Origin of the sequence: Nocardioides sp. URHA0020, from assembly GCF_000620705.1 — a bacterium.
Lineage (GTDB): Bacteria > Actinomycetota > Actinomycetes > Propionibacteriales > Nocardioidaceae > Nocardioides.
Window position 1 is genome coordinate 298,135 of the sequence record NZ_KK211167.1, and the last position, 165,822, is coordinate 463,956.

Genomic DNA, 165,822 nt, shown 5'->3' on the forward strand with positions numbered 1-165,822 from the left:
GCTCGTTGGTTTCCAGGCCTTCGCGCCCCCAACCACCGGCAGCGGCGATGAATTCGGTGGGGAGTGTCGGTCCCACCAGGGAGACTGGCACCTGGAGGGGCGATGACCGACACCGACGTCGAGACGCGAGGCACGCGGCTGCCGCGCGCGCTGACGCCGTTCCGGCACCCCGCCTACCGGCGCCTCGCCGTCGCCCTCGTGCTCGCCACCTTCGCCGGTGGCGTCTGGGTGGTCGGACTGGTCTGGGAGGTGATCCGTCTCGGCGGTGGTCCGGCCCAGCTCTCCCTGGTCTCCACCGCGGGCGCCGTCGGCGTGCTGCTGCCCGCGCTGCTCGGCGGCGTGGTCGCCGACCGGGTGCCGCAGAAGGTGATCCTGCTCGGCGTCGCGATGACCGAGCTCGCCTGCATGGGCCTGGTCGCGGCCTTCTCCGTCACCGACCTCACCCGGCTGTGGCAGCTCGCGGTCGTGGCGTTCGTGATCGGCGCGGCGATGGCGTTCTACTACCCGGCGTACTCCGCCTGGCTGCCCGCGCTCGTGCCCGAGGAGGACCTGCTCGCCGTCAACGGCTTCGAGGGCATGATCCGGCCCACGATCGGCCAGGCGCTCGGCCCCGCCGTCGCCGGTGTGGTCGTCGGCATCGCTTCGCCGGGAGCGGCGCTGACGGTCGCCGCGCTGTCGTCGCTGGGCGGGCTGGTCGCGCTGTCGACGGTGCCGTTGACGCCCGTACGCCGCGATGCCGACCGCGGCCCGACCTCCGTGCTGCACGACCTGCGCGAGGGCTTCGCCTACATGGTGCGGACGCCGTGGCTGCTGGCCACGCTGATCTTCGCCTCGCTGATGGTCTTCCTGATCATGGGACCGCTCGAGGTGCTGCTGCCGTTCCTGATCAAGGACAGGCTCGGCGGTGGCCCGGGCGACCACGCCGTCGTGCTCGCGGCATTCGGCATCGGGGGCGCGGTCGGATCGATGACCGTGGCCTCGCTCCGGCTGCCGCGCCGCTACCTCACCTGGATGAACCTGATGTGGGGCTTCGGCTGCGTGCCCTTCGCCGTGATGGGCATCGCGACCGCGGTCTGGCAGCTCGTCGTCGCCGCCTTCGTCCTCGGGGTCTTCTTCTCGGCGCCGATGGTGATCTGGGGGACGCTGCTGCAGCGCCGGGTGCCGCCGCACCTGCTGGGTCGGGTGTCGTCGCTCGACTTCTTCGTCTCGGTCAGCCTGATGCCGATCTCGATGGCCGTCGCCGGCCCGGTCTCCGAGGCGATCGGTCTGCGGACGACCTTCCTGATCGCCGGCACCGTCCCGGCGCTGGTCGCGGTCGTCGCGATCGTGGCCGCGAGGTTGCCCCAGGACGAGATCGCCCACCCGCTCGACTAGAGCGAGCTCAGCACGCCCTCGTTGAAGCGGTGCCCGACGGTCTCGTAGCCGACGACGGTCACCCACGGCGTGAGCGCGACGACGAGCAGCGACCACGTCAGCGAGACACCGGCGACGACCATCGCCACACCCGCCCCGAGCACCAGCGCCGACCCCAGGACCAGCACCACGTGGAAGGGGTCGACGGCGTGGGTCAGCTGGGCGTAGAGCAGGTACATCAGCGCGACGTACGCCGCCAGCGGCACCACCACCGTCAGCACCGTCGCGGTGTCACCGAGCTCGGACTGGCGGTCGAGGCGGTACGCCGCCGCGTGCAGCCCGGCCCCGACCGCGACCAGCGCGCCGTAGAAGGGGATGTGCCCGTAGCCCCAGCCGAAGGAGCGCTCCCGGTGGGCGTGGAGGAGGTCCCCGCTCGGGATCACGAAGTAGGTCCACCACATCCCGAACGTCACGCCGACCCCGGCCAGCCCCAGCACGGCGACGTCGACGGTCCAGCCCTCGCCGGTGATGATCGCGGAGAGCGACGCGACGGTGCCGATCAGCCCTTCGCCGAGGGCGATGATCACCAGTAGGCCGTAGCGCTCGGCCACGTGGTGCGGGTGCCACGGGATGCCCCCGAAGCGCCGCTCGGCGACCACCGGTCCGGAGGTCTCGGCCAGCACCAGCACGACGATCCAGACGAACGTGAGCCGGATCGAGGTGTGCGACAGCGCGAGGAGCACCCACCCGACCTGCGCGACCAGGATGCTGACGACGTTGGACCGGCACGCGCGCGCCCGGGCCGGGTCCTGCCGCGAGGCACGCCACCACTGGAAGACCATCGGCACCCGCATCACGACGTAGCCGAGCACCATCACGCCGTTGTCGACGTACTCACCCTCGTGCAACGACTCGAACATCGGCGGCAGCCCGAGCGCCAGGATCAGCACGCCGACCATCTGCACCATCGTGGAGAGCCGGTAGATCCAGTCGTCGGTGTCGTACGCCGACGCGAACCAGCAGAAGTTGATCCAGGCCCAGGTCACCGCGAAGGTCGAGAACAGGAAGCCGACGACCCCCTCCCAGACGTAGCCCGCGGCCAGGAAGTGCGCCAGCTCGCTCGCGGCCGTGCTGAAGGCGATGACGAAGGTGAGGTCGAAGAGCAGCTCGAGCGGGGTGGCCGCCCGGCCGACCTCGTGGGGGTCGCGCCCACCCATGGGTACGACGCTGTGGATGGTGCGCTCCGGCATGCGGAAACTCTAGGGGTGTCAGGCTCCGAGTCCGAGCGATGCGGCGAGCGCACCGCGCGAGTGGATGCCGAGCTTGCGGTAGACGTGCGAGAGGTGCCACTCGACGGCCTTGACCGTCACCACGAGCTGCTCGGCGATCTCGCGGTTGGTGAGCCCGGTCGCCGCCAGGCGGGCGACCCGCTGCTCGGCGGCGGTCAGCGAGGCCAGCGTCTCGCCGAGCACCGGCTGGGGCTCCTCGCCCATCCGGCTCAGCAGGCGTCGGACCCGGCCCAGGAGCGGCCAGAGGTTCTCGGTGCCGGCGTAGGACTCCGCCGACCGGAGCAGGGTGAGCGCCTCGGCGGCGCCAGCCGGTCCGCTGGCGAGCAGCAGCAGCCCGGCGAGGTCGGTCTCGATCTGCGCCTCGAGGCGCGCCGCGGGGACCCCGTCGAGCTCGTGCAGGGCCTGGCGCAGCAGCGAGGCCCGGTCGGTGTGGGCGTCGACGGTCGCGAGCGTGCGCAGCCCGAGCGCGATCGGGTACGCCACGCCTCTCGCCCCCGCGAGCGTCAGGTGCTCGCGCGCGAGCGCGGTGCCCTCCACCCGGTGTCCGAGGCGTACGGCGGCCAGCGCGGCGGCGGTCCGCCACGGGAGGAGGTCGGTGTCGTCATCGGTAGCGCCCAGCAGGCGGGGGATCCGGGCGAAGTGGCCGGCGGCGAGCTCGACCTCGTTGACCGCGGCGCACAGCTCGCCGCGTCCGTAGTGCGCGGTCGCACCGGTGAGGCCGGGACGCTCCAGGAAGGGCCCGAGCTGCTCACCGACGATCCGGGCCTCGGCCAGCTCTCCGCGGGCGAGGCGGCAGTCGACGAGGGTCGTGAGCAGCGCAGCGCGCTGCACCCGGCCGAGCTCACCGCTGCCCGCGGCCTGCGCCTGCGTGAGGTAGTCGAGCGCGGCGCCGATGGCGCCGGCCCGGGCGTTGAGGAGGCCCCGGTCGAGCAGGTCCCCGGCGTCGAGGATCGCGCCATGCTTGGCGACCTCGGAGGAGGAGCGGACCTGGGAGGGCATGGCCTGAGCGTAGGAACCGACGGTGCCGCGCGAGGGGAAACGCAGGAAACTTTGCGGTGGACCAGTCAGGTGCGCCCGAGGAAGGCCAGCAGCCGGACGTCCGCGGCGTCACCAGCGGCCGGGCGCTCGGGTGCGAAGCGAACGCCGCGGTCGGCGGTCGTCACGGTCAGGTGGGCGATCGGGAGCAGGGCGGTGGCCAGGTCGGCGGGGATCGCCGTGTCCTCGCCGGTGGCCCGGCCCACGTCCCAGCCGTGGGTGGTGATCTCGAGGGCGGCGGTCGCGACCAGCAGCGAGCTGGTGAGGTCGAGCCCACCGACGAGGACGTCTCCGGGTCCCGGACGGCTCCACACGCCGAGCAGGGCGCACGCCTTCTGCTCGATCGCCGCGATCCGCCCCTCGACCGTGCGGGTGAGGTGCACCGCGACCTCGCCACCGGCGGCCTCGGTGAACGCGTCGAGCGAGTCCTCCATGTGCACGAGCAGGTCGTGCAGCCGCCAGTCCGCGCACGGCGTGGCGCGGTCGAGCAGGCCGCCGCGGACGCCGGCCAGTCGCTCCCGGGTGTAGTCCAGCGCCCGGCCGAGCAGCTCGACCGAGGCGGGAAGGGTGGTGGTCACGGGGAGCTCGGCGCCGGGACCCGGTCGTCGGGGAGACCTGCCGGGAGACCGAAGGTCGCGAAGAGCGTGACGTCGAAGAACGCCGTGCAGTGCCGGACCCGGTCGCCCTCGAGCTCGAGCACCTGCAGCTGGAACGGCGTGAAGTCACCCTGCGGCGTCCGCATGTAGAGGCCGTACGCCGGCTGCCCGTTGGCCCGGGTCGCCACCATCTTCATGTCGTGGGCGCCACCCGGGCACTCGGTGCCGATCAGCCAGCCGATGGCGTCGGCGCCTCGGTACCAGCTGGTGAACGGCGGCATGTCCCAGGTGGCCTCGGCGGTGAGCATCCCGACGATCGAGTCGACGTCCTTGCGCCAGAACGCGTCGACGTAGCGCTCCAGCATGTGCTGCTGCGCCGCGGTCAGGTTGGGCTCGACCGTGTCGGCCGTGAGCCCGCGCTCGGCGAGCTGGGCGTGGGCCCGCTGGAGGGCGGAGTTGACGGCCGCCGTCGTGGTGTCGAGCGCCTCGGCCACCTCGGCGGCCGACCAGCGCAGCACGTCGCGCAGGATCAGCACGGCGCGCTGGCGCGCCGGGAGGTGCTGGAGGGCGGCGACGAACGCCAGCCGGATGGTGTCGCGCTCCGCGACCTCGACCGCCGCGTCGGGCACCGGCTCCAGCCAGGCGATCTCGTGGTCGAGCTCGAGCGCGTCACCGGCCACCGCGTCGGGCGTGCCGAGCCCCACGGGCAGCGGTCGCCGTGGTCGGTTCTCGAGGTTGGTGAGACACACGTTGGTGGCGATCCGGTAGAGCCAGGTGCGCACCGACGAGCGGCCCTCGAACTTGTCGGCCGCCCTCCACGCCCGCAGGAAGGTCTCCTGCACCAGGTCCTCGGCCTCGTGCACCGACCCCGACATGCGGTAGCAGTGGGCGAGGAGCTCGCGCTGGTAGCGCTGGGTCAGGGTCGGGAAGTCCTCGAGCTCGGTCCCGGGTTCGTCGAGTGTCGCCATGGCTGCTCCAGTCTGCATGCGACTACCGACCGGCGTCGACCACCAGACTCATCGCTCGCTCGGCGGCCGGTACGGCGAGGACGCGGTCGGTCTCGATCAGGCCGACGCGGGTGCGCCGGTCGAGCAGGTCGTCGACGTCGGCGGCGCCCTCGTGGGTGACCCCGAAGATCAGCTCCGCGAGCGTGACCGGGACGCCGTCGGCGACCGGGGCCAGCAGCTCGTCGTCGGTCAGCCCGCTGACCGCCCGTGCGGTCTCAAGCACCAGTCGCGCGTCGGTGCCGAAGCGACGGACCAGCCTGGCCGGCTCCTCGAGCTCGGCCAGCCGCTCCCGGGGCGCGGCGCCGAGCAGCGGCAGCGCGTGGGTGCTGCACGGGCCCGCGTCGAGACCTGCCTGGGCGACCGCGGCGTCGACGGCGTCCTGGGCCATCCGGCGGTACGTCGTCAGCTTGCCGCCGACGATCGTGATGACGCCGGTGGCGCTGGTGAGCACCGCGTGCCGGCGCGAGAGGTCGGACGTCGTGCCGGCCCCGGCTCCGGAGGACAGCAGCGGGCGCAGCCCGGCGTACGCCCCGACGACGTCGTGGCGGTGCAGCGGCTGCGCCAGCGCCGCCGACGCGACGTCGAGGAGGAAGCCGATCTCGGCCTCGGAGGGCTCGGGCACGTCGGGGATGTCGCCCTCGACCGGCTCGTCGGTGAGGCCGACGTAGATGGTCCCGTCGGGCTGCGGCAGGACGTTGATGAACCGACCGGTGGTGCCGGGGACCGGCGCGAAGACCGACGTGCGCAGGCCGGGGATGCTGGAGCCGCGCAGCACGAGGTGAGTGCCGCGGCTCGGGCGCAGCGTCACCTCGGGGACCAGGTCGCCGGCCCAGACGCCGGTGGCGTTGACGACCGTCCGCGCCGTCACCGTGGTGGTCTCGCCGGTCAGCTCGTCGCGCAGCTCGACCTGCGTGCCGGTGGCGCTGACCACCCGCGCGCGGGTGCGGATCTCGGCGCCGTACGACGCGGCCGTGCGCGCGACGTTGATGACCAGGCGCGCGTCGTCCTCGAGCTGGCCGTCCCAGGTGACCAGCGCGCCGCGCAGGCCGGCCGTGCGGAGCGGTGCGAGCTGGAGCGCCTCCACGGTGGAGATCCGGCGCGGTCGCGGCAGGATCTCGGAGGAGGTCCGCGCGGCCCGGCGCAGGACGTCGCCGCCGATCAGGCCGGCGCCGGTGAGGATCGCCAGGCGACGGGTGGTCACGGAGCCGAGGGGGATCACCATCGGCAGCGCGTGGGTCAGGTGCGGAGCGGTGTGCTCCATCAGGATCCCGCGCTCGACCGCGCTCTCGTGGGCGACGCCGAACTGGAGCTTGGCGAGGTAGCGCAGGCCGCCGTGCACCAGCTTGGAGGACCAGCGCGAGGTGCCGAAGGCGAGGTCGTGGGCGTCGACGGCCAGCACCGACAGACCCCGGGTCACGGCGTCGAGGGCGACCCCGGTGCCGGTGATGCCGAGCCCGATCACCACCACGTCGACGTCGGTGGGGGCCCCGGCCAGCCCCGGCGTGATGCGCGTGCCGGGCGTGACTGCGGCCGTCACGGCTGCAGCCCTCGGGTGAGCGCGCGGTGGAGCTCGGAGTCGAGGTCCTCCAGGGAGACGTCGTCGTCGACCATGGTGTGCGCCGAGAGGACGAACCCGTGGGCCGCGAGCAGCATCGCCCGCGCCATCAGCTCCGGGTTGCCGGCGCGCACCTCGCCGGCGGCCTGGGCCTCGCGCAGGGCGGCGACGGTGAGCTCCAGGATGGCCTCCTGCGAGCGGCCGCGCCGCGAGAAGAGGTAGGGGAGGATCAGCTCCGGGTCGAGGTCGACGATCCGGACGAAGAGCTCGTTGTCGCGCAGCCGCCGGACGGTCCCGAGGATGTCGCCGACCAGGCGCTCGACGGTCGGGGTGTCCGGGTCCTCGTCGGCGAGGGCGTCGGCGACGACCCCACCCCACTCACGGGTCATCAGGTCCGCCAGCAGCTGCGGCATGTCGGCCCAGGTGCGGTAGATCGTCATCCGGGAGACGCCGGCGCGCCGGGCGACCTCGGTCAGCGTCGTACGCCGCCAGCCGACGTCGAGGATGCAGTCGCGGGCGGCGTCCAGGTAGGCGTCCGCCGGCTCGGCGTTGTGACGAAGTGACGTCATGTGTCACAGTGTAACGCATGGCGTCGAACCAGCAGACCGAGATGCACCCGTCCCGATGGGGCGACCCGGCTCGGGCCCAGGACCTCCCGGAGGAGGCGCGCGGTCTCGTCGAGTTGGTCTTCGGGACGACCGACCGCCCCGCTGTCGTCGACCCACCGCTGGCGCCGTCGGCGATCGACCCGGCCGTGCTCGCCGGGCTCGCGGACCTGCTCGGACCCGACCACGTGCGGACCGACGACCAGACCCGGCGGCTGCGCACCCGCGGCAAGTCCACCCCCGACCTGCTCCGGATGCGGTCCGGCGACGTGAGCGACGCGCCCGACGCCGTCGTACGCCCCAGCACGCACGACGAGGTGGCGGCCGTGCTCGCGCTCGCGGTCGAGCACCACCTGGCGGTGGTCCCCTTCGGCGGCGGTACGGCGGTCACCGGCGGACTCGTCGCGCGGCGCGAGGGCTTCGCGGGCGTGCTCAGCCTCGACCTGGTCCGGATGAAGCGGCTGGTCGCCGTCGACCACACGTCGATGACCGCGACGCTCGAGCCCGGACTGCGCGGCCCCGAGGCCGAGGCGCTGCTCGCCGCGGAGGGCCTCGTGCTCGGCCACTACCCGCAGTCGTGGGAGTACGCCTCGATCGGCGGCTTCGCGGCCACCCGCTCCAGCGGCCAGTCCAGTGCGGGCTACGGCCGGTTTGACGCCCTCGTCGTGGGGCTGACGGTCGCCACCCCGCGGGGCCGGCTCGACCTGGGCACCGCGCCGGCCACCGCGGCCGGACCCGACCTGCGCCAGCTGATCCTCGGCTCCGAGGGCGCCTTCGGCGTGATCACCGCGGTGACGGTCCGGGTGCGAGCCCGGCCGACGACCACGCTCTACGAGGGGTGGCGCTGGCCGTCGTTCACCGAGGGCGCTGCCGCGATGCGCACCCTGGCCCAGTCGAGCCTGCTGCCGACGGTGATCCGGCTCTCCGACGAGGGCGAGACCGCCCTCAACCTGGCCGATCCGGGCGCCATCGGCGGCGAGGGCGCCGCGGGCTGCCTGATGATCACCGGCTTCGAGGGCACCGCGGCCGCGGTCGCCGCCAAGAGGGCCGCCGTCACCGCCGTGCTCACCGAGCTCGGCGGCGACCCCGTCGGGGAGGCGGCGGGTGAGAAGTGGGTGCACGGCAGGTTCGACGCGCCGTACCTCCGCGACTCCATGCTGGACGTCGGGGTCCTCGTGGAGACGCTGGAGACCGCGACCTTCTGGTCGGGCGTCGATCGCCTGTACGCCGACGTGAAGTCGGCGCTCACGGCGGCCCTCGGTGACCCGTCGATCGTGCTCTGCCACATCTCGCACGTCTACGAGACCGGCTGCTCGCTCTACTTCACGGTCGCCGCGAAGGAGGCCGACGACCCGCTCGCCCAGTGGCACCGGGCCAAGGTCGCGGCCAGCGACGCGATGATCGCCGCCGGGGCGACGATCACCCACCACCACGCGATCGGCACCGACCACAAGCCGTGGCTCGCGCAGGAGATCGGCCCGCTGGGGGTCTCCGTGCTCCGCGCGGTCAAGGCGGACCTGGACCCGACCGGCATCCTCAACCCCGGGGTCCTGGTCCCATGACCCGCTCGTTCGCCTTCCTGGTCAACCCCACCTCCGGCGGCGGCGCGGCACCCGGCGCCGTCGTACCCGTCGCCCGGGCGCTGCGGGAAGCCGGTGCGACCGTCGACGTCACCTACTCGCCCGGGCCGCAGGCGATGGCGCGCCTGGTGGCCGAGGCGGTGGGGCGCGGCGACGTCGTGGTGTCGGTCGGTGGCGACGGGATGCTGTCGTCGCTCGCCGGGCTGGTCGCCGACCGTGAGGGCACGCTCGCCGTCGTACCGGCCGGCCGGGGCAACGACTTCGCCCGGATGCTCGGCCTGCCGGCGGACCCCGATGCGCAGGCGCGGGTGCTGCTGGAGCACGCCGTACGCCGGATCGACCTGCTGTCGGTGTCCGGCCTGGGGGCGCCCCGGACGGTGGCCGGGTCGGTCTACGCGGGCGTCGACGCGCGCGCCGCCGAGATCGTCGACGGCGCCACCTGGCTGCCGCGCTCGCTGCAGTACCCCTACGCCGCGCTGCGCGCCCTCGCCACCTACCGGCCCGGCCGCTACCGGGTCTCGGTCGACGGCGAGGTGCGGGAGTACGACGCGGCGACGGTCGTCGTCGCGAACTCGGCGTACTACGGCAGCGGCATGCAGATCGCCCCGCCGGCCTCGGTCGAGGACGGCCTGCTCGACGTGATCGTGATCGAGGCAGCCTCCCGCCTGGCCCTGATGCGCTCGCTCCCGAAGGTGTACGACGGCCGCCACGTCCACCTCGACGAGGTCACCGTGCTGTCGGGCACCCGCGTCGAGGTCACCGGCAGCTCGCGCGGCGCGATCCCGGTCGGCGGCGACGGCGAGCCGCTCGGGCCGCTGCCCACCCTCGGCTCAGCGCCCGCGGTCGTCGAGGTCGTCCCCGGAGCGCTGTCGGTCATCTGCTGAGGGGTGCCGGGGGCCCCGGGCTGGGGTCGACGACCGGCCGGGTCACCGCTGACGAGGCCGCGGCGACGTACGCCCCGCGGCTCCCGACGGTCGCCGGCCGCACCCGTGCGGCACCGGGCTGACGCGGCTCGGCGCCCTACTCCTCGGGCACTTCACCAACTTCTCAGGCTCTGCAATGCCCGAGAAGTTCAGGGATACCCGGTTAACCGGGTATCCCTGACCCGGCGGCACGACCACCTACAACGAGAAGGTCCACACCAGCAGCTCGGTGCGAGCCGCGGCAGTGACGGCGAGCCCGGGCTGGTCGGTGACCCGGAAGGCGTCACCGTCGTCGAGCGGCTGGGCCATCGACGAGCGCCGCAGCGCACCACCGGCGACGAAGACGTGCTGCAGGGGCTCGTCGGGCAGGACGACGGTGTCGCCGGCCTCGAGCCGGGCGACCCGGAAGGTCGCGGTGCCGATCCGCACGACCTCGCTCAGGACGCCCGGCACCAGCTCGACGGGGGAGACGTCGTACGACGGGGTGGTCCCCAGGGTGGTCGGCGTGAGCCAGGACTGGACGAAGCGCGTGGGGCCGGACGGGCCTGCGATCTCGGAGTGGGTCACGCCCGAGCCGGCGGAGAGCACCTGCACCTCGCCCGGCCGGACGACACCGGTGTGGCCCGAGGAGTCGGTGTGCCGCAGCTCGCCGGTGAGCACCCAGGTCACGATCTCGAGGTCCGCGTGCGGGTGGTCCTCGAAACCGACGCCGGGACCGAGCAGGTGGTCGTCGTGGCAGACCAGCGAGCCGAACCGGACGTTGTCCGGGTCGTAGTGCTGGCCGAAGGAGAACGAGTGCCGGGTGAGATGTCCCGCACCTCGGGTGACGAAGCGGCCCGTTCCACGGCGGATCTCAACGCTCACAGGCATCATTGTGCCCGTGCCTGCGCCCGACCCTCGCCCGACCCCGGGTCTTCCCCAGCTCCCGCCCGGCTTCCGCTTCGGCACCAGCACGGCGTCGTACCAGATCGAGGGCGCCGCCACCGCGGACGGCAAGGGCCCCAGCATCTGGGACACCTTCTGCGCGCAGCCGGGTCGGATCGTCGACGGCTCCAGCGGTGCCGTGGCCTGCGACCACTACCACCGGTACGCCGAGGACATCGCGCTGATGAAGCGGCTCGGCGTCGGCGGCTACCGGCTCTCGGTGTCGTGGCCGCGGATCCAGCCGAACGGCTCCGGTCCCGCCAACGCGCGCGGCCTCGCCTTCTACGACCGGGTGATTGACGAGCTGCTCGCCAACGACATCAAGCCGATGGTCACGCTCTACCACTGGGACCTGCCGCAGGCGCTCGAGGACGACGGCGGCTGGCTCAACCGCGCGACGGTCGACCGCTTCGCCGAGTACGCCGCGATCCTCGGGGAGCGGTTCGCGGACCGCGTCGAGCACTGGATCCCGGTCAACGAGCCCAACGTCGCGATGATGATGGGCTACGGCATCGGGGTGCACGCCCCGGGTCGTGAGCTGATGTTCGACTCGATGCCGGTCGCCCACCACCTGCTGCTCGCCCACGGCCGGGCGGCCGTGGCGCTGCGGGCCGCCGGGGCGACCAGCGTCGGCTGCGCCAACAACCACGCCCCGATGTGGCCGGCCAGCGAGGACGCGGCCGACGTCGGCGCCACCAAGCTCTTCGACGCGCTCTGGAACGGGCTCTTCATCGAGCCGATGCTGCTGGGTCGCTACCCGGCCGACCTGGCCCCGCTCTTCGACGGCATCGCGCAGGACGGCGACATGGCCATGATCCGCCAGCCGCTCGACTTCTACGGGGTGAACTACTACAACCCCTTCAAGATCGGCGCCGCCGGCGAGGACGCCGAGATGCCCTTCGAGGTCCGCGAGCTGCTCGGCTACCCGGTCACCGACTTCGGGTGGCCGGTCGTGCCCGACGCGCTGCGCGAGTGGCTGATCCTGCTGCGCGCCCGCTTCCGGGCCGCGCTGCCGCCCATCTACATCACCGAGTCGGGCTGCGCCTACAACATGGGTCCGGACGAGCACGGCGTCGTCGACGACCAGCCGCGCATCGACTACCTCGACGCCCACCTCCGGGCCGTCGCGACGGCGGTGCAGCGCGGCGTCGACGTACGCGGCTACTACACGTGGTCGCTGATGGACAACTTCGAGTGGTCGGAGGGCTATCAGCAGCGCTTCGGCCTGGTGCACGTCGACTACGAGACGCAGCAGCGCACGCCGAAGCGGTCCTTCGAGTGGTTCGCCCAGATGATCGCGGCGCAGACCCGCTCGCTCGGCTGACCCGCCTCAGCGGTCCTGGGTCGCGGTCAGCCCCTGCAGGATCCGGACCGCCGTGTCGACGTCGCCGAGCGCGGACCGGTGCGCCGTCGGCGTCGAGGCGAGCGTGGTGCCCGCACCGTGGATCGCCCACACGGGTGCCGGGCCGGCCAGTGCGTCCACGGCGTACGCCGGGAGCAGCGGCTCGGCGAGCCCGGTCGGTGCCTGGCCGTCGACGCACACGACCACGTCGGAGCGGGCGATCATCTCGAGCCCCGAGGCGCCGGCACCACGCACGTCGATGACGTCGGCCACCCCGGCCGCGACGGCGCGCTCCCGGGCCGCGTCCTCGAGGCCGGTCGCCACGTGGATGCGGATCCTGGCCCGCTCGGACGCCGACAGCCGGGCCACGGCCGCGGCGAGCGTGTCGAGCCCCTGCCAGTCGGCGTCGTCGTGGACCAGGCCCAGGTGCACGCGGTCGGGCTCCGTGGTCGCGAAGGCAGCCGGGCCCGCGCCCCGGCGACGGATCGCGTACGGCGTCGCCACCGTCGCGATCGACGCGGCTCGCTCCCTCGCGGCGGGGTCGGGGCAGGCGCGCAGGAAGGCGTCGCGCAGGTTTGCCTCGGTGAAGACGATCTCGTCCGCGAGCGCCGGCACCACGACGTACAGGATCCAGGCGGAGGCAGGGCCCGGGCCGCCGGCATCGAGGCCGGCCGCCTCGATCGCGGCGAGGACCGGCTGGACCGCCCGGTGCTCGGTGAGCGCCGACTGCACGGGCCTCTGGAGCGGGACCGGCAGCGGGTCGGACAGGTCGACGATCCACTGCAGGTCGGGCTTGCGGGCCTTGAGGGCCGCTGCCGCGAGGTGCGCGTCACCGGCGTCGCCGTACGAGCGGACGCGGAGGTAGGGCGCCTGCTTCTTGTAGCGGCTCCACTCCTTCTCCTGCGCGGCGACGTGCTCGACCGCGGCGGCGAGCCGGGCCGGTCGGGAGGCGTCGGGTGCGGCGGTGAGCCAGGCCGAGGACCCGACGTACGGCTCGAGGTAGCCCGGCAGCGGCGTCTCGGCGGACAGGACGACCAGGTCGGCGACGCCCTCCTGCGCCGCGACCCGGCGCTCGGTCGGCGACGGCGCGAGCGGACCGCTGGCCCGACCGAGCCGGTCGACGACGACGAGCTCGGCGGCGCGCCGGCGGTTGGCGCGCTCCCAGTGCACGCTGACGCCTCGGGCGTCGACGGTGTCGATGACCGCGCGCTGCTCCGCGGGGTTCTCGCGCAGGTAGGCGCCGATGTGCAGGCCGAGCGACCGCTCGGTGCGGGCGAGGACCTCGTGCACCTCGGGCGACCCGGTGCTGATCTCGGCGAGCGACTCGTAGGCGTCGAGCCGGCGTACGACGCTGAAGTCGTGGGTGACGTCCTGGCGCGACAGCGACCCGTGGTTGGTGGTGCGGTAGTAGACGGCGTCGTCGACGTCGAGCACGTGGAAGCGGAACCGGTCGCGCGCGAAGACCCGCAGCCAGAAGAGGCTGTCGGACGCGCTGCGCAGCCGCTCGTCGAAGCCGACCGAGCGCGCGACCGCGGTCGGGATCAGCTTGCAGACGTTGAGCGAGATCGCCTCGGGCAGCTCGGCGGCCTCGATGACGCGCCCGCGCACCTGCCGGAAGAGTCGGGAGTAGCTGTTGTCGAAGTTCGGGGCGCCGTCGGGCTCCTCGACCTCGGCGATGTCCGCGAGCGGGGCCACGCCGGGCGCGGCCGCGTCGACCAGGCGCTGCAGGTACGGCGACGAGACCCAGTCGTCGTCGTCGACCATGGTCATCCAGGTGCCCCGGGCGGCCTCGACGCCCAGCCACCGGGCGTGGGCGACGCCGGCCCGGGCCGTCTCCAGCACGCGTACGGCGGGGCCGCGCCAGCCGTCGGTGTGCCGGCCAACCAGGTCGGGGACGCCACCGGGCTCACCGTTCACGATGACCAGCACCTCGAAGCGGTCCGGTGCCAGGGTCTGCGCCGCCAGCGAGTCGAGGGTGCGCAGCAGGGTGTCGGGCCGGCCGTAGGTGGGCACCACCACCGACACCAGGAGGTCGTCCTCGGCGGTCGTGACCACGCTGCTCTCCGACATCGGGGCTGATCCTGCCGTCACTTCGCGTGCAGCGCGATCGTGCCCGGCCGCTGCTTCGCGATGCCGACCCGTGACAGCGCGCGGTGCAGCATCGGCGTCAGCGTCTTGATGTAGGTGCGGGTCACGTGGCTGCCCTGTCGGTAGATGAGGGTGTGCGCGATCACCGCGGGACAGGTCGGTCCCGGCGGGCAGATCCACTTGTTGATGTCGACGTACGGGAGGTCCAGCTCCTCGGCCGCCGCCTTCAGCGGCACCGCGCCGCTGGTCGCCTCGCCGCGCGCCCGGTCGAAGGAGCACTTCTGGTAGGCGCCAGGGTTCTCCTCGACGCAGCGGTAGAGGGCGTCGGAGTCGGGGGAGATGTTGTCGGCGAGCACGATCACCTTCGTCCCCATCTCCTTGAGCTGCGCCAGGCTGGCGTCCAGGCCGCGGGTCTCGTCGTCGTACGACGAGCCCCGCACGGACACGATCGTGTAGTCGGGCACGCCGTGGGTCTCGAACCAGGCGGTCACCTTGCGGTTGTAGGCGGCGCAGTCGTCGGAGACCCCGACGGTGCTGACGGTGCACGCCGACTTCAGGTAGAGCTCGAGCCGCCAGTCCTCGCTGTGCGCGATGCTCTTCAGCGCGGGGTACCACTGCTCCATCTTGGAGTCGCCGAGCATCGCGACGGTCGTGTCGGACCGGGGGTTGCCGCGCACGCAGTCGGTGCGCATCTTGGTGCCCTCGATGGGCATCTGGCAGGCGTTGACCGACGGGACGTCCTCGGTCGCCACCGCCGGGTCGGGCACGACCTTGCCGGAGCGGGTGTAGAGCCGCGTCGGGTCGTCCACGAGCCGCCAGACCTTGCCGTCGGGGTTCGCCACCAGGGCGCGGGCGCCGGGCGCGGACCCACCGGGCTGCAAGGTCGGGACCGACCGGACGATGAGGAGGCCGGTGATCACCGACACCGACATGAGCACCGCGCCCAGGGTGAGCGCGAGCGACGTGCTGGCGGTCAGGCGGGGGGCGAACCGGATCGGGTCCTCGATCAGCCGCTTGGACAGCCAGGCCAGCGGGATCGAGGCCAGGCCGATCAGGCCCAGCGAGAGGCCCGAGATGTCGGGCCACCGCCAGCCGGCGAGGATCAGCAGCGGCCAGTGCCAGAGGTAGACCGAGTACGAGATGCCGCCCAGCCAGGTCATCGGGCGCGTGCCGAGCAGGCGCGCCGCGGAGGTCGGGGTGGCCGTCACCGCGCAGCCCGAGGCGATCACGGCGGCGGCGCCGAGGGTCGGCACCAGCGCCGCGGTCCCGGGCCAGGCCGTCTCCGAGCTGAAGACGAGGACGGCGTACGCGATCGCGGCCAGGCCGGCCCACGCCAGCAGCTCGGCGACTCTGCGGGGCAGCGTGCGCAGCCGCACGATGCCGAAGGACAGCAGCGAGCCGATGGCCAGCTCCCACACCCGCGTGGTGGTGAAGAAGTACGCCGTCGCGGGGCTCGTGCGCGTGTGCACGGCCGAGTAGACGAGCGAGGCCGCGGCGGCGGCGCCGATCACGACGAGCAGGACTCGACGCGGCCGCCAGCCGGTCCGGCGGGCGATGAAGACCCCGACCAGGATCAGCAGCGGCCAGAAGACGTAGTACTGCTCCTCGACCGAGAGCGACCAGTAGTGCTGCAGCGGCGACTCGGCGGCGCCCTCGGCGAGGTAGTCGACCGAGCGGAAGGCGAGCACCCAGTTCACGACGTACGTCGCCGTCGCCATGGTGTCCTTGCCGAGGTCCACGTGGGTGGACCCGGGCATCACGGCGTACCCGACGACGGCGGTGAAGAGCAGCACGACCGTCGCCGCGGGCACGAGCCGGCGGACCCGGCGTGCGTAGAACCGGGTGATCGAGACGCTGCCCGTGCGGTCGACCTCGCGCAGCAGCAGGCCGGTGATCAGGAAGCCGCTGATCACGAAGAAGACGTCGACGCCGGCGAAGCCGCCGCTCAGCGCGGTGACGCCGACGTGGTAGAGGACGACCACGCCGACGGCGATGGCCCGCAGGCCCTCGATGTCGCCGCGGACGCCGGATGACGGGGCACTCGTCGGTGCGGTCGCGCTCGGGGTCGCCGTCGTCGGGGCCGTGGTCATGCCGTCGCCTCGTCACTGGTGGAACAAATCGGAGCGAGACTACGCCCCGACGCCGACGATGCCGAAAACGTCGACGCCCCGAGCGGCGCCGGGCTCACCGCAGGCGCGCCGAGCCGCTGAGGCGCGTCCGACGTGCGGCTCCGTCACGACGAGCGGTGGGCGAGCCTGCTGGCACAATGTCCGCCATGTCCTCGCCACGCCCGCTCAGCGTCCGATCCGCACGCCCCCGGTCCCGGGTCGCATGAGCACGGGTGTGAGTGCCGTCGGGACCGCGGTCGCCGTCGGCCAGTCGCGGCAGAGTGCGGCCAAGGTCTTCGGCCCCTCCTTCGACCAGCTGGTCCTGACGACGTTCGCCACCCACGTCGGCGACGTCGCCGACCGGGAGCTCTCGTTCGTCGGCGTGACCGCCGAGCCGGGACTGCTCGAGACCCTCACCTGGGCCCTGCAGCTGCGGGCCTCGCGGCCCGAGGTCACCGTGGCCGTCGAGATGCCCGGTGACGTGGCGCTCAGTCGCGCGGTGGGGCACCTGCTGTCCGAGGCCGGTGTGGCCGTCGCCGGCGTACGCCGCTTCACCGACCGGCCGTGCCTGGTCCTCGCCGCGGAGGCGGACGGCCCCACCGGTGACGTGGCGGCGCTGCTGGACGCTGCGCTGACCGCCCCCGACGACCGCCAGGCCGCCCAGGAGCGACGCGCGGCGGAGTGGGAGCTCGCGGCGATGGTGGCCCGGTCCGACGACTTCGAGCAGCGGCTGGCGACCACCTCCCGCCGGCTCCTCGAGGCGCGGGGCGAGGTCCAGGAGCTGCAGGAGCGGATGGCGCGCAACGCCGAGCGCGCCCGGCGCAAGGCCAACCGGGCCCGCCGGCGCAAGGAGAAGGCTCTCGAGGAGGACCCGAGCGCCGCTCCGGCCCCCGACGCGACCGGTCTCTCCCCCCGCTCGCTCGTGCACGCCGCGTCCGGGGTACTGGGCGCCCGCGGTCGGCGCGGCCGCCTGATCTCCCTGCTGATCCTGGGTGCCGGCGCGGTGCTGCCGGCCCTGGTGCTCGCGGTCGTGCTCGGCCTCACCGACGGCGTCGGTGGCGCGGTGGTCGGCCTGGTCCTCGGCCTGCTCCTCACCCTGGTGCTCGCGGTGGCCCTGCTGGTCGCCCTGGCCGTCCGCGCGATCGCAGGGGTGCGCGACGACGTACGCCACGGCGCGGAGGACGACCGTCGTCAGACCGAGGTCGGCCTGCGGAGCGTGACCTCGCTGATCCACGCCCGGTTCGCGTCGGTGGCGCTCGCGCTGACCGACCAGGGCGAGGCGATCGCCGCCATCCCGACGCAGGCACCCGCCTCCGAGGTCGAGCTGCGCCACCAGGTGCGCGAGCTCGGCGACCGGATCCAGGCGACCCAGCAGCTGCTCGACGAGCTCCACCCGGCCGCCGGCCTCCCGGCCCTCTCCGGGGACGCCGCCGCCCCCGACGTGCTCGTCCTGCTGGTCGAGGAGCTGCGACGCACCCGGCCGAAGGTCGTCGTCGAGTCGGGCCGAGGCGCCTCGACGCTCTTCCTGGCCCTGGCCGTCGAGAAGTACGGCCTCGACACCCGGATCGTCTCGCTCGAGCACGACGCCGGCCGCGCCCGGGCCACCCGCGAGCTGCTGGCACGCCACGGCGTCGCCGACCGCGCCGACGTGCGCTACGCCCCACTGGCCCGCACGCACCTCGAGGACCACGTGACGCCGTGGTACGACGAGGCGGCGCTGGCGGACCTGTCCGAGGTCGGCCTGGTGTTCGTGGACGGCCCGCCCACGTCGGTGGGACCGGCGGCGCGCTACCCGTTCATCCCGCTGCTCGAGGGCCGGCTCGCCGAGACGTGCGTGGTCGTCGTGGACGACGTCGACGCGCCCGGGGAGCAGGCCGTGCTGGAGCGCTGGTCGGCGCTGCTGCCCGACTTCGCGTTGGCCGAGGTGCCGCTCATCCGCGGCGCCGCAGTCTTCCGGCGGGCTGCTCCGCTCAGCCGCTGACGCGCGACGCGGGCACCTGGTCGATCCCGATCTCGGACACCGGGCGCCGGGCGATGCCCAGCTCGCTGAGCGAGCGGTAGAGCATCGGCGTCAGGCTGCGGATGTAGCTGTCGGTGAGGTGGCTGCCCTGCCGGTGCAGCAGCGTGCCGCCGATCGCGGCGGGGCACCGGTCGCCGGGCGGGCAGATCCAGTCGTTGAGGTCGACCATCGGGAGGTCGAGGCTCTTCGCCGTGGCAGCGAGCGCCGGCGTACCGACGCCCTGGGGGTCACCGGCGCGCGGCATCGAGCAGGCGGCGTAGTCGTCGGGGTGCGCCTCGACGCACTCGTAGACCGCCTTGGAGTTGGGGGTCGGGTTGTCGGCGACGAGCACGATCTTCGTGCCGAGCGCCGCCAGCTCGCCGAGCGCCTGCTTCATGCCCGGCTCGAGTCCGGGCTCCACCTTCGACCCCTGGGAGACCAGGGCGTAGTCGGGCGCCCCGTCCCTGCGGAAGTTGTCGATCATGTGGTGGGTGAAGGTCGCGCAGTCGGGGTCGACGCCGTCGAAGCTGAACGTGCAGGCGGACTTCAGGTCGAGCTCCAGGCGCCAGTCCTCGGCGTCCGCGATCGCCCGGACCGCGCTGAACCACTGCCCCATCTTGGAGTCGCCGAGCATCACCATGGTCTTGCCGGACCGGTCGGCGCCGTACACGCAGTCGGCCGCGGCCTCCACCTTGCCGGTGCCGACCTGGCAGCCCTTGTCGTAGTAGGGCGGACGGTCCTCGGTGGCGACCGCGGGATCCGGGGTGAGCGGTCCCGACTGGTCGTAGTGGGCGCTGGGGTCCTTCACCAGCCGCCAGCTGTCGCTGCCGGGGTCGGCGACCAGCACCGTGGCGCCCTCGACCGCCGCGCCGGTGTCGAGGGTCGGGGCGGCCCGGCCGACGGCCAGGCCGACGACGATGGTGAGCGCCATCGCGACCGCGCCCACGGCGAGCGTCAGGGGGCGCGAGGACGCGAGCCGGGAGTTGAAGCGGACCGGGTCCTCCAACAGCCTCTTGGTCAGCCAGGCCAGGGCGACGGCGACGAGGACCACGACCACGGTCAGCGCCCGGCCGTGGTCGGGCCACTGCTCGTCGGCCAGCACGATCAGCGGCCAGTGCCACAGGTAGAGGGAGTAGGAGATGCCGCCCAGCCACACCAGTGGGCGCCAGCCGAGCGGTCCGGGGCGGGCGGCCACCTGGGGGTGGCAGCCGCCGGCGATCACGGCTGCGGTGCCCAGCGTCGGCACCAGGGCCGCCCATCCCGGCCAGAGCACCGTGCTGTGCACGACCACGACCGTGCCCGCGATCATCAGCAGCCCGACCACGGTCAGGGCGCGCGCCACGATGGCGCTGGTCCGTGCGAGCGCGGCGGTCCCGAAGGCCAGCAGAGAGCCGACGGCCAGCTCCCACACGCGGGTCGTGGAGGTGAAGTAGCTCGTGGCCGGGGACTCCGGGGTGTGGATGACCGACCAGGCCAGGGACGTGGCGAAGACGGCGGCCACGGTCGCGAGCATCAGGGTCCTGGCCCGGGCCGGCCGGCGGCGGGCCAGGAGCAGGCAGAGCATGATCAGCAGCGGCCAGACGACGTAGTACTGCTCCTCGACCGACAGCGACCAGTAGTGCTGGACCGGCGAGACCCCGGCGCCCTCGGCGAGGTAGTCGACGGCGCGGTGCGCGAGCGCCCAGTTGACGACGTACAGGGTCGCCGCGACGACGTCGGTGGACAGGTCGGCGTACCGCGACGCGGGCAGCACCGCCCAGCCCGCGACCGCCGTGAAGACCAGCACCAGCGATGCGGCCGGGAGCAGGCGTCGGGCGCGCCGGGCGTAGAAGCCCGTGATCGAGATGCGCTCCTTGGTCGCCGCCTCGCGCAGCAGCAGGCTGGTGATCAGGTAGCCGCTGATGACGAAGAAGATGTCGACGCCGGCGAAGCCGCCGGGCACGAACGACAGGCCTGCGTGGTAGAGCAGCACCGTGCCCACGGCGACGGCGCGCAGCCCCTCGATGTCGGCCCGCACGCCGGGATTGGTGACGCGGCGGCGTCGGCCGGCCGCCGGGACGGCGGTGGTGACGGCGTTCAACAGGGCGTTCCGGCGGAGCGGCCCCGCTGGCGGTCGGGGCGTGGACCGACCTCGATCAGCGACCGGAGCACCTCGACGGCGCCGTCGACGTCGCCGAGCAGGGAGCGGTGGGCGACGGGGACCGTCGACAGCGAGCTGGCGGGCTCGTAGAGCGCCCAGATCGGCGTACCGCTGCCGAGGTAGTCGGACACCTTGGAGGGCAGGTAGGGGTTCAGCCCGGCGTGCGACCCGGCGGTCTGCGCGTCGTTGACGATCAGCGCGTCGAACTTGCGGGTCAGGTTGAGGAAGCCGGTGTACGGCGCGTAGGGGTTGACGCGGACGACGTCGCCGAGGCCGTCGGCCCACACGCGCGACTGGGTCACGTCGACCTTGTCGGTGAAGACGTGCAGCTGGATGCGCGCGCGGTCGTAGCCGGAGAGCCGTGCCAGGCCCTCGGTCAGCTCGCCCAGGGTTCGGGTGGCGTAGAACGCGCCGAAGTAGGCGATGTGCACCCGGTCGTCGTCGAGCGGGTAGTCGACCGACCCGAGGTCGTACAGGTCGGGCGTCGGCGTGGGGTGCCGGGCGATCCGCGAGATGCTCAGGGCCCGCTCCGCGAGAGCGGGGTCGGGGCAGTAGCTGAGCATGTAGGAGCGCTGGAGCTCGTTGGTGAAGAGGATCTCGTCGGCCAGCGCGTAGGCGATCTGCTCGCCCCACTCGTTCAGCGCGAGCCCCTCCGGCGCCGGGAAGCCGGCCGCCTCGACGCCGGCTCGCAGCTCGCTGACGACCGGGCCCTCCTTCATCTGCGCGGTGCGCACCTCGCCGTGGATGTCGCGGCTCAGCGGGTCGGAGAACTCGGCGATCCAGCGGGTGCTCGGGTGGCGCAGCTTGTACTGCGCGGCGACGACGTGGGCCGCCACCCAGGTGGCCCGGGAGTAGACCGAGTCGTACTCCTTCCCGGCCTCGCTCCAGGTCTCGAGCGTCTTGAAGACGCCGTCGGAGTAGGCGACGAGCTCGGCCCAGCGCGGTGCGTGGGAGCGGCCCGGCACGGCGGCCAGCGCGGCGACGTACGGCGCGGAGATCCACGGGGAGCTCTCGTCGCGCGCCTGTGCGTCGTCCCGGTCCTTGGCGATGACGTCGACGAGCGTCCCGCGCTCCCGGATCCGGCGCGCCGCGACCAGCCCGCTGGTGCCGCTCCACGGCGGGAAGCCGTAGAGCACGGCCAGGTCGCGGGCCAGGCCGCGGTTGACCGCCGACCAGTTGAACCGCGGAAGGTGGCGCTCCGCGATCGCGTCCGTGACCGCCTGCCGCTGGTCCGGGTACATCTTGAGGAACGTGTTGATCATGACGCACTGGGCGGTGATGACGTTGTGCAGCACCCGCTCGACGTCGGGCGGGCCGGGCGGCACGTCGCCGAGCGACTCGATGCAGTCCAGCCGCATCCGCACGTTGAACTCGAAGGACGGGTCGCGCCGCGACAGCGAGCCGCCGCCGCGCGTGCGGTAGTACGCCGCCCCGCGGTCGGGCAGCACCCGGAAGTGGAACTGGTGCCGGGCGAAGAGCTTGGTCCAGAAGACGAAGTCGGACCCGCCGACCAGCCGCTCGTCGTACCCGACCTCGCGGGCGGCCGCGACGGGGACGAGCTTGCAGACGTTGAGCGAGATGCCGGGGCCCAGCCGGGCGGGGCGCACCGCCGCGGTGCCGACGTGCTTCTGGATCGCGTTGGAGAAGTAGTTGTCGTAGCTCGGGGTGTCCTCCTCGCCGTCGAAGATCTCGGCCATCCAGACCAGCGGGATGATGCCGGGCTCGACGCCGGAGAGCAGCGTCTCGAGGTACGACGGCGACACCCAGTCGTCGTCGTCGAGGATCGTCATGTGCACGCCGCGCGCCACCGACAGGCCGAGGTTGCGGGCGTGGGCGACCCCGGCGACGGGCGTCTGGACCACCCGGATCTCCAGATCGGGGTGCTCGGCGGCGAAGCCGGCGACGTACGCGGCCGTCCCGTCGTCGGGCCCGTTGACGACGACCACGACCTCGAAGCGGTCCGCGGCCAGGGTCTGGACCGTGAGCGACGTGAGCGCCCGGCCGATGGTGGCGACGCGGCCGGCGGTGGCGAGCAGCACGGTGACGTCGGGGGTCGCCGCGGCGTCGTGGTCCCGGTCAGTCAGCCGTGACACCGCACACCTTCCCCGTGGTCCGTCCCGAAATACGGCCACCTGCATGACGGCCTCGCAGGATGTTACGCGAGGTGGGCCCGCCATCCTCAGACGACGACGTCGGCGTGGCCCTGGTCACCCCGGGTGTCCAGGAAGTCCGAACTGGCCGACCGCCCCGGAGCGCGGCCCTACGCTTGCGCCCATGCGTGTACGTCGAACCCTGGCCGCCGTGGCCGTCCTGCCCCTCGCCCTCGTCGCAGCCGCCTGCGCACCCGAGTCGGACGGTGGCTCGTCCGCGACCGGCTCGTCCTCCGGCAGCCCGAGCGCCGACGCGTGCGCCACCGGCTCGCTCCCGCTGAAGACGGCGGGCCGGCTGACGATCGGCACCGACTCCCCGGCGTACGAGCCGTGGTTCGTCGACAACGACCCGACCAACGGCAAGGGCTACGAGTCCGCCGTCGCGTACGCCGTGGCCGAGCAGCTCGGCTTCGGCAAGGACCAGGTGACGTGGGTCAAGGTCCCCTTCAACTCCTCCTACGCGCCGGGCGCGAAGAAGTTCGACTTCGACATCAACCAGATCTCGATCAGCGAGAAGCGCGCCCAGGCCGTCGACTTCTCCGACGGCTACTACTCCGCCGCGCAGGCCGTGATCGCGCTCAAGGGCACCCGCGGTGCTGAGGCCGCGAGCCTGGCGGACCTCAAGGGCCTGCGGCTCGCCGCCCAGACCGGCACCACCTCGCTGACCGCGATCCGGGACGTCATCAAGCCGGACACCGACCCGGTCGTCTTCGAGGACACGAACGCCGCCAAGCAGGCGCTGCAGAACGACCAGGTCGACGCCATCGTCGCCGACCTCCCGACCGCGTTCTACATCTCGGGCGCGGAGATCGAGAACAGCGTGCTGATCGGCCAGTTCCAGCCCGAGACCGGGGAGCAGGAGGAGTTCGGCCTGCTCTTCGAGAAGGGCAGCAAGCTCGTCCCGTGCGTGAACTCCGCCCTGGGCGCGCTGCGTGAGGACGGCACCATCGACCAGCTCGAGAAGCAGTGGCTCTCCGACGTCGTGGACGTACCCGTCCTCCAGTGAGCGAGTGGTCCCCGAGCCCCCACGAGCTCGAACGACGGCGGCTGCGCCGGCAGCTGCGCACCCGGTCGGTGCTGATCGCGACCGTGATGACGGTCGTCGCCTTCGTCGTGCTCACCCTCGGGATCACCGGGTCGCCCGGCTGGGCGTCGGTCAAGGAGTACTTCTTCAGCCGGGACGACGCGCGCGAGGCGCTGCCGGCCATCTGGGACGCGATCTGGCTGAACATCAAGATGTTCCTCGTCGCGGAGGTCTTCATCCTGATCTTCGCGATGCTGATCGCGATGGCCCGGGTGAGCCGGTCGCCGTGGCTCGTGCCGCTGCGGCTGGTCGCGGTCGTCTACACCGACGTGGTCCGTGGCATCCCCACGATCCTGCTGGTCTACCTGCTGGCGTTCGGCATGCCGGCGCTGCGGCTCGGGGGACTGCCGACCAGTGCGTTCTTCTGGGCGACGGTGGCGCTGATCATCTCCTACAGCGCGTACGTCGCCGAGGTCTTCCGCTCGGGGATCGAGTCGGTCCACCCCTCGCAGTGGGCGAGCGCGGAGGCCCTCGGCCTGTCCCGCGGGCAGTGCCTGCGCCACGTCGTGATCCCGCAGGCGGTGCGCCGCGTCGTACCCCCGCTGCTCAACGACTTCGTCTCGCTCCAGAAGGACACCGCGCTGGCGTCGGCGGCCGGGGTGTTCGAGGCGGTCTTCGTCGCGCGGGACTACGGCAACTACAACTTCAACTACACCCCGCTCGTCGTGGTCGCCTGCTTCTTCATCGTGCTGACCGTCCCGCTCGCGCGGGCCACCGACTGGCTCAGCGCGAAGTACCGCCGCCGCGAGCTGGCAGGTGTCCTGTGAGCGAGCTGCTGACCGTCTCGAACCTGCGCAAGTCGTACGGCGAGCGTGTGGTCCTCGACGACGTCTCGCTCACCGTGCAGCAGCACGACGTGATCTGCCTGATCGGGTCGTCCGGCTCGGGCAAGTCGACCCTGCTGCGCTGCCTGAACCTGCTCGAGGACATCGACGACGGGATCATCACCTTCGACGGCCGCGAGATCTCCGACCCCCGGGTCGACGCGCGCGAGGTGCGCTCGCGGATCGGGATGGTCTTCCAGGCCTACAACCTCTTCCCGCACCTGAGCGTGCTCGACAACTGCACCCTGGCGCCGCGGCGCGTGCACGGCGTACGACGGGCCGACGCGGAGGCGCGCGCCCTGTCGCTGCTGGAGAAGTTCGGTCTCGCCGACCACGACGCCCAGCACCCGGACCGGCTCTCGGGCGGTCAGCAGCAGCGCGCCGCCCTGGTGCGGGCGCTGTGCACGTCGCCGACCCTGCTGCTGCTCGACGAGATCACCGCCGCCCTCGACCCCGAGCTGGTGGGCGAGGTGCTCGCGATCGTGCGCGCGGAGGCCGAGGCCGGCATGACGATGGTGATCGCCACCCACGAGATGGCCTTCGCCCGCGACGTCGCGACCTCCGTGTGCTTCCTCGACCAGGGCCGGATCCTCGAGCAGGGTCCCCCCGCCGAGATCTTCAGCAACCCGCGCGAGGAGCGGACGCGGGAGTTCCTGCGGCGGGTGCTGCCGGACTGAGGGTGGGCGGTGGGCAATCCACCGTTCGGGTGGGGCGGCTGCCGGTGGCGGATCCACCAGATGTGCTGGTCGGATCGGTGGATTGCGCACCGCTCGGGCGGGGTGGGGGCGGTAGCGGTGGCGGATCCACCGAATGTGCCGGTCGGAACGGTGGATCACGCACCGCTCGGGCGGGGTGGGGGCGGTAGCGGTGGCGGATCCACCGAATGTGCCGGACTGGACGGTGGATCACGCACCGCTCGAGCGATAGCGGTCGTGGCGCGGTCCGACTGCCGCGGACAGCTTCCCGAAGAGCGCCTCCCACTCCTGGCCGAAGGCCGGCGGCGGTCCGTCGTACCCGCCCCGGAGCAGTGCGCGGTAGACCTCTCCGACCATCGTGCGCGGACGGAGCAGCCGCTCCTTGGTGACCTGGACGTAGTGCGTGTCGGACGCACGCATGAGCGCGTAGCGGTCGATGTCCTTGCTGTAGACCCCGCGATCCTCCTGGTGCTGCGCGCCTTCGTACTCGACGACCGTGCGCCAGCTCCGGTATACGAGGTCGCCGATCACCTGCACGTCCTCGCGGACATTGATTGCGACGTTCGACTGAGGCCTCGGCAGGCCGGCGAACTCCAGGACCGCGCGGAGCTCGCTCTCCTTGAGCGAGCGTGACCGCGCATCGAGGTGGTCCAGCAGCCAGACCGCCTCGTCGGCCCCGTCGCGCCACAGGCAGGACAACGCGAAGGAGCGGATGGCGTCGACCGTGGTGTGACCTTCGTGCAGCAGCCAGTCGCCGACCTTGATCGCGTCGAGCACGCGAGCCTGCGCGCAGAAGGCGACGAACGCGGCCTCGACGATCACCCCGACCCCGTCGGTCGGCGGCAGCCGCTTGGTGCGGTGGAGGAACACCTTGTCGAACGCCAGGTGCAGCTCTCCCTCGATCACGAAGTGCAGCGGGAGTCGTGGTCCGAAGTCCAGACCGAGCTGCTGCAGGCGCGTGATGCCGGTCAGCCGGGCGCGCCCGGGCAGCGCCAGACGCGCGGCAGTCACCCAGTCCGCGTCGGTCATGCGGTGCTCCGCGCACCGGAAGACCCGCGGACAGAGCCGGACGAATCGCCGGGCGTCGAGCTGACGGTCGGTGAGGCCGAGGGCGCGGGCCTCCTGTCGGGTGAAGGGCCTGTCGGTCAGGGCCTCAGGTATCGGTCGCATCCGCCCAGTTGACGGCGATCGCTGGGCATCCGCCGATGCGCTCGAGCGCGCTGTGGACAGCGGCGTCGCGGGCCCGGCCTGTGGACACTTGGCGGCGGTGCAGGATCCACCGAGTCGTACGCCGCACTCCGTGGATAGCCCACCGCTACCGCCGTCGCCCAGGGCCGGCGGTGGGGGATCCACCGAGTGGTACGCCGTACCCGGTGGATAGCCCACCGCCACCGCCGTCGCCCAGGTGGACCGCCCACCGCCCCACGCAGCCCCCGGTGGATAGCCCACCGCCACCGCCACCACCGCCGTCCCCGACGACCGTGACACCAGTTCTGTCATGATGCCCGACATGACGTACGAGCTGGGACAGGGCACCGGACCGCTGCGGGGAGTGAAGGTCGTCGAGATCGCGGGGATCGGGCCGGGGCCGCACGCGTGCATGATCCTGGCGGACCTCGGGGCGGACGTGATCCGCATCGAGCGTCCGGGCGGTCAGGCGCTCGCGGGCGGGGCGACGATGCTGCTCAACCGCGGCCGGCCGAGCGTCGCGCTCAACCTCAAGGACCCGCAGGCGGTCGCCACGGTGCTGGAGCTCGTCCGGACCGCCGACGTCGTGATCGAGGGCATGCGGCCGGGCGTGACCGAGCGGCTCGGGCTGGGCCCGGAGGACTGCCTCGCCGTCAACGAGCGGATCGTCTACGGCCGGATGACCGGCTGGGGCCAGGACGGCCCGCTGGCGCAGGCCGCCGGGCACGACATGAACTACATCGCCATCACCGGCGCGCTGCAGATGATGGGCCAGGACAAGGCCCGCCCGCACTTCCCGAGCAACCTGGTCGGAGACTTCGGCGGTGGATCGACGTACCTCGTCATCGGCATCCTCGCCGCTCTCCTCGAGGCGCGGCTCTCCGGCAAGGGGCAGGTGATCGACGCGGCGATCGTCGACGGCACCGCCCACCTCAACGCCATGTCCGCCGCCTTCCTCGCCAGTGGCGGCTACACCGAGGAGCGCGCGGCCAACCTGCTCGACGGCGGCGTGCCCTTCTACGACATCTACGAGACCTCCGACGGCAAGCACCTGAGCGTCGGGTCGCTGGAGCCGCAGTTCTTCGACGCGCTGGTCACGACCCTCGGGGTCAAGGAGACCTGCCCGGGTCAGGGCGAGCCGGAGCGGTACGACGAGATGCGCGGCGTCCTCACCGACACGTTCCGGACCCGGACCCAGGCCGAGTGGGTCGAGATCTTCGAGGGCACCGACGCCTGCGTCGCCGGCATCATCCCGCTCACCGAGGCCGTCGAGCACCCGCACATGAAGGCCCGGGGCGTCTTCGTCGAGCACGAGGGGCTGGTCCAGCCCACGCCCGCCCCGCGCTTCTCCCGTACGCCGCCGACGCTGACGCTCCCGCCCCCGAGGGCCGCCGGCGAGCACACCCGAGAGGCGCTCGCCGCCTGGGGGATCGACGGCGTCGACGACCTCGTCCAGCGTGGCGTCGCCGTCCAGACCTGACGCCGTCCGCGGCCCTGCCGACCGGCGGCACCGCCCGGCCCTAGGCCTGTTGACACATATTCAGTAAGGTGGCAGGCATGACCGAGCACCTCGACGTCCTGGTGGTGGGCGCCGGCCTCTCCGGCATCGGCACCGCCGCCCAGCTCCGCAAGCAGCACCCGCACCGCAGCCTCGCCGTGCTCGAGATGCGTGACGTGAGCGGCGGCACCTGGGACCTCTTCCGCTACCCGGGCGTCCGCTCCGACTCCGACATGTTCACCCTCGGCTACCGCTGGCGCCCCTGGCGCGGCGAGAAGGCGCTCGCCGACGGCCCGTCGATCCTGCAGTACGTCCGTGACGTCGCGCGGGAGTACGGCGTGGACGAGCTGATCCGTTACCGACAGCGCGTCGTGCGCGCCGACTGGGACAGCGCCACCGCGCGGTGGACGGTCCAGGTCGAGACGCCCGACGGCCCGCACGAGATCTCGGCCGGCTTCCTGCTCGGCTGCACGGGCTACTACGACTACGAGGGCGGCTACGCCCCGGTCTTCCCCGGCCAGGACGAGTTCGCGGGGCAGGTCGTGCACCCCCAGCAGTGGCCCGAGGACCTCGACTACACCGGCAAGAAGGTGGTCGTCATCGGCAGCGGCGCGACCGCCGTCACGCTGGTGCCCGCGATGGCGCCGGACGCCGAGCACGTGACGATGCTGCAGCGCTCGCCGACGTACATCCTCTCCGCGCCCGGCCGCGACCCCATCGCCCGGCGGCTGCAGCGGCTGCCGGAGCGGATCGCCTACCCGATCGTGCGCTGGAAGAGCATCCTGATCGCGCTCGCCAGCTACCAGCTCAGCCGCAAGCGCCCCGACGTGCTGCGCAGCTTCATCCGCAAGAACACCATCAAGGCGCTGCCGCCCGAGATCGACGTCGACCAGCACTTCAAGCCGACCTACGACCCCTGGGACCAGCGCCTGTGCCTGGTGCCGGACGGCGACCTCTTCCAGGCGCTGCGACGCGGTACGGCGTCGATCGTCACCGACACCATCGAGACCTTCACCGAGACCGGCATCCGGCTCACCTCCGGCGAGGAGATCGAGGCCGACCTCGTGGTCACCGCCACGGGCCTGAAGATCCTGCCGTTCGGCGGCATCACGCTCGGCGTCGACGGCCAGGACGTCAAGGTCCACGACACCATGGCCTACAAGGCGCTGATGCTCAGCGGCGTCCCCAACTTCGCCTACACGATCGGCTACACCAACGCGTCGTGGACGCTCAAGGCCGACCTCGTCACGGAGTACGTCGTCCGCCTGCTGCGCCACATGGACGAGCACGGTCACCGCCAGGTCGTCGCCGAGCGCGACCCGGCCGTGGGGGAGCGGCCGTTCATGGACTTCTCGTCCGGCTACGTGCTGCGCGCGCTCGACGAGGTGCCGGTGCAGGGTGACCGCGCTCCGTGGCTGCTCAAGCAGAACTACGTCTCCGACGTGCGCACCATCCGTCGCGACGACATCGAGGACGGCGTCCTGAGGTTTGCCTGACGGCCCGATCGGTCACCCCTGAGGTAGACAACCAAGGAGGCAGACATGGGTCTGGGAGACAAGGCAGAGAACAAGGTCGAGAACCTCAAGGGCCAGGGCAAGGAGTCGGCTGGCAAGGCCACCGGCAACGAGCAGCTCGAGGCGGAGGGCAAGGGCGACCAGGCCTCCTCGAAGGTGAAGGACGCCGGCGAGAAGGTCAAGGACGCGGTCGGCGACGTCAAGGACGGCTTCTCCAAGTAGCACCACGAGCGTCGAGAAGTACCCAGCATCACACCGCGTCGATGTGGGTCTGACGGGCTGCTGCGTCTACAGTTGTCGAAGCAGCCCGTTCAGTCTTGCCTCGGGCTTCGGCCGATCTCCTCGAGATCGAGCCCCTCACATCGTGAGGCAGCTTCTCCGCTCCTCGCCCGCACGGCGAGGTTCAGCTTGGCGAGACACGCCAACAGTGAGTGATCTTCTCTTGTCTACTGCAGTGTCTGCTGCGGGCTTCGCCGAACTCGGCGTCCCCGCCTCCCTGACCGTCGTCCTCGCGGACCTCGGCATCACCTCCCCGACTCCGATCCAGGCCGCCACGCTGCCCGACTCCCTCGCGGGTCGCGACGTGCTCGGCCGTGGCCGCACCGGCTCCGGCAAGACGTACGCGTTCCTGCTGCCGCTGGTCGCCCGCCTCGCCGCCTCCGGCAGGACCGCCCAGTCCCGCAAGCCGCGCGCGCTGATCATGGCGCCGACGCGTGAGCTCGTGAACCAGATCAACGAGGCCCTCAAGCCGCTGGCGAGGACCGCCAACCTCAGCACCCAGACCGTCTTCGGCGGCGTCGGCCAGAACCCGCAGGTCCAGGGCCTGCGCAAGGGCATCGACATCGTCCTGGCCTGCCCCGGCCGGCTCGAGGACCTGATGGGCCAGGGTCACGTCGACCTGAGCCAGGTCGAGATCACGATCCTCGACGAGGCCGACCACATGGCCGACCTCGGCTTCCTGCCCGGCGTCCGCCGGATCATGGACCAGACGCCCCGCACCGGTCAGCGCCTGCTCTTCTCGGCGACGCTCGACAAGGCGATCGACGTCCTGGTCAAGCGCTTCCTGCAGAACCCGGTCACCCACCAGGCCGACTCGGCGCAGTCGCCGGTCGCGCTGATGGACCACCACGTCCTGCACCTGCCGCGCGAGCACCGCGTCTCGGTCCTCACCGACCTGACGAGCGCCCCCGGTCGCACCGTCGTCTTCACCCGCACCAAGCACGGCGCGAAGGCGCTGACGCGCCAGCTCAACAGCAACGGCGTGCCGACGGTCGAGCTCCACGGCAACCTGAGCCAGAACGCCCGCACCCGCAACATGGAGGCGTTCCACTCCGGCAAGGCCACCACCCTGGTCGCGACCGATATCGCCGCGCGCGGCATCCACGTCGACGACGTGGCGCTGGTCGTCCACGCCGACCCGCCGGTCGAGCACAAGGCCTACCTGCACCGCTCCGGTCGTACGGCGCGCGCGGGTGCCAAGGGCACCGTCATCACCCTGATGACCGACGAGCAGGTGCGCGACGTGCGCGACCTGACCCGGGCCGCGGGCATCAAGCCCACGACCACCAAGATCAACGGCGCGAGCCACCCGCTCCTCGCGGAGCTCGCTCCCGGCGAGCGCTCGCTGCCCGGTGGCCTGGTCACCGAGGCGACGTTCGAGGGCAACCGCTCCGCCGGTGGCGGCGGCGGTGGCCGACGCGGTGGCGGTGGCGGCGGTCGTCGCTCCGGCGGTGGCGGACGCTCCGGCGCCCCGAAGTCCGGTGGCGCGCCCAAGTCCGGCGGTGCTGCGAAGTCCGGGTCCGCCAAGTCCGGCACCGGCGGCGCGCGTCGTCGTCCGGCGGCGGCAGCCTCCTCGGGCGGCAGCCAGCTGCGCCACAGCAGCGCGTCCTTCAGCTCCGGCCGCCGCTGATCGGCGCCCTCATGTGTGACGTTGTCCGGGACGGGGTGTGGGAGCACCCCGTCCCGGGGACAGCGATCTCGTGGGGGTGAGCGCGGTGCGGCAGGCGGTGACGATCGGGTTCCTGGTCGCAGGCACGGTCCTGCTCGGGGTCTCGTTCCGCATCGAGCCCGGCAGCGTGTGGTTCTACCCGTCCGCCCTCGCGCTCGCCGCGGTCTGGGCGGTCGGTGCGCTCGCCAGCGGCCCCGTGCCGCTGGGAGACCGTCGGGTCCTCCCTCCCCTGGCCGTCGGGGTGCTGCTGGCCGGCGTGTTCGTGCTCGGCGCGTTGATCGTGCGCGAGCTGTCGGTCCTCGATGACCAGGTCGCCGCGGTCACGGCGTACGCCGTGCGCGGCTCCGGACCGCTCGTCGCGGCGGTCACGCTGGTGACCGGCGCCGGCGAGGAGCTCTTCTTCCGCGGCGCCGTCTACGACCGCTTCCCGCGGCGCCCGGTCGTCGCCACCACCGCGGTGTACGCCGTGGTGACCCTCGCGACCGGCAACCTCGCCCTGGTCCTCGCCGCCATCCTGCTCGGCCTCGTGGTCGCGCTGGTGCGCCGGTGGTCCGGCGGCGTGCTGGCCCCCATCGTCGTCCACGTCACGTGGTCGCTCGTGATGCTGCTCGCGCTGCCCCAGCTCTTCTAGTCCTGGGCGACCGCGAGCCGGACCGCCTCGGCGTACGTCATCGGCTCGTCCGGGAGCAGGTCGCGGATCGAGTGGTCGGTGACGATCACCTCGGTGCCCATCGAGTCGATCAGGTTGCGCCCCGTGGTGGTGTCGACGTCGGTGACGAACGAGATCCAGCGTGACGACAGCCCCGGCGTCAGCAGCGGCACCGTGATGATCGGAACCGTGCGGCCCTGGATGACCTCGGCCGCCTGCTGCAGCATCTCGACGTACGTCAGCTGCTCGGGCCCGCCGATCTCGAAGACCCGCGCGTACGCCGCCTCCAGGCCCACGACACCGGCGAGGTAGCGCACCACGTCGTCGAGGGCGATCGGCTGGGTCCGGGTCGCGGCCCACTTCGGCACCACCATCGCCGGCAGGTTCTTCACGAGCTGGCGGGTCATCTCCCACGAGATGCCGCCCGCGCCGACCACGATCGCGGCACGCAGCACGGTGACCGGCACGCCGGCCTCGCCGAGCAGCCGCTCGACCTCGCGGCGCGAGCGCAGGTGGGCGGAGAGCTTGTCGGAGTCCTTGCCGAGACCGCCGAGGAAGACGATCTGACGCACGCCGCAGGCAGCGGCGGCGAGCCCGAAGGCGCGCGCGGCCTCGGCGTCCTTCTGCTCGAAGTCGTCGTCGTCCAGCGAGTGCACCAGGTAGATCGCGACGTCGACACCGTCCAACGGGGCCGCGAGGCTGCCGGGATCCGAGACGTCGCCCGCCACCGGGTCGCCGGGACCGTCGTACGCCTCGGGGCGGCGGGTCATCGCGCGGACGTCGTGGCCGCGGTCGATGAGCTCGGGCACCAGCCGGCTCCCCACGAATCCGGTCGCGCCGGTCACCAGTACCTGCACTCGGTCCTCCTCGTTGCGGCTGCGGCTCACCCGACGATGTACCCAGTCGCGGGGCGTTCAGCGAGCGCGGCGGGCGATGTCCTCACGACGAGTCTCGTCCATGGCCGCCTCGTACGCCGACACCAGGCTGGCGATCGAGAGCGGCTTGAGCCGCTCCACGACTCCGCGGAGGGTGTCGGCCGAGGCGCCCTCGGCGCGGTAGACCGGCCACACCATGGTCCGGAAGAGCTCGTTGAGCTCCTTGGCGAGCTGGCGGCCGTGCTCGGCGTACACCTCCGCGGCGGCGAGCGCAGCCTCGACCGGGAAGCCCAGGTCGAGCAGCCCGAGCCCGACCGAGAGCTGCGACACGGCGACCTCGTAGCGCCCGCGCTTGGCGGGGAAGACGATGCCGAGCGCGGACAGGGTGGTGAGCTCGTCGTCGGTCAGCGGCCGGCCGGCGCGGGTCTCCAGCTCGGCGCGCGACATCTCGACGGGCAGGTCGGCCTGCCACGGCGCGAGCATCGTGCGGTGCAGTGCGATGTCCTCCGGCGTGGCCTCCGCTGGGATCCGGGCGACGTACCGCTCGATCGCGGACAGCGTGAAGCCGTGGGCCTGGAGCTCCTGGACCAGCTCGAGCCGGGCGACGTGGTCGGGGGTGTAGTAGCCGGACCGGCCGCGGCGCAGGGGCGGCGGCACCAGCCCCTTGGTCGTGTAGAACCGGATGTTGCGCACGCTCATGCCGACCCGGGCGGTGAGCTCGTCGAGGGTCAGCAGCTCCCGCAGGGACTCGACGCTGTCGTCCATGGCTCTCCTCGGTCGTCGCCGGGCCGTGACGTGCGCCACAACACCCGACTCCTTGACGGTGACAGTAATAGTGTCACAATCGAGCGCAGGCACTCCGATTGACACCGATCCCCCCATTCTCTGAGTAGGACGTCATGGCTGAAGCATTCGTGTACGACCACATCCGGACTCCTCGCGGCAAGGGCAAGGCGGCGGGCACGCTGCACGAGGTCAAGCCGGTCGACCTGGTCGTCGGGCTCCTCGACGAGATCCAGGTGCGCAACCCCACGCTCGACCCCGCCCGGGTCGACGACGTCGTCCTCGGCGTGGTCTCGCCGATCGGCGAGCAGGGCGGCGACATCGCCAAGACCGCGGCCCTCAAGGCCGGCTACCCCGACACCGTCGCGGGCGTGCAGCTCAACCGCTTCTGCGCCTCCGGGCTCGAGGCCGTCAACCAGGCCGCGTCCCGCGTGCGCGGTGGCTTCGAGGACCTGATCCTCGCCGGCGGCGTCGAGTCGATGAGCCGCGTGGCCATGGGCTCCGACGGCGGCGCCTGGGCCTCCGACCCGGCGACCGCGTTCCAGGCCGGCTTCGTGCCCCAGGGCATCGGCGCCGACCTGATCGCCACCATCGAGGGCTGGAGCCGCGACGACGTCGACGCGTACGCCGCGGAGTCGCACCACCGCGCGGCCAAGGCGTGGGCCAACGGCTACTTCGCCAACTCCGTCGTGCCGGTCCGCGACCTCAACGGCCTCACCGTCCTCGACCACGACGAGACGATCCGCCCGGACACCAGCCCCGAGGGACTGGCCGGGCTGAAGCCGAGCTTCGCCGGCATCGGCGCGGACGCCGGCTTCGACGACGTCGCGCTCGAGAAGTACCACTGGGTCGAGCGGATCAACCACGTCCACCACGCCGGCAACTCCTCGGGCATCGTCGACGGCTCGGCGCTGGTCGCGATCGGCAGCGAGCAGGTCGGCTCCGACCTGGGGCTGACGCCGCGCGCCCGGATCGTCTCGGCCGCCGTCTCCGGCGCCGACCCGACGATCATGCTGACCGGGCCCGCCCCGGCCGCGCGCAAGGCACTGGCCAAAGCCGGCCTCGAGGTCGGCGACATCGACCTCTTCGAGATCAACGAGGCCTTCGCCGCCGTGGCCCTGCGGTTCATGCGTGACATGGGCATCGACTCGGAGATCACCAACGTCAACGGTGGCGCCATCGCGATGGGCCACCCGCTCGGTGCGACCGGCGCGATGATCCTCGGCACGCTCATCGACGAGCTCCAGCGACGCGACCTGCGCCGCGGCCTCGCCACGCTCTGCGTCGGCGGCGGCATGGGCATCGCCACGATCGTCGAGCTGGTCTGAGCGATCCGCGACCAGAGCGCCGTACGAGCAGACTCTCCAGAACAGGACTTCAGATGAGCACCAGCACCACCGAGCAGACCGCGGTCCGCTACGACCGCGACGCCGACGGCATCGTCACCCTGACCCTCGACGACCCGACCGCCAGCGCGAACACGATGAACGAGCTCTACCTCGAGTCGATGGCCGCGGCCGTCCAGCGGCTGTACGACGAGCTGGCCGCCGATGAGGCCAGCGTCACCGGCGTCGTGATCGCCAGCGCGAAGAAGACCTTCTTCGCCGGCGGCAACCTCAAGAACATGGTCACGGCGACCAAGGACGACGCCGGGTCGGTCTTCGCGATGGGCGAGGCCGTCAAGGCCGGGCTGCGCAGGCTCGAGAAGTTCCCGAAGCCGGTGGTCGCGGCCATCAACGGTGCCGCCCTCGGCGGTGGCTTCGAGATCTGCCTGGCCACCAACCACCGGATCGCCGTCGACGACGACAAGGTGCTGATCGGGCTGCCCGAGTCGACGCTCGGCCTGCTGCCCGGCGGCGGCGGCGTCACCCGCGTCGTACGCCTGCTCGGCCTGCAGCAGGGCCTGATGGACGTGCTGCTCCCCGGCACCCAGTTCAAGCCCAGCGCCGCCCGGGAGAAGGGCCTGGTCGACGAGCTGGTCGCCACCCGCGAGGAGCTGGTCCCGGCCGCGAAGGCCTGGATCAAGGCCAACCCGGACGAGTCGCAGAACCCGTGGGACAGGCCCGGCTACAAGATGCCCGGCGGTACGCCGAAGTCCCCGGCTCTCGCCGCGTTCCTGCCGGCCTTCCCGGCGCTGCTGCGCAAGCAGACCAAGGGCGCGCTCTACCAGGCGCCGCGGGCGATCCTGTCCGCCGCCGTCGAGGGCGCCTCGGTCGACTTCGAGACCGCCTCGCGCATCGAGTCGCGCTACCTGACCAACCTGATCGTCAACCAGGGCTCGAAGAACATGATCCAGGCGTTCTTCTTCGACCTGCAGGCCATCAACGCCGGCAAGCTCCGCCCGCAGGGCATCGAGCCCTACAAGGCCGTCAAGGTCGGCGTCCTCGGCGCCGGCATGATGGGCACCGGCATCGCCTACTCCTGTGCCCGCGCGGGCATGGAGGTCGTGCTCAAGGACGTGAGCGCCGAGGGCGCGGCCACGGGCAAGGCCTACTCCGAGGCGCTCAACGCCAAGGCCGTCTCCCGCGGCAAGCTGACCGAGGAGAAGTCGCAGGCGCTGCTGGACCGGATCACCCCGACCGCGGACCCGGCCGACCTGGCCGGCTGCGACCTGGTGATCGAGGCCGTGTTCGAGGACCCGGCGCTCAAGCAGCAGGTCTTCGCCGAGATCGCGCCGTACGTCAACGCCGACGCGCTGCTGTGCAGCAACACCTCGACGCTGCCGATCACCGAGCTCGCCACCGGCGTCGACCGCCCGGCGGACTTCATCGGCCTGCACTTCTTCTCCCCCGTGGACAAGATGCCGCTGGTCGAGATCATCAGGGGCAAGGAGACCTCGGACGTCGCGCTGGCGAAGGCGTACGACATCGTCCAGCAGATCCGCAAGACCCCGATCGTCGTCAACGACAGCCGTGGCTTCTACACCTCGCGCGTCATCGGCACGATGGTCAACGAGGGCCTGGCGATGCTCGCCGAGGGCGTCCACCCCGTCAGCATCGAGCGCGCGGGCACGCAGGACGGCTACCCGGTCGGTCCCCTCCAGCTCAGCGACGAGCTGAACATGGAGCTGATGGCCAAGATCGGCAAGGCGAGCAAGGACGCCGTCGAGCGCGACGGCGGCACCTACACGCCGCACCCGGGCGAGGCCGTCGTCGCGAAGATGATCGAGATCGGCCGTCCGTCGCGGCTCAAGGGCGCCGGCTTCTACGAGTACGTCGACGGCAAGCGCACCGGCGTCTGGTCGGGGCTGGCCGAGACGTTCCCGGTCGCCACCGAGTCGATCCCCTTCGAGGACATCAAGGACCGGCTGCTCTTCGTCGAGGCCATCGAGACCGCCAAGTGCTTCGAGGAGGGCGTCATCGAGTCGGCCGCCGCGGCCAACATCGGCTCCATCATGGGCATCGGCTTCCCGGCCCTGACCGGTGGCGCCGCGCAGTTCATGACCGGCTACGAGAGCACCGCGGGACAGGTCGGGCTCGGTGCCTTCGTGGCTCGCGCCGACGAGCTGGCCGAGAAGTACGGCGACCGCTTCCGCCCGACGGCCTACCTGCGCGACCTGGCCGCCTCCGGCGGCTCGTTCCCGGCCTAGCAGTGGGGGTCCTGCTCCTGGTCCGGCACGGCCAGGCGTCGTTCGGCAGCGCCGACTACGACGTCCTGTCCGAGACCGGCTGGGAGCAGGGCCGCCTGCTGGGCGCCTGGCTCCGCGAGCGCGGGCCGAGCCCGACCGCCGTTGTGCGCGGAGGGATGCGGCGCCACCGGGAGACCGCCGAGGCCGCCGGCTGGCCCGAGGCCGCGGTCGACCCGGGGTGGGACGAGTTCGACCACCTCTCGGTGGTCAGGGCCCACCCGGAGGCGCCGGGCGGCGACGTCGACCGCCGGGAGTTCCAGCGCGTCTTCGAGCTCGCGACCGCTCGCTGGACCGCGGGCCTGCACGACGACGAGTACGCCGAGTCGTGGTCGGCGTTCCGCGACCGGTCGACGGCCTCCTTTGACGCCGCCTGCGCGCAGGCCGGCCCCGGGCGGGTCGTCGTGGCGGTGACCTCCGGCGGCGTGATCGCCGCGCTCTGCGCCGCGCTGGTCGACCCGCAGGCCGATGCGGCGTCGTACGCCCGTCTCTGGAGCCGGTTCAACACGGTGCTCGTGAACTCCTCCGTCACGCGCGTGGTCGTCGGATCCACCGGTCCCCGGCTCCTGACGTTCAACGAGCACCCGCATCTCGAGGGCGGCGCGCTCACCTATCGGTGACCGAGTTCTGGCATCTCGGCGACAGGAGCGCTCCGGGTCAGGATGATGGCCACGTGCATGAGAGCTCGGGGCCCGTCGTCGTGGTTCGTGGCCTGCGGGTCCGCTTCGGCGAGGTCGAGGCCGTCGCCGGCATCGACCTGACGGCCTACGCCGGCCAGGCGACCGCCCTGCTGGGGCGCAACGGCGCCGGGAAGTCCACGACGATGAGGGTCCTGGCGGGGGTGCTCCCGCCGACGGAGGGCGCCGCCCTGGTCGCCGGTCACGACCTGCGCACCCACTCGCTGGCCGCACGGCAGGCGACCGGCTACTGCCCGGACGTCGGGGGACTGGTGCCGCGGGCGACGCCTTGGGAGCACCTGCAGCTCGCCGCCCGGCTCCGGCGGCTGGACGACTGGGAGGACCGCGGCCGCGACCTGCTCGAGCGCTTCGAGCTCGGCGACGTCGCGCACCGGGTGACCGCCGGCTTCTCCCACGGCATGGGCCGGCGGCTCTCCGTGGTGCTCGCCGCGCTGCACCGGCCAGCGGTGCTGCTGCTCGACGAGCCCTTTGACGGGGTCGACCCCGTCGGCGTCGAGGCCACGCTCGAGGTGGTCGCCGACGCCCGGGCCGACGGTGCCTGCGTGCTGGTGTCGACCCACCTGCGCGAGCTCGCGGTCGAGGCGTGCTCCACGGCCCTCGTGCTGCGCGGTGGGTCCGAGGTGGCCCAGCTCTCCGCCGCCGAGATGGCGGGCGAGGAGGGTGCCCGTGCCTACCGCAGCCTCCTCGACTGAGGCGCTCGCGCGCAGCGTCGCCGACGTCGGCCACCTGGTCCGCTTCCGCGCGACCCGCAGCGGCGGGCGATCCGCGCGCCGGGCCTGGGTGGTGCTCGCCGCGCTGACGCTCGCCGCGCTCGTCGTGCCTCTCTACCTCCCCGGCGCGCGCACCGGGGCGCGCGCCTTCGACGTGCTGCTCATCCTCCCGACGGCGATGGCCGGGGTGCTCCTGCTCGCGACCGTCGCGGCCGTGACCACGGGTGGCGGGCGCGAGCTGCTGCCGCGCGAGCAGGCCGTCGCCTACCCCGTCAGCCCCACGACCGACCATCTCGGTGCCCTGCTGCTGGCCCCGCTCAACATCGCGTGGCTGCTCCAGGCCTGGGTGCTGGTGGGCTGCACGTCGTACGCGCTCGGCTGGCAGATCTGCCTCAGCGCCCAGCCCGGCATCCTGCTGTGGCTGGTCGTGGCCACCGCCGCGGCGCAGGCGGCCGCCTGGCTCGTGGAGGGCGTACGCCGCTACCGGCACGGCATCGCCGTCGTGCGGGGGACCGGCCTCGTGCTGGTGGGCGGCGCGGTGGCGATCCAGCTCACCGCCGGCTGGGGCGCGCTCGTCGACCGGATGCCGACCGTGTGGCTGACCGTCGGGCTGATCGGTGGCTTCTCGTGGCGCTGGGCGCTGACCGTGGTCGTCGAGCTGGCTCTGGTGCTCGTGCTGGTCGCGATCGGAGCAGCCGCCGCGCACTGGGCCGATCGCCGGATGCCGCGCGACGAGCTGCGCACCGAGACCGGGACGTTCGTGGCCCGCCCGACTCCCCGCACCGACCTGGTGCTCCTGGTGCGCCTCGACTGGTCCTCGGTGTGGCGGACCGTGCCGATGCGCCGGGGGCTCGCCACGCTGGCGGTCGCTCCCGGGCTGATGGCGCTGGCCGCGCAGCTGCCCTGGACCACCATCCCGGTCCTGGCCGCCCTCAGCACGGCGGGCGGCGCCCTGCTCTTCGGGGTCAACGCCTGGTGCCTCGACGGTCGCGGCGCGCTGTGGCGCGCCAGCCTCCCGGTCGGGCCCGAGGTCGTCTTCGCCGCGCGCTCCCTCGTGCTCGGCGCGATGCTGCTCGGTGCCTCGGGCGTCACCATCGGCCTCGCCGCGCTCACCGCCGCGGCGCCCACCTCGGCCGAGCTGGCCGCGGTGGTCGCCACCTGGCTGGTCGTCGGCCTGCAGGTGGTGTCGGCCTCGATGCGCTGGTCCGGCCGGCACCCGTACGCCGTCGACCTGCGCTCGGCGCGGGCCACGCCCGCGCCGCCGGTCGCGATGGTGGGCTACTCGGCCCGGCTGGCGGTGTCGACCACCCTGACCGCGTCGTTCTTCTCCGCCCTGGCCCACCTGCCCGACCCGCGGACCTCGATCGCGTTCGCGCTGCCCTTCCTGTGCTGGTCCGGCCTCCGGCTGGTGCGCGCGCAGCACCGGTGGTGCGACCCGGTGCTGCGGGCGCGGGTGATCGCGACGGTCGCCGCCTGACCGCGGCCTGCGGCAGTGCATACGTGGTATACATACCCGGTATCCACTCGTCACGGGGACGAGCGGCGCACGGTCGGAGGCTCGGATGTCGGTCAAGCAGGCACTGCTCGCGCTGCTGGAGGAGGGTCCGCGCTACGGCTACCAGCTGCGCGCCCAGTTCGAGCACCGCACCGGGGCCACCTGGCCGCTCAACGTCGGGCAGGTCTACACGACCCTGACCCGGCTCGAGCGGGACGGGCTCGTCGAGGGCGCCGGCGCGGACGCCGAGGGCCACGTCGTCTACCGGATCACCGAGGCCGGCCGCGACGAGGTCGCCGCCTGGTTCACCACCCCGGTCTCGCGCACCCAGCCGCCGCGCGACGAGCTCGCGATCAAGCTGGCGCTGGCCGTCACGGTCCCCGGCGTCGACGTCGGCCGGGTGATCCAGCAGCAGCGCTCCGCCACCATGACGGCGCTCCAGGACTACACCCGCCTGAAGCGCCGCGCCGCCGCCGGCCAGGAGCGCGAGGACCTCGCGTGGTCGCTGGTCCTCGACTCGCTGGTCTTCGCCGCCGAGGCCGAGATCCGGTGGCTCGACCACTGCGAGGCGCGGCTGCGCCGGGCCGAGCTCGAACGACCGGAGACCCTGCTCGAGGAGATCCTCGCCGACGAGGCGGAAGCCCAGGCCCACCGATGAGCGCCGTGCTGCAGATGACCGACGTGAGCCGCGTGCACGGCTCCGGGGCGACCGAGGTGCACGCGCTGCGGGCCGTGTCCTTCGCCGTACGACCCGGGGAGCTCGTCGCCGTGATGGGTCCGTCCGGCTCCGGCAAGTCCACGCTGCTCACCCTCGCGGGCGGGCTCGACGCCCCGACGAGGGGAGTCGTCGAGGTCGAGGGCGTGGACCTGGCCGGGCTGGGCAACGCCGGACGGGCCCGGATGCGGCGTACGTCGATCGGCTACGTCTTCCAGGACTTCAACCTGATCCCCGCCCTGACCGCGGCCGAGAACGTCGCCCTGCCGGGCGAGCTCGACGGCGTCGGCGCGAAGGTCGCCCGCGCGGCCGCGCGGAAGGCGCTCGACGAGGTCGGCATCGGCGACCTGTGGGACCGGTTCCCCGACAACATGTCCGGCGGCCAGCAGCAGCGGGTCGCCATCGCCCGGGCGATCGTGGGCGAGCGACGGCTGATCCTCGCCGACGAGCCCACCGGCGCGCTCGACACCGAGACCGGCGAGGAGATCCTCCGGCTGCTGCGCGCCCGCTGCGACGCCGGCGCGGCCGGCGTGCTGGTCACCCACGAGGCCCGCCACGCGGCCTGGGCGGACCGGGTGGTGTTCCTGCGCGACGGCGTCGTGGTCGACGAGACCGGCTCCGACCGGGCCGACGTGCTGCTCGACTCGGGCTCCCCGCGATGAGGTGGCTCCGATCCTGGCGGCTGCCCCTGCGGCTCGCCAGGCGCGAGGCGGCGCGCGCACGCGGGCGCAGCGTGCTGGTGCTGGTGATGATCGCGCTGCCGGTGCTCGCGGTGACCGCCGCCGACGTCGTCATCCAGACCGCCCAGGTGTCGGCCGCCGAGGGGCTCGACCGTCGGCTCGGGTCGGCCGACGCCCTGATCACCTACCAGCCGGGCAGCGGCCAGGTGTTCCAGGACGTCGACCCGACGGTCTCGACGTCCAACGGCACGGGCGACACCGAGCAGGTGCTCCCCGAGCTGGCCGAGGTGGAGCAGGCCGTCGGTCCCGGCACGACCGGCATCAGCTGGGACCAGGGCAGCGTCGGGGTGGAGACCGCGAAGGGCGTCTCCGACACCGAGGTCAGCGAGCTCGACCTGCGCGACCCGCTGAGCGACGGCATCTTCGACGTCACCTCCGGGCGCCCGGCGGCCGCGACCGACGAGATCGTGATCAACCACGAGCTCGCGGACCGCGGCTTCGACCTCGGCGACGAGCTGACCGTCCGCGGCGGCGCGACGTACACGGTGGTCGGCATCGGCGACGGCACGTCGTACCACGGCTACCCGATGGCCGTCGGGCTGCCGGGCTCGCTCGGCCTGGCGGAGAAGCGCTACCAGGCCAGCTTCCTGGTCGGCGGGGGTGCGGTGAGCTGGGACCAGGTGCGCGAGCTCAACGCCGAGGGGGCGCTCGTGCTCTCCCGGGCCGTCGTGCTCGACCCGCCGCCACGCTCGGAGATCCCCGACGAGGTCAAGGCCTTCGAGAGCGGCACCGACTCGGCCATGGTCGCGGTCATCGTGCTGATCGTGGTGATGGCCCTGATCGAGGTGGTGCTGCTCGCCGGCCCCGCCTTCGCCGTCGGCGCTCGCCGGCAGTCGCGGGCGCTGGCGCTGATGGCCGCGACCGGAGGCACGCCACGCCAGGCGCGCCGAGTGGTGCTGGCCAACGGCGTCGTGCTCGGCGGCATCGGCGCCATCCTCGGCGTCCTGGTCGGACTGGTCGTCGCGTGGCTGTCGCTGCCGATCGTCCAGCACTTCTCGGACGAGCGGCTGGGTCCCTTCGACGTGCCGTGGCCGCACCTGCTCGGCATCGCCGCCTTCGGCCTGCTGAGCGCGCTGCTGGCCGCCGTCGTGCCGGCCTGGATCGCGTCCCGCCAGGACGTCGTGGCGGTGCTCGCCGGCCGTCGGGGCGACCGGCGACCGTCGCTGCGGTCACCCCTGCTCGGCCTGGTGCTGCTCGGCGTCGGCATCGCGGGCGCGGTGCTGGGAGCCAGTGGCCGGGGCGAGTTCTTCATCGCCGGCGCGGCGATCGCCGCCGTCCTCGGCATGATCCTGCTCGTCCCGGTGGTGCTCGTCGCGGTGGCCCGGCTGGCGCGCCGCTTCCCGTTGACACTGCGGTACGCCGTCCGCGACGCCGCCCGGCACCGCTCGCGCACCGTGCCCGCGGTGGCGGCCGTCGCCGCGACGGTCGCGGGGGTCGTGGCCCTCGGGATCGGCGTCACCAGCGACGAGGCGGAGAACGAGGGCACCTACGTCGCGTCCCTGCCGATGGGCACGGGGGTGGTGACCGACGCCTTCGCCGAGGGCGAGCAGTGGGACACCCTCCGGGCCGCCACCCTCCGGGGACTCCCGGAGGCCACGGTGACGCCGATGCAGGGGGTCGCCGAGGGTGGTGACGAGGAGAAGACGTCGTACTACGTCGAGGTGCTGGTCCCCGGCTCCGACGACAGCGAGGAGGACACGCGGCTGCTCGAGTACAGCTCGTCGGTGTTCGGCTCGTCGGTGCTCGTCGGCGACGAGCTGCCCTCCGCCCTCGACCTGCCGGCGTCCGCGCGGGGGCCGGCCGCCGCGACGCTGAGGTCCGGGGGAGCCGTCGTCTTCACCGATCGCGGGGTCGAGTCCGAGCGGATCGAGGTCGTCGCCCACCGCTACGACCCGGACGCGACCGACGAGAAGGTCACGCGGGTGACGGTGCCGGCGCTCGTGGTCCCCGTCGCCGACGGCCGGTCGGCGCCGGTCGCGGTCGTGACGACCGCGACCGCCGAGCGGGTCGGCGTACCCGTCGGCACCATGGGGCTGGCCGTCACCGGGGCCGGCGTGAGCGAGCAGCAGGAGTCCGACGCGCAGGAGGCGCTGGCCGGGATCGACGAGAACGCCACGCTCTACGTCGAGCGCGGCTACCAGACCGACGACGAGACGGTGATCGTCCAGCTGGTGCTGGGCGCGCTCGGCGCCGTGCTGATGCTGGGCGGCACCCTGACCGCGACCTTCCTCGCGCTCTCCGACGCTCGCGCCGACCTCGCCACCCTGTCCGCGGTGGGCGCGGCTCCGCGGACCCGGCGCGGGGTCGCGGCGGCGTACGCGCTCGTGGTCGGCATGGTCGGCGCCGCCCTCGGGGCGGCGGTGGGGCTGATCCCGGGCATCGCGGTCAGCTATCCGCTCACGCGGGGCTACGAGCCCGGGGCCGCTGCTCACTACCTCGACATCCCGTGGCTGCTGATCGTCGGCCTCGTGGTGGTGCTGCCCCTGCTGACGGCGCTGGTGGTCGGCCTCAGCGCCCGCTCGCGGCTGCCGCTGGTGGCCCGGCTGGACTGAGCCGGTCGGCGGGGTAGTCCCTGACGGAACGGGCGCGATCCGGGTCCGAAGACCCCGAAAGCGTCAGGGACTACCCCAAAAAAGCAGTCTTGACTGTTTGTTGTTGACGGGGCAGGCTGGCCTGGTGACGACAGCGGCCGGACCGACGCGGGTGCCCCAGGAGGAGCGCACCCGGGCGATGCGGGCCCGGCTGCTCGACGCGACCGTGGAGTGCCTGGTGCAGGTCGGCTTCGCGGGTACGTCGACCACGCTGGTCTCCGAACGGGCGGGCGTCAGCCGCGGCGCCCAGCTGCACCACTTCCCGACCAAGAACGACCTGGTCGTGGCGGCCGTCGAGCACCTCACCGAGAAGCGGGGCGCCGAGCTCGCGGCCGCGGCCGCGGCGCTGCCCCGGGGGCCCCGACACACCCGTGCGGTGCTGCAGATGCTGGGCAACCACTTCGCGTCGCCGGTCTTCAACGCCGCGCTCGAGCTCTGGGTCGCGGCCCGCACCGACGCCCAGCTGCTCGCCGCCGTCGGCCCGCTCGAGCAGCGCGTCGGCCGTGAGACCCACCGGCTGACCGTCGAGCTGCTCGGCGCCGACGAGTCCGTCACCGGCGTGCGCGAGCTGGTGCAGGCGACCCTCGACCTCGTGCGTGGCCTCGGGCTGGCCAACACGATCACCGACGACGCCCACCGTCGCGGCCGGATCCTCGACCGCTGGGCCGACGTGCTCGACAAGGAGATCTCGTGACGCTGCTCGACGACCTGCTCGACGACCTCAGGGCCGAGAGCGACCGGCTCTGGAGTGCCGTCGCCGGCCTCGACGACGACGGCTGGCAGAAGCCCACGCCCGCCGCCGGCTGGAGCGTCGCGACCACCGTCGCGCACCTGCTCTGGACCGACGAGGTCGCAGTCGCGGCGGCCACGGACCCCGACGCATGGGACGCGATCGTGCTCGAGGCGACGGGCGACCCGACGGGGTACGTCGACCAGCAGGCGGTCGAGGTCGCCCGCCTGTCGCCGCAGGCCCTGCTCGCCCGGTGGGGCAAGGCCCGCGAGGCCCTGCCCGCGGCCCTGCGTGCCTTCCCGGCCGGTCAGCGGATGCCGTGGTTCGGACCGCCGATGTCGCCGGCGTCGATGGCGACCGCGCGGTTCATGGAGACCTGGGCGCACGCGCTGGACGTGTACGACGCCCTCGGCATCGAGCCCGAGCGCACCGACCGGGTCCGGCACGTCGCGCACCTCGGCGTACGCACCCGGGACTTCGCCTACTCGGTGCAGGGGCTGCCGGCCCCGACCGAGGAGTTCCGGGTCGACCTGGTCTCGCCGTCGGAGGAGCAGTGGAGCTGGGGCCCCGAGGACGCCGCGCAGACGGTGACCGGATCGGCGTGGGACTTCGCCCTGCTGGTGACCCAGCGGGTGCACCGCGACGACACCGACCTGGTCGCGAGCGGCACCGACGCCGAGCAGTGGCTGACGATCGCGCAGGCCTTCGCCGGTCCTGCGGGCGGCGGGCGGTCACCTCGTGGCTGAGGCGATGAGGATCGGCAACTGCTCCGGCTTCTACGGCGACCGCCTGGCCGCGATGCGGCAGATGCTCGAGGGCGGCCGCGAGGACGGACAGCGCCTCGACGTCCTGACCGGCGACTACCTCGCCGAGCTCACCATGCTGATCCTCGGCAGGGACGCCATGAAGGACCCGTCGCTGGGCTACGCCAAGACCTTCGTGCGCCAGCTCGAGGACTCGCTGGGTCTGGCGCTCGAGCAGGGCGTCAAGATCGTCAGCAACGCCGGCGGGCTCAACCCCGCCGGCCTGGCCGACCGGCTGCGCGAGGTCGCGCGGGCCCTCGGGCTCGACCCGGTGATCGCCCACGTCGAGGGCGACGACGTACGCGACCTCGGCCTGCGCGAGGGCGCCCTGACCGCCAACGCCTACCTCGGCGGCTTCGGCATCGCCGCCGCCCTGGACGCCGGCGCCGACGTGGTCGTCACCGGCCGCGTGACCGACGCCAGCCTGGTCGTCGGACCCGCGGTCGCGCACCACGGCTGGACGTCGACGTCGTACGACGAGCTCGCCGGGGCCGTCGTCGCGGGCCACGTGCTCGAGTGCGGCACCCAGGCCACCGGCGGCAACTTCTCCGGCTTCAGGACCCTGCGCCACGACGGGCTCCCGCTCGGCTTCCCGCTCGCCGAGCTCGCGGCCGACGGCTCGAGCGTGATCACCAAGAACGCCGGCACCGGCGGAGCGGTCACCGTCGACACCGTCACCGCCCAGCTGCTCTACGAGATCCAGTCGACCCGCTACCTCAACCCCGACGTCACCGCCCTCCTCGACACCGTCGAGCTGCGCGAGGTCGGCACCGACCGCGTGTCGGTCTCGGGGGTGCGCGGCGAGGCGCCGCCCGAGCGGCTCAAGGTCTGCGTCAACGAGCTCGGCGGCTTCCGCAACACCGTGGAGTTCGTGCTGACGGGGCTCGACATCGACGCCAAGGCCGACTGGGTACGCGAGCAGCTGACCCCGGCGCTGACCGCCGCCGAGGTGGCCTGGACGCGCACCGCGCTGCCGCCCGCCGACGCCGACACCGAGGAGGGCGCGTCCTGCCTGCTGCGGTGCACGGTCAAGGACGCCCGGCCCGACCCGGTCGGCCGCGCCTTCACCAGCGCCGCGGTCGAGCTCGCGCTCGCGTCGTACCCCGGCTTCACCATGACCGCCCCGCCCGCCCCGCCCGCGCCGTACGGCGTCTATCGCGCGGAGTACGTCGACCGGGCGGCCGTCACCCACACGGTCGTCCACGCGGACGGTCGTCGGGAGGTGATCGCCGACCCCACGGAGTTCGCCACCGGCGACCACCGCGACAGCCTGCGCCCCTCGCCGTACCCGGCTCCCCGCGACTCCATCACCCGCCGCGCGGCGCTCGGCTCCTTCGTGCACGCCCGCTCCGGTGACAAGGGGGGCGATGCCAACCTGGGCCTGTGGGTGGTGCACGACGGCTCGGACAAGTACGACGCCCGCGTCACCTGGCTCACCAAGCTGATCACCGCGCGCAAGATCCGGGAGCTGGTCCCCGAGGCCGCCGATCTGGACGTCGAGGTGCACGTGCTGCCCAACCTGGGTGGCGTCAACGTGCTGATCCGCGGCCTGCTCGGCGACGGCGTCGCCGCATCGACCCGCTTCGACCCGCAGGCCAAGGGACTCGGCGAGTGGCTGCGCTCGCGGATCGTCCACATCCAGGAGGGACTCCTATGAGTGACCTGCGCGCCCTGGGCGCGGAGTTCGTACGTCGCGAGGTCGCGCCGCACCTGCAGGAGTGGGAGGACGCGGGCGAGATCCCCCGGTTGGTCCACCTGGCCGCGGCCAAGCAGGGGCTGCTCGGCATCTCCTTCCCCGAGGACGTCGGCGGTGAGGGCGGCGACGTCCTCGACACCGTCGACCTGCAGGAGGGCATGTTCGAGGCCGGCGCGTCGAGCGGCTTCATGGCGGCGCTCCTCACCGGCGGCATCGCCCTCCCGCACATCGCGGCCTCCGGCGACGCCGACCTGGTCGACCGGTTCGTGCGGCCGACGCTGGCAGGGGAGACGATCGGTGCTCTCGCGATCACCGAGCCCGGTGGCGGCTCCGACGTCGGCGCCATCACCACGACGGCCGTGCGCGACGGCGAGCACTACGTCGTCAACGGCGCCAAGACCTTCATCACCAGCGGCGTACGCGCCGACTTCGTCACCACCGCGGTGCGCACCGGCGGCGCCGGCGCCGGCGGCGTCAGCCTCCTGGTCGTCGAGAAGGGCACGCCCGGGTTCACCGTCGACCGGTCGCTGCGCAAGATGGGCTGGCACTGCTCCGACACCGCCGAGCTGTCGTACGTCGACGTGCGCGTGCCGGTCGCCAACCTGGTCGGCGAGGAGGGGTCGGGCTTCCTGCAGATCGCGGCCCAGTTCGTGGTCGAGCGGCTCGCGCTCGCGGTGCACGCGTACGGCATCGCCGCTCGCTCGCTCGACCTGACCGCGGCGTACTGCCGTGACCGCGAGACCTTCGGCAAGCCGCTGATCAGCCGACAGGTGGTGCGCCACCAGCTGGTCGAGATGCGCCGGCAGGTCGAGGTGGCCCGCACGTACACGCGCGAGGTGGCCGGCCGGCACTCTGCCGGCGAGCAGGTCATCGCCGAGGCCTGCATGGCCAAGCAGACCGCGGTCGACTGCGCGACGTACGTCTGCGACCGGGCCGTCCAGCTGCACGGCGGTTCCGGGTACATGCACGGGACCGAGGTCGAGCGGCACTACCGCGACGCCCGGATCCTGCCGATCGGCGGCGGGGCCAGCGACGTGCTGACGGACCTCGCCGCGAAGCTGATGGGGTACGCCTCATGAGCAACCGCGAGGCGATGCTGGAGAAGCTCGCCGACCTCGAGACCGAGCACGCGAAGGCCGTCGCCGGTGGTGGGGAGAGGTCGGTCGCGCGCCACCACGGCCGCGGCAAGCTGCTGCCGCGCGAGCGGATCGAGCTGCTGATCGACGAGGGCTCGGCGTTCCTCGAGCTGAGTCCGCTGGCCGGCTGGGGCTCCGACTTCACCGTCGGCGCCAGTGTGGTGACGGGCATCGGCGTCATCGAGGGCGTCGAGTGCCTGATCACGGCCAACGACCCGACCGTGAAGGGCGGCGCGAGCAACCCCTGGACGGTGAAGAAGATCTTCCGGGCCTCGCAGATCGCCGAGGAGAACGGGCTGCCGACGGTCTCGCTCGTCGAGTCCGGTGGCGCGGACCTGCCGACCCAGAAGGAGATCTTCATCCCGGGCGGCAAGCTCTTCCGCGACATCACCCGCGCCAGCGCTCGCAAGGAGCCGACGGTCGCGCTGGTCTTCGGCAACTCCACCGCGGGCGGTGCCTACGTGCCGGGGATGTCCGACTACACCGTGATGGTCAAGGGCCAGGCGAAGGTCTTCCTCGGCGGCCCGCCGCTGGTCAAGATGGCCACCGGCGAGGAGTCCGACGACGAGTCGCTCGGCGGCGCCGAGATGCACGCCCGCACGTCGGGGCTGGCCGACTACCTCGCCGAGGACGAGCACGACGCCATCCGGATCGGGCGGCGCATCATCGCCCGGCTGAACTGGCGCAAGGCAGGGCCGAGTCGGCGCCAGTTTGCGCAGTCTGGTGACAACTGGCGCCCACTCGGCAGGCAAACTGGCGCCGACTCGGCGTACGCCGAGCCCGACGAGGACCCGGACGGCCTGCTCGACCTGATCCCGGGCGACCTCAAGGAGCCCTTCGACCCGCGCGAGGTGATCCGCCGGATCTGCGACGGGGTGAGCGAGTCCAACGGCGTCGTCCTCGACGAGTTCAAGCCGCTCTACGGACCGTCGTTGGTCACCGGCTGGGCCAGGCTCCACGGCCGGCCGATCGGCATCCTCGCCAACGCGCAGGGCGTGCTCTTCTCGCAGGAGGCGCAGAAGGCCACGCAGTTCGTGCAGCTCGCCAACCAGACCGACACGCCCCTGCTCTTCCTGCACAACACCACCGGCTACATGGTCGGCCAGGAGTACGAGCAGGGCGGGATCATCAAGCACGGCGCGATGATGATCAACGCGATCAGCAACTCGACCGTCCCGCACCTGAGCGTGATCATGGGCGCGTCGTACGGCGCCGGCAACTACGGGATGAACGGCCGCGCCTTCGACCCGCGTTTCCTCTTCACCTGGCCCTCCGCGAAGTCCGCGGTGATGGGCCCGGCCCAGCTCGCCGGCGTGCTCGAGATCGTCGCGCAGCAGTCGGCCGAGTCCAAGGGCCAGACCTTCGACGCCGAGGGGTTCAAGGGCGTCAAGGAGATCGTCGAGGCCCAGATCGAGGAGCAGTCGATGCCCTACTTCCTGTCCGGGATGCTGTACGACGACGGGGTCATCGACCCGCGCGACACCCGGACCGTCCTGGCCATCTGCCTCTCGGTCATCGAGACCTCGGCGTACGCCGGCACCGACCGTTTCGGGGTGTTCCGCCCGTGATCGCCCGCCTGCTGGTCGCCAACCGCGCCGAGATCGCCTCGCGCGTCTTCCGCACCTGCCGCTCGCTCGGCATCGAGACGGTGGCCGTCCACTCCGACGCCGATGCGGACCTGCCGTACGTGCGCGAGGCCGACCACGCCGTCCGGCTCCCCGGCAACGTGCCGGCCGACACCTATTTGCGTGCCGACCTCGTGATCGACGCCGCGCGCCGTACCGGTGCCGATGCGATCCATCCCGGCTACGGCTTCCTCTCGGAGAACGCCGACTTCGCCCGCGCCGTCATCGGCGCCGGCTTGGTCTGGGTCGGCCCCGACCCGGCGTCGATCGACGCGATGGGCTCCAAGATCGAGGCCAAGCGGATCATGCGCGCGGCCGGCGTACCGACGCTCGAGGCACCCGACGAGCCGACCGAGGCCGACCTGCCGCTGCTGGTGAAGGCGTCCGCCGGTGGTGGCGGTCGCGGCATGCGCGTCGTGCGGACGCTCGCCGACCTGCCCGGCGAGATCGCGCAGGCCGAGGCGGAGGCGCTCTCGGCCTTCGGTGACGGCACCGTCTTCGTCGAGCCGTACGTCGAGCACGGGCGCCACGTCGAGGTCCAGGTCGTCGGCACCAGCGTGTACGGCGAGCGCGACTGCTCGGTGCAGCGGCGTCACCAGAAGGTGGTGGAGGAGGCACCGGCGCCCGGCCTGAGCGACCCGGTGCGTGCCGCCCTCCACGAGGCCGCGCGCAAGGCCGCCGAGGCGGTCGACTACCGCGGCGCCGGCACCGTCGAGTTCCTGTACGACGCGGCGACCGAGCGGTTCTTCTTCCTCGAGATGAACACCCGCCTCCAGGTCGAGCACCCCGTCACCGAGCTGGTGCACGGCGTCGACCTGGTGGCGCTCCAGCTCGCCGCCGCCGAGTCGTCCGCCTCCGGCATGGTGATGGACCGGCCTCAGGCGGACGACCCGCACGGGCACGCGATCGAGGTCCGGTTGTACGCCGAGGACCCGGCCGCCGGCTACCAGCCGCAGAGCGGCGTCCTGACGGCGTTCGAGATCCCGCTGGAGGACGGCATCCGCGTGGACGCCGGCTTCGAGAGCGGCAGCGAGGTGTCGACGCACTACGACGCCATGCTGGCGAAGGTCATCGCGCACGCACCGACCCGGGAGGCCGCGGCCCGCAAGCTGGCCGGCGTGCTGAGCCGCGCGAAGATCCACGGACTGGTCACCAACCGCGACCTGCTGGTGCGGATCCTGCGCGACGAGGCCTTCCTCGCCGGCGAGGTCAGCACCGCCTTCCTCGACGGTGACCTCGCGGCCCGCTCCGCCCGGACGGCGACCACGGAGGAGCAGCTCGAGGGGCGGACCGTCCCCGAGGCCGTGGCGGCGGCGATCGCGCTGGCCGAGGCGACCCGGCAGGCCCGCACCGTCCAGCGCGGCATCCCGGTCGCCTGGCGCAACGTCGTCTCCCAGCCGCAGCGGACCCTCTTCGAGGAGGTCAGCGTCGAGTGGTCCGGAGGCCGCGACGGCTACGTCGTCGACGGCTGCACGGTCGTGGCCGCCAGCCCCACCCGGGTGACCCTCGAGACCGACGGCGTGCGCACGACGTACGACGTGGCCGTGGTCGGTGCCGCGGTCGACGTGGACGGCCCGCACGGGCACGTCCGGCTGACGCGGGTGCCGCGGTTCGTCGACCCGGCCGACACGGTGGCGAGCGGCAGCCTGCTCGCGCCGATGCCGGGCACCGTCGTCCGGGTCGCCGTCGAGCCGGGCCAGTCGGTGAGTGCCGGCGACCCGGTGCTCGTCCTCGAGGCCATGAAGATGCAGCACACCGTGAGCGCGCCGTACGCCGGCGTCGTGACGGAGATCAACGTCAAGACCGGTGCGCAGGTCGCCTCCGGAGAAGTCCTCGCCGTCGTCGAAGGAGAAGAAGCATGACCACCACCCACGGGTTCACCGAGAGCGACGAGCGCCAGGAGCTGCGCCGGCAGGTCGCCAGGCTGGCCGGCAAGTTCGGCCGCGACTGGTTCACCGAGCGCGCCCGGGCCGGCGAGAAGACGACCGACCTCTGGCTCGAGATCGGCAAGAACGGCTACCTCGGCATCAACATCCCCGAGCAGTACGGCGGCGGTGGCGGCGGCATCGGCGACATCGCGGCCGTGTGCGAGGAGCTCGCCGCCCAGGGCTGCCCGCTGCTGCTGATGGTCGTCAGTCCGGCGATCTGCGGCACGATCATCAGCCGCTACGGCACCGAGGAGCAGAAGCAGCGCTGGCTCCCCGGCATCTGCGACGGCACCGGCACGATGGCCTTCGCGATCACCGAGCCCGACGCCGGCACCAACACCCACAACATCACCACCACGGCGCGCCGCGACGGTGACGGCTGGGTGCTCAACGGCCGCAAGATCTACATCTCCGGCGTCGACGAGGCCGACAACGTGCTCGTCGTCGCTCGCACCGAGGACGCGAGGACCGGCAAGCTCAAGCCCTGCCTCTTCGTGGTGCCGACCGACGCCGACGGCTTCGAGGCGCGGTCGATCCCGATGGAGATCGTCAGCCCCGAGCTGCAGTTCCAGGTCTTCATCGACGACGTCCGGCTGCCCGCCGACGCGCTCGTGGGCGACGAGGACGGCGGCCTCGTGCAGCTCTTCGCCGGCCTCAACCCCGAGCGCATCATGGCGGCCAGCTTCTCCACCGGCCTGGCCCGCTTCGCCCTCGACAAGGCGACGGCGTACGCCAAGGAGCGCGTGGTCTTCAAGGACGCCATCGGCGCGCACCAGGCCGTCGCGCACCCGCTGGCCCAGTCCCACATCGAGATCGAGCTGGCCCGGCTGATGACCCAGAAGGCCGCGGCCCTCTACGACGCCGGCGACGACCTGGGCGCCGGCGAGGCCGCCAACATGGCGAAGTACGCCGCCGCCGAGGCCGCCTGCGACGCCGCCGACCGTGCCGTGCAGACCCACGGCGGCAACGGGATCACCCAGGAGTACGGCATGGCCGGACTGCTGGTCGCGACCCGCGCGGGCCGGATCGCCCCGGTCAGTCGCGAGATGATCCTCAACTTCGTCTCCATGCACTCCCTGGGGCTGCCGAAGTCGTACTGACGCGCTTGCCATGATCGAACACATGTTCGATCATGGCAGGGTGGCGAGGATCCGGACCAGCGAGACGGCGAGCATCCTGCACGCCGACCTGGACTCCTTCTTCGCCTCCGTCGAGCAGCGCGACGACCTGCGACTGCGCGGGCGCCCGGTGATCGTCGGCGGCGGTGTCGTGCTCGCGGCCAGCTATGAGGCCAAGGCGTACGGCGTGAAGTCGGCGATGGGCGGGCGGCAGGCGCAGCGGCTCTGCCCCGACGCGATCGTGGTGCCGCCGCGCTTCGCGGCGTACGTCGAGGCGAGCCGCGCCGTCTTCGAGATCTTCGACGACACGACGCCGCTGGTCGAGGGCCTCTCGATCGACGAGGCGTTCCTCGACGTCGGCGGCCTGCGCCGGCTCGTGGGCGACCCGGAGACCATCGGCGCACTGCTCCGGCGACGGGTGCGCGACGAGGTGGGCCTGCCGATCTCGGTCGGCATCGCCCGCACGAAGTACCTCGCCAAGGTCGCGAGCGCGGTCTGCAAGCCGGACGGCCTGCTGCTCGTGGCCCCGGACCGCGAGCGGGAGTTCCTGCACCCGCTGCCGGTGGAGCGGCTGTGGGGAGTCGGCGCGATCACCGCCGGCAAGCTGCACGCCGACGGCATCCGGACGATCGGTGAGCTCGCGCGCCGCGAGGAGGCGGAGCTCAGCACCGCCGTGGGCAAGGCCGCGGGGCGGCACCTGTGGGCGCTGGCCAACCTGCGAGACCCCCGCCCGGTCGAGGTCGGTCGGCGACGCAGCTCGATCGGGTCGCAGTCGGCGATCGGCCGGGCCGGCCAGCGCAAGTCCCGCCAGGACCTGGACGCCCTCCTCGCCGGGCTGGTCGACCGGGTGGCCCGGCGGCTGCGCGACGGCGAGCGGATCGGACGGACGTTCACGCTCCGGCTGCGGTTCGACGACTTCGAGCGGGCGACCCGCTCGAGCACGATCCCCCGCTCGACGGCCTCCACGGTCACCTGGCTCGAGACCGGCCGCCAGCTGCTCGACGCGGCCTGGCCGCTGATCGAGGAGCGCGGATGCACGCTGCTCGGCATCACCATCTCCGGGCTCGGGGACGCGAGCGGTGAGGAGCAGCTCGAGCTCCCGCTCTTCGCGGCGGAGGCTGCGGCCGGGAGCCTCGATGTCGCGCTCGACCGGGTGCGGGACAGGTTCGGCTCGAGCTCGGTCCGGCGTGCGGTCCTGGTGGGCCGGCACGTCGGGCTGGAGATGCCCACGCTGCCGGACCCCGGCCCCGGTCCACGCTGACCGCCACGTCGTACGCCGACAGCCGACCTCGCTGCACCGACCAAGGCCGCGCTCACCGCCACGATCATCTGGACGCCGTGGGTCGTGCCGCCGGTGGTCGGCGTCGGACCTGAGTAGCGTGTGCGTGTGGGCAAGGTGATCGACGGCGCCGATCGCGCCCAGCGGAGGTTCCCTCCCGTCGGATTCCCGCTCGCCGTCATCTACAAGTTCTTCGACGACCAGGGCAACTACCTCGCCGCGATCATCACCTACTACGCCTTCGTCGCGATCTTCCCGCTGCTCCTTCTCGGCTACTCGATCCTCGGCCTCCTCATCCAGGACAACGACGCGCTTCGCGAGGAGCTGATCGACTCCGCGCTGGCCCAGTTCCCGATCATCGGCGACCAGCTCGGCCAGCCCGAGGGCCTCCAGGGGTCCACCGCGGCGATCGTGATCGGCTCCCTGGTCGCGCTGTACGGCGCGCTGGGGCTCGGCCAGGCACTGCAGAACGCGCTCAACATCGCCTGGTCCGTCCCGCGCAACAGCCGCCCCAACCCGCTGCTGCTGCGGCTCAAGAGCCTCGGCCTCCTGATGACCGCGGGGGTCGCGCTCCTGACGCTGTCGGTCGGCTCGGCACTGGCCTCCAACACCAAGGTCCTCGGCGAGACGATCACGTCCTACAGCTGGCCGATCACGGTGCTCAGCATCGTGGTCATGACCTGTGTGCTCACGGTGCTGTTCCGCTTCGGCACGTCGCGCGGCCACCGGTTCTGGGGCGCCGTGCCCGGGGCGCTGACGACGGCGCTGCTCTGGCAGGTCCTGCAGTACGCCGGGACGGCGTACGTCACCAAGGTCGTCACCGAGACCAAGGGCATGAACCAGACCTTCGCGGTCGTCCTCGGTCTGATCGGGATCATCTACATCGCCGCGGTCATGGGCATGATCGGCATCGAGGTCAACGTGGTGCTCAACCGGCGGCTGTGGCCCCGGGCGCTGCTCACCCCGTTCACCGACCGGGTCAACCTCACCGAGGCAGACAAGCGCGCCTACACCGGCTACGCGCTAGCCCAACGGCACAAGGGCTTCGAGACCGTCGAGGTCACCTTCACCGACACCCAGAAGCTGCGGCTGGTGGAGCAGCACCCCGACGACGACGCCGATCACGCGTCGTAGTCGACCAGCCGGGTGCGCAGTGCGGCGAGCAGGTCGTCGTCGAGGCCGAGCCCGTCGCGCAGGTAGCCGTCGACCGAGCCGTAGAGCTCGGTGACCGCGTCGTACGCCGTCTGCAGGTACGACGCGGCGACGACCATCGTCGGCTCGTAGACGGCCTTCTTGTCCTCGCCCAGGTGCTCGGCGATCAGGCCGAGGTACTTCTGCCGGGTGGCCGACGAGAACGTGTTGGTGAGCAGGTAGTCGGTCAGGATCGTCGCGCGGTCGACGCCGGCGATCTCGAGGAGGAGCGCGGCGGCCCACCCCGTGCGGTCCTTGCCGGCGGTGCAGTGGAAGAGCTGCGGCAGTGGTCCGGTGGCGAGCTCGGTGAGCAGCTCGGCGTACGCCGCCCGGGCCTCGGGTGCGCGGACGAACACGTCGTACACCTGGCGCATGACCCGCTCGGCCGCCGTGGAGTCCTCGAGACCGGAGACCAGCTCCATCGGGATGCCCGAGACCTCGACGTGGCGCCAGGTCGCTCCCGGCACCTCGACGTCGGGGTGCGCGTCGATCTCCATCTGGCCACGCAGGTCGTGGATGCGGGTGATGCCGAGCTCGGAGAGCGCCGTCGCGTCCGCAGAGGAGAGCTGGAGCTCGTTGGAGCGGAAGAAGACCCCCCGGCGGACGTGGCCGCCGCTCGCGACCGGGTAGCCCGACCCGGTGCCGGCGACGTCGCGGAAGTTGTCGGCGGAGGCCAGTCGGGCCAGCTCGCGCGGGGCGGTCTCGTCGGTGGTCGGCGCGTCACTCACGCCCGCAGCATAGGGCTGGCACCGTTACCTCCGGTCCACCTGCGCCGCCGGTCAGCGGCGCGCGGTGGTCGGCGGGTGCGTGTACGCCGACGGCTCCGACCCCTTGGTGGTGTCGGGCGATTCCGGGACGGACCCACCCGACATCCGCCACACTCGGCGCCATGATCAAGCTCGAGCTGCTGGTGGGGATCGCGACGTTCGCGCTCTGGGTGTTCTGCCTCGTGGAGGCGATCAGCACCCCGGGCGACCGGATCCGCAACCTGCCCAAGGTCGCGTGGATCGTGCTGATCCTCTTCTTCCCGTTCGTGGGCTCCATCGCCTGGCTGGTGGCCGGTCGCCCCGACACCTCCTCCCCCCGGCGCTCGGCGTACGAACGCACCCAGCCCGACTTCCCCGAGTACGACCGCCCCGGTCGCGCCGCTGCTGTCGACCCGGAGAAGGACGCCGAGTTCTTGCGCCAGATCCGCGAGCGCGCCGACGCCCAGCGCAAGCAGTACGACGAGCAGCAGCGTCGCGCCCGCGACGAGGACGGCTCCACCCCCGAAGCCTGAGGACCGGTGGTTGAGGTGTGAGGGCCGTACGGCGTACCGGTGGTTGAGGTGTGAGGGCCGCCGGGCCCGAGCCTCGAAACCCCTTCCCCGGTGGTTGAGGTGTGAGGGCCGCCAGGCCCGAGCCTCGAAACCTCCGCAGCGTGCGCAGGGCGTCGTTCGCGTCGGTCGCCGTTGCGTGTGGGTTGCGGGGGTCTCGACGTCGCTCAGGCGCCAGAGCGCCTTCGCTGCTCGACCACCGGCTACGCCGTACGTCGCACCCCGCTCGGCGTCGCGTGTGGGCTGCGGGGGTCTCGACGACGCTCAGGCGCCAGCGCGCCTTCGCTGCTCGACCACCGGCGTACGACGCTCGAGCAGGACCTGCTCGACGTCGAGGTAGCCGGAGGCGAAGCCCGCGCGGGAGTAGCAGAGGTAGAAGTGCCACATCCGCAGGAAGGTGTTGTCGAAGCCGAGCCCGAGGACCTCGTCGGCGCGCGCGAGGAAGGTCTCGTCCCAGCGGCGCAGGGTCTCCGCGTAGTCGTGGCCGAACGCGAGCCGGTCGGTCACGCGCAGCGACGTGTGCTCGGCGGTGACCTCGTCGATCGCCTCGGCGGAGGGCAGGAAGCCGCCCGGGAAGATGTACTTGTTGATCCAGGTGAAGCCGCCGCGGGTCGCGAGCATCCGATCGTGCGGCATCAGGATGGCCTGGATGCCGGCCCGGCCACCAGGCGCGAGCAGGCTGTCGATGGCGGAGAAGTACGTCGGCCAGAACTCGTGCCCGACGGCCTCGATCATCTCGACGCTGAGGACGACGTCGTACTCGCCCGCCACGTCGCGGTAGTCGCACAGGTCGACCTGGACCCGGTGGCTGTGCCCCGCGGCCTCGATGCGCTCGCGCGCCAGGGTCTGCTGCTCGGTCGAGAGCGTCACGGAGCGGACGGTGGCGCCGCGGGCGGCCGCGCGGATCGAGAGCTCGCCCCAGCCGGTGCCGATCTCCAGGACGCGCGTGCCCTCGCCGACCCCGGTCACGTCGAGCAGCCGGTCGATCTTGCGGTGCTGCGCGGTGACCAGGTCGAGCGCGAGGTCGCGCTCGAAGAGCGCGGAGGAGTAGCTCAGGGACTCGTCGAGGAAGAGCCCGAAGAGGTCGTTGGACAGGTCGTAGTGGTGCGCGATGAGCTCGCGGGTCTGGTCCTTCGACGTCCGGTGCTGCCGCGGCATCCGGTGCTGCACCAAGCCGCGCAGCCGCTGCAGCGGTCGCGGGACCAGGTCGGCGATGTCGGCGGCCAGCACCGTCAGGAACGGCGTCAGGTCCTCGGCGTCCCAGGCCCCGGTGAGGTAGGCCTCGCCGAAGCCGATCAGGCCGTCGCGGCCCAGTCGGGCGAAGAGCTCGTCGGGCCGGTGCACGGTCATCGTGGGTCCGCCGGCACCGATCACGCGGCCCTCGAGGGTCACGCTGACGGGGAGCCGACGTACGGCGGCCACGAACAGCCGGCGGGCGACGGCGGCGGAGACGGCGGTGCGCGGACCGCGCGGCACGCCGTCGAGGCCGGGCCAGGATCCGGGGACGGGTCGGGTGGGTGCGAGCGTCACCGGACACCCTCCTGGTGGTGGTGGTCGGGGCGGGGTCGGACGGGGAGGCGGCGCAGCCACAGCCAGATCCCGTGCACGCGGATGAGCAGGGCTCCCCGGAGCGCGGCCGGCGCGGCGCGGACCGCACCGTCGTCGCTGCGGTGCCCGGTCAGCGAGGCGTTGAACGCGGCACCGTCGTCGGTCGTCAGGTCCACGCTGATCAGCAGCTCGTCGCCCGGCACCGGGACGGCCAGCCGGTAGGTGCCGTCGGTGCCGTGGAAGGGCGAGACGTACATCTGCTTGGCCGTCGTCGCCCGGCCGCGCTCGTCGGGATGGACGAGGTAGGCGTGGCGGTCGCCGTACGTGTTGTGGACCTCGACGACCGCGCACGGCGCCCCCGCGGCGGGCCGGACCCAGAAGACCGTGATCGGGTTGAAGCAGAAGCCCCACGCGCGCGGCTGCGCGGCCATCAGCACCTGTCCGTCGCCGAGCTCGATGCCCTCCTGCTGGAGGAAGGCGGCGACGTTGTGCCGGATGGAGCGGTCGGGGGCGCCCAGGTGGTCCCGCGCCTCGAAGCTGCCCAGGACCGGGCTGAGGAGCCCGTGCTCGGGCAGCGCGTCGACGTCGACCAACCACGTGTGGGAGCGGTGCGTGAACGACCGCTTCCACGGCGTACGACGGGTGTGCCGGATCGTCGTCGCGTAGATCGCCGGGGTCACGGGCGAGGTGTGCGGCTGGGGCTTCCCCCCGTGCAGCCCCAGCCGCTCGGCGGCGGCCAGGCCTGACCGCGCACCGTCCTCGTGGAATCCCCAGCCGTGGTACGCACCGGCGAAGGCGATCCGGTCTGTGTCGATCTCGCCCAGGCGGGACTGGGCGGCGACGGACTGCGGGGTGTAGAGCGGGTGCTCGTACTCCATCCGGTCGATGACCGTCGAGGGGTCGATGAGGTCCTCGCCGCCGAGGGTCACCAGGTAGTGGGTGTCGGTGGGCAGCCGCTGCAGCCGGGTGAGGTCGTAGGTGACCATCACGTGGCCGGTGGCCTCGACGGGGCGCCGGAAGTTCCACGAGGCCCGCGCACCGACGGCGCGCGGAAGCACGCTGACGTCGGTGTGCAGCGTCGCGACGTTGGGGGAGTACCGCAGCGCCGCGAGCACCTCGCGCTGCGCGGCGGTCGGTGCGGCCAGCATCGTCAGCGCCTGGGCGGGATGGGTCGCGATCACGACGGCGTCGTACGTCGTCACGACGCCGTTGCCGTCGGTCACCTCGACCCCGTCGGCGCTCTCGAGGATCGAGGTCACCTTGGTCTCGGTGCGGATGTCGTCGATCCGGGCGGCCACCCGCTCGACGTACGTGCGCGAGCCGCCGGTGACGGTGCGCCACTCGGGCGAGCCGAAGATGCCGAGCATGCCGTGGTGGTCGAGGAACGAGAAGAGGTAGCGGGCCGGGTAGTCCAGCGCCACGGCCGGGTCGCAGGACCAGACCGATGCGACCAGGGGCTCCATGAAGTGCCGGCGGAAGTACGGCGTGAAGCGCCCCGCGTCCAGGAAGGCGCTCAGCGTCTGGTCCGGCCCCTCACCGTCCATCAGCCGACGGGCCCGGCGGTGGAAGCGGGGAACCTCGGCGAGCATCCGCAGGTACGCCGGCCGCGACAGGTTGCTGCGGTCCGGGAAGAGTCCCGTACGACCTAGGGCGCCGGCCCACTCGAGCCCGGTGGCGTCGTCGCGCACCGACAGCGACATCTCCGAGGGCTGGGTGGCGACCCCGAGCTCGCGGAAGATCCGCAGCAGCACCGGGTAGGTGCGCTCGTTGTGGACGATGAAGCCGGTGTCGATGGCGAGGTCGCCCACCTGGTGCGTGTCGGCGTGCCCGCCGAGCCGGTCGTCGGCCTCGTAGAGGGTGACCGACGCCGAGCGTGACGCGAAGTACGCCGCGGTCAGGCCGGCGACCCCCGAGCCGACGACCGCGACGCGTCGCGAGCCCGGCGAGGGATCGGTCATGCCTGGTCGCCGAAGTCGAAGAGCGCGATCGGCTCCGACGTCGGTGCCGTCGACCCGCCCTCGGGCTCGACGGTGATGCCCGCTCCGGTGGCGCTGGCGGCGTCCCCGGTGAGCAGCACGGTCTGGTCGGGCTTCGCCGGCATCGTGCCCGCGGAGACCATGCCCTTGCCGGGCTGGTCGAGCCAGAGCTGGTAGACCTTGCCGTCCGGCGGGGGCGGCATCTTCTCCGTGACGATGACCGCCTCACCGAGCGAGTCGGAGTGGGTGACGGTCGCCTTGGCGCCGCCGGGGAAGTCGAGCGAGGTGCTCCGGGCGTCGTCGGCGCTCAGCACGGACTGTGCGGCGGACTGCTGGGTGGTGCCGTCCTGCCAGGGCTGCTGCCACGCCACCGTGGCGCCACCCCCCAGCACTACGACCGCAGCAGCCGCAGCCAGAAATCGCGCACCCCGTCCCCGGCGGCTCGGGCTCGCGGCCGGGTGGACGGTGACGACCTCGGGCGGCAGCGGGCGCACCTTGGTGATGTCGGCCAGCACCCGGGCCCGCAGCGCGGGCGGCGGGTCGGTCGCGGCGTCCTCGGCGAGCAGGCCCGCCGCCTCGCGGAGGCTGGCGACCTCGGCCCGGCAGTCGGCGCACTCGGCGAGGTGGCGCTCGAAGCCGGCGCGCTCGATGTCGTCGAGGGCGTCGACGGCGTAGGCGCCGGACAGGGCGTGGACGTCGTTCGGCGTGGTCATGCGCCGACCCCCAATGCGTCGCGCAGCCGGATGAGGCCGTCTCGGATCCGGGTCTTGGCGGTGCCGACGGGAAGATCGAGCATGGTCGCCACCTCCGTGTGCGTGTAGCCACCGAAGTAGGCGAGGCTGATGGCCTCCTGCTGGACCTCGGTGAGGGTCTTCAGGGCACCGCGGACGCGGTGTGCCTCGAGTGAGGCATGGACCGCTTCCGCGGTCGTGTCGTGGTCGCTGGGCTGGTCGCTCTGGTGGTACGTCGTGTCGCGGCGGGTCGAGGCCTCCGCCGAGCGGACCCGGTCCACCGCCTTGCGGTGGGTGATCGTCAGGATCCAGGAGTAGGGGCTGCCCTTGCCGGCGTCGAACCGGCCGGCGGTGCGCCAGATCTCGAGGAACGCCTCCTGCGTGACCTCCTCGGCCTGCGCCGGGTCGCGGACGACCCGCAGCGCCATGCCGTAGACCCGCCGGGAGGTGGCGTCGTACAGCTCGGCGAACGCCGCCTCGTCGGCCCGCCCGGACCGCCGCAGCAGGTCCGCCAGGTCCGGCGTCAGGCCGGTGTCGGCACCGGGTGGGCCGTCAGGAGACGGGTCCCCGGAGCTCACCGGTCGAAGGTGCTCCATGTGTTGATCCTTGCCCACGCGTGGTCGGTTGCGAGTGATTCGGCGCCCGTCCCGCGACGGATTGGACCGACGGGCGACTATTTCGCCGGAGCGGTGCGGCAGGATGACGGCATGCCCGAGCTCGTGCACTACGCCGTCGCCGACACGGTGGCGACCATCACCCTCGACTCGCCCCACAACCGCAACGCGCTGTCCCGTCAGCTCGTCTCCGAGCTGGTCGCGGGCCTCGAGAGCGCCGCAGCGGACCCCGGGGTGAGGGTCGTCCTGATCACCTCCACCGGGCGGGTCTTCTGCTCCGGTGCCGACCTGTCGGAGGCCGCGGCCGAGGGCATGGACGAGGGCACCCGCACGATCGTGGCGCTGCAGCGGCTGATCGTCGCGATGGACAAGCCGGTCGTGACCCGGCTCGGCGGCGCGGTCCGCGCGGGAGGGATCGGCATCGTCGCCGCTTCCGACGTCGTGCTCGCCGCCGAGGACGCCACCTTCGCGCTGACCGAGGTCAAGCTCGGCCTCGCCGCCGCGATCATCTCCCTGACCGTGCACGCCCGGATGCACCCGCGCGCCGCCGCGCTGACCACGCTGGGCGGCGAGGTCTTCAGCGGCACCGAGGCGGCGGCGTACGGGCTGGTGACGAAGGCCGTCCCCGCCGACGAGCTCGACGCCGAGGTGGCCGCGGTCTGCGCGTCGCTGGCCACCGGCGCCCCGCAGGGCCTGCGCGAGTCCAAGCGGATCCTCAACCGTGACCTGCTCGCCCGCATCGACGCCCACGGCGACGAGATGGCCCAGCTCTCGTCGCGGCTGTTCGCCTCCGAGGAGGCCCGCGAGGCGATGACGGCCTTCCTGTCCCGGAAGAAGTGATGGCCAGGTAGGCTTGACGACTCGCTGAACGGTTGAGGGGACAGGCGTGTCGGAAGAGCTGGTCGAGCGGGAGATCGCGGCCGAGCAGGCGTTCGTGGAGCGGGTCTACCGCCAGCTCGAGGTGTCCGCCCAGGCGGCTCAGGAGCTCGCCAAGGAGGGGCACAGCCGTGGCCGGCTGGGCCACGAGGGTGGCCTGGTCGAGCGGGACGCGATGGTGTTCCAGGCCGCGCGTCGCATCGCGCAGCTCGACGCCGCGCACGAGGGTCTGGTCTTCGGCCGCCTCGACATGCAGCCCGAGCTCGACCCGCACCCCCGCTACATCGGCCGGATCGGGCTGCGCGACGACGACCGCGACTCGCTGCTGATCGACTGGCGCGCCCCGGCGGCCTCCGTCTTCTACCAGGCCACGGCCGCCGAGCCGCAGCGCGTCGTACGCCGCCGGGTGCTCCGCGCGGCGGGCCGCACCGTCGTCGGTGTCGAGGACGAGCTGCTCGACGCCGAGGCCGAGACCGCCCTGCCGATCATCGGCGAGGGGGCCCTGATGGCCCAGCTCTCACGGGCCCGCGACCGCTCGATGCACTCGATCGTCGCCACCATCCAGGCCGAGCAGGACAAGGCGATCCGGGCCCCCGGACGCGGCGTCGTGTCCATCTCCGGCGGTCCCGGCACCGGCAAGACGGTCGTCGCGCTGCACCGCGCGGCGTACCTCCTCTACACCGACCGCCGGCGCTACGAGACCGGTGGCGTCCTGGTCGTCGGCCCCAGCGGCGTCTTCATGCGCTACATCGAGCGGGTCCTGCCCAGCCTGGGTGAGACCGCGGTCGCGCTGCGCTCGCTGGGCGAGGTCGTCGACGGCGTGCGCGCGACCCGCCACGACGACCCGGCCGTCGCCGACGTCAAGGGCTCCGAGGCGATGGCCGAGGTGATGCGGCGTACGGCGCGCCAGCAGGCGCCCGGCAGCCCGCACGAGTTCCGGATCTTCTGGCGCGACGACACGATCGTCCTCACGCGCGGCCAGCTGGGCACGATCCGGCGGACCCTGATGTCGCAGGGCCGGCGCAACCGGCAGCTGCCGCGCGTCGTCGGCACGCTGCTCGACGCGATGTGGCGCCAGGTGCGCGGTGAGCGCGGTCGCGACCGCGGGCGCGAGGCCTTCAACGACGACATGACCTCGGAGCAGAGCTTCCTCGACTTCGCGGCCGCCTGGTGGCCGCCGCTGGACGCGTCGGAGGTCTTCGCCTGGCTGCGGGAGCCGGAGTTCCTGGCTCGCGTCGGCGAGGGCGTGCTCCGCCCCGAGGAGCAGCTGCTGCTGCTGAAGTCGTGGGGCGACGCGACCGACTTCTCCGTCCAGGACGTCCCGCTGCTCGACGAGCTGCGCTACGCGATCGGCGACGTGCCGGCGCGCACCGACGACGAGGCGACGCTGTCCGACACCAGCCTGCTCGACGGTGGCATCGACATGCAGGAGCTCTTCACCGCCGCCGACCGTGAGTTCGCCCCGTCGGGACGCGCCTGGGCGCCGCCGACCCACCGGATCGAGGACGACCCCTTCGCGCACGTGCTCATCGACGAGGCTCAGGACCTGACGCCGATGCAGTGGCGGATGGTCGGCCGGCGCGGGCGTACGGCGTCGTGGACGATCGTCGGCGACCCGGCCCAGTCCTCGTGGCCGGTGCCCGCCGAGTCCGCCGCCGCCCGCGCGGCCGCCCTCGACGGCAAGCAGCTGCACGAGTTCCACCTCTCCACCAACTACCGCAACTCCTCCGAGATCTACGCCCACGCCGCGGCGTACGCCGACCGGGTGGGCCTCGACGTGGACCTGCCGACCGCGGTCCGCTCGACCGGGGTCGACCCGGTGATCCGCACCGGGGTCAGCGACGGCGAGCTCGAGGCCGCCACCCGCGAGGCGGTCGCCGCGATCGCGTCCGAGGTCGCGGGCACGGTCGGCATCGTCGTGCCCGCCGCGCGCCGCTCGGAGGTCAACGCCTGGCTGGCCTCGTGGCCGGAGCTCGCCGACGACGCTGCCGGTGCCCGGGCGGCGGTCGACTCGACGGTCACGCCGTCCGGCGAGGACCGGATCGTGGTGCTCACCGGTCTGGACACCAAGGGCCTGGAGTTCGACGGCATCGTCGTGGTGCGGCCGCAGGAGATCGAGGACGAGTCGACCACCGGCCGGGCGACGCTGTACGTCGTGCTGACGCGTGCCACGCAGCTGCTGACGACGCTCGGCTGAGTTCCGAGGCTCGGGCGTGGGGGTCCTCCCGCCCCGACCACCGTTAGATTTGGCCCCATGACGACGACCACCTCTGCCCGGGAAGCCATCGCGGCCATCCAGGGGCACGAGGCGTGGGCGATCATCCGGCGCTCGACCCGGGTCGGTGACCGGCCCACCGTCGGGATCGTGGGCGGGCGGCGCAGCACGGTGGCGTCGATCCTCGACGTGCCTCTCGCCGAGGGGGTTCCCGAGCCCGGGCACATCGCCGACCGGCTGGTGGCGATCCCCTTCCGCCAGGTCACCGAGCGCGGCTTCGAGGCCCACGACGACGGCACCCCGCTGGTGGTCGTGGACGTCGAGGCGGAGCTGGAGTTCTCGGTCGCCGAGGTGATCGACGCGATCGACGACACCGGGGTCGACTTCTCCGATCGCGGCGGCTTCGAGACCGACGACGAGGAGTACGGCAAGCTCGTCGAGGCGATCATCCGCGACGAGATCGGGCAGGGGGAGGGCGCCAACCTGGTGATCGGCCGGCACTACCGCGCCAGCGTCGCGGACTGGAGCGCCGACACCGCGCTGACGGTCTTCAAGCGACTGCTCGAGCGCGAGCGCGGGTCGTACTGGACCTACGTCTTCTTCACCGGCGACCGCTTCCTGATCGGCGCCAGCCCGGAGCGGCACGTGTCGATCCACGGTGGCGATGTGCGGATGAACCCGATCAGCGGCACCTTCCGGATCCCGCGCGACGCCGACGCGGACGCCGGCCCGGGCCTCAAGCGCGAGCTGCTCGACTTCCTCGCCGACGAGAAGGAGATCTTCGAGCTCTTCATGGTCGTCGACGAAGAGCTCAAGATGATGTGCGACATCTGCCACGAGGGCGGCCAGGTGCTCGGCCCGTTCCTGAAGCCGATGAGCCGCCTCGTCCACACCGAGTACCTCCTCGCCGGTCGCACCGACCGCGACCCGCGCGAGGTGCTGCGCGACACCATGTACGCCGCCACCGTCACCGGCTCGCCGGTGGAGAACGCCTGCCGCCTGATCAAGAAGTACGAGACCGTCGGCCGTGGCTACTACGGCGCGGCCCTCGCGATCCTGGGCCGCGACGAGCAGGGCGGCCCGGTGGTCGACAGCCCGATCGTGATCCGCACCGCCGACGTCGGCCTCGACGGCCGGCTCACGGTCACGGCCGGCGCGACCCTGGTGCGCGACTCCGACGCGGCGTACGAGGTCGCCGAGACGCACGCCAAGGCCGGCGGCATCCTCAGCGCCTTCGGCCTGGTGCCGCTGGCGCCGACGCCGAGCGTCGACGTCGCGGAGCTGGTCAACGACGAGGACGTGCTGCTCGCCCTCAACGCCCGCAACCGCCGGCTCTCCCGCTTCTGGCTGACCGACCAGGGCGGCGCCGCCCCGGACCCGCGGCTGGCCGGCAGGTCCGTGGTGATCCTCGACGGCGAGGACGACTTCGTGAACATGCTGCGCCACGTCCTCGGCGTCTTCGGCATGTCCAGCGAGGTGGTCCGCCACGAGGACTACGAACCCGGCAGCCTCGACGGGTTCGACCTGGTGATCGTCGGGCCCGGTCCGGGCGACCCGCGCGACGGGGACGACCCGAAGATGGCGCACCTGCGCGCCGCGGTCGCCGAGCTGATGGCCGCCGAGCGGCCGTTCCTCGCGGTCTGCCTGGGCCACCAGGCGCTGTGCCACCACCTCGGGATCCCGCTGGCCTACAAGGACATCGTCTTCCAGGGCACCCAGTCGCCGGTCAGCATCGAGGGCCGCACCGAGCGGGTCGGCTTCTACAACACCTTCGTGGGCCGCGTGGACGCGAGCGGGGCGCCCGCCGGGGTGGAGGTCGAGGCCGACGGGCGGACCGGTGACATCCACCTGCTGCGTGGCCCGCACTACCGGGGCATCCAGTTCCACGCCGAGTCGATCCTCACCGAGCACGGCTTCGACCTGCTGCACACGCTGGTGCGAGACCTTCTGCTCGATGCCAGCGACAACGTCGGGTGACGAGCGTAGTCTTCGCCGTACGGCGGCGCCGTTCGTGGGCCCGGTGAAGACTGCCCCCCAGCTTCATCGGGCCCTCCGCCTTCCCTGCGGCAGGTGAGCCTGTGATCGATGTGGTCGTGGTCGACCACCACGACTCCTACACGTGGAACCTCGTCCACCTGGTGGCCTCCGTGACCGGCGTGCTGCCGACCGTCGTGCAGCACGACGAGGTGTCGGCCGACGACGTGCTGAGGCACTCGCACGTCGTGCTGTCACCCGGTCCGGGACACCCCGCGGACGTGGCGGACTTCGCGGTCGGCGGCGAGGTGCTGCGCCGTGCGTCGCGGCCGGTGCTGGGCGTCTGTCTCGGGATGCAGGGCCTCGTGACGGCGTACGGCGGCCGGGTCGGCCGGGTCCCGCCCGCGCACGGCGAGGTGGCCGCGGTCGAGCACGACGGACGCGGGGTCTTCGCCGGGATCCCGACGCCGCTGACGGCCGTCCGCTACCACTCGCTGGCCGCGCTGGACGTGCCTCCCGCGCTCGAGGTGACCGCGACCGTCGGCGACGTGGTGATGGGGGTGCGGCACCGCACGCTGCCGCTGGAGGGCGTCCAGTTCCACCCCGAGTCGATCCTCTCCGAGCACGGCGCCCGGCTGGTCGCGAACTTCCTGGGGCTCCCGTGACGGCGCCGCCCCTCGACCCGGTGTCGGTCCTCCGCTCCGTCGCGGCGTCGCACGAGCGGTGCTTCTGGCTGGACGGCGGCGGCGCCCGGGAGTGGTCGGGGCGGCGGTCGCTCGTCGGGTGGCTCGAGCCCGAGGACGTGTCGCTGACGTACGACGCCGCGACCCGCGTCGTCACCCGCCACGCCGGCGGTCGGGCGGACGTGGTCGGGGACGACGTGTTCGCCGTACTCGAGGCCGAGCTCGCGGCCGGCTCGCCGACCGACCAGTGGTTCGGCTACCTCGGCTACGCCTGCCGGCCCGACCTCCCCGCGTCGTCCGGCTCCGGGCTGCCGGACGCCGTCTGGATGCGCCCGTCCCACGTGCGGCTCTTCGACCACGGGGTTGATCAACGAAACTCGGGGTTCTTGGACGAAGTTACGTCGCAGAACCCGCAGTTTCACCGCCCAAGCGGTGAAACTCCCAGCGCCTACGCCACCGCCTTCACCCGCGTCCAGGAGCAGCTCCACGCGGGCAACAGCTACGAGGTCAACCTCACCTACCGGGTGGCGACGGAGAGCGACCTCGACCCGGTGGCGGCGTACCTGCGCCTGCGCGAGCTCAACCCCGCGCCGTACGCCGGGTTCGTCCAGCACGACGTGCCCGGTGCGCGGGCGTGGCTGCTCAGCTCCAGCCCGGAGCGCTACGCGCTGATCGACGCCGAGCGGATGCTCGAGACCAAGCCGATCAAGGGCACGACCCCGCGGGGAGCGACGCGGGAGGAGGACGAGGCGCTGCGCCGGCACCTCGCGAGCGACCCCAAGACCCGCGCGGAGAACCTGATGATCGTCGACCTGCTCCGCAACGACCTCTCCCTGGTCTGCGAGCCGGGCACGGTCGTGGTCCTGGCGCTGATGGAGGTCGAGTCCTACGAGTCGGTGCACCAGCTGGTGAGCACCGTCCGCGGACGCCTGCGCCCGGACGTGAGCACGGTCGCCGCGCTGCGCGCGCTCTTCCCCGCCGGCTCCATGACCGGCGCGCCCAAGCTCCGCACGATGCAGGTGATCGAGGCCGTGGAGGACACCCCGCGGGGCCCGTACGCCGGGGCCTTCGGCTGGATCTGCGCCGACGGTCGCGCCGACCTCGGCGTCGTGATCCGGAGCCTGATGACCGCCGGCGACGGCCGCTACCTCCTCGGCACCGGCGGCGGCGTGACCGTCCGCTCCGACGTCGACGACGAGTGGGCGGAGTCGCGCTGGAAGGCCGACCGCCTGCTCGCCGCCGTGACGCCCGGGCGGCCGCCCGTCATCACCTAGACACACGTCGGGTCTACCCTCGTTCCATGGAAAACCCGCACGTGATCGTCCTCTTCGGTGCGACCGGTGACCTCGCCCGTCGCAAGCTGCTCCCGGGCATGCTGCGCCTCTGGGAGGCGGGCCTGCTCGAGGACTCCCGGATCGTCGGCACCTCCCTGGAGGACATCGACACCGAGACCTTCGTCAAGATCGCCCGCAGCTCCTGCGACGAGTTCGGCCACCGCGCGGTGACCGACGCCCGGTGGGAGCCGTTCTCGGACCTGTTGACCTACGTCCCGCAGTCCGCCGGGCCGGAGGCGCTGGCGGCGGCCGTGCGCGAGGCCGAGTCCGAGGTCGCGGAGGCCGGCCGCGAGGTCAACTTCCTGCACTACCTGAGCGTGCCGCCGAAGTCCGCGCTCGACGTCGTGCGCCAGCTCGACGAGGCGCACCTGGTCGAGCGGTCCCGGATCATCATGGAGAAGCCCTTCGGCACCGACCTGAAGTCCGCGAAGAAGCTCAACGCGCGGCTGCACCAGGTCTTCGACGAGACGCAGATCTTCCGGATCGACCACTTCCTCGGCAAGGAGGCGGCCCAGAACATCCTCGCCTTCCGCTTCGCCAACGGGCTCTTCGAGCCCATCTGGAACCGCAACTTCATCGACCACGTCCAGATCGACGTGCCCGAGACCCTGGGCCTCGAGGAACGCACCAAGTTCTACGAGTCCACCGGCGCCTACCGCGACATGGTCGTCACCCACTTGATGCAGGTGCTGGCGTTCATGGCGATGGAGCCGCCGACCTCCCTGGCGCCCGGTCCGATCAGCGACGAGAAGAACAAGGTGTTCCGCTCGATGCGGCCGCTCGAGCCGCACAACGTCGTCCGCGGGCAGTACAGCGGCTACCGGCAGCACCACGACACCGCCGACGACTCCGACACCGAGACCTTCATCGCGCTCAAGGTCGAGATCGACAACTGGCGCTGGGCCGGCGTCCCGTTCTTCCTGCGCACCGGCAAGAAGCTCGCGGAGGGCGCGCGGATCATCTCGATCGCGTTCAAGGAGCCGCCGCTGACGATGTTCCCCTCCGGCTCCAACGCCGGCACCCAGGGCCCGGACCACCTCACGTTCGACCTGGCCGACCAGTCGAAGATGTCGCTGTCCTTCTACGGCAAGCGCCCCGGCCCGGGCATGAAGCTCGAGAAGCTCTCCATGCAGTTCGCGACGCACGACACCAGCTCGTCCGGTGCCGTGCTGGAGGCGTACGAGCGGCTCATCCACGACGCGATCCGCGGCGACCACACGCTCTTCACCACCGCCGACGGCATCGAGACGCTGTGGGAGAAGTCCACGCCGCTGCTCGAGAACCCGTCGCCGGTGCGCGCCTACTCGCCCGGCAGCTGGGGCCCCAACGCCATCCACCAGCTGATCGCGCCGCACGCGTGGCGGCTGCCCTTCGAGCGCTCCTGGCGCGACCCCAACGCGACGGGGATCTAGACCCGGGTCGCCCGTCGCTGGCCGTCGTCGGAGTACTCCACGCCGCCCATGTCGACGGTGCGCCGGGCGTTCGCCAGCGCCGCGACGGTGACGGTGCCGAGCGCACCGGCCCGGTCGAAGACCGCGGTCGTGCACGACGCGATGCCGTCGTGCTCGACGCGGTCGGTGGCGAGCAGCCCGATCTCCACGCCGACCGGCGGGCGCGCCAGCGTGAGCGCGATGTCGGTGTTGATGTACTCGACGCCGTTGGCGCCCCAGTTGGTCACCATGCTGGCGCCGTCGGCGGCCGCCGCGACGGCCTGGAAGGGCGAGAGCGGCTCGTCGGGCACGACCGGGATCGCGCTGGTCCACGACGACTTGCGGTCGGCGTTCTGGTGCTCGGTGAAGTTCTGCGACCAGGGCGAGGACGAGCGCAGGAAGGGCACCCGCGGCTGGTCGCTCTCGGGCGCGACGTCGAGCGGCGGCGGGGAGGGCCGCTCGGCGGGCTGCCACACGGCGCCCGGAGCCGTCGCCGTCGGCTTGAGGAAGGTGGCCGACGCGCGGGCGACCCGGACGTCGCCCTGGGTGAGCGTCACGTCGACGAGGCAGATCCGGGAGCTCTCCCGCACGACCGTGGTCGCGAACGTGCACGGCTGCATCCGCGCCGCCTTGAAGAGGTCCACCACCCAGCGCGCCGGACGCAGGTCCGTGCGACCGGTCGCCGCCAGGCACTGCTCGGCCGCGCGGGCCAGGGCGCCGCTGACCGCGACGCCGTGCAGCTGGTCGTCGCTCCACATGCTGCAGGCCAGGGCGGTCGGGACCAGGTCGTCGCCGTCGTGGGTGAAGAAGGAGATCTCGTCGGTCACGGGGCCATTGTGGAGGACTACCCCGACGGGGAGGCCGGCGCCTGCCGCGCGAGCTCGGCGAGCAGCGCCTTCGTGCCGGTGACGACCTGCTGCTCGTCGTACGGCGGCAGCTGGGCGGCGTTGACGCTCTGCACCAGTCCGCCGGTCTGGACGAACCCGGTCACCAGGACGCCGGTCTTGCTCGGGCTGACGACCAGCCGGGCGGCGTCGGCACCCGCGACGTCGATCGGCTTCAGCTGGGCACCGGTCGCGCCCATCGCGTCCAGGGCCGCGTCGAGCCCGCCGTCGAACCACAGGTAGCTGACGTCGTACGCCGCACCGCCCTTCGTGACCGGGGCGAACGTGCACCGGGGTGAGGCGACGCTGCCGTTCGCCTCCGTCACCGCCGCGCCGACCAGCCGGCCGACCGAGGCGGGGGTGAGGCCGTCGCACGGGCTCCAGGGAGCGGTCGTCGGCGCGGCCGACGGGTCGCTTCCCGAGGAGGAGCAGGCGGAGAGGGCGAGCAGGCCGGCCGCGGTGATCGCGGCGAGAGCGGCGCGCATCAGGCGGGGGTCCAGGTCGGCACCGGCGTCGAGGCACCCGGCAGCCGGAGCACGAGGCGGGCGCCGCCCCCGGGCGCGTCGTCGGCGGTGACCGAGCCGGAGTGCCGCTCGGCGACCTGGCGCACGATCGAGAGCCCGAGCCCCGACCCGGACATCCCCCGCGACTCCTGCGAGCGGTAGAAGCGGTCGAAGACGTGCGGCCGGTCGACGGCTGCGATGCCGGGACCCTGGTCGTCGACGGTCAGGGTGCCGTCGATCAGCCGCACCGTGACCGTGCCGTCCTCGGGGCTCCACTTCGCGGCGTTGTCGAGCAGGTTGGTGACGGCGCGCTCGAGGCCGGGGCTCTCGCCGACGACGTACCAGGGCGCCATCTCGACGTCGAAGGACAGGCCGGGCGCCCGGCGGCGGACCCGGGCGATGACCCGGTCGACCAGCTCGGGTACGTCGACCGGCTCCACCACGTGGGTCAACGGCTCGTCGCGGGCCAGCTCGACGAGGTCGCCGATCAGCGTCGTGAGCTCCTCGATCTGCGCATGGACGTCCTCGAGCAGCTCGGCGCGCGCCTGCGGCGGCAGGCCGCCGCCCCCGGCGCCGTCGACCTGGCTGAGCAGGTCGAGGTTGGTGCGCAGCGAGGTGAGCGGGGTGCGCAGCTCGTGGCCGGCGTCGGCGACCAGCTGGCGCTGCCGGTCGCGGGAGGCCGCGAGCGCGGTGAGCATCTGGTTGAAGGCCATCGCCAGGCGCGCGACCTCGTCGTCGCCCTCGACCGGTAGCGGCCGCAGGTCCTCGGTGCGCGCGATGTGCTCGGCGGCCTCGGTGAGTCGGCGCACCGGGCGCAGGCCGTTGCGGGCTACGCCCCAGCCGGCGAGGCCGGCGCCGATGACACCGGCGAGGCCGAAGAGCAGCATCACGACGCCGAGCCGGGCCAGCAGGTCCTCCTGCGAGTTCAGCGACTGCGCGATCACCATCGTGGTGCCGTCGTCGCGGTGCGCGGCAGCCACCCGCCAGCGGGTGCCGTTGCCGCTCACGGTGCGCACCGACGTGCTCCGCTTGTCCTGGGCGACCGCGATCTCCGGGTCGCCGAGGAGCTTCTGCGGCTCGTCGGCCTTGCGGCCGATCACGATGCCGCGGCCGGTGGAGTCGATGCAGGCCACCCAGACGTCCGCGGCGCCGAAGTACTCCGACGTCGCGTCGCTGTTGCTGCTGTTGCACAGGCTGTCGGTGGCGGTCGTCTTCGCGCGCTGGACCAGCGAGTCGTCGAGCGTCGACTGCAGCTGCATCCGCACGGTGATGTAGGCGCCGAGCGCCATCAGCGCGACCGTCGCACCGGCCGCCAGCGCGGTGAGGAGGGTGACCCGGGAGGCGAGGGACCTGCGGTAGTGCCAGCCGCGCTCGACATCCGGGGGAGGAGGAAGGTCGGTCACGATTCCTTCAGCACGTAGCCGACACCGCGCACGGTGTGGATCAGCCGGGACTCGCCCTCCGCCTCGGTCTTGCGACGGAGGTAGCCGACGTACACCTCGAGCGAGTTGGCGGTGGTGGGGAAGTCGTAGCCCCACACCTCCTCGAGGATGAAGGAGCGCTCGAGCACCCGGCGCGGGCGGCGCAGGAACATCTCGAGCAGCGTGAACTCCGTGCGGGTCAGCTCGATCAGCCGGTCGCCGCGCCGGACCTCGCGGGTGGCGATGTCCATGGAGAGGTCGGAGAAGCCGATGGTCTCGTCCAGGTCGTCCTCGCGCGGCACGGCGCGGCGCAGCAGCGCGCGCAGCCGGGCGAGCAGCTCCTGCAGCGCGAAGGGCTTGGTGAGGTAGTCGTCGGCGCCGGCGTCGAGACCCTCGACCCGGTCGCCGACCGCGTCGCGGGCGGTGAGCACCAGGATCGGCAGGTCGTTGCCGGCCTTGCGCAGGGCCCTGGTCGCCTCGAGCCCGTCGAGGCGGGGCATCATCACGTCCATCACCACCACGTCGGGGTCGGTGTTGGCGATGCCGGCGAGCGCCTCGGCGCCGTCGGCGGCCAGCGAGACGTCGTACCCGTTGAACTCGAGCGAGCGCCGCAGCGACTCGCGGACCGCCTTGTCGTCGTCGACGACGAGGACACGGGGGCGGGGTACGGGCGCGGTGCTCACGGGGTCACTCTGCCAGCCACGCCTGAACCCGTACTGAGAAGACGCACAGCCGTCAGAGGTACGTCGCCGCGGCCTGCGCCGCGCGGGCGGCGTACCCGCCGCCGAAGTGGCAGGCGTGCACGAGGAGCGGGAAGATCTGGTGCAGCGGCGCGCGCTCCTGCCAGTCGTCGGCGAGCGGCCGGGTGTCGGCGCAGGCCTCGGCGTACGCGTCCAGCATCCGCGGCAGGTGCGGCAGCCCGAAGAGCGCGAGCATCGCGAGGTCCATCTCGCGGTGGCCGCCGTACGCCGCCGGGTCGATCAGCCAGGCGCGGCCGTCCAGGCCCCAGAGCACGTTGCCGTTCCACAGGTCGCCGTGCAGCCGCGCCGGCGGCTCGTCGGGCACGAGGGCGGGGAGCCGGGCGACCAGGGCCTCGATCGTCGCGGCGTCCTCCTCGTCGGCGGCGCCGCGGTCACGGGCCAGCTTGAGGTAGGGCAGCACCCGGCGGACGGCGTAGAACTCCGCCCAGGTCTCGGTCGGCTTGTTGGGCAGCGGCAGCTTGCCGATGTAGCCGTCGCGGTCGAGGCCGAACCGGTCGGCGCCGGCCGCGTGGGTGACCGCGAGCTCGCGGCCGAAGGCGGTGGCGGCGTCGACCGACTGCTTGCCCGGCTCCACCCACCGGATGATCAGGCACTCGTGGTCGACACCGAGGACGTCGGGCACCTGCGCGGCTCCGTCGCCGGCCGCCGCCAGCCAGCGCAGTCCCTCCGCCTCGTCGGTGAAGAAGTCCTCGGGCGCGTGCGGCAGGGTCTTCATGAGGGCCGTGGTGCCGTCGCTGAGGCGCAGTCGGGTGGCGGTGGCGATGTCGCCGCCGGCGACCGGGGCGGTCGCGATCACCGACGTCCCGAGGAGCTCCTCGGCACGTCTGGCGACCAGCGGCTGGCGGGTCACGCCGGGTCGGTCCAGGGCTGCTCGCGGCGCAGCGCGTCGACGATGGCGGACGCCGTACGTTCGACCATCGTCAGCACCTCCTGGAAGCCGTCGTCACCACCGTAGTACGGGTCCGGTACGTCGCTCGCGGGTTCAGCGGGGTCGAGGTCGCGGAACTTGCCGGTCCGCGCGGTGCGCCCGCCGACGTCGGCCAGGTTGGCGTCGTCCATCACCAGCACCAGGTCGGCGTCGTCGGCCGGGTCGTGCTGGCGGGCGCGGTGGCGGGTCGGGTCGTAGCCCGCCCGGCTCAGCGCGGCCGCCGCGCGGCGATCCATCGGGTCGCCGACGTGCCAGCCGCCGGTGCCGGAGCTCGAGATGCGCACGACGTCACCGAGTCCCGCGTCGGCCAGCCGCTCCTCCAGCACGACGTGCGCCGTGGGGGAGCGGCAGATGTTGCCGAGGCAGACCAGCTCGATGCGATAGGTGCCGGGCGTGCGCGCTGGCGGCAGCACCGGTCAGTACGCCGGCGGGTGCTCGGTGTTGTCGCCGAAGACCAGGCCCACGATCCAGGTGACGATGGTGATCACGATGGCGCCGCCGACGGCGTTCCAGAACCCGTCGACGAAGAAGCCGATGTCGAACAGCCCGGCCAGCCACTCGGTGAAGAGCAGCATCAGCGCGTTGATCACGAGCAGGAAGAGCCCGAGCGTGATGATGATGAACGGGATCGACAGGAACTTCAGCACCGGGCTCACGAACGAGTTCACGATGCCGAGGATCAGCGCCACGAAGAGCAGCGGCCACAGCTTGTCCTGCCAGTCCGGCCCCTCGGTGAAGCCGATGCCGTCGAAGAGCCACGCGGCCGCGGCGAGCGCGAGGGCGTTGGTGACCAGCCAGCCGATGAATCTCAGGAGTCCCACGAGCGCAGGCTAGCGGGTCAGCGGCCCGCGGAGAGGCCGAGTGCGTCGAGGATGGACCGCTCGGCGTCGGCGAGGTGCTTCTCCAGGAAGGTCTCGGCGCCGGCGAGGTCGCCGCGCTCGAGCAGCATCACCAGCGCGGTGTGGCTGTCGGCCTGGTCGTGGGCGTTGCGGCGGATCCGGTCGACCTGGGCGAGGGCCAGCTTGAGCTCGACCATCAGGCTCTCGGCCATCGCGACCAGCCGCGGCGATCCCGCGAGCCCGACCAGGGAGACGTGGAAGGAGAGGTGCCGCTCGTTGAGCTCCTGGTAGGAACCGCCGGCGCGCACGGCGCTCGTGTAGCGGACCAACGACGTACGCACCGCGTCGCGCAGCGTGTCGCCCGCGGTGGGCCAGCGGCGTACGCCGTCGCCCTCGAGCACCAGCCGGGCCCGGCAGATGTCGCGCACCGAGTCGGGGTCCGGGGTGGAGACCGAGACCCCGCGGTTGGGCTCGCGGGTGGCCAGCCCCTCGGCGACCAGGATGCCGAGGGCCTCGCGCACGGTGGGCCGGGAGACGCCGAGCGACGCGGCCAGCGCGACCTCGCGCAGCGGCGTGCCGGACTCGAGCTCGCCGTCGAAGACCGCCCGGCGCAGCTCGACGGCGACCCGGTCGACGGTCGAGGAGAGCTCGAGGTGCAGCGAGTCGAACGGGGAGTCGGCGCCCTCGGGTCCGGGATGGGACATGGCGCCCATTGTGCTCTACACTCGCTATGTCAGATTGTCCGACAATCATGCAATCGCCGTGATCAGTGTCTGGAGGGATCCATGGAGCAGCTCAGCTGGGGCCGTCACTACGTGATGGTCGAGCCGACGCACTTCCGCGTGGAGTACGTCATCAACCCGTTCATGGACCCGTCCGACCAGCCCGACCCGGCGCTGGCGATGGCCCAGTGGCGCGCACTGGTCGCGACGATCGAGCGCCTCGGCGGCACCGTGTCGGTGCTCCCGCAGCGTGCCGACGCCCCCGACATGGTCTACGCGATGAACCTCGGCCTCGGCCTGGTCGCCGAGGACGGCGCCCCGCAGGTCGTGATGTCGCACATGCGCTACCCGCAGCGCCGGATGGAGACCCGCTCGGCGCAGCCGTGGTTCGCCGAGCAGGGGTTCGCGACGTCGTACGTCGGGGCCGACGGGGTCGGCGCGCACCTCGAGGCCGGCGACGCCTTCGCCTTCGGTGACGCGCTAGTCGTGGGCTACGGGCCCCGCACGGAGGAGCTCGCGCTCAAGCACCTCGCGACGGAGCTCGACATCCGGGTCCGCGGGCTGCGGATCACGCACCCGGGGATGTACCACCTCGACCTGGCCTTCTGCCCGCTCGACGAGCGGCGGGCGCTGGTCTGCCCGTCGGCACTCGACGAGGCTTCGGCCGCCGCGCTGCTGGCGCTGGTGCCCGAGCCGCTCGTGCTGACCGAGGAGGAGGCGCTGACGACGTTCTGCGCCAACTCGATCGTCATCGGTTCGACCATCGTGATGCCGGCCTGCCCCGACCGGGTCCGCGCGCAGCTCGAGGAGTGGGGCTTCGAGGTCGTCATCCTCGACCTGTCGGAGTTCCACAAGGGCGGCGGCTCGATCCGCTGCCTGACCAACCCGGTCGACGTGCAGATCGGCCGGGACCTGCCCTCCGTCCCCGGCGGCGAGGTCATCCTCCCGCCCGTCTGAGCGTGGGTGGTTTCGAGGCTCGCCGCCGGCGTCGGTGGTTGAGGTGCGAAGGCCGCCAGGCCTGAGCCTCGAAACCACGGCGGAGCGGCTCGGACCTCGATCGCCGACCGCGGCGCGACTCGTCGGTCTCGCCGGTGCTGGGTCGGGTGGTTTCGAGGCTCGCCGCTGGCGCGGCTCGCACCTCAACCACCGATCGCGGCGTCCGCGGCTCGCACCTCAACCACCGGTCCCGTTGGTTGAGGTGTGAAGGCCGCCAGGCCTGAGCCTCGAAACCACGCCTCAGCGACTCGTCCTTGTCGCCGGCGGTGGGTCGGGTGGTTTCGAGGCTCGCCGCTGGCGCGGCTCGCACCTCAACCACCGCTCACGGCGTCCGCGGCTCGCACCTCAACCACCGCTCGCGGCTCGGACCTCCACCGCCGAACGGCCGGGTCAGGCCGTGGTCGGGGTCCAGTTGCCGTGGAAGCCGGCGGGGACGCGGCCGGGGAGGTGGACGGCGGCCACGTCCTCGAGGGTCTCGGCGTCCAGCAGCACGAGGTCGCTGGTGCCGGCGACCGGGTCGAAGACGTAGCCCATCAGCACGCCGTCGTCCTCGGCGGAGTCGGCGGCCGAGGGGACGAAGCAGAACTCGCTGACCTCGCGGCCCGCCCCGAGCCGCCGCTCGACGGTGGTGCCCGCGACGAGGTCGTGCTTGAGCACCGAGTCACCCGTGCGGATCCCGGCCGCGACCACGCCGGCGGCGTACCCGTAGCGGTGCCGGCGGCCGGTGAGCCGCTCGTCGTGGCGCGGGAACTCCTGGCTGTGCTCGTCGAAGCGGTGCTCGCGGACCTTGCCGGCGATCGTGTCGACGGTGAAGCGGGTGAGGTACGCCGGTCCCTCGTTGGGCCCGGTGAAGTCGGTGGCGAACATCCGGTCGTGGCGCACCACGTCGATGATCACCTCCGAGCCCGCCTCGTAGGCGTTCAGGGTGTGGAAGACGTAGCACGGGTCGATCTCGAACCACCGGACGTCGGCGCCGGTGCCGTCGCGCGGCAGCAGCCCGATCCGCGCGGGGTAGTCGGCGTCCCAGGAGTACGGCAGGTTGCGGGTGGTCTCGCCGCGCAGCGTCTGGTCGATCAGCCGGTCCGTGGCCTGGAGCGGTCGCGGCGTCTCGCCCGCGACCATGCCCAGGTCGAAGGTGACCGGGAGGTCGTAGACGACGAAGTAGTGCTCGGTCAGCGCGCAGTCGTGGATCATCGGGCTGCCGGTGACCTCGATCTCGACCTGGTGCCGGACCCGGCCGTCGGTGCCGACCACCGAGTAGTCGACGAGGTTGCCGCGGGTCCAGCTGTAGGAGAGCGCGTGCAGCTCGCCGGTCGCCGGGTCCTCGTGGGGGTGCGCGGTGTAGCCGCCGGTGACGGTGCCGAGGTCGCACGGGCCGACGGTGTCGAGGTCGTGGGTGAGCTCGTACGGCGTGCCTCCGGCCTCGACGACGGCGAGCGTGCGCCCGGCGTGCTCGAAGACGTTGGTGTTGGGCGCGAAGTCGGCGCCCTGCGGGCGGACGTAGCGGTTGCGGTACCAGCGGGCGTGCCCGTCCTCCAGGCGTACGCCGTGCACCATCCCCTCGCCGAGGAACCAGTGGTAGCCCTCGCCCGGGTCGGTGGCCGGGTTGGGACCGATCCGCAGGTAGCGGCCGTCGAGGTGGTCCGGGACCGACCCGGTCACCTCGAGGTCGACGGCGGTGAGCTCCTCGTGGACGGGAGCGAAGCTGTCCTGCAGGTACCGGTTCATCTCGGCCTCCATAACGGTGTTATCGATCGACCATAACGCCGTTATGACAGGATGGCAACCATGCCAGCGCCCGACCCCGACGTACGCCGCCGCCTGATCGAGGTCGCGGCCGACGTGCTCAGCGAGGAGGGGCCGGGCGCCCTGTCGGCCCGTCGGCTGGCCCGGGACGCGGGCACGTCGACGATGGCGCTCTACACGCACTTCGGCGGGATGCCGGCGCTGGTGCGCGCCGTGGTGGCGGAGGGCTTCGCGCGGCTCTACGACCGGGTGGCGGAGGTCGAGCCGAGCGCCGACCCGCTCGCCGACCTGGTGGCGGCGGCGGTCGCCTACCGCGGCTACGCCCTGGCTGACCCGCACCTCTACCTGGTGATGTTCGGCTCGGCCTCGCTCGGGGAGTACCGCCTGACGGAGACCGAGCTCGAGGTCGGGCTGGCGGCCTTCGGTCAGCTGGTCGCCGTCGTCGAGCGGGTGATGGACGCGGGGGCGATCCGTCGGAGCGACCCCGCGGCGGTCGCCGGCCAGTTCTGGGCGGCGCTGCACGGCTACGTGATGATCGAGCTCAGCGGCCTGAGCCACGTGGTCGAGGACCCCGAGGCTCAGATCCTGCAACCACTGCTGACCAACCTGCTGACCGCCCTGGGCCCGCCCGCCTGAGGGCGGGACCGCTACCGTCGGGGCGTGTTCCCGGTCGGTGGCGTAGGTGTCATGCTGCTGCTGATCGCGGGCTCCGGGGTGCTGTGCCTGCTCCTCGCGCTGGCGCTCACGCGCCGGATCGGCCCGCTGTCGGCGTACGCCATCGCCGGCTTCGTCTGGTCGCTCGCGGTGATCGGGTCGATCACCCTGATCCCGGCGAACGGCGCGCCCGGGGTCGTGTACGCCGAGGGCCGGATGACGACCTGCTCCTGGGACATCGGCGGCCCCGCGCCCGACGGCTTCTGGATCTTCTCCGGTGGGCAGCGGCTGCTCAACATGGTCGTGTTCGTGCCGGCCGGCGCCCTGCTGGTGCTGGCCTGCGCCCGGTGGCGGGCGGCGTGGGTGCTGGTGCCGCTCGGCCTCGTCGGGCTCGCGGCGTACTCCGTCGCGATCGAGGCGACGCAGCTCGCGCTGGCCCGGATCGACCGTGCCTGCGACGTGACCGACGTGATCGACAACGTCACCGGGGCGGTGCTCGGCGTGGGTCTCGGCCTCGTCCTGGCCCTGGTGCTGCGCCCCTGGCGCTACCGGCGGACGTCGTGACTAGCCTGGCCAGCATGAGCACCCCCCAGCCCCGCGCGAACGTGGCGGAGATCCCGCCGTACGTCGCCGGCAAGCCGCCGACGGTCCGACCCGGGATGACGTCGTACAAGCTGTCCTCCAACGAGAACCCCTACCCGCCGCTGCCCGGCGTCGTCGAGGCCGTGCAGGCGGGGGTCGCCGCGATGAACCGCTACCCCGACATGGGGAGCTCCGCGCTGTACGCCGCCCTGGCCGAGACCTTCGACGTGCCGGCCGAGCACCTGTCGGTCGCGACCGGCTCGGTGGGCCTGATCTACCAGCTGGTGCAGGCCTTCTGCGACCCCGGTGACGAGGTCGTCTTCGCGTGGCGGTCCTTCGAGGCCTACCCGATCGCGGTCACCGCGGCCGCGGCCGTCTCCGTGCAGGTGCCGGTGCTCGCCGACGGGCGCCATGACCTCGACGCGATGGCGGCCGCGATCACCGACCGCACCAAGGTGGTGCTGGTCTGCACGCCCAACAACCCGACCGGCCCCGCCGTCACCCAGACCGAGCTGGACGCCTTCATCGCGCGGGTGCCGTCGCACGTGCTCGTGGTGGTCGACGAGGCCTACCTGGAGTTCGTGCGGATGGACGACGCGGTCGACGGGCTGGCGACCTACCGCCGCCACGACAACGTCGTGCTCACCCGCACCTTCTCCAAGGCCTACGGCCTGGCCGGCTTCCGGGTCGGGTACGCCGTCGCGCCGGCCGCCATCGCCGGTGCGCTGCGTGCCGTCTCGCTGCCGTTCGGCGTCTCGACGATCGGGCAGGCCGCGGCCATCGCCTCGCTCGAGCGTCGCGCCGAGCTCCTGGAGCGCGTCGACGCACTGGTCGCCGAGCGGGCCCGCGTCGTGGCCGGACTGCGCGCCGTCGGCTGGGACGTGCCCGACGCTCAGGGCAACTTCGTGTGGTTCGCGCTCGGCGAGCGGACGGCCGACTTCGCGGCCGCGGCCGACGAGGCCGGCATCGTCGTGCGCCCGTTCGCGGGCGAGGGCGCCCGGGTCTCCATCGGCGAGCCCGAGGCCAACGACCGGCTGGTCTCGGTGGCGGCCGCCTTCCGCTGATCGAGCTCGCGCCAGCGCGGGTCGACGGCGGGCAGCATCGTGACCAGGAGGTACGCCGCCCCGACGACCAGCAGTGCTGGTGAGAGCCCCACCCCGGCGACCAGCAGGCCGCCGAGGATGCCCCCGAAGGGCATCAGGGCGAAGCACATCGCGGTGCTGAGCGAGGAGACCCGACCCACCAACGGCTCGGGGATCCGCTCGTAGACCACCGCGCCCAGGATCGGGTTGAGGAAGCCGGACGCGTAGCCACCGACGACGCACACCGCGAGCACCACGGTGACCGGGACGTCGAGGGCGAACACCGCGAAGCGCGGCGCTCCGCAGACCAGGAACGCGACCAGGTAGGTCCGGTAGCGCGGCAGTCGCTCCGCCCAGGCGGCCGCGCAGATCGAGCCGAGCGCCGCCGCCCCGCCGAAGGTGGCGAAGACCAGCCCGACCGTCGCCGCGCTGCCCGTCGTCGTCGCCGCCCAGACCGGCACCAGGACGGTGGCGAACGCCAGGTCCAGCAGGTTGGTCAGGGCCACCATCACCGTGATGCCGAGCAGCACCCGGTCGCCGCGGAGGAAGGTCCAGCCCTCGGTCAGCTCGGCGCCGTACGACGAGGGTGCGTCGGCGGGGGGAGACGCCCGCACCGGGGTCGGGGCGGTGGCCCAGGCGAGCACGGCCGCGGACAGCGCGAAGCTGAGCGCGTCGACGACGAGGGCGTCGGCGGCCCCGACCCAGGCGACCAGCCCGCCGGCCGCTGCGGCGCCGAGCAGCCCGGCGGTGCGCTCGACGGCGGAGTGCAGGCCGGTCGCCCGCTCCATCGGCACGCCGGCCGTCGCGGCCACGGTCGGGGTCAGCGCCGCCTTCGCGGCGTCGCCCGGGCCGCGCAGGGCCCCGGCCAGCGCCACCAGGAGCAGGAGCACCGGGAACGGCAGCCGGCCCGAGGCGTGCAGCAGCGGGATCGCCCCGACGGCGAGCACCGAGAGCAGGTCGCACGTGATCGCCACCCGACGGGCGCCGACCCGGTCGATCACCGGTCCGCCGAGGACCTTGAGGACCACCAGCGGGAGCATCTCGGCGAGCGCGACGAGCCCGGTCCGGGTGGCGCTCCCGGTGGTCGTCAGCACCAGCCACGGCAGCGCGATCATCGACACCCGGGTGCCGGTGAGCGAGATCGCCTCCGCGCCGAGCCAGCCGTAGAGCGGCCGGCGGCCGCTCACGACCCGCTCCCGACCTTGCCCGGGTAGGGGAACGCGTTGAGCTGCAGCACGAACGGCGCAGCCTCGTCGTCGTCCTCCTCGTCGATCTCCTGCATCGCCGCCATCAGCTGCTCGATCACGGCGCGCGCCCTGCGGGGAGTCAGGCTCACCACCCAGTCGCTGTACGTCGTCGCGTCGCGCCACTCCTCGGGCAGCAGCGGCAGCTCCTCGACCGAGCGCTGCAGCCGCTCGGTCGTCACCACGACCACGGACTGCAGGTAGGCGTCCAGCGTGTCGCGCGCCTCCGGCTCGGCGGGACCGGCCGTGTCGGTCGTCGTCGTCTGGTGCGCGGCCTTCCACCAGCGGTCGCGGGCGTTGCCGAGCTCGGTGGCCTCGTCGACGAAGCCGGCCTGGGCCAGCTGCCGGAGGTGGTACGACGTCGCGCCGGTGTTGAGTCCGAGGCGAGCCGCGAGCGTGGTGGCCGTCGCCGGCCCGTCGATCCGCAGGAGGCCGAGCATCCGCACCCGGACCGGGTGGGTGAGCGCCTTCATCTGCTGGGGCGAGGGGGTGATCGAGGTCAGGTCCACCTCTCGACCGTACGACTGCAAACAGAACTTTGCAAACATCTCTTTGGAATGCGCCCCGGGTGTGCCGCGCGGCCGCGGGGGGCAGGTACCGTCCCGCGCGTGCTCTCCCCGATCGCCGCGCTCGCCGCCCTGCTCGCCGCCTCGATCAGCGCGACCGCACCCGCCCCGCCGGCCACGCCGGCCGAGGCCGCGCTCGACCGGATGACCCTGCCGCAGCAGGTGGGTCAGCTGTTCGTGGTGGGCACGCCGGCCGACCACGCCGACCGGCGTACGACGGCGCAGGTCCGCCGCCTCCACGTGGGCAACGTGATGCTGACCGGGCGCAGCCACGGCGGCGTGCGCGCCACGGCCCGGGTGTCGCGGGCGATGCAGGCCCAGGTCAGCCGGCGCGCGACCGGCGGGGTCCGCCTCTTCGTCGCCACCGACCAGGAGGGCGGCCAGGTCCGGGTCCTGCAGGGCCCCGGGTTCTCGCGGATGCCGAGCGGGCTCGCGCAGGGACGGCTGCGTCCGGCCCGGCTGCGCCACGCCGCTGCCCGGTGGGCCGGGGAGCTGCACCGGGCGGGCGTGAACCTCGACCTGGCCCCGGTCCTCGACACCGTGCCCGGCCCCCGGGCAGCACGGCACAACGCCCCGATCGGGCGCTACGACCGCGAGCTCGGCTACACGCCCGGCCGGGTCTCGCGCCACGGGGTCGCGCTGGTGCGGGGGATGGCCGACGGCCGGGTCGCCACCGCGGTCAAGCACTTCCCCGGCCTGGGCCGCGTCCGCGCCAACCCCGACACCAGCTCCGGCGTCACCGACCGGGTCACCCGTCGCCACGACCCCTACCTGGCGCCCTTCCGGGCGGCGATCCGGGCGGGCGCGCCGGCCGTGATGATGTCGACCGCCCGCTACCCCCGCCTGGACCCGGAGCGGCTGGCCGCGTTCTCGCCGTACGTCGTCACGACCATGCTGCGCGGCGACCTGGGCTTCGACGGCGTGGTGATCTCCGACGACCTCGCCCACGCCCGGCAGGTGGCGCGGATCGCGCCGGGGCGCCGCGCGGTCCGCTTCATCGCCGCCGGTGGTGACCTGGTGCTCACCGTCGACCCGCAGGTGCTGCCGGAGATGTATCGCGCCGTGCTCCGCAAGGCCCGGACCGACCCGCGGTTCCGCGCGCAGGTCGAGGCCTCCGCGCTGCGCGTGCTCACCGCCAAGCAGCGGCAGGGGCTGCTCGCCCACTGAGCGGTTACCTCCCCGCAACGGATGACGGGCAGGCTGTGCACCATGTCGGTCAAGGTCGCGCTCGAGCATCGGACCACCTACACGTTCGCGCAGCCGGTGAAGGTCGCGCCGCACGTCGTCCGGCTCCGGCCCGCGCCGCACTCACGCACCCCGATCGAGGCCTACTCGCTGACGATCAGCCCGAAGAACCACTTCCTGAACTGGCAGCAGGACCCGTTCGGCAACTGGCTCGCCCGGATCGTCTTCCCCGAGAAGGTCGGCGAGCTCGACATCACCGTCGGCCTGGTGGCCGACCTGATGGTGATCAACCCGCTCGACTTCTTCGTGGAGGAGTACGCCGAGCGCTTCCCCTTCGCCTACGAGCCCTCGCTGGCCGCCGACCTGGCGCCGTACCTGCGGCCGGTCGACGAGAGCGCGGGCGCCGGCGCCTGGCGCGAGGCGCTGCCTCCACTGCCCGCGGAGGGCCTCCCGATCGTGTCGTTCCTGGCCGGGCTCAACTCCGCGGTCAACCGCGACGTCGCCTACTCGGTGCGGATGGAGACCGGAGTCCAGGACCCCGACGAGACGCTGCGGCTGGGCATCGGATCGTGCCGTGACAGCGCGTGGCTGCTGGTCAGCCTGCTGCGGCAGTACGGTCTGGCCGCGCGCTTCGTCTCCGGCTACCTGGTGCAGCTGGCCGCGGACCCCGACAGCATGGTCGGCCTCGACGGACCGACCGGGACGGCCCAGGACTTCACCGACCTGCACGCGTGGACCGAGGTGTTCGTCCCGGGCGCCGGCTGGGTCGGGCTCGACCCCACGTCGGCGCTCTTCGCGGGGGAGGGCCACATCCCGCTGTCCGCGACGCCCCACCCCAGCGCCGCCGCACCGATCGAGGGCGCGACCGACCCGGTCGAGGTGACCTTCTCCTTCCACAACGAGGTCCGCCGCGTCCACGAGGACCCCCGGGTGACCCAGCCCTACACCGAGGCGCAGTGGGCCCGCATCGACGCCCTCGGGGAGGCCGTCGACGAGCGGCTCCGGGCCGGCGACGTCCGCCTGACGATGGGCGGTGAGCCCACGTTCGTCTCCCGCGACGACGCGACCACCCCGCAGTGGAGCACCGACGCCGACGGCCCCGAGAAGCGCGCGCTCGCCGGTGAGCTCGCCGACCGGCTGCGCGAGCTGTACGCCGTCGGTGGCGTCGTGCACCGCGGCCAGGGCAAGTGGTACCCGGGGGAGCCGCTGCCCCGGTGGAACATCGCGCTGCAGTGGCGCACCGACGGGGTGCCGCTGTGGGAGGACCCGAAGCTCTTCGCCGACCCCTGGGCCGGCGCGGGCGACCCCGACGCGCCTGCGCACGCCGAGGCCCTCGCCCGGCGGGTCACCGAGAGCCTCGGGCTGCCGCCCGACCAGCTGCGCCCGGCGTACGAAGACCCGCTGGCCGCGCTGGTGGCCGAGGTCCGCCTGCCGGTGGGGCAGCCGACCGACGAGCGCGTGGACGTCGCGGCGCTGGACGCCGAGGTCATCGAGGTGCGCGGCTGGGTGCTGCCGATCGCCACCGGCGAGGACGAGTGGACGAGCCCGGTGTGGCGCCTGCGCCGTGGCCGTCTGGTGCTGACGCCGGGCACGTCCCCGGTGGGGCTCCGGCTGCCGCTCGACTCGATCTCGTGGCAGGACCCGGAGTTCGCCGGGGAGCCGTCGTACCTCCGGTCCGGACCCCCGCTGCGCCCGATCGTGCGCGCGGTCCGGCTCGCCGAGCCCGAGGGGGCGCCGACCACGGCGCTGACCTTCGAGGCGCGCGACGGCCACGTGCACGTCTTCCTGCCGCCGACCGAGCGGCTCGAGGACTACGCCGACCTGCTCCGCCTGGTCGAGGTCGCCACCCGGCGGATCGGCTGCCCGGTCGTGCTCGAGGGCTACGGCCCGCCGCCCGACCCGCGCCTGACCCAGCTCGTCGTCACCCCCGACCCGGGCGTCATCGAGGTCAACGTGCAGCCGACCGCCAGCTGGGCCGAGCAGCGTGACCTCACCACCACGCTGTACGACGCGGCGCGGCACAGCGCGCTGACGACGGAGAAGTTCGACGTCGACGGGCTGCACACCGGCACCGGCGGCGGCAACCACCTCACCCTGGGCGGCACCGAGCCGATCGACTCGCCGCTGCTGCGCCGCCCCGACCTGCTGGTCAGCCTGATCACGTACTGGCAGCGGCACCCGTCGCTGTCCTACCTCTTCTCCGGTCGCTTCGTCGGCCCGACCAGCCAGGCGCCGCGCTTCGACGAGGGACGCCCCGAGGCGGTCTACGAGATGGAGATCGCGGCCGCCGAGATCGCCCGGCTGGTCGCCGAGGCAGCCGAGACCGGGGAGGGCCCGCGCCCCTGGCTGGTCGACCGGGCGCTGCGGCACCTGCTGACCGACCTGACCGGCAACACCCACCGCTCGGAGTTCTGCATCGACAAGATGTACAGCCCCGACTCCTCGCGCGGCCGCCTCGGGCTGCTGGAGCTGCGCGGCTTCGAGATGCCGCCGCACCCCCAGATGGCGCTGGTCCAGGCGCTGCTCGTGCGCAGCCTGGTGGCGATGTTCTGGGAGCAGCCGCTGACCGCGCCGCTGGTGCGCTGGGGCACCCGGCTGCACGAGGACTTCCTGCTCCCCGAGGGCGCCACCGGCGACATCGCCGAGGTCGCCGCCGACCTGCGCGCCTTCGGCATCCCCTTCGAGGAGTCGTGGCTCGCCCCGTTCACCGAGTTCCGCTTCCCGCGCATCGGCCTGGCCACCCTCGGCGACGGCATCGAGCTCGAGCTGCGCTCCGCCATCGAGCCCTGGCACGTCCTCGGCGAGGAGGCGACGGCCGGCGGCACGGCGCGCTACGTCGACTCCTCGGTCGAGCGCCTCCAGGTGCTGGTGCGTGGGATCGACCCCGCGCGGCACCTCGTCACGTGTCAGGGTGTGGCGGTGCCCCTGACCGCGACCGCCGGAGCCGACGGCCACTACGCCGGGGTGCGCTACCGCGCCTGGCAGCCGTGGTCGGCGCTGCACCCCTCCATCCCGGTGCACGCCCCGCTGCGCTTCGACGTCGTCGACGTCGGCTCGGAGGTCTCGCTGGGCGGCGCGACGTACCACGTCGTCCACCCGGGGGGCCGCTCGTACGACCACCCGCCGGTCAACGCCCAGGAGGCCGAGGCTCGTCGGCTCGGCCGCTTCGAGCCGCGCGGTCACACGGCCGGTCGCATCGACGTGGGCGCCGTCGTGGACGCCGGGCGCCGCGCCGCGTCCGCGGACTACCCGCACCTCCTCGACCTCAGACGGGTGCCGCCGGGATGACGGTGCTGCGCGACTACGCCGCGACGGTCACCCAGCCGGCGCTCGGCGACGGTCTCGACAACACCGGCCGGTACGACGAGGTGGTCGCCCCGGACGGGTCGCTGCGCCCCGCGTGGAAGGGCCTCGCCGAGGTCGCGGTCGGGCTCACCGAGGCCGACCTGCGGCGCGTGCAGGGCGAGATCGGCCGCTTCCTCTCCGACGACGGCGTCACCTACGCCCAGCCGGGTCGCGGCCACGGCCGGTGGCGGCTGGACCCGGTGCCGCTGGTCATCGACGCCGCGGCGTGGGCGCCGGTCGAGGTCGGCCTGGCCCAGCGCGCCGAGCTGCTCAACGCGATCCTCGTCGACCTGTACGGCGAGCAGCGGCTGCTGCGCGAGCGCATCCTCCCGGCGGCGGTCGTGCTCGGGCACAGCGGCTACACCCGCGTCGTCGCGCGCGCCGAGGCCATCGACCCGCGGCCGCTGGTGCTGGCCGCCACCGACCTCGGTCGCGACGCCGACGGTGCGTGGCGGGTGCTCGCCGACAAGGCCCAGGCGCCGTCGGGCATCGGCTACGCGATGGAGAACCGCCGCGTGATCTCCCGGGTGATGCCGGAGCTCTACCGCGAGGCCGGCCTGCACCGGATGGAGCCCTACTTCTGGGCGCTGCGCTCCGCGCTCCTGCAGTCCGCGCAGGGCGACCTCGCCGACCCCCGGGTCGTCGTGCTGTCGCCGGGCACCCACTCGGAGACGGCGTACGACCAGGCGTTCATCGCCTCGGCACTCGGCTTCCCGCTGGTCGAGGGCAGCGACCTGGTCGTCCGCGACGGCTGGGTCTACCTGCGGGTGCCGGGCCGTCTCGAGCGCGTCGACGTCATCCTGCGCCGCGTCGACGCGGCCTGGAGCGACCCGCTGGAGCTGCGCGGCGACTCCCAGCTCGGCGTCGCCGGCCTGGTCGAGGCGGTCCGTCGTGGCCGGGTCCGCGTGGTCAACGGCCTCGGCGCCGGCGTGCTGGAGAACCCCGGCCTGCTGCCCTACCTGCCGGCCGCCTGCGAGGCGCTGCTCGGCGAGCCGCTGCGGCTGCACTCCGTGCCGACCTGGTGGTGCGGCGAGCCCGACGGTCTGGAGCACGTGCTGGATCGGCTGGGGGAGCTCGTGGTCAGCGAGATCGACGGCCGTCCCGAGGACCTCGTCGACCTCTCGCCCGACGAGATCCGGGCGCGGGTGCTCGCGGCGCCGTACCGCTTCGTCGGCCAGGAGCCGCTGCCGCTCTCGCAGTCGCCGGCCTGGTCGCGCGGTGGCGCCCGCCCGGTGCCGGTCACGCTGCGCACGTTCACGCTCCGCTACGGCTCGGCGTACCGCCCGCTCGTCGGGGGGATGGCCAGCGGCTGGCTCGACGCGACCACCCCGACCAGCAAGGACGTGTGGGTCCTCAAGGCCAACGTCGGTGATGCCGACCAGGGCCTGTCCGGCGTGCTCCCGATGACGACGGCCCGGTCGGTGCCGATGACGGTCCCGCGGGTGCTGGAGGACATGTTCTGGTTCGGGCGCTACTCCGAGCGGGTCGAGGACCTGCTCCGGCTGGTGCTCGCCGCGCACGCGCTGTCCGAGGACTTCGGCACGCGGCCGCGCTCCACCGGCGGCGCCAGCCTGACCGTGCTGATGGGGGCGGTGCACCGGATGGCCGGGCCGTCGCCGGACGCCGCCGACGACCTCGACGCCGACTTCCGCTCGCTGCTGCTGGACCGGTCCCGCCTCGGCGGCGTCGCCTTCGGGCTCGACGGGCTGCGCGACGTGCTGCGCGGGGTCAGGGACCAGCTCTCGCCGGACACCTGGCGGGCCTTCGGCACCACCGACCGTGCGGTCGAGGCGCTCGAGGGCAGCACCCACAGCCACCAGGTCGCGGAGAGCGCCGGCCGGATGCTCACCGGCATCCTGTCGCTGCAGGGCGTCAACGCGAGCATGATCCGCGACGCCGGCTGGCACGCCATCGGGCTCGGTCGCTCGCTCGAGCGGGCCCTCCAGGTCCTGCACCTGCTCAGCGCCACGACGACCGAGCGACGCGGCATCGACGTCGACCGCGAGGTGCTCAACTCGGTCCTCGTCTCGACGGAGAGCGCGGTGACCCACCGCCGGCGCTACCGCGGCTACGTCCGCCCGGCCGGGGTGCTCGACCTGCTGCTCATGGACACCGACAACCCGCGCTCGATCGCCTTCTGCCTCGCCGAGGGGAGGGAGCACCTGGCGGCGCTGCCCGGCTCGACCGGGTCGTCGCGTCCGGAGCGGCTGCTCGCGGACCTGCTCGACCAGCTCGCGGCGGTCGACGTGGCCGGCCTGGTCGCCATCGGCGGGGTCGAGCGGCCCAACCTGGTGCGCTTCCTCGACGGCTTCCTGATCACGCTGGAGCGGGTCGCCGATGCCGTCGCCGAGGTGCACTTCGCCAGCGGGCCGCCGCCCCGGCTGCTCGGCTCCCTCGGGATGGCGCTCGTCTCGGAGGCGGGCTCGTGAGATATCGGGTGAGCCACGCGACGACGTACACCTACGACGACGACGTCACCGACAGCTTGGGCGTCGCCCACCTGGTCCCGCGCGTGCTGGCGTCGCAGCGGGTCTCCTCGACCGCGGTCGAGGTGACGCCCACGCCGGTCGACCAGTCCCACGACATCGACTGCTACGGCAACACGGCGACGTACTTCCAGGTGACCAGCGCCCACCAGGAGCTGGTGGTCGCGGGCAGCTCCGAGGTCGAGGTCTCGATGCCGGCGTACGACGAGGCCGGACTGGCCACACCCTGGGAGGGCGCGCGACCGCTGCTCGACCCGACCCTGCCGGACGCCTGGCTGGCCACCGACTTCGCGCTGCCGTCGGCGGCCGCGCAGCAGACCGCCGAGGCGCACGCGTACGCCGCCGAGTCGCTGCTGCCGGGCCGGCCGGTCGGGGAGGCGGTCACCGACCTGATGCACCGCATCCACGCCGACTTCGCCTATGACGCGACCGCCACGACGGTGACGTCGACCGTGGAGGTCACCTTCCGCAAGCGGGCCGGGGTCTGCCAGGACTTCGCGCACCTGACGATCGCCTGCCTGCGCTCGCACGGGCTGGCCGTGCGCTACGTCAGCGGCTACCTGGCCACCCAGCCGCCGCCGGGGCGCGAGCGGATCGTCGGCGCCGACGCCTCCCACGCGTGGGTGGCGGTCTGGCTGCCGGAGACGGGCCAGTGGCTCGCCGTCGACCCGACCAACGACCAGTGGGTCAACGACCGCTACGTCACCGTGGCGTGGGGGCGCGACTACCGGGACGTGCCGCCGGTCAAGGGCGTCATCTTCACCGAGGCGACGAAGTCGACCCTGAAGGTGTCGGTCGACGTCGCGCCGGTGTGAGGCTCTAGAGCTTGGTCATCTTCCGGTACGGGCTCGACACGCGGACGGTCTGGTCGCGGAAGTCGACCGACACCGCGTCCGCCTCGACGCCCACGACACGGCCGACCCCGTAGGAGTCGTGCGACACCAGGTCGCCCGACTCGAAGTCTTCGATCGGGAGCTCGACCTTGGGCTTGAAGGGGCTGCTGGCGAGGTGCCGGCGCCCAGATGAGGTAGCCATTGCTCCCAGTATGCGCCTCCCTGGCGACTCGTGGGTAACCAACGGCGAATTCCGTTCGCGGTCGGCGGGTCCGGGAATGCGTCTCATCGGTCGTCGGGTGGGTACAAAGGACCGGTGAAGGCCTATCGCTGCCGGGTGTGCGACAACACCCTCTACTTCGAGAACTCCGTGTGCGTCTCCTGCGGGACCGCGCTCGGCTTCTCCCGCAGCGAGCGGGCGATCGTCCCGGTCGACCCGCAGGGTCGGTACGTCGACGCGTCCGGCCTGGTCTGGTGGATCTGCCGCAACCTCAACCTCTCCGGCTGCACCTGGCTGGCGACGGTCACGGGTGGTCAGTGCGCCGCCTGCGACCTGACCCGCACCCGACCTGCCGACGGCGACGTCGAGGGGCTGGAGCAGTTCCGGCTCGCCGAGCAGGCCAAGCGCCACCTGGTCGCCGAGCTCGACACCCTGGGCTTCCGCGTGGTCGACAAGGTCGCCGACCCGGAGAACGGCCTGGCCTTCGACCTGCTGAGCACCAGCGACCAATCCGGCGAGGACAACGTGGTCATCGGGCACGCGGACGGGGTCATCACCATCGACCTCGCCGAGAGCGACGACGCCTACCGCGAGAAGGTCCGCGCCCGGCTGGCCGAGCCCTACCGCACGATGCTCGGCCACTTCCGGCACGAGGTCGGGCACTACATCGAGTGGCAGCTGGTGCGCGACGGCGAGACGCAGGCGCGCTGCCGCGAGCTCTTCGGCGACGAGTCCACCGACTACCAGGCCGAGATCGACCGGCACTACGCCGAGGGGCCGCCGGCGGGCTGGGAGTCGGAGTACATCTCGACGTACGCGACCATGCACCCCTTCGAGGACTTCGCCGAGACCTGGGCCCACTACCTGCACATCTGCGACACGATCGAGACGGCCAGCGAGTACGGCCTGACGGCGGTCGCGCCGGTCACGTCGTTCGCCAGCTTCGCCGACGTGGTGCGCGGGGTGTGGATCCCGCTCGCGGTCGCGCTGAACATGGTCAACCGCAGCATGGGCAAGGACGACCTCTACCCGTTCGTGATCCCGCCGCCGGTGCTCGACAAGCTCGAGTTTGTGGCGTCGCTGCGCGAGAGCGGCACCTCGGGCCGGCAGTCCGGTACCTGAGGGTTCACCTACGCTGGAGACATGAGTGACTCGGGCGGCAACCAGGGCTCCTACGTCGCGGCGGGCGAGTTCGCCCGAGACTCGACGTACATCCCCGACCGGATCACCCTCGGCGCCCGCCGACCCGAGCACGGTCCGGTCGACGGCGAGCTGTGGCCGGTCGAGCCCGGCCGCTACCGGCTGGTGGCTGCGAAGGCCTGCCCGTGGGCGACCCGCACGATCATCGTGCGGCAGCTGCTCGGGCTCGAGGACGTGATCTCGCTCGGCACGCCCGGCCCGACGCACGACGAGCGCAGCTGGACCTTCGACCTCGACCCCGGCGGGGTCGACCCGGTGCTCGGCATCGAGCGGGTCCAGCAGGCCTACTTCGCCCGCTTCCCCGACTACCCGCGCGGGATCACGGTCCCGGCGGTCGTCGACGTGCCGACCGGCGGCGTCGTGACCAACGACTTCCCGTGGATCACGCACGACCTCTTCTTCGAGTGGCGCGAGCACCACCGCGCCGACGCGCCCGACCTGTGGCCGACCGGTCTCCGCGAGGAGATGGAGGAGGTCATGAAGCGCGTCTACACCGAGGTCAACAACGGCGTCTACCGCTGTGGCTTCGCCGGGTCCCAGGAGGCGTACGACGCGGCGTACGACCGGCTCTGGACCGCACTCGACTGGCTCGAGGAGCGGCTGTCGACGAGGCGCTACCTGATGGGCGACGCGATCACCGAGGCCGACGTACGCCTCTGGACCACGCTGGCGCGCTTCGACGCCGTCTACCACGGGCACTTCAAGTGCAACCGGCAGAAGCTGGTCGAGATGTCGAACCTGTGGGGCTACGCGCGCGAGCTCTACGCGATCCCGGCCTTCGGCGACAACACCGACTTCGAGCAGATCAAGCAGCACTACTACGTGGTGCACCGCGACCTGAACCCCACGCAGATCGTGCCCCGGGGCCCCGATCTCGCCGGCTGGCTCGAGCCGCACGGCCGCGGCTGAGGCTCGGCCGCGCCTTCCCTAGGCTGGGCCCATGGGACACGACCACGGCCACGCGGCCGGGCGCGCGGAGGACCGCGCCCGCCTGCGCTGGGTCCTGGGCGTCACCGTCGTCGTGCTGGCCTTCGAGGTGGTCGGCGCGTACGTCACCGGCTCGCTCGCGCTGCTCGCCGACGCCGGGCACATGGCCACCGACGCCGCCGCGGTGGTGCTCGCGCTGGGGGCGTCGTACGTCGCGTCCCGGGGCGGCGGTCCCCGCTCGACCTTCGGCCTGCACCGGGCCGAGATCCTCGCCGCGATGCTCAACGCCCTGGTGCTGCTGGTGGTCTGCGGCTACCTGGCGTACGCCGGGATCTCGCGGCTGGCCGACCCGGCCTCGGTCGACGCCGGACCGATGATCGCCTTCGCCGCCGTCGGCCTGGTCGCCAACGCCACGTCGCTGATCGTGCTGAACCGGTCCGACACCGGGTCGCTCAACCTGCGCGGCGCGGCCAACGAGGTGTTCGCCGACCTGGTCGGCTCGATCCTGGCCGTGCTCGCCGGCGTCGTGATCCTGCTCTGGGGCTGGGACCGCGCCGACTCGATCGTGTCGCTGCTGATCGCCGCGCTGATCCTGCCTCGGTCGCTGGTCCTGCTCCGCGAGTCGGCCTCCATCCTGCTCGAGATCGCACCGGCCGGCATGGACCTGGACGACGTGGCCCGGCACCTGCTCGAGATGCCGGGGGTGGTCGACGTCCACGACCTGCACGCCTGGACCATCACCAGCGGGATGCCCAGCCTGTCGGCGCACGTGACCGTCACCCAGGAGGCCCTCGACGCCGACGGCGTGGGTGGCCTCCTCGACCGGCTGGCCGCGTGCACCGCCGAGCACTTCGACGTGCGCCACTCGACCTTCCAGGTCGAGCCGGAGACGCACCGGGACCACGAGGACCTGGGCGAGGTCCACTAGCGATCGCCGCCAGTGCGCGACGCGAGAAGGGAGCCGACCAGCTCCCCCGATCGCCGGCCGACTCCACCCGGCGACATGTCACCGGACGGCGGGGCTCGGTGTCATGCGGGTTGCAGGTTCCTGCAGCCGGTCACCCGTCGGCGGCCAACCGCGCCAGTCGGGTGGCGGCCGCGAAGCGGGACCGCACGCCCAGCGCCGCGAGGATCGCGGCCACCTCGGAGCGCACGGTCCGGACGCTGACGCCGAGCGACGCGGCGATCGCCTCGTCGCCCAGGTCGGCCGTGAGCAGCGCGACCACCTGACGCTGTCGTCGGGTGAGGAAGGCGAGGTCCGAGACACCGGTGTCCTCGACCGGGACCGTGGACGCGATGACCGCCTCCCAGTAGCGCCAGGCGGCCTCCAGGCAGGGGCCGGCATGGATGGTCATCAGGCTCATCGAGCCGTCGACGACCGGTCCGTCCAGGATCACGAAGCGACGGTCGATGATCTTCATCTGCACCGGTGCCCGGCCGAAGAGGTAGTTGCCGACCGGTTCGTTGGCCAGCAGGATGCGGCCCTCCGGGTCGACGCCCTGGTAGTCGAAGACGCTCACCATCTGCGTCCCGGCCGCGAGGTAGGCCCGGTTGATCGGCAGGCCCGCACGCAGCTGGGTGGTGGAGGCGCCCGGACGGACCGACAGGTTCTCGCGCCAGGCGGCTCCCTGGGAGTGGAGCCACTCATGGGCTCCGGCGGTGCCGAGCGCCACCACCTCGCCGGTGCTCAGCTCGTCGCGAGCCGCGGCCGCGGCGGCCTCGCTGCGCCTCATCTGCAGGACGGCGGCGGCGTCGAGGACGGCGAGGGCGTCCGCCGTGCGGATGCCGGTCGCCGAGCCGTGCCCGACCCGCACCGGGAAGTCCCTCGCTGTCACGTCTGCGCCTCCCGTGCCTGCCGCTCGTCGCCGATTCTCGCACCCTGTGACCGTGCGGACCAGACACGTAGCCTCGAGGTGTGAGCACCGCACGCGTCCTGACCATCGCCTTGGACGACCAGTTCGCCCGGGCGGTTCCCGAGCTCGCCGTGCCCTGGCACGCCGAGCCCGCGCCGGAGCCGACCCTGCTGGTCCTGAACGAGCCGCTGGCCACCGGGCTCGGCCTCGAGGTGGACCAGCTCCGTGGCCCGGACGGTCTCGGGCTGCTGACCGGGACGCTCGTGCCGCCGGACGCGCGACCGGTGGCGCAGGCGTACGCCGGGCACCAGTTCGGCGGGTTCAGCCCCCGTCTCGGCGACGGACGCGCCCTGCTGCTCGGCGAGCTCCGCGACCGGGACGGCCGGGTGCGCGACCTGCACCTCAAGGGCTCGGGTCGCACGCCGTTCGCACGCGGCGGCGACGGCCTGGCGGCCGTCGGCCCGATGCTGCGGGAGTACGTCGTCAGCGAGGCCATGCACGCGCTCGGCATCCCCACGACCCGGGCCCTCGCGGTGGTCGCCACGGGCCGCGGCGTACGCCGCGAGACCGTGCTGCCGGGCGCTGTCCTGGCGCGGGTGGCGAGCAGCCACCTGCGGGTCGGCAGCTTCCAGTTCGTCGCGGCGCAGGGCGACGTCGAGCTGACGCGTCGCCTCGCCGACCTCGCGATCGAGCGCCACTACCCGGAGGCGGCGACCGCGGACGCGCCGTACCTCGCCCTCTACGACGCGGTGGTGGCCGCCCAGGCCCGCCTCGTCGCGCAGTGGATGCTCGTCGGCTTCGTGCACGGGGTGCTGAACACCGACAACGTGACGATCTCCGGCGAGACCATCGACTACGGACCGTGCGCCTTCATGGAGGCCTTCGACCCGGCGACCGTCTACAGCTCGATCGACGAGTCCGGGCGCTACGCCTACGGCAACCAGCCGGGCATCACCCAGTGGAACCTGGCCCGGCTGGCCGAGGCGCTGCTGCCCCTGCTGGGTGACGACCAGGACGGCGCCGTCGAGGCGGCGACCGCCTCCCTGAGCGCGTTCGGCCACCACTACAACGCCGCCTGGCTGAGCGGGATCCGCGCCAAGCTCGGGCTGCCCGCCGACCTCGACGACGAGGTCGCGGCGCCGCTGGTCGAGGACCTGGTCGCGCTGATGCGAGCCGGTCGGGTCGATCTCACGACGTTCTACCGGGCGCTGGGTCGCGCTGCGCGCGGCGACGCCGAGCCGGTGCGTGGGCTGGTCCTGGACCTCGCGGACCTCGACGCCTGGCTGGAGCGCTGGCGCGCCCTCGGCCCCGACGCCGACGCGATGGACCGGGTCAACCCGGTCTACCTACCCCGCAACCACCTCGTCGAGGAGGCGCTGGCGGCCGCGACCGGCGGCGACCTCGGCCCGGTCGAGCGGCTGCTGGAGGCGGTGCGCTCGCCGTACGACGAGCGTCCTGGCCTCGAGGCCTACGCCGCGCCGGCGCCGGACGACTTCGGCGCCGGCTACCAGACCTTCTGCGGGACCTGACGGCTCAGGCGTCGGCCTCGGCCGCCGCCTTGAGCTTCACGAGCGTCTGCTCGATCCCCCGCTGGTGCCGCTGGGGATAGCCCAGGGCGCCCAGGACCCACTTGTTGACGCCGTTGCAGTGGCTCAGGTCCCAGGTCTCGGTCACCGTCGTGGTGCCGTCCGCCTGCGGCTCGAGCTCGTAGCGCCAGCGGTGCGTCCCGAAGTGTCGCCAGGAGATGAGCCGGTCGGGCTCGTACTCCACGACCCTGTTCTTGGTGCGGTACGGCGCCCCGATCCTCATCTTCATCCCGAAGGTCGAGCCGAGCTCGAGCCGTTCGGGACCGTCGACCGCCTCTCGGACGGTGCCGGACCCGTCGATGCGGGCGTGCTGACGGGGGTCGGTGAGGATCGCGAAGATCGTGGCGGGCGGCGCGGCGATCGTCGTGCTGGCCGAGACGTCGGAGGCACTCATGCCCCGAAGCGTAGAGGTCGGGGCACGAGTGCGCGGGGCGATTGGCGGCCGCCCGGAGGACGCAGGTACGTTTGCCGTTGCACGATTGTGTCCCGGGTCACAGGAGCACCACCCCCGCTCCTGAGTCCCCGGCGTACTGACCTCGGCACGCGGAGACCCCGCTCCGGCCGATGACCTCGAAGGAGTGCACGTGACGCAGCAGCCAGCAGGAGACGGCTTCGGCCCCGACCTCGTCGAGGTGTTCGGTCCCTCGCAGCAGGACGGCGGCCCCGAGCTGGTCCAGCTCCTCACTCCCGAGGGGGAGCGGGTCCACCACCCCGAGTTCGACCTGGACTTCTCCGCCGAGCAGCTCCGCGGCTTCTACCGCGACATGGTGCTGACCCGGCGCATCGACGTCGAGGCGACCGCGCTGCAGCGCCACGGTGAGCTCGGCATCTGGGCCCAGCTGCTCGGCCAGGAGGCCGCGCAGATCGGTGCCGGCCGCGCGCTGCGCCCACAGGACTACGTCTTCCCGACCTACCGCGAGCACGGGGTCGCCTGGTGCAAGGGCGTCGACCCGCTCGACCTGCTCGGCCTCTTCCGTGGGGTCGACCAGGGCCGCTGGGACCCGGCCGAGAACAACTTCGGCCTCTACACGATCGTCATCGGCGCCCAGACCCTGCACGCCACCGGCTACGCGATGGGCATGCAGCGCGACGGCGTCGTCGGCACCGGTGACCCCGAGCGCGACGCGGCCGTCATCGCCCACTTCGGCGACGGTGCCTCCTCGCAGGGCGACGTCAACGAGGCCTTCATCTTCGCGGCGTCCTACAACGCGCCCGTCGTCTTCTTCTGCCAGAACAACCAGTGGGCCATCTCCGAGCCGATCGAGCGCCAGACGCGGATCCCGCTCTACCAGCGGGCCCTGGGCTTCGGCTTCCCCGGCGTCCGCGTCGACGGCAACGACGTGCTCGCGACGTACGCCGTCACGCAGGCCGCGCTGCAGCGCGCGCGGGACGGGCAGGGCCCGACCTTCGTCGAGGCCTACACCTACCGGATGGGCGCCCACACCACGACCGACGACCCGACCCGCTACCGGCTCTCCGACGACCTCGAGCGCTGGAAGCTCAAGGACCCGATCGCGCGGGTGGAGGTCTACCTGCGGCGCAACGGCCTGGCCGACGACGAGTTCGTCGCGGCGGTGCAGGCGGAGGCCGACGACCTCGGTGCCCGCCTGCGCGACGGGTGCAAGGCGCTGCCGGACCCGTCACCGCTGTCGATCTTCGACCACGTCTACACCGAGCTGACCGAGGAGCTCGCGGAGCAGCGCGCCGGCTTCGAGGCCTACCTCGAGAGCTTCGAGGGGGCACGGGCATGAGCACCGAGAAGATCACTCTCGCCAAGGGCCTCAACATGGGGCTACGGCGCGCGATGGAGGACGACCCCAAGGTCCTGCTCATGGGCGAGGACGTCGGCAAGCTCGGCGGCGTCTTCCGGATCACCGACGGCCTGCAGAAGGACTTCGGCGAGGACCGAGTCATCGACTCGCCGCTGGCCGAGTCCGGCATCGTCGGCACGGCCGTCGGGCTGGCCCTGCGCGGCTACCGCCCGGTCGTCGAGATCCAGTTCGACGGGTTCGTCTACCCGGCGTACGACCAGATCGTCTGCCAGGTCGCGAAGATGACCTTCCGCAGCCAGGGCAAGTCGAAGATGCCGATGGTCATCCGGATCCCCTTCGGTGGCGGCATCGGCGCGGTCGAGCACCACAGCGAGTCGCCGGAGGCGCAGTTCGCGCACACCCCCGGCCTCAAGGTGGTCGCCTGCTCCAACCCGGTCGACGGCTACTGGATGATCCAGCAGGCCATCGCCTGCGACGACCCGGTGATCTTCCTCGAGCCCAAGCGGCAGTACCACGCCGACAAGGCCGACCTCGACGACACCGCGACGCCCGACCCGCTCTTCACCTCGCGCGTCGTGCGCCGCGGCTCCGACGTCACCGTGCTGGCCTACGGCCCGACGGTGAAGACGGCGCTCAAGGTGGCGGAGGCGGCGGCCGGCGAGGGCAAGTCGGTCGAGGTCATCGACCTGCGCACGCTCTCGCCGCTCGACATGGGGCCGGTCTACGAGTCGGTGCGCCGGACCGGGCGCGCGGTGATCACCCACGAGGCGCACGTCAACCTCGGCATGGGCGCGGAGGTGTCCGCGCGGATCACCGAGCAGTGCTTCTACTCGCTCGAGGCTCCGGTGCTCCGGGTGGGTGCGTTCGACACGCCCTACCCGCCGTCGCGGATCGAGGAGGACTACCTCCCCGACCTCGACCGGGTGCTGGACGCCGTCGACCGTTCGCTCGAGTACTGAGGGCAGGGAGTCCTGACATGGCTGAGTACAAGCTGCCCGACGTGGGCGAGGGTCTGACCGAGGCCGAGATCGTGGGCTGGAAGGTCAAGGTCGGCGACGTCATCGCGATCAACGACGTCGTGGTCGACATCGAGACCGCGAAGTCGATCGTCGAGCTGCCGTCGCCGTACGCCGGCACCGTCACCGCCCTGCTCGTCGCCGAGGGCGAGATGGTCGAGGTCGGCACGCCGATCATCGCGATCGGCGACCCCGCCGGGGCCGAGCCGGAGATGGACCTGTCCAACCCGGCCGCCTCCGGTGGCGGCGAGGGCGAGTCGCTGGTCGGCCGCAACAAGGCCGACCGAGGTCCGGTGCGCCGCGCGCGCAAGGTGCCGTCAGGCGCCGTGGCCGCCCACATGCAGACCCAGGCGGCCTTCGAGGCCGGCGCCGCGCCGATGGTCGAGGCGGTCGAGGAGCCGCCGCCGGCCCCCGTCGCCGTGCGCACGCTGGCGAAGCCGCCGGTGCGCAAGCTGGCCAAGGACCTCGGGGTCGACCTCGGCAGCTGCCGTGCGTCCGGGCCCAACGGGACCGTGACCCGCGCCGACGTGGAGGCGGCCGCCTCCGGCGTGGCCTACGTGGGCTCCTCCGAGCACCTGCACCCGGCGGCCTCGGAGGTGTCGCGGCCCGGGACGAGCGCTCCCCGCTCGTCGACCACCGGCGGCGAGACCCGCGAGCCGATCAAGGGCGTGCGCAAGATGATGGGCCAGGCGATGGTGAGCTCGGCCTTCACGATCCCGCACGTCACCGAGTGGGTGACCATCGACGTGACCCGGACGATGGAGCTCGTCGACCGGCTCAAGGGGCGGCGCGAGTTCCGCGAGGTCAAGGTCTCGCCGCTGCTCGTGCTCGCGCGCGCGGTGATGCTGGCGATGCGTCGTACGCCGGAGATCAACTCGCTGTGGGACGAGGCCGCCGGCGACGTGGTCTTCAAGGACTACGTCAACCTCGGGATCGCGGCGGCGACGCCGCGCGGGCTCGTCGTGCCCAACGTCAAGGACGCGCAGGACCTCTCGCTGCTCGAGCTGGCGACGGCGCTCAACGCGCTGACCGCGACCGCGCGCGAGGGCAGGACGCAGCCAGCGGAGATGAGCGGCGGGACGTTCACGATCACCAACATCGGCCCCTTCGGGATCGACGGCGGCACCCCGATCATCAACCCGGGCGAGTCCGCGATCCTGGCCTTCGGCACGATCAAGAAGGCGCCGTGGGTGGTCGACGTCGACGGCCAGGACAGCATCGTCGTGCGTCAGGTGTGCACGCTGTCGCTGTCCTTCGACCACCGCCACATCGACGGGGAGAAGGGCTCCCGGTTCCTCGCCGACGTGGCCGGGATCCTGGAGGACCCGGCGACCGCGCTGCTCTTCTGAGGCGTCAGTGGCCTGACACGTCGAGCGCGTCGGCGGTCAGGCGCTGGCCGAGCTCGATCATCTCGGTCACCCGGTGGAAGTCGAGGGACCGGGCGGCCGAGACCGGCACGGTCACGAGCACGTCGGGAGGCAGGCCGGCCATCCGGTAGCGGGCGACCAGGCCCTGCATCGCGTCCAGCGACAGCCCCACCACGTCGGAGATGCGCAGGGGGTCCGGCTCGATCGGCTCGGGTGCCTCGAGCTCGACCTCGCGCTCGCGCTCGCGGCCGACGGTACGGCGTACCCGGCCGACCAGCTCCTCGCGCCAGGTCGGCGCCGCGGGCTCGCGGGCCGGGGTGCTCGGGTCGTGGGCGCTCCGGTCGCCCTGCAGCGAGATCGCGATGGTGAGGTCGGCCGCGGCGGCCGCGGTCGGCTCGATCGGCACCGGGTTCATCAGGCCGCCGTCGGCGAGCAGGCGGCCGTTCATCACGACCGGGGTGATCACGCCCGGGATCGCGATCGAGGCGCGGATCGCCGAGAGCAGCGGCCCGCGCTGGAACCAGACCTCGCGCCGCGCCCGCAGGTCGGTGGCGACGGCGGTGAACGCGAGCGGCAGGTCCTCGATCAACTGGGCGCCGATCAGCTCCTCGACCTCGGCGAAGATCCGGTTGGCTGCGATCGCGCCCCCGGCCGACCACTTCGGGTCGAGCAGGCGGAGGATCTCGCGCTGCTTGAGGTTGCGGACCCACTCCGTGTAGTCGTCGAGCGCGCCGGCGGCGTACAGGCCACCGACCAGCGCCCCCATCGACGATCCGGCCACGGCGATGACCTCGTGGCCGCGGGCCTCGATCTCGGCGATCGCGCCGATGTGGGCGTAGCCGCGGGCGCCGCCCGAGCCGAGGACCAGAGCGACGCGCGACATGCGTCGAGGGTAGGGCCCGGCCGACCGCGACCGCCCGTCGCTACCGGCAGCGGCGCAGGAGCGCCAGCACCAGGCTCTCGGTGACGGTGACCAGCTCGTCCACCTCCACCGCCTCGTGCGGCCCGTGCGCCAGCCGGACGTCACCCGGCCCGTAGTGCAGCGTCGGCACGCCGGCGCCGGCGTACAGCCGGAGGTCGCTGCCGTACGGCGCTCCGCGCTCGCGGGGTCGGGGCCCGCGCGTGACGTCGGCGTGCGCGGCGCCGACGAGGTCGAAGAGGGCGCGGTCGTCCTGCGCGTACTCGCCGCTGGCGAACTGGCCGCCGGTCCACGTCACGCTCGGCGGGTGGTCGCGCAGCCACGGGTCGCGCGCCGCGGCGTCGGCGACGGCCTCCTCGAGCTGGCTGCGCGCACCGTCCGGGTCCTCGCCCAGGGCGACCCCGAGCCGGCCCTCGGCGACCAGCAGGTCGGGCACGGTGCTCGCCCACTCGCCGCAGGACACCTTGCCGACCGAGAGCGGGTAGGCGACCGGGTACTCCGACATCAGCGGGTGGACGTCGCGGTTGCGCCGCTCCTGGAGGGCGGCGAGGGCCGCGTGCAGCGGGAGGTAGCGGTCGAGCGCGCTGACCCCGGCGTACGACGTGCTCGCGTGCGTCGCCGCACCCGGCACCCGGAGCTCGAAGGTGAGGGCGCCGGCGTTGGCCGTGGTGATCGTGCCGCTGGTCGGCTCGGTGATGATGCACGCCCGGCCCCGGTGACCGCGGTCCAGCGTCGCGAAGGCGCCGAGCCCACCGTCCTCCTCGCCGACGACGAGCTGGAGGGCGTACGGCCGCGACAGCGGGATGCCGGCGGCGCGGACGGCGCGCACCGCGGCGATGTTGGCGACGACGCCGGCCTTCATGTCACAGGTGCCACGGCCGTGGATCCGGCGTCCGGTCAGGTCGGCCGTGAAGGGGTCCGTGCGCCAGGTCGCCGGGTCTCCCGCGGGCACCACGTCGACGTGGCCCTGGAGGACGAGCTCGGGCTCGCCCGGGCCGCTGCTCGCGACCAGGCCCCAGCTCTCGGACCGCTCGACCTCCCACCCGGGGAACTGCGGATCGGCCGTCAGGCGAGGGAGGTCCAGCTGCCAGAGGTCCACGTCGAGGTCGAGCTCGCGCACCTGCTTGGCGAGCCGGTGCTGGAGGTCGCTCTCGGCGTCGGTGCCGCTGATGCTCGGCACGGCCACGATGTCGACGAGGTCACGGACCAGCTCGCGCTCGTCCACGAAGGCGAGGGCGCGGAGCTCGAGGTCACTGAGGTCGCGGTGGGACACGCTCGTCCTTGTCGGGGGCGGGGGGGGGGGGGCGGAGCGCTCACCGTAAGGGCGGGGGAGGTCGCCGCACGGGGGAATCGGGGCGAATGACCCGCCTGGGCCATGCCCGGGCTACCGCGGGCGTGGCTCGTGCGGGTTGATGATCGCGTCGGTGCCGCCGTCGACGAAGAGCACCGCACCCACCACCAGGCTCGCCGCGTCCGAGGCGAGGAACGCGATCACCTCGGCCACCTCCTCCGGACGGCCGGGGCGGTCGAGCGCAGTGGGGTAGGTGTCGGCGAACGGGCCGAAGACCGGGTCGGCGCGCAGCTGCTCGGTCATCGGCGTCGCGATGAGCCCGGGTGCGACGGAGTTGAGCCGGATGCCGGCACCGGCCCAGTCCGGCCCGACGCCGTGCTGCCGCGCCCACCAGGCGAGCGCCGCCTTGGTCGCGGGGTAGACCATCACCGCCTCGACGCCCGCGACGGCCTGCCGGGCCGCGGGCTCGTCGCCCGCGAGGCAGGCGTCGGCGAGCGTGGTGTCCCAGCCGCCCTGGCAGGTCGTCGAGTTGGACGCGAGGAGGACCACGCCGGCGCTGCCGGCCGCGGCCAGCTGGGGCCGCAGACCCCCGACGAGCGCGACGGCGCCGAAGTAGTTGACCGACACGACCAGCTGCGGGTCGACGCCGGTGAACCCGCCCACCCCGGCCGCCGGCACCAGCCCGTGGAGGACGTCGGTCAGTGCCTGGACGCCGGCCACCGCGTCGGCCCGGCCGTCGGCGGTGGCGAGGTCGGCGGTGACGGCGGCGTCGGTGCCCGGCCGGTCGACGGTGATCACCCGGTGGCCCCGATCGCGCAGCAGGGCCGTCGTGGCGGCGCCGATCCCCGAGGCCGCGCCGGTGACGGCGTACGTCTTCATGGCCGGACTGTAACCGGTTCTAGTTTCCTAGGCGTAGCGCCGAGCGCGGTCGGCCGGGGACCCGGGACCGCTCTCGAGCAGGGCCGCGAGCTCGTGCTCGAGCACGGCGCCGACCCGCTGGCAGAAGGCCTCCGGCTCGTCGGCGGCGTCGGGGAGCTCGGCGACGATCCGGTCGACGATGCCACGCTCGCGCAGGTCGAGGGCGCGCACCTTCTGCGCCCGCGCCATCTCGGGCGCGTGGTCGAGGTCGCGGTGGACGATCGCGCTCGCGCCCTCGGGCGGCAGCGGTGAGAGCCAGGCGTGCTGGGCGGCGATCACCCGGTCGGCCGGCAGGAAGGCCAGCGCTCCGCCGCCGTTGCCCTCGCCGAGCATCAGGCAGAGGGTGGGGGCGCTCACGGTCACCAGCTCGTGGAGGCAGCGGGCGATCTCGCCGGCCATGCCGCCGTTCTCCGCATCGGCCGACAGTGCCGCCCCCCGGGTGTCGATCACGGTCACCAGCGGCAGCCCGAGGTCGGCGGCCAGGCGCATCCCGCGCTGGGCCTCGCGCAGCGCCTCGGGTCCCATCGGGTGCTCGGCGGTCTGCCCGCGACGGTCCTGCCCGAGGAAGACGCACGGCGCCTGGCCGAAGCTCACCAGCGCGAGCAGCAGCCCCGGGTCGCGCTCGCCGTGACCGGTCCCGTTGAGCGGGATCACGTCGCTGGCGGCGTACTTGAGCAGGCGTCGCACGCCGGGGCGATCGGGCCGGCGCGAGCGGGTCACGGCGTCCCAGGTCTCGACGTCGGGCAGGGTCGTCAGCGGCACCGGGTCGGGCACCGGGCTGATCCCGTGCCGCGGCGCGAGGAGGATCGCGAGCGCCCGGTCGAGGATCCCGGCGATCTCCTCGGGCGGCATGACGGCGTCGATGATCCCGTGGGCGTAGAGGTTCTCCGCGGTCTGCACGCCCTCCGGGAACGGCCTGCCGTAGAGCGCCTCGTAGACCCGGGGGCCGAGGAAGCCGATGAGCGCGCCCGGCTCGGCGACGGTGACGTGCCCCAGCGACCCCCACGACGCCATCACGCCTCCGGTGGTGGGGTGGCGCAGGTAGACGAGGTACGGCAGCGCGGCCGCCTTGTGCGCCGCCACCGCCTGGGTGATCCGTACCATCTGCACGAAGGCCGGGGTGCCCTCCTGCATCCGGGTGCCGCCGCTGGTGGGGCCGGCGAGCAGCGGCAGGCCCTCGCGGGTGGCCCGCTCGATCGCGGCGACCAGGCGGTCCGCGGACGCCCGTCCGATCGAGCCGGCCAGGAAGCGGAACTCGCCCATCACGACCGCGACCCGGCGCCCGTGCATGAGTCCCTCGCCGGTCAGCACGGACTCGTCGACGCCGCTCTTGTCCCGGGCGGCCGCCAGCTCGGCGACGTACTCCTCCGAGATCTCGCCGTACGACGGCGGCACGTCCCAGGAGCTCCACGACCCCTCGTCCAGGACCAGGTCGATCAGCTCGGCGGCCGACAGGCGGGCGGGCTTCGGCGGGCTCATCAACGCAGGCTAGCGCCGAGCCGACGGGAATGCCGACGGGAATGCCGACGGGAATGCCGACCGGAATACCGCGCGGCTCGCGGTGGCTCGTCCCACATGGTCGAGCCCGAGGTCCTGCCGCTGCTGCGCGACCGGCGGAGCGTGTGCGAGTACGACGAGGCGCACGACCTCGGCCTCGACGAGCTCACGTCGCTGCTGGAGGCGGCCCGCTGGGCGCCGTCCGCCGGCAACTCCCAGCCGTGGGCGTTCCTGGTCGGCCGGCGCGGCGACGCCGCCCACCAGCTCTTCGCCCCCCTGCTGGCGCCGAGCGTGCGTCGCTGGGCACCGGCCGCCTCGGCCCTGGTGTTCGCGCTGCACCAGGTCGCCTCCGGACCCGAGGATGACGCGACCGCCTACTCCGACTACGCGGCGTACGACCTCGGCCAGGCGGTCGCGCACCTGACGGTGCAGGCCGCCGCCCTCGGGCTGGCCACGCACCAGTTCGCGGCCTTCGACCACGACGGACTGGCCGCCGCCGCCGGCGTGCCCGTCCACTGGTCGGTCACCACCGGGATCGCCGTCGGTCGGGGTGTCACCAGCGAGCTGGTCCCGCGCACCCGCCGCCCCCTGACCGAGATCGCGTACGGCGCCCGCTTCGGCACGCCGCTCTAGGCGACCGCGCGACGGATCAGCGCCCGCCCCAGCGAGCGAGCACCTCGGCCTCGCGCTCGCGGGAGATCCCCGTGACAGTGGAGCCGGAGGTCGCCCGCACCCACGCCAGCGTGTCGCGGGCGGTGTCGGCGATCGGGCGCAGGACCAGGCCCGCGTCGTACGACGGGGTCGGGTCGTGGGAGGCCATGCCGTCGTACTCGGGCCGCGGGAGCCAGAGCGGGAGTCCCTCGGGCCCCGACCACGGCTGGACGCCGATCTCCGTCAGGGCGCCGTCGGGGACCCAGGTGAGGTCGAGGCTCGCGCCCACGCCCTGCGCGACCGCCTCCAGGATCGTCGCGACGGGGAGCACCTCGCCCACGCCGTCGTACACGCCGACCCGGCGCGACTCCGCGCAGGCGACGATCCAGGCGGCGAGGTCCCGGACGTCGATCACCTGCAGGTGGTCCGTGGGCTCGCCCCCGGCCAGCGCCCGGCCGCCGTCGGCCAGCCGCACCGGCCAGTAGGTGAACCGCCCGGTCGGGTCACCCGGGCCGACGATCAGGCCCGGGCGCACCACGGTGGCGGAGGCGGCCCCCGCCTGCACGATCTCCTCGCAGGCCACCTTCATCGGGCCGTAGGCCTCGGGGCTGGACGCCAGGTCGACGTCGTCGGGCAGCGGCTCGTGCAGCGCGAGGGTGGCCGGCGTCCCGCCGGGCGGGTGCGGGTCCGGGTAGACGTTGACGGTGGACACGAAGACCCAGTGCGCGCTGGGGAGGGCCGCGACCGCGGACCTGGTCCACGACGGGAGCCGGGCGACGTCGACCACCGCGTCGTACTCGTCCCGCAGCTCCGCCGGAGTGGGCCGGGTGCGGTCCCACACGACCAGCCGTGCGCCGCGCGGCACCGACCCCGAGGTGCCCCGGTTGGCGCAGGTGACGTCGTGCCCACGTCGTACGCCCTCCTCCGCGACCGCGCGGGAGACGAAGACGGAGCCGCCGAGCACGAGAAGTCTCATGTCCGCCACGCTGGCGGGAATGAAGCGCGGGTGCAAGCGATTCAGCCATCAGCAGACCGAGAGGAGCCGCAGGTGGTCAGCAGGCTGGGATTCCTGACGATCGGTCTCTTCGACCCCGACGACCCGGGCGCCGGGCACGAGTCGACGCTGCGGATCATCGAGCTCGGCGAGCAGCTCGGCTTCGACAGCGCGTGGCTGCGGCACCGGCACCTGCAGTACGGCATCTCGTCGCCGGTCGCCGTGCTCGCGGCGGCGTCGCAGCGCACCAGCCGGATCGAGCTCGGCACGGCCGTCACGCCGCTGGGCTGGGAGAACCCGCTCCGCCTCGCCGAGGACTGGGCGACCGTCGACGTGCTCTCCGGCGGCCGGCTCAACCCGGGCCTGAGCGTCGGGCCGCCGATGCGGTACGACGAGGTGCGCGACGCGCTCTACCCCGACACCGGCGACGTCGAGGACTTCACCTACGAGCGGGTCGAGCGCCTGCTGCGCCTGGTCCGCGGCGAGCCGGCCAGCCCCTTCAGCGGCCGGGCGGGCATCGAGGACTTCTCCGACCGCGTCCAGCCGCACTCGCCCGGTCTCGCGTCGCGCCTCTGGTACGGCGCCGCCTCGCTCGGCTCGGCCCGCTGGGCCGGTGAGAGCGGCCTGAACCTGCTCACCAGCAGCGTCGTCAAGGCCGAGGAGGCCGACGACTTCGAGCGGGTGCAGCTCTCCCACATCCGGGCGTTCCGCGCGGCGCACCCGCTCGGCGCCGCCGCCCGCGTCTCGCAGGGCCTGGTCGTCATCCCCACCGACAGCGCCTCCGCCGACCAGCGGGCGCGCTACACGGCGTACGCCGAGGCGCGGCTGCCGCGGACCCGCGAGCCGCAGGGCCCGGCCCGGCTGATGTTCGCCCCCGACATCGTGGGCACCTCCGCCGAGATCGCCGAGCGGCTGGCGGCGCACGCGGCGTTCCGCGAGGTCGACGAGGTGGCGTTCGCGCTGCCCTTCACCTTCGAGGAGGCCGACTACGTGCAGATCCTCACCGACATGGCGACCCGGCTGGGTCCGGCACTGGGGTGGCAGCCGAGCTAGCCCGCGCTCCGGGTCGGGGTCGTGGTGCCCAGCAGCCACGCGTCGAAGAACCCGGACAGGTCCTCGCCCGTCTGCTCCGACCACCAGGTCGTGATGTCGGCGTAGTCGGCGTTCGCGTTGTCGTGACCGGCCGGCCAGGCCCGCACGAGGCGCCAGAACTCGTCGTCGCCGAGGCGCTTGCGCAGCTCGTCCCACATCAGTGCCGGGCCGTAGTAGACGTTGCCGCCGCCGAAGGCGGTCGGGTCGAAGTCGGCCGGCGGACCGTACTGCTTCCGCAGCGCCGCCTCGCCCGGGGCCCACTGGTCCATCACGGCCTCGATCGACGTGCCGGAGTCCTCGGCGGTCCACGCGCCCTGGATGAACATCGCCATGCCCTCGTTCATCCACACGTCGCGCCAGTCGACCGGCGTGACCTGGTCGCCGTACCACTGGTGCGCCATCTCGTGGACGAGCACGTCGGTCGAGGTGGCGTAGGCGGTGTCGCCGAGCGTGATCATCGTCTGCGTCTCCATCCCGCTCTCGGAGTCGACGATCAGGAAGCCCAGGGAGTCGAAGGGGAAGGGACCGAGTCGCTTCTCCAGCCAGGCCAGCCCCCGGGGCGCCTGGCGCAGGTCGCTGAGCAGGTCGTCGCGCCCGGGAGGGGTCCAGTAGGTGATCGGCACGCCGGAGGCCGAGCGGTCCCTCGTCATCTCGAGGTCGCCGATCGCGACGGTCACGAGGTACGACGCCGCCGGCTCGTCGAGCGTCCAGCGGGTGATGGTCCTGCCGGCCCGCGTGGTGCGGGCGTCCAGCCGGCCGTTGGCCACGCCGACCCACGGCGTCGGCACCGAGATCCGGAAGTCGTAGAGCGCCTTGTCGGAGGGCTGGTCGTTGACGGCGTACCAGGAGTAGGCGCCGTACGGCTCCTGCATCGTCCAGACCTCGCCGTCGGACGTGGTCGTCCAGCCGCTGGTGGAGAAGTCGCTGCGCTGGGTGGGCGCCGGGACCGGCTGGGGTCTGCCGGAGTAGGTGATCACCAGCGTGTAGCGGCGGTCCCGCTCCACCGGGTGCGAGACCACGAGGTCCTTGCCCGGGTGGGAGAACCTGGCGGCCTTCCCGCCGATGGTGACCTTGTCGACGCTGAGGTCGGCCGCCAGGTCGAGCCGGAGGTGGTCGGCGTCGGTGGTGGCTCGCAGGCGGAGCGTCTCGGTGCCGGTCAGCAGGCGGGCGTCGGGGTCCCAGTCGAGGCCGAGGCGGTAGTGCAGGGCGTCGACCCCCGGGTCCCCGACGTCGGGATAGAGCCGGTCCTCGACGGGAGTGCTGAGGCCGGGGGCCACGGGCGCCGACGACGACGAGGCTGAGGGCGTGGGGGACGTGGGTGTGGCGCCCGGCTCGTCCTGGTCGCTGCTGCACGCGGCCAGGAGCAGGCCGATGGCGAGCGTCAGCCCCACAGCCCCGGTCCTCATGACAGCATCCTTCCCCGATGTCCGCATCATGGTGCAGGCATCGGGGAAGGGTGACCGAGTCGTGATGGACCCTGGCGCTACTTGACCTCGGAGCGCAGCACCAGCCGGAGACCGACCGCGAGCGGGAGCACCAGCCAGACGAGGCTGGTCACGGCGAGCTGGGCCCAGTTGTCGCCGGTCATCACGCCGTTGAAGAGGTTGCCCTGGGCGAAGTTGAAGTCGACCCACGGCTGGAGGTCCTTGAACCACTGCTGGTTCTCCGCGAGCAGGAACGTGAGCGGCGGGAGGGCGAAGCCGTAGACGAAGTAGCCGACGATCGCCGCGGCCGAGTTGCGCAGGAGCACGCCGAGCATGAAGCCGACGAGCATGCCGAGCACGTTGGCGACGACGATGTAGAAGAGCTCGGCGGCGCTGACGTTCCAGACCGTGTCCGTGCCGGTGATCGCGGTGCCCAGCACGTTGCCGAGGGCGCCGATCGCCGCCGCCACCAGCATCGAGACGACGCCGATGCCGATGCTCACGGCGAGCTTGGCGCCGATGACCCGGCTGCGGTGGGGCACCAGCGTGAAGGTCGTCAGCCCGGTGCGCTGGCTCCACTCGCTGGTCACGGAGAGTGCGGCGATGATCGGGAGGATCACGGCCATCGGGAAGCCGATCGCCGAGGCGAAGGCCTCGTAGTCGAGCTCGCTGTCGGGCGCGAAGAGGATCGTCGCCCCGGTGGCGACCACGGCCAGGATGCCGATGCTGGCCATCAGCCAGAAGCCGGACCGGGTGTCGAACGACTTGCGCAGCTCGACCGCGATCAGGCGGGTGGTCGGGATGCGGGCGGGGGCCGGGCGCGCCGTACGCGCCGTCGTCTCGTGCTCTACGGCAATGGCAGTCATGCCGCTGCTCCTTCTCGCTGGGTGTCTGCGGTGAGCTCGAGGAACATCTCCTCGAGCCCGGCGCCCTCGGCGGAGCGCAGCTCGGTCAGGGCGACGCCGGTCGCCAGGGCGACCTGGCCGACGACGTCGGGGTCGGCGTCGACGCGGATCGCGTCGGTCATCTCGGAGTACTCCAGGCCGGCGGCGACGAGGCCCCGGGTCAGGGCCGGTACGTCGCGGGTGCGGACCAGCGTGCCGGCGGCGGCGAGCAGCTCGGACTTGGTGCCCTGGGCGACGATGCGCCCGTTGCCGATCACGACCAGGTCGTCGGCGATCACCTCGATCTCGTGCAGCAGGTGGCTCGAGAGGAGCACCGTGCCGCCGCGGTCGGCGTACCCGCGCAGCAGGTCGCGCATCCAGCGGATGCCGGCGGGGTCCAGGCCGTTGGCCGGCTCGTCGAGGATGAGGACCTCCGGCTCGCCGAGGAGGGCGGCGGCGATCCCGAGACGCTGGCGCATGCCGAGCGAGTAGTTGCGGACCCGGCGACCGGACTCGGTCGGGGTCAGGCTCACCAGGTCGAGCATCTCGTCGACCCGGCCGGCCGGGAGGCCCATGGTGCGCTGCGCGACCGTGAGGATCTCGCGGCCGGTGCGTCCGGCGTGCTGGGCCGACGCGTCGAGCAGGACGCCGACCTCGAGACCCGGGTTGGGCAGGTCGGCGAAGCGCCGCCCGCTGACGGTCGCGGAGCCGGAGGAGGCGGGGGTGAGCCCGACCATGATCCGCATGGTGGTGGTCTTCCCGGCGCCGTTGGGCCCGAGGAAGCCGGTGACGCGGCCGGGCCGCGCCGTGAAGCTGACGTCGTCGACGGCAGCGAACCCGCCGTACTTCTTGCTGAGTGACTCGACCTTGATCATGGTGATGAGCCTCGTCGGTCGCGAGGGTCCGCCGCATCGGGGAGACGGGGCCTCGGATCCCTGAGCCGACCCCGAGGCCCCTCGGGGTCGCACCCCTGAGGTCGGCGACCGATGAGTTCGGTCCAGCGGCGCGGTCTGTCGATCTCGTGGACCCGCGTTCGTCGAGTAGGTGACAGGAACTTCGCCGCAGAGGAGATCGACCATGACCGACCTCAAGTCCCGCTGGCTCGCGCTCTACGTGCTGTGCCTGGGCGACCTCATGATCGTGCTCGACTCCAGCATCGTGAACGTCGCGCTGCCCTCCATCCAGTCCGACCTGGGCTTCTCCCAGTCGGCGCTGGCGTGGGTGGTCAACGCCTACCTGCTGACGTTCGGGGGCTTCCTGCTGCTCTCCGGGCGGCTCGGCGACCTGCTCGGCAGCCGCCGGGTCTTCCTGGGCGGGGTGGTCGCCTTCGTCGCGGCGTCCGTCGCCTGCGGCCTGGCGCCGACCGCGGGACTGCTCGTCCTGGGCCGGGCGGTGCAGGGACTGGGCGGGGCCGCGGTGTCCGCCGTCGCGCTGTCGCTGATCGTGGGCCTCTTCACCGACCCGGCCGAGCGGGCGAAGGCGATGGGCTTCTTCGGCTTCGTGATGTCCGGCGGTGGCGCCGTCGGCGTACTGCTGGGCGGGGTCCTCACCGGGCTCCTCTCCTGGCACTGGATCTTCCTGGTCAACGTGCCCATCGGGGTCGCCGTGTTCGTCGCCGCCCGACGGGTGCTGCCCACCGACGAGGTCCCTGCGCAGCGCGGTCGGGTCGACGTGCTCGGTGCGGTCCTGGTCACGGCCGCCCTGATGCTGTCGGTCTACGGCATCGTCGAGGGCGCTCCGTGGCTGATCGCCGGCAGCCTGGCGCTGCTCGCGGCCTTCGTGCTCTGGGAGTCGCGGGTCGCGGAGCCGCTGGTGCCGCTGCGGCTCTTCCGGCTGCGCAACGTCGTCGTGTCGCAGGTCGTGGGCGTCCTCTGGGCGGCCGCGATGTTCGCGTGGTTCTTCCTCGCGGCGCTCTACCTCCAGCAGGTGCTGGGGTACGACGCCCTCGAGGTCGGACTCGCCTTCGTGCCGACCAGCGTCGTGATGGCGTACTGCTCACTGCGCGTCTCGGACCGGCTGGTCCTGCGCCTCGGCATCCGGCCGCCGCTCGTGGTCGGTCTCGGCCTGGCCTCCCTGAGCCTCGCGCTCTTCTCCCGGGCACCGGTCGGCGGGCACTTCCTCACCGACGTGCTGCCGTCGATGCTGCTGCTCGGTGTGGGCGCCGGCATCGCCTTCAACCCGGTCCTGCTGGCCGCGATGGGCGACGTCGAGCCGCACGAGTCCGGCCTCGCCTCGGGAGTCGTGAACACCTCGTTCATGATGGGCGGAGCGCTCGGCCTGGCCGTGCTCGTGAGCGTCTCCACGTCGCGGACGTCGTCCCTGGCCGCCTCCGGCGCCTCCTCGCTCGAGGCGCTCAACGGCGGCTTCCAGCTCGCGTTCGCCGCCGGTGCGTGCTTCGCCGCCGTGGCCGCCGTCATCGGTGGCGCCCTCCTGCGCCCCCGGCCGATGGCGCCGGTGGACCCGGCGGATCCTGCGGCCGAGGTGGCAGCGCCGTCCGCCGGCGGCTGAGGCGCCGCACGCGGTCGGATGCCGCTGCTCCCCGGCGTTGTCGGCACCCGCTGATGGCGGTCGCGGTGCCCGCGCTAGCGTGCGCCACATGACGAGCCTGCTGATCCGCAACGCCCGCCTGGTGCCGCTCGGCGAGGGCGAGACCCTCCCCGACCGACCCGTCGACATCGCGGTCGAGCACGGCGTCGTGTCCGCTGTGGGCGAGTCGGCCGACCGGCCGTCGGGCGCCGAGGAGATCGACGCCGGGGGCCGGTGGGTGATCCCCGGTCTCTGGGACCAGCACACGCACCTCGCCCAGTGGACGCTGTCGTCGCAGCGGCTCGACCTCGCGGGTGCGAGGTCGCCGGAGGACGCGACCCGGGCCGTCGCCGCGCGGATCGCGGAGTTCCCCGACCTGCCCGTCATCGGGTGGGGGCACCGCTCGGCGGGGTGGGACCGCGAGGTGACGGTGTCGGAGCTCGACGCGGTGTCGGGCGGCACGCCGGTCGTGCTGATCAGCGGCGACGGCCACCACGCCTGGCTGAACACGACGGCGCTGCTCCACCTCGCGATGCCGGTGCGCGACTCGGTCGTGCGCGAGACCGAGTGGTTCGCGGCGTACCCGCGACTGGTCAGCCTCGTCGGCAGCGACGCCACCTCGCCCGAGGCCTACCGCCGGATGCTGGAGGAGGCGGCCGGTCGGGGCATCACGGGGATGGCCGACTTCGAGTTCGGGGCGGGCATCGGCGAGTGGATCGAGCGGTGGGGTCAGGGCTGCGACCTCCTGCGGATCCGCGCGGCGACGTACTCCCACCAGCTCGAGGAGGTGATCGCCGCCGGCGTGCGCACCGGCGACCCGCTGCCCGGGTGCGACGACCGGGCGACCATGGGGTCGCTGAAGATCATCAGCGACGGCTCGCTCAACACCCGGACCGCCTGGTGCTGCGAGCCGTACGGCGACGCGCACCAGCTCGAGTACCCCGCCGGCCAGCCGAACCTCTCCGGCCACGAGCTGCGCGAGCAGCTCGCCCGCGCCCACGCGGCCGGGCTGGAGGTGGCGACCCACGCGATCGGCGACGCCGCGGTGCGGGAGGCGCTCGCGGCGTACGCCGACACCGGCGCCCGCGGCTCCATCGAGCACGCCCAGATGGCGCGTCGCGACGACGTACGACGGATGGCGCAGCTCGGCATCCGCGCGAGCGTGCAGCCTGCGCACCTGCTCGACGACCGTGACCTCACCGACCGGATCTGGGGGGAGCGGGCCGAGCGGTGCTTCCCCTTCCGCTGGATGCTCGACGACGGCGTGGACCTGGTCTTCGGCTCCGACGCGCCGGTGTCGCCGCTCGACCCGTGGCTCGCGATGGCGGCGGCGGTGCACCGCAGCGACGACGAGCGCGGGCCGTGGCACGGCGAGCAGGCGCTGAGCGTCCGGGAGGCGCTGGTGGCCTCCGTGGACGCCCAGCCCACCGTCGGCGTCGGATCCCGCGGAGACCTGGTGCTGGTCGACCGGGACCCGTTGCTGCGCGACCTCGATCCTGCCGACACCGCCGCCCTCGGTCACGCCCTGCGTGAGGTGCCGGTCGCGCTGACGACCGTCGCGGGGCTCGTGGTCAACGACGTGCGCTGAGCCCGGGACCCGATCTCAGGGGTTCGTCGCGAGGGCGGCCGTCACGAGCGCGGCGACGGCCTGCTGCTCGACGGCGAGCGGGTGGTAGGCCAGGGCCCGGTTGGCGGTGGTCACCCGCCCGTTGATCCACGGGTCGCGAGCGCAGATGTCGTGGCGCGCGCTGGGCGCCCAGAGGTCGACGTACTCCGCCTTGCCGTCCGCCGCCGCCTTCTCGACCGCCCGGGTCAGGGCGTGGTTGACCTCGCGTGCGAAGGCGTAGTCGCCGTCCGCGAGCGGGAGGTCCGAGCAGGTGCCCCTCGCCGGCACGATCTGGGGGTAGCCGACCACCAGGATCCGGGCGTCGGGGGCTCGCTTGCGCACCCCGGCGACGACCTCCGCCACGTTGCGGCGGATGTCGGCGAGCGACTTGTCGACGCTCGGGCCGAGCGCCGTGGTGCACGGGTCGCCGGTCGGGTCCGACGCCCGCAGCTGGGTGCACTGGCCGATCAGGGCGCCGAAGAGCCCGTCGTCGTTGCCGCCGAGGCCGATCGTCACCAGATCCGTACGCCGGGTCAGGGCGTCGAACTGCGGCGGCACCGCGCCGCTGATCCCGCGCTGCCGGTGGGTCATGTTCACGGTGGCTGCGCCGCTGCAGCTGACGTCGGTGAGGCCGGTCCCCGGCATCGCCTCGGCCACCAGCGCGGGGTAGTTGGCGCCCGAGCGCAGGCAGTTGTTGTCGGCACTGGCCGGCGGGACCAGCGGGGCCGCGGTGTAGGAGTCGCCGAGCGCGACGTACTCGGCGTACGCCGGCGGTGCGGCGGTCGGGCTCGTGGACGGCGTGTCGACGGCCGGCGGCCGCGCGTCGGCGTCGGTGTCGGGGCTGTCGGAGCAGCCCGCCAGCACGAGGGCTCCCAGCAGCAGGACGACCAGACGACGACGCATGGGCCCGACCGTACGGGTCCGGCGCCGTCTCGCCCGCATCGGGTGAGCCGGGGGGCCCCGCGGGGTACGGGGCACGCATGGCGCCCACCACCGAACCTGCCCCCGCGACCGGGGGCGAGTCCCTCCTGACCGTCGTGGTCGCCCTCGTCGCCAACGCGCTGCTGGCGATCGCGAAGACGGTCGCGGCGGTCCTGACCGGCTCGGCCGCGATGGTCGCCGAGGCCGCCCACTCGTGGGCCGACGCCGGCAACGAGGTGTTCCTGCTCGTCGCCGAGCGCAGCGGCAGCCGGCCGCGCGACGAGGAGCACCCGCGCGGGTACGGCCGCGCGACGTACGCCTGGTCGATGATCGCGGCGTTCGGCCTCTTCACCGCCGGCGCGGTCGTCTCGATCTGGCACGGCATCACCGAGCTCGGCTCCACGGCCGAGGAGTCGAGCTTCCTGGTCAACTACGTCGTGCTCGCGATCGCCTTCGTGCTGGAGGGCACCTCCTTCGTGCAGGCGTCGCGCCAGATCCACGGCGCGTCCCAACGGCTGTCGATCCACCCGCTCCGCTACGTGACGCAGACCTCGAACCCGACGCTGCGGGCGGTCTTCTTCGAGGACTCCTCGGCGCTGGTGGGCATCCTGATCGCCGCGGCTGGCATCGGGCTGCACCAGCTCACCGGCAACGCGGTCTTCGACGCGCTCGGCTCGATCGCCATCGGCGTGCTGCTCGCCTTCGTCGCCCTCTTCCTGATCCGCCGCAACATGGACTACCTGCTCGGCGAGCCGCCCTCGGCCGCCACCCGCTCCCGCGTGATCGCGGGGATCCTCGAGCACCCGCAGATCGACCGGCTGACCTACCTGCACCTGGAGTACGTCGGGCCCGCCCGGGTCTTCGTCGTGGCGGCGGTCGACCTGGTGGGCGACGACACCGAGGCGCACCTCGCCGTACGCCTGCGCCAGGTCGAGGCGGACATCGAGCAGCACCCGCTGATCGAGGACGCCGTACTCACTCTCGCGCTCCCCGACCGCCCCTCCCTCACGCCCTGACTCCTCGGGCACTTGGTCAACTTCTGGGGCTCTGCACGGGCTGAGAAGTTCAGGGATCCCCGGTAAACCGGGTATCCCCGACAACCAATTGCCGCCAAACGCTTGACGAATAATATGTAAGTGCGCTGAACTAACAAACGTGACCACGACCTCCCCGGTGGGCCGGCAGCTCCGGCCCCGCGGCAAGCTCCTCCAGGAGGACGCCCGTCGCCACCACCGGTCGCTGCTCCTGCAGCAGCTCTTCCGGGAGGGCCCGGCGAGCCGCGCCGACCTGGCCCGCACCAGCGGCCTCACCCGCGTGACGGTCTCCGACCTGGTCGGCGAGCTGGTGGCCGACGGGCTGGTGGAGGAGCTCGGCGCCCCGGCCGAGAGCCGCGTCGGCAAGCCGCCGATGCTCGTCGGGCTGGCCACCGACTCCACGCACGTGATCGGCATGGACCTCTCGGCCACCGACCGGATGACCGGTGCCGTCATCAACCTGGCCGGCCGGGTGCTCGCCCGGCACGAGCTGCCCCTCGACGGCGCCGTCGGCGACGACGCCGTGGCGCTGGTCCACGAGCTGGCCGCGGCGCTGATAGCCAAGACCGAGCGACCGGTGCTCGGCATCGGCGTCGGCAGCCCCGGCGTCGTCGACGCCGACGGCACGGTCATCGACGCCCCCAACCTGGCCTGGACCGACACCCCGCTGGCCGCCAGCCTCGCGGCGGCGTTCGAGCTCCCGGTCTTCGTGGCCAACGACGCCAACACCGCCGTCCTGGGCGAGCACACGTTCGGCGCGTCCGGTGACGGCGGCCTGATGGTGCTCCGGGTCGGGACCGGTGTGGGTGCCGGTCTGGTGCTCGGCGGCTCGCTGCTGCACGGCCACCTCGGGGCCGCCGGCGAGATCGGCCACGTCGTGGTGGATCCCGAGGGGGAGCGCTGCGCGTGCTCGCGCACCGGCTGCCTGGAGACCATCCTCGCCGTCCCCCACCTGCGCCGGCGCCTCGAGGACGGGTCGCGGAGCGGCGAGAGTCCCGCGACGATCCTGGGCCGGGTCGGTGAGCAGCTCGGGGTCGCCCTGGCGCCGGTCGTCGGCACGCTCAACCTGCACGAGCTCGTGCTCAGCGGTCCCCAGGAGCTGCTCGACGGGCCGCTGCTCGAGGCCGCCGACCGGAGCATCCGCGAGCGGACCATGCCGATCAGCTCGGCAGGACTCGTGGTCCGCACCTCCGAGCTGGGCGAGGACGTGGTGCTCGTCGGCGCCGCCGTGCTCGTGCTGTCCGGACAGCTGGGCGTCTCGTGACGCCCGCCCCCACCTGTACGGCCGTCACCGCTGACGGACCGGCACCCCAGGTCCCGGCTCGGCGCCGCCCCTGGAACTTCTTCACAACATCGGGTTAGACGTACGAGAGGACACTGAGGTGCGCATCAAGAAGACGATCGCAGGCGCTGCGCTGGCCACCCTGGCACTCACCGCCCTGGCGGCTTGTGGCAGCGACAGCGACAGCGACGACACCAGCTCGAGCGACGGTCCCAAGACCGCCGACATCCGGGTCTGGCTCAACGGCACGGACACGCCGCAGGACGCGCGCGACTGGCTGAAGACCACCTTCGAGAAGGAGAACCCCGGCTCCACGCTGACCATCGAGCAGCAGGAGTGGGACGGTCTCGTCGAGAAGCTGACCACCTCCCTCTCCAGCGCGTCCGAGACCCCGGACGTCGTCGAGATCGGCAACACGCAGGCCCCGACCTTCACGTCGGCCGGTGCCTTCTCCGACCAGACCGGCCAGCTCGACGACCTCGGCGGCGACGACCTGCTGCAGGGCTTCGTCGAAGGTGCGACCATCGACGGCAAGACGTACGCCGTGCCGTACTACGCCGGCTCGAAGTACATCTTCTACCGCAAGGACCTCTTCAAGGCGGCCGGCATCACCGCGGTCCCGACGTCCATGGACGAGTTCATCGAGGACGCCATCAAGCTGAAGAAGGCGAACCCGAAGCCGGCCAACTTCTCCGGGTTCTGGTTCCCGGGGCAGGACTGGCGCAACGGCGCGGCCTTCATCTGGGACCAGGGCGGCGACCTCGCGACGGCGGACGGCGACGAGTGGTCCGGTGCGCTGGAGAGCGACGAGTCGATCGCCGGTCTCGAGACCGCGCAGAAGCTCTTCACCGAGGCCTCGGGCGCGGCCAAGGACGGCAACGAGGCCGACTCGTGGACGCCGTTCTGTGCCGGTGAGATCGGCATGGTCTCCGCCCCTGGCTGGATCAAGGGCCTGATCCTGGACCCGAAGACCGGCTGCCCCGACACGTACGGCAAGGAGATCGGCGTCTTCGCGCTGCCCGGCTCGGACGGCAAGCCCGCCCCGGTGCTCCTCGGCGGCTCCGACATCGCGATCGCGGCCAAGTCCAAGAACCAGGGCCTGGCCCAGAAGGCCGTCGCGCTGATGCTCAGCAAGGACTACCAGACGATCATGGCGAAGGCCGGCCTGACGCCCGCCCTCAACTCGCTCGCACCGCTCCTCGGTGACGACGAGTTCGCGCAGGCCACGATCGCCGCGGCCTCCAACGCCAAGCTGACTCCGGCCGCTCCGGGCTGGGCCAACGTCGAGGGCTCCCGGGTCCTGGAGGACCTGTTCAGCGCCCTGGCGCAGGGCGGCGACCCCGCCGACCTGGCGAAGAAGGCCGACGACCAGATGAACTCCCAGCTCAACGGCTGACGGGTCTCTCGACCCACCAGCCAGCAGCACCCAGCAGCACGAACGACAGCACGGACGGCCGGGGCGGTGCGAACCGCCGCCCCGGCCGTGCCATGCCCGCACGCGACGACCAGCATGATGTCCGGAAGGAGGTAGCCAGTCGTGACCACCGTCGAAGGCGGCAAGGCCCCCCGAGCCCGCAGGACGCCGCTCCCGTACGCCCTCCTCGTGCCCGCCACGATCGCGCTCGTGGTCGCCCTCGGCTACCCGCTGGTGCGTCAGGTCGTCCTGTCCTTCCAGGACTTCGGCCTGGCCCAGCAGTTCGGCCGGCCGCCCGCGTGGATCGGGCTCCAGAACTACCGCGACCTGCTGACCGACCCCTACCTGTGGACCGTCACCCTCCGCACGCTCCTCTTCTGCCTGGTCAACGCCGCCGCGACGATGCTCGTCGGCGTCGGCCTCGCGCTGCTGATGCAGCACATGTCGAAGCCGATCCGGATCCTGGTGCAGAGCGGCCTGCTCCTCGCCTGGGCGATGCCGGTCGTCGCCGCGATGACCGTGTGGGAGTGGCTCTTCGACACGCAGTACGGCGTGATCAACTACCTCCTCACCGAGATCGGCCTCGACTTCGAGGGGCACTCCTGGCTGCTCCAGCCGCTGTCCTTCTTCTTCGTCGCCACCGTGATCGTCGTGTGGATGAGCGTGCCCTTCGTGGCGTTCACCGTGTACGCCGCGCTCACCCAGGTCTCCGAGGACATGGTCGAGGCCGCCGAGATCGACGGCGCCAGCGGCTGGCAACGGCTGCGCCACATCGTGCTGCCCAGCATCCGCCCGGTGCTGCTCGTCGTCGCGCTGCTGCAGGTGATCTGGGACCTCCGGGTCTTCACCCAGATCTACATCCTCCAGAAGGCCGGCGGCAGCACCCACGACACCAACCTCCTCGGCACGTACATCTACCGGCTCGGCATCGGCAGCGGGAAGTTCGGGATGGCCGCGGCCGTCGCGATGTTCATGCTGGTCCTCACGGTGGTGCTGACCGCGCCGTACGTCCGCGCCATGCTCAAGCAGGAAGAGAACTGATGTCGCGCCCGACCCGCCGCCCGGTGCGGATCACCGCCAACGTCATCGGGGTGATCGCCTTCCTGGTCGCGGTCTTCCCCGTGTACTGGATGGTGAACAGCTCGTTCCTGGACCGCAACGAGATCCGCAACCCGGTCCCCACCTGGGTGCCCTTCGGCGGCAGCCTCCACAACTACCGGACGGTCTTCGAGACCGACCAGTTCGTCAACGCGCTCAAGATCAGCGTGATGGTGACGGGGCTGACCGTCGTCTTCGCGCTCGGCTTCGCGTTCGTCGCCGCCGTGGCGGTCTCCCGCTTCCGCTTCCGCGGGCGGATGTCCTTCATCGTGACCCTGCTGATCATCCAGATGATCCCCGTCGAGGGACTCTTCATCTCCCAGTACAAGATGCTCGAGGCCATGGACCTGCTCAACACCGTCGTGGGCCTGACGCTGGTGTACGTCGCCGGCGTGCTGCCCTTCACCATCTGGACCCTGCGCGGCTTCGTCGCCGGGGTGCCGTACGAGCTCGAGGAGGCGGCGATGATCGACGGCTGCTCGCGCACCCAGGCGTTCTTCAAGATCACCTTCCCGCTGCTGGCGCCCGGCCTGGTCGCGACCGGGGTCTTCGGGTTCATCCAGGCCTGGAACGAGTTCACCCTCGCCCTGGTCGTGATGACCCGTGAGGACCAGCGCACCCTGCCGCTGTGGCTCACGACCTTCGCCGACGTCAACCGCGGCACCGACTGGGGCGGCATCATGGCCGGCTCGACCCTGATCGCCATCCCGGTCGTCGTCTTCTTCCTGCTCGTCCAGGGCCGGATGGTCAGTGGTCTCACCTCCGGGGCGGTGAAGGGATGACGTCGCTCGAGGCGCTCGCCCTCCGCGTCCAGCTCCCGGCCTTCGCCGGTACGACGCTGCCCGCGGACTACGCCGAGCTGCTCGCTGAGGGCCTCGGCGGGGTCTGCTACTTCGGCAGCAACACCGCCGGCGGGCCGGGCGCCGTCGCCGAGCTCAGCGCCGCGATCAGGGCCGCGAACCCACGCGCGGTCATCGCCGTCGACGAGGAGGGCGGCGACGTCACCCGGCTGCACGCGCTGGACGGCAGCCCGGTGCTCGGGCCCGCCGCGCTGGGAGCCGCCGACGACCTCTCCCTCACCCGCGACACCGGGCGCGCGATCGGCAGCGAGCTGGCTGCGGCCGGCATCAACCTGGACTTCGGTCCGGTCGCCGACGTCAACAGCAACCCGGACAACCCCGTGATCGGCACCCGCAGCTTCGGGACCGCGCCGGCGCCCGTCGCCGCCCACGTCGCGGCCTGGGTCACCGGCCTGCAGGAGGCGGGCGTCGCGGCCTGCGCCAAGCACTTCCCGGGTCACGGCGACACCGCCCAGGACAGTCACCTGGAGCTGCCCACGGTCGACGCCGACCTGGCCACCCTCACCGACCGGGAGCTGGTGCCGTTCGTGGCGGCCGTCGACGTCGCGATCGCCTCGATCATGACCTCGCACATCGTCGTACCGGCCGTCGACGCCGAGCTGCCGGGCACGCTCAGTGCGCCCGTGCTGGGGCTGCTGCGCGACCGGCTCGGGTACGACGGCGTCATCGTCAGCGACGCCCTCGACATGGCCGGCGCCTCGGCGGGGCGCGGCATCCCCGAGGCCGCGGTGCTCTCCCTGGCCGCCGGCGCCGACCTGCTGTGCATCGGCTCGGAGAAGTCGGCCGCGCTGGTGCGCGAGACCCAGGACGCGATCGTCACGGCGGTGCACGCGGGTCGGCTCTCCCGCGAGCGGCTCGAGGACGCCGCCGCCCGCATCGACCGGATGCTCGACGACCTGGCCGGGGCGACGGCGTACGACGTGGATGCCGAGGCCCAGCTGGGCGGAGCGCGTCGGTCGGTGACGGTCGACGGCGAGCTGCCCGACCTGCACGGCGCCCTGGTGGTCAGCGTCGCGACCGCGGCCAACATCGCGATCGGCGAGGTCCCGTGGGGCCTGACGCCCGACGTCGTGATCGCTCCCGGCGAGCCGGTGCCTGCTGGCAGGCCCGTCGTGCTGCAGGTCCGCGACCTGCACCGCCGGCCCGAGGTCGCGGTCGACGGCGCGGCGGTGGTGGTGGAGTGGGGCTGGCCCGGTCCGTACGCCGGCACCGTCCCGAGGATCTGCACGCGCGGCTACTCTCGACCCGGAGCAGCCGCCGTGACCGAGCTGCTGCGGAAGGCCGGGTGGGAGCGGTGAGCGCCGCTGTGAGTGTGGGCCTCGACATCGGGGCGACCAAGACCCTCGGCCTCGTGCTCGACCCCGACGGGACGATCCTGGCCGAGGTGCGGGAGCCGACCGAGTCGGGCGCCGCAGGCATCGTGCGCTCGGCGGCGCGAGTCTTCGAGGCGCTCCGCGCCGCGACCGACCTGCCGCTCGACGGCACCGTCGGAGTGGGGATCCCCGGTCTCGTCGACGTCGAGCGCGGCGCGGTCAAGCACGCCGTCAACCTCGGGGTGAACGGTGACTGGCTGCCGCTGCGCTCGCTCCTCGCCGACCGGCTCGGGGTCCCGGTCGTGCTCGAGAACGACGTCAACGCGGCGACCCTGGGGGCCGCGGCGCTGAGCGGTGCGAGCGACCTCGTCTACCTCAGCATCGGCACCGGCCTCGCCGCCGGCCTGGTGCTCGACGGTCGGCTGCGTCGCGGCGAGCACGGCGCCGCCGGCGAGATCGGCCACGTGCCCGTCGACCCGCAGGGCACGGTGTGCCAGTGCGGGCAGCGCGGCTGCCTGGAGACCATCGCCTCGGGCTCGGCCCTGGCCGCGGCCTGGCCGGCCGGCGACGTGCCTCCCGCGCAGGCGCTCTTCGCCGCGGCGCGCTCCGGCGACCCGTCCGCGATCGCGGTGCGGGACCGGTTCTCCGCCGGTGTCGCCAGTGCGATCCGGGTGCTCAGCCTGGCCGTCGACCCGGCGAGCATCGTCCTCGGCGGTGGCGTCGCCCAGCTCGGCGACCCGCTCCGCTCGGCCGTGGCGCAGGCGCTGCTCGACCAGGCGGCGAGCTCGCCCTTCCTGGCGTCGCTCGACCTGGCGGGTCGGCTGCAGGTGGTGCCGTCCGACTACCCGGTCGCCGCCGTCGGCGCGGCCTTCCTGGGCCGATGAGCCGGGTCCACGGCCTGGTCGACGCCCAGGTCAACGGCGCCGCGGGCATCGACCTCACCGCCGAGCCGCACCGGCTCTGGGAGGTCGCGGCGGCGCTGCCGACGTACGGCGTCGTCGCGTTCGTGCCGACCGTCATCACCAGCGACCCGGCGGCTCGCGAGCTGGCGCTGGCGACCCTGGCCGGCGGCCCGCCGGCGGGGTGGACGGGCGCGGAGCCGCTCGGCCTGCACTTCGAGGGGCCGATGATCGCGCCGAGCCGCAAGGGCGCGCACCCCGAGCACTGGCTGCGCCCACCGTCGCTGGACCTGGTCGACCGCTGGTCGCGCGAGGCCGGTGTGCTGATGGCGACGATCGCCCCCGAGCTGCCCGGTGCGCTGGAGGTGATCGAGCGCCTGGTCGCCCGGGGCGTGGTCGTCTCGGTCGGGCACACGGCCGCCGACACCGCCGCGGTGCGGGCCGCGGTCGACGCCGGCGCCCGCTGCGTCACCCACCTGGGCAACGCGATGGCGCCGATGCAGGCCCGCGAGCCCGGCCCCGTCGGCGTCGCCCTGGCCGGGGACCTCGTCGCCGGCGTGATCGCCGACGGCCACCACCTGCACCCCGACTTCCTGCGCGCCGTGTGGCGCGCCCTCGGGCCCGCGCGCTTCCTCTCGGTCTCGGACACCACGGCCGCGCTGGGCCTGCCCGACGGCGCGACCCGGCTCGGTGACCAGGAGGTCGTCGTCGCCGACGGCACCGTGCGGCTGCGCGACGGCACCCTGGCCGGCTCCGCCGCGTCCCTGCTGGGCTGCCTGCGCGTCCTGGTCGCCCAGACCGGGTGCTCGGTCGAGGACGCGCTGGCGACTGCGACCACCACGCCGCTCGCGCTGCTCGGCCTGCCGCCGCGCGAGGAGCGGATCGAGCTGACCGACGACCTGGAGCTCTGCTGATGGAGGTCGTGCCGCTCGCCACGGCGGCGGAGGTGGGTGCCGTCGCGGCCGACGCGATCGAGGCGCTGCTGCGCTCGCGACCGTCGGCGGTGCTCGGGCTGGCGACCGGCTCGAGTCCGCTGCCGGCGTACCAGGAGCTGGTCCGGCGGCACCGCGACGGCACGGCGCCGTCGTACGACGCGGTCCGGTGCTTCACCCTGGACGAGTACGTCGGCCTGCCTGCCGGCCACCCCGAGACCTACCGGGAGACGATCTTCCGCGAGCTCACCGATGCGCTGGGGATCGCCCGGGACCGGGTCTCGTCGCCGGACGCGTCGGACCCGGAGCACGCCGGACCGGGCTACGAGGAGGCGATCCTGGCCGCCGGTGGGGTCGACCTGCAGGTGCTCGGGATCGGGGCCGACGGCCACCTCGCCTTCAACGAGCCGGGGTCGTCGCTCGCCTCCGCCACCCGGATGAAGACCCTCACCGACCAGACCCGTCGCGACAACGCGCGCTTCTTCGGCTCGGTCGACGACGTCCCCCGCCACGTGCTGACCCAGGGCCTCGGGACGATCCTGCGAGCGCGGCACCTGCTGCTCGTGGCCACGGGCGCCGGCAAGGCCGCGGCGATCGCGGCCGCGGTCGAGGGCCCGGTCTCCGCCTCCTGCCCCGCCTCGGTGCTGCAGCTGCACCCGCACGCCACGGTGCTCCTCGACGAGCCGGCGGCGTCCGGGCTCGATCGGCTGGAGCACTACCGCGAGGTGTACGCCGGGAAGCCGGTCTGGCAGGGGCTCTGAGGGTGGTGGGGCGCCGTCGGTTTCACCGGTGCACCGGTGAAACCGTCACTTCTCAGGCAACGCAACGCCTGAGAAGTGACGGTTCTGCCTGAGGGGTCGCGGTCACGCGCGGATCTGGTAAGCAGTCCGCATGCGACGCATCGGCCTGCTCGGCGGCATGAGCTGGGAGAGCTCGGCGCTCTTCTACGACCTGCTCAATCGTCGGGTCGCCGAGCGGCTCGGCGGGCTGCACTCGGCGCGGGTGCTGATGAGCTCGGTCGACTTCGCGGAGGTCGAGGAGCTGCAGCGCACCGGTGCCTGGGACGCGGCCGGCGAGCTGCTGGCCGACGAGGCCCGCCGCCTCGAGGGCGCCGGGGCCGAGCTCCTCGTGCTATGCACCAACACCATGCACAAGGTCGCGCCGGCGATCGAGGCGGCGACCGCCGTACCGCTCCTGCACCTGGGCGACGTCACCGCCGCCGCCGTCAAGGCGTCGGGTCTCACCACCGTCGGTCTGCTCGGCACCCGCTTCACCATGGAGCAGCACTTCTACGTCGACCGGATCGCGAGGCACGGCATCGGCGTCGTCGTGCCCGCGGCCGAGGACCGCGAGGTCGTCCACCGGGTGATCTACGACGAGCTGGTGCTCGGAGTCGTCCGCGACGAGTCCCGTACGGCGTACCGCGGGGTCATCGAGCGGCTCGTCGCGCGCGGAGCCGAGGGCATCGTCCTCGGCTGCACCGAGATCGAGCTGCTCGTCGGTGCCGACGACAGCCCGGTGCCGGTCTTCGCGACGACGCAGCTGCACGTCGACGCCGCACTGGACGCGGCGCTCGCGTGAGCGACTTCCGCCACGACCGGGTCGGTACGGCGCTCGCCGGCACCAACCCGATGGTGCTGCGGCGGCTGCGCGCCGGCTTCGCGGTGATCGCCGACGTCCAGCACCTGCCGGGCTACTGCGTGCTGATCTCCGATACGCCGGGCGTCGACCAGCTGGTCGACCTCCCGCCCGAGCGGCAGCTGCTCTTCCTGGAGGACATGGCCATCCTCGGTCGGGCGGTGGCGGCGGTGTGTGCCCGCCGGGACCCGGACTTCCGCCGGATCAACCTGGAGATCCAGGGCAACACCGACGCCTTCCTGCACGCCCACGTCACCCCACGCTACGAGTGGGAGCCGGCGGACGTCGTGGGCTGGCCGGCAGCACTGCACCACTGGACCGAGCGGGTGCGCGACGAGCACCGGACCGGCCCGCAGCACGACCGGCTGCGCGCGGAGCTCGCCGCCGAGCTGGACCACCAGCTGCGGCTGGTGACGTAACCGGGCTGACTAGATCGGCCCCGGCGCTCCGGGTGTCGCCGACCCGATCAGCCGCCGCCCGAGCTCCACGACGGCGGCCTGCACCTCGTCGCCGACCTCGACGGTGAACGGCACCGGCAGCCGGGCGAGCTGCCGGGCGTACCACTGCGGTTCATCGGTGGTCGCGACCATGCGGGTGCGGTGGTCCGGCAGCGCCTCGAGGCGCGCCAGGCTGCGCGGCACCCAGCGCGCCACCCAGTCCGGGGGAGCCTCGACGACGACCGCCACGTCGTACCGCCAGCCCTGGGAGAAGTGCTCCTCGACCGTTCCCATCGCGTCCAGGTCCACGGGCGGCGAGAAGGTCTCCGGCAGCGACTCTGTCGAGGCGATCCGGTCGACCCGGAGGACGCGCTGGGCGCTGCGGCTGCGCGACCAGCACAGGAGGTACCACTGGCTGTGCCGCAGCACGACGGCCCACGGCTCGACCTCCATGGTCGACGTGCGGTCGTCGAGCCGGTACGACAGACGCAGCGCCCGCGCGGCGGCGCAGGCCTCGAGGAGGCGTTCGAGGTGGTCGTGGCGGGTGGCGGCGCCGACGACCTCGGGCCGCGGGACCCGGCCGGCCAGGCCCTCGGGGAGCACCCGCAGGATCTTGGCCAGCGCGCCGCCGACGACGTCCGTCGCGTCCAGGGCGCCGCGGTGTCCCTCGAGGGTGGCCATCACCAGCCCGGCGGCCTCGGCGGAGGTGAACATCAGCGGCGGCAGCCGCAACCCGCGACCGACCCGGTACCCGCCGTACGGACCGCTCACCGACTCGATCGGCAGCTCGGCCTCCCGCAGGATCGCGACGTAGCGCCGTGCTGCCCGGCCGCTGACGCCGAGCGCGGTCCCGAGACGGTCCGCGGTGATGCCCGGGGCTGCCTGGATCAGCTCGAGCGCCTGAAGTGCTCGGGCGGTTGGGGAAGCAGATCGTCCGGGAATGCTCCTAGTCTGCCGCACATGACGGAGATCAACATCGGACAGGAGCCCCCGCTCGCCGGCACCGAGGTCGAGGCGCTCGTCGGCTCGCTGAACCGGCTGCGCGGCTACCTGCTGTGGAAGTGCGGCGGCCTCGACGCCGACGGCATCCGCGCCACGCTCGGCCCCTCCACGATCACGCTGGGCGGGCTGCTCAAGCACCTGGCGGTGGTGGAGGCCATCACCTTCTCCTTCAAGATGCACGGTCGAGCGCCGTTCGCGCCGTTCGACACCGCGGACTGGAGCGACGAGGACTGGCACTGGCGGGTCGAGGCGGACGACACCCCGCAGTCGCTCGAGCGGCTCTTCCGCGAGTCCGTGGCGCAGGGCCAGGCGCTGGTCGACGAGGCCCTCGCCGCCGGCGGTCCCGGTGGCCCGACCGAGGCGGCGAACGACGCGGGCGAGCACGCCAACGTGCGGCGGATGGTGCTCGACATGATCGAGGAGTACGGCCGCCACGTCGGTCACGCGGACCTGATCCGCGAGTCCGTGGACGGGCTGGTGGGCGAGGACCCGCCGGGGGAGCTCAGCCCAGCGCCACGGTGAGCGCCAGCACGGTCTCCGGGTCGTCGAGCCGGTCGCCGTACAGCTCGCGCAGCTGCCCCATCCGGTAGCGCACGGTCTGGGCGTGCACGAAGAGGTCCGCGGCGACGTCCTCGCGCCGGCCCTGGTGGAGCAGCCAGGAGCGCAACGTCTCGGTCAGCTTCTCCGCGGTGCCCGGGCGGAGGTCGGCGAGCGGCGCGAGCAGCTGGGTCCGCAGGTCGTCGCGGGCGGCCGGGTCGGCGCCGAGCACCAACGGGACCAGGTGGGTCTCGGTGTCGAGCTCGATGCCGAGGGCGCGAGCCCGCAGGGCGCGGTCGTACGACGCGCGCACCTCCAGCCACGGCCGGGCCGGGCCGGCCAGCGACCCGCGGTCGGCGAGCGTCCGGAGCAGCGCCGTACGCCGGTGGTCGTGCGCGTCCGGCACGAGCAGCAGCACGCTGTCGTCGAGGTCCGGTGCCTCGCTCGCCGCGATCGTCGAGGGGGCGACCGAGGCGAGCACGGGGCGCACCTGTGACTCGGGCACGATCACCGCGGTCAGCGTGCCCGGCGGCTCCCAGCCAGCGCGCTCCGCCGCGGCCAGCACGGTCTCGACGGGGGAGCCGGTGAGGAGGTGGTGCGCGATCCGCTCCAGGCGGCGCTGCCGCACCCGACCGGTCGTCGCGAGCTCGTCGGTGTGGCCGGCGACGCTCGCGGCCGACAGCTCGTCGATGTAGGCGAAGACCAGCTCCGCGAAGGCCACCAGGGTCTCGGCGTCCAGGCCGTTGCGCACGGCGGTCGTCGACATCTCGCGCCAGGAGACGCGGGCGCCGATCCGGTACGCCGCGAGCAGGGCCTCGGTCGTCCGGCCGCTGCGGGCCTCGCCGCGGCCGAGTTGGTAGGCGCCCTCCACGGCGGGTGCGGTCGGGGTCGACGTCCCCGCGCCCCGCCTGCCGCTCGCGAGGGAGAGGAACCCGCCGAGGGCGAGCTGCACGGCGTTGCGGATGGTCGCGCCCATCGGCCCGCTGAACGCGTCGGTGTAGCTCGGGACCTCGTCGATGATCGCGGCGACCACGTGCTCGGCCACGTCCGGCAGCTCGCCGCGCATCCGCTCGACGGCGAGCGGCGGGAGCCGGAGCCCGTGGTCAGCGGTGCGGCGTACGGTGGCCATGGCCCCTTTTTATCATCTGCGAACAAGTATGACGGAGATCTTCACGTCCTCCGGTCATGATCTTACGCGCGGAGCGCAGCACACTGGGTGCATGAGCATCACCCTTCCCTCTGCCACGACGCGGTCGACCCGCGGTCGCTCGCTGCGGGACAGCCTGCGCCGGGTCGCGGAGGCCGCGGTCACGCCCCTGGAGCTCAGCGACGTCCTCGACGTCTTCCACCCGCTGCGCCGCGGAGCCGACCTCCGCGCCCGGATCGTCGAGGTCCGCGCCGAGACCCACCAGTCGGCCACCATCGTGCTGCAGCCCGGCCGCGACTGGGCCGGCCACGTGCCCGGTCAGTACGTCCGCGTCGGCGTCGACGTCGACGGCGTCCGCCTGTGGCGCACCTACTCCCTGACCCACGGCCCGCGCGCCGACCGCCGCATCAGCATCACCGTCAAGGCGATCCCCGACGGCGTGGTGTCCAACTACCTGGTCCACCAGGCGCGCGCCGGCCAGATGATCCAGCTCGACCAGGCGCAGGGCGACTTCGTGCTTCCCCAGCCGATCCCGGGCAAGCTCCTGCTCGTCACCGCGGGCTCCGGCATCACGCCGGTGATCGGCATGCTCCGCAACCTCTTCTCGCGCGCGGAGCGACCGACGACCGACATCGTGCTCCTCCACTCGGCCCTCTCCCGGGCCGAGGTCATCTTCGGCAAGGAGCTCCGGCAGTACGACGCCGCCGGCTGGCTGCGGCTCGTGGAGATGCACACCGACACCCACGGACTGCTCGACGTCGACGACCTCGACACCATCGTCCCCGACCTGGCGGAGCGGACGGCGTACGCCTGCGGCCCGGCCGGCCTGCTCGACGCGCTCGAGGAGCACTACGTCGGGCGCGGCCTCGTCCTGACCACCGAGCGCTTCCGGCCGGTGACCGTCGTCGCCGGCGAGGGCGGCACGGTGACCTTCGCCAACGGCACGGTCGTCGAGGCCGACGGCGCCACCCCGATCCTCGACGCCGCCGAGAACGCCGGCGTCCTGATGCCCAGCGGCTGCCGGATGGGCATCTGCATGGGCTGCGTCGTCCCGATGAGGGAGGGCGCGGTGCGCGACCTGCGCAACGGCGCCCTCACCGTCGCGGTGCCCGGCGAGACCGGGCCCGGCGGCGTACGCATCCAGACCTGCATCAACGCGGCCGCCGGCCCGTGCCACCTCGACCACTGAGCCACGTCGACCACTGATCGACCGACCACCGAGAGGGAGTCCGATGACCACGATCACCAAGAAGCCCGTCAACCCCACCGCCCACCTCACCCCCGAGGACGTCGAGATGCTCGGCCTCGAGCTCGACGCGATCCGCCAGGACGTGCTCGACAGCCGGGGCGAGTCCGACGCGGCGTACATCCGCAACATCGTCACCGTGCAGCGCCGCCTCGAGCTGGCCTCCCGCGCGGTGCTCCTCGGGTCGGCGCTGCCGCCGCTGTGGGTGCTCGGGACGGTCGGCCTCTCGGTCGCCAAGATCCTGGAGAACATGGAGATCGGCCACAACGTCATGCACGGCCAGTGGGACTGGATGCGCGACCCCAAGATCCACTCGACGACGTGGGAGTGGGACAACGCCTCGACCGCCGAGGGCTGGAAGCACTCGCACAACGAGATCCACCACACGTACACGAACATCGTCGGCAAGGACAACGACCTCGGCTACGGCATCATGCGCGTCGACGAGGACCAGCGCTGGCACCCGATGTACCTTGCGCAGCCGCTGTGGAACTTCATCAACGCCTGCTTCTTCGAGTACGGCATCGCGGCGTACGACCTCGAGCTCGGCAAGAACCTGTCGATCCCGAAGGAGAAGCGCAGCGAGACCTTCAAGAGCAACGCGAAGAAGACGCTGGCCAAGATCCGCAAGCAGGCGACCAAGGACTACGTCGTCAACCCGGCGCTCGCGATCCCGTTCGGTGGGTTCCTGCCGACCCTGGCCGCCAACTTCACCGCCAACCTGGCGCGCAACATCTGGTCGCACTCGGTGATCATGTGCGGTCACTTCCCCGAGGGCGTCGAGACCTTCGAGCGGAAGTCGATCCCGGACAACGAGACCCGCGGCGAGTGGTACCTGCGCCAGATGCTCGGCTCCGCGAACATCTCGGGCTCGAAGGCCATGCACCTGATGAGCGGCAACCTGTCGCACCAGATCGAGCACCACCTCTTCCCCGACCTGCCGTCCAACCGGTACGCCGAGGTCGCGCCCAAGGTGAAGGCGCTCTTCGACAAGTACGACCTCAACTACCACGAGGCGCCGCTGCCCCAGCAGGTCTACTCGGCCTGGCACAAGGTCGTCCGGCTCTCGCTGCCCAACGGCTGGCTGGCGACCACCAACGTCAAGAACCTGCCGCAGCAGTCCAAGCTGCTGTGGGCGATGACCACCAAGGGCCCCAAGGTCCGTCGGGCCGCCACCGCTCGCCTGCAGCAGCAGGCGCGGCGGATGACGACGGCGGCGTAGGGGCCTCTCGGGGATACCCGGTTAACCGGGTATCCCTGAACTTCTCGGGCACTGCAGTGCCCGAGAAGTTCAGGAAGTGCCCGAGGAGTACGCCGTTCAGCGGCCGATCGCGTCCAGCTCCGCGACGTCCTCGGCCGACAGCGTGAGCCCGGCGCCGGCGACGTTCTCGCGCAGGTGCGCGACCGACGACGTGCCGGGGATGAGCAGGATGTTGGGCGAGCGCTGCAGCAGCCACGACAGCGCCACGGCCATCGGGGTGGTCTCCAGCCGCGCCGCGACCGCCGACAGCGCCGAGGACTGCAGCGGGGTGAAGCCGCCGAGCGGGAAGTACGGGACGTACGCGATCCCCTGCTCCGCCAGGGCGTCGACCAGCTCGTCGTCCTCGCGGCGCGCGACGTTGTACATGTTCTGCACGCACACCACCGGCGCGATCCCCTGCGCTTCGCGGACCTGCTCGGCGCTGGCGGTGGAGATGCCGAGGTGGCGGATCAGGCCCTCCTGCTGCATCGCCGCCAGGGCCTCGAAGCCCTCGGCGATCGAGCCCTCCTCGGGGCGGTCGAGGCCGCCGACGCGGAAGTTCACGACGTCGAGCACGTCGACGCCCAGGTTGTCCAGGTTGTCGTGCACCGCCTGCCGCAGCTCGTGGGGCGCCCGCGCGTGCGGCCAGCCGCCCTCGGCGTCGCGCCGGGCGCCGACCTTGGTGACGATGGTGAGCGAGTCGGCGTACGGGTGGAGCGCCTCCTTGATGATCCGGTTGGTGACGTGGGGGCCGTAGAAGTCGCTGGTGTCGATATGGGTGATCCCCAGCTCCACCGCCGTGCGCAGCACGGCGAGCGCGCCCTCGTGGTCGGCCGGCGGCCCGAAGACTCCGGGGCCGGCGAGCTGCATGGCGCCGTACCCGACCCGGGTGACCGTCAGGTCGCCCATCGTCCAGGTGCCGCCGGGGAGTGAGTTGGTCGAAGTGGTCATGACTCCATCCTGCGTCGCGACCGCGCCGACACCCAGCCCCCGCTGATCCTGGGACCAGCAGGGACAGGACCGGCAGGCCGGTCCGGAGTCGCGCGGTCCGGATCCGTCACCCCAGGTCGGCGACCGCGAGCCGGCCCGGTCCGCGCTGCCGCTGCCGTCGACAGGTCCGGCGGGTACGGCGGGTCCGGCGGGTCCGGCGCCGCGACCGGACGAGACTCCCGGCATGCTGGAGGCATGAGGTTCACGGAGGCGGAGCTGACCGCCGCGCTCACCGGCGCGGCCAAGAGCGTCCTGGCGGCGCAGGACAAGTCCGTGCGCAAGGGCAGGCGCAGCGTCGACGAGGCGTGGACGGCGCTCACCCAGTTCGAGCGGTTCCAGCTCCTCGACGGCCTGGGCGACCAGGTGCTCCCGGCGCTCGTCGGGCTCCCCGACGTCGAGGTCGAGACCGGCACCCGCCCCACCTTCACGGACGCGCAGGTCACCGCGGCGGTCGAGGAGCGGATCGGTGACGACGTCGGTCGCGTACGACGAGCCGTGCTGCTCAAGACGCGCGTCACGCTGGTCAAGATCGCGCTCACGCACGTGCCGCCGCGCAGCGACCCCGATGCACTGACGGTGCCCGACCACCTCTGAGACACTCAGCCCGACGCATCAGCTGCCGAACGGGGTGACGTGGCATCGAAGCAGTGGACCCGTCGGTGGACGGTCCTCGCCTGCCTGGTCGTCGTCGCCGTCCAGGCGGTCGCGCTGGCCACGCTCACCCTGCGCGACCAGGCCGGTACGCCGCACCGGGTCCCGCTGGTGATCTCCGCGCCGGCGGTCGTCGCGATGTCGCTCTCCGACGACGTGGGGGCGATGCCGGGTGCGCCCTTCGACGCCACCTGGACCGATGACGACGCCGAGGCCCGCGCGGCCGTCCGGGACGGCCGGGCCGTGGTCGCCGTCCTGGTGGACCTGCGCAACACCCAGGACGTCGTGCTCGTCAACGCCCGGGCGGACCGTGACCTCAACGCCGCGGTGATCGACAGCCTCACCGCGGTCGCCGACGCCCGCAACCGCACCATCGTGGTCCGCGAGCTGGCGAGGCACGACTCCGACGGCGCCGCCGGCCGGGTCCGGCTCTTCGTCCTGCTGACCGGGCTCCTGGGGTTCGGGTTCGTGCTCGTCGTGTCGCTGGTCCGCGGACCGGTCGCGAGGTCTGCTCGCCTCGGCGTCCTGCGGGTCGTCGGCCTCGGCGTCACCGCCCTCGCCGGCGCGGGGCTGCTCCAGCTGCTGCCGGCGACCCGGCTGCCCGGCCACGACCTGGCCCTGATCGGTCTCGGCGCCCTGTACGCCTTCACGCTCGGCTGTCTCACCCTCGCCGTCGAGGCCCTGGCCGGGCTCGTCGGGCTGGCGGCCGCGGCGGCGGCGTACTTCGTCCTCTCCACCCCGCTGCTGTCCGGCACCAGCCACTACCTGCTCCCGCCACCGTGGCCCACGCTGACGCCGTGGCTGCCCACCGGCGCGGCGCAGGACGCGCTGGGCTCCGTCGCGTACTTCGATCCCTCCGAGGCTCTCCGACCGACGCTCGTGCTCGCCGGCGCCGGACTGCTCGCGATCCTCGCGCTGGTGCTCGCCCGGCGGCTTCGCCACCGCTCCGGCGACACCGCCGGTGGCTCGGTGCTGGCCGCACCGGCGATGCCGGTGCGCCACTGGCGGCTGTGGGTGCTCGGCTCGGTGCTGCCGCTGGCGGTGGTGCTGGGCCTGGTGATCGCCTTCGTGCCCTCGGACGTGGTCGCCGCACCGCTGCTGCCGAGCGTGGCGACCCAGACGTCGTGCGTCGACAACGGGGCCAGGCCCACCAACGTCGAGGAGCTCAACCACCAGATCACCACGATGCAGAGCAGTCCGGCCTTCCAGGGCGGCGACGTCGGCGCCGACGTCCAGCTCGGTGACGGCCGGTTCCTGGTGGTCTTCGGAGACACGCTGCGCTCCGCCGACTTCGACGGCCCGACGTTCGCGCGCAACTCCATGATGCTGTGGGGCGAGGAGTGCGTCTCGGTGGTCCTGCCCCCGTCGCACGGCGCGCTGATCCCGGATCGCGGCGACGGGGTCGGCTACTGGCCGATGTCCACCGCGGTCGCACATCGTCCCGGCTACGACCTGGTGCTCGTCTCGACCCAGCGGGTCAAGGCCACCGGCGCGGGCTCCTTCGACTTCGCCAACCTCGGCCCGGCCCTGGCGGTCTTCGTCGTGCCCGAGGGCGAGACCCCGCAGCTGATCGCCACCAGGAGCGTCGGGCCAGACGACGCCGACCGGAGCCGTCCGGAGTGGGGCGCCGCGATGACCGTCGACCGCGACTGGCTCTATCTCTACGGCACCGCGCACCCGGAGAAGAAGGGCGTCTTCGGGTTCTCGCTGCAGGTGGCGCGGGTGCGCCCCGACGACGTGCTCGAGCCGGGCAGGTGGCGCTACTGGGACGGGTCCCGCTGGCAGCGTCGACCGGGCCGGGCCGCCACCCTGGTGCCCGCCGTGGGTGGGGTGTCGCAGACGCTGAGCGTCTTCCACCGCGGCAAGCGCTGGTACGCCCTGAGCAAGCAGGACGGCGACCTCGGCGACCAGATGGTCTTCTGGACCGCGCCCGGCCCGACCGGGCCCTTCACGCCGACCGACCCCGTCGCGGCGCTCCCTGCCGACCCGGACACCGGAGCCGTGACCTACATGCCGCTGGCACACCCGCAGATCTTCCCGGACGACGCGACGATGGTGACGTCGTACAGCAACAACAACATCGACGCGCAGAAGATCAAGGACGACCCGACCCTCTACCGCCCGACGTTCCTGCGGGTCCCGCTGCCCGACTGAGCGCCCGTCAGCCCAGGGCGGCGTCGACCACCGACCGGGCCTCCTCCTGCACCTGCGCGAGGTGCTCGGGTCCGCGGAACGACTCGGCGTAGATCTTGTAGACGTCCTCGGTGCCGGAGGGCCGCGCGGCGAACCACGCCGACTCCGTGGTCACCTTCAGGCCGCCGATCCTCGCGCCGTTGCCCGGCGCCGACGTCAGCTTGGCGGTGATCTCCTCTTCGGCCAGCGACGTGGCGGTCACCGCCTCCGCGGAGAGCGCACCGAGCGCGGCCTTCTGCTCGCGGGTCGCGGCGGCGTCCACGCGGGCGTACGCCGGGTCACCGTGCTGGGCGACGAGGTCGGCGTAGTGGGCGCTCGGCGACCTCCCGGTGGTGGCCAGGATCTCGGAGGCCAGCAGCGCCAGGATGATGCCGTCCTTGTCGGTCGTCCAGACCGAGCCGTCGGTGCGCAGGAAGGAGGCCCCGGCCGACTCCTCGCCACCGAAGCCGAACGACCCGTCGATCAGCCCCGGCACGAACCACTTGAAGCCGACCGGCACCTCCACCAGCTCGCGCCCGATCGACGCCGCGACCTTGTCGATCATCGAGGACGACACCAGGGTCTTCCCGATCCGCGCGCCCGCCGGCCAGCCCGGTCGCGCCCCGCCGAAGAGGTAGCCGATCGCGACCGCGAGGAAGTGGTTGGGGTTCATCAGCCCGGCGTCCGGCGTGACGATGCCGTGCCGGTCGGAGTCGGCGTCGTTGCCGGTCGCGATGTCGTACCGGTCCTTCTGGGCGATCAGCGACGCCATCGCGGAGGGCGACGAGCAGTCCATCCGGATCTTGCCGTCCCAGTCGAGCGTCATGAAGCGCCAGGTCGGGTCGACCAGGGGGTTCACGACGGTGAGGTCGATCCCGTGCCGCTCGGCGATCGCGCCCCAGTAGTCGACCGACGCCCCGCCCAGCGGGTCGGCCCCGATCCGGATCCCGGCCCGCTTGATGGCGGCCAGGTCGACGACGTGGGGCAGGTCGTCGACGTAGGTGCCCAGGAAGTCGTACGGCGAGGCCGCGGCCCGCGCCCGTGCGAACGGCACCCGCCTGACCTCCGCCAGCCCGCCCCGGATCAGCTCGTTGGCGCGGCTCGCGATCACCGACGTGGCGTCGGAGTCGGCCGGACCGCCGTGCGGCGGGTTGTACTTGAAGCCGCCGTCGTACGGCGGGTTGTGCGAGGGGGTCACGACGATCCCGTCGGCGGTGCCGCCGCCCCGGTTGGCGCGGATGATCGCGTGCGAGACCGCGGGCGTCGGCGTGTAGCGGTCGTCGGCGTCGACCAGCACGGTCACGTCGTTGGCGGCCAGCACCTCGAGGGCCGTGGCCCAGGCGGGCTCGGAGAGGCCGTGGGTGTCGCGTCCGATGAAGAGCGGCCCGTCGTACCCCTGCTCGCGCCGGTAGTCGACGATCGCCTGGGTCGTGGCCAGGATGTGGGTCTCGTTGAACGCCGTACGCAGCGAGGAGCCACGGTGCCCGCTGGTGCCGAACGCGACCTGCTGGTCGACGTCGTCCGGATCGGGGACGCCGGTGTAGTACGACGTCACCAGGTGCGCGACGTCGACGAGGTCGGCGGGCTGCGCGGGCTGTCCTGCACGAGGGTCGCTCATGACGCCATCATGCCCCGGTCGGGGTCGGGCACGCCGTCCTAGGAGAAGCGGTCCAGGGCATCTTGCCGCGGGATCCCGAGCGCCTGCGCGACGGCGGTCCAGGAGCCGCCGCGCGAGCGGGCCAGGGCGACCCACTCGGCCAGGAAGTCCTCGGCCTGGAAACCGGTCTGGGCGATCGCCCACAGCTGCCCGAGGACCTCGGCATCGCTCATCGCCTCCCACGGTGGCGCCTTCGGGAGGCGCTCGCCGAGCACGGTCTCGTGGAAGTGCTGGACGCAGGGGCCGCAGATGAAGGCGCCGAGCCCGCCGAAGAGTGGGGTCTCGTGCCGGCCGGGGTCGCCGCAGAACGAGCAGAACTTCTTCGTGGAATCGAGGTCCATCAGGCTCCTGTTGTCGACTCCCGAGATGGTGGGCCCCCGCCCGATCGGAGGAAGACTACGAGGCTGCTGCTCAGGTCGTCCTGGACCTGGCCGATCGGAGGGATACCCGACCCGCGCGGTCGCAAACCGAAACGTCGTTGACATGGCAATCACAGATTCGACCCGTACAGTCGCCCTGACCATGACCTCCACCACCACTGAGCCCGAGACCACGTCGGTCGAGCGGCACTGTCCCCGGCTCGGTGCGGTCGTGCGCCGCGTGGCACTCAGCCTGGTGATCGCGTGCGTGATCCCTGCGACGCTCTTCTACGTGTGCTTCCGGGCGTACGGCGTGTGGACCGCGATCATCGTCGCGCTCTGCTGGTCGTACGGCGCGATCGCCTGGCGGGCGCTGACCGGCCGGCGTACGTCGGGCCTGCTGCTGCTGACCGCCCTGCTGATCACGGCCCGGACGGTGATCTCGCTGGCCGCGGGCAGCACCTTCCTCTACTTCCTGCAGCCGATCATCAGCGACGCGGTCGTGGGCACGGCGTTCCTGGCCTCGTTGGCCACCGCCCGCCCGATGGTGGCCCGGCTGGCCGGCGACTTCTACCCCATGGACGACGAGCTCCATCTCCGGCCGCGGATCCAGCGGCTCTTCCGCAACCTGACGGTGCTCTGGGCGGGGCTCTGCCTGGTCAAGGCCGGCCTCACGCTCTGGCTGCTGCAGTCGACGTCGCTGGAGACGTTCGTGCTGGTCAAGAGCGTCTCGGCGCTGAGCATCAACATGCTCGCGGCCGGCGCGACGATCGGTCTCGCCGTGCTGGTCGCCCGCAAGGAGGGCCTGCTGCCGGGCGCTCCGGCGCTCGCGTCCGCCTGACGCTCGCAGCGCCTAGGATCCCCGCGACATGAGGTTCGCGCGCACGATCGTCCTGCTGGGCGTGGGTCTCCTCTGGTACTGGTGCGGCCCCCTCGTGCTGCTCGTCGCCGCGCTGTCGCTGCTGTCGTGGCAGGTCCGCGCCTGGCTGCGGCCGACGCGTCGCGTGGTCGCGATCTGGGCGGCCGTGGTGGTCCTGCTGGCCGGGCTGGCCGTCGTCGTCCCGGACGGCTGGGTGCCGATCCCGCCCGGACCGGGTCGGTGGGTGACCCCGTCGTACGTCGGTCGCCCGGCCGTCGCCGCACCGGTGCAGGGGCCCGTCGGTGAGTCGCCGACGGTCGCGACCAGGTCGTACGGCGTCTCCGACTGCCACCGCGTCCTGGTCGCGGGCAAGCGGCTGGTGCTGCTCTGCGGGGGCGACCGGCCGCGGCTGCGGCTGATCGACCCCGACGACCTGCGACAGGTCCGCTCCGCCGACCTGCCCGGAGCCGGCTGTCCGGGGCAGGCGATCGTCGTCGGCGGGAAGATCGTGGCCGCCAGCGGCCGGCGGATCCTGAAGATCGGCGTCCCGGACCTCGTGGTCGAGTCGTCGGTCGACCTCTCCGGTCGCCTCGCCTCCGGTGACTGCGTGACCGGGCTCGGTGCGGACGGCGGGTCGGTCTGGTTCGCCTCGCGCGACGGTGTCGTGGGGCTGGTGGACGACCGGGTCCGCACGCTCGCCTTGGACGACACCGTCGATCGGCCGGTGACGGTGGCGGACGGCGGTGCCTACGTCGCCGGTGCCGCCGGGCTCTCGCGGGTGGAGGTGGGCGCCGGTGGCCTCGAGGTCGCCTGGACCTCGCCGTACGACGACGGTGGCTCGCGGGGCAGCGCGCCGGTCGCCCTGCCCGGCGGGCTGGTCGCGGTGGCCGACAACCGGGACCCGCGGCTCCAGGTGGTCGTCCACCGGGCCGACTCCGGCGACGTGGTCTGCCGAGCCGAGGTCTTCGGCGACGACGAGGGCGCGACCGACGGGGGCCTGGTCGCGGCCGGCACCGGGGTCCTCGTGCAGAACTCCCACGGCTACGGCGGTGTCCGATCCACGGTCCTGGGCCGTACGACGAGCCGCGGCATCGCTCGCGTCGACGTGCTCGCCGGCCGGTGCCGCGTCACCTGGACCACGGACATGGACGCCCCGAGCGGCGCCCCCGCGGTCTCCACCGACGACGGGCTGGTCTACGCCTGGACCAAGCGGCACAGCTGGCTCGGCGTCGATGCGTGGTACCTCACCGCCCTCCATCTCCGCACCGGCCGCCTCGCCTGGGCCCGCCGCGCCGGCCTCAACCTGCTCGTCGACAACCACGGTGGAGCGATCACCCTCGGGCCCGGCCTGGCGGCCTACGTCCCCGTCCTCGGTGGCCTCGTCCGCGTCCGCGACCGGGTGCCCGGCTGAGTGCTGGTGCCGGAGCGAAGGCGGGTTGATGAGCGCGGCCTGTGGTCGGTTCGTTCGCCGACAGGCTGGCCAGGCCGGGTACGGCGCGCGGTGGGTCCCGGTGGTTGAGGTGTGAGGGCCGCCAGGCCCGAGCCTCGAAACCCCCGCAGCGCAGGCAGGGCAACGAGCGCGGTCTGCGGGTCCGCTCGGGTCGTTCGCTGACAGGCTGGCTACGCGGGTACGGCGAGCGGTGGGTCCCGGTGGTTGAGGTGTGAGGCGCGCCAGCGCCGAGCCTCGAAACCCCCGCAGCGAAGGAGCGGCGATGAGCGCGGCCTGCGGGTGTGCTCGGGTCGTCCGCCGACAGACTGGCTACACCGGGTACGACGAGCGATGGCTCCCGATGGTTGAGGTGCGAGGCGCGCCAGCGCCGAGCCTCGAAACCCCCGCAGCGTAGGAGCGGCGATGAGGGCGGCATGCGGGTGTGCTCGGGTCGTCCGCCGACGGGCTGGCTACGCCGGGTACGGCGAGCGATGGGTTCCGGTGGTTGAGGTGTGAGGCGCGCCAGCGCCGAGCCTCGAAACCTCTGCAGCGTAGGCAGGGCAGCGAGCACGGCCCGGCCCGCTCCGGCGGGGTGGTTTCGAGGCTCGGGCCTAGCGGCCCTCACACCTCAACCACCGAGTCGTCTCTGGGTGGGTGGTTTCGAGGCTCGGGCCTGGCGGCCCTCGCACCTCAACCACCGAGTCGTCTCTGGGTGGGTGGTTTCGGGGCTCGGGCCTGGCGGCCCTCGCACCTCAACCACCGGTTCGGGCCTGGGGGCCCTCGCACCTCAACCACCGAGGTTCTCGGGACCATCGGGCGACCCACATCCACCCGCGGCGGTGTCGAGGAGCTGTCGTGGGCCACTTTCCGTTCACAGCACCGCTGGCGACACCGCGCTCCACAGTCCCACGGAGCTCGGATGCGAATGTCGGCTGTTCGAGGTTGGCTAGAACCATGACGGCGATGACCACCCCCCACCACCAGGTGGTGGAAGCGACCGCGCGGATGCGCGGGATCGCTGACGCCCTGGTGGAGGCGTCGGTGTGGTCGATGAGCGCTCCGGAAGCGGCGTCGACGCTGCTGGAACTGGGCCGCCTGAAGGCTCAGGTGATCGAGCTCGAAGCCCGGGTCGCTGCGCGTGCCGATGAGGTCGAGGTGGGCACGGAGGTGGGAGCCACGAGCACGTCGAACTGGCTCGCGCACCGGACCAGGCAGACCCGGTCGGCAGCGGCGCGCACGGTCCACCTCGGCCACGACCTGGCCACCTACGAACTGGTCCGGACCTCACTCGCCCGCGGCGACCTCCGTCCCGAGCAGGCCGACGTGATCATCCGGTCGGTCAAGGCACTCCCGGCCGGCCTGGACCCGGAGCTCCTGATCAAGGCCGAGGAGCACCTCGTCGCCGCCGCGGAAGAGCACGACGCGAAGCGCCTCACCATCCTCGGACGCCGGCTGCTGGAGGTCATCGCCCCCGAGCTCGCCGACCAGCACGAGTCCGACCTCCTCGAACGTGAAGAAGCCAAGGCCGCCCAGGCCTGTCGGCTCACGATGAGCGACGACGGCCACGGCAAGGTCCACGGACGCTTCACGTTGCCCGCGTTGCAGGCAGCCGAGTTGAAGAAGATGCTCCTCGGGCTCGCCGCGCCCAAGCACCTCGCCGCCACCCACGGGCCCGGGATGGAGAGGCGGTCGGGTCCGGAGCGGATGGGCAGAGCGTTCTGCGAGCTCATCGAGCGGATCAGCGCGAAAGAGCTCCCGCAGGTCGGCGGCAGGGACGCGACCATCGTGGTCACCATCGACCACGACACCCTCCTCGGTCGGCTGGACAAGGCCGGGGTCCTCGACACCGGCGAGCGCATCAGCCCAGCCGCAGCCAGAAGACTCGCGTGCACCGCGAAGATCATTCCGGCCGTCCTCGGCGCCGACTCGCAGGTCCTCGACGTCGGAAGGGCACGCAGGTTCTTCACCAAGGCCCAGCTCACCGCCATGAGCCTCCGCGACGGCGGCTGCGTGACCGAGGGCTGCGACTGGCCACCGTGGATGTGCCACGCCCACCACTGGACCAGATGGACCGACGGAGGCGCCTCCGACCTCGACAACGCCGGACTCCTCTGCCCAAGACACCACGCCCGAGCCCACGACCCGACGTACGAGATGGCAAAGCACCACAACGGGAAGGTCAGCTTCACCCGACGCCAATAGCCAACGATCTGACCAGTCGTCTCGAGGTGACCGCTGATCCAGACGCGACCCGGAATGCCTTCAACCGTCTTGCCGCCTCCGTGTCTGGTCCTGGCGTCGGCGCCGCCGGACCTCGGCGCGCGCGATGACGAAGGCGAGCACCACGGTCCAGACGTAGTGGGCGATCTCGAGCGCGCGTTGGACCCAGCCGGGTGGCGACCACGACGGCAGGTCGGGGCGCGGGAGCGACGGCAGGTCGGGGAGGGGCAGGGCGGGCAGGTCGAGGGAGAGAGCGAACCGCGCAAGCAGCGACGTCAGCACGATCGGGATGACGACCCGTGCGGCGCCGGCGAGCGTCTGGATCGCGGAGTACCGCTCGGGGTGGGCGCGGAGCTTCTCCTCGTACGCCGCCGCGGGGGAGCCGGGATCGGGCACCAGGTCGAGCCCGTCCGTCTCGTTGAGGAGCGTCGCGCGCTGCGGCCCGCCCAGCGTGCCGAAGCGGAGCCTGACCTTGCCCGCGGCGGACGTGAGCCCGACCTTCTCGCTCCGCGACGTCCGCTCGGTGACCAGTGCGTCGTCGACGTACCAGCGCAGCAGGCGCGACGATCCCAGGTCCGCCTCGATCCGGTGCTCGTGCCCGTCGACGCCGAGCCGCCAGACCTGGGTGCGTGTCACTTTGCGATCGTCGCCGCCGCGGTGGCCGGGCACATCGGCCCCAGGGTCAGGCCCGGGCCGACTTTGGTCGCGGCCGCCGGCGTCAGGGGTAGGTGATGCCGGTGGTCGTCTCGCTGATCTCCCACAGTCGGCGCTGGGCGTGCTCGTCGTACGACAGCTTGTTGCTCGTGACCACCCGCGGCCGCCCGAAGAACTCGGCGATCCCGTCGGGGCCGACGTACGTCGCGCCGGGCAGGTCGGCCGTGGCCGCCATCAGGGTCGACCAGGCGCCCCACTCGGCGGTGTTGGGCGAGACCAGCTTGATCGCGCCGTCGAGGATCGACGCCCTGCCGCCACTGGCACGACCGTACTGACCGTTGGCGGCCAGGTGGGTCGAGGCGAAGCCCGGGTGGGCGGCGAGCGCGCGCACCGGCAGCTCGGCCGCGCGCAGCCGCCGGTCGAGCTCGTAGGCGAAGAGCAGGTTGGCCAGCTTGGACTGCCCGTACGTCGGCCACGGCTGGTAGCGACCGCTCTGCACCATCGGGTCGCCGAGCGGTGCGGAGCGCGCGACCCGATGCATCTGCGAGGAGACCGAGACGACCCGGCCGTCCTCGGACGCCACGAGCTGGGGGAGCAGCAGACCGGTGAGCAGGAACGGCCCGAAGTGGTTGGTGCCGAGCTGGAGCTCGAGGCCGTCGGCGGTGCGCTGGTACGACGTGCCCATGACCCCGGCGTTGTTGACCAGCACGTCGATCGGCCCCAGGCCGGCCACGGCTGCGGCCGCGCGGCGCACGGAGGACAGGTCCGCGAGGTCGAGCTCGACGGTCTCCAGCAGCGCCGTCGAGACCTCGGTGCGGATCGCCCGCTCGCTCTCGGACAGTCGCTCCGGCGAGCGTCCGGTGATGATGACCCGCGCGCCTCGCCGGGCCAGCTCGAGCGCGGTGTGGTGGCCGAGCCCGCCGACGGTCGTGCCGGTGACCAGGACCGTGCGGCCGGCCTGGTCCGGGATGTCGGCCGGGTCCCAGCGATCGGGCCGGGTCACGGGGTGGTCGCCATGGACGCGATGATGCGGTCGGCGAGCTCGTCGTCACCGGAGACGGCGTACGTCCCGGGCTCCGGCTGGCACCGGCCCCCGGCGAGCCGGATGAAGGCCTCGCGGTCCATCCGGAGGGTGACCGTGGCGTCGGTCGGCAGCGAAGCGAGCCGTTCGCCGCGGCGGATGTCGTTGACGCAGAAGGCGAAGGGGTCGCTGCCCTCGAGCTCAAGCACGGCCGTCGTGCCCGGCTCGGCCCCGGCCCGCTTCGCCAGCACGAAGCCGAAGCTCTCGGCGAGGTAGTCGGCGGTGTGCCGGGCGGCGGCCGAGTCCATCCCGCCGGGGCGGTCGACCGCGCGGCGGATGTCCTGCTCGTGCATCCACACGTCGAGCGGCCGGTTGCGCAGCAGCGTGCCCCAGTCCCACGGCACCCCGCCGAAGATCGGCTCGGGCCTGGCGGCGGCGTCGGTCGGCGGGTCGGCGAGCAGCGCGGTGTGCCGCGCGGTGGCCGCGGCGCGGATCTCGTTGATGATCGCGTCGGGGGTGGCGTCGCGGCGGGTGACGACCCCGATCTCGGTGTAGAGCCCCATGAAGCCGCTGACGTGCGGCGGCTCGCCGACGTCAGCGGTCTCCTCGGGGCCACCGGCGAGGATGCCCTCGAGGTGCGCGATGTGCGAGGCCACGGCCCGGACGTCCCAGCCGGGCAGGTCGGTCGGGGTCGCCCACTCCTCGGCGGACAGCTCCTCGAGCAGGTCGAGGAAGTCGTTGATCGCCTGCCACCAGACGTCGACGTACGCGCTGAGCAGCTCCTGGTCCGTCATGCCCTGCACCCTAGACGCGGAGGCGGACGGCGAGCACCGCGACGTCGTCGGCCAGGTGCCGACCGACGAGGTCACCGAGGAGCGCGTCGAGGAAGTCGTCGACGCCGAGCGCGTGGTGGCGGCGTACGGCGTCGGCCAGCCGGTCGAGACCGTCCGTGATCGTCTCGCCGCGACGCTCCACGAGGCCGTCGGTGTAGAGCAGCACGGTGGACCCGCGCGGCAGCCGGGCGGTGCCGTCGACCCGCTCGGTGTCGGGCTGCACCCCCACCATCAGGTCCGGGACGCCCTCGTCGAGGAACACCACCTCGCCGTCGGAGGTGACCAGCAGCGGAGGCGGGTGGCCGGCGTTCGTCCAGTGCAGGGTCCGTCCGTCGGAGCCGTCCTCGGCCTCGACCCGGGCGTAGACGAGCGTCGCCATCGCGTCGACCGCGAGGTCTTGCATCGCCCGGTCGAGGCGCTGGACCTGCGCGGCGGGGCCGTCGCCGAGCGTCCAGGCGATGGTGCGCAGCATCGTGCGCAGCTGGCCCATGACGGCGGCCGCGGCGATGTCGTGGCCGACCACGTCGCCGACCATCAGGCTGGTCGCTCCGGACGGCGTGACGACCACGTCGTACCAGTCCCCGCCCACCTGGTCGCGCGACGCGGCCGGCCGGTAGCGCGCGGCGAGCTCGAGGCACTCCGACTCGGGGAGGGCAGGCAGCAGGGCGCTCTGCAGGGTGACCAGCGCGTCCAGCCGCTCCTGCAGCAGCCCCGCGCGCTGCACCGCCTGGGCGGAGTACGACGCGAGCGCCTCGATCGTGACCCGGTCCTCCTCGGTGAGCGGGTGTGCCGACTCCCAGACCAGGGCGAGCGTCCCGAGCACGGCGCCCCGGGAGATGAGCGGCTGGAACGAGCGCGCCTCCCCGACCTGCTTGACGGTGTCGAGGTGCGGGTAGAGCGCGTTCTGGACGTCCTTGTCGCTGAAGTACTCCGCTTGGCCGTGGACGGCCGCGCCGCCCATCGGGTTGGTGTCGTTGTAGGGCAGCACGGCGTTGCGCACCGCCGACTCCCAGGTCACGGTCGGCGGCGCCACGAAGGTCAGCACCTCTGGGGCGTCGTGGCCGGCGCCCTCCTCGTCGCCCCGCAGCCAGATCCCGGCGTGCAGGCACCCGAGCTGCCCGACCGCGATCAGCTCCACGGCACCCGCGACGTCCGACATCGTCGTCGTCCCGGACAGGCCCTCGCTGAGGGCGAGCAGCACCCGGCTGCGGTGGGTCAGGTCCTGGGCGGCTCGCTCGCCGACGGCGGCACGGCCGCGCAGGCCGCGCTCGGCGAGCTCCGCCGAGCAGGCCGCCGCGAGGTCCTCGAGCATCTCCAGGTCGTACGACGTCCACGCGCGCGGCTCGGTGTCGATCGCGCACAGCGATCCGACGATCGTGCCGGTGTGGTCGGTGATGGGCCAGCCGGCGTACGCGATCACCCCGAGCTCGGGGATCGCCGGGTTGCTCCGGAGCCGCTCGTCCAGACGGGCGTCGGCGATCACGACCGGCGCCCGGTCGGCGACGACGTACTGGCAGAAGGAGTGCGACAGCGGGGTCTCCCGGGCCACGTCCACGTCCGTCGGCAGCCCGCACGCCCCGGGGAAGACCTGGCGTCCCTCCTCGATGAGCGAGACGAGGGCGATCGGCGTGCCGAGGACCCGCGACACCAGTCGGGCGTAGCGGTCCAGCGAGGGGTCGGCGGGCGACCCGCCCGGCGCGTCCATCTGGGGTCTCCTCCCGTTGGCCGCAACCTATCGGTCCACCGCGTCGGTAGGCCCGCCAACCGGGGATTCCACCCATTCGGGGGGTGCGGCTCACCCGAGGGCGAGCTGGAGCGCGATGAGCAGCATCACGACCCCGATCAGCACGTCGAGCACCTGCCACGCGCGCGGCCGGGCCAGGACCGGACTGGCGAAGCGGGCGCCGAAGCCCAGACCGCAGAACCACAGGATGCTCGCCGTGGCCGCGCCCGCCGCGAACCACCAGCGACCCGTCGAGCCCTCGTGGTTGGCGATGGTGCCGAGCAGGAGCACAGTGTCCAGGTAGACGTGCGGGTTGAGCCACGTGAGAGCGACGGCGCGTACGGCGACGCCGCGCCGGCTCGCCGTCGTCGTCTCGGCGGCGCGCAGCGACTCGGGCGTGCGCGCCCGCAGCAGCGAGGAGACGCCGTACCAGCCCAGGAAGGCGACGCCGAGCCACCGGACCACGTCGAGCACCCACGGTGCGTGCTCGACGATCCGGCCGATGCCGCCGACGCCGGCGGCGATCAGCACGACGTCGGACAGCGCGCAGATGGCGACCACCAGGCCGACGTGCTCGCGCGCCAGGCCCTGGCGCAGCACGTAGGCGTTCTGCGCGCCGATCGCGACGATCAGCGAGAGGCCGGTCAGCAGTCCGGCAGCGGTGGAGTCGAGCACCGGGCCAACGCTAGGTGGCTCCGTCGATGAAGACCAACGAATGTTTCTTCAAGTCCATTAGCGTGGCTTCATGGACATCGCACCGGCCCAGCTCGCGGCGCTGGTCGCGATCGCCGACCACGGCACCTTCGACGCCGCAGCCCGGCACCTGCACGTGACGGCATCGGCCGTCAGCCAGCGGATCCGGGCCCTCGAGTCGGAGGTCGGCCAGGTCGTGCTCCGGCGTACGACGCCGTGCCGGCCCACACCCGCCGGCGAGGTGCTGATCCGGCTGGCCCGGCAGAGCCGGCTGCTGCACGACGAGGTCCGCGACGCGCTCTCCCACGGCCACGTCGGCATCGTCGACCTCCCGGTCGCGGTCAGCGCCGACTCGCTGGCGACCTGGTTCCGAGCCGCGCTCGTCGACGTCGCGGGCTGGTCCGACGTGGCGCTCCGGCTGCACGTCGAGGATCAGGGCTACACGGCCGAGCTGCTGCGCAGCGGCGACGTGCTCGCCGCCGTGACCTCGGACCCGACGCCGGTGCAGGGCTGCTCGATCGAGCTGCTCGGTCACCTGCGCTACGTCCCGGCCGCGACCCCGGCGTTCGTCGAGCGGTGGCGCAGCGGCCGGGGCCTCCGCTGGGCAACGATGCCGATGGTCGTCTTCAACGAGAAGGACTCCCTCCAGCACGACCTGCTCGCTGCCCGTGGCGTCGAGGTCCCGCCGGTCGCGCACCGGGTGCCGACCTCGGCGGACTTCCTCGAGGCGGTCTCGCTCGGACTCGGCTGGGGGATGATCCCGCATCCGCAGCTGACCCCGCTCGTCGCGTCGGGCCGGTTGGCACCGCTGGTGGCGCGGTCGTACGTCGACGTGCCGCTGCACTGGCAGCGCTGGCGCCTGGACTCGCCGGTGCTCGACCGGCTCAGCGACGTCGTACGTCGAGCGGCGCGGGCCGGGCTGCGCTGACGCCGAGGCGCGCCCGCACGGCGGTGGCGGCACAGGCGATGACGGCGGTGCCGCCGAGCACCGTCGCCCAGGTGAGCGGCTCGTGCAGCAGCAGCGCGGCCCAGCCGATCGTGAGCACGGGCTGGACCAGCTGCACCTGGCTGACCTGCGTCATCGGGCCGATGCCGAGTCCGCGGTACCAGGCGAAGAAGCCGAGATACATGCTGACGACGCCGAGGTAGGCGAACGCCAGCCACTCGAGCGGACCGCCGGTCGGTGGCTGCCGGTGGATCGCCAGGCCGGCGGCGCCGACCATCAGCGGGGACGCGAGCACCAGTGCCCACGACACCGTCTGCCAGGCGCCGAGCTCCCTGGCCAGCAGCCCGCCCTCGGCGTACCCGACCGCGGCGGCGAGGACGGCACCGAAGAGCAGCAGGTCGGAGCGGTGCAGGCCGCCGAGGCCGCCGCCCTGCAGCGCGGCGAACCCCACCGCGACCACGGCTCCGACCGCTGCCATCACCCAGAACCTCGTGGGTGGCCGCTCGTGCCCGCGGACGACCGCCAGCACCGCGGTCGCCGCCGGCAGCAGCGCGATCACGACGGCGGCGTGGCTGGCCGAGACGGTGGTGAGTGCGTACGACGTGAGCATCGGGAACCCCACGACGACGCCGGCGGCCACGGCCGCGAGCCGACCCCACTGCCGGCCGTGCGGCAGCCGCGGGCGGGTGAGGACCAGGGCCACTCCAGCGAGCAGCGCCGCGACGACCGCGCGGCCCGACCCGATGAAGAGCGGCGACATCCCGCCGTCCACCGCGACCCGGGTGAAGGGCACCGTGAACGAGAACGCGACGACCCCGACCAGTCCCCACCACAGTCCGCTCTGACGTGTGGGTAGCGCCGTCGGCAGTGAGCGAGTAGCGCTACTGTTGTGACTCATGTCTGACGATAGCAGTGGGCGCCTGGTGGCGGTCCTGCGCCAGTGGATCGCCACCGCGCCCCCCGGTGCGCGGCTGCCGTCGACCCGTGCCCTCGTGGCCGAGCACGGTGTCAGCCCGGTCACCGTGCAGAAGGCGCTGCGAACACTCGGGGCCCAGGGCATGGTGGAGAGCCGGCCCGGGGTCGGGACGTTCGTGCGGACCGTCCGCGTGCCGCGCGCCCACGACCACGGCTGGCAGACCGCCGCGCTCGGTGCTCCGCCGCTGCGCGGCCCCCGGCTCTCGACCGCGCTGCGGACGACGTCGAACGACGTGATCGCCCTGCACTCCGGCTATCCCGACCGGGAGCTGCTCCCGGAGCGCCTGGTCCGGGCCGCCTTCACCCGGGCCGCCCGCAGCGACGCCGCGGTCAGCAGGCCCCCCGCCGCCGGGCTGCCGGAGCTGCAGGCCTGGTTCGCCGGCGAGCTCGGCGCGGCCGGCCCCGTCGGGGTGGCGCCGCCGAGCCCCAGCGACGTGATCGTCGTCCCGGGCAGCCAGAGTGGTCTGAGCACGGCGTTCCGTGCCCTGGTCGGCGCCGGACGCCCGCTCGTGGTCGAGTCCCCGACGTACTGGGGTGCCATCCTCGCCGCCGGCCAGGCCGGCGTGCAGCTGGTGCCGGTGCCCAGCGGACCGCACGGCCCGGACCCCGACGAGCTCGCCCGCGCCTTCGCCCGCTCGGGTGCCCGCGCCTTCTACGCGCAACCGAGCTTCAGCAACCCGACCGGCGCGCACTGGTCGCCGACGCTGGCCGACGCGGTGCTCGACGTCGTCCGGCAGCACGGCGCGTTCCTGATCGAGGACGACTGGGCGCACGACTTCGGCATCACCGCCGACCCGGTGCCGATCGCGGCGCGTGACGACAGCGGCCACGTGGTCTACCTGCGCTCGCTCACCAAGAGCATGTCACCGGCCGTCCGGATCGCCGCCGTGATCGCCCGTGGCCCGGCCCGCGAGCGGCTGCTCGCCGCGGCCCAGGCGGAGTCGATGTACGTCAGCACGCTGCTGCAGGCGGCGGCGTACGACGTGGTGACCCAGCCCGGCTGGCGCACCCACGTGACCGGGCTGCGCCAGCAGCTGGCGGCCCGCCGGGACCTGATGGTCCGGGCGCTCGCCGAGCACGTGCCGACGGCGAGCCTGGACGCCGTACCGGCCGGCGGGCTGAACCTGTGGCTGCGGCTGCCCGACGGCACGGACGTGCTCGCGCTCGCCCGCGGCTGCGAGAGCGCCGGCGTGGTGGTCGCACCCGGCGACGAGTGGTTCCCGGCGGAGCCGACCGGCGCCTACGTCCGCCTCAACTACGCCGGGCCCGACCCCGGGTCGTTCCCCGAGGCCGCCCGGATCATCGGCGAGACGCTGGAGACGCTGGAAATGGCGAGTCGGCGCCGGCTCTCAGACTGAGCTGAGAGCCGGCGCCGACTCGGCGAGGGCTCGGATCGACCCGGCTCAGAAGGCCGACTCGTCCAGGTCCATGATCGCGAGGTCGACGGTCTCCGCGAGCTGACGCTCGGCGGCGATCTTCGGCAGCACGGTGCGGGCGAAGTACTGCGCGGCCGCGACCTTGCCCTCGTAGAAGGCCTGGTCCTTGCCCGGGTCGCCGCCGAGCTTGGCGAGCGCGACCTCGGCCTGGCGCAGCAGCAGCCACGAGCAGACGACGTCGCCGAGCACCATCAGCAGGCGGCTGGTGTTGAGCCCGACCTTGTAGATGTTGCGGGTCTCGTCCTGTGCCGACATCAGGTCGTTGATCATGTGGCCGACGATCGCCTGGGCGTCGTCGAGGGCCGTCGCGAGCAGCTCGCGCTCGACCTTGAGCCGGCCGTTGCCGGCCTCGCTCGCGATGAACGCCGAGATCTCCGTGGCCAGGTGGCCGAGGGCGGCGCCCTGGTCCTTGACGATCTTGCGGAAGAAGAAGTCCTGGCCCTGGATCGCGGTGGTGCCCTCGTAGAGGGTGTCGATCTTGGCGTCGCGGACGTACTGCTCGATCGGGTACTCCTGCAGGAAGCCGGAGCCGCCGAAGGTCTGCAGCGACTCGGTGCCCAGCAGCGTCCAGGACTTCTCCGAGCCGTAGCCCTTGACGATCGGCAGCAGCAGGTCGTTGACCTTCTCCGCCAGCTCGTCGCGCTCGCCGTTGTGCTCGGCGATCATGACCTGGTCCTGCCAGGTCGCGGTGTAGAGCACCAGGGCGCGCATCGCCTCGGCGTACGACTTCTGCGTCATCAGCGAGCGGCGTACGTCGGGGTGGTGGGTGATCGTCACGCGCGGCGCGGTCTTGTCCGCGGACTGCGCGAGGTCGGCGCCCTGCACGCGCTCCTTGGCGAAGTCGAGCGCGTTGAGGTAGCCGGTCGACAGGGTGGCGATGGCCTTGGTGCCCACCATCATCCGGGCGTTCTCGATGACCTGGAACATCTGCGCGATGCCGTTGTGCACCTCGCCCAGCAGGTAGCCGACGGCCGGCTCGCCGCCGCCGACGCCCGGGTCGCCGAAGGTGAGCTCGCAGGTGTTGGAGACCTTGATGCCCATCTTGTGCTCGACGTTGGTGACGTAGGCGCCGTTGCGCTCGCCCAGCTCGCCGGTCTCGAGGTCGACGTGGAACTTCGGCACGATGAAGAGGCTGAGGCCCTTCGTGCCGGGGCCGCCCGCCCCCTCGACGCCGACCGGGCGGGCCAGCACCATGTGAATGATGTTGTCGCTGAGGTCGCCCTCGGCGGAGGTGATGAAGCGCTTGACGCCCTCGATGTTCCAGGTGCCGTCGGGGTTCTGGGTGGCCTTCGCGCGGCCGGCGCCGACGTCGGAGCCCGCGTCGGGCTCGGTCAGCACCATCGTGGTGTTCCAGCCCCGATCGACGACCAGCTGGGCGATCCTGCGGTCGCGCTCGTTGCCGTTGCGGTAGATGACGCCCGAGAACGCCGGGCCGGCGCCGTACATCCAGATCGCCGGGTTGGAGCCGAGCACCAGCTCGCCGAGCGCCCAGTTCAGGCTGGACGGTGCCGGGGTGCCGCCGAGCTCCGCCATCGTCCCGAGGCGCCAGTACTCGGCGTCCATCCAGGCGTGGTAGCTCTTCTTGAACGACTCCGGCAGCGGTGCCGTGTTGGTCGTCGGGTCGAAGACGGGCGGGTTGCGGTCCGCGTCGACGAACGACTCGGCGAGCTCCTCGCGGGACAGCCGGTCGACCTCGGACAGGATCTCTCGAGCGGTCTCGGTGTCGACCTCGGCGAACGGGCCGGTGCCCAGGACGTCGCCGCGGCCGAGGACCTCGAAGAGGTTGAACTCGATGTCGCGGATGTTGCTCTTGTAGTGGCTCACGGCCCCACCTTCGCGCTTGATACTCGTCAGTAACCCTCAGAATACGTACTGGCCAGTAACCTTGCAACACGGGGGTCCCGAACTCTGGGGACTAGACACCAAGGTCGAGTGAACAAGTCGACACATCTGACACACTGGACGCATGCGAGTTTCCGCCAAGTCCGACTACGCCCTGCGTGCGCTGATCGAGATGGCCACGCGGGCCGACGGCAGGGCCGTGAGCGCGGAGGAGCTAGGTCGGCTCCAGGAGATCCCGCACGGTTTCCTCCAGGCGATCCTGGCCGACCTGCGCCGGGCGGGCGTCGTGATGTCGCAGCGCGGCCAGTCCGGCGGCTGGCGGATGGGTCGGCCGGCCGCGGAGGTCTCGGTGGCCGACGTGATCCGTGCCGTCGACGGGCCGCTCGTCTCCGTCTACGGGCTGCGGCCCGAGGCGGTCACCTACAACGAGGCGGCCGACGTGCTGCAGCACGTGTGGATCGCCGCCCGTCGCTCGCTGCGCGACGTCTTCGAGCGGGTCTCGATCCAGGACCTCGCCGACCGCAAGCTCCCCGAGGCGGTCACCTCGCTGTCGGCCGACGAGGACGCCTGGCAGCCGCACTGAGCCGCACCGAGCCGCACCGGGCCGCCCGCGATGCGGTGCCTGGCGAGACTAGAACGTGTTCCACTTCACGCCTAGGATGCGGCCATGATCACCTCCGACGCCATCACGTGGAACGCGCCGAACGACGACCACCCGGCGCGCGCCGCCTCGCAGCGGTCGTACTCCGCCGTCGCGAAGGGCGATCTCGCCGAGTGGCTGACCGTGTACGCCGAGGACGCGGTGCTCGAGGACCCGGTCGGCCCGTCGATGTTCGATCCCGAGGGCCGCGGTCACCACGGGCACGAGGGGATCTCGGCCTTCTGGAGGCTGGCGATCGAGCCGATCGACATCTTCGAGTTCGACATCTGCGAGTCCTTCGCCAACCCGGGCAGCAACACCTGCGCCAACATCGGCCGGATCAAGACGTCCTTCGCGGACGGCAGCTACACGATCACCGAGCTGATCATGGTCTACGTCGTCCACGACGACGGCAGGGTCGCCTCGATGAAGGCCTTCTGGGAGCCCGAGCGGACGATGGCGAGCTTCACGAAGCCGAGCTCGACCACTGCCGCAGGGTGAGGTCGAGGGCGTCGAGGATCCGGGCCCAGCTCTCCTCGCTCGCCGGCGCGCTGTGCTCGAAGCTGCCGCCGACCTCGAGCGCGGTGAACCCGTGGACGACGCTGCCGATCAGGCGCACGGCGTGCACGGCGTACGCCTCGTCGAGCGGGTAGCCGCGCAGGACCGAGCGGGTGAGGGTGGCGTGCCGGCGGGCCGCCGGGACCGCGACCGAGTCCGCCGCCAGCCGCAGGCGCGTGGCGGCGTACCTGCCGGGGTGCCGGCCCGCATAGTCGCGGTACGCCGAGGCCAGCGCGACCAGGGCGTCCTTGCCCGACCGACCGGCGACGGCCTCCCCGGCCAGGTCGGCCAGCTCGTCCAGCGCCAGGCGGGCGATGCCCTCCTGGAGGCCGGTGGCACCGTCCACGTGGGAGTAGAGGCTGGCCGTGCGGACGCCGAAGGCGCGGGCGAGCGCCGACACGGTGACCGCCTCGAGCCCGACCTCGTCGGCCAGCTCGGCGCCGGCCCGGACGACCCGTTCGCTGGTGAGACCTGCTCGTGGCACCGTTCCCCCTGCATCCAGTAGTGATTTGCCTAAACACTATAGGCGACCTACCGTCGGGCAGGTGGAAGCCCTGCTCGAGCCCGAGATCCGCGCCTCCTTCGTGAACTGCACGAAGGGCGAGGCGCGTCGCCTGAACCTGCCCCGCGACCTGACCGAGCAGCCGTGGTCGGACCTGGACTACCTCGGCTGGCGCGACCCGCAGGCGCCGGCCCGCGGCTACCTGGTGGCCGAGCACGGCGGCCGCCTCTGCGGTGTCGTGCTCCGTGCTCCGCAGGCCGGCACGGCCCGACGGTCGAGCATGTGCTCGCTGTGCCTCACCGTCCGCTCCGGCGGGGTGTCGCTGATGGTGGCGCCCCGTGCGGGACGGGGCGCTCAGCAGGGTCACTCCGTCGGCACCTACATGTGCGCGGACCTGACCTGCTCGCTCGTCGTGCGCGGGAAGGCCGCCACGTCCGGTCCGGTCGTCCACGAGACCCTGACGACCGAGCAGCGGGTGGCGCGGCTGACGTCGAACCTCGACGAGTTCCTGGCGCGGGTGCTCCGCCCGGCCTGATCAGACCTGGGTGTGCCGGGCGCACCACTCGACGAGCGGCCGCATCGCCCGCCAGTCCGCGCGCACCAGGTCGAGGAGCTCCGGGGTCTGGACGACCGCCTCGAAGCCGAGCGGGTGCCCGACGACCAGTGAGCGGTGCCGGAGCAGGTCGATGCGCGGGTGGTCGGCGTCGTACCCACGGGGGGTGGTCTTGAGGCGGTCGCCGCTGATCTCGAAGCCCTTGCGGGGCAGGGGCTTGAGGATCTTCTCCAGCTCGGGCCCGAACCGGTCGTGCGCGACGGCCTCGCGGAACGCCGCCAGCCGGGGACCGCTCGCCTCGTAGAACCCGGCACCGGTGCGGACGCCGCGCGGCGACAGCTCGACGTACCAGCCGGTCGACTCGCCCATCCGCACGAACGCGCCCTGGTGGGTCTTGTACGGCGTCTTGTCCTTGGCGAAGCGGACGTCACGGTAGGGCCGGAAGACCTTGGCCGGTCCGAACTCCGGCTCGAGCGCCGCGCACAGCGCCGTCATCGGCGCCTTGACCGCGTCGGCGTACACCGCCTTGTGCTTCTCCCAGAACGACTTGGTGTTGTCGACCTCGAGGTCGTCGTAGAAGTCGAGCGCCGCGACGGGGAACCCGGTGAAGCCTGCAGTCACGCCAGCCAGCCTAGGCGGCGCGTCCTCAGAGGTCGGCCGTGACCTGCTCGTCGCCCGAGGAGGTGCGGGCGGTGAGGGTGATGGTGTCGCCTCCGCAGCGGGGCGCCTCGACGAACGCCTCGCCCTGCGGTGACTCGTAGACCACCGAGAGGCCGTCTTGAGGATCCCAGCGCAGCAGGGTCGCGGGGTCGCCGTCACGCTGCGGGTCGCGGGTGAAGTACGCCGCGTCGTCGCACCAGGTGAGGCTGCCCGCCGTACCGGGGCCGAGGTCGAAGTAGCCCGTGCCGACGCGGGCATGGAGGTCGGCCTCCTCGACCTGCTGCTCGTCGGGGATCACCGACCAGATCGCGCCGTCCTCGATCGCGAGGCCGTCCCACGCCGTGCAGTCCGCGACGTCGGCGAATGGGGTCGCGGCGCCGTCGGCCACCGTGACGACCGTGCGGCAGGCGGGCTGGCCGTCGTCGAAGGTCAGCAGCGAGTCGCCGCCAGGGCCGAGGCGGGCGCCGTTGAAGCCGCTCCGCCTCGGGGCGCACCAGGCGACCTCTGAGGCGCGGCTCGCCAGGTCGACCGAGGCCAGGCAGTAGGCGCCCTTGTCGGTGGTCGCGTGCAGCACGCGCCCGTCGCCGAGCGCCCAGGTGCCGCCGTTGACGGTCGGTACGTCGGACCTCCCGTCGAGCGTGAACGACCTCCCGGTCGCGAGCTCGGTGACGGTGGCCCGGCTGGGCTTCTCCTCCGTCTTGTCCTGGAGCACGACGACGGCCCAGTCCTCGTCGAGCAGCGCGTCGCTGACCCGCCACCCGGAGGACCCGCCGCCGCCACCGGCGCTCGGCCCCGACAGCTTCCACTGGTCACCCTCGTCGAGGACGCTGAGGGTCCAGTCCTCGTTGCGGGTCACCGTGTCGTCGACGGAGCCGTCGACCGGCTGCCAGTCGAGCAGGTCGGTCGCGGCGTCGAGCGCGAGCGGGGCGTCGACCGTGCCGCCGGAGGGCGGCTGGTCGCTCGGCTGGTCGGTCGGGCCGGTCGCGGACGTCGCCGACGGGGTGCGCTCGGCGCGCGGGTCGTCGGGGTCGTCGCTCCCGCAGGCGACCAGGGTCACCAGCAGCAGCGTCGCGGCGGCGTACCGCAGCATCAGACGCCGACGTTGTGGAGGAAGTGGGCCTGGTTGGCGCGGTAGCTCTTGTAGGCACGGCGCCACTGGACGCGGGCGATGTAGGGCTCGGACGGGTCGAAGCGCTGCTGGTTCCAGGGCTCGAAGTAGCCGAGGAGGGTGGGCTTGGCGCCGTTCTTGTCGTAGCCGCGACCGACCTGGTAGTGCCCGGAGGCGTCGTCGTCGAGGTACGGGTAGTAGCGCTTGAGCAGGGCCGGGTGCAGGACGACCGGCGCGCGGTAGTCGTGGATGTGGCGCATCATCAGCAGCATCCACTGGTTGAAGGACCAGTCGCCGATGTCGAGGGTGACGTAGGTGCCGGCCCGCTTGGGGCTGTCCCAGGTCGTGGTGCGGTTGATGACGCGGACCATGTCGGTGATCGCGGTGCCGCCGGTGGTCGTGCCGAGCTTGTCCGCCCAGTACTGCTGGCTGTGGGCCTTGCCCGCGCCCCACGCGATCATCTGCATCGAGGTCGGGCCGCACCAGTACGTGCGCTTCTGCTCGGTCACGCGCTTGACGGTCATCACCGTCGACCGCTCCGGATAGCTGCGGGCGGTCTTGGGCTTGGTGCTGGCGGCCGACGGCTTGGGCTTCGGCTTGGCGCTGGCCTTGGTCGACGCGGCGGCGCTGCTCGGCTTGGCCGAGGCACTCGGCTTCGGGGACGCCGTGGCCGTGCGGGCGGCGGTCGGCACGGCGACGGTGGCGCGGGCCTCCGGGTGCCGGGCCAGGAAGCCGGCGGGCAGCGCCACGCCCTGCATCTCGTGGCGCAGCAGCCACACCTTGGCGACCGAGCGAGCGGCCAGCTCGAGCTCGCTGCGCTCGGAGCGGGCGCGGGCGGCGGGCGACATCCGCGCCGTACGCGCCAGGGAGGCCGCGGCGTCGAGGTCACCGGTCCGGTCGACGGCGGCGACCCGGCCCGTCATCCGCGCGGCGGAGGCGACCCGGTCCTGGACGTCGGCCTGCGTGTCGTCGGTCCACCCGACACCGAGGCAGTAGCGCTGTCCGTCGAGGTCGGCGCAGCGCACCAGCTGCGCGGTGCTGCGCGCGAGCGCGGTCGGGGTGGCGCGGCCGACGAGGCGGCCCGCGGACCGGCCGGCGGCGACCACGCGGTCGATCTCGGACTGCATGGCCGGGGTGACCCGGGACGGGCCGACGGCGTTGGCAGGGAGCAGCGCGGACGCCGCCTGGTCGCCGGACGGACGGAGTCCCCCGTCACCACCGTGGTGGCCGCGGGGGACGAAGGGCGTGAGCGCCAGGAGCAGCGCCAGGGCGCCGACGGATAGAGCGATGGCGCGGGGGCGGGACATCAGAACCTCGAGTCCGGAAGGGGGAAGGGGACGCGGCCCCACCACTGTCACCCTGGCCACTTGGATAGTCAAGCGCACCGTGAGTCACACCAGTCACAGGCCACGAAGACGGATCGGCTGGTACGGCGCGGGCCTGAGGAGAAGTCCGGCGTACGCCGGGGCGGGCGTCGCGCGAGTGGGCACGAGTGGGCGCAGGTGGGCCAGGGGTGGAGACGAGTGGAGCGGATGACGAGATTCGAACTCGCGACATCGACCTTGGGAAGGTCGCGCTCTACCAGCTGAGCTACATCCGCACGACCACGGGCCGGAGCCGGCGGTCGCGGCGATACTAGTCGATCGGGAGCAGCGTGGGGCGCTTGGGGTCGAGGCCGTCGCCCGACGATCGGCCGGTCAGCCGGCGGTGCACCCAGGGCGCCGCCGACCCGCGGATCCAGGCGAGGTGCTCGCGGCGCTGCTCGGCGCGGGAGAGCGCCGGACGGTCGGTGAGGGGGAGCGGTGCCAGGTCGTGGGGTACGCCGAGGGTGTCGAGCACCTCGGTCGCCATCCGCTGGTGACCGGCCGGGCCGAGGTGCATGCGGTCGGCGTCCCAGTAGCGCCAGTCGCGGTACTCCCGCATGGTCCAGAAGTCGACGACGGTGGCGCCGTGCACGCGGGCGCTGGTGCGCACGAGCTCGTTGTAGAGGGCGAACCGCCCGCGCAGGGGGCGGTAGATCGCCGAGCCGCCCGGGTCGAACGCGGTGAACACCAGCAGGCGGGTGCCGGTGGCCGCGAGCCGACCGAGCGCCTCGTCGTACCGCCCCACGATCGCGTCGATGTCGACCTTGGGCCGCAGGATGTCGTTGGCGCCGGCGTAGATGGTGACCAGGTCGGGCCCGAGCGCGAGGGCGGGCTCGATCTGCTCGTCGAGGATGCCGGGGAGCTTGCGGCCCCGGATCGCGAGGTTGGCGTAGCCGAAGTCCGTCGCGCCCGCGCGGGCGTCACGGGCCAGGACCTCGGCGACCCGGTCGGCCCAGCCGCGCAGGCCGTTGGGACGGGTCGGGTCGGGGTCGCCGACGCCCTCGGTGAAGGAGTCGCCGAGGGCGACGTACCGCTGGAAGCTCACGGCTCCATCGTCCACCCACCGGGTCGTCCGCCTGAGGCCGGCCCATAGCCAGGCGAGAGGCGGACGACCCGGATAGGGTCACACCGTGCTGCTGTCAGACCGCGACATCCTGGGCCAGATCGACGCCGGCCGGATCGCGCTGGACCCCTGGGATCCCGCGATGCTCCAGCCCTCCTCGGTCGACGTGCGCCTGGACCGCTTCTTCCGGGTCTTCGAGAACCACCGCTACCCGCACATCGACCCCGCGGCCGACCAGTCCGACCTGACCCGCGAGGTCGAGCCGGACGGCGACGAGCCGTTCATCCTGCACCCGGGTGAGTTCGTGCTGGGGTCGACGTACGAGGTCATCTCGCTGCCCGACGACATCGCCGCCCGGGTCGAGGGCAAGTCGTCGCTGGGCCGGCTCGGCCTGCTGACCCACGCGACCGCCGGGTTCGTGGACCCGGGGTTCTCCGGGCACGTCACCCTGGAGCTGGCCAACGTCGCGACGCTGCCGATCAAGCTCTACCCGGGGATGAAGATCGGGCAGTTCTGCTTCTTCCAGCTGACCTCGGCCAGCGAGCACCCGTACGGCTCGGCGAAGTACGGCTCTCGCTACCAGGGGCAGCGCGGTCCCACGCCGTCGCGGTCCTTCCAGAACTTCCACCGCACGTCCATCTAGGACGCTCCCGCCACGGCGGCCGGGTCTGAAGTTAGGTTAGCCTAACTTCATGACCACGACCCAGCAGTCCCTGCCGATGATCCTCGACGAGGTCGAGGTGGTCCGCGTGGAGCGGCTGTCGCCGTCCTTCGTCCGGGTCGAGCTCGGCGGCGCCTGCCTGGCCGACTTCGGGGTCGACGGACCGCTCTACGACCAGCGGATCAAGCTGGTCCTCCCGCACGAGGACGGCCCGGTCCCGTCGTTCGAGGGGGCCGACGACTCCTGGTACGCCACCTGGCTCGACCGTCCGGTGGCGGAGCGCGGTCACATGCGCACCTACACCGTCCGCGACGTGGTCGGCGAGGGCCCGGACACGCGACTGGTCGTCGACATCGTCGTGCACCCCGACGACCACGGCGCCCCGGGGCCGGGATGTGCGTGGGCCGCTCGAGCGGCAGTCGGGGACCGGCTGGTCCTGATCGCGCCGCGACGCGGCGACTTCTACGGCGGCATCGAGTTCCAGCCCGGTACGGCGAGCCGCCTGCTGCTCGTCGGCGACGAGACCGCCGTGCCGGCCGTCTGCGCGATCCTCGGCCACCTGAGACCCGATGCGGTCGGCGCGGCCTTCCTCGAGGTGCCGACCTCCGCCGACGTGCTGACGGTGCCGCACCCCGAGGGGGTCGAGGTGGTCTGGCTGCCGCGCGACGGGGCCGACCACGGCGCACCGCTGCGCGCCGCGGTGCTCCACCACCTCGGCGTCGGGGCGCCCGCCGTGGGCAGCGACGAGCCGGACGAGGTCGACCCCGATCTGTGGGAGACCCCGACGTACTCGTCCTCGGGCGAGGAGGTGGAGGGCGCCGCGACGGTGGTCGGTCACGACCTCGACGGCATCTACGCCTGGATCGCGGGGGAGTCCGGCGTGGTCACCGCCCTGCGTCGGGTCCTGGTCAAGGATCTCGAGGTGGACCGGCGCCAGGTGGCGTTCATGGGCTACTGGCGACGCGGTGTCGCCATGCGCGGGTAGGGCTAGCTGTCGACGGCGTCGGCGATCCGACGCAGCCGCTGGGCCAGCAGGTGCCGGTGCGTGCTGGACGCCATCTTCGGGGTGCTGGCGCGAGCGATCCGCTCGGCGAGCTGCTGCCGGTTGATCTCGGCGTCGATGGTCGGGTTGCTGAACTCCATGACGGCTCCTCCTAGGACTCGGCGAGGACGACGTCCCCGCTGACGGTGCGGGCTCGGACCTCGACGTGGTCGGCGCCCTTCGCGGGCTGACCGGCGCTGGTGAGGGTGGACCGGATCTCGCCGCTGACGGTGGTGATGTCCGTCCACACCGGCACCCCGGCAGGGATGCCGACGCGGACGTCGCCGGAGGCACCCTTGGCGGTGACCCGGCCTCGGTGGGCGCGGTTGACCACGAGGTCGCCGGACCCGGTCGTGAGGGACAGGTCGTGGGTCGACTCGCCGACCTCGAGGTCTCCGGAGCCGGTCTTCACGACCGTGGGCCCACCGGTCGACCCCAGGCGTACGTCGCCGGAGCCGGTCGACACCGAGACCACCCCGGTGGAGCTGCCGACGACGATGTCACCCGACCCGCTCTTGACCTTGAGAGCGCCGCGCGCCTGCTCGATGCGGATGTCGCCGGAGCCCGTCTCGGTGAGGAGTGGGCCGCTCGCCGCGCCGACGTGCACGGTGCCGGACCCGCTCTTCAGCTTCGCGGTGCCGACGTCGCCGGTCAGGCTGATGTCCGCGCTGCCGGTGCGGACCACGACGTTGCTGTCGGTCGGCAGCGTCACGCGGACGTCGAGCTTGTGGTCGCCGCCGAAGAAGCTGCCCAGCTGCTTGGGCCCGACGACGCTGATCTGGCCCCGGTCCTCGCGGACGGTCACCTGGTCGGCGTCGCGGCCGGTGATCGTCACCTCGGTCTGCGCGGTGTCGGTGGCGGTGACCGCGACCAGGCCGCGGCCGATCTCGACGAAGAGGTCGATGGGCTGGGGGGTGTCGAAGTGCTGCTCGGTCATGATGTCTCCTGCGTGAGGGTGTGGTCGTCCGCGGGACCGGCGGTACGCCGGGCCCGTGGTCGAGCTGCTGGGGAGGTGCTCGGTCTCGACCGGCTGCGCTACGCCCAGCCGGTCATGCGCTTGCTGCCGCGCTTGCCGCCGAAGGGGTCGCTGCCCCCGACGAACGGGATGCTCGAGAGGTCGATGTCCACGTTGATGGCGCCCTCGCGGGTCGCGCCGCGGACCACGTTGACCAGCCAGGTGTTGAGCGAGTGGCCGGACCTGGTGGCGAGCTCCTCCGCCTTGGCCTTGACCGACTCCGGGATGCGCAGCGTGATCCGGGCGACGCCTCCGTCCTCCTCGGGCTCCTCCGCGGAGGGCGGCGGGGGCGGGGCCGGCGGATCGGGCGGCGCCGGAGCGTGCACGGCGAACTCGAGCTCCCGGCCGCTGAGCCGGACGTCGACGCCGCCCGACGGCAGCTCGGCGGTGATCTCGGCGGCCGCCTGCGAGATGGCCTCCATCAGGGCCAGCCGGGCGGCCGGGTCCAGGGCGAAGGCGAGCCGCTCGGTCACGGCGCGGGCCTCGGGCCCGGCGGCGTCCGCCGCCGCGAGCAGATCGCGACGCAGACCCTCGACGTACGGGGTGATGTCCATGTGCACCACTGTGACATCACCATGACGTCACGTCAACCCGTGCCTGACGTCACTCCGGTGTCGTGGGCGCGCACGGGGCGGCGCAGGGCCGGCGCAGGGCCGGCGCGAGGTTTGTGCGGCGCCGTTCGTGGGCACCAGCCCCGGTGGTCCTTCCGGGAGTTCACCACCGGATCGGTGCACGAGAGGCGCACTAGATGTCGAGTCCGACTGTTTTGGCCACCACCCTCATCGACGCGAAGTTCGTCGACTACCTGATCATCCTTCTGTACTTCGGGGTGGTGCTCGGCATCGGGCTGCTGGCCCGGCGCCAGGTCTCCGACTCCCTCGACTTCTTCCTGTCGGGGCGCTCGCTGCCGGCGTGGGTCACGGGCCTCGCGTTCATCTCCGCCAACCTCGGCGCGGTCGAGATCATGGGCATGTCCGCCAACGGCGCCCAGTTCGGTCTTCCGGCCGTGCACTACTTCTGGGTGGGCGCCATCCCGGCGATGCTCTTCCTCGGCGTCGTGATGATGCCGTTCTACTACGGCTCGAAGGTGCGGTCGGTCCCGGAGTTCATGTTCCGGCGCTTCGGCACCGGGGCCCACCTGGTCAACTCGATCTCGTTCGCCGTCGCGCAGCTGCTGATCGCCGGCATCAACCTCTTCCTGCTCGGCAGCATCGTGCACGCGCTGCTCGGCTGGTCGCTGTGGGTGGCGCTGATCGTCGCCGCCGTCATCGTCCTCTCGTACATCACCCTCGGTGGCCTGAGCGCCGCGATCTACAACGAGGTCCTGCAGTTCTTCGTGATCGTCGCCGCGCTGCTGCCGCTCACGCTGATCGGCCTGCACCGGGTCGGTGGCTGGGACGGCCTGACCGACGGCATCACGAAGGCCGCCAACGCGCACCCCGACACGATCGCCCCCGCCGAGCAGCAGCTGAACTCGTGGCCGGGCAACGCGCTGACCGGCTTCACCTCGGACTTCTGGTCGGTCGTCGGCATCGTCTTCGGCCTCGGCTTCGTGCTCTCCTTCGGCTACTGGACGACGAACTTCGTCGAGGTGCAGCGGGCGATGGCGTCCAACTCCATCTCCTCGGCCCGCAAGACCCCGATCATCGGCGCCTACCCCAAGATGTTCGTCCCCTTCATCACGATCATCCCCGGCATGATCGCGGCGGTCCTGGTCAGCGAGATCGCCAAGTTCAAGTCCGGGGAAGCGGTCGCTGGCGGGGCCTCCGGGGAGGGGGTCACCTACAACGACTCCCTGCTGCTGTTGATGCGAGACGTCCTGCCCAACGGTCTGCTGGGCGTGGCGATCGCCGGCCTCCTCGCCGCGTTCATGGCCGGCATGGCCGCCAACATCTCGGCGTTCAACACCGTCTGGAGCTACGACCTCTGGCAGCGGTACGTCGTCAAGGACCGCAGCGACGAGTACTACCTGCTCGTGGGCCGGCTCGCCACGGTGGCGGCGGTCGTCATCGCGATCTTCACAGCTAGCCTCGCGTCGAACTTCTCGAACATCATGAACTACCTGCAGACGCTCTTCGGGTTCTTCAACGCACCGCTCTTCGCCACCTTCATCCTCGGTATGTTCTGGAAGCGGATGACGCCGACCGCCGGTTGGGTCGGCCTCGTCGCCGGCACCGTCTCGGCCGTCGCGGTGGCCTTCCTCTCCGAGGACGCCTTCGGCTCGTGGAGCACCGGCGTCATCCCCATCGGCGGGCAGGGTGCCTCGTTCGTCGCAGCCGGTGCAGCGTTCGTGGTCGACATCGTGCTGAGCATCGCGGTCTCCATGGTGACCCAGCCCAAGCCGGCCTCCGAGCTGCGCGGTCTGGTCTACTCGGAGACACCGCGCGAGGACCTCGTGGATCCCGACGAGGCCGGTCGTCCGTGGTACCAGCGCACCCTGCCGCTCGCCGGCATCGCGCTGGTGCTGGTCATCATCTTGAACCTGATCTTCTGAGGAGCCTGACATGGCACAGAACCAGCACACCGCGGGCGCCTTCGACATCCGCAACATCATCGGCGCGCTGATCGGCCTGTACGGCGTGATCCTCACCGTGATGGGGATCTTCGGCGACCAGGAGCGCGACAAGACCGGCGGCGTCAACGCCAACCTGTGGGCGGGCCTGGTGATGCTCGCCATCGGCCTGGCCTTCCTGGTGTGGGCCCGGCTGCGGCCGGTCGTCGTACCCCCGCACCAGGAGCAGGTCGCGGATCAGGACGAGGTCCGGTAGAGCACGACGCTGTCGATGCGCCGGGACTCGTCGCGGTAGATCTCGACGCGCAGCGGGCAGCCGCGGCGATCGGCCGAGCGGACCAGGAACGCCACGACGTCCGCCGTACCGGCGACGGAGGGGTCGGGGACGCCGCACCGCCCCAGTCCCTCGGTGGCCGCGATGACGCGGACGGCCGGGACGGCGTACGTCAGCGGGTGCTGCTGGACCAGCGATACGTCGCGGGAGGCCGTGCGCAGCGCGCCCAGGACGCCGCTGGCCTTCCAGGACGCGGGGTCGGCGGCCTCGCGTCCGGTCAGGATCTGGGCCGGGCCGTCGCCTGGGTAGACCCACACCCGCGGCGCGAACGCCGGCGCCGGCCCGTGCCCGTTGGCGAAGTCGAGCAGCTGCCAGGCGAGCTCGCGCTCGCCGTAGTCGGTCAGGCAGGAGACGTCGGCCGGCAGCGCCGTGTAGACGACGACGTGATCGCCTCGGTCGTACGGCGCACCCGCGGCGGGCTCGCTCGCCACGACGCGGTCGCGCACCTCGCACGAGCGGAACGGCCGCTGCTGGACCTTGAGCCCCCGCTTCTCGAGCAGCGCGCTGGCCGCGTCTCCGTCGTACCCGAAGAGCGACGGCATCTGGTCGGCGCGCAGGTGGTCGGCCGGCGGTGGCTCGGGTCGGGTGAGCGCTACCACGGTCCCGACAGCCCCCAGGACGGCGACCAGTCCGGCCGCGACCAGCCAGCCTCGGCTCCGCTGTCGCGATGAGCGCTCGGGGGGCCCGAGGACGGCGTCGGCGAGCGCCTGCCGGACGACCGGGTCGGGGTCCTCCGCGCGGCGGATCCGGCGCTGCTGCCTGTTCAGGACCCGGTCGACCAGCGCCGGCGCCTCGTCGTCCGGGACGCCGAGCTCGGCAGCGGCGCGCAGCAGCGAGTGCCAGCGCGCGTCGCGGTACTCCCGGGGATCCATGTCGACTCCTGTTCGGAGCCGACGCTACGCCTGGATGGGATAGCCCTCCGATCGGCCGCGGCCGATGCGCCTGCCGGTCAGAGGTCGAAGAGCGAGCCCGTGGCGTGGATGTCGACGTCGGTCTTCGGCTGGTGGGCCTCGCCGCTGGGCTGCGGGTTCTGCTCGGGCTCGGTCGGCTTCGGCTCGGTCGGCTCCGGCGCCGTCGTCTCGGGCTCGGTCGGCTCCGGCTCCGTCGGCTCCGGCTCCGTCGTCTCAGCCTCGGGCTCGTCGCTGGCCGCGGCCGTTGCCGCCGCGCTCAGGGCCGCGCCGTCCAGGGGCCGAGCCGGTGGCTCCGGCTCCGGCTCCTTCTCGGGTGCGGAGGTTTCGTCGACGCTCGCTGGCGCTCGCTGCTCGACCACCGGGTCCGGGGTGGGCTTCGCGGCGGGTGCCG

The 165,822-nt window shown here is 72.7% G+C and carries 146 protein-coding genes, 1 tRNA gene and 2 pseudogenes; 84 read left to right on the plus strand and 65 right to left on the minus strand.

Annotated features, from left to right (window positions below; genetic code table 11):
* Positions 1–102 precede the first annotated feature (102 nt).
* A complete protein-coding gene (locus N542_RS0110165; protein ID WP_028643823.1) occupies positions 103–1,374 on the plus strand; it encodes an MFS transporter in 1,272 nt (423 codons plus the stop codon).
* Here the strand turns inward: N542_RS0110165 and N542_RS0110170 are convergent.
* The 6 genes from N542_RS0110170 to N542_RS0110195 all read right to left on the minus strand — a co-directional run bounded on the left by N542_RS0110170 (position 1,371) and on the right by N542_RS0110195 (position 7,404).
* The gene (locus N542_RS0110170; protein WP_028643824.1) at positions 1,371–2,603 is read right to left on the minus strand and encodes a low temperature requirement protein A; all 1,233 of its coding nucleotides are present in this window, start codon (positions 2,601–2,603) and stop codon (positions 1,371–1,373) included. The genes N542_RS0110165 and N542_RS0110170 overlap by 4 nt on opposite strands.
* Before the next feature lie 18 nt (positions 2,604–2,621).
* Complete coding sequence (locus N542_RS0110175; RefSeq protein ID WP_028643825.1) at positions 2,622–3,641, minus strand: LuxR family transcriptional regulator; 1,020 nt, start codon at positions 3,639–3,641, stop codon at positions 2,622–2,624.
* Between the two features lie 65 nt (positions 3,642–3,706).
* Positions 3,707–4,255 carry a TIGR03086 family metal-binding protein gene (locus N542_RS24300; protein WP_036507248.1) on the minus strand — a complete coding sequence of 183 codons (549 nt, stop codon included), beginning with the start codon at positions 4,253–4,255 and terminating at the stop codon, positions 3,707–3,709.
* Positions 4,252–5,241: a sigma-70 family RNA polymerase sigma factor gene (locus N542_RS0110185; protein ID WP_028643826.1), complete on the minus strand. Its 990-nt coding sequence runs from the start codon at positions 5,239–5,241 to the stop codon at positions 4,252–4,254. The genes N542_RS24300 and N542_RS0110185 overlap by 4 nt, the downstream gene beginning before the upstream one ends.
* 22 nt (positions 5,242–5,263) lie before the next feature.
* Entirely contained in the window at positions 5,264–6,817 is a 1,554-nt protein-coding gene (locus N542_RS24305; RefSeq protein ID WP_036507251.1) for a glycerol-3-phosphate dehydrogenase/oxidase, read from the minus strand.
* On the minus strand, positions 6,814–7,404 hold the full coding sequence (locus tag N542_RS0110195; protein ID WP_028643827.1) for a TetR/AcrR family transcriptional regulator: 591 nt from the start codon (positions 7,402–7,404) through the stop codon (positions 6,814–6,816). Before N542_RS0110195 ends, N542_RS24305 begins: the two co-directional genes overlap by 4 nt.
* 17 nt (positions 7,405–7,421) lie before the next feature.
* On the opposite strand from N542_RS0110195, the gene N542_RS0110200 reads away from it, so the two are divergent.
* A complete protein-coding gene (locus tag N542_RS0110200; protein WP_036507254.1) occupies positions 7,422–9,002 on the plus strand; it encodes an FAD-binding oxidoreductase in 1,581 nt (526 codons plus the stop codon).
* Positions 8,999–9,904, plus strand: coding sequence for a diacylglycerol/lipid kinase family protein (locus tag N542_RS0110205; protein WP_028643829.1), 906 nt, complete (start codon positions 8,999–9,001; stop codon positions 9,902–9,904). Before N542_RS0110200 ends, N542_RS0110205 begins: the two co-directional genes overlap by 4 nt.
* A 237-nt stretch (positions 9,905–10,141) precedes the next feature.
* On the opposite strand, the gene N542_RS27860 is transcribed toward N542_RS0110205, so the two are convergent.
* The gene (locus N542_RS27860) at positions 10,142–10,807 is read right to left on the minus strand and encodes a pirin family protein (protein WP_051551588.1); all 666 of its coding nucleotides are present in this window, start codon (positions 10,805–10,807) and stop codon (positions 10,142–10,144) included.
* A gap of 16 nt (positions 10,808–10,823) precedes the next feature.
* Here N542_RS27860 and N542_RS0110215 point away from each other — a divergent pair, with 16 nt between their 5' ends.
* Positions 10,824–12,191: a GH1 family beta-glucosidase gene (locus N542_RS0110215; RefSeq protein ID WP_028643831.1), complete on the plus strand. Its 1,368-nt coding sequence runs from the start codon at positions 10,824–10,826 to the stop codon at positions 12,189–12,191.
* Positions 12,192–12,197: 6 nt separating this feature from the next.
* Here the strand turns inward: N542_RS0110215 and N542_RS0110220 are convergent, their stop codons facing one another.
* Together N542_RS0110220 and N542_RS24310 are read right to left on the minus strand one after the other, a co-directional pair.
* Positions 12,198–14,279: a glycosyltransferase family 2 protein gene (locus N542_RS0110220; RefSeq protein WP_028643832.1), complete on the minus strand. Its 2,082-nt coding sequence runs from the start codon at positions 14,277–14,279 to the stop codon at positions 12,198–12,200.
* A gap of 17 nt (positions 14,280–14,296) precedes the next feature.
* The gene (locus tag N542_RS24310; RefSeq protein WP_051551589.1) at positions 14,297–16,387 is read right to left on the minus strand and encodes an acyltransferase family protein; all 2,091 of its coding nucleotides are present in this window, start codon (positions 16,385–16,387) and stop codon (positions 14,297–14,299) included.
* Between the two features lie 253 nt (positions 16,388–16,640).
* On the opposite strand from N542_RS24310, the gene N542_RS26600 reads away from it, so the two are divergent.
* Positions 16,641–18,386: a class I SAM-dependent methyltransferase gene (locus tag N542_RS26600; protein WP_051551590.1), complete on the plus strand. Its 1,746-nt coding sequence runs from the start codon at positions 16,641–16,643 to the stop codon at positions 18,384–18,386.
* On the opposite strand, the gene N542_RS27495 is transcribed toward N542_RS26600, so the two are convergent.
* Together N542_RS27495 and N542_RS26605 are read right to left on the minus strand one after the other, a co-directional pair.
* Positions 18,376–20,484: an acyltransferase family protein gene (locus tag N542_RS27495; protein ID WP_051551591.1), complete on the minus strand. Its 2,109-nt coding sequence runs from the start codon at positions 20,482–20,484 to the stop codon at positions 18,376–18,378. The genes N542_RS26600 and N542_RS27495 overlap by 11 nt on opposite strands.
* On the minus strand, positions 20,481–22,637 hold the full coding sequence (locus N542_RS26605) for a glycosyltransferase (RefSeq protein WP_051551592.1): 2,157 nt from the start codon (positions 22,635–22,637) through the stop codon (positions 20,481–20,483). The genes N542_RS27495 and N542_RS26605 overlap by 4 nt, the downstream gene beginning before the upstream one ends.
* 181 nt (positions 22,638–22,818) lie before the next feature.
* Between N542_RS26605 and N542_RS0110245 the strand changes: the two genes are divergently transcribed.
* The 3 genes from N542_RS0110245 to N542_RS0110255 are packed head-to-tail and all read left to right on the plus strand — an operon-like array spanning position 22,819 to position 25,279.
* Complete coding sequence (locus N542_RS0110245) at positions 22,819–23,700, plus strand: ABC transporter substrate-binding protein (protein ID WP_028643833.1); 882 nt, start codon at positions 22,819–22,821, stop codon at positions 23,698–23,700.
* Positions 23,697–24,545 (plus strand): amino acid ABC transporter permease, encoded by an 849-nt coding sequence (locus tag N542_RS0110250; protein WP_036507257.1) that lies wholly within the window; start codon positions 23,697–23,699, stop codon positions 24,543–24,545. Before N542_RS0110245 ends, N542_RS0110250 begins: the two co-directional genes overlap by 4 nt.
* A complete protein-coding gene (locus N542_RS0110255) occupies positions 24,542–25,279 on the plus strand; it encodes an amino acid ABC transporter ATP-binding protein (RefSeq protein ID WP_028643835.1) in 738 nt (245 codons plus the stop codon). The genes N542_RS0110250 and N542_RS0110255 overlap by 4 nt, the downstream gene beginning before the upstream one ends.
* Before the next feature lie 228 nt (positions 25,280–25,507).
* Here the strand turns inward: N542_RS0110255 and N542_RS26610 are convergent, their stop codons facing one another.
* Positions 25,508–26,467 carry a hypothetical protein gene (locus N542_RS26610; protein WP_028643836.1) on the minus strand — a complete coding sequence of 320 codons (960 nt, stop codon included), beginning with the start codon at positions 26,465–26,467 and terminating at the stop codon, positions 25,508–25,510.
* 340 nt (positions 26,468–26,807) lie between these two features.
* Here N542_RS26610 and N542_RS0110265 point away from each other — a divergent pair, with 340 nt between their 5' ends.
* The 5 genes from N542_RS0110265 to N542_RS24335 all read left to right on the plus strand — a co-directional run bounded on the left by N542_RS0110265 (position 26,808) and on the right by N542_RS24335 (position 32,076).
* Complete coding sequence (locus N542_RS0110265) at positions 26,808–27,965, plus strand: CaiB/BaiF CoA transferase family protein (protein WP_028643837.1); 1,158 nt, start codon at positions 26,808–26,810, stop codon at positions 27,963–27,965.
* Between the two features lie 77 nt (positions 27,966–28,042).
* Entirely contained in the window at positions 28,043–29,479 is a 1,437-nt protein-coding gene (locus N542_RS0110270; RefSeq protein WP_028643838.1) for a flavin-containing monooxygenase, read from the plus strand.
* Between the two features lie 45 nt (positions 29,480–29,524).
* On the plus strand, positions 29,525–29,719 hold the full coding sequence (locus N542_RS0110275; protein WP_028643839.1) for a CsbD family protein: 195 nt from the start codon (positions 29,525–29,527) through the stop codon (positions 29,717–29,719).
* 232 nt (positions 29,720–29,951) lie between these two features.
* Positions 29,952–31,406, plus strand: a complete 1,455-nt coding sequence (locus tag N542_RS0110280; protein ID WP_028643840.1) for a DEAD/DEAH box helicase — start codon at positions 29,952–29,954, stop codon at positions 31,404–31,406.
* Positions 31,407–31,482: 76 nt separating this feature from the next.
* A complete protein-coding gene (locus N542_RS24335; RefSeq protein ID WP_051551593.1) occupies positions 31,483–32,076 on the plus strand; it encodes a CPBP family intramembrane glutamic endopeptidase in 594 nt (197 codons plus the stop codon).
* On the opposite strand, the gene N542_RS0110290 is transcribed toward N542_RS24335, so the two are convergent.
* Both N542_RS0110290 and N542_RS0110295 read right to left on the minus strand, forming a co-directional pair.
* Positions 32,073–32,951 carry an NAD(P)H-binding protein gene (locus tag N542_RS0110290; RefSeq protein ID WP_028643841.1) on the minus strand — a complete coding sequence of 293 codons (879 nt, stop codon included), beginning with the start codon at positions 32,949–32,951 and terminating at the stop codon, positions 32,073–32,075. The genes N542_RS24335 and N542_RS0110290 overlap by 4 nt on opposite strands.
* Positions 32,952–33,008: 57 nt before the next feature.
* On the minus strand, positions 33,009–33,734 hold the full coding sequence (locus N542_RS0110295) for a MerR family transcriptional regulator (RefSeq protein ID WP_028643842.1): 726 nt from the start codon (positions 33,732–33,734) through the stop codon (positions 33,009–33,011).
* 134 nt (positions 33,735–33,868) lie between these two features.
* Here N542_RS0110295 and N542_RS0110300 point away from each other — a divergent pair, with 134 nt between their 5' ends.
* The 17 genes from N542_RS0110300 (at position 33,869) to N542_RS24345 (ending at position 55,775) form a co-directional block, all read left to right on the plus strand.
* The gene (locus N542_RS0110300; RefSeq protein ID WP_028643843.1) at positions 33,869–35,080 is read left to right on the plus strand and encodes an acetyl-CoA C-acetyltransferase; all 1,212 of its coding nucleotides are present in this window, start codon (positions 33,869–33,871) and stop codon (positions 35,078–35,080) included.
* A gap of 53 nt (positions 35,081–35,133) precedes the next feature.
* The gene (locus N542_RS0110305) at positions 35,134–37,341 is read left to right on the plus strand and encodes a 3-hydroxyacyl-CoA dehydrogenase NAD-binding domain-containing protein (RefSeq protein ID WP_028643844.1); all 2,208 of its coding nucleotides are present in this window, start codon (positions 35,134–35,136) and stop codon (positions 37,339–37,341) included.
* 2 nt (positions 37,342–37,343) lie between these two features.
* On the plus strand, positions 37,344–37,997 hold the full coding sequence (locus N542_RS0110310) for a histidine phosphatase family protein (protein WP_028643845.1): 654 nt from the start codon (positions 37,344–37,346) through the stop codon (positions 37,995–37,997).
* 53 nt (positions 37,998–38,050) lie between these two features.
* Positions 38,051–38,767 carry an ABC transporter ATP-binding protein gene (locus N542_RS0110315; RefSeq protein ID WP_028643846.1) on the plus strand — a complete coding sequence of 239 codons (717 nt, stop codon included), beginning with the start codon at positions 38,051–38,053 and terminating at the stop codon, positions 38,765–38,767.
* Positions 38,742–40,262, plus strand: coding sequence for a hypothetical protein (locus tag N542_RS0110320; RefSeq protein ID WP_036507261.1), 1,521 nt, complete (start codon positions 38,742–38,744; stop codon positions 40,260–40,262). The genes N542_RS0110315 and N542_RS0110320 overlap by 26 nt, the downstream gene beginning before the upstream one ends.
* Positions 40,263–40,347: 85 nt before the next feature.
* Positions 40,348–40,938: a PadR family transcriptional regulator gene (locus N542_RS24340; protein WP_051551594.1), complete on the plus strand. Its 591-nt coding sequence runs from the start codon at positions 40,348–40,350 to the stop codon at positions 40,936–40,938.
* Positions 40,935–41,657, plus strand: coding sequence for an ABC transporter ATP-binding protein (locus N542_RS0110330; RefSeq protein WP_028643848.1), 723 nt, complete (start codon positions 40,935–40,937; stop codon positions 41,655–41,657). The genes N542_RS24340 and N542_RS0110330 overlap by 4 nt, the downstream gene beginning before the upstream one ends.
* Positions 41,654–44,287 (plus strand): ABC transporter permease, encoded by a 2,634-nt coding sequence (locus N542_RS0110335; protein WP_028643849.1) that lies wholly within the window; start codon positions 41,654–41,656, stop codon positions 44,285–44,287. The genes N542_RS0110330 and N542_RS0110335 overlap by 4 nt, the downstream gene beginning before the upstream one ends.
* Before the next feature lie 124 nt (positions 44,288–44,411).
* Entirely contained in the window at positions 44,412–45,020 is a 609-nt protein-coding gene (locus N542_RS0110340; RefSeq protein ID WP_028643850.1) for a TetR/AcrR family transcriptional regulator, read from the plus strand.
* Complete coding sequence (locus N542_RS0110345; protein ID WP_028643851.1) at positions 45,017–45,802, plus strand: TIGR03084 family metal-binding protein; 786 nt, start codon at positions 45,017–45,019, stop codon at positions 45,800–45,802. The genes N542_RS0110340 and N542_RS0110345 overlap by 4 nt, the downstream gene beginning before the upstream one ends.
* Positions 45,803–45,806: 4 nt before the next feature.
* Complete coding sequence (locus tag N542_RS0110350) at positions 45,807–47,516, plus strand: acyclic terpene utilization AtuA family protein (protein ID WP_036507499.1); 1,710 nt, start codon at positions 45,807–45,809, stop codon at positions 47,514–47,516.
* Complete coding sequence (locus N542_RS0110355) at positions 47,513–48,634, plus strand: acyl-CoA dehydrogenase family protein (RefSeq protein ID WP_028643853.1); 1,122 nt, start codon at positions 47,513–47,515, stop codon at positions 48,632–48,634. The genes N542_RS0110350 and N542_RS0110355 overlap by 4 nt, the downstream gene beginning before the upstream one ends.
* A complete protein-coding gene (locus N542_RS0110360; RefSeq protein WP_028643854.1) occupies positions 48,631–50,259 on the plus strand; it encodes an acyl-CoA carboxylase subunit beta in 1,629 nt (542 codons plus the stop codon). Before N542_RS0110355 ends, N542_RS0110360 begins: the two co-directional genes overlap by 4 nt.
* Complete coding sequence (locus N542_RS0110365; protein WP_028643855.1) at positions 50,256–52,178, plus strand: acetyl/propionyl/methylcrotonyl-CoA carboxylase subunit alpha; 1,923 nt, start codon at positions 50,256–50,258, stop codon at positions 52,176–52,178. Before N542_RS0110360 ends, N542_RS0110365 begins: the two co-directional genes overlap by 4 nt.
* Positions 52,175–53,344 (plus strand): acyl-CoA dehydrogenase family protein, encoded by a 1,170-nt coding sequence (locus tag N542_RS0110370; protein WP_028643856.1) that lies wholly within the window; start codon positions 52,175–52,177, stop codon positions 53,342–53,344. Before N542_RS0110365 ends, N542_RS0110370 begins: the two co-directional genes overlap by 4 nt.
* A 40-nt stretch (positions 53,345–53,384) precedes the next feature.
* Positions 53,385–54,623, plus strand: coding sequence for a DNA polymerase IV (dinB, locus tag N542_RS0110375; RefSeq protein ID WP_028643857.1), 1,239 nt, complete (start codon positions 53,385–53,387; stop codon positions 54,621–54,623).
* Positions 54,624–54,749: 126 nt separating this feature from the next.
* Positions 54,750–55,775: a YihY/virulence factor BrkB family protein gene (locus tag N542_RS24345; protein WP_051551596.1), complete on the plus strand. Its 1,026-nt coding sequence runs from the start codon at positions 54,750–54,752 to the stop codon at positions 55,773–55,775.
* Here N542_RS24345 and N542_RS24350 read toward each other — a convergent pair.
* Positions 55,763–56,560: a tyrosine-protein phosphatase gene (locus tag N542_RS24350; protein WP_051551597.1), complete on the minus strand. Its 798-nt coding sequence runs from the start codon at positions 56,558–56,560 to the stop codon at positions 55,763–55,765. The genes N542_RS24345 and N542_RS24350 overlap by 13 nt on opposite strands.
* 161 nt (positions 56,561–56,721) lie before the next feature.
* Here N542_RS24350 and N542_RS0110390 point away from each other — a divergent pair, with 161 nt between their 5' ends.
* Positions 56,722–57,111, plus strand: a complete 390-nt coding sequence (locus N542_RS0110390) for a PLD nuclease N-terminal domain-containing protein (protein ID WP_028643858.1) — start codon at positions 56,722–56,724, stop codon at positions 57,109–57,111.
* 300 nt (positions 57,112–57,411) lie between these two features.
* Here the strand turns inward: N542_RS0110390 and N542_RS24355 are convergent, their stop codons facing one another.
* Genes N542_RS24355 through sigK form a run of 4 tightly spaced genes read right to left on the minus strand, consistent with a single transcriptional unit; the run spans position 57,412 to position 61,998 of the window.
* Positions 57,412–58,677 carry a class I SAM-dependent methyltransferase gene (locus tag N542_RS24355; RefSeq protein ID WP_051551598.1) on the minus strand — a complete coding sequence of 422 codons (1,266 nt, stop codon included), beginning with the start codon at positions 58,675–58,677 and terminating at the stop codon, positions 57,412–57,414.
* Positions 58,674–60,653: an FAD-dependent oxidoreductase gene (locus tag N542_RS0110400; RefSeq protein ID WP_028643859.1), complete on the minus strand. Its 1,980-nt coding sequence runs from the start codon at positions 60,651–60,653 to the stop codon at positions 58,674–58,676. Before N542_RS0110400 ends, N542_RS24355 begins: the two co-directional genes overlap by 4 nt.
* Positions 60,650–61,384 carry an anti-sigma factor gene (locus N542_RS0110405; protein ID WP_028643860.1) on the minus strand — a complete coding sequence of 245 codons (735 nt, stop codon included), beginning with the start codon at positions 61,382–61,384 and terminating at the stop codon, positions 60,650–60,652. Before N542_RS0110405 ends, N542_RS0110400 begins: the two co-directional genes overlap by 4 nt.
* Positions 61,381–61,998, minus strand: a complete 618-nt coding sequence (sigK, locus tag N542_RS0110410; RefSeq protein ID WP_028643861.1) for an ECF RNA polymerase sigma factor SigK — start codon at positions 61,996–61,998, stop codon at positions 61,381–61,383. The genes N542_RS0110405 and sigK overlap by 4 nt, the downstream gene beginning before the upstream one ends.
* A gap of 111 nt (positions 61,999–62,109) precedes the next feature.
* Here sigK and N542_RS0110415 point away from each other — a divergent pair, with 111 nt between their 5' ends.
* From N542_RS0110415 to zwf, 6 genes are all read left to right on the plus strand, one after another.
* The gene (locus tag N542_RS0110415) at positions 62,110–62,856 is read left to right on the plus strand and encodes an enoyl-CoA hydratase family protein (RefSeq protein WP_028643862.1); all 747 of its coding nucleotides are present in this window, start codon (positions 62,110–62,112) and stop codon (positions 62,854–62,856) included.
* Between the two features lie 46 nt (positions 62,857–62,902).
* The gene (locus tag N542_RS0110420; RefSeq protein WP_028643863.1) at positions 62,903–65,089 is read left to right on the plus strand and encodes a HelD family protein; all 2,187 of its coding nucleotides are present in this window, start codon (positions 62,903–62,905) and stop codon (positions 65,087–65,089) included.
* 57 nt (positions 65,090–65,146) lie between these two features.
* Positions 65,147–67,084 carry an anthranilate synthase family protein gene (locus tag N542_RS0110425; protein ID WP_028643864.1) on the plus strand — a complete coding sequence of 646 codons (1,938 nt, stop codon included), beginning with the start codon at positions 65,147–65,149 and terminating at the stop codon, positions 67,082–67,084.
* Between the two features lie 101 nt (positions 67,085–67,185).
* Entirely contained in the window at positions 67,186–67,746 is a 561-nt protein-coding gene (locus N542_RS0110430; protein ID WP_028643865.1) for an anthranilate synthase component II, read from the plus strand.
* A complete protein-coding gene (locus tag N542_RS0110435) occupies positions 67,743–69,038 on the plus strand; it encodes an anthranilate synthase component I family protein (RefSeq protein ID WP_028643866.1) in 1,296 nt (431 codons plus the stop codon). The genes N542_RS0110430 and N542_RS0110435 overlap by 4 nt, the downstream gene beginning before the upstream one ends.
* Positions 69,039–69,064: 26 nt before the next feature.
* The gene (zwf, locus tag N542_RS24360) at positions 69,065–70,510 is read left to right on the plus strand and encodes a glucose-6-phosphate dehydrogenase (protein ID WP_036507265.1); all 1,446 of its coding nucleotides are present in this window, start codon (positions 69,065–69,067) and stop codon (positions 70,508–70,510) included.
* Here the strand turns inward: zwf and N542_RS0110445 are convergent.
* From N542_RS0110445 to N542_RS24365, 8 genes are read right to left on the minus strand one after another with little or no spacing between them, the layout of a single operon-like run.
* Positions 70,507–71,355 (minus strand): acyl-CoA thioesterase domain-containing protein, encoded by an 849-nt coding sequence (locus tag N542_RS0110445; RefSeq protein WP_051551599.1) that lies wholly within the window; start codon positions 71,353–71,355, stop codon positions 70,507–70,509. The two genes, zwf and N542_RS0110445, sit on opposite strands and share 4 nt — an antisense overlap.
* Positions 71,356–71,372: 17 nt before the next feature.
* Positions 71,373–71,897, minus strand: a complete 525-nt coding sequence (locus N542_RS0110450; RefSeq protein WP_028643868.1) for a hypothetical protein — start codon at positions 71,895–71,897, stop codon at positions 71,373–71,375.
* Positions 71,897–73,318: a sensor histidine kinase gene (locus N542_RS0110455; protein WP_028643869.1), complete on the minus strand. Its 1,422-nt coding sequence runs from the start codon at positions 73,316–73,318 to the stop codon at positions 71,897–71,899. The genes N542_RS0110450 and N542_RS0110455 overlap by 1 nt, the downstream gene beginning before the upstream one ends.
* A complete protein-coding gene (locus N542_RS0110460; protein ID WP_028643870.1) occupies positions 73,315–74,019 on the minus strand; it encodes a response regulator transcription factor in 705 nt (234 codons plus the stop codon). The genes N542_RS0110455 and N542_RS0110460 overlap by 4 nt, the downstream gene beginning before the upstream one ends.
* A 52-nt stretch (positions 74,020–74,071) precedes the next feature.
* A complete protein-coding gene (locus N542_RS0110465) occupies positions 74,072–74,947 on the minus strand; it encodes a fructosamine kinase family protein (protein ID WP_028643871.1) in 876 nt (291 codons plus the stop codon).
* Positions 74,944–75,438 carry a low molecular weight protein-tyrosine-phosphatase gene (locus N542_RS0110470; protein WP_028643872.1) on the minus strand — a complete coding sequence of 165 codons (495 nt, stop codon included), beginning with the start codon at positions 75,436–75,438 and terminating at the stop codon, positions 74,944–74,946. Before N542_RS0110470 ends, N542_RS0110465 begins: the two co-directional genes overlap by 4 nt.
* 3 nt (positions 75,439–75,441) lie before the next feature.
* Positions 75,442–75,846 carry a phage holin family protein gene (locus N542_RS0110475; RefSeq protein WP_036507268.1) on the minus strand — a complete coding sequence of 135 codons (405 nt, stop codon included), beginning with the start codon at positions 75,844–75,846 and terminating at the stop codon, positions 75,442–75,444.
* A gap of 17 nt (positions 75,847–75,863) precedes the next feature.
* Positions 75,864–76,568: a GntR family transcriptional regulator gene (locus N542_RS24365; protein WP_051551658.1), complete on the minus strand. Its 705-nt coding sequence runs from the start codon at positions 76,566–76,568 to the stop codon at positions 75,864–75,866.
* Positions 76,569–76,649: 81 nt separating this feature from the next.
* On the opposite strand from N542_RS24365, the gene N542_RS0110485 reads away from it, so the two are divergent.
* The gene (locus tag N542_RS0110485; RefSeq protein ID WP_036507271.1) at positions 76,650–77,543 is read left to right on the plus strand and encodes a dimethylarginine dimethylaminohydrolase family protein; all 894 of its coding nucleotides are present in this window, start codon (positions 76,650–76,652) and stop codon (positions 77,541–77,543) included.
* 429 nt (positions 77,544–77,972) lie between these two features.
* On the opposite strand, the gene N542_RS0110490 is transcribed toward N542_RS0110485, so the two are convergent.
* Positions 77,973–79,310 (minus strand): carotenoid oxygenase family protein, encoded by a 1,338-nt coding sequence (locus N542_RS0110490; protein ID WP_036507514.1) that lies wholly within the window; start codon positions 79,308–79,310, stop codon positions 77,973–77,975.
* Positions 79,311–79,370: 60 nt separating this feature from the next.
* Here N542_RS0110490 and N542_RS24370 point away from each other — a divergent pair, with 60 nt between their 5' ends.
* The 3 genes from N542_RS24370 to hisC are packed head-to-tail and all read left to right on the plus strand — an operon-like array spanning position 79,371 to position 81,628.
* On the plus strand, positions 79,371–79,964 hold the full coding sequence (locus tag N542_RS24370; protein ID WP_051551600.1) for a TetR/AcrR family transcriptional regulator: 594 nt from the start codon (positions 79,371–79,373) through the stop codon (positions 79,962–79,964).
* 24 nt (positions 79,965–79,988) lie between these two features.
* Positions 79,989–80,546: a VanZ family protein gene (locus N542_RS26615; protein ID WP_155992972.1), complete on the plus strand. Its 558-nt coding sequence runs from the start codon at positions 79,989–79,991 to the stop codon at positions 80,544–80,546.
* Between the two features lie 14 nt (positions 80,547–80,560).
* Positions 80,561–81,628 carry a histidinol-phosphate transaminase gene (hisC, locus tag N542_RS0110505; RefSeq protein ID WP_028643876.1) on the plus strand — a complete coding sequence of 356 codons (1,068 nt, stop codon included), beginning with the start codon at positions 80,561–80,563 and terminating at the stop codon, positions 81,626–81,628.
* A gap of 44 nt (positions 81,629–81,672) precedes the next feature.
* On the opposite strand, the pseudogene N542_RS28085 reads toward hisC, so the two are convergent.
* Both N542_RS28085 and N542_RS0110520 read right to left on the minus strand, forming a co-directional pair.
* Positions 81,673–82,833, minus strand: a pseudogene (locus N542_RS28085) (MFS transporter); the annotation flags it as partial.
* A complete protein-coding gene (locus tag N542_RS0110520; RefSeq protein ID WP_197025924.1) occupies positions 82,830–83,399 on the minus strand; it encodes a winged helix-turn-helix domain-containing protein in 570 nt (189 codons plus the stop codon). The gene N542_RS0110520 and the pseudogene N542_RS28085, both read right to left, overlap by 4 nt.
* A gap of 99 nt (positions 83,400–83,498) precedes the next feature.
* On the opposite strand from N542_RS0110520, the gene N542_RS24380 reads away from it, so the two are divergent.
* Genes N542_RS24380 through N542_RS0110540 form a run of 4 tightly spaced genes read left to right on the plus strand, consistent with a single transcriptional unit; the run spans position 83,499 to position 91,287 of the window.
* Positions 83,499–84,623, plus strand: coding sequence for a glycoside hydrolase family 3 protein (locus N542_RS24380; protein WP_197025925.1), 1,125 nt, complete (start codon positions 83,499–83,501; stop codon positions 84,621–84,623).
* Between the two features lie 42 nt (positions 84,624–84,665).
* Positions 84,666–87,929, plus strand: a complete 3,264-nt coding sequence (locus N542_RS0110530) for a transglutaminase family protein (RefSeq protein WP_028643879.1) — start codon at positions 84,666–84,668, stop codon at positions 87,927–87,929.
* Positions 87,926–90,415 (plus strand): circularly permuted type 2 ATP-grasp protein, encoded by a 2,490-nt coding sequence (locus N542_RS0110535; RefSeq protein WP_028643880.1) that lies wholly within the window; start codon positions 87,926–87,928, stop codon positions 90,413–90,415. The genes N542_RS0110530 and N542_RS0110535 overlap by 4 nt, the downstream gene beginning before the upstream one ends.
* On the plus strand, positions 90,412–91,287 hold the full coding sequence (locus tag N542_RS0110540) for a transglutaminase-like domain-containing protein (protein WP_028643881.1): 876 nt from the start codon (positions 90,412–90,414) through the stop codon (positions 91,285–91,287). Before N542_RS0110535 ends, N542_RS0110540 begins: the two co-directional genes overlap by 4 nt.
* 4 nt (positions 91,288–91,291) lie before the next feature.
* Here the strand turns inward: N542_RS0110540 and N542_RS0110545 are convergent, their stop codons facing one another.
* A complete protein-coding gene (locus N542_RS0110545; protein WP_028643882.1) occupies positions 91,292–91,507 on the minus strand; it encodes a hypothetical protein in 216 nt (71 codons plus the stop codon).
* A 114-nt stretch (positions 91,508–91,621) separates the two neighbouring features.
* Between N542_RS0110545 and N542_RS0110550 the strand changes: the two genes are divergently transcribed.
* Genes N542_RS0110550 through N542_RS0110560 form a run of 3 tightly spaced genes read left to right on the plus strand, consistent with a single transcriptional unit; the run spans position 91,622 to position 94,580 of the window.
* Entirely contained in the window at positions 91,622–92,647 is a 1,026-nt protein-coding gene (locus N542_RS0110550; protein WP_028643883.1) for a zinc-binding metallopeptidase family protein, read from the plus strand.
* A gap of 21 nt (positions 92,648–92,668) precedes the next feature.
* Positions 92,669–93,634, plus strand: a complete 966-nt coding sequence (locus N542_RS0110555) for a glutathione S-transferase family protein (protein ID WP_028643884.1) — start codon at positions 92,669–92,671, stop codon at positions 93,632–93,634.
* Positions 93,635–93,665: 31 nt separating this feature from the next.
* On the plus strand, positions 93,666–94,580 hold the full coding sequence (locus N542_RS0110560) for a cation diffusion facilitator family transporter (protein WP_028643885.1): 915 nt from the start codon (positions 93,666–93,668) through the stop codon (positions 94,578–94,580).
* A 130-nt stretch (positions 94,581–94,710) separates the two neighbouring features.
* Here the strand turns inward: N542_RS0110560 and N542_RS26620 are convergent, their stop codons facing one another.
* Positions 94,711–95,487, minus strand: a complete 777-nt coding sequence (locus N542_RS26620; RefSeq protein ID WP_155992974.1) for a helix-turn-helix domain-containing protein — start codon at positions 95,485–95,487, stop codon at positions 94,711–94,713.
* 80 nt (positions 95,488–95,567) lie between these two features.
* Between N542_RS26620 and N542_RS0110570 the strand changes: the two genes are divergently transcribed.
* Positions 95,568–97,034: a protein adenylyltransferase SelO gene (locus N542_RS0110570; protein ID WP_028643886.1), complete on the plus strand. Its 1,467-nt coding sequence runs from the start codon at positions 95,568–95,570 to the stop codon at positions 97,032–97,034.
* A 4-nt stretch (positions 97,035–97,038) separates the two neighbouring features.
* Here the strand turns inward: N542_RS0110570 and N542_RS0110575 are convergent, their stop codons facing one another.
* Positions 97,039–97,485 (minus strand): SRPBCC family protein, encoded by a 447-nt coding sequence (locus N542_RS0110575; protein WP_028643887.1) that lies wholly within the window; start codon positions 97,483–97,485, stop codon positions 97,039–97,041.
* Positions 97,486–97,723: 238 nt separating this feature from the next.
* Here N542_RS0110575 and pdhA point away from each other — a divergent pair, with 238 nt between their 5' ends.
* Genes pdhA through N542_RS0110590 form a run of 3 tightly spaced genes read left to right on the plus strand, consistent with a single transcriptional unit; the run spans position 97,724 to position 101,228 of the window.
* The gene (gene pdhA, locus N542_RS0110580; RefSeq protein ID WP_036507525.1) at positions 97,724–98,842 is read left to right on the plus strand and encodes a pyruvate dehydrogenase (acetyl-transferring) E1 component subunit alpha; all 1,119 of its coding nucleotides are present in this window, start codon (positions 97,724–97,726) and stop codon (positions 98,840–98,842) included.
* A complete protein-coding gene (locus N542_RS0110585) occupies positions 98,839–99,822 on the plus strand; it encodes an alpha-ketoacid dehydrogenase subunit beta (RefSeq protein ID WP_028643889.1) in 984 nt (327 codons plus the stop codon). Before pdhA ends, N542_RS0110585 begins: the two co-directional genes overlap by 4 nt.
* 17 nt (positions 99,823–99,839) lie before the next feature.
* Positions 99,840–101,228, plus strand: a complete 1,389-nt coding sequence (locus N542_RS0110590) for a dihydrolipoamide acetyltransferase family protein (protein WP_028643890.1) — start codon at positions 99,840–99,842, stop codon at positions 101,226–101,228.
* A 4-nt stretch (positions 101,229–101,232) separates the two neighbouring features.
* Here the strand turns inward: N542_RS0110590 and N542_RS0110595 are convergent, their stop codons facing one another.
* From N542_RS0110595 to N542_RS0110610, 4 genes are all read right to left on the minus strand, one after another.
* The gene (locus N542_RS0110595) at positions 101,233–102,129 is read right to left on the minus strand and encodes a patatin-like phospholipase family protein (RefSeq protein ID WP_036507278.1); all 897 of its coding nucleotides are present in this window, start codon (positions 102,127–102,129) and stop codon (positions 101,233–101,235) included.
* A gap of 40 nt (positions 102,130–102,169) precedes the next feature.
* On the minus strand, positions 102,170–103,438 hold the full coding sequence (locus N542_RS0110600) for an ArgE/DapE family deacylase (protein ID WP_028643892.1): 1,269 nt from the start codon (positions 103,436–103,438) through the stop codon (positions 102,170–102,172).
* Between the two features lie 111 nt (positions 103,439–103,549).
* Entirely contained in the window at positions 103,550–104,335 is a 786-nt protein-coding gene (locus N542_RS0110605) for an SDR family oxidoreductase (protein ID WP_028643893.1), read from the minus strand.
* A 27-nt stretch (positions 104,336–104,362) separates the two neighbouring features.
* Entirely contained in the window at positions 104,363–105,853 is a 1,491-nt protein-coding gene (locus N542_RS0110610) for a carboxyl transferase domain-containing protein (protein WP_036507281.1), read from the minus strand.
* A 96-nt stretch (positions 105,854–105,949) separates the two neighbouring features.
* Here N542_RS0110610 and N542_RS24390 point away from each other — a divergent pair, with 96 nt between their 5' ends.
* Complete coding sequence (locus N542_RS24390) at positions 105,950–106,504, plus strand: nitroreductase family protein (RefSeq protein WP_036507284.1); 555 nt, start codon at positions 105,950–105,952, stop codon at positions 106,502–106,504.
* Positions 106,505–106,520: 16 nt separating this feature from the next.
* On the opposite strand, the gene N542_RS0110620 is transcribed toward N542_RS24390, so the two are convergent.
* Positions 106,521–107,498, minus strand: coding sequence for an NAD-dependent epimerase/dehydratase family protein (locus N542_RS0110620; protein WP_028643895.1), 978 nt, complete (start codon positions 107,496–107,498; stop codon positions 106,521–106,523).
* Between the two features lie 72 nt (positions 107,499–107,570).
* Here N542_RS0110620 and N542_RS0110625 point away from each other — a divergent pair, with 72 nt between their 5' ends.
* A complete protein-coding gene (locus N542_RS0110625) occupies positions 107,571–108,569 on the plus strand; it encodes an LLM class flavin-dependent oxidoreductase (protein WP_028643896.1) in 999 nt (332 codons plus the stop codon).
* On the opposite strand, the gene N542_RS0110630 is transcribed toward N542_RS0110625, so the two are convergent.
* The 3 genes from N542_RS0110630 to N542_RS0110640 all read right to left on the minus strand — a co-directional run bounded on the left by N542_RS0110630 (position 108,566) and on the right by N542_RS0110640 (position 111,791).
* Complete coding sequence (locus N542_RS0110630) at positions 108,566–110,014, minus strand: M1 family metallopeptidase (RefSeq protein WP_028643897.1); 1,449 nt, start codon at positions 110,012–110,014, stop codon at positions 108,566–108,568. The two genes, N542_RS0110625 and N542_RS0110630, sit on opposite strands and share 4 nt — an antisense overlap.
* 77 nt (positions 110,015–110,091) lie before the next feature.
* Positions 110,092–110,898: an ABC transporter permease gene (locus tag N542_RS0110635; RefSeq protein WP_028643898.1), complete on the minus strand. Its 807-nt coding sequence runs from the start codon at positions 110,896–110,898 to the stop codon at positions 110,092–110,094.
* The gene (locus N542_RS0110640) at positions 110,895–111,791 is read right to left on the minus strand and encodes an ABC transporter ATP-binding protein (RefSeq protein ID WP_028643899.1); all 897 of its coding nucleotides are present in this window, start codon (positions 111,789–111,791) and stop codon (positions 110,895–110,897) included. The genes N542_RS0110635 and N542_RS0110640 overlap by 4 nt, the downstream gene beginning before the upstream one ends.
* 202 nt (positions 111,792–111,993) lie before the next feature.
* Here N542_RS0110640 and N542_RS24395 point away from each other — a divergent pair, with 202 nt between their 5' ends.
* Positions 111,994–113,424, plus strand: a complete 1,431-nt coding sequence (locus tag N542_RS24395) for a DHA2 family efflux MFS transporter permease subunit (RefSeq protein WP_051551604.1) — start codon at positions 111,994–111,996, stop codon at positions 113,422–113,424.
* An 88-nt stretch (positions 113,425–113,512) separates the two neighbouring features.
* Positions 113,513–115,030 (plus strand): amidohydrolase, encoded by a 1,518-nt coding sequence (locus N542_RS0110650; RefSeq protein WP_028643900.1) that lies wholly within the window; start codon positions 113,513–113,515, stop codon positions 115,028–115,030.
* A 15-nt stretch (positions 115,031–115,045) separates the two neighbouring features.
* Here the strand turns inward: N542_RS0110650 and N542_RS24400 are convergent, their stop codons facing one another.
* Positions 115,046–115,951, minus strand: coding sequence for an SGNH/GDSL hydrolase family protein (locus tag N542_RS24400; RefSeq protein WP_081795130.1), 906 nt, complete (start codon positions 115,949–115,951; stop codon positions 115,046–115,048).
* A gap of 77 nt (positions 115,952–116,028) precedes the next feature.
* Between N542_RS24400 and N542_RS0110660 the strand changes: the two genes are divergently transcribed.
* The 11 genes from N542_RS0110660 to N542_RS0110710 all read left to right on the plus strand — a co-directional run bounded on the left by N542_RS0110660 (position 116,029) and on the right by N542_RS0110710 (position 126,858).
* Entirely contained in the window at positions 116,029–116,985 is a 957-nt protein-coding gene (locus N542_RS0110660) for a cation diffusion facilitator family transporter (RefSeq protein WP_028643901.1), read from the plus strand.
* A 139-nt stretch (positions 116,986–117,124) separates the two neighbouring features.
* Entirely contained in the window at positions 117,125–118,267 is a 1,143-nt protein-coding gene (locus tag N542_RS0110665; RefSeq protein WP_028643902.1) for an ROK family transcriptional regulator, read from the plus strand.
* Between the two features lie 118 nt (positions 118,268–118,385).
* Positions 118,386–119,681: an extracellular solute-binding protein gene (locus N542_RS0110670; RefSeq protein WP_197025927.1), complete on the plus strand. Its 1,296-nt coding sequence runs from the start codon at positions 118,386–118,388 to the stop codon at positions 119,679–119,681.
* Between the two features lie 141 nt (positions 119,682–119,822).
* Positions 119,823–120,740 (plus strand): carbohydrate ABC transporter permease, encoded by a 918-nt coding sequence (locus tag N542_RS0110675; protein WP_028643904.1) that lies wholly within the window; start codon positions 119,823–119,825, stop codon positions 120,738–120,740.
* A complete protein-coding gene (locus tag N542_RS0110680; RefSeq protein ID WP_081795131.1) occupies positions 120,740–121,579 on the plus strand; it encodes a carbohydrate ABC transporter permease in 840 nt (279 codons plus the stop codon). Before N542_RS0110675 ends, N542_RS0110680 begins: the two co-directional genes overlap by 1 nt.
* Positions 121,576–122,955, plus strand: coding sequence for a glycoside hydrolase family 3 N-terminal domain-containing protein (locus tag N542_RS24405; RefSeq protein WP_036507292.1), 1,380 nt, complete (start codon positions 121,576–121,578; stop codon positions 122,953–122,955). The genes N542_RS0110680 and N542_RS24405 overlap by 4 nt, the downstream gene beginning before the upstream one ends.
* A complete protein-coding gene (locus N542_RS0110690) occupies positions 122,952–123,854 on the plus strand; it encodes an ROK family protein (RefSeq protein ID WP_231482588.1) in 903 nt (300 codons plus the stop codon). Before N542_RS24405 ends, N542_RS0110690 begins: the two co-directional genes overlap by 4 nt.
* Positions 123,851–124,783: an N-acetylglucosamine-6-phosphate deacetylase gene (locus N542_RS0110695; protein WP_028643906.1), complete on the plus strand. Its 933-nt coding sequence runs from the start codon at positions 123,851–123,853 to the stop codon at positions 124,781–124,783. Before N542_RS0110690 ends, N542_RS0110695 begins: the two co-directional genes overlap by 4 nt.
* On the plus strand, positions 124,783–125,562 hold the full coding sequence (locus N542_RS0110700) for a glucosamine-6-phosphate deaminase (RefSeq protein WP_028643907.1): 780 nt from the start codon (positions 124,783–124,785) through the stop codon (positions 125,560–125,562). Before N542_RS0110695 ends, N542_RS0110700 begins: the two co-directional genes overlap by 1 nt.
* Positions 125,563–125,692: 130 nt before the next feature.
* Positions 125,693–126,382, plus strand: coding sequence for an aspartate/glutamate racemase family protein (locus N542_RS0110705; RefSeq protein ID WP_028643908.1), 690 nt, complete (start codon positions 125,693–125,695; stop codon positions 126,380–126,382).
* Positions 126,379–126,858: a diadenosine tetraphosphate hydrolase gene (locus N542_RS0110710; RefSeq protein ID WP_028643909.1), complete on the plus strand. Its 480-nt coding sequence runs from the start codon at positions 126,379–126,381 to the stop codon at positions 126,856–126,858. Before N542_RS0110705 ends, N542_RS0110710 begins: the two co-directional genes overlap by 4 nt.
* A gap of 9 nt (positions 126,859–126,867) precedes the next feature.
* Here N542_RS0110710 and N542_RS0110715 read toward each other — a convergent pair whose 3' ends face one another.
* On the minus strand, positions 126,868–127,836 hold the full coding sequence (locus N542_RS0110715; RefSeq protein ID WP_231482592.1) for a helix-turn-helix transcriptional regulator: 969 nt from the start codon (positions 127,834–127,836) through the stop codon (positions 126,868–126,870).
* Here N542_RS0110715 and N542_RS0110720 point away from each other — a divergent pair, their 5' ends adjacent.
* The gene (locus N542_RS0110720; protein WP_028643911.1) at positions 127,837–128,400 is read left to right on the plus strand and encodes a mycothiol transferase; all 564 of its coding nucleotides are present in this window, start codon (positions 127,837–127,839) and stop codon (positions 128,398–128,400) included. It abuts the gene before it with no gap.
* Here the strand turns inward: N542_RS0110720 and N542_RS0110725 are convergent.
* Positions 128,381–129,544, minus strand: a complete 1,164-nt coding sequence (locus N542_RS0110725) for a PucR family transcriptional regulator (protein WP_028643912.1) — start codon at positions 129,542–129,544, stop codon at positions 128,381–128,383. The genes N542_RS0110720 and N542_RS0110725 overlap by 20 nt on opposite strands.
* A 91-nt stretch (positions 129,545–129,635) precedes the next feature.
* Between N542_RS0110725 and N542_RS0110730 the strand changes: the two genes are divergently transcribed.
* Together N542_RS0110730 and N542_RS0110735 are read left to right on the plus strand one after the other, a co-directional pair.
* A complete protein-coding gene (locus N542_RS0110730; protein WP_028643913.1) occupies positions 129,636–130,751 on the plus strand; it encodes a ferredoxin reductase in 1,116 nt (371 codons plus the stop codon).
* A gap of 43 nt (positions 130,752–130,794) precedes the next feature.
* Positions 130,795–132,030 carry a fatty acid desaturase family protein gene (locus tag N542_RS0110735; RefSeq protein WP_028643914.1) on the plus strand — a complete coding sequence of 412 codons (1,236 nt, stop codon included), beginning with the start codon at positions 130,795–130,797 and terminating at the stop codon, positions 132,028–132,030.
* A gap of 96 nt (positions 132,031–132,126) precedes the next feature.
* Here the strand turns inward: N542_RS0110735 and N542_RS0110740 are convergent, their stop codons facing one another.
* Complete coding sequence (locus N542_RS0110740; protein WP_028643915.1) at positions 132,127–132,999, minus strand: aldo/keto reductase family oxidoreductase; 873 nt, start codon at positions 132,997–132,999, stop codon at positions 132,127–132,129.
* Between the two features lie 234 nt (positions 133,000–133,233).
* Here N542_RS0110740 and N542_RS0110745 point away from each other — a divergent pair, with 234 nt between their 5' ends.
* Together N542_RS0110745 and N542_RS0110750 are read left to right on the plus strand one after the other, a co-directional pair.
* A complete protein-coding gene (locus tag N542_RS0110745; protein ID WP_028643916.1) occupies positions 133,234–133,632 on the plus strand; it encodes a hypothetical protein in 399 nt (132 codons plus the stop codon).
* Positions 133,633–133,671: 39 nt separating this feature from the next.
* Positions 133,672–135,843 carry a DUF4185 domain-containing protein gene (locus N542_RS0110750; RefSeq protein ID WP_028643917.1) on the plus strand — a complete coding sequence of 724 codons (2,172 nt, stop codon included), beginning with the start codon at positions 133,672–133,674 and terminating at the stop codon, positions 135,841–135,843.
* A 7-nt stretch (positions 135,844–135,850) separates the two neighbouring features.
* On the opposite strand, the gene pgm is transcribed toward N542_RS0110750, so the two are convergent.
* Both pgm and N542_RS26625 read right to left on the minus strand, forming a co-directional pair.
* Complete coding sequence (gene pgm, locus N542_RS0110755; protein WP_028643918.1) at positions 135,851–137,479, minus strand: phosphoglucomutase (alpha-D-glucose-1,6-bisphosphate-dependent); 1,629 nt, start codon at positions 137,477–137,479, stop codon at positions 135,851–135,853.
* A 38-nt stretch (positions 137,480–137,517) separates the two neighbouring features.
* Positions 137,518–137,859, minus strand: coding sequence for a ClpX C4-type zinc finger protein (locus N542_RS26625; RefSeq protein ID WP_051551605.1), 342 nt, complete (start codon positions 137,857–137,859; stop codon positions 137,518–137,520).
* Positions 137,860–138,040: 181 nt separating this feature from the next.
* Here N542_RS26625 and N542_RS24415 point away from each other — a divergent pair, with 181 nt between their 5' ends.
* From N542_RS24415 to N542_RS26635, 3 genes are all read left to right on the plus strand, one after another.
* Positions 138,041–138,718 (plus strand): VC0807 family protein, encoded by a 678-nt coding sequence (locus N542_RS24415; protein ID WP_051551606.1) that lies wholly within the window; start codon positions 138,041–138,043, stop codon positions 138,716–138,718.
* A 28-nt stretch (positions 138,719–138,746) separates the two neighbouring features.
* Positions 138,747–140,147, plus strand: a complete 1,401-nt coding sequence (locus N542_RS26630; protein ID WP_028643919.1) for a hypothetical protein — start codon at positions 138,747–138,749, stop codon at positions 140,145–140,147.
* Between the two features lie 981 nt (positions 140,148–141,128).
* The gene (locus N542_RS26635; protein WP_231482594.1) at positions 141,129–142,367 is read left to right on the plus strand and encodes an HNH endonuclease signature motif containing protein; all 1,239 of its coding nucleotides are present in this window, start codon (positions 141,129–141,131) and stop codon (positions 142,365–142,367) included.
* A 60-nt stretch (positions 142,368–142,427) separates the two neighbouring features.
* Here the strand turns inward: N542_RS26635 and N542_RS0110780 are convergent, their stop codons facing one another.
* The 5 genes from N542_RS0110780 to N542_RS0110800 all read right to left on the minus strand — a co-directional run bounded on the left by N542_RS0110780 (position 142,428) and on the right by N542_RS0110800 (position 147,291).
* Positions 142,428–143,021, minus strand: coding sequence for a hypothetical protein (locus N542_RS0110780; protein ID WP_028643921.1), 594 nt, complete (start codon positions 143,019–143,021; stop codon positions 142,428–142,430).
* A gap of 82 nt (positions 143,022–143,103) precedes the next feature.
* Entirely contained in the window at positions 143,104–144,042 is a 939-nt protein-coding gene (locus tag N542_RS0110785; RefSeq protein WP_028643922.1) for an oxidoreductase, read from the minus strand.
* Positions 144,039–144,854 carry a maleylpyruvate isomerase family mycothiol-dependent enzyme gene (locus N542_RS0110790; protein WP_028643923.1) on the minus strand — a complete coding sequence of 272 codons (816 nt, stop codon included), beginning with the start codon at positions 144,852–144,854 and terminating at the stop codon, positions 144,039–144,041. Before N542_RS0110790 ends, N542_RS0110785 begins: the two co-directional genes overlap by 4 nt.
* A 10-nt stretch (positions 144,855–144,864) precedes the next feature.
* On the minus strand, positions 144,865–146,598 hold the full coding sequence (locus tag N542_RS24430; RefSeq protein ID WP_051551607.1) for a SpoIIE family protein phosphatase: 1,734 nt from the start codon (positions 146,596–146,598) through the stop codon (positions 144,865–144,867).
* Positions 146,599–146,688: 90 nt separating this feature from the next.
* Positions 146,689–147,291, minus strand: coding sequence for a LysE/ArgO family amino acid transporter (locus N542_RS0110800; RefSeq protein WP_028643924.1), 603 nt, complete (start codon positions 147,289–147,291; stop codon positions 146,689–146,691).
* A 70-nt stretch (positions 147,292–147,361) separates the two neighbouring features.
* Between N542_RS0110800 and N542_RS0110805 the strand changes: the two genes are divergently transcribed.
* Positions 147,362–148,237: a LysR family transcriptional regulator ArgP gene (locus tag N542_RS0110805; protein ID WP_028643925.1), complete on the plus strand. Its 876-nt coding sequence runs from the start codon at positions 147,362–147,364 to the stop codon at positions 148,235–148,237.
* On the opposite strand, the gene N542_RS24435 is transcribed toward N542_RS0110805, so the two are convergent.
* On the minus strand, positions 148,194–149,153 hold the full coding sequence (locus N542_RS24435) for a DMT family transporter (protein ID WP_051551608.1): 960 nt from the start codon (positions 149,151–149,153) through the stop codon (positions 148,194–148,196). The genes N542_RS0110805 and N542_RS24435 overlap by 44 nt on opposite strands.
* On the opposite strand from N542_RS24435, the gene N542_RS0110815 reads away from it, so the two are divergent.
* Entirely contained in the window at positions 149,152–150,588 is a 1,437-nt protein-coding gene (locus N542_RS0110815; RefSeq protein ID WP_028643926.1) for an aminotransferase-like domain-containing protein, read from the plus strand. The genes N542_RS24435 and N542_RS0110815 overlap by 2 nt on opposite strands.
* A gap of 45 nt (positions 150,589–150,633) precedes the next feature.
* Here the strand turns inward: N542_RS0110815 and N542_RS0110820 are convergent, their stop codons facing one another.
* Positions 150,634–152,490 (minus strand): acyl-CoA dehydrogenase, encoded by a 1,857-nt coding sequence (locus tag N542_RS0110820; protein ID WP_028643927.1) that lies wholly within the window; start codon positions 152,488–152,490, stop codon positions 150,634–150,636.
* Between the two features lie 142 nt (positions 152,491–152,632).
* On the opposite strand from N542_RS0110820, the gene N542_RS0110825 reads away from it, so the two are divergent.
* Positions 152,633–153,091 (plus strand): RrF2 family transcriptional regulator, encoded by a 459-nt coding sequence (locus N542_RS0110825; protein ID WP_028643928.1) that lies wholly within the window; start codon positions 152,633–152,635, stop codon positions 153,089–153,091.
* Positions 153,092–153,175: 84 nt separating this feature from the next.
* Positions 153,176–153,649 carry a nuclear transport factor 2 family protein gene (locus tag N542_RS0110830; protein ID WP_028643929.1) on the plus strand — a complete coding sequence of 158 codons (474 nt, stop codon included), beginning with the start codon at positions 153,176–153,178 and terminating at the stop codon, positions 153,647–153,649.
* Here N542_RS0110830 and N542_RS0110835 read toward each other — a convergent pair.
* Positions 153,615–154,190, minus strand: coding sequence for a TetR/AcrR family transcriptional regulator (locus tag N542_RS0110835; RefSeq protein ID WP_028643930.1), 576 nt, complete (start codon positions 154,188–154,190; stop codon positions 153,615–153,617). The two genes, N542_RS0110830 and N542_RS0110835, sit on opposite strands and share 35 nt — an antisense overlap.
* 61 nt (positions 154,191–154,251) lie before the next feature.
* On the opposite strand from N542_RS0110835, the gene N542_RS0110840 reads away from it, so the two are divergent.
* On the plus strand, positions 154,252–154,743 hold the full coding sequence (locus N542_RS0110840; protein WP_028643931.1) for an FBP domain-containing protein: 492 nt from the start codon (positions 154,252–154,254) through the stop codon (positions 154,741–154,743).
* Here N542_RS0110840 and N542_RS0110845 read toward each other — a convergent pair whose 3' ends face one another.
* The 5 genes from N542_RS0110845 to N542_RS0110865 all read right to left on the minus strand — a co-directional run bounded on the left by N542_RS0110845 (position 154,744) and on the right by N542_RS0110865 (position 158,938).
* A complete protein-coding gene (locus N542_RS0110845; RefSeq protein ID WP_028643932.1) occupies positions 154,744–155,382 on the minus strand; it encodes a DUF2461 domain-containing protein in 639 nt (212 codons plus the stop codon).
* A gap of 25 nt (positions 155,383–155,407) precedes the next feature.
* Positions 155,408–156,511 carry a hypothetical protein gene (locus tag N542_RS0110850; RefSeq protein WP_028643933.1) on the minus strand — a complete coding sequence of 368 codons (1,104 nt, stop codon included), beginning with the start codon at positions 156,509–156,511 and terminating at the stop codon, positions 155,408–155,410.
* Positions 156,511–157,836, minus strand: a complete 1,326-nt coding sequence (locus N542_RS0110855; protein ID WP_028643934.1) for a C39 family peptidase — start codon at positions 157,834–157,836, stop codon at positions 156,511–156,513. The genes N542_RS0110850 and N542_RS0110855 overlap by 1 nt, the downstream gene beginning before the upstream one ends.
* A 217-nt stretch (positions 157,837–158,053) precedes the next feature.
* Positions 158,054–158,129: transfer RNA gene (locus N542_RS0110860), tRNA-Gly, on the minus strand.
* A gap of 35 nt (positions 158,130–158,164) precedes the next feature.
* A complete protein-coding gene (locus tag N542_RS0110865; RefSeq protein ID WP_028643935.1) occupies positions 158,165–158,938 on the minus strand; it encodes an SGNH/GDSL hydrolase family protein in 774 nt (257 codons plus the stop codon).
* A gap of 85 nt (positions 158,939–159,023) precedes the next feature.
* Here N542_RS0110865 and dcd point away from each other — a divergent pair, with 85 nt between their 5' ends.
* Together dcd and N542_RS0110875 are read left to right on the plus strand one after the other, a co-directional pair.
* Positions 159,024–159,599, plus strand: a complete 576-nt coding sequence (gene dcd, locus N542_RS0110870; RefSeq protein WP_028643936.1) for a dCTP deaminase — start codon at positions 159,024–159,026, stop codon at positions 159,597–159,599.
* A gap of 49 nt (positions 159,600–159,648) precedes the next feature.
* Complete coding sequence (locus N542_RS0110875; protein WP_036507299.1) at positions 159,649–160,602, plus strand: siderophore-interacting protein; 954 nt, start codon at positions 159,649–159,651, stop codon at positions 160,600–160,602.
* Positions 160,603–160,604: 2 nt separating this feature from the next.
* Here N542_RS0110875 and N542_RS27500 read toward each other — a convergent pair whose 3' ends face one another.
* The 3 genes from N542_RS27500 to N542_RS0110890 all read right to left on the minus strand — a co-directional run bounded on the left by N542_RS27500 (position 160,605) and on the right by N542_RS0110890 (position 162,228).
* Positions 160,605–160,760, minus strand: coding sequence for a hypothetical protein (locus N542_RS27500; protein WP_155992976.1), 156 nt, complete (start codon positions 160,758–160,760; stop codon positions 160,605–160,607).
* Positions 160,761–160,771: 11 nt separating this feature from the next.
* On the minus strand, positions 160,772–161,596 hold the full coding sequence (locus N542_RS0110885; protein ID WP_028643938.1) for a DUF4097 family beta strand repeat-containing protein: 825 nt from the start codon (positions 161,594–161,596) through the stop codon (positions 160,772–160,774).
* 98 nt (positions 161,597–161,694) lie between these two features.
* Positions 161,695–162,228 carry a toxin-antitoxin system HicB family antitoxin gene (locus N542_RS0110890; RefSeq protein WP_036507302.1) on the minus strand — a complete coding sequence of 178 codons (534 nt, stop codon included), beginning with the start codon at positions 162,226–162,228 and terminating at the stop codon, positions 161,695–161,697.
* Between the two features lie 194 nt (positions 162,229–162,422).
* On the opposite strand from N542_RS0110890, the gene N542_RS0110895 reads away from it, so the two are divergent.
* Together N542_RS0110895 and N542_RS24440 are read left to right on the plus strand one after the other, a co-directional pair.
* The gene (locus tag N542_RS0110895) at positions 162,423–164,168 is read left to right on the plus strand and encodes a sodium:solute symporter family protein (RefSeq protein WP_028643940.1); all 1,746 of its coding nucleotides are present in this window, start codon (positions 162,423–162,425) and stop codon (positions 164,166–164,168) included.
* A 10-nt stretch (positions 164,169–164,178) separates the two neighbouring features.
* On the plus strand, positions 164,179–164,442 hold the full coding sequence (locus tag N542_RS24440) for a hypothetical protein (RefSeq protein ID WP_036507305.1): 264 nt from the start codon (positions 164,179–164,181) through the stop codon (positions 164,440–164,442).
* On the opposite strand, the gene N542_RS0110905 is transcribed toward N542_RS24440, so the two are convergent.
* Both N542_RS0110905 and N542_RS24445 read right to left on the minus strand, forming a co-directional pair.
* Entirely contained in the window at positions 164,424–165,392 is a 969-nt protein-coding gene (locus tag N542_RS0110905) for a PASTA domain-containing protein (protein ID WP_028643941.1), read from the minus strand. The genes N542_RS24440 and N542_RS0110905 overlap by 19 nt on opposite strands.
* A 77-nt stretch (positions 165,393–165,469) precedes the next feature.
* A pseudogene (locus N542_RS24445) lies at positions 165,470–165,822 on the minus strand (Fe-S cluster protein); the annotation flags it as partial.

What these genes read in the sequence shown, in the direction of transcription:
- N542_RS0110850 (WP_028643933.1), bottom strand. Translation starts at nt 156,511, where the DNA reads ATGCTGCGGTACGCCGCCGCGACGCTGCTGCTGGTGACCCTGGTCGCC.
- N542_RS0110680 (WP_081795131.1), top strand. Translation starts at nt 120,740, where the DNA reads ATGTCGCGCCCGACCCGCCGCCCGGTGCGGATCACCGCCAACGTCATC.
- N542_RS0110400 (WP_028643859.1), bottom strand. Translation starts at nt 60,653, where the DNA reads ATGACCGATCCCTCGCCGGGCTCGCGACGCGTCGCGGTCGTCGGCTCG.
- N542_RS0110405 (WP_028643860.1), bottom strand. Translation starts at nt 61,384, where the DNA reads ATGACCACGCCGAACGACGTCCACGCCCTGTCCGGCGCCTACGCCGTC.
- N542_RS0110890 (WP_036507302.1), bottom strand. Translation starts at nt 162,228, where the DNA reads ATGGACATCACCCCGTACGTCGAGGGTCTGCGTCGCGATCTGCTCGCG.
- N542_RS24395 (WP_051551604.1), top strand. Translation starts at nt 111,994, where the DNA reads ATGACCGACCTCAAGTCCCGCTGGCTCGCGCTCTACGTGCTGTGCCTG.
- N542_RS27500 (WP_155992976.1), bottom strand. Translation starts at nt 160,760, where the DNA reads ATGGAGTTCAGCAACCCGACCATCGACGCCGAGATCAACCGGCAGCAG.
- N542_RS0110295 (WP_028643842.1), bottom strand. Translation starts at nt 33,734, where the DNA reads ATGGACGACAGCGTCGAGTCCCTGCGGGAGCTGCTGACCCTCGACGAG.
- N542_RS0110875 (WP_036507299.1), top strand. Translation starts at nt 159,649, where the DNA reads ATGACCACGACCCAGCAGTCCCTGCCGATGATCCTCGACGAGGTCGAG.
- N542_RS0110620 (WP_028643895.1), bottom strand. Translation starts at nt 107,498, where the DNA reads ATGAGACTTCTCGTGCTCGGCGGCTCCGTCTTCGTCTCCCGCGCGGTC.
- N542_RS0110205 (WP_028643829.1), top strand. Translation starts at nt 8,999, where the DNA reads ATGACCCGCTCGTTCGCCTTCCTGGTCAACCCCACCTCCGGCGGCGGC.
- N542_RS0110905 (WP_028643941.1), bottom strand. Translation starts at nt 165,392, where the DNA reads ATGGATCCCCGGGAGTACCGCGACGCGCGCTGGCACTCGCTGCTGCGC.
- N542_RS0110700 (WP_028643907.1), top strand. Translation starts at nt 124,783, where the DNA reads ATGGAGGTCGTGCCGCTCGCCACGGCGGCGGAGGTGGGTGCCGTCGCG.
- N542_RS24310 (WP_051551589.1), bottom strand. Translation starts at nt 16,387, where the DNA reads ATGACCACGGCCCCGACGACGGCGACCCCGAGCGCGACCGCACCGACG.
- N542_RS0110640 (WP_028643899.1), bottom strand. Translation starts at nt 111,791, where the DNA reads ATGATCAAGGTCGAGTCACTCAGCAAGAAGTACGGCGGGTTCGCTGCC.
- N542_RS0110805 (WP_028643925.1), top strand. Translation starts at nt 147,362, where the DNA reads ATGGACATCGCACCGGCCCAGCTCGCGGCGCTGGTCGCGATCGCCGAC.
- N542_RS0110815 (WP_028643926.1), top strand. Translation starts at nt 149,152, where the DNA reads ATGTCTGACGATAGCAGTGGGCGCCTGGTGGCGGTCCTGCGCCAGTGG.
- N542_RS0110170 (WP_028643824.1), bottom strand. Translation starts at nt 2,603, where the DNA reads ATGCCGGAGCGCACCATCCACAGCGTCGTACCCATGGGTGGGCGCGAC.
- N542_RS24370 (WP_051551600.1), top strand. Translation starts at nt 79,371, where the DNA reads ATGCCAGCGCCCGACCCCGACGTACGCCGCCGCCTGATCGAGGTCGCG.
- N542_RS0110175 (WP_028643825.1), bottom strand. Translation starts at nt 3,641, where the DNA reads ATGCCCTCCCAGGTCCGCTCCTCCTCCGAGGTCGCCAAGCATGGCGCG.
- N542_RS0110790 (WP_028643923.1), bottom strand. Translation starts at nt 144,854, where the DNA reads ATGACGGACCAGGAGCTGCTCAGCGCGTACGTCGACGTCTGGTGGCAG.
- N542_RS0110650 (WP_028643900.1), top strand. Translation starts at nt 113,513, where the DNA reads ATGACGAGCCTGCTGATCCGCAACGCCCGCCTGGTGCCGCTCGGCGAG.
- N542_RS26610 (WP_028643836.1), bottom strand. Translation starts at nt 26,467, where the DNA reads ATGCGACCGATACCTGAGGCCCTGACCGACAGGCCCTTCACCCGACAG.
- N542_RS26625 (WP_051551605.1), bottom strand. Translation starts at nt 137,859, where the DNA reads ATGGACCTCGATTCCACGAAGAAGTTCTGCTCGTTCTGCGGCGACCCC.
- N542_RS0110330 (WP_028643848.1), top strand. Translation starts at nt 40,935, where the DNA reads ATGAGCGCCGTGCTGCAGATGACCGACGTGAGCCGCGTGCACGGCTCC.
- N542_RS0110270 (WP_028643838.1), top strand. Translation starts at nt 28,043, where the DNA reads ATGACCGAGCACCTCGACGTCCTGGTGGTGGGCGCCGGCCTCTCCGGC.
- N542_RS0110415 (WP_028643862.1), top strand. Translation starts at nt 62,110, where the DNA reads ATGCCCGAGCTCGTGCACTACGCCGTCGCCGACACGGTGGCGACCATC.
- N542_RS0110355 (WP_028643853.1), top strand. Translation starts at nt 47,513, where the DNA reads ATGAGTGACCTGCGCGCCCTGGGCGCGGAGTTCGTACGTCGCGAGGTC.
- N542_RS0110720 (WP_028643911.1), top strand. Translation starts at nt 127,837, where the DNA reads ATGACGGAGATCAACATCGGACAGGAGCCCCCGCTCGCCGGCACCGAG.
- N542_RS0110575 (WP_028643887.1), bottom strand. Translation starts at nt 97,485, where the DNA reads ATGAGTGCCTCCGACGTCTCGGCCAGCACGACGATCGCCGCGCCGCCC.
- N542_RS0110735 (WP_028643914.1), top strand. Translation starts at nt 130,795, where the DNA reads ATGACCACGATCACCAAGAAGCCCGTCAACCCCACCGCCCACCTCACC.
- N542_RS0110725 (WP_028643912.1), bottom strand. Translation starts at nt 129,544, where the DNA reads ATGGCCACCGTACGCCGCACCGCTGACCACGGGCTCCGGCTCCCGCCG.
- zwf (WP_036507265.1), top strand. Translation starts at nt 69,065, where the DNA reads ATGGAAAACCCGCACGTGATCGTCCTCTTCGGTGCGACCGGTGACCTC.
- N542_RS0110730 (WP_028643913.1), top strand. Translation starts at nt 129,636, where the DNA reads ATGAGCATCACCCTTCCCTCTGCCACGACGCGGTCGACCCGCGGTCGC.
- sigK (WP_028643861.1), bottom strand. Translation starts at nt 61,998, where the DNA reads ATGGAGCACCTTCGACCGGTGAGCTCCGGGGACCCGTCTCCTGACGGC.
- N542_RS0110530 (WP_028643879.1), top strand. Translation starts at nt 84,666, where the DNA reads ATGTCGGTCAAGGTCGCGCTCGAGCATCGGACCACCTACACGTTCGCG.
- N542_RS0110245 (WP_028643833.1), top strand. Translation starts at nt 22,819, where the DNA reads ATGCGTGTACGTCGAACCCTGGCCGCCGTGGCCGTCCTGCCCCTCGCC.
- N542_RS0110545 (WP_028643882.1), bottom strand. Translation starts at nt 91,507, where the DNA reads ATGGCTACCTCATCTGGGCGCCGGCACCTCGCCAGCAGCCCCTTCAAG.
- N542_RS0110200 (WP_036507254.1), top strand. Translation starts at nt 7,422, where the DNA reads ATGGCGTCGAACCAGCAGACCGAGATGCACCCGTCCCGATGGGGCGAC.
- N542_RS24435 (WP_051551608.1), bottom strand. Translation starts at nt 149,153, where the DNA reads ATGAGTCACAACAGTAGCGCTACTCGCTCACTGCCGACGGCGCTACCC.
- N542_RS26635 (WP_231482594.1), top strand. Translation starts at nt 141,129, where the DNA reads ATGACCACCCCCCACCACCAGGTGGTGGAAGCGACCGCGCGGATGCGC.
- hisC (WP_028643876.1), top strand. Translation starts at nt 80,561, where the DNA reads ATGAGCACCCCCCAGCCCCGCGCGAACGTGGCGGAGATCCCGCCGTAC.
- N542_RS0110695 (WP_028643906.1), top strand. Translation starts at nt 123,851, where the DNA reads ATGAGCCGGGTCCACGGCCTGGTCGACGCCCAGGTCAACGGCGCCGCG.
- N542_RS0110610 (WP_036507281.1), bottom strand. Translation starts at nt 105,853, where the DNA reads ATGAGCCCGCCGAAGCCCGCCCGCCTGTCGGCCGCCGAGCTGATCGAC.
- N542_RS0110305 (WP_028643844.1), top strand. Translation starts at nt 35,134, where the DNA reads ATGAGCACCAGCACCACCGAGCAGACCGCGGTCCGCTACGACCGCGAC.
- N542_RS0110705 (WP_028643908.1), top strand. Translation starts at nt 125,693, where the DNA reads ATGCGACGCATCGGCCTGCTCGGCGGCATGAGCTGGGAGAGCTCGGCG.
- N542_RS0110165 (WP_028643823.1), top strand. Translation starts at nt 103, where the DNA reads ATGACCGACACCGACGTCGAGACGCGAGGCACGCGGCTGCCGCGCGCG.
- N542_RS0110555 (WP_028643884.1), top strand. Translation starts at nt 92,669, where the DNA reads ATGAGTGACTCGGGCGGCAACCAGGGCTCCTACGTCGCGGCGGGCGAG.
- N542_RS0110605 (WP_028643893.1), bottom strand. Translation starts at nt 104,335, where the DNA reads ATGAAGACGTACGCCGTCACCGGCGCGGCCTCGGGGATCGGCGCCGCC.
- N542_RS0110740 (WP_028643915.1), bottom strand. Translation starts at nt 132,999, where the DNA reads ATGACCACTTCGACCAACTCACTCCCCGGCGGCACCTGGACGATGGGC.
- pgm (WP_028643918.1), bottom strand. Translation starts at nt 137,479, where the DNA reads ATGAGCGACCCTCGTGCAGGACAGCCCGCGCAGCCCGCCGACCTCGTC.
- N542_RS0110590 (WP_028643890.1), top strand. Translation starts at nt 99,840, where the DNA reads ATGGCTGAGTACAAGCTGCCCGACGTGGGCGAGGGTCTGACCGAGGCC.
- N542_RS24405 (WP_036507292.1), top strand. Translation starts at nt 121,576, where the DNA reads ATGACGTCGCTCGAGGCGCTCGCCCTCCGCGTCCAGCTCCCGGCCTTC.
- N542_RS0110185 (WP_028643826.1), bottom strand. Translation starts at nt 5,241, where the DNA reads ATGGCGACACTCGACGAACCCGGGACCGAGCTCGAGGACTTCCCGACC.
- N542_RS0110425 (WP_028643864.1), top strand. Translation starts at nt 65,147, where the DNA reads ATGACGACGACCACCTCTGCCCGGGAAGCCATCGCGGCCATCCAGGGG.
- N542_RS0110335 (WP_028643849.1), top strand. Translation starts at nt 41,654, where the DNA reads ATGAGGTGGCTCCGATCCTGGCGGCTGCCCCTGCGGCTCGCCAGGCGC.
- N542_RS0110195 (WP_028643827.1), bottom strand. Translation starts at nt 7,404, where the DNA reads ATGACGTCACTTCGTCACAACGCCGAGCCGGCGGACGCCTACCTGGAC.
- N542_RS24440 (WP_036507305.1), top strand. Translation starts at nt 164,179, where the DNA reads ATGGCACAGAACCAGCACACCGCGGGCGCCTTCGACATCCGCAACATC.
- N542_RS24415 (WP_051551606.1), top strand. Translation starts at nt 138,041, where the DNA reads ATGACCTCCACCACCACTGAGCCCGAGACCACGTCGGTCGAGCGGCAC.
- N542_RS0110490 (WP_036507514.1), bottom strand. Translation starts at nt 79,310, where the DNA reads ATGAACCGGTACCTGCAGGACAGCTTCGCTCCCGTCCACGAGGAGCTC.
- N542_RS0110450 (WP_028643868.1), bottom strand. Translation starts at nt 71,897, where the DNA reads ATGCGCGCCGCTCTCGCCGCGATCACCGCGGCCGGCCTGCTCGCCCTC.
- N542_RS0110885 (WP_028643938.1), bottom strand. Translation starts at nt 161,596, where the DNA reads ATGACCGAGCAGCACTTCGACACCCCCCAGCCCATCGACCTCTTCGTC.
- N542_RS0110220 (WP_028643832.1), bottom strand. Translation starts at nt 14,279, where the DNA reads ATGTCGGAGAGCAGCGTGGTCACGACCGCCGAGGACGACCTCCTGGTG.
- N542_RS0110485 (WP_036507271.1), top strand. Translation starts at nt 76,650, where the DNA reads ATGGAGCAGCTCAGCTGGGGCCGTCACTACGTGATGGTCGAGCCGACG.
- N542_RS0110745 (WP_028643916.1), top strand. Translation starts at nt 133,234, where the DNA reads ATGAGGTTCACGGAGGCGGAGCTGACCGCCGCGCTCACCGGCGCGGCC.
- N542_RS0110370 (WP_028643856.1), top strand. Translation starts at nt 52,175, where the DNA reads ATGACCACCACCCACGGGTTCACCGAGAGCGACGAGCGCCAGGAGCTG.
- N542_RS0110265 (WP_028643837.1), top strand. Translation starts at nt 26,808, where the DNA reads ATGACGTACGAGCTGGGACAGGGCACCGGACCGCTGCGGGGAGTGAAG.
- N542_RS26630 (WP_028643919.1), top strand. Translation starts at nt 138,747, where the DNA reads ATGAGGTTCGCGCGCACGATCGTCCTGCTGGGCGTGGGTCTCCTCTGG.
- N542_RS0110275 (WP_028643839.1), top strand. Translation starts at nt 29,525, where the DNA reads ATGGGTCTGGGAGACAAGGCAGAGAACAAGGTCGAGAACCTCAAGGGC.
- N542_RS24365 (WP_051551658.1), bottom strand. Translation starts at nt 76,568, where the DNA reads ATGTCCCATCCCGGACCCGAGGGCGCCGACTCCCCGTTCGACTCGCTG.
- N542_RS0110635 (WP_028643898.1), bottom strand. Translation starts at nt 110,898, where the DNA reads ATGACTGCCATTGCCGTAGAGCACGAGACGACGGCGCGTACGGCGCGC.
- N542_RS0110300 (WP_028643843.1), top strand. Translation starts at nt 33,869, where the DNA reads ATGGCTGAAGCATTCGTGTACGACCACATCCGGACTCCTCGCGGCAAG.
- N542_RS0110825 (WP_028643928.1), top strand. Translation starts at nt 152,633, where the DNA reads ATGCGAGTTTCCGCCAAGTCCGACTACGCCCTGCGTGCGCTGATCGAG.
- N542_RS0110390 (WP_028643858.1), top strand. Translation starts at nt 56,722, where the DNA reads ATGATCAAGCTCGAGCTGCTGGTGGGGATCGCGACGTTCGCGCTCTGG.
- N542_RS0110895 (WP_028643940.1), top strand. Translation starts at nt 162,423, where the DNA reads ATGTCGAGTCCGACTGTTTTGGCCACCACCCTCATCGACGCGAAGTTC.
- N542_RS0110535 (WP_028643880.1), top strand. Translation starts at nt 87,926, where the DNA reads ATGACGGTGCTGCGCGACTACGCCGCGACGGTCACCCAGCCGGCGCTC.
- N542_RS0110360 (WP_028643854.1), top strand. Translation starts at nt 48,631, where the DNA reads ATGAGCAACCGCGAGGCGATGCTGGAGAAGCTCGCCGACCTCGAGACC.
- N542_RS0110660 (WP_028643901.1), top strand. Translation starts at nt 116,029, where the DNA reads ATGGCGCCCACCACCGAACCTGCCCCCGCGACCGGGGGCGAGTCCCTC.
- N542_RS24400 (WP_081795130.1), bottom strand. Translation starts at nt 115,951, where the DNA reads ATGCGTCGTCGTCTGGTCGTCCTGCTGCTGGGAGCCCTCGTGCTGGCG.
- N542_RS0110350 (WP_036507499.1), top strand. Translation starts at nt 45,807, where the DNA reads ATGAGGATCGGCAACTGCTCCGGCTTCTACGGCGACCGCCTGGCCGCG.
- N542_RS24430 (WP_051551607.1), bottom strand. Translation starts at nt 146,598, where the DNA reads ATGGACGCGCCGGGCGGGTCGCCCGCCGACCCCTCGCTGGACCGCTAC.
- N542_RS0110855 (WP_028643934.1), bottom strand. Translation starts at nt 157,836, where the DNA reads ATGTCCCGCCCCCGCGCCATCGCTCTATCCGTCGGCGCCCTGGCGCTG.
- N542_RS0110830 (WP_028643929.1), top strand. Translation starts at nt 153,176, where the DNA reads ATGATCACCTCCGACGCCATCACGTGGAACGCGCCGAACGACGACCAC.
- N542_RS0110630 (WP_028643897.1), bottom strand. Translation starts at nt 110,014, where the DNA reads ATGAGGACCGGGGCTGTGGGGCTGACGCTCGCCATCGGCCTGCTCCTG.
- N542_RS0110595 (WP_036507278.1), bottom strand. Translation starts at nt 102,129, where the DNA reads ATGTCGCGCGTCGCTCTGGTCCTCGGCTCGGGCGGCGCCCGCGGCTAC.
- N542_RS0110585 (WP_028643889.1), top strand. Translation starts at nt 98,839, where the DNA reads ATGAGCACCGAGAAGATCACTCTCGCCAAGGGCCTCAACATGGGGCTA.
- N542_RS24390 (WP_036507284.1), top strand. Translation starts at nt 105,950, where the DNA reads ATGGTCGAGCCCGAGGTCCTGCCGCTGCTGCGCGACCGGCGGAGCGTG.
- N542_RS0110560 (WP_028643885.1), top strand. Translation starts at nt 93,666, where the DNA reads ATGGGACACGACCACGGCCACGCGGCCGGGCGCGCGGAGGACCGCGCC.
- N542_RS24340 (WP_051551594.1), top strand. Translation starts at nt 40,348, where the DNA reads ATGTCGGTCAAGCAGGCACTGCTCGCGCTGCTGGAGGAGGGTCCGCGC.